Consider the following 218994-nt stretch of genomic DNA (forward strand, 5'->3'; position numbering starts at 1 on the left):
GGGTCGGGGCCGACGGCTCGGTCACCCTGACCGACGAGAACGGCGGCATGGCCAGGGTCGTGCAGGCGGACGTCGCCGCCTCCAACGGCGTCATCCACGCCATCGACACCGTGGTGATGCCGAACTGACCGCATCGACGACCCGGAAATGCGAAAGGCCGCCCGGACGGGCGGCCTTTATGCTTTCAGGACCGGACTTTCGCCCTTACTCGCCGCTGCGGATCTGCTCGCGCGCAACCGAGGACAACTCGTCCATCTTGCGACGGATTTCGCCTTCCGAAACGCTGAGCCCGGCGCCTTCAAGGTCCTGGGCGATCTTGCGGTAGACGTCCTCCTCGCCCGGCTGCTCGAAATCGGCGCGCACGACGGCGGAGGCGTACTGGTCGGCGCTTTCCGCCGAAAGGCCCATCTTCCCGGCCGCCCACAGGCCCAGCAGCTTGTTGCGTCGGGCGACCGCCTTGAATTCCTGTTCCTGATCGAGGGCGTATTTGGATTCGAAGCCCTTTTCCCGATCGTCGAAGGTGGTCATGGGGTCCGCAGGCTCCAAAGACGGCCGGAATCGTGGCCGCGTCGGGGTGCTCTATAGCCCCCCGGCAGCCGAACGCAATCGGAACCGTGGGGGTTGCGGCGGTCTGTCCCCGGCCGATCCGAACGGGCCGCGGTTTGTGTCGGGAACCGGGTTCCGCTAAGGAGGCGCGACCGAATTCTCCCGCCCGCCTGATTCAGGATCGCGCCGCCCGGCCCCGCGCCGGCCGCGCGATTTTCGTTTCCGGCGAGGACCCGCCCGGACCGGACACATGAACGTCAAGCGCAAGAAGCTCTACGAGGGCAAGGCCAAGATCCTGTACGAGGGCCCCGAGCCCGGGACGCTGATCCAGTACTTCAAGGACGACGCCACCGCCTTCAACGCCCAGAAGAAGGCGACGCTGGAGGGCAAGGGCGTCATCAACAACCAGATCAGCGAATTCATCATGTCGCGCCTGAACGGCATCGGCGTGACCAACCACTTCATCAAGCGCCTGAACCTGCGCGAGCAGCTGATCCGAGAGTGCGAGATCATCCCGCTGGAGGTGGTGTGCCGCAACATCGTGGCCGGCTCGATGAGCCAGCGGCTGGGCATCGAGGAGGGCACGCCCCTGCCCCGCTCGATCATCGAATTCTACTACAAGAAGGATGAGCTCAACGACCCGATGGTCACCGAGGAGCACATCACCGCCTTCAACTGGGCCTCGACCCAGGAGCTGGACGACATCCTGGCGATGACGGTGCGGGTGAACGACTATCTCTCGGGCCTGTTCGCGGGAGTCGGCATCACCCTGGTGGACTTCAAGATCGAGTTCGGGCGCATCTGGGAGAACGACTTCAGCCGCGTCATCCTCGCCGACGAGATCAGCCCGGACAGCTGCCGCCTGTGGGACACGGCGACCGGCGAGAAGCTGGACAAGGACCGCTTCCGCCGCGACCTGGGCAATGTCATCGAGAGCTACACCGAGGTGGCGCGCCGCCTCGGAATCATGAAGGGGATGCCGACCGTGATCCAGGGAGGACTGCACTGATGGCCAAGGTGAAGGTGCACGTGTTCCTGAAGCCCGGCGTGCTGGACGTGCAGGGCAAGGCGGTCGAGGGCGCGCTCAACGGCCTCGGCTGGGCCGGCGTGAAGGACGTCCGCGTCGGCAAGCTGATCGAGTTCGAGTTCGACGGCGAGGACCCGGCCGGCGAGGCGAAGAAGATGTGCGACACCCTGCTCGCCAACACGGTGATCGAAAGCTACCGGATCGAGGTGGCGTGACTTGCGGCGGCTGGTCAAGCTGACCGTCGTCCTGTTCATCGCCGCCGCCTGCGTAGTCTTCGCGGCCGCCCTCGCCGGCGGGCTGATGGACGATCGGGCGTTCACCCCGGAGGCGGTGGGCGCGGCGCACTGAGCGACGGTCAACTGCAGAGGTAGTCCCGCGTGAGGGGTACGGCGGTCTGCCGCCTGGCCAGCTGAAGCTGGAACACCATGTGGCCGAAGCGGCGGAACGCGACTTCGCTCGAAGCCAGGTAGAACTCCCACAGCCGGCAGAAGCGCTCGTCGTAGAGCGCCGCAGCCTCCGCCCGGCGGGCGAGGAAACGCTCGCGCCAGGCTCTCAGGGTCTCTGCGTAGTGCAGACGCAGGATTTCGACGTCCGTGACCCAGAGTCCGGCTCGCTCGATGGCCGGCAGGACCTCGGAGAGGGCGGGGATGTAGCCGCCCGGGAAGACGTACTTCCGGATCCACGGCTGGGTGCGGCTGGGGCCGTCCTTCCGGCCGATAGAATGGATCAGCGCCACGCCGTCCTCCTCCAGCAGGCGCGCCACCGCGTCGAAATAGGCTTGGTAATTGGGCACGCCGACGTGCTCGAACATGCCGACCGAGACGATGCGGTCGAAGCGCTGGTCCAGGTCGCGGTAGTCCTGCAGGCGGAACTCCGCCCGGTCGGCGAGACCCCGCGCCGCCGCGCGCTCGCCGGCGATGCGGTGCTGTTCCGTGGACAGGGTGACGCCCGTCACCCGTGCGCCCGCCTCGGCGATGGTGAGGCCCAGTCCGCCCCAGCCGCATCCGATATCGAGGACGCGGTCGTCCGGCCGCAGCAGAAGCTTGCGGACGATCCTGCGCTTCTTGGCGATCTGCGCCTCTTCCAGCGACTGGCCCGGATGTTCGAAGAAGGCGCAGGAGTACTGGAGGTCGTCGTCGAGGAAGAGGCGATAGAAGTCGACGGTCAGGTCGTAGTGATGATGCACGTTGCTGCGGGCGCGCAGGCGGTCGTTGGATTGCTCCAGCCATCTCCGGACCTGCCAGCCGGCTCCCGGGCCCCGGCGCGGGCGCCCCGCCAGCTCGGCGGCCGTCAGATCGAGGAAGGCGTAGATGTCGCCGCCCTCCACGAACAGGCCGCCGTCGACGTAGGCCTCCCCCAGCGCAAGTTCGGGATTGGCGGCGATGCGCGCGACAGTGCGCAGGTCGCGCAGGACGACGGTGAGTTCAGGCTCGCCCGGCGCCGCCCCCGCCAGATCGCGGCCGTCCGGCAGCCGCACCCGGATGGGGCGGGTCCTGTACACACGGCTGATCAGGCGCTGGAGCACCGCTACCGCCTCCGTGAGGCCGGCACTCTAGGTTGAAGACGGAGGCGGGGCTAGGCTTGCACGGCGTTCGGCGCCGGCGTTCATAGTGGCCGCATCCGCAGGAGAACCGAGATGACCTTCACCCTCACCTCCAACGACATCGCCGACGGCGGCGTGCTGCCGGACGCCCAGGTCAAGGCGAAGGGGAACGCCTCTCCGCACCTGAAGTGGTCGGGCGCGCCGGAAGGGACGAAGAGCTACGCCGTCACCTGCTACGACCCCGATGCGCCGACGGGCTCCGGTTTCTGGCACTGGACGGTGGCCAACATCCCGGCCGAGGTGACCGAGCTGCCGACCGGCGGCCCCGTCCCCGCCGGGGCGGTCGAGGGCCGCACCGACTATGGGGAGCCGGGCTTCGGCGGGGCCGCTCCGCCGCCCGGCCACGGGCCGCACCGCTACATCTTCACCGTCTTCGCCGTCGACGTGGACAGGCTGGATGTGACGCCGGACAACTCCGGAGCCGTGTTCGGCTTCAACCTGCATTTCCACACCCTGGCGAAGGCCTCGATCACGGCGACGTACGAGAACCGCGGGTGATGGTTTCCCGGGGGCTCAGACGCCGCATCCTCCTCATGGCCTGCGCGTGGGCGGCGCTGCTGGGCGGACCCGCCTTCGCGCAGCAGGCGGCCGGACCTTCCGCCAGCTCGCCGGCCGGCATTCCCGCCGCCGCCCCCTGGCGGGCGGCGGTGCTCGCCCACGCCATGGAGCATTTCCAGCACCCCGGCTGGGGCTGGCGGCACTCGGAGCGCGACTATCTGCTGGCCATGGCGGTCGCGGAGGCGGAGGGCCTGGCCGTCGATCCGGACGTGATATTCGCCGCGGCCTTCCTGCACGACTGGGGCGGGATCGAGCCGTTCGCCGCACCGGGCGTCGACCATGCCGAGCGCTCGGTGGAGCTGGCGGAGCCGTTCCTGCGCGAGGCCGGCTTTCCCATGGACAAGTTCCCGGCCGTGCGCGCGGCCATCCTTGGCCACATGTACGACAGGGAGCCGGAGGGGCCGGAGGCCGTCGCGCTGCACGACGCCGATCTGCTGGACTTCCTCGGCGCCACGGGAGCGGCGCGCATGCTGGCGGTCACCGGCGAACGGCCGGACTACGACCAGGCGCTTGGACGGATCGAGCGGTTCGCGGCCGAGTTGCCGGACCAGTTGAAGACGTCCGCCGCCCGGGAGATGGCGGCGCCCCGCGTCGCGGCGATGACCGCCTTCCTCGAGGCGCTCCGGCGCGAAGTCCCGGCGGGGGCGAAACCCTGAGGAACCGACGTCGGCGGCGGCGCCCTGACATCGCCGTCGAACGCTGCTAAAGGGCCGCGCCATGAGCGCCGCCGTCATCGTCTTTCCGGGTTCCAACTGCGACCGCGACTGCAAGGTCGCCATCGAACGCTCGACCGGCGAGACGGTCCAGATGGTCTGGCACCAGGAGACCGAACTGCCCAAGGGGCTGGACCTGATCGTCCTGCCGGGCGGTTTTTCCTACGGCGACTACCTGCGCTGCGGAGCCATGGCGGCGCTGTCGCCGGTGATGCAGGCGGTAAAAAAGGCCGCCGAGGACGGCGTGGCCGTCGTCGGCATCTGCAACGGTTTCCAGATCCTGTGCGAGGCCGGCATGCTGCCGGGCGCCCTGCTGCGCAACGCCGGACTGAAGTACGTCTGCAAGCCCATCACTCTCGAGGTCGCCAACGGCCAGACCCGCTTCACCTCCGGCTACCAGGGCCAGCGCGAGGTGGTCATGACCCAGGGCAACGGCGACGGGAACTACTTCTGCGACGCCGAAACGCTGGCCCGGATCGAGGGCGAGGGCCAGGTGGTTTTCCGCTACGTCGACAACCCGAACGGGTCGGTGGCCGACATCGCCGGCCTCCAGAACACCCGCGGCAATGTGCTGGGCATGATGCCCCACCCCGACCGGGCCTTCGAGGCCGAGCTGGGCTCGGCCGACGGCGCGGTGCTGTTCCGGAGCGTGTTCGCCGCCGCCTGACCGGCGTCCGCCGTCAGACCCCCCAGCTGGCCCCGCCGGCGCCGTAGGCGTCGATGGCCTCGAACATGGCGGAGACGAGGGCCCGCTCCTCTCCGGTCAGTTCGGGCTTCCAGACGTCGAAGATCAGGATAGTGCGGTCCGCCGTCCCGTCGTTTCGCGCCTCGTGCTCCACCGTGTCGTCGAACGCCCAGGCTGCCCCTTCCTTCCACTCGCGAACCTCGTTGCCGACGCGGAAGCGGTTCCCCGGCGGCACGATAAGCGGCAGATGGCAGATCAGCCGGGTGTTGATCAGCCCGTGGTGGGGCGGGATGCGGGCGCCGGGTCTGAGCCGGGAAAAGAGGATCGAAGGGGTCCGCCCGGGCACCCGGCACAACGGAACCTCGGCGAGAGCCTCCAGCGTGCGCGGGCAGCGCCGGGCCACCTCGCCCTGTTCGACGCCGTCCTTCCACAGGTAGAGAGCGCTCCAGTCCGGGTTCTCGACCATGCCGGCCGTATCGGTGTTGGGACGGTCGGCGCGGCGCTCGACATAGGGGCGGAACAGTTCGGGCTCGGCCAGCAGCGCCTCGAGCTCGGCCCGGATGTCGGCGGCCGCGGCCTCCACGGCGTCCAGCCAGGGCAGGGTGTCGCGCGGCTGGAACTGGACCTGGGGCAGGCCCGGGAAGAGGTAGAACAGCGGCTGCGACAGATAGAGCTGCTTGCGGCCCGCCATCAGGTCGAGGGACTGGGCGAAGCGCTCGCTGGAACGGGCGGGATCGAATCCCGCGGCGGCGAGGCTGTCGGTGAGGTGTGATTCGAAGCGCCGCGCCTGCTCCTTCGCGGCGGCCTGGACGCGCCGCAGGTCGGCGATGAGGTCTGACGAGAGGCCACGCCCGTCACCGGCGTATCTGAGGGCGCAGCTGTAGAAGCCCGCTCCCCCGCGGCCGTCGCCGAGGGCGGTGAGCGCGTCGCCCTTGGCGATCAGGGCGCGAAGATCGCGGGGGTCGGCGGCGAGACGGCGGTCGGCGTCGGCCAGCCGGCGCCGGTTGGCCTCATCGTTCTGACGCTCGAAGGCCTCCATACGTAGATCGGAGGTCGTCGAGCGGCGTGCGTCAAGCCCCTACTGCGCCCCGCGCGCGGGCGGGATAGCCTGTTCGTCGTCGCGGGCGCCCTGGACGCCGAGGGAACGGTCGAGCGCGTCCGCCGCGGCGGAGTCCTCATCCTCGGTCCCGGGCTCGACGTCAGGGATCCGCACCCCGCCGGGATCGCGCTGCGCCTCGAGCTCTCGCGCGCCCAGGCCGAGCCCCTGCTCGCGGGCGCGGTCGGCGCGCACCGTGCCGGTCTCGAAATGCGGGTCCTCGGCGGGCGTCGGGTGATCGTTGTCGGCCATGTTTGTCTCCTCTGCGTGTGGAGGCTGAACCGGCGGAGCGGACCACGGTTCCGGTGAACCGATCGGGTCCGTCGGGCGTAGAGGACAGGCAACCTTCGCCGGAGCCCGCCATGTCCTCCATCGTCCGTCCCACCTCCGCGCAGATGACGCGCCGGCTGCTCGTGCTGGCCGCGGTGATCTTCGCCATCGTCATCGCCTATGCGCAGATGGCGTTCGGCTGGGGCCAGACGCCGGCGGAGTTCTCCGCCGACAGCGACGCGACCTTGCGGGTGGCGGGCTACGCCTTCTCGATCTGGGGCCTGATCTACCTCGCCCTGCTGGTCTATGCCGTACGGCAGGCCCTGCCTCGGACCGGTGAAAGCCGGCTGATCCACCGCCTGGGCTGGCCGGCGCTGCTGGCCTTCCTCGGCATTGGCTGGTGGATCGTGGCCTCGGCCTTCGACTGGGAGTGGGGCACGGTGGCGCTGATCTTCGGGTCGCTGCTAGTCCTGCTGGTTCCGATGCTGATGGAGGCGGGAGCCATCCGGGCGCTGGACCGGGCGGACCGCGACCGCTGGACCGTGGTGTGGCCGCTGGGCCTTCTGGCGGGCTGGCTGACCGTCGCCTCGCCGGTCAACCTGCTGACGGTGGTGACCGGCAACGGGAACCTGCCGGAGAGCCCCTCCTCCGAGGTCTGGGCGTTGATCGCGGTCCTCATCGTCGCGGCGGTCGCCCTGCTGGTGACCGCCCGCATCCGAACCATCGCCTATCCGCTGCCGGTCGCGTGGGGGCTGCTGGGCGTCTTCGTCGCCGAGCTGGAGCGCGGGCGCGAACTGGTCGCCTACGGCGGCCTGACCGCGGCGGTGGCGGTGCTGGTCGGGGCGGTGATCCTGACCTTCCGCCTGCGCCGCGGCGTCGAGCGGCCGGTCTAGCCGCCGCCGCGCGCGCTCGGCTCGTCGTCGCCGGGCGCCTCGCCGGCTCCGACGTCGAAGGCGCCGGCCTCGTCATAGCCGACGCTGCCGACGCCGGCGGCGGAGCCGGTCAGCCGCTGACGGCGGCTGTGCATGGCCGCCTCGGGCGCCGCCTCATCCATGGCGCGGGTCACGTCCGGATCGTTGGAACGATCCATCTGCTGATGGTCGGCCGGCGTAGGCGAGGTCTCGGCCGGCGTCGGATCGGGATCTCGGGCCATCACGCCTCCTCCTCCCGGTCGTCCGCGGAGGCCTGCTTCGCGGCGCGCTCGGCCGCGGCGCTGGCGCCGGCGTCGTCGGCGGCGATCTCCGGGGCGTCCGGATCCTCGGGCGTGGCGGCGGGGTCGATGGGCTGGTCGGTCATCAGGGCCTCCTTGGCGTCAGCCAATCAATGAAAGGCCGCCGCCGATGTTCCGCTTGCGGCTGACACGACTCCGTTCTGCCGCTATGAGGCGCGGCCATGAGCGCTCCCCAGAAGTCCATGGCCGAACTGGCCGCCGAATACGGTCTCGCCCCGAACGAGTACCAGGTCATCCTCGACCGCCTCGGTCGCGAGCCGAACCAGGTCGAACTGGGAGTCTTCTCGGTGATGTGGTCGGAGCACTGCTCCTACAAGTCGTCGAAGATCCACCTCGGCAAATTTCCGACCAAAGGGCCGCGGGTGATCTGCGGGCCGGGCGAGAACGCCGGGGTCATCGACATCGACGACGGCGACGCCTGCATCTTCAAGATGGAGAGCCACAACCACCCGTCCTACATCGAACCCTACCAGGGTGCGGCGACCGGCGTGGGCGGCATCATGCGCGACGTCTTCACCATGGGCGCGCGGCCGGTGGCGCTGCTGAACGCCCTCCGCTTCGGCGACCCGTCGCACGAGAAGACGAAGCGACTGGTCTCGGGCGTGGTGTCCGGCATCGGCGGCTACGGCAACTGCGTCGGCGTCCCCACGGTCGGCGGCGAGACCAACTTCCACCGCGGCTACAACGGCAACATCCTCGTCAACGCCATGTGCGTAGGCGTCGCGAAGGCGGACTCGATCTTCTACTCGGCCGCGCCGGCGCCGGGGCTGTCGGTGGTCTATTTCGGATCGAAGACCGGCCGCGACGGCATCCACGGCGCCACCATGGCCTCGGCCGAATTCGACGAGGACTCCGACGAGAAGCGCCCGACCGTGCAGGTCGGCGACCCGTTCGCGGAAAAGCTGCTGATCGAAGCGACGCTGGAGCTGATGGCCTCGGGCGCGGTGGCGGCGATCCAGGACATGGGCGCGGCGGGCCTGACCTCCTCGTCGGTCGAGATGGCCGGCAAGGGCGGCGTCGGCATCGAGCTCAACATGGACGCCGTGCCCCAGCGCGAGGAGGGCATGACGGCGTACGAGATGATGCTCTCGGAAAGCCAGGAGCGGATGCTGGCGGTGCTGAAGCCGGGCCGCGAGGAAGACGGCTACCGCATCTTCAAAAAGTGGGGTCTGGACGCCGCTGTGATCGGCCAGACCACCGACACCGGCCATCTGGTGCTGAAGCATCACGGCGAGACGGTGTGCGACGTGCCGCTGGCCCCGCTGTTCGACGACGCGCCCATGTACGACCGCCCCTGGGTGCAACCCGAGCTGCAGCCGCGGCTGGACCCCAAGGAGGTTCCGGCGCCGGAGAGCTGGGTCGATGCGGTCATCAAGGTGGTCTGCTGCCCGGACATGGCGTCCAAGCGCTGGATCTGGGAGCAGTACGACCGGCACGTCATGGCCGACACCCTGCACGACTCGGCGACCGGCGCTGACGCGGGCGTGGTGCGGGTGCATGGTTCGGACAAGGGCCTGGCGGTCACCTCGGACGTGACCCCGCGCTATGTCCAGGCCGATCCCTACGAGGGCGGCAAGCAGGCGGTGGCCGAGGCGTGGCGCAACCTGACCGCCGTCGGCGCGCGGCCGATCGCCATCACCGACAACCTCAACTTCGGCAATCCGCAGCGGCCCGAGATCATGGGCCAGATCGTGCGGGCCATCGACGGCATGGCCGAGGCCTGCCGCGAACTGGACTTCCCGGTCGTGAGCGGCAACGTCAGCCTCTACAACGAGACCAACGGCGTCGCCATTCCGCCGACCCCGACCGTCGGAGCGGTGGGCCTGCTGCCGAACTACGACGTGGTGGCCGGCTTCGGCGGCATGGCCGAGGGCGACGTGCTGGTGCTGATCGGCGACACGGTCGGGGAGCTGGGCTCGTCCATCTACCTGCGCGAGGTGCTGGGCCGCGAGGAGGGCGCGCCACCGCCGGTGGACCTGGCGCTGGAGAAGAAGACCGGCGACTTCGTGCGCGGCCTGATCGAGGCGGGCGAGCTGACCTGCGTGCACGACCTGTCCGACGGCGGCCTGATCGGGGCGGCGGCGGACATGGCCCTGGCCTCCGACTGCGGCTTGGATCTGGACGCCAGCAGCCCAACCCACGCCCACGTGCTGCTGTTCGGCGAGGACCAGGCGCGCTACCTCGCCGCCGTGCCCGACGCCACGGACCTGATCGCCAGGGCCCAGGCGGCGGGACTGCACGCCTCCGTCGTGGGCCGGGCGAAGGGGCGCGACTTCGCCTCGTCCGGTCCGAACGGCGAACTGTTCCGCCTGCCGCTCGACCACCTGCGCGAGATGCATGAAGGCTGGATGCCGAACTGGATCGAGGGCCGCGCCTGATGCGGGCTGCGGTCGCGCTGGCCGCGCTGGCGCTGGCCGGCTGCGAGGGAGGCGGCGATCCGGTCGAGAGCGCCCTGCGCGAGGCGGCGGCCGCCAACCACGCCGCGGTGACGAAGGAGACGGTGGTCGACCCCGCACCGGCAGCCGACCCGGACGCCGCAGTGGTGACGCGGCTGCTGACGGCCGAGACACAGGCGCTGGCCGCCGCGGAGACGGCCCTGGCGGCGGCGAGCGACCCGGCGGTCCGGCGACTGGCCGCGGCGTCGCGCGACGCTCACCGCGCCCGCATCGCGGAACTCGAGGCGTGGCGTCCGACAGAGTGACGACCGTCACATTTCCCGGCTAGGTCGGAGCCTCGAAGCCGAGGAGATCCCGCATGCGCCTGCCCGATTCCGTATCCCGCCGCGGCCTGATGCTGGCGCTCGGCGCCGGCGGCGTTGTGCTGGGCTCGGGCCGGCAGGCGCTGGCCGATCCGGTCTTCGCCGAATACCCCTTCCAGCTGGGCGTGGCGTCAGGCGATCCGACCCCGGACGGCTTCGTGATCTGGACACGGCTCGCCCCCCGCCCGCTGGAGCCCGGTCACGGCATGCCCTCGGCGCCCGTGCCGGTGAGGTGGGAAGTGGGAACGGACCCAAGCCTGTCGAACGTGGTCCGTCGCGGCGAGGCGCTCGCCCGCCCCGAGCTGGGCCACGCCGTCCATGTCGAGATCGAGGGGCTGGAGCCCGGCCGGGACTATTTCTACCGCTTCATCGCCGGGGCCGAGCGGACCGCGACGGGGCGGGCGAAGACCGCGCCGGCGGCCGGGACGGCGGTGGCGCGGTCGCGCTTCGGCGTGGTCGGCTGCCAGGCGTACGAGCAGGGCTTCTACACCGCCCACCGGCGGATCGCGGGCGAGGATCTGGATTTTGTCTACTGCTACGGCGACTACATCTACGAGGGCCGCGGCAGCCGGACCTATACGGGCTCGGGCGGGACGATGGAGAATCCGCGCCAGCACATCGGCGGCGAGACCTACAGCCTCGACGATTACCGGCGTCGGTACGCCCAGTACAAGATGGATGCGGACCTGCAGGCCAGCCACGCGGCGGCGGCGTGGTTCGTGACCTGGGACGACCATGAGGTGGCCAACAACTGGGTCTCGGCGATCGACGACGGCGTGCCGCCGGAGGTCTTCCTGCTGCGCCGGCAGGCCGCAGCCCAGGCCTTCTACGAGCACATGCCGCTGCGCCGCTCGGCCTTCCCGCGCGGCGCGGAAATGCAGCTGTACCGGCACGCGGCGTGGGGCGACCTGCTGGATCTGAACTTCCTCGACACCCGGTCGCACCGCTCCGACCAGCCGTGCGGCGACCAGTGGGCGACGACCTGCGAGGGCGTCAACGACGCCGCCGCCCAGGTGCTGGGCGAGGCGCAGGAGCAGTGGCTGTACCGCAATCTCGACCGCTGCCGGGCGCACTGGAAGGTGCTGGCGCAGCAGATCATGGTCATGGACCTGGAGCGGCGGGAGGGCCCGGAGCCGGGGTTCAACCTCGACACCTGGGCGGGCTACCGCATCCCGCGCCAACGGCTGCTCGACCGGCTGCACCAGCGCCGCATCGGCAATGTCATCGTGCTGACGGGAGACGAGCACCAGAACTATGCGGGCGAGCTGTATCGCGACAGCCGCAATCCGGAAGAACTGCCCGTCGCAGCCGAGTTCGTGACCACCTCGATCAGCTCGTCCGGCGACGGGGTGGACCAGCAACCGCGGGGCCGCCAGTATCTCGCCGACAACCCGTTCCTGAAGTTCAACAACGCCCAGCGGGGCTACGTCGTCTGCGACGTGACGCCGGAGGCCTGGCGCACCGAGTTCAAGGTGCTGGACAAGGTTTCGGAGCGGAACGGGACGCTGACGACGCGGGCGGTCTACGCCGTCGAGAGCAACGACGGACGGGTCGTGCCGGCCTGATCGTCCCCCGGGACATGGTGGAGATTCCGGGGTGGAATTGGGCGACTTGCGGGGTGGAAAGGCGAGACAACATCGATAGCCGCCCCTTCCGCTTGGCCTCCGGGCCCGCCCCTCACGGCGTCGGCAGGTAATCCCCGGGCGCGACAAGGTGGAAACCGGGCGTGGTTTCGACCATCTGCCGGAGCCAGTAATTGTGGCCCGAGCCGTAAACCACCACGATCCGGTCGCCGGGCCGGGCGACCTGCAGCAGGCGGGCGAATATCTGGGCGTTGCGGGCGTACCAGCGCGCGTTGAGCACGGCGCCCGGCTGGTCGTCGCCGGCGCCGAAGGCCATCAGCCGGGCGTAGAAGCCTTGGTCCCACTGAACCCGATCGGGCGCGTTGATCCGCGCCAGCAGCTGGCCGACGGTTTCCGTCGCCTGCCGCCGTTCGAGATCGGCGAGCATGGCGGCGATCTCGCCGTGCATGGCGCCGAGGCGCGCCTCGCCGCCGTTGGCCGAGGCCCAGGCCTGCACGTCCTCGAACGGGAAGTAGGACGGCTGGCCCTCGCGGTCCTGCTCGTCGATGGCGTAGACGCGTTCGAGCCCGAGCCGGTGCGCAAGCCGGTAGCCGAGCTGGACCCGCTCGTCGGGGTTGGTCAGCAGGTCGGCGGGGGTGAACTCCGGGTAGCGGTGGTCCAGCATCGTCGTCTGGTCGCGGGCGATGCGCTCGACCGCCACGGCGGTCGGCCGGAAGCGGGCCAGGGCCCCGGCGACGGCTTCCAGCTGGGCCTGCTTCTCGGGCGTGGTGACCGGGTCGATGCGGGCGTTGTGCACGTCCTGACCGGGGTTCGACATGTGATAGCTGCCGAGGATCATCACCTCGATGCGCTCCGGCCCGGGCGTCTGGGCCAGGGCGGCGGTCGGCAGGACGAGGGCCGCGAGGGCGGCGAGCATCTTCAGCATGGATGGGCTCCGCACGGGTGTTCGCGGAGAGAGGCCGCGGCGGCCGTCGGCGGATGCAGGCCGCGCCGTTAACTCTGCGACAGATTCAGACGGTGGGCACGGTCTGACTCAGCCGCCCGCCCACGCGGATCGGCTCGACGCGGGTGGCCAGTCCGGTCCGGTCGTCCGTCTCGACGTAGACGCCGCACACCGTGGCCGGGCCGTGAGCCGGCGTGTAACGCCCGCCGGAGAGGCGGGTGGTGAAGCGCCGCAGCGGCTCTTCCTTGTCGTTGCCGATCACCGAGTCGTAGTCGCAGCAGCCGCCGGCGTCGGTCTGGTAGGCGGTGCCGTTCGGCAGGATCTGGCAGTCGGCGGTGGGCACGTGGGTGTGGGTGCCGACCACCAGCGAGGCGCGGCCGTCGCAGAAGTGGCCCATGGCCATCTTCTCCGAGGTGGCCTCGCAGTGCATGTCGACGATGATGGCGTCGGCGGCCATGCCCAGCGGGCAGGCCGCCAGCTCCCTTTCGACGGCGCTGAACGGGTCGTCCATCGGATCCATGTGGATGCGGCCGAGCACGTTCATGACCAGCACCTGCTTGCCCGAGTGGGTCTCGAACAGGTTGGCCCCGGCGCCGGGGGCGTCCATCAGGCGCGGATAGTTGAGCGGCCGGATCAGGCGCGGCTCGCGCACGATGTAAGTCAGGGCCTCGCGCTGGTCCCAGCTGTGGTTGCCCAGCGTCAGGCAGTCGGCGCCGGCCATGAACAGGTCGTTGGCGGTGTTCTCGGTGATGCCGAAACCGCCGGCGGCGTTCTCGGCGTTGATCACGACGAAGTCGAGCTTCAGGTCGCGCTTCAGGCCGGGCAGATGGTCGCTGAGGCCGTCGCGGCCGGACTTGCCGACCACATCGCCGAAGAACGCGAGACGCATGGGAGATCAGACCTTTCGCGCGGCGGTATAGCCGGTCTCGGTCAGAACGCCATGCAGGCGGATATCGTGCCCCTCCAGCGGCAGGCGGTCGACCTGCTGTCCGGCGTAGGCCAGGCCGATGCGCCGGGCGGCCGGAAGCGCCGCGAAGGTCCGGTCGTAGTAGCCGCCGCCCTGCCCCAGCCGCCCGCCGGCGTCGTCGAAGGCCAGCAGCGGGGTGAGGATCAGGTCGGGTGTGACAGGCTCGGCCAGCGGCAGCGGCGCGGGAACGCCGGCGAGGTCGAGCTCCAGCGGATCGCCGAAGCGCCAGCGGCGAAAGATCATCGGCGCGTCCAGCTCGACGACCACCGGCAGGCAGAGCTCGCGGCCGTCCCGCTCCAGCGCCATGCAGACGGCGTCGGCGTCCAGTTCGGAGCCAATGGCGCGATAGACGGCGACGATCCCGCCCGCCGGCAGGTCGCCGACGTGGGCGGCGGCGCGGGCGGCGGCCTCCGGCGACTGGCCGGCCAGTTCCTTGCGGTGGGCGCGCATGGCGGCGCGGAGCTCGCGCTTGTCGGTCATGGGGGAGAGGTAGCGCATGGGAGGGGCCGACGTCGCCCCCTCCCCCTGCGGAGCGGGGAGACGAGGCGAGCTGGCGGTCGCCCCCGCCACCATGCTTCGCATGGTCCCCCTTCCCCTGCGGGGGAGGAATGCGCTCAGGCAGCGAGGCTCCGGAAGCCGACCCTCCGATCAAGTCGGAGGGTGACGACGACGCGCTCAAGCAGCGAGGCTCCGCGAGCCGAGCGTTAGCGTCGAAAAAGGGAGGAAGGTTGGCGGCGCCGCGAGGACCGTGAAGGACTGTTCAATCCTCTCGACCTGGGTAGCCAGGTGGGCTCCGTGTGCCCAGGCCCTCGAGCCCGGACAGGGACAGATCCCGTAGAGAGAATTAAGGTCGCGAGGATTAGTCGCCTTCGACGTGAGCCGCAGCAGGACCCGCCAAGGACGAAGATAGTCGCTTCTCGGGGGCGGAACAATGGCGCCTTGCTCAGTCCCGCGGGAACCGCTGGGGCGCCGGCTGGTCCATCCGGAGCATCTCCAGCGTATCGCCCGTCAGGCGCAGCCGCAGCCGATCGTCGGACCCCTCGACTGCGAACAGGCCTCCGGCGTCCATCGGGCTGAGGCGGGACGTCTGGCCGCCGACGCGCCGCCACACCAGTCCGCCGTCCTCGAGGGCGATGACGCGGCCGCCGTAGGTCCCCGCCAGCGCCTGGAGGCGATCGGCGGCGATGGCGACGGGGCGGACGCGTGCTTCGGCCGCGACCTGGGCCCATTCCCAGGCGGCGCGGTCCTCCGGATCGGCCTCGGGGCGGGCGAGCAGGTCGGTGAGGGCGAGCGAGACGGCCGTGTCGAGGGCCTGTGTCGCATCGACAGCCACGTCCGGGTCGACGCCGACCTCCTCCCAGTTGCCCCCGGTCACCGGGTGGACCGGACGACCGTAGGAGACGCTGAGCATGAAGCCCGGGGCGATCGGCACGACGGTGTTGTTGTTGGCCGCGCCGGCGGTGACGCCGCCGACGAGGCTCCCAAGGCCGAACTTCTGCACGCTGTAGGCGAAGGCCTCGGCGGCCGAGCCGACCTGCCGGCTGGTCAGGACGTAGAGCGGCTTGCCGATCAGTCGGCCGGCGGGAAGGTGATCGAGGGTTCGCGACTGGACCGGCTCCTCGCCCGCCTCCAGGAAGGTCATGTCGAGCCTGTCCGGCTCCATGAAGTGGCTGAGCAGGTAGCGCACGGCCGCATGGTCGCCGCCGCCGTTGCCGCGCAGGTCGATGATCAGGGCGTCGCCCTCGCGCAGGAAGCGCATGGCGTCGTCGTAGGCCTGACCGGTGCGGTCCTGGACCCAGTAGAAGGTGGTGATGCGCAGGTAGCGCACATTGCCCGGCAGGATGCGCATCTCGCCGAGACCGTGGTTGCCGCGCCGGGCGGCGGCGGCCCAGAGGGCGAGGTAGGCGGGATTGTCGTACGCGTCCGCATCCGAGGTGATGGTCGCCGCATACTGGTCCGGGGCATGCATCAGGTAGAGGTGGCCGTCGCGGCTGGCTTCGCGCAGGTCCGCGGTCACCCGCTCGGCGAAGACGGAGGGATCCGCGGTGTCGTAGCGGCCGCTCGACAGGCCTTCGTTCAGGCGGTCGCGGATGGCGGCGGTGCGGTCGGGGAAGACGTAGCGCGCCTCGATCTCGCGGGTCATGGCGGCGACGGCGGCGGCGCGGGCGGCGGCGTCCAGCGGGGCGGCGGCCCCTGTCCGCGCCACCGCCACGGGGGCCGGTTGCTGGGCGTGCGCCGGGGAGGCCCCGAGCAGGACGAGGGCGCAGGCGGACAGGATCAGGGTCGTGCGGGTCATCGGGCGGCTTCGGTGCTGGAGGAGGCGGTGGAGAAGGCGACCGCCAGACGGTCGGCGAACGGCCTGGACTGCAGGGCGTCCAGCGCGCCGACCAGAACGTCCGCGAGCGGCTGGCCGAGGTCCTCGTCGAGCCCGCGGGAGGCGATCTCGGTGGCCTCCCAGCACCGCTCCAGCAGGGGCAGCCGGTCCAGTGCGAAGGGGGTCAGGGCGACGATGCGCTCGCGCGCGTCGCTGCCCGCCTCGAGAGCGACCCAGCCGCGGGCGGCCATCTGGGCCACGGTCTGGCTGATGGCCGAATGGGTGACGCCGGTGCGGGTCGACAGGGCGCGGAGGGTCGCGGGGCCGTCGTTCAGCAGCGCCCGGACGATCGGCGTGTAGCGGGGCCGGTAGTCGAGACCGGCGTCGGCGTAGAGCAGCTCCACCGCCCCGTCGAGGTGTTCGATGAGGCGGCGCAGCAGGACGCCGTGGGTGCGTAGCGAATGAGCCATGAGCCGCGATGTATAAGCACTGTTACACCCGTTCAAATGACAAATCTGACAGGCTTGAGCCCGCTTTGGGCATGTCAGAGGCCTTGGGCGATCTTCTCAAGCCGGGCGGCGACGGCGTTGAGGGCCTCGGCGACGCCGTCCTGGGAAGCCGCCGCCGGCGCGGGGGCCGCGCCGCCGTTGAGCCGGGCTTCGTGCAGTTCGTCGGCCAGCAGCAGGCCGGCCATGAGGAACAGGCGCAGGTCGCCGACGTGGCCGACCTCGCCCGCGACCTGACGGACATGGCCGTCAAACTGCTTCGCGAGGATGCGGACCCGCTCCTCCTGCCCGTCGGCGCAACCGACGGCGTAGGGACGGCCGTTGATGTCGACCGTGACGGTGGCCATCAGCGCGCCTCCTGTTCCGTCAGGGTGTCGCGGATGGCCTCGGCCGCCCGTTCGAGCGCACGGGCGGCGTCGCGGCCGGCGGCCTCCAGCTCGTGGATGCGGGCGCGATCGGTCTCGCTGGACGGCTGGGGGGCGAACAGGTCGTCGTCGGGCACGCGGCTGCCCCCCGCCGCCCGGCTCTTCAGCTCCAGCAGGCGACGTTCCAGCAGGACGAGCGCGCGGTCGACGCGATCCCTGGCGGCCGAAGCAGCATCCATCGGTCACATTCTCCTCGAAAGCGTATAGAACCCGCAGGCGCGCCGGGGTAAAGCGGCGCGCCTCCCTTTTTCCGCCTCCCGACGAAAGGTCCCCGCCGTGACCGACGCCAAAGCCGTATCCGCCAAGCCTTCAAGCAAGCAGATGGCGGACGCCATCCGGGTGCTGGCGATGGACGGGGTCGAGAAGGCGAAGAGCGGCCACCCCGGCATGCCGATGGGCATGGCCGACGTCGCGACGGTGCTGTTCTCGAAATTCCTCAAGTTCGACGCCTCGCGCCCCGACTGGGCCGACCGCGACCGCTTCATCCTGTCGGCCGGCCACGGCTCGATGCTGATCTACGCCCTGCTGCACCTGACTGGCTACAAGGACGCGACGAAGGATGAGCTGTCGAACTTCCGCCAGTGGGGCTCGAAGACCGCCGGCCACCCCGAGTACGGCCACATGCCGGGGGTGGAGACGACGACCGGTCCGCTGGGCCAGGGCCTGGCCAACTCGGTCGGCTTCGCCATGGCCGAACGCCATCTGGCGGCGCGGTTCGGCGAGGACCTGGTCGACCACCGCACCTGGGTCATCGCCGGCGACGGCTGCCTGATGGAAGGCGTGTCGCAGGAGGCGATCACCCTCGCCGGACGCTATCGGCTGAACAAGCTGACGGTGCTGTGGGACGACAACGAGATCACCATCGACGGCAAGGTGTCGCTGTCCGACGCCACCGACCAGAAGCAGCGCTTCAAGGCGGCCGGCTGGGCGGTGAAGGCCATCGACGGCCACAACGAGCACCATATCCGCGCCGCCCTGAAGTGGGCGACGAAGCAGGACAAGCCGACGCTCATCGCCTGCCGGACGAAGATCGGCCGCGGCGCGGCGACCATGGAAGGCAGCCACAAGACCCACGGCGCGGCGCTGGGCGCGGCCGAGGTGGCGGCGACGCGGCTGGGCCTGTCGTGGACGCACGATCCGTTCGAACTGCCCGCGACCATCGAGAAGGCGTGGCGCAAGGTCGGCCGCCGCGGGGCCAAGGCGCGCAAGGCGTGGGAGGCCCGGCTGGCCGCCTCCTCGCAGGCGGCGGAGTTCACCCGGGCCATGAACGGCGAGCTGCCCGCCGGCGCCTTCGACCGGCTGGAGGCGAAGATCGCCGAACTGGTCGAGACCAAGCCGGCGCAGGCCACCCGCCAGGCGTCGGGCGCGGCGCTGGATGAGCTGTTCGCGGCCGTCCCGGAGCTGATCGGCGGCTCGGCCGACCTGACCGGCTCGAACAACACCTTCGTCAAGGGCACGCCGATCTTCGACGCCCCGACCTACGAGGGGCGCTACGTCAACTGGGGCATCCGCGAGCACGGCATGGCCGCGGCCATGAACGGCATGGCGCTGCATGGCGGTGTGATCCCGTACGGCGGCACCTTCATGGTGTTCTCGGACTACAGCCGGCCGTCGATCCGGCTGGCGGCGCTGATGGGCGTTCGGGTCATCCACGTGCTGACCCACGACTCGATCGGCCTCGGGGAGGACGGGCCGACCCACCAGCCGGTCGAGCACCTCGCGGCGCTGCGGGCCATTCCGAACCTGCTGGTGTTCCGCCCGGCCGACACGGTCGAGGCCATGGAGTGCTGGAAGCTGGCGCTGGAGCACAAGGCGACGCCCTCGGCGCTGGCCCTGTCGCGGCAGAAGACGGCGGCGGTGCGGACCGCGGCGGCGTCGGAGAACCTGTCGGCCAAGGGCGCCTACGAGCTGAAGGCGGCGAACGGCGAGGCCAGGGCGACCCTGTTCGCCACCGGCACCGAGGTGCCGGTCGCCCTGGCCGCCGCCGAGCGACTGGAAGCCGAAGGCACGCCGACGCGGGTCGTGTCGGTTCCCTGCTTCGAGCTCTTCTTCCAGCAGGATGCGGCCTACCAGGCGTCGGTGCTCGGCCGCGGCACGGTGCGCGTGGCTGTCGAGGCCGCCATCCAGCAGGGCTGGGAGCGGTTCATCGGCGAGGACGGCGGCTTCGTCGGCATGACCGGCTTCGGCGCCAGCGCCCCCGCCGAGGTGCTGTACGAGAAGTTCGGCATCACCGCCGAGGCGGTGGTCGAACAGGTCAAGGCGCGCCTCTGATGCGCCGGGTCCTCGCCGTCCTTCTGGTCGCGGCGGGGATCGCCCTCGCGCCAGCCGCGCTGGCGCAGACGGCGCCGACGGAAACGCCGATCGTCATCGGCACGTCGTACGCCCTGCCCTCCGCCGCCTATGGCGGGACGCGGGAGATCAACGTCTGGCTGCCGCCCGGCTATGCGGAGGGCGAGGCGACCTATCCGGTGCTCTACCTGCTGGACGGCGGGACGACCTGGCAGGACTTCCACCACATCTCCGGCTTGGCGCAGCTGGGCACGGTGAACGGGACGACGCGCGACGTGATCGTGGTCGGGGTGGCCTCGGTCGACCGGCGCAACGAGCTGGCCCTGCCGACGGAGAACCCGGAGCTGATCGCGCAGTATCCGACCCAGGGACAGTCGGAACGGTTCCGGGGGTTCCTGCGGGACGAGGTCCAGCCCTTCGTCGAGGGGCGCTTCCGCACCAGCGGCGAGACGGCGCTGATGGGCGAGTCGCTGGCGGGCCTGTTCGTGGTCGAGACCTTCCTGAAGGCGCCGGAGATGTTCGACGCCTACGTCGCGGTCAGCCCGAGCCTGTGGTGGGACGGCGGTGAACTGGCGGCGCAGGCGGGCGCGCACCTGCGCGATCATTCCAACGATCCGCGCACCCTGATCCTGACGCTCGGCGACGAGGGGCCGGAGATGCAGGCGCCGATGGAGGTGCTGACGGCCAACCTGCACCGGCATGCGATGCCGGGCCTGACCTGGGACTACACGCCCCGCCCGACCGAGAGCCACGCCACCATCTACCACGGGGCCGCGCTGGACGCCGTCCGGCAGCTCTTCCCCGCCCCGACGCCCTGAGCAAGGACGCCCCGATGAAACTCGGCACGCCTCTTTCCGACACCGCGACCCGCGTTATGCTTCTCGGGGCCGGGGAGCTGGGCAAGGAAGTGGCCATCGAGCTGCAGCGGCTGGGGGTCGAGGTGATCGCGGTCGACCGCTATCCGAACGCGCCGGCGATGCAGGTGGCGCATCGCAGCCATGTCGTGCCGATGACCGATCCGCAGGTGCTGAACGGGGTCATCCTGGCCGAGGCGCCGCACATCATCGTGCCGGAGATCGAGGCCATCGCCACAGACGTGCTGGCTCAGGTCGAGGCGGCCGGGCTCGCGCGGGTGATCCCGACGGCGCGGGCGACGCAGCTGACCATGAACCGCGAGGGCATTCGCCGGCTGGCCGCCGAGGAGCTGGGCCTTCCGACCAGCCCCTACGCCTTCGTCGAGAGCGCGGCGGAACTGGCCGAGGCGGCGCAACGCATTGGCCTGCCGGTCTTCGTCAAGCCGGTGATGTCGTCCTCGGGCAAGGGCCAGTCGATGGTCGAGACGCTGCAGGCGGTGGACGCGGCCTGGGCCTACGCCCAGTCGGGCGGGCGGGTCGAGACGGCGCGGGTCATCGTCGAGGGGAAGATCGACTTCGACTACGAGATCACCCTGCTGACAGTGCGCTCGATGCGGGACGGGCAGGTGGTCACCGACTTCTGCGAGCCGATCGGGCATCGGCAGGAAAGGGGCGACTACGTCGAGAGCTGGCAACCGCAGGCGATGAGCCCGGCGGCGCTGGCGCGGGCGCAGGAGATCGCCGGCAAGGTGACCGACGCTCTCGGCGGGCTGGGCGTGTTCGGGGTCGAGCTGTTCGTGGAGGGCGACGAGGTGTGGTTCTCGGAGGTGTCGCCGCGGCCGCACGACACCGGCCTGGTCACCTTGGCCAGCCAGCGGATGAGCGAGTTCGCCCTGCACGCCCGGGCCATTCTCGGCCTGCCGGTCGACGTCAGCCGCCGCGACGTGGCGGCCAGCGCGGTGATCTACGGTGGGATGGAGGCGGCCGGGATCGCGTTCGAGGGCGTGGCCGAGGCGCTGTCGGTCCCGACGGCCGACCTTCGCCTGTTCGGCAAGCCGGAGAGTTACGAACGGCGGCGCATGGGCGTGGCGCTGGCGCGGGGCGATGACGTCGACCAAGCGCGAGCGCGGGCGCGTGAGGCCGCCGGCCGGGTGAGGCCGGTCGCCGGCTAGAGCCCCGGCGCGGCGCCGCCTTCGGCAGCGGCCAGCGTGGGTTGCGACAGGGCGGCGATGGCGGCCAGCAGGGCGGCGTCTCCTTCGGCCGGCAGGTCGGGGGTCACTCCCCGCTTCTCCAGACGCACGCCGCCAGCCGTGACGAAGTCGGCGCGGCTGAGCGTCAGCTTGCCGCCGTCGGGCAGGCGGGTCTCCTGCGAGATCAGCACCGCCCCGGCCGTCGGCTCGCCGATCACCAGGGCGCGGCGGGCCTCCTGCAGCGCGGCGGGAGTCAGCTCGGCGGCGCTGCGGCTGTCGCCGTCGACCAGCACCACGACCTCATGCGGGGCCGGCCCCTCGAGGGGGCCGCAGCCGCCGGCGGTGCGCATCTCGATCGTGCGGCCGGAACGGCCGGTGCGCGTCGCCCAGCGCAGGTCCCGCGGCAGGAAGCAGCTGAGCACCGCATCGGCCTCCATCAGCCGGCCGCCCGGATTGCCGCGCAGGTCGACGATCACATCGACATCAGGTCCGGTGCGGGCCAGTTCCTCGCCCATCCAGTCGCCGAGGCCCGCCTCGAAGCCCTCGACGCGCAGCACGACGACGCCAGGGCGGGAGCGGTCTGCGACGAAGGCGGGTTCCGGCTCGAGGATCTCCGGCGCCACCTGCAGGGGACGGGGGGCGCCGGTCTCATCGGTGAAGTCCAGCTGGATGGGCCGGCCCGCCTCGACGTCCTGCTCGGGACTCCACTGGCCCGGCTCGCCGGTGGCGAGCGTCCAGCCGGCGCGGACGCCGGCGCGGTCGGCCGGCGATCCGGGCCGCACCCGCTCGACGCGGTAGTGACCGGAGGCCGGATCGATGGCGCGCAGAGAGACGCCGATGGCCGGCCGGCGCTCGCGAAGGGTGTCCTGGCGGCGGGCCACGGCCGGCGGCGCGGCCCCGGCGTGGTCGTCGTCGAGCAGATCCAGCATCTCGTTGAGCGCGGCATAGAGAGCGCGGTCGTCGGCGGCCGCGAGCGCGCGGGGCCGGAAGGTGCGGCGGGCGGCGTTCCAGTCCACACCGTGCAGGCCGGGGTCGTAGTACTGGGTGCGGACGTCGCTCCACACCCGGTCGAAGACGCGGCGGTTCATGCGGACGCGATCGCGTCCCGGCGCAGCGGCCTCGACCGACACCGCTTCGGGAAAGGGACCGCCGGCGAAGGCAGGGCTGGCCCACGTCAGACACAGGCCGGCGACGGCCGCGACGGCCAGACGATCGAGAAGGCGGCGGAACCCCATGGATCAACGTTAGGGCGCCGATCCTCGCCACGCCAAATCACGAAGTCGCCGGACGATTACTCCGCCTCGCGCCGCTCGAGGCGGCGGGTGATGACCCGCACTTCGCCGTCGCCGCCGCGCTCGCCCTCTTCGAGGAAGCCGGAGCCGTCGACGTCCATGCGGGCGAAGGCTTCGCGCAGCCGGGCGGTGAACTCGGCCTCGCTGACCTTGTCGTCGCCGTCGGCGTCCATCCGGGCGGCGGCGTGGCCGTCGCCGGAGTCGAAGTGGAAGACGTGCGGCCCACCCTCTCCGCCGGGGCCGCGGATGACGATCTCATGGCGCTCGCCCGGGGCCGAGGGGCCGTCGTGCCGGCGCAGTTCGAAGCGGTGCATCCCCGGCTCGCCGCCGCGCAGGATCATGACGTCGTGCTCGCGGTCGCCGTGACGGCTGGCCAGCTCCTCGCCCGACAGGCGGCCGTCGCCGTCCCGGTCCAGTCGCGCGAAGGCTTCATTCATCGGAGTGGCGAACTCCTCGCGGGTCACCTGGCCGTCGCCGTCGCGGTCCATGGCGGCGTGGCCGTGCGGCCCCATCATCATGAAGCGGGTGTGCGCCTCGGGGGGCGACGGCGGCGCAGGCGGTTCCTGCAGCAGGACGGCGGACAGGGCGATCAGGGTGAGCATGGGGTTTCGACTCCGTTGTCGTTGAGCGAAGTCGACCACCCTGCCCTTGCCGCCGTGTTTCAGACGCGGGATCCAATGTTTCAGCGCTGAAATGACGGCGACCGCCGGCTCGGCCATGATGGCGGCATGCAGACGGAACCGCAGCGCATCCTCGTCGTCGACGACGACCCCGGCATCCGCGAGGTGCTGTGCGACTACCTGGGCCGGCACGGCTACGAGACGGCCGGGGCCGCCTCGGCGGCGGAGATGGACCGGGCGCTGGCGGCGCGGGTGCCCGACCTGATCGTGCTGGACCTGATGATGCCGGGCGAGGACGGCCTCTCGGTGTGCCGGCGCATCGCCGGAAAGGGCCCGCCGGTGGTCATGCTCAGCGCCATGGGCGAGGACACGGACCGGATCATCGGCCTTGAGCTCGGGGCCGACGACTATCTGGCCAAGCCCTGCAATCCGCGTGAGCTGCTGGCGCGGGTGCGGGCGGTGCTCCGGCGGCCCCGCGAGGAAACAGCCGCCGAGGGCCCGGCCTTGCTGTTCGCGGGGTGGCGGCTGGATCTGCTCCGCCGCGAACTGATCCGCCCCGACGGCGAACTGGTCGCCCTGTCGGCCGGTGAGTTCGCGCTGTTGAAGGCCTTCGCCGAACGGCCGGGCCGGGTGCTGACGCGCGAACAGCTGCTGGAGCGCGCGCGCGGGGCCGACGCCGACGTCTTCGACCGGGCCATGGACGTGCAGATCAGCCGGCTGAGGAAGAAGCTGGACGACGGTTCGGGGCTGGAGATGATCCAGACCCTGCGCGGCGAGGGCTACATGTTCGACGTCCGGGTCGAGCGCCGCCGGGGCGCCGCGTGAGGCGGCCGTCCTCCCTGCCCGTCGTGGTCCAGGTCGGCGCCCTTGCGGCGCTGGCCGTGGTCATGTCCCAGGCGGTGGCCTTCGCCGTGATCGTCCTGGCGCCCGAGCCGCGGCCGGCGGGGATCAGCATCGCCGACGCCGCCCGGGCGCTGGAGGGCGAGGCGGCGGAGACCGCCGACGGGCGACCGCTGCGCCGTCGACTGACCGATCGCCCGGTGTCCCGCAGCGAGGCCGACCAACGCAATCCGCTGGCGCTGGCGATCCGCGGCGGACTGGCCAACAGGCTCGAGGTCCCGATCGAGCGGGTGGCGGTCTCCATCGAGGCGCCGATGCGGCGCTTTCCCGGGCCAGGCCCGGGCCGGCGGGGCGAACGCCCGGTCGAGAACCTCGTCTTCGTCCGCCGCGGCGAGGACGTGATCGTGCCGGGCGCGCCGGCCGGTCAGGAGGCGACGGCGCAGGCGCCGGCCGCCGCCGTCCGCCTGCATGCCCAGGTGCACGGGCGACTGGCGGCGGGGGCGCCCGTCGTGGTCGGCGAGCAGACGCGGCACTTCACCGTGATGACGGACCGGCTGACGTTCGCGCCTTTCTCCGCCTCGCTGCAGCTCGAGGACGGGCGCTGGGCCACGGTCGAGCCGCCGCGCAACCTGCTGTCGCCGTGGCAGATGCGGCTGCTGTTGGCGCTGGGCATATCCATGCTGCTGCTGGCGCCGCTGGTGTGGTGGATGGCGCGGCGACTGACGCGGCCGATCCGGGCGTTCGCCGAAGCCGCCGAACGGCTGGGCGCCGACCCCGAGGCGTCGCCCCTGAAGCCCTCGGGCCCCCGCGAGGTGCGGACCGCCATCCATGCGTTCAACGACATGCAGGCGTCGCTGCGGGACCACATCCGCCAGCGCACCCAGACGGTGGCGGCGATCGCCCACGACCTGCGCACGCCTCTGACCCGGCTGCGCTTCCGGGCCGAGCAGGCGCCGGATGCGGTGCGCGACCGGATGGCCTCGGACATCGAGGAGATGGACGCCCTCATCGGCCAGGCCATGGCCTTCGTGCGCGGCGAGGCGAGGCCCGAGGCCCGGGAGGCGCTGGATCTGGCGGCGCTCGCGCAGGATTGCGCGCGAGGCTTCGCCGAGACGGGGGCGGCGGTGGCCTTCGAGGGCGGAGCCGCCCTGTCCGTGACGGGCGACACAGCCGCCCTGCGCCGCGCGCTCTGCAACCTCATCGGCAACGCCGTGAAGTACGGCGGCGACGCCCGGGTCCGCGCCTTCGCAGAGGGCGAATCGGCCGTGGTCGAGATCGAGGATCGGGGGCCCGGTCTGCCGGAAGGCGAGCTGGAGGCCGTGTTCGAGCCCTTCCAGCGAGGGGAGCGGTCGCGAAACCGCGAGACCGGCGGCGCCGGGCTGGGCCTGACCGTAGCGCGGCAGGCGGCCCGGGCGGCGGGCGGGGACGTGGCCCTGCGCAACCGCCCGGAAGGCGGGCTCGCAGCCAGGCTCGCCCTGCCCCTGAACCGCTGACACGCAATTCGGCCAAGCGTTACAGTCAATCACGCCTTGTTACAGCCGCGGGGTTGAATCCCCGCGCCGCCGGTTCCATTGAAGCGCCAACCACAAACCCCGCTTCCAGGAGCCCGCCCCATGACCGTCCGCGTCGCCATCAACGGTTTCGGCCGCATCGGCCGTCTCGTCCTGCGCTCGATCGCCGAGCACGGCCGCAAGGACATCGAGGTGGTGGCGATCAACGACCTGGGCCCGGTGGCCACCAACGCCCATCTGCTGAAGTACGACTCGGTGCACGGGCGCTTCCCCGGCACGGTCGAGAGCGGCGAGGACTGGATCGACGTCGGGACCGGCAAGATCCGGGTCACGGCCATCCGCAATCCGGAGGAGCTGCCGCACAAGGACCTCGGCGTCGATATCGCCATGGAGTGCACCGGCCTGTTCACCTCGAAGGACAAGGCCTCGGCGCACCTGAAGGCCGGCGCGAAGCGGGTGCTGGTTTCGGCCCCGGCTGACGGCGCCGACAAGACCATCGTCTACAAGGTCAACCACGAGACCCTGACCGCCGACGACATCGTCGTCTCGAACGGCAGCTGCACCACCAACGCCCTCGCCCCGGTGGCCAAGGTGCTGCACGACCTGTTCGGCATCGAGCGCGGCTACATGACCACCATCCACGCCTACACCGGCGACCAGCCGACGCTGGATACGATGCACAAGGACCTGTACCGCGCCCGCGCCGCCGGCCTGTCGATGATCCCGACCTCGACCGGCGCGGCCAAGGCCCTGGGCCTCGTGCTGCCGGAGCTGAAGGGCAAGCTGGACGGCTCGTCGATCCGCGTGCCGACCCCGAACGTCTCGGTCGTCGACCTGAAGGTCGTGGCGGGCCGGGAGGTGTCGGTCGAGGAAATCAACACGGCGCTGCAGGCCGCCGCCGACGGTCCGATGAAGGGCGTGCTGCACACGACGATGGACCCGGTGGTGTCGATGGACATGAACCACGTCTCGGCCTCGTCGACCGCCGCCCTGCCCCAGACCCAGGTGGTCGACGGCAAGCTGGCCCGGGTGCTGAGCTGGTACGACAACGAGTGGGGCTTCGCGACGCGGATGAGCGACACCGCGCTGGTGATGGCGAAGTTCCTCTGATGTTGCGTCCCCTCCCCGTCGCGCAGCGATGGGGAGGGGGACCGCAAAGCGGTGGAGGGGTCCTCGCCGCACCGAATCCGGGGCCGGCGGCCCCTCCGTCACGACGCGCCGGCGCGTCGCGCCACCTCCCCATCGCTGCGCGACGGGGAGGAGACAGGAGACGCACATGACCTTCCGCACCCTCGACGACGCCCGCGACCTCGGCGGCAAGACCGCGCTCGTCCGCGTGGACTTCAACGTGCCGATGGAGGACGGGCGGGTGACCGACGACACCCGGCTGCGGGCGGCGGTCCCGACCATCCAGCGGCTGCGCGACGCCGGGGCCAAGGTGGCCCTGCTGGCCCATTTCGACCGGCCCAAGGGCCAGCGGGTGCCGTCGATGAGCCTGGAGCAGGTGGTCGACGAGCTGTGCGAGGTGCTGGGCGCGCCGGTCCAGTTCGCCCCCGACTGCGTGGGCCCGGAGGCGAAGACGGCGCTGGACGATCTCGCAATCGGCGGCGTGATCCTGCTGGAGAACGTCCGCTTCCACGCCGGCGAGGAGAAGAACGACCCCGCCTTCGCCGCGCAGCTGGCCGAACTGGGCGACATCTACGTCAACGACGCCTTCTCTGCGGCGCACCGGGCCCACGCCTCGACCGAAGGACTGGCGCGCCTGCTGCCGGCCTACGCCGGGGAGTCGATGCGGCGCGAGCTGGAGGCGCTGGACAAGGCGCTCGGAACGCCGGTCAAGCCGGTGCTCGGCATCGTCGGCGGGGCCAAGGTGTCGACCAAGCTGGACCTGCTGAAGAACCTCGTCGGCAAGCTGGACCGGCTGGCCATCGGCGGCGGCATGGCCAACACCTTCCTGTTCGCGCAGGGCGTCGACATCGGCGGCTCGCTGGCCGAGCGCGACATGGCCGATACGGCGCGCGAGATCCTCGCCGAGGCGGAGGCGAAGGGCTGCGAGATCCTGCTGCCGCGCGACGTGGTGGTGGCGACCGAGCTGAAGCCAGACGTCGAGACCCGCACCGTTCTGGCGCGCGAGGAGATCGGCGACGACGAGAAGATCCTCGACGCCGGCCCGCTGACGGTCGAGGCGCTGGTCAAGGCCATGGCCCTGTCGCGCACCCTGATCTGGAATGGACCGCTGGGCGTGTTCGAGGTCCCGCCGTTCGACGCAGCCACCGTCAAGGCGGCCCAGGCGGCGGCCCAGCTGGCCAGGACCGGGGCGATCATCGCCGTGGCCGGCGGCGGCGACACGGTGGCGGCGCTGCACCACGCCGGGGTCGTCGACGACATGACGTTCGTGTCGACCGCGGGCGGCGCCTTCCTCGAATGGATGGAGGGCAAGCCCCTGCCGGGAGTCGAGGCTCTGCGCGCCTGACGCTTGCTCAGGAGTGCGGCGAAACTGCTGTAACAATGCGTGACTTCGGGCGTGGAGGGGGCTAGATGACCCCGAAACAACAGGCTCGAGGAGGCACTCATGGATCTGGCGGCGCTCAACGCGGTGGCCGAGGCGATGGTCACGCCCGGCAAGGGCATTCTGGCGGCCGACGAGTCCACCGGCACCATCAAGAAGCGCTTCGACGCCATCGGGGTCGAGAACACCGAGGACAATCGCCGCGACTACCGCGAGTGCCTGTTCCGGGCCGAGCAGACCATGCGCGAGCACATTTCGGGCGTGATCCTGTTCGAGGAGACCCTGTACCAGGATGCGAAGGACGGCACGCCGCTGGTCGACCTGATCACCGCCGCCGGCTCGATCCCGGGCATCAAGGTCGACAAGGGCGCCACCAAGATGGCCGGGTTCCCCGGCGAGACGGTGACCAAGGGCCTCGACGGCCTGAGCAAGCGCGTCCGCGCCCACTACGAGCGGGGCGCCCGCTTCGCCAAGTGGCGCGCCGTGATCGACATCGCCGACGGCGTGCCGACCTGGGGCTGCGTCAAGGCCAACGCCCACGCCCTGGCCCGCTACGCCCGCATCTGCCAGCAGGAGCAGGTGGTGCCGATCGTCGAGCCTGAGGTGCTGATGGACGGCGCCCACGACATCGACCGCTGCGACGAGGTTACCCGCTGGACCCTGCAGACGGTGTTCCAGGAGCTGTACGAGCAGCGCGTCGCCCTGGAGGGCATCATACTGAAGCCGAACATGGTGATCTCGGGCAAGGGCGCCCGGCGTCAGGCCTCGGTGCAGGAAGTGGCCGAGCGCACCATCGCCGCGCTGAAGGCCACCGTGCCGTCGGCGGTGCCGGGCATCGCCTATCTGTCGGGCGGCCAGACCGACGAGCAGGCCACCGCCCACCTCGACGCCATGAACCGCATCGGCGGCTTCCCGTGGAAGATGACCTTCTCGTACGGCCGCGCCCTGCAGGCGGCGCCGCAGCGGGCCTGGTCGGGCAAGGCGGAGAACGCCGTGGCCTGCCAGGAGGCCTTCCACCACCGCGCCCGCATGAACGGCCTCGCCTCGCTGGGCCAGTGGGAGCAGGCGCTGGAGAAGAAGGCGGCCTGATCCGCCGGCGCCGGGGGGGCCGTCCGGTCTCCCCGGTCTTCATCGTCAGCGGTAACGCGACTCCATCCGCCAGCGCACATCGCGGGCCCGCGCCTCGGCGTCGTCGAGTTCGCGCTGCGCCCGCCGCCACTCGCGCTCGGTGTCTTCCCGCTCGCGCCGCAGCTCGCGGATGCGGTTGCGGATGACGTCCCGCTCGGCGTCGGTGAGCCTCTCGGCCCGCAGCTCACGCTGCTTGGCGTCGAGTTTGTCGTCCAGCTCCTCGAGCCGGTAGGCGTTGCTGTCGATGCGGCTCCGGGCTTCCGACACCGCCTGTTCGGCGAGATGGATGACCCGGCCGTCCTCGTAGGCGATCAGGAAATCCCGCTCCACGTCCGCGGGACAGACGCCGGCGTAGCCGCCGCCCTGCGCTCCCACCCGGAAGCCGTTTTCGATCGTGCAGTAGCGCAGGACGCCGTCGCTCCAGCCCGCGCGATAGGCCGCGTCGTCAGGAACCACGCCATGCTTGACGCAGGCCTCGGCGTGCTCGCCCAGACGGCTCATGGCGTAGCCGGCCGCTCCGTCGGAGAAGCCCTGGCCGGCCCAGTCGCCTGCCAGACACTGTTCCTCGCTCATGGTGGCGCAACTGCCCACCCCCAGGGCGACTGCCGCAAGCGCGGCTGCAGACAAGATGGCGCGCATGGGCCCCTCCCCCGAAAGACCGTTAACCTTTGCCCCAAGCTGAGCCGTTGGGAAAGCCCCGGCGTTGACCCCGCGAGCGGCCGTCAGGCAAGACGGGTCACCGCCCGCCGGCGGCGGAGCTGCTCTTGTCCGACGAACCCCTGATCACCGAAGACGACGAACCGGTCGTGCTGCAGGCGCGGATCGAGACCGGCGGGATGCGGCTGGACAAGGCGCTGGCCGGGGCCTTTCCGGACCTGTCGCGAGCACGGTTGCAGGCCCTCCTGGCGGCCGGCGCAGTGAGCCGCGACGGGACGCCGGTCTCAGGCGGGTCGGCGAAGGCGGCCGCGGGTCTGTATTCGGTGGCGGTTCCCCCGGTCGCCCCGGCGGATCCGCTTCCCGAGGCCATTCCGCTGACCCTCCTGTTCGAGGACGACGACCTGATCGTCATCGACAAGCCCGCGGGCATGGCGGCGCATCCGGGACCCGGATGTGAGACAGGCACGCTGGTGAACGCCCTGCTGCACCACTGCGGCGACAGCCTGTCCGGGATCGGCGGCGTCGCCCGCCCGGGCATCGTGCACCGGCTGGACAAGGACACCTCGGGCGTGATGGTCGCCGCCAAGTCGGACCGGGCCCACGCAGGCCTTTCGGCGCTCTTCAGCGCCCACGACATCGAGCGCACCTATATCGCCCTGACCCGCGGGGCGCCGACGCCGCCCAGGGGGCGGATCGAGACCCTGATCGGACGCTCGTCCTCGGATCGAAAGAAGATGGCTGTGCTGCGTTCGGGCGGGCGCCATGCGATCACCGACTATGTGGTGGAGGCCATGTTCGGCGTCCCCGCGAAGGCGGGCGGGACGCCCATGGCGGCGCGGGTCGCCTGCACCCTGCACACGGGGCGGACCCACCAGATCCGCGTCCACCTCGCCTCCAGGGGCGCGCCGATCCTTGGCGATCCGGTGTATGGCTCGGGCAGTCCGGCCGCGCCGGTCAGAGCCGCGGTCGCCGAAGCGGGACTGCAGCGCCAGGCGCTGCACGCCGCGGTGCTGGGTTTCGTCCATCCGGTCACCGGTGAGGCGCTGAGGTTCCAGACCGCCCCGCCAGCCGACATGCGCGCTCTGGAAGAGAAGTTGTCGGATCTCTGAGGGTTCGAAGTGCGTCTTGATTTAGGACTGACTATGAGGTATACGGAGCCACATTCGGTGCAGTGGCGCCGGGGCAACGGTCACGCTTTGCTGTGACGATCCGCCTCTGACAAAGACGGAAACCCGAACCTATCTCACCGGTTGAGGGGCGAGACGCCGGCGCACGTGCGTGGCCGACGCCGCAGGGCCCGCTCGTTACTTTTGGTCGGAGGGACCACATGGCTGCTACCAGATCGCTCGCGGTGATGTCGCCTGAACAGGGACTGTCGCGATACCTGACGGAAATCCGCAAGTTTCCGATGCTGAGCAAGGACGAGGAGTTCATGCTCGCCAAGCGTTGGTCGGAGCACCAGGACCCCGAAGCCGCGCACCGCCTCGTCACCTCGCACCTTCGCCTCGTGGCCAAGATCGCCATGGGCTATCGCGGCTACGGCCTGCCGATCGGCGAAGTGATCTCCGAGGGCAACGTCGGCCTGATGCAGGCGGTGAAGAAGTTCGACCCGGACAAGGGCTTCCGCCTGGCGACCTACGCCATGTGGTGGATCCGCGCCTCGATCCAGGAGTACATCCTGCGCAGCTGGTCGCTCGTGAAGATGGGCACCACGGCGGCGCAGAAGAAGCTGTTCTTCAACCTGCGCAAGGCCAAGAGCCAGATCTCGGCCTTTGAGGAAGGCGACCTGCATCCGGATCACGTCGAGACGATCGCCACCAAGCTGGGCGTGACCCATCAGGACGTCATCGACATGAATCGCCGGCTGGGCGGCGACGCCTCGCTGAACGCGCCGTTGCGCGCCGACGGCGAGAGCGAGTGGCAGGACTGGCTGGCCGACGACACGGCCGTCTCGCAGGAGACCCAGCTGGCCGAGGACGAGGAGAAGTCGATCCGCATGAGCCTGCTGCAGGAGGCCATGGAGGAGCTGACCGACCGCGAGAAGCACATCCTCACCGAGCGCCGGCTCAAGGACGATCCGGTCACCCTCGAGGAGCTCGCCGGGCAGTACGGCGTGTCGCGCGAGCGGGTGCGTCAGATCGAGGTGCGCGCCTTCGAGAAGCTTCAGAAGGCGATGCGCGCCGCGGCCGAGGAGCGGAACCTGGTCAACGCCTGATTAAGGCCGTTCGACAGGGAAGGAGGCGGGCGTTCAGCCCGCCTTTTTCATGGGCTCGGCCTGGTGCATCGCCAGCAGACCGCCGATCGGCGCCGACAGGGTGGCCTTGGTCGCCGGCCCCGAGGCGAGGCTGACTTCCAGCGCGCCGACGGCCACCGCCAGCCGTGAGTCCGCCCCTTTCATCGCCACGGCCTTGAGGGCCGACGCCTGTTCGCGGATAGCGCGGACGGCCTGCATCGGGTCGCGATCGAACTGGTCCAGGGCGGAAGCCAGGATGCGCATGGCCTGGTCCTTCGCCGCCGCCAGGGCGGCCGCCCCCGTCGCGGCCCGGTCGCTGCGCCGCTTGCCCGGTCCGCTGTACTCGCCGGAATTGAAACGCCGTCGATCGGGCCCGACGTATTCCACCGCCTCGACCCAGTCGCGTGGCTTCAGCGCGACGTTCTCGACCCGCCGCTGCAGATCGGCGCTGGTGAACGGCTTGCGGAGGAACTCGTGCACGCCCGCATCGCGCGCGCCGAGGATCGTCGATGCGGTCGCCTCCGCCGAGATCATGATGATCGGCGCGCGGCGGCACGGCAGGTCTGAACGCCGCAAGCGGCGAGCCAACGCCTCGCCGTCGAGACCCGGCCCGGACCGCTCGGTGAAGACGATGCCCGGTTCCAGGGCGGCGGCGGCCTTCATGGCCCGGGTGTCCGCCGCCTCGACCGCGATCTCGCGCGCCCCCAAGGCCTTCATGAGATCCGTGAGCAGGCGGGCGGCATGCGTGTTGGGGTCCACGATCAGGACCCGTTTCGTCACCGGCTCCAGCCGGGCCAGAAGGCGATGATCGACAGCAAACACGCAGAACCCTCCACCTCCCGGTTCAATGACAGGACAGGGTTAAGGCGACTTGAACGCTGTGGTGGAGCGTCAGCCCTGGAACGGGTCGCGCATCAGGATGGTGTCGTCGCGCTCCGGGCTGGTGGACAGCAAGGCCACCGGCGCGCCGATCAGCTCCTCGATCCGGCGCACGTACTTGATCGCATTGGCGTTCAGGTCCTTGAAGCTGCGGGCCGAGGCTGTGCTCTCGCTCCAGCCCTCGAGCTCCTCGAACACCGGCTCCGCCGCCGCCTGAGCCTTCAGGCTCGACGGCAGGTAGTCCAGCACGCGATTGCCAACGCGGTATCCGACACAGATCTTCAGCGTCGTCAGGCCGTCGAGAACGTCCAGCTTGGTCAGCGCGATGCCGTCGATGCCGTTGATCGCCACGGACTGGCGGACCAGCACGGCGTCGAACCAGCCGCAGCGCCGGGCCCGGCCGGTATTGACCCCGACCTCCCGGCCGACCGTCGCCAGATGCTCCCCCACGGCGTCATGCAGTTCGCAGGCGAACGGCCCCTCGCCCACCCGGGTGGTGTAGGCCTTCACGATGCCGAGGATATAGCCGACGCCCTTGGGGCCGACCCCCGAGCCGGCGGCGGCCTGACCGGCGACGGTGTTCGAGCTGGTGACATACGGATAGGTGCCGTGGTCGACGTCGAGGAAGGCCCCCTGCGCCCCCTCGAAGAGAACCCGCTTGCCGGTCTTCTGGGCCTCATCGAGCACCTTCCACGCCGGCTTCACATAGGGAAGAATCTTCGGCGCGATCTCGAGCAGCTGGGCCAGCAGGGCGGCGGGATCGATCGGCTCCAGCCCGAGGCCCGCTCGCAGGGGGTCGTGGTGCGATCTCAGACGGTCGATCTTGACCCTCAGGTCGTCGGCGTCGGCGAGATCGCAGACCCGGATCGCCCGCCGCCCCACCTTGTCCTCGTAGGCCGGCCCGATGCCGCGGCCGGTCGTGCCGATGCGCGCGCCCGGCGCGCTCGCCGCTGCCTCGCGCGCCACGTCCAGCGCCGGGTGCACGGGCAGGATCAGGCAGGCGTTGTCGGCGATCGTGAGAACGTCGGGGGTGATCGCCACGCCCTGCGCCTCGATCTTCTCGATCTCCGCCACGAGGTGCCAGGGATCGACGACCACGCCGTTGCCGATGATCGACGGCTTGCCCTGCACCACGCCGGAGGGCAGCAGCGCCAGCTTGTAGACCTTGCCGTCGACAACCAGGGTGTGGCCGGCGTTGTGGCCGCCCTGAAAGCGCACGACCATGTCGGCGCGGTTCGACAGCCAGTCGACGATCTTGCCCTTGCCCTCGTCGCCCCACTGGGCGCCGACCACCGCCACGTTCGCCAAGATGCTTCTCCGCCGATCCGACTTCCGGAATGCGGGCGCAGCCTATAGCGGCGGAATCGTCGGGTGTCCTCCCGGCGCGGGGATTATTCGGCCATCGCCGTCTCGAACGCCCAGTCGAGCCACGGCGTCAGCGCCTCGATGTCGGCCGTGTCGACCGTGCAGCCGCACCAGATGCGCAGGCCGGCCGGCGCATTGCGATGGCTTTCGACATCGAACGCCGCGCCTTCATCCTCGACCAGCGCCTTCATTCGCCGCACCAGGGCTTGCCGCGCCGGCTCGTCCATCGTCGTGACGCGCGGATCGACGATCTTCAGGCAAACCGAAGTGGTCGACCGTGTCGCGGGGTCTTCCGCCAGATAGTCGATCCAGTCCGCCTGTCGCACCCAGGCGTCGAGCGCCGCCGCATTGGCGTTCGTCCGGGCGACGAGCGCGTCCAGCCCCCCGGCCGCGAGTCCCCACTCCACGGCGTCGATCCAGTCTTCGAGGGTCCACACCGAGAAGGTGTTGATCATTGATCCGCTCGCCAGCGTCCGGTCGAAACCGTTGGCGTCACGCAGGCGCAGCACCTTCGGAACAGGCCGCGGCGGCGCATAGCGGTCCAGCCGCGCCACCGCTCGCGGCGACAGCGCCGCAACGCCCAGTCCTGCCTCGCCGCCCAGCGCTTTCTGGAAGCTGAAGGTCACCACGTCGAGCCGGGCCCACGGCAGCGGCATGGCGAACGCTGCGGAAGTCGCGTCGCAGATCGTCAGCCCCTCGCGGTCGGCCGCGATCCAGTCCGCGCCCGGCGCCCGCACGCCGGAGGTCGTCCCGTTCCACGGGAAAACCAGGTCGCTGGCGGGATCGACACGGGAAACGTCGGGAAACCGCCCGTACGGAGCGGTCAGCACCTCCGGCTCAAGGCCAAGGTGGTCCCGGATGTCGGTCGCCCAGACCTGCCCGAAGTTCTCGAAGGCGAGCACCTGCACCGGCCGCTCGCCCAGCATCGACCACAGGGCCGCCTCGACCGCCGCGGTGTCCGACCCGGGAACGTAGACCACCTGCCAGTCCGCCGGGACCTGCAGCAGCTCGCGCGTCAGCCTGAGTCCGTGGGCGAACCGCGCCACCACCTCCGGCGCACGGATGCCCCGGCCGAGCAGTTCGTGCGGCAAGGTCTGGCTCGACCACCCCGGACGCTTCGCCGTCGGTCCCGAAGAGAACCACGGCCGCGCCGGCTTCAAGTTGGGACGGTTCGCCATCAGTCTCGGAACGGCCGGATCGGCGCCTTGTCGCGCACGCCCTGGGCCCATTTGGTGAGAGTGGGATCCTCGTCACCAGGGAGCATGATCATCAGGCGCGCCAGGAGGTCGCCTCGCTTGCCGCCGGCGAACGCCCCGCGCCCCTTCAGCCGCAGGACCTTGCCCGAGCTGGACCCCTTCGGAATGGTCACGCTGACCGTACCCTCGGGCGTCCGGACCGGCGTCTTCCCCCCCAGCAACGCGTCGGCAAGGGCGATGGGCAGATCCATGCTGAGATCGGCGCCGTCGCGGGTGAATACCGGATGCGGCGCGATCCGCAGTTCGATCAGGGCGTCGCCATTTTCGCCGCCCCGTCCGGCTGCGCCCTGCCCCTTCAGGCGGATGACCTGCCCGTCCGCCGCCCCCTTCGGAATCGCGACATCGAGCACTCGCCCGTCCGAAAACTGGATGCGCCGGGTCGCCCCGCTGATCGAGTCCTCGAGGCTGATCTCAAGCGTCGCTCGCACGTCGGAGCCCCGACCGCTGAAGCCGCCCCGACCCGGACGGGCGCCGCCGCCGAACATGCCGCCCAGAATCTCGTCGAGGTCGATGTTCTCGAAGCCGCCGCGGGCGCCTGCTCCGAACGGACCTTGCCCGGGGCCGCCCGTTCCCCCGCGAGGGCCGCCGAAGCCGCGGAATTGCTCCCGCCCGTCTGCGTCGATCTCTCCGCGATCGAACTTCGCCCGCTTCTCGGCGTCGCCGAGCAGATCGAAGGCGGCTGTCACCCGCTTGAATCGATCCTCTGCCGCCTTGTCGCCGGGGTTCTTGTCAGGGTGGAGATCCTTGGCGAGCTTGCGGAACGCCTTCTTGATTTCGTCCTGGCTCGCGCCCCGGGCTACGCCGAGTTCCTTGTAGGGATCGCCCGCCACTCGAATGTCGCTCCGTTGGGCCGCCGCCCGCCAAACACAGAGCTTCCAGTTAGGGCATCGCCGCCGTTCCGCAAAGGCGCCGCCTCGCGTTCAACCCGGACGCACTTCCGATTCAAGTCCCCAGCCCCAGCCGTCGCCCCACTGACTGACGGCGAAGCGGGCTGCCTCCGCGCCCTCCGGAAAATCGACGACGGCCTCCGAGGCCGGATAGAGGGCTTGCGTTCCGGAGACCTCGAAAATTCGCAACTCGCCCTCGGCGCCCAGGACCCGCACCCTGAACCGCAGCGGATCGGAGGGAGCCGGCTCTTCCGCCCATCGGTCGCCGTCCAGGCGATGACGGGCGATCCAGCTCAGATCGAAGCCGCCGTCCACGCGGCGGATGGCGCGCGCATGGGCGGGGCTCCACGGTCGCACCCCGACGCCGCGCGCCGCCCACAGCTTTTCGGTGAAGCGGGGGCCGCCAGCCGGGAGACCGCTCAACCCCGCGCGCCAGACCAGCGGCAGACCTCGCTCGGCGGGCGGCGAGTCCACCCGCGGCAGCTGCCCGTCCAGCATCACGCAGAGGGCGTCGGCCGGTGCGCCGCCGGCCGTCGTACCCTGCTGTCCCCGCAGCAGCCCGGTCAGCCGCCACACGTCGCCGCCGACCAGGTCGGCGTTGCGGAACTGCAGCAGTTCCCATTCCTCTCCGGCCTCGACCAGCACCACATTGGCGCCGGCGAGGACCGCATCCGCCGGGCGACTCTGCGGCGCCCGGCCTTCGAGGCGGACAAGCAGGGCGTTGGTCTCGTCCCAGCGGTGCCGCGGTCCTGATGACAGCGGTTCGTTCAGCCTTCCGACGGTTGCCGGCTCGGCCACCTCCGCCCGCACCGTCAGGGCATGCGGAGCCGGCCCCGCCAGCACCTGCATCGGCCTCCAGGGATCGGCAGCCACCACCGCCAGCGGCCGGAGGTCGGATTCGGCGCCCGGCAGCGGCGGCGGGTCGAGTAGACGGAGGAAGGGCGCTCCGGCAGCCGGAACCGCCTCCGGCGCCGCAGGCAGGCGATCGTCCGCTTCCGCTTCAGGCGCGGAGATGGGCTCCAGCATGGCTGAAGGCGTCCCGTCGAGATCCAGCCGGACCACCCGCCAGTCGCCGCCGCGGAGTTCCAGCGAGACCACGTCGCCGGCCTCGAGCCGCAAGGCGTCCACCGGGCCGGGATGCAGGGTCAGCGTCTCTGCCGCGGCGTCCGCGAGCGCGCGGGCTGCGGCCGCCCGCGCCGTTGCGCCTGAGCACACGGCGGGCAGCTCCAGATCGACGCCGCCGCCGTCGGCCGCGCTGCGGACGCTCTCGGCCCCGGTCTGGTAGTCGCGATTGCCGTCGATGAAGCGCACGCGCGCAACGGCCGGCGGCGTTTCGAGCACCCGCTCGGCGCGAACGCCCGTCCCCTCTTCCGGCAAGGCCAGGTCATCGGCGGCCAGGAACGCTGCGGGCGGCTCCACGCCGCGCACCGCCACCCGTCCGCCGCGCTCCGACAGGGTCAGCCCAAGGGCCCGGATCAGTGGCTCAAGGGCGTCGCGGGTGCGCATCGGCCGGTCGATGAGGTAGCCGGAGATTCCATCAGGCACGCCGGCCACCTCGAACATGTCATCCGTCAGGCCGCCCCGGCGCAGGATGGCCGCGATCAGGTCGTCCGCCTCTCCCGTCAGTCGGCCGTTCAGCCAGTGACCGGTGCGCCAGGCTGGCGCATCGGCCCAGACGTCGGCCCGGCCCGGAAAGGCGGGCCACGGCCGCGCATCCCAGCACCAGGCGTCGACTCCGGTCAGCATCGGTCCGCCGTAGACGGGCGAGATCGGATTATTGGCGGCGAAATGGGCGAGGACGGCCTCGAGCGCCCGCCTTTGCATCCGGTCGTCGCGCGCGCCCGTCGAATCCGGCGGAAGCGACCCTTCGGAGCTCTTCGGGTCCTGGAACAGGTTGGGCGCATTGCCGCCCCGGTCCACCGCGGCGCAGCCGAACTCGGTCAGCCGCACCGGCTTCATGCCCGGAACCCACGCCGTCGGCTGGCCGGCGCGCACGCCGCCCGGCCGGTCATGGTGCGGACGGCTCCACCAGCTCACGAGATCCTTGACCCGGAACACCCAGTCCTCGCCGTGCGCCGTGTCGACGATCGGGGTCCGGACCTGCGCCGCACGGTCCGCCTCGGACGCGTACCACCAGTCGAAGCCTTCGCCCCCGGCCACCTGCGCGGCGAGGTAGGCGGGATCGTCGGGCCCGCCGAATGAAGCCGCGTCGAGGCCGCCGTCGCCGCCCCTCCAGTCGCCCAGCGGCGGGTACCAGTCCACGGCGACGTAATCGATCGCCGGATCGGCCCACAGCGGATCCAGGTGGAAAGCCACCTCCCCGCCGTCCCGCAGTCCGGCGTACTCTGACCAGTCGGCGGCGTAGGACAGCTGGACCTCCGGCCCCGCCACGGCCCGGCACTCCGCCGCCAGCGACCGGAGCTCGGCGACCGCGGGAAAGCCGCCGCCGGCGTCCTGCGTCAGCGTCAGGCCGCGCATCTCCGAGCCGATCAGCAAGCCGTCCGCGCCGGTCTCCGCGGCGAGCCCGGCGTAGTGCAGCGCCAGCCGCCGCAGACCCCAGCCGTCGGCAGTCCCGAACAGGGCGGCCACATCCTCGGCGGCCTCGCCCTCGGGCCTTCCGCACACCCGCCCGCGCCATGGGTAGGCGGCCTGCTCGGCGCCGCCGTACGGGTCCGGCAAGCCGTTGCCGGGCGGGATGTCCATGAAGACGAAGGGATACAGCGTCACCTCCAGCCCCCGCGCCTTCAGCTCGGCCACGGCCTGACGCACGCTCTCGTCGGACGGCGTGCCGCCGTAGGCGGGCGCGCCGCCGCTTCCGGAGATCAGATGGGCGGTCTGCCGATCCAGTCCCGCCGCCGACCAGACCAGGGGCTCCGTCGGCTTGTCGCGTCGCTCGACACCCGGCCGGATCAGACATTCGCCGGCGCGCAGATCCGTCCCGAACCAGCCGATCACCAGGCTGACGCGCTTCAGCCCGGGGCACTGCGCCTGCAGATGGTCCAGCGAGACCACCAGGTCCGGCCGCCCGTCGCCGGCATGCAGGTTCTCCGCACTGGTGCGGGTCAGCCCCTCGCGACGCATCACCGGTTCTGTCGCCAGCACGAACTCGCCGGCTCCCGGGATCAGGCACACGCCCTCGAGACGATCCCCAAGCCGCGGCTCGCCGCCCCGCGGACGCCGGAACACCTCAAAGGCCAGTTGCGGCGCGCGATCGCCATAGGGACCGAGCGGCAGGTCTTCGAACACGACATAGGCCGTGCCGCGATAGGCCGGAGCGTCGCCCTCGATCGACTCGATCAGCGGATCGGGCGTCTGGTCCGGCCCGCCCCGGTGCACCCGCATCGTGACGCCCGTCAGGTCCATCGGCCGGCCGTCCGCCCAGACCCGACCGACGCCGTCGATCTCCCCCTCGCACAGGGCGACGGCGAAGCTGAGCGAATAGCCGTAGTCGACCGTCCGCGGCCCGCCCTTGCCGCCTGCGGAGGTGCGCCGGCCCTCCAGGAAGCGCGCCGCCCAGATCATCTGGCCGGTCACCCGGGCGCGCCCGAACACGCACGGCAGCGGCGCGCCCTCGGCCGTGCCCTGCACCTTGAGCTCCTGCAATCTCGGTCCGCGCTGGCGCGGCGGCTGCAGGCCCGCGATCGCCGCACTGTCCACCATGCCGCCGAGCATGGCCCCGAGGCTCGCTCCCAGCGGCCCGCCGATCGCGCCGCCGGCCGCCCCGAACACCATCTGCGCCATTCAGCCCGCTCCGTTTTCGGCAAGAGGCCAGGTGAACGCAGCCACCAGCCGGCGCCGCCACCAACTCCCCATCCAGCTCTCGACCACGGCGCGACCCCAGTACGCATGGATCATCCGCGCCTCGCCTGTCGCGCACGCCTCGCTCAGGATCGCGCAATGCTTGGCGGGGCAGCCGGGCGCCATCCGGAACAGGAGCACATCCCCGGGCTCGGCCCGGTCCAGGGGGATCTCCCGGAGCCACCGGCGCGCGGCGGCCCACAGCGTTTCCTCGCCGCCGACCTCCGCCCAGTCCGGCGCATAGGGCGGCGGCGCTTCCGGCTCGGGACCGATCACCTCGCGCCAGATTCCGCGGAGCAGGCCGAGGCAATCGGCGCCCTCGCCCCTGACGCTCGCCTGATGCCGGTAGGGCGTTCCGATCCAGCCGCGCGCGGCCGACAGGATCACGACCCTCATCGCCGGCTCCCCCCGTCGTTGCGCCCGCCTTGGACCGGCGTCGCGGTCAGGAAATCGTCGCCCGGCACGTCGGGGAAGCCCTGGAAGTTCACGCCGTTGGAGAAGACGCCCGTGCAGGTCGCCCAGCGCCTGTCACAGGTCGCGCCGGGAAAGGTCGCGAGATCCACCCGGCAGCGCTCGTCGCCCAGCACGGCGTCGCAGTCCCGGCCGCAGGTTCGCCCGACGACGCGTTCGAGAGCCGCCAGCGGCCCCTCCAGTTCGGCCACGAAACGATCGCCCTCGCAGCGGATCCTCGCCAGGCGCGCCTGCTGCAAACGCACCCCCAGATCCGGCCGTCGCCAGTCGACCCGCCACAAGGCCACGTCGGCCCGATCGTACAGTCCGGCTTCGACATCCTCTGCGCGCAACGCCTCGTCATCCAGCCCGCCGGCGGCGGAGAGGGTCCCGCAGGTCCCGCCGATCTCCCCGTCCACCGCGCCTGCCGTCCACCCGCTCGCCGCGCGGCACAGCACGCCGTCGACGTCCAGGTCGCGGTCGTGATCAGTGAACCCCGACACCACGCCATCGCGCCGGGTCAGGATCCAGACATGACACAGCGGCGCCGCTCCGCTCTCGATCCGGGCCGCCATTTCCTCCGGCACATGTCGCATGGTCAGACCCGAATCTCGATCAGCGGCACAGCCGCCATCCGACCCGCCTCGAAACTCTCCAGCGTCACCTCGATGCGATCGGTGTCGAACCGCACCGGAACGTCGAATTCGAAGCCGGCCGACACGGGCACGTCCGCCGCCGGAGCCGTCTCCAGCGTCACAAGGCCGGTCGAGTCGTCGACGCCGAAGGCGCCGGTCTCCAGCCCGTCGACCGTCACCCGCACCGTCCCCGCCACCGGTTTGGAGATCCGGCGTTGCAGGGCGGACTCGCCCTCGCCGTAGCGCTTCACCAGCTGGAAAGACGTGCGCGATCCGTCGCCGACGCCAAGCGCCTGGTCGGTCGGCCCGGGAGCCTCTCCAGAGGAACAGGAGCGGTAATCCGCGAAGTCCCGGAACCGGAAGCCGTACAGCTGGCCTTTCCGAGCTTCAAAGAAGGCGGTCAAGGCCGCCATGTCGGACAGCGACCGCAGGGTCGCGCCGATCAGGTAACGCCGCCGACCTTCGGCCCACGGCGTGGACCGGCGCTCGAAGCCCGAGGCCAGGGTGACGATCTCGGTCCGCCTCTCGATTCCACCAGTCGAGCCGAACGCAAGTCGCGCCGGCAGCCTCACCTCATGAAAACTCATCTAGTCTCCTCGCGGAACAGACCGCCGGAAGCGCCAGGCGCCGAACGCCTCCGCAGGGGTTCCCTTGTCCGGCGAGCGGGGTTCGGTCATGGTTCGGGCCGCAACCGCGTGTCAGGGAGGGCCGCTGCATGACCATGGACTCTTCAACCCAGGTTCAGAGCTTCGACTGGAAGCATCTGTTCTTCTCGTTCGAGGGCCGCACCCGTCGGTCGCATTTCTGGATCGGCTGGCTCGTCTGCCTCGGGGCGGGCGTGGTCGCGGGGTGGCTTCCGCTGATCGGAGCCGTGATCTCCATAGCGCTGATCTGGCCGAACCTCGCCATTACGGTGAAGCGGCTCCACGATATGGGCCACACCGGCTGGCTTGCGGCGATCCCCTGGGTCGTCGGAATCGTCGGCTCGATCGTCGCCATCAGCATGATGGGCTTCAGCGCAGTCATGAACGCGTCCGCCCTCGAGAACGAGGATCCCGCTGCGATCATGGCCCTGATCGGTCCGGCCTTCGGCCTGTTCGCCCTGATGTTCCTCGTGGGTCTCGGCTTTCTGCTCTGGATCGGTCTCACCGACAGCCAGCCAGGCGACAACCGTTTCGGCCCCAATCCGAAGGGCCTCTGAAACCTACAGCCGGCGCGCGCCCAACCTGACGGCGCGCGCCAGCATCTGGGCGATCTGCGCCTCTGAACGCAGCAACGCGGGCGCCCCGCCGTCCATGGTGACGTTCACCGTCACGCCCCCGCCAACTGGCGGCTCCACCGTCCCGGAGACAGCCGGCCGGAACACCTCCGGTCCGCGCTCCCCGACCAGATAGGCGCCGCCGGCCGTCACCGGCCCGCCCTCGGCCCGACTTCCGGCGAAGACCGGGCCAAGCGCCCGCCCGATCGCATCCGACAGACCCCCGCGCGCGCCCGCGGCGGCGGCGACGGCCGCCAGCACCGCCCGCGCCAGCTCGGCCAGCGTCACCTCGCCGTCGGCCGCAGCCCGCGCGAGTGATCGCGCGAGGCCTTCGCCGGCCCGGCCAAAGGCCGTCTCGATCGCCTCCGCCGCCCGCTCCGCCGGTTCTCTCAGTCCTTCCAGCGCCGCCGCCGCTTCCGCCGCCTGCTCCGGCACCCGACCGAGGGATCCGCCCTGGCTCCATTCATTCATCGGGCCACGCCTCCGCCAGCCGCTCCAACTCGCGACGATCCATCGCTCCGGGCCCTTGGCCGGGCTCCACCAGCATCCGCCACTCCCGCAGCGACAGCCGCCAGAAGGCGTCCGGCGGCACCCCGGCGGCGAACGCCCGGCGCAGCATCTCTCCCCACGGCGTCTTCATCCCGCCGCCGCGACGAACGCCCGGCTCACGGCCGCGGCGGCCTCCCGGGGATCCACGGCCGCCTGATCGAGCCCGTCCGCCGCTTCCAGCTCCCCACCGCCTCGAAGCAACGCCGCCAGCACGACCAGGAGATCGCGGGCCGATAGAAGGCGCAGGCGGTCGGCCAGGGCCGCGGCGCCCTCGACGCCCAGCGCCGCCTCGATCTCCGCCAGTGCGCCGAGCGTGAGGCAGAGCCGTCGCGGCTGGCCAGCCAGGTCGACCCGGACCTCTCCCCTTGCGCCGTTCATCCGATCGCCTCGAAGCTCATCTCTCCGGCGCTGGCCAGGCTTATGGCGAAGCTCGCCTCCCCCTCATGCTCGCCGGCATATTCCAGCGCGGCGACCAGGAACGGCCCCTCCAGTTGCCCGAAATCCGGCACGATCAGCCGCCAGCGGCGCGCCGACTGGTCGAAGAAGGCCTCCCGGATCAGCGCATCCGACGCCGCGTCGCGGAAGATTCCCTGCCCGCTCACCGCCGCTGACTTCACGCCGGCGCCCGCCAGCAGTTCGCGCCACCGGCCGGCGCTGTCGCCGTCGGTCGCGTCCACCGTCCGCGCGTTCAGCGCGATGGTCCGCGCTCTCAGCCCGGCGACGGTGATGAACGTCCCCGGAGCGTCCTCGATCTTCAACAGGATGTCCCTGCCTCGCTGCGCCGCCATGGCGATCTCCTCACATGTCCTCGGTCACGGCGCGCACCCGCATCACCGCATAGGTTCGATGCCCGGCCGGAGAGGGCCAGACGTCGGCGAACCGGACGCCCACATCGACCGTGCGCACCCCGTCCGCCTGCAGCGCCGCATCGGACAGGCTCATGCGGATCGCCGCGACGATCGCCTTGGCCTCCTCGCTTCCGCGGAAGCGGGACACCGCCTTCAGCGTGAGCGCGTGCTCCACCCCGCCGCCTTCGCCGGGCAGCGGACGGCTTTCGCTGCGCCCGATCACGAGGTGCGGGTGCTCTGGGTTCTCCGGCGCCGCGTCCCACTGTCGATCGGCCAGCAGGGCCGAGACCCCCGGATCGGCGCGCAGGTGCGCCAGCAGCGCCTTCTGCAGCGCGCGTTCATGCATCATCTCGGCCGCTCCAGATTCAGTATCGCCCGGCCGCCCACCGTCTCGCCGGAACGGATCCGCCAGTCGGCGCCGCCGAAGCGCAGCACGCGGCCGCCCTCCAGACGTGCATCCGCGCGCGTCTCGCCGGTGACGGTCTCCATGACGTGCAGCCCGCCGGCCTCGGTCCGCTCCCTGCGCCGTCGCGGCCCCAGCTTCAGCCAGACCCAGCCGAGCGGCTCATAGGTGACGCTGCGACCGCCGTAGGGCGTCTCCGCCTCCACCGCCTCCAGCAGTTCCGCCAGCGTCTTCACAGCCGCACCTGGCGATAGGGCGCGATCCAGGCCTCGACGGGCCGGATGGGCATGTCGCGCTCGCCGCGCTCATAGGCGCGCAGCACCAGCATCAGCACCGCCAGCCGCAGCGGCGCCGGCGAGGCGGCGTCGAGAACCTGGCTGGTCTCCGCCTCGATCCGCGCCTGCGCCGCCTCGATCAGGGTCTGGATCAGCCCGTCCTCGGCGTCGTGCTCGACGCGCAGGAACAGCCTCGCCTCGGCGAGAGTCACCGCTGCGGTCATAGGAACCACCTCGAATGGAATTGAAGATGGCGAGAAGCGCCAGGCGGAGGGGCTCCCCGCCGTCTGGCGCCTGTTGCCTGCTGCCTCCTAAGCCTCAGTTCGCGCTGAACTTCATCACCTTGATCGCGTCGAAGTCCTGCACGCCGCCGCCGACGCGGCGGGTGGTGTAGAACAGCACGTACGGCTTGGCGGAGTACGGGTCCCTCAGCACCCGCACGCCTGCCCGGTCGACGATCAGGTAGCCGCGGCGGAAGTCGCCGAAGGCGATGGCGGGCGCATCGGCCGCCACATCGGGCATGGTCTCGATCTCGGTGACCGGATAGCCCAGCAGGCTTGCGGTCTCGCCCGCCCGCTGCGCCGGCTGCCAGATGTAGTTGCCGTCGGCGTCCTTAAACTTGCGCACCGTCGAGACCGTCCGTCGGTTCATGACGAAGCGCGCGTTCGGCCGGTACTGGGCCTTGGGCGCATAGACCAGGTCGATCAGCCGGTCGGTCGGCCCTTGCGTGGGGAAGGCCCCCGCCGAGCCCGAGGCGACATAGCCGATCTCGCCCCAGCTTTGGCCCGCGTCGGCGACGATGTCGTAGTCGAGGAAGCCGCGCGGCTTGTTGAGGCCGTCGCCGTTGACGAAGGCCTCGGTCTCCTGCGCCGCGAAGGCGTCCTCCACCTCGCCGGCCAGCCATTCGTCCAGGTCGACGAGGGCGTCGTCCAGCAGCGTCTGCGTCGCCGCCGGGCAGGCGTAGAGGTCGGCCGCCGGGAACTCCAGCAACGCCAGCGTCGCCGGATCCGTCTCCGGCCGCGCCGCCGTCTCGGCGACCCACCCGGAGCCCACCCCCGCGATCGACACCGGCTTCCTGAACACGCCCGCCGCCACCGTCCGCACCGTCGAGATCTCGCGCATCGGCGATCCGGCCATCAGTCGCCGCTCGATGGCGCGCTCCGTCTGCTCGGGCACGACGTAGCCGCCGGAGTTCGGCGCCGTCGACAGACCCGCCTTCACCTCCAGGCCAACCCCGGCCCGCAGGTAGCCATCGAACGCCGCCTTGGTCTCCTCTCCCGCAGGGGCAAGAGGACCGCCTAAGGCGGTGGCGGAGCTCTCGCCGATCGACGGCCGCCGCGCCTCGCTGGCGACCCGGTCCAGCCGCGCCTGCGCCGCCGCGACGGCCTGGTCGATCCGCGCCACCTTCTCCTCCAGCAGGGAGTCGGCCGACATCTTGCGCTCGATCTCGTCCAGCCGGGCGTCGTTGGCGCCTTTGAACGCCTCGAAGGCCGCCATCATCTCGTGCAGGGCGGCGCGCGCCTCCGGCGTGGCCGGAGCCTGTTTGGTCTCTTTCATGATGTCTCCGCTTCTCAGGAACCGCGCATCGCGGTTAGGGTCCGGAGGTGACGCGCACGCCCCGGGAAACTCTCCACGTCCAGCCGGACCGCCGCACGGGCGGCTACACTCGCCTCGAACGGACGGTGATGGACGCCCTCGCCCGCGAACTCCGCAGCGAAGCGCCTGACCTTGCGGCCCAGTTTGCCGCCAGCCGGCCCACCGTCCGCCGCAACTCCGGCTTCGGCGTCTTCACCGAGGTCCTCGTCCCGCCGGAGCGGCCGACCTCCGGGCCGACCGGCGAGTTCGGAACGGTCCACGTCGTGATCTCCGGCCTCGCCGATCCGGTGGCCTTCCGCGCCCGCCTGCGAAACGGCCGGCTGCTTGGACTGCTCGGCGACAGCTACGGACGGGACACCCGCTCCACCGACTTTGCATCGGTCCCCTTCGATCAGGTCTTCACCGTCGACGCGACGGGACGCTCCGTACCCTTCGAAGTCGCTTCACAGACCGTTCGCCCGCCTGCACCGCGCCCCGTCCAGCCAGCGCCGGCTCCGCCGTCACGCCCCCCGGAACCCGTCCTCGTTCAGCTCCGTACCGGTGCGACGCCGCCGCCGCGCCCAGGTCCTGCGCAGGAGCCCGCGTCGTCCCCCGCTTCATCCGGGGACCTCAGTCCCGAGGAACGGACCACCCTGCGCATCGGTCTCTGGACGGGCCTGTTCGCGCTGGGATCGATCCTCGTTCTGGTCTTCGAGGTCCCGATCCCCTTCGTCTTCATCGCCGCCTTCGTCGCGGGCCGCTTCTTCCAGACCGATCGCGGCCTCGACCTTCTCAGGCGAACGCTGACGTCGCTTCAGCAGGCGGCACGGGAACGGCAGGCCTGAACCGGGCGCCCGGCAGCATAGGGAAGGTGACCAGCGACACCTCCCATAGATCCACCTCGACCAGCACCCTCAGGGCCCCGGCCCGGCGCGCCCGAACCGGCCGGAAGCCGATCGACAACCCGTCCATCGCGCCGGCCCGCGCCAGGGCGCCCGCGAACCTCGCCTCGGCCGACCAGTCCAGGATGCGGCCGCGGACCAGCAGCCCCTGCTCGTCCTCCGTCAATTCGTCCCACACGCCGACGACGGCGCGCCCCTCATGCTGGTGCAGCATCCGCACTCCGGCGGCCCCGGACCTCGCCAGGCTGGCGGCGAACGCGCCCCGCACCAGCACGTCCCGGTTCAGATCCGCGACGCCCCACAGAGAGGCGTAGCCCGAGATCGGCAGGCCCTCCGCGGCGCCGGTCACGACCGCGCCTCCAGTCGCCGCTCGATCCGCGCCACGCTGGCCCGCACCGCCTCGCCCTGCGCCTCCAGACGCGCCAGCCGCTCCGCCACCAGGCGCTGCTCCCCGACCCGCTCCTCCAGCGCCGCGATCCGGGCCGCGGCCCCGCCCGCCCACACCAGCCCACCCAGCGTCTGGGCCGCCAGCACGGCGATCAGGGCGACCGGCAATCTCAGACGCTCCATCTCAGCCCTCCACACCGGCCATGCGGCGGCGCTCCTCGTCGGTGAGGAAGGCGGCGGCGTTCAACCGCGCCCACAGCGCCTCCCGCTCGGGCTGCAGCGCCGGCACGGCGTCGAGGTCCGCCTCGACCCGCACATCGGCGAACCGCCCACCCAGCCATCCGGTCAGCGCGGCCGCCGCCTTGCGCACCAGCGGCGCGACCGTGCCCCGCCAGAAGGCGGCGTTGGCCTCCCGATAGTTGGCGTAGGTGGCGTCTCCCGGAATGCCCAGCAGTTGCGGCGGTACGCCGAAGGCGAGGGCGATCTCCCGGGCCGCCGCGTGCTTGCCGGCGACGAAGTCCATGTCGGCCGGGGTCCAGCTCATCGGCTTCCAGTCCAGCCCGCCCTCGAGGATTAGCGGCCGTCCGGCGTTCCGGGCCCCGGCATGCAGGTCGTCGATCTGACCGCGCAGGGCCTCGAACTGTTCGGCGGTCAGCCCCTCGCCGTCGCGCCCGCCGTAGACCAGCGCCCCGCTCGGCCGCGCCGCATTGTCCAGCAGCGCCTTGTTCCAGGCCCCCGAGGCGTTGTGCACGTCGATGGCGAAGGCGGCCGCCTCCAGCGGCGAGAAGCCGTAGTGGTCGTCGGTTGGATGAAACAGCTTGAGATGCAGCACCGGCAGCCATCCGTCGGCCGCCCGCCCCAGCCGCACCGACCGGCTGTCGACCGCGTACTCGTAGCCTTCGGGCCAGCCCCCACGTCCCGGGATCACCATCATCCGGTCCGGCCTCAGGGACCACAGCTCCTCCGGCTCGCCCTCGCCAACCGCTTCGACATAGGCGTTTCCCGCGGTCTGCAGGGCGCCGTACAGCCCCTCCAGGAACTCGACGCCGGACTGCTCCGGATTGGGCCGCGCCAGCAGCCTGGCCAGCGGATGGTCGTCCGCCCGGACCCCGTCCGCGAAGACCGTCAGCGGGGTGGCCGCTGCGGCCTCGGCGATCATCCTGACGCAGCGGTAGACCACGGCGTTCTTGCCGAACCCCTCGGTGGCGAGGCTCGCGTAATCCCGCGGCGTCCAGCGCGGGCGTCCCCCGGCCGAAATGGCGATCAGCGGCCCGGCGCGGCTGTCCTTGATCTCGGGCGCGGCGATGCGCCGCCGGCCGAAGGGCCGTCGCCAGTCCAGCATGAGTTGTCTCCGTGTTCCCGGGCGGGCCCGTCTTCCCGACCCCGCCGAACCCTTCTCCGGGTCATGACTGGAGTATGGGGCGCCAGCGTCCAAGGGCGGACATTCCCGGATTGTTTTTCGCAAGCCCTTGCTTTTGCCGAAGGTCTTTCCGCGAGCCGGGCCTACAATTCGTCCTCAGCGCCGCGTTCCGCCTTCCACTCCGGCGCCTCGAAGTCGAGAGCGTCCTCGGGCTCCTTCAGCGCCGTCTCCGACACCGTCTGCCCCCGCACCGACACCCCGGCCTGGTGCACCGTCTCCGCGCTGCCGGACACCAGCGGATGCCAGCTCGCCAGCGGCCGCCCCTCATGGATGCGGCGGTAGGCGCAGGACTTCGGCATCCACTCCAGCGCCTCGATGTTCCACGGCGTCAGCTTGATGCAGTCCGGCACGTGCTCCCGGCGATTGGCGTAGTCCGAGCAGGTGCAGCGCACCGGGTCGAACAGCTTGCAGTGCACCCGGGTCGGGATCACCTCGCCGGTGTCCTCGTCCTCGAACCGCACCAGGCAGCACAGCCCGCACCCGTCGCACAGGCTCTCCCACTCCGCGCGGGTCATCTGGTCCAGCCGTTTGGTTTCCCAGAAGGGCTTGGAGGCCGGGTCGGTACGCTCTACATCCACGCGCTCCCCATACGCCTCCTCCCGCCCGAAAGCACCATGGCCGCGCGCCCGCCTCTCGTCGCCCTCAAGGACATTCGCCTGCAGGACGGACCTCGCCCCCTGTTCGAAGGCGTGGACATGGCCATCGAGCCGCGCACCCGCGCCGCCCTCGTCGGCCGCAACGGGGCCGGCAAGTCGACCCTGATGAAGCTGGTCATGGGCCGGATCGAACCCGACGCCGGCGAGCGTTCGGTGCAGAGCGGAACCCGCTTCGCCTGGGTCCCCCAGGAGCCGGAGATCACCGGCGAGACCCTGCTCGACTACGCCGCTTCCGGGCCCGCCGAGCGCTGGACGGCCGAAGCCTGGCTGGCCACCTTCGGCCTCGACCCCGCCAAGCCGGCCGTGAACCTCTCGGGCGGCGAGATCCGCCGCGCCGCCCTGGCTAAGGCCTTCGCCGAGGAGCCCGACCTGCTCCTCCTCGACGAGCCGACCAACCACCTCGACATCCTCGCCATCGAGCGGCTGGAAGAGGAACTGCTGTCCGCCCGTTTCGCCGTGCTGGTGGTCAGCCACGACCGCGCCTTCCTCAACCGCGTCACCCAGTCGGTCCACTGGCTGGAGGGTCGGCGCGTCCGCACCCTGAACAAGGGCTTCGCGGCGTTCGACGACTGGGCCGGCAAGGTCATGGAGGAGGAGGCCGAGTCCCTGCGCCGGCTCAGCAAGGCCATCGAGCGCGAGACCGAGACCTTCTACAGCTCGATCACAGCCCGTCGCAGCCGCAACGAGGGCCGCGCCGCCCGCCTGCAGGCGATGCGCGCCGAGCGCGCCGAGCGGGTCCGCGACCAGACTCGCGAGCTCACCCTCGCCGTCGACTCCGGCGCGACCACCGGCAAGCTCGTCGCCGAGTTGAAGGGCGTCGCCAAGAGCTTCGGCGAGCGCACCGTTCTCAAGCCCTTCACCACCCGCGTAATGCGCGGCGACCGACTCACCATCGTCGGCCCCAACGGCGCCGGCAAGACTACCCTGGTGAAGATCCTGCTCGGGGAGCTGGCTCCGGACGCCGGCGCGGTCCGTCTCGGCGCAAACCTCGATCCGGTCTACCTCGACCAGTCGCGCGCCGGGCTGAAGTCCGACATGACGCTCTGGGACGCCCTCACCCCCGGCGGCGGCGACTCCATCATGGTCCGCGGCCGCTCGATGCACGTGGCTGCCTACGCCAAGGACTTCCTGTTCCAGGAGGCCCAGCTGCGTCAGCCCATCTCCACCCTGTCGGGCGGCGAGCGCAACCGTCTACTGCTGGCCCGCGCCCTGGCGAAGCCGGCCAACATGCTCGTGCTCGACGAGCCGACGAACGATCTCGACATGGACACCCTCGACAAGCTCGAGGAGCTGCTCGAGGGCTACGACGGCACCCTGATTCTGGTCAGCCACGACCGCGACTTCGTCGATCGCCTCGCCACCTCGACCATCGCCCTCAACGGCCGTGGCGACATCGTCGAAACCCCCGGCGGCTGGACCGACTTCGTCCGCCAGAACCCCGGCTTCCTCAGTCCTCCGCAGCAGGGCGAGCGGGAGTCTTCGAACCCGAAGGCCTACGGCGGTGGAGGGGGCGCCTCCGCCCCTGCGCCCCCGAAGAAGCCGGCCGCCAAGCTGTCCTACAAGGACGCCCGCCGTCTGGAGGAGCTCGAGGGCCTCCTCGCCAGCCTCCCCGACCAGATCGCCGGTCACGACGCCGCCCTCGCCGATCCGGACCTCTATAGCCGCGATCCGGCCGCGTTCGACCGCGCCATGAAGGCCGCCGAAAAGGCCCGCGCCGATCTGGCGGCGGCCGAGGAGGAATGGCTGGAGCTGGAGGAGAAGAAGGCCGCCCTTGCGGGGTGAGCCGCGTTCCACCCGGCTTTCTGTGGATAATTCAAGCCGCTGACTCGCAAACGCGAATCTGGCCAATCCACAGATATGCACAGGGTTATGCACCGAAGCCGGGGCAATTCCGCACAGCCGCCAGGTTTCGGGCGCTTGCCTCATAGCGGGTTTCGTCGGAACGTCAACGGGCCGAGGGACACGGCGGCGCGGAAATCCGGGGAGACCCGGGGCTCAAGGCGAACCGGCCCGGCTCTCTGACCCGATGCGACCGGGGGGGTTTCGGACCTTAACGAGCGGGGGGCAGGATCAAGGCCCGATGGGCTTTCGAAGGCTTCGGCCAGAGAACGCTCTGAGGGAACCGGATCGGGATCGAAGGACGGCGCAGGGCTTCGACCTTGCGGAACGCCGGAGACCAGGAGCGCGACAGGATACAGCCGACCGTCATCGGGGTTCGCCCTGCTGACGCCGAGGCCGAGGTCCGAACCTCAATGGCCAAGTCCAACCCGGACTTGGCGAGGGGACGAGGAAATCCGGCTTGCCGGTGCTCTTCGTCCCCTCGCTCAATTCCGGCGGGCGTCAGCCTCGACGGGCCAGATCCGTCGCCCTTCCCTTCCCTCGACCACGGCCGTAAACCAAGGCCATGGGCCGTCGCGGGAATCGCCTCTCCAGACTGGATCGCCGCGCCGTCCTGGCCGGCGCCGGAGCCATGGCGGCGACGGCGGGCCTCGCCGCCTGCAACCAGTCCCAGGTCGAGCCCGACGCCGACGGCCGCATCCGGCTGCGCTTCGCCACCGATTGGCGCGCCCAGGCCGAGCACGGCGGCTTCTACCAGGCCCTCGCCTCCGGCGCCTACGAGCGGCGCGGGCTCAATGTCCAGATCATCCAGGGTGGGCCCGGCGTGAACGTGCCCCAGTTGCTGGCGTCCAACGCCGTCGAGCTGGGCATGGGCTCGAACAGCTTCATCACCATGAATCTGGTGGCCGAGGGGGCCCCGGTGAAGGCTGTCGCGGCCTTCTTCCAGAAGGATCCCCAGGTCCTGATCGCCCATCCGGACCCGGCCCTCCAGTCGATCGCCGATCTGGAGGGCCGCCCGTTCCTGCTCGCGGACGCCTCGATCAACGCCTTCTGGGTCTGGCTCAAGGCGAAGTACGGGTTCACCGACGACCAGGTGCGGAAATACACCTTCAATCCCGCGCCCTTCCTCGCCGACCCTCGTGCGGTGCAGCAGGGCTATCTGACCTCGGAGCCCTACACGATCCGCAAGATCGCCGGCTTCGAGCCGAAGGTCTTCCTGCTCGCCGACGAAGGCTACCCCAGCTACGCCACCATGGTGCTCGCGCCCAACGCTTTCGCACGCGACAACGCCGCCGCCCTGCGCAGCTTCATCGCAGCCTCGGCCGAGGGCTGGCGCGACTACATCCAGGGCGACGGCAAGGCCGCCGACGCCCTCATCCGGCAGGCCAACCCGGACATGACCCAGGACGTGCTCGACCAGGCGCGCGAGAAGCTGAAGGCGCACGGCATCGTCGACGGCGGCGATGCGGCGCTCTACGGGCTGGGAGCCATGACGGAGGAGCGTTGGGAAGCCTTCTTCACCGTCACGTCGGAAGCCGGCGTCTACCCTCCGAACCTGGATTGGCGGCAGGCCTTCACCACCCAGTATCTCCCCGGACGCGGCCGTGGCTGAGCCCGCCGCGGCGCTGCGAGGCGCCGTCGTGCGATACCCCGGCCGGTCGCCGCTCGGCCCGATCGACCTTGTTGTCGACCCGGGCGAGATCGTCGCCCTTGTCGGACCCTCGGGCGCCGGCAAGTCCACCGCCCTTCGCCTGCTCGCCGGGCTTGAGCGCCCGACCGAAGGCGTCGCGACCAGCGCCGATCCCCGCCACGTCGCCTTCGTCTTCCAGGCCCCGACCCTGATGCCGTGGGCCGACGCCCTCGCCAACGTCGCCCTTCCGCTTGAGCTCTCGGGCGCTTCCCGCGAGGAGGCGCGCCGGCGGGCGAGCGCGGCCCTCGCCGCCGTGGGGCTCGGCGACCGCGCCGGCGCCCGGCCGCGCCAGTTGTCGGGCGGCATGGCCATGCGGGTGTCGCTCGCCCGGGCGCTGGTGACGGAACCGGATCTCCTGCTGCTGGATGAGCCGTTCGCAGCCCTCGACAGCGTCACCCGCCGCCGCCTGATCGAGGATCTGCACCGCCTCTGGGCCGCCCGCGCGCCGCGCCCGGCCATCGTCTTCGTGACCCATGGCGTGGAGGAGGCCGTCTACCTGGCCGCCCGCTCCGTCGTCCTCGACGGGGCCACGGGGCGGGCGGCGTCGGAGCACGATCACCCCGGCCCCCTGCCGCGCCCGCCCGGCTGGCGCGCGGATCCGGCGTTCCGCGGGGCCGTGGAGCGGCTGGCGGACGCCCTCGCCGAGGCCATGCCGCCGGCCGGAGTCGCGGCATGAGCCGGGCCCTGCCGCCCCTGTTGCTGGGCCTGATGCTGCTCGCGATCTGGGAGACCGCCTGTCGGAGCCTTCAGGTGCCTGCCTATTTCCTCCCGCCGCCCAGCGCCGTCGCCATGTCCCTGGTGGAGCGGGCGCCGCTTCTGGCCGGCTCCGCCCTCCAGACCTTCCGCATGGCCCTGCAGGCGCTCCTCGCCGCGACCCTGATCGGCGGCGGCCTGGCGCTCGCCGTTTCGATGAACCGGCCGGCCGAACGCGCCGTGCGCCCCCTGGCCGTGGCGCTTCAGGTCACTCCAGTCGTGGCGATTGCTCCCCTTGTGGTGATCTGGAGCGGTCTCGACCATCCGGACCGGGCCGTCGTCGCCCTCGCCGCCGCGGTGGCCTTCTTCCCGGTCTTCTCCGGTGTCCTGACAGGCCTGAAGTCCGCCGATCCCGATCTGGAGCGCCTGTTCGACCTCTACGGCGCCCCGCCCCTCCAGCGGCTGTGGCGGCTCCGGGCGCCGTCGGCGCTGCCCTTCGCCCTCGAGGGCGTCCGCGTCGCCGCAGGTCTGGCGGTGATCGGCGCGGTCGTCGCCGAGTTCGTCTCGGGCTCGGGCGCCACGCAGGGGCTGGCCTGGCGCCTGCTCGAGGCTGGCAACCGCCTGCGCACCGCCGACATGCTGGCGGCGCTGGCCTGCCTGATGGTCATGGGCCTGGCCCTGAACGCCGGCATCGCCCTGCTCGAACGTCTTTGCCGGGCACGGCTCGCCTGATCCGCGCGTTAGCCGCGGGTTAAGGGCGGGAGCGCTAGCGTGCCATCTCCAGAACCTTGCGTCCGGAGCCTCCCTTGCGCCGCGCCACCTGCCTGACATCCGGCCTCACGACCGCGGCCTTCGCGTGCGTCCTCGGGCTGGCCGGAGCCGCGACGGCGCAAGAGGCGGCGGGCGCGGCCCGTGGCCTCCGCTATCTCTCCTGGCCCGGCCGCGCCGCAGCAGCCGTCCAGACCGAGGTCCCCGCGGCGGAAGCGCCGCCTGCCGACCTGCGCCGGCCCAATCGCGTCATCCCGCACGGCGGTGCCGCGGCGGTGCGGCGCCCGGGTCTGGCTCCCGCTCCCGCGCCGGTCCGCCGCACCCTGACCCCGGCGAGCGCCTGGCTCCGCCCGGCCCCCGCGCCGACGCCCGCGCCCCCTCCGGCTCCGGCCCCGGCCCCTGCGACGCAGCCGCCCGTGCCGGACTACCTGCCCGACCACGGCGGCCAGCCCGCGCCGGCCGCGGTCGCCTATCCAGTCCCCTCGACGCCGCAGCCGTCTGGGCCGCCGTCTCTCCACGATCCGATGGCCCCGCGCCGCGACGCCCCGATCTTCCGCCTCGTCCCCCCGACCTCGGCGCCCGTCCCGGCGCCGGAGCCGTCAGACGATCGTTCCGCGGGGGAGGCCCCGCCGCCCCGCCCGGTCGCCGCCGTCACGGCCAATTCCGCCGACCGCCCGCAGCCGCAGGGCGCGCGCTACTACTCCGTCCACCGTCAGAACGGTCGCGAACCGGATGCTGTCGCCCTGCCGGCGCCCAGCTACATCGACGCCCTGGCGATCACCATGACCGAGGCTCCGACCACGCCCGATCTGGCGGCGCCGGATCCTGGGCCGACGCTGATCCGCGACGCCCAGGGACGGGTTCGCGCCCAGCCGGCCGCGCCCGAGGGAGACTACCGGTGACGGATACGACCGTGTCCCGCCTCCCGGATCTGATCGCCCTGGCCGAGGAAAGCTCCAGCGAGAAGCGCCGCGCCCTGCTGCGTGAACTCACCGACCACTTCTTCGGCACGGCGAACCGCACGGAGACGGAGGATGGTCTGTACGGCGCTGTCCTCGCCCGGCTCGCGGACGACATGGAGGCTGCGGTCCGTGCCGAACTGGCGACCCGTTTCGCCAGCGCCCCGGACGCTCCCCACACCCTGATCCGCCGCCTGGCCAATGACGAGGCCTCGGTCGCCGCCCCCGTGCTTTCGAACTCCCCCGTCCTTACCGACGAAGACCTGCTCGGCGTCGTGCGTCGCCACGGTCAGGACCACCTGCGCGCCGTCTCCGCCCGCGCTTCCGTTTCCGAGGCTGTCTCCGACGTGATCGTCGAGCGGGGCGACGACGAGACGCTGGGGACCCTGCTCCGCAACGACGGCGCCCGCCTGTCGCGCAAGGCGTCCGAGACGGCGGTGGAGCGGGCCCGCTCCAACCCGGCCCTGCACGAGGTGACGGTGTCCCGCGCCAGCCTTCCGCCGGACCTGCTCAACGACATGTATTTTGTGGTCGAGGCCCGGCTGCGCGCCCGCATCCTCGAGCAGAACGCCCGCTTGGATCCCGCCCTGCTCGAGACGGCGCTCGCCGCCGGGCGCGCTCGCGTGGCCAGCGACGACGGGACCCTGCCTGCCGACTATTCCGAGTGCCTCGCCTATGTCGAGGAGCTCCGCGCCGCAGGACAGCTCACGCCGCAGATGCTTGCCCGCTTCCTCCGCTCCGGCGGGCGCACCTGCTTCCTGATCGCGCTGGCCCAGCTGTCGGACATCGACTTCCACACGGCCCGGCAGATCGTCGAGCGGCGCGAACTGGACGCCCTGGCCGTGGTCTGCAAGGCCGCCGATCTCGATCGGGCCCTGTTCCTCACCTACGCGGTGGTGCTGCTCAACGACGACGGTGACGCCATGGCCAAGGCCCATGCCTACGCCCGGATGTACGCCGACCTGTCGCGTGAGGCGGCCCTGCGCACGCTTCGCTTCTGGCGCATGCGCCGCGGCGCCCAGGCGGCGGCCTGACCTGCAATTGAAGACGCCCGCCGGAGGAATCCGGCGGGCGTTTCGGGATCGGACCTGGGCCCGATTACTTCTTGGCGCGGGCGCGGGCCGGCTTCCGGCCGCCCTGGCCCAGTCCCATCTGCTTGGCCAGCTCGGACCGCGCCTTGGCGTAGTTCGGGGCGACCATCGGATAGTCCTTAGGCAGCCCCCATTTGGCCCGGTATTCCTCGGGGCTCATGTTGTACTTGGTGCGCAGGTGCCGCTTCAGCGACTTGAACTTGCGGCCGTCCTCCAGGCAGATCAGGTAATCCGGCGTGATCGACTTGCGGATCGGCACCGCGGGCTCGCGCGGCTCCGGCTCTGGCTCGGCCGCGCCCGTGGAGACCTGCGACAGGGCCGCATGAATGCTCGAGATGAGTCCCGGCACCTCTGATGCCTGCACATTGTTGTTGCCGACGTAGGCCGACACGATGTCCGCCGTCATCTCCAGCAGCTGCGAATTCTCTTCCATTGATGTCCCACCTGGTTAATGCCCGGATCGACTGATCAGCCCCGATCCGCCGGTGGCGCTTTGAATAAAGACGTTCGTATTTGAAAGCAATGCGGACACGGAGCGGTCTGCCGCCAGATCAGTGGACCTCCACTTTACGGCTCCGTTTCAGCGTCCGAAGTTTTCCGCCAGCGCCAGCATCGCTGCGCGTTCCGGCGCGGAATAGTCGTCGAGGGCCTCTTCCTCCCCGTCGCGGATCGCACGCAATAGAGCGGGGCTCAGAGCGGACGACAACGACCAGTTCCAATAGCGCAACACCGTCTGCGCCCGGTCGACGGCAAGCATCTCATAGGTGATCTGGACGCGCTCCCAGGTTGAATCCGGGGCGCCGTCGGCATTCGTCTCGGGGCGTCGCATCGAGCGCCACAGCGCCTGCAGGTCGCTGCGCCCGAGGCCGGTCGCCTTGCACAGGATCGCCAGCGGCTCGCCACCGGGATCTCCAAGTATCTTGGCGCCTGTGATCGGCTTTACGCCCGACAGATAGGCGATCTCGCTGGCGATTTCGCGGGTCAGGCCGCCCTGTCCAGCGACCGCCACGGCCTGCTCGAGGCCACCGTACGGGCTCTTCTCGATCGCGGCCCGGTTGCGCTGCCGGCGCTCGATGAACTGCAGCGCCTTGCGCGACACCGGGTCCTGCCAGTTCTCGGCGGCGGCCATGGCGAACACGTCCTCCGCCACCTCCTGCATGACCTCCCGCGACACGGCGAAACGCTGCAGGATGGTTCGACGCTCGTCCGGCCCGCACCACCAGAACATCACGTAAGCCCCGGAGGGCCTCAGTTCCGGCCGCTTCAGCAGGTGCGGGCACAGGCTTCTCTCGGTCCGGCTCAGGCTGACGATGCCTTCGATCGCCACCTGCCCCAGCCGCGCGGAGCTGTTGCGCAGCACCGCCTCGATGACCGGCGTTTCGCCGAAACTCATCAGCGTCTCGGTCAGCACCTCGGAGAGACCGCGTCGGCTGGCCATCAGGAACCGGTGGTCCATCGTCGTGTCGCGGGCGCAGGCCACAAGGTCGGCGTCGGACAACGAGGCGCACTGCTCGATCAGCAGGCCGGCGATGGACGGGTCGTCGCGCAACAGCATCCGCGCAAGGGCGTTCGGCAGTTCGGCCAGGGGCGCCAGCCGGGCCGCCACCCGCCTCCGGTCCTCGGGAGACGCCAGTCGGAGCATCTCGACCAGAAGATCGCCCGTCACGGAGCGCTCGAAGGCGTTGATCCGACTGGCCGGAAGCGACACCACATCGGCCAGCCGCTTGAGCAGCGCGTGCCGCGCGCGGAAGCCCGCGGCGGGCGCGTCCTCCTGGGGCGTGGCGGCGGGCTCGGACATGGCCCGCCACGCTACGGCGAATGCGGTTAACCGGGCGTGACGGCCGCCCTACAGTCCCTCGAACAGCGCCGTCGACAGATACCGCTCCGCGAAGCTTGGAATGATGGCCACCACCGTCTTCGCGGCGTTCTCCTCAAGCGACGCCTGCCGGAAGGCGGCCACCAGTGCGGCCCCCGAGGAAATGCCCACCGGAATGCCCTCGATCCGCGCGGCGCGGCGGGCCATGTCGAAGGCGTCCTCGTTCGAAACCTGCTCGACCCCGTCGATGACGGCGCGGTCGACGTTTGCCGGTATGAAACCCGCCCCGATGCCCTGGATCTTGTGGGGGCCCGGCTCGCCGCCCGACAGCACCGGGCTCGCCGTCGGCTCGACTGCGATCATGCGGACGCCCGGCTTGCGCGCCTTCAGCACCTGGCCGACGCCGGTGATGGTGCCGCCGGTCCCGACGCCGGAGATCACGATGTCCACCTCTCCGCCGGTGTCCGCCCAGATCTCCTCCGCCGTGGTCGCCCGATGGATGGCAGGATTGGCGGGGTTCTCGAACTGCGACGGCATCACGGCGCCCGGCGTCCTTTCGAGCAGTTCATGAGCGGTGGCGATCGCCCCCTTCATGCCCTTCTCGGCCGGGGTGAGCTCCAGCTCCGCGCCCAGCAGCGCCAGCATCTTGCGCCGCTCCATGGACATGCTTTCCGGCATGACAAGGATCAGCCGGTAGCCCTTGGCGGCCGCCACGAAGGCCAGGGCGATGCCCGTGTTGCCGCTCGTCGGCTCGATCAGCACGCCGCCGGGGGCCAGCCGGCCCGTCTGCTCCAGCGCCTCGATCATCGCCACACCGATGCGATCCTTCACCGAGGCCAGCGGGTTGAAGAACTCCAGCTTCGCCAGCACCCGCGCCTTCGGCTTCAGCTCTGCCGACAGTCGCGGCAATCCCACCAGCGGGGTGTCGCCGATCGTGTCGACGATCGACTCGTAGACCTTGCCGCGCCCGGCCTTCGTGTGCCGGGCGGGATCGTAGGGGACGTCGGTCATGGTCGGGACCTCTGGTGGGGAAACGGGTGGTCCAGAAAGATAGGCGGCCAAGCGCCAAGGCAAAGAGCCGCTCGCAATTTCATGCGCCGTTAACCACGTTGCCGCATCCCTGAACGCCTGTCCCCGGGGTTCCAGCTTGCGCAATCTTGTCGCCGCCGTCGAAGCCGTCGACCCGCTGGTCGTGACCGGCAAGGTCGCGGGCGTGAACGGCCTGCTGATCGAGTCGCGCGGCGGGCTCAGCCGCCTGGCGGTCGGCGCGCGCGCCGAGATCGAGCGCGGCCGCGGCCAGCACCCCCTCCCGGCCGAGGTCGTCGGCTTCCGCGACGCCAAGGCCCTGCTGATGCCGTTCGGCCCGGTCGAGGGCGTGGCTCCGGGCGCGGACATCCGCATCATCGACACCGCGGCCACGGTGCGCCCCACCACCGCCTGGCTGGGCCGGATCATCGACGCCTTCGGCAATCCCATCGACGGCAAGGGGCCGCTACCGACCGGGCCGGCCGGCTATCCGCTGCGGGCCCCACCGCCCCCCGCCCACTCCCGCGGCCGCGTCGGGGAGCGTCTCGACCTCGGCGTCCGCGCCATGGACGTGTTCACCACCACCTGCCGCGGCCAGCGCCTCGGCATCTTCGCCGGCTCCGGGGTCGGCAAGTCGGTGCTGCTGTCGATGCTGGCCCGTCAGGCGACCTGCGACGCCGTCGTCGTCGGCCTGATCGGCGAACGGGGCCGCGAGGTGCGCGAATTCGTCGAGGAGACCCTCGGCGAGGAGGGTCTGCGCCGCGCCATCGTCGTCGTCGCCACTTCCGACGAACCGGCCCTGAAGCGCCGCCAGGCGGCCTACATGACCATGGCCTGCGCCGAATTCCTGCGCGACCAGGACCTCGAGGTCCTGTGCCTGATGGACTCGGTCACCCGCTTCGCCATGGCCCAGCGCGAAATCGGCCTCGCCGCCGGCGAGCCCCCGACGACCAAGGGCTACACGCCTACGGTGTTCACCGAACTGCCCAAGCTGCTGGAGCGTGCCGGTCCCGGCCCATTGCGCCCTGACGGCACCACCGCCGCCCCGATCACGGCGCTGTTCACCGTTCTGGTCGACGGCGGCGACCACGACGAGCCCATCGCCGACGCGGTGCGCGGCATTCTCGACGGCCACATCGTCATGGATCGTAAGATCGCCGAGCGCGGCCGCTTCCCGGCCATCGACGTGCTGAAGTCGGTCAGCCGCACCCTGCCCGGCTGCCAGACCCCGCCCGAGCGCGAGCTGAACCGCCGCGCCCGCCAGTGCCTCAGCGCCTACGCCAACATGGAGGAGCTGATCAAGATCGGCGCCTACCGCACCGGCGCCGACCCGATCGTGGACCGCGCCATCGCCCTCAACCCCGCCCTCGAGGCCTTCCTCGGCCAGGACAAGGACGACGCCACACGTCTTACCGATTCCTTTACCCGGCTCGAGGCAATCCTGAATCAGGGCATGATCCCGCAGTGACCGGAGAGTTCGCATGACCGCCTGGGCCCAGTCGTTGATCCGGATCTCCAACTATGAGGTCGAGACGCTGCAGAAGCGCCTCGCCGAGATCACCGCCCGCCGCGTCTCCGCCGAAATGCGCATCGCGGTGCTCGAGGCCGAGGCTCAGGTCGAGCAGGAGCGCGCCCGCCAGGACGCCGAGGCCGCCCTCCTTCTTCAGGCCTATCTGACCGGCTGGAAGGTGCGCAAATCGGCCGCCGAAACCGACGTCGCCGGGATCGAGGCCGAAGAGTCCGGCGCCCGCGACGCTCTCACCGGCGCCTTCGAGGAGCTCAAGAAGTTCGAGCACGTCGCCGAGACCACACGGCTCAATCGCCTCATCGCCGCCGGCAAGCGCGAGACCGCCGCCTTCGACGAGCTTGGCCTCCGCCGCCGTGCGGTCTAGGGCGCACCCGACCCGCCGCCTCGTCCTCGGCTCGGCCGTCGCGCTCGCCGCCTGCGGCCGCCCCGCCGCCCAGACCCCTGCCGGTCCGGCCGCGCCGCTGAAAGACCTCGTCCCCGCCCCCTTCGGCGCCACGGCCATGACCGGCCAGCTGGACGACCCGGCCTGGCGCGAGGCCGTCCTCCGTCACTGCTCGCAGCTCACCCCGGAGTGGGAGCAGAAGATGGAGCGCACCCTTGGCCCCGGCTTCGCCCATGACTTCTCCGCCTCCGACCGGGTGGTCGCCTTCGCCCGCGACCACGGGCTGCGCGTCCACGGCCACACGGTCATCTGGTATTCGCAGGGGTCCGAGGTCTTCACAGACGACCTCCCCCGCGACCGCTTCGCCGCCGAATACGACCGCTACATCCACGCGCTCGTCGGTCGCTACCGGGGGCGGATGGCCGGCTGGGACGTGGTCAACGAGCCGGTGACCGAGGACGGGAACGGCCTGCGCGACTGCCACTGGAGCCGCGCCCTGGGTCCGGAGGGCTACATGGTCCGCGCCTTCCAGCAGGCGAAGGCCGCCGATCCCGACGCCGTCCTGTTCCTGAATGAGTACAATCTCGAGAACATCCCGGCCAAGGGCGCGACCTTCCTGCGCCTGGTCGAGCGGCTTCTGACGCTCGGTGCTCCGATCGACGGCATCGGGACCCAGTCGCACCTCAACATCGAGATCCCGGCCGGGCGCGTCCGCGACTTCTTCCGCGACTCCGCATCGCTCGGTCTGCCGATCCACGTCTCCGAGCTCGACTTTCCGATGCAGCGCGACGGCGGCCACTTGCCCGACCTGCGCTCCACCGCCGAACGCCGGGCCCAGCAGGTCGCCCGCGTCGGCGAACTGGCCGAAGCCTTCGCCGCCCTGCCCGAGCGCCAGCGCTACGCCTTCACCACCTGGGGCCTGCGCGATCCCGACAGCTGGCTGGTCCGCGCCGAAGGCAGGAACCGCACCGACGAAAGCGCCCTGCTCCTCGACGCCGAAGCCCGTCCCAACCCCGCCTACCAGGCCCTCGTCGACGCCTTCACCGGCCGCGCCGGCGCCTGAGCGGAAGACTCACATCCGCGCCGCCGCGATCCCCGTCGTCGCCAGCGCCGCCAGCAGCCCCTCCACCGCCGCTTCCACCGCCGTCTCGTCGCGCCCCCGCACCACAAGGTTGGTGCCGATCTCGCCCACCGAGCCGTGCCCGAACGGATAGCTGCCGAAGCTGATCTCCCGGTTGGCCCGCGCCGCCGCGCCCAGGATGTCGGCCACGCTCCCCTCGCCCACGCCGGTCACCCGCACGGTCCGCGTGTGCACCACCGCCCCGGTGCGCAGCCGCGGCGCCACGTCCTCCAGCATGGCCGTCATGATCTTCGGCACCCCCGCCATCACGAAGACGTTGCCGATGTGGAAGCCCGGTGCGTCGGTCACCGGATTGGCGATCAGGGATCCGCCCGCAGGAATCCGCGCCATCCGCCGCCGCGCCGCGTTGAACTCCGCCCCGTAGCGCCGCTCCAGGATGGCGAGCGCCTCCGGATGCTCGGCGATCCCCACGCCGAACGCCGCCGCAACCGCATCGGCGGTGATGTCGTCGTGGGTCGGGCCGATGCCCCCGGTGGTGAAGACGTAGTCGTGCCCCGCCCTCAGGGCGTTCAGCGCCCCGACGATCTGCTCGTGGCGGTCCCCGACCGTGCGCGCCTCCAGAAGCTCGATCCCCAGCGCCCCGAGGAAGCGCGCGAGGGTGTTCAGATTGGTGTCCTGTGTCCGGCCGGACAGGATTTCGTCGCCGATGATCAGCACGGCCGCGGTGGGGGATGCGTCGTTCATCCGCGCAGGCTAGAGCCTCCCCCATGCGCTTCAAGTCGCCTCTCGAACGCGGAACCCTGATCCGCCGCTACAAGCGCTTTCTCGCCGATGTCACGCTTGACGATGGCTCGACCGCCACGGTCCACGTGCCCAATCCCGGCGCCATGCTCGGCCTGACCGCGCCCGGCCTGCCCGTCTGGCTGTCCCGCTCGCCCGATCCGAAGCGCAAGCTGCCGCTGACCCTGGAGGCCGTCGAGCTTCCCGACGCCGGTCCTGTGGGCGTCAACACCCTCAACCCCAACCGCATCGCCGAGACCGCCATCCCCCGCGGCGACATCCCCGAACTGGCCGGCTATCCAATCCTGCGCCGCGAGGTGCGCTACGACGTCGACAGCCGTATCGACATCCTGCTCCAGTCCGATCCCGACGCCCTCCAGCGCCCGTCCTGCTGGGTCGAGATCAAGAACTGCCACTTCAGCCGTGCCGCCCGCCTCGCCGAGTTCCCGGACTGCAACACCGTTCGCGGCGTGAAGCACCTGAAGGCGCTGGAGCGGGTGGTGGAGGCCGGCGGTCGCGCCGTCATGCTCTTCATCGTCCAGCGCATGGACTGCGACATCTTCACCACCGCCGACGACATCGACCGCGCCTACGGCCCGGCCCTGCGGGAAGCCGCCTCCCGCGGGGTTGAGGTTCTGTGCTACAGTTGCCACCTGACGCCCGAAGCGATCCGCCTGGACCGCGCCCTGCCCTGGCGGCCCTGAAATGAACAAGGGCCCCGCCGAAAGACGACCGATGTACGAGACCCCCGAACTGGACACCGACCACTTCGTTCGCACCCACGAGATCCGCGTCCACCAGGACGAGGAGGCGTGGGAGGGCATGCGCAAGGCCGGCCGCCTCGTCGCCGAGGCGCTCGACATGATCACCGAGTACGTCAAGCCGGGCGTCACCACGGGCGAGATCGACGACCGCATCCGCGAGTTCACCCTCGACCACGGCGCCCTGCCGGCCTGCCTCGGCTACAAGGGCTACGAGAAGACCGTCTGCACCTCGATCAACCACGTCGTCTGCCACGGCATTCCGGGGGACAAGGTCCTGAAGGACGGCGATATCGTCAACGTCGACCACACCGTCATCGTCGACGGCTGGCACGGCGATTCCAGCCGCATGTACGCAGTCGGAAACGTCAACGCCCGCGCCCGCAAGCTGATCGACGTCACCTACGACTCGCTCGAGGCCGGCCTCGCCGTCATCAAGCCGGGCGCCACCTTCGGCGACATCGGCTACGCCATCCAGCAGGTGGTCGAGGCCAACCGCATGTCGGTGGTGCGCGACTTCTGCGGCCACGGCATCGGCCGCCTGTTCCACGACAGCCCCAACGTCCTGCACTACGGCCGCCGCGGCGAGGGCGCGACCCTGAAGAAGGGCATGTTCTTCACCGTCGAACCGATGGTGAACCTCGGCAAGCCGCACGTGAAGGTCCTGTCCGACGGCTGGACCGCCGTCACCCGCGACAAGTCCCTCTCCTCCCAGTGCGAGCACACGATCGGCGTCACGGACGACGGCGTCGAGTTGTTCACCGCCAGCGCCGCCGGCCTGTTCCGTCCGAAGTTCTGACGACGCTGGACGTTCACCGTCTGTTCTGACATCGTGCCGCCCCGGTCGACCCGGAGGCTGTCATGTCCTCAGTGCTGCCGTTTCCCGCGCCGGAACGCCGGCCAGAGCCGACGTCTGCCGCGCCGCCGGGGCGTCTGACGGCCGCCGGCCTCGGGGGCCATCGCGAGCGCCTGCGCCAGCGGGCCCGCGGCGCCGGCCTCGCCCACCTCCCCGACTACGAACTGCTGGAGCTCTTCCTGTTCCGTAGCCAGCCGCAGGGCGACGTCAAGCCGATCGCCAAGACCTTGCTGGCCCGCTTCGGTTCGCTCGCCGCCGTCCTCGCCGCCCCGGTCGAGGATCTGATGACGGTCCGGGCCGAGGACGCCCGGGGTCGCGTGAAGGGCGTCGGCGCCGAGACCGCGCTGGACCTGGCGGCCCTGCACGAGGTCGCCCGCCGGGTGCTGCGCGAGGAGGCGGTCACCCGGCCTGTAATCGCCTCCTGGACAGCGCTGGTCTCCTACGTCCGCGTCGCCCTCCAGCACGAGCCGCGCGAGCAGTTCCGGGTGCTGTTCCTCGACAACCACAACAAGCTGATCCTCGACGAGGTGCAGAATCGCGGCACCGTCGACCATGCGCCGGTCTATCCGCGCGAGGTGGTCCGGCGCGCCCTCGAACTCTCGGCCAAGAACCTGATCATCGTGCACAATCACCCCTCCGGCGATCCCACCCCATCGCGCGCCGACATCCAGATGACCCGCCAGGTCATCGACGCCGCCCGGGCGCTGGAGATCGCCGTGCACGACCACCTCGTCGTCGGCCGTGAGGGCGTGGCCAGCTTCAAGCAACTGGGCCTGATGTGACCGGACCTTCCCGCCGCACAATGCTGGCCGCCGCGCCGGTCGCCGCTCTCGCCGGCGGCGCGAGCGGACCGGCGAGAGCGCCTGCCGTCATGGTCTCCACCTGGGACTTCGGAGCCGCCGCCAACGCCGCCGGCTGGGCGGCGCGTCACGCCGGCGGTTCGGCGCTGGACATGGTCGAGGCCGGCGGCCGCGTCGCCGAGGCGGACGAGACCAACAGCTCGGTCGGCCTCGGCGGCCTGCCGGACCGCGACGGCCGGGTCACCCTCGACGCCTGCGTGATGACCTGGGCCGGCGACGTCGGCGCAGTCTGCGCGCTTGAGGACGTGGTCCACGCCGTCTCCGTCGCCCGCGCCGTGATGGAGAAGACGCCACATGTCTTGCTCGTCGGCGCAGGCGCCCGGGCGTTTGCGGTCGAACAGGGCTTCCCGACGCAGAACCTTCTCACCCCGCGGGCCGAAGCGGCGTGGCGGGACTGGCTGCGCACCGCCGAATACGCGCCCCGCATCAACAGCGAGAACAACGACTGGCGGGGCATGCCAGGCGGCGCCGCCGACCACGACACCATCGGCCTGCTGGCCGTCGACCCCGGCGGCCGCATGGCCGGCGCCTGCACCACCTCCGGCATGGCCTTCAAGATGCGCGGCCGCGTCGGCGACAGCCCGCTGATCGGCGCCGGCCTCTATGTCGACGACGAGGTCGGCGGCTGCACCGCCACCGGGGTCGGCGAGGACGTCGTCCGCGTCGCCGGTTCTCATGCGGTGGTCGAAGCGATGCGGAGCGGTCTCCACCCGACCGCAGCCTGCCGCCGCGTGATCGAGCGCCTCGCCCGCCTGCGCGGATCGAAGGTCGCCGCCAGCCAGATCGCCCTGCTGGCGCTCGACAAGCAGGGCCGGTCCGGCGCCTTCGCGCTGCAGCCCGGCTTCACCTATGCTGTGACCGACGCCGCCGGCGCCACCCGTATCGAGCGCGCGTCCGCCCTGTTCGAGGCCTCATGAGCACGACCCTGATCACCGCTCGCCTGACCCTCGCCCCCGCGGCTGTCTCCGACTTCGCCGACCTGGTGAAGCTGTGGGGGGATCCCGTTTTCGCCACCTCGATCTTCCCCGCGCCCCTGACCTCCGAGGACGTCTGGTTCCGCCTCCTGCGCGACATCGGCCACTGGGAGGCGCTGGGCCACGGCAACTGGTCGATCCGCGAGACCGCCACCGGTGACTACGTCGGCAGCGTCGGCGTTCTGGATTACCGCCGCCTGCTCGATCCCCCGTTCGACGCCCCCGAACTCGGCTGGGGGGTCGCCCCCCGCTTCCAGGGCAAGGGCCTCGCCTTCGAGGCGCTCTCCGCCGCCCTCGCCTGGTGCGACGACGCGCTGAACGCCCCGCGCACCGTCTGCATGATCTCGCCCGACAACGCGCCCTCGCACGCCCTCGCCGCCCGCGCCGGCTACGTCCGCTACGCCGACGCCGTCTACAAGGGCGAGCCCGTCGTCCTGCTGGAGCGCCGCGCGGCGTAGCCTGACATTAAGGTTTACGGACCTATCCTCCGGCCGAACCCGGAGACCGCCTGTCCCATGCCCATGCCTGTCGAAGAGCTTCGCCGGTGCCTGACCGAAGCCTTTCCCGACGCCGAGATCGCCATCGACGATCTGGCCGGCGACGGCGACCACTATCGTGCGCGCATCGTCTCGACGAGGTTCGCGGGCCTGCCGCGGGTGCGCCAGCACCAGCTGGTCTACGCCGCCCTGAAAGGCCGAATGGGCGGCGAGCTGCATGCCCTGGCGCTTGAGACCTCGGCCCCCGCGGGAGACTGACCATGCGCTATCGTCCCTTCGGCTCGGCCGGCCAAGCCGTCTCGGCCCTGACCCTCAGCCTTGGCGCGCGCGACATCGCCCGTGGCCCCGACGCGGGCCGCGAACTGGTCTATTCGGCGCTCGAAGCGGGCATCAACAGCTACCGCCTTTGCTCGGCCGACCCCGTTCTGGCGGAAGTGCTGGGCGACGCCCTGCAGCATGTCGACCGCAAGCTGGTCCAGGTCGCCCTCACCCTCGGGGCCGGCGACGGCCGCCGCGGCTCCGACCGCGACTTCTCCGCCGAGGGCATGACCGCCGCCATCGACCGCACCCTGCATGCCTCGCGCCTCGGCTGGTTCGACCTCGCCATCCTCCATGAGCCCGCCGAGCATGAACTGCCACAGACATCGCTGAATGCGCTCAAGGCCTTGCGCGCTACCGAGCGGGTCCGCCTGCTGGGGGTCTCCGGCGAGGGCGAGGTGATGGACGCCTACGTCTCGACGGGCGCCTTTGACGTCCTCGCCACGCCCTACCACGTCAATTCGCCGTGGCAGATCCGCCACCGCCTGCGCGTCGCTCGCGAGCAGGACATGGCGATCTTCGTGTACGACTACTTCCCCGAAAGCCTCGACACGGCCAAGAAGGCCGCCTCGGCCCATGTGGAGAAGAAGGGTTTCCTCGGCTTCGGGCGTCCCGGCGGCCGATCCAGGAAGGACCCCCTCGCCGGCGCCGGCACCTTCGCCTTCCTGCACCAGACCAACGCGTGGTCGGCCGAGGCCATCTGTCTCGCATACGCCCTGACCGACCCGTCGGTCTCCAGCGTCCTCGTCGAAGCCTCTGACGTCGAGCGGTTGAACACCCTGGCCGTGGTGCCCGATCGGGACATGCCGCCGGGGCTGGCGGCGCAGATCGAGATGGCCCGCATCGCCAGCGTCAAGGCGGCCTGAGCCCCTGCGTCCCCTGGCCGCCCTTGACCCTGCGGCCCGCCGCCCCTAGCTGACGGCCTTCACCTAAAAGGCCAGTTCCGTGACCGATCAAGCCGTCGCCGACCCCGTCCGCACCTTCATCGACGAGACCGTCAAGTCGCACGATGTCGTGCTGTTCATGAAGGGCACCCCGGATGCGCCGCGCTGCGGCTTCTCCTCGCTGGCGGTGCAGATCCTCGACCATGTCGGCGCGCCCTTCGTCGGCGTCGACGTGTTGCAGGACGAGGCGCTGCGCGAAGGCGTCAAGGCCTACACCGACTGGCCGACCATTCCCCAGCTGTACGTCAAGGGCGAGTTCGTCGGCGGCTCCGACATCGTGCGCGAGATGTTCAACGCGGGCGAGTTGCAGACGCTGATGGCCGACAAGGGCGTGTCGCTGGGCGGCGCCGACGCCTGATGGCCCGGCCCCAGCTGGAGCCCCGGGCGGACCGTGAAATCTTCGAGCTGCCGCTGGAAGTCCGGCCCGAACACATCGACGAGAACGGCCACGTCAACAACGTGGTCTACGTCGGCTGGCTGCAGGACGCGGGCACGGCGCACTGGAACGCCCGTTTCGACGCCGATGCGCGCGCGAAATGGTCGTGGGTCGGCACCCGGCACGAGATCGACTACTTCCGCCCGCTGATGCCGGATGCGACTGGCGTGAAGGCCCGCACCTGGGTCGGCGACCCCCACGGTCCACGCTTCAACCGCTACGTCCGCATCGAGGACGGGGAGGGGCGGCTCTGCGCCCAGGGCGTCACGGAATGGGTGCTGGTGGACGCCGCGACGATGCGGCCGCACCGCATCCCGGCCGACATCCTGCCCGCCTTCGAAAGGCGCTGACCGGAGAGGGTCAGGTCCGCGGCATCTGGTAGGGGTTCTCGACCGTCACGCGCGCCCCGGCTTCGAGGCCGAGTTCCTGGAAAGTCCAGCTGATCTCCACGCCCTCCGGAAGCGGTTGGCCGCACGAGTCCTCCTTGAGGCGTCGCAGGGTGATCACCGCTCCGTCGCGCGCCGGCCGGACCACCGCGGTCAGATCGGCCTTCTGGGTGCATCCGTTGGAGCTGACCCAGAACACCGCCTGGTCGTCCGCGATCGCGGCGGCGTGGATCGCCTCCACCTGTCCCGGCATCGCCGCGACCTCCGCCGGTCCGGCGGGTTGCAGGCGGTCGAACACGGCGCAGCCGGTCAGCAGCTGCGCCGACGCGAGGGCGGCGGCGAGGGCGATGGACGATCTCATCCCGGCCTCCTGCGCCCGGATTTCCTGAACGCCCTGATTTTGCCCCGCTTCGCCGCGGAAGGAAACCGTCGTTGTCCTTGTCCCCACGCAAAAAGGCCCCGGATTCCTCCGGGGCCTCTTCACATTCCGTATCGTGCGGCTCGGCTTACGACGAGTAGTATTCCACGACCAGGTTCGGCTCCATCTTCACCGGGAACGGCACGTCGGCCAGTTCCGGCACGCGGACGTAACGGACCGAGAAACCGCGGTCGCCGATCTCGAGGTAGTCGGGGATGTCGCGCTCCGACGATTGCTGGGCTTCCAGCACCAGCGCCATCGAGCGGGACTTCTCCTTGACCTCGATCACCTGGCCCGGCTTCACCCGGTAGGAGCCGATGTCGACCTTCTTGCCGTCGACGGTCACGTGGCCGTGGCTGACGAACTGGCGGGCGGCCCACACGGTCGGCACGAACTTGGCGCGGTAGACGATGGCGTCCAGGCGCGATTCCAGCAGGCCGATCAGGTTCTCCGAGCTGTTGCCCTTGCGGCGGGTCGCTTCGGCGTAGATCGCCGAGAACTGCTTCTCGGTGATGTTGCCGTAGTAGCCCTTCAGCTTCTGCTTGGCCTTCAGCTGCAGGCCGAAGTCAGAGACCTTCGACTTGCGGCGCTGGCCATGCTGGCCGGGGCCGTAGCTGCGCTTGTTGACCGGGGACTTCGAGCGGCCCCACAGGTTTTCACCCATGGCCCGGTCGAGCTTGTACTTGGCGCTGTGGCGCTTGGACATAAGTCACTCTCTATGTTGATGCGGCCCGGTCCCTCCCCGACTGGAGGGACGATCTCAACGGCGGTCCACGCATCGTCCGTCATGCAACGCGCCCCGGACCGAAGCCCGGGGCGTGAAGGCGGGGCTTATCGCCGCCGCCCCGTTCGGAGTCAAGGCGCGCTCATTCCGCGGCGGCGGCGACAGGACCGGCCGGCGCGACTTCGCCGCCCTCCGGAACCCAGCTGAAGCCGTCAGGCCCCCGCTTGAACCGCCCGACGCCCGGGAACGGGAAGTGGACGCCATAGATGCGTAGGCCATCGCGCACGCCGCGGTCCAGCAGACCGGCCCGCGTACGGATCGCCATGGCGCTGTCGGCGTCCCAGGCGTTGCGCAGCTCCGGCGCGCGGACCGAGACGATCGAGCTGTGAAGGGCGTCGCCGATGTACAGCAGCCGCTCCTCGCCGGAGGCGATCTCGAAGCCGCTGTGACCCGCCGTGTGTCCCGGCAGGGCCACGACCGTGATCGCCGGGGTGATCGCGGCGCCGGCCGCGAATGTCTGCACCTTCGGCGTGATCAGGCGCGTCAGCTCGGCCAGGCGCGGCTCTACCCGGATCTCTTCCCAGGTCGCCGCGTCCATCCGGATCGTGGCGTTGGGGAATGCCAGGGCCCCGCCGGCCGTCAGGCCGCCGATGTGGTCGCCGTGGGCGTGGGAGATCAGCACGTCGGTGACCTGTCCGGGCTCCACCCCCGCCGCGCGCAGCGACGCCGGCAGCCGGTTCTCCGTGCCCATCTGACCGCCCGCGCCGGCGTCGATCAGCACCGTCCGCTCGCCGTCGCGAACCAGCAGCGGCTGGATCGACAGATGGATGGTCCCGTCCTGCACGCCGGCCGTGGTCAGCAGGACGGCGGTCTGAGCCGGCGGCCACGGGCTCATTTCCGGGTCGTTCGCCGGCAGGGCGAGGGCCCCGTCACGCAGCGCCGCGGCCTGCAACGCGCCGATGCGGAAGGCGTGAACATCGGCGGATGCGGCGATGGGCTCCGCGCCGGCCGCCTCCCCCTCGGCGGTCCGACCGCCCTCCGGCGAACAGGCTCCCGCGCCGAGGGCGGCGAGCATCAGGCCGGCGGCGGCGAGGCGGGCGTGAAAGGTCATGGCGGGCTCCGGGATTGAATGGCCCCGCTTACTTGGGAGCCCGGCCGCGCGGCGCCAGACCGCCGGGCGCGAAACCCGGCGGCCTGACGGAGGCTCAGGCCGTCGCGGCCGCGTACAGCTCGTTGGCCTTGTTCCAGTTCACCACCGTCCAGAAGGCCTTCAGATAGTCGGCCCGGCGGTTCTGGTACTTCAGGTAATAGGCGTGCTCCCACACGTCGGCGCCCAGCACCACCGCGCCCTTCTCGTCGGCCACGTCCATCAGCGGATTGTCCTGGTTCGGCGTCGAGGTGACCTTGAGCTTGCCGTCTTGGACGATCAGCCAGGCCCAGCCCGAGCCGAACTGGCCGGCGCCGGCGGCGTTGAACGCCTCCTTGAACTTGTCCATGCCGCCGAGGTCGCGGTCGATGGCCGCGGCCAGCTCCGCCGACGGCTGCCCGGCCTTGTCCGCGGGGGCCAGCAGCTCCCAGAACAGGCTGTGGTTCCAGTGCCCGCCGCCGTTGTTGCGCACCGCCTTGGGCAGTTTCGACATGTTGGCGAACATCTCCTCCAGCGACTGGCCCTGCAGGCTGCTGTCGGCATCCACCGCCTTGTTCAGGTTGTCGACATAGGTCTGGTGGTGCTTGTCGTGGTGGAAGGTCATCGTCTCCTTGTCGATCGCCGGCTCCAGGGCGTCGTAGGCGTACGGCAGGGGCGGAAGGGTGAAGGCCATGGGGAGGCTCCTGTTTTCGACAAAAGGTACGGCGCCGGATGTAGGCGGCCGGACGGCCGCGCCCAAGGCGCGGGGCGACGATTCCGTCAGGTTTCGAACGGTTGCCGCACGGCGCCGGTTGCCCGACGGTCCTCGAGGGACAGGATCGGAGGATGGGCATGGCCGGATGGAAGAAGATCGCCGCGGTCGCGGGACTGGGCCTTGGTCTCTCCGGCTGCGCCAGCGACCCGGAGTTCTGGGACAACCTCGCCTACGGCCTCGACACGCTCGCCTACGAACTGGAGAACCAGCCGGTCTGCAGCTGGTACACCGACGCCTACGGCATGGCGCGCCAGTACTGCGAGCCGGCGTGGATGGCGAACCAGCCAGTCTACGTCGCCCCTGTCTACGTGCCGCCCGTCTATACGCCGCCGCCGCGAGCACACCGCGACAGGCATGATCGTCGCGACCGCCGCGACCACCGTGGCCGACGTGACGACCGGGGGCATGACCGGGATGGCGACCGCGGAGGTCGCCGGGGCCGCAAGGGCTAGCCGCCCGACCCGCTCAGCCAGTGCATCACGTTCAGCCCGAAGCGGGCGTTGCCCGGCGCGACGTTCATCCCGAACCTGAGATCCGGCCGGCCGTCCGGGAAACGCACCAGCTGGGCCGACAGCATGCCGGCCTCGCCCAGCACCACCACCCGGCCTTCGCCGTGCTCGAAGGCCAGCGCCTGCGCCGGCAGGGCGGGCGCCGACAGCTCCGCCGTCACCGTCTCTGCGGCCTCGCCGGCCTCGATGCGCGCGACGAGGCGCTGCAGCGTCGGCAGGTTGGCCGCCTCCCGCGCGCCGACGGTCAGCGGCAACAGAACGGTCGCTCCCGGCGGCCCGGCCAGCGACTGCCCGGTGAAGGCGGTCACGCTCTCCACCCGCTCGTCCGCCCCGCTCCCGGTCATGATCGGGTGCGCCCCGAAGGCCTCGGGCGGATAGACCAGGTTGGTCGTCACACTCCTGCCGGTGGCGATGGCAAAGGCGTAGCCTTTGCCCATCCGCACGCCGAAGGCCGCCGCCAGCGGCTCGGCCGCCGCCCCGAACGGGGCATGGTCGGCGATCAGCAGCAGCCGCCCGCCATCCCGCACCCAGGCCTCCACCGCCGCGATCTCCGCCCCGGTGAAGATCGGCCCCGCCGGCTCCTGCACGGCGCCGGCGTTGGCGATCACCAGCACATCGACCTCGTCCAGCCCGCCGGCGTCGAACGCCGCCGTCCCGGCCCGCACCTCGTAGCCGTCGGCCCGGAGCAGCGCCGCGAACGGGGCGTACTGCCCCGCGACCGTGTGGAAGTTGTGGTGCGCCCCGTCGATCACCACGGTCGGCCCGTCGGACGCATAGGCGGGGCGCGCGACGGCGGGCCTGAAGTCGGGGTCGACCACCTGCTGTTGCGCTGCGGCCGACCCGGCCGTCAGGACGGCGGCGAGCGCAAGGATCAGGGCGGACGGTCTCATCGGAAGCCTCCTGCGACCCTTCCCCATACCACGAAGCGCCTTCAGCCCTTGCCCACGTGCGCCTTCAGGCAATCCCGGATCGCCCGTTTCAGGTCGCCAGAGGCCGACGGTTCGTCGACGCCCTCGGCTTCCAGCACCGCCCGCACCCCTGCATCCAGCCCCTTCGGCAGGGCCGCGATCACCCGCGCCTCCCCCTTGGGATGCAGACAGAAACCCACCTGGCGGCACAGGTCGGCGAACATCGCCTCGTAGTTCGTCTCGCTCATGGTCAGCCCTTAAGCCGCTCGGCGTGAAACGCCACATGATCGCCGATGAAGCTGGCCATGAAGAAGTACGAGTGATCGTAGCCCGGCTGCATCCGCAAGGTCAGCTTCTGTCCCGCCGTCTCCGCCGCGGCCGTCAGCAGCTCCGGCTTCAGCTGCTCGGACAGGAACGCATCCGCGTCGCCCTGGTCCACCAGGATGTCGTCATAGCGCCCGGCCGCGGCGCCCGCCTCGATCAGCCGCGCCGCGTCGTGCTTGTCCCATTCCCTCCGGTCGCCGCCAAGATAGGCCGTGAACGCCTTCTCCCCCCACGGACAGCGCGTCGGCGAGGCGATCGGCGCGAAGGCCGAGACGCTGCGGAACAGCGCAGGATGCTTCAGGGCCAACGTCAGCGCGCCGTGCCCGCCCATGGAATGGCCGGAGATCGAGCGGGCGCCGCTGGTCGGGAACGCGCGGTCGATCAGCCCGACCAGTTCATCGACGACATAGCTCTCCATGCGGAAGTGCGGCGCCCAGGGAGCCTGCGTCGCGTCCACATAGAATCCCGCCCCCTGCCCGAGGTCGTAGGCCGGGTCGTCGCCGACACCCTCGCCGCGCGGCGAGGTGTCCGGCGCGACCACGATTACCCTGTGCGCTGCCGCCGCCCGGTAGGCCCCGGCCTTGGTGGTGAAGTTGTCCTCGGTGCAGGTCAGGCCGCTCAGCCAGATCAACACTGGAAACGGCCCGTCTCCCGGCGGCGTGAACACCGACAGCGTCATCGGCGTGCCGGTCACGGCGCTGTCGTGCTTCAGGTAGCGAAGGGTTCCGCCGTGGACGATGTGGGTCTTGGTCGTTTCCATGCCGCGACCTCTACCCCCCTCCGGGTCATCCCGGAAGGTGCGCCGCGGCTAGCCGACACGGTGCAGGGCGCAGACCTTGTTGCCGTCGGGGTCGCGCAGATAGGCCAGGTACAGCTTGCCGTAGGCATGTTCGCGCAGCCCCGGCGGATCCTCGATCGAACGGCCGCCGGCGGCGACGCCGGCGTCGTGGAAGGCATGGACCATCTCCGGCGTCTTGGCCGCGAAGCCGATGGTGCCACCGTTGGCGTGGCAGGCCGGCTCGCCGTCGATGGGCTTGCCGATCGCGAAGGCGCCGCGCGCCGTCCGCCACCAGTAGCGGCCCTTCGGATCCGGCCCCTGCGCCGGCTCGTGGCCCAGCGCCGTCAGCACGGCGTCGTAGAATCGCCGCGACGCCTCGACATCGTTCGCGCCGACGGTGATGTGGGTGAACATGAGGGCCTCCCGCCTGTGGTCTGTCCAGCTTAGCCGCAGTCCGTTTCCAAACGCAACTATCTAGTAGACGATCACCGATCGAATGCTCTCCCCGGCATGCATCAGGTCGAAGGCCTCGTTGATCCGCTCCAGCGGCAGGGTGTGGGTGATCATCGGGTCGATCTCGATCTTCCCGTCCATGTACCAGTCAACGATCTTCGGCGTGTCGGTCCGTCCCCGCGCCCCGCCGAAGGCCGAGCCGCGCCAGACGCGGCCGGTGACCAGCTGGAACGGCCGCGTGCTGATTTCCCGGCCCGCCTCGGCCACGCCGATGATGACGCTCTCGCCCCAGCCGCGATGGCAGGCCTCCAGCGCCTGGCGCATGACCGCCGTGTTGCCGGTGCAGTCGAAGGTGTAGTCGGCCCCGCCCCCGGTCAGCTCGACCAGATGCGCCACCACGTCGTCCACGCCGCGCGGATCGACAAAATGCGTCATGCCGAAGCGCCGGCCCCACTCTTCCTTCGACGGATTGATGTCGACGCCGACGATCATGTCGGCCCCGACCATCTTCAGGCCCTGGATGACGTTCAGCCCGATGCCGCCCAGGCCGAACACCACGCAGTTGGCTCCCGGCTCGACCTTGGCCGTATTGACCACCGCGCCCACGCCCGTGGTCACGCCGCAGCCGACGTAGCAGGCCTTGTCGAACGGCGCGTCCCTGCGGATCTTCGCCACCGCGATCTCGGGCAGCACCGTGTAGTTCGAGAAGGTCGAGCAGCCCATGTAGTGGGCGATCGGCTGGCCCTTGTAGCTGAACCGCGACGTGCCGTCCGGCATCAGCCCCTTGCCCTGCGTGCCCCGGATCGCCGTGCACAGGTTGGTCTTGCGGCTCAGGCACGACTTACACTGGCGGCATTCCGGAGTGTACAGCGGGATCACGTGGTCCCCGACCGCGACCGAGGTCACGCCCGGCCCCACCTCGACCACCACGCCCGCGCCCTCGTGGCCGAGGATCGACGGGAAGATGCCCTCCGAGTCCAGCCCGTCCAGCGTATAGGCGTCGGTGTGGCAGACGCCCGTCGCCTTGATCTCGACCAGCACCTCCCCGGCCCGCGGCCCCTCCAGATCGACCTCGACGATCTCCAGCGGACGTTTGGCCTCGAAGGCGACGGCGGCGCGGGTTTTCATGGGTGAGCTCCTTGAGGCGTCCAGAGGGTTCTAGCGGGCCGGCGACGGGGTCGAAACCGTCTGACCCCATTGCCTGCGAAATTCGGATCGCCCAAGCTCCGGCGATGGCGACGACCGCGCGGACCGGAGTCTATCGGAGGGTGCGGCGCTGGGTCGATCACGACTTGGCGCACCACTGGCGTCCGATCTCGCTCTTCGGCCCCCTCGTCCTCGCAGCCTTGGCCATGATGCCACTCCGTTTCGGAACGGACGCCTTCTTCCCTGTTCTGGGCACCGTCCTGACCCTGTTCTGCGCCTGGAACGCGTTCGTGCTCTGGCGGGTCGCCCGAATCATCAGGGCGGTTAGCATCAAGGGAGATCGCGAGTTTGACCGATACGGCAAGTACCTCCTCCCCTCCGAGTACGCGGCTTCGGAGAGCTATCTGGCGCACCAGCGACGTCGCCATCGGCTTCGGCGGCTGACCCGCCGATGACCCGCCGCAACCTCGTCATCCTCACCGGCTCGGGCATTTCGGCCGAGTCCGGCGTCCCCACCTTCCGCGCCGCCGACGGCCTGTGGGAAGGCCACCGCGTCGAGGACGTCGCGACCCCGCAGGCCTTCGCCCGCGACCCGGCGCTGGTGCAGGACTTCTACAACCAGCGCCGCCGCCACCTGGTGGGGGTGCAGCCGAACGCCGCGCACCACGCCCTCGCCGACCTCGCCGCCCGGTGGGAGGGCGACTTCTTGCTGGTCACCCAGAACGTCGACGACCTGCACGACCGCGCCCACGCGGAGACGCCGCCGGGCCGGGGCTTCGAGCTGATCCACATGCACGGCGAACTCCTCAAGGCGCAGTGCACCGCCAGCGGCCGCGTCTGCGACTGGCCCGGCGACCTCGCCGCCGACGAGCCCTCGCCCTTCCACCCGGCCGGCCGCCTCCGCCCGCACATCGTCTGGTTCGGCGAGATGCCGCTCGGCATGGACCGCATCGAGCGGGCGCTCGCCGCCTGCGACCTGTTCGTCTCCATCGGCACCTCCGGCGCCGTCTACCCCGCCGCGGGCTTCGTTCAGCAGGCGCGCTGGGCCGGCGCCCGGACGGTGGAGCTCAATCTGGAGCCGTCGCTGGGTAGTCGCCTGTTCGACGAGACGCGCCACGGTCCGGCGACGGAGGTCGTGCCGGTTTTCGTCGGCGAGCTGCCCGGGTAGTTCCTCCCCCGCCGGGGGAGGGGGACCACGCGAAGCGTGGTGGAGGGGGGTTCAGCCCTCCGCGCCCCCTCCACCGCTTCGCGGTCCCCCTCCCCCTGCGGGGGAGGATTTCATCGCCGCCAGCTTCTCCAGCACCCGGCCGCGCCCCTTCGCCAGCGCGTGGATCACGCCCCGGAAGGTGGCCACCTCCTGCTCCGAGAAGGCGGCGCGCCCCAGCATCACCCGCAGGTTCTGGCTCATCGACGGCTTCTTCTCCGGCGGATGGAAGAAGCCGCCCGCGTCGAGTTCCGCCTCCAGATGCTCGTACATGCCCAGCAGCAGGGCGTTGGAAGCCGGCGGCGCGCCCTCGCGGAACTTCGGCGGCGGGGCGTCGAGGATCAGGGTGCGCCACTCATAGGCGTTGATCGCCACGGCCTGCGCCAGGTTCAGGGAATGGTGCCGCGGATCGATCGGGATGGTGACGATGCCGGCGGTCAGGGCGATGTCGGTGGTCTCCAGCCCGGCCCGCTCGCCGCCGAACAGCAGGCCGACCTTCAGGCCCGAGGCCGCGTCGTCGTACAGCAGCCGCGCGCTCTCCCGCGGGGTGCGCACCGGCATCCGCGTCTCGCGCGGCCGGGCGGTGGTGGCGAAGACGGTGGTCAGGTCGGCGATGGCCTCGGCGACGCTGTCGAAGACCCGAATCCCCTCCAGCACCCAGTCGGCGCCCGACGCCGCGGCCCAGGCGCGGTCCTGGGGCCAGCCGTCGCGCGGGCTGACCAGTCGCAGCTCCGACAGGCCGAAATTGGCCATCACCCGCGCCACCGCGCCGATGTTGTCGGCCAGCTGGGGCTTGTCGAGGATGACGACGGGGGAAAGAGGTTCGGACATCGGGCCTGACTAGCCCTCCGCCTCCCCCGGCGGAAGCCCGAGCATCGCCCGCACCGGACCGAGATGCCGCGCGTAGTTCCGCCAGCGTCCCGACGACCGCCGATACAACGGCTCGCGCACCTGCCAGACGCTGGCCGTCCGCACCCCCGTCCCGGCCGCCCGGAAGTCCAGCACCGCCGCCTCCCAGCCCAGCCCGAGGCGCCGGAGGAGATCTTCCAGCACCGGCCGCGGCTCGACCACCAGCCGGTCGTAGTCGACCTCCACGATGTCCGGATAGAGCGCCTTCCAGTGCGCCATCAGCCGGTCGTGCTGGAGCAGCCAGTGGGCCATGTCCTCGAGGTCCAGCGCCTGCGGCATGGACCGGTCCAGGTGCAGGAACCAGTTGGACAGGATCACGTCCAGCGGCGCACGCACCGTGTGCACGATGCGGGCGTCCGGGAACATCGCCTTGATCAGGCCGATGTGCAGGAAGTTGTCCGGCCGCTTGTCGGTGACCACGTCCGCACCGGGCCGCGCCGCGCGCAGACCGTCGAGATAGAGCCCCCGCGCCTGCCGGGCGATCTCCGCCGCCTCGGGCCCCGCCAGCGCCTCCGGATAGGACCGGATGCGCCCCGCCAGCGCCGGGACGAGGCCCAGTTCGCCGCCCGGCGTGACCCGGCTGTGCCGCGCCAGCATCTGCTCGACCAGCGTCGAGCCGGACCGAAACAGGCCGCACACGAACACTGGGCCCGCCTCCCCGCCCGAATCCGCTCGCGCCGGCTGCGGAAAGGCGGCGATCAGCCGGTCGACGAAGGCCTCCTGCGCCGACCGGTCGTAGCGCACCGCGGGTTCGGCCGCCCGGCTCGCCGCGTTGGCCGCGCCATACGCCGCGAACGCCGCGTCGTAGTCGCCCGCCGCGTCCAGCGCCCGCCCGAGGGCGAAGCCCAGCTCGGCCTGCGCCCCGACGCTCCGCCCCGGTGCGTCCAGCGCCGCCCGAAGCCGCCCGATCACCGGATCGTCCGCGCCCTCCGGCCGGTGCAGCCCCGCCAGCCGGGCCAGCGCCACGGCGTCGCCCGGCTCCACCTCGAGCGCCCGCTCGTACGCCGCCCTCGCCGCCTCGCGCCGCCCGAGATCCTCATGCAGGTTGCCGAGATTCAGCAGCGCCGGCAGGTAGTCGGGTCTCAGCGCCAGCGCCGCGGCCAGCTCCGCCTCGGCCAGCTCGTGTCGCCCCAGGTCGTCGGTCAGGATCACGGCCCGGTTCAGCCGCACCTCTTCGGGTCCGCTCACGCCGCGCCGCAGCGCCTCGTCGTAAGCGTCCAGCGCCGCCTCGAACCGCCCGCAGGCCCTTTCCATCAGGGCCAGGTTGTACCAGCTGTCCGGCAGGCCCGGCAGGAGCCCCAGCAGTCGCCGGTAAGCCGCCGCCGCCTCGGCCGCCCGCCCCTCGGCGCGCAGCTGCGAGGCCAGCGCCATCAGCTGCTCCGGAGACGGGTTCAACCCGTCAGTCCTCGCCGTACATGGCCAGCCACGGGTCGGCGGTCCCGGCCTCTACCTCGGCCACCTTCACCTTCGGCCAGCCGATCTCGTCGTCGGCCGAGTCCCTCCACGCCAGCACGATCAGGTCGCGCAGCTCCGAGGCGCCCGCGGCCAGCCGGGTAAGGGCGAAGTCGCGCCCGCGCGGGTCGCCCTCGGCGAAGCCGCCGGCCTTCTCCAGCCGGTAGAAGGGCAGCACCTCGGCCAGGGTCGTCTTCAGATAGGCGGGCACGCGGGCGCGCAGGTCGAAGCCTTCCAGCTGCGGCGCGCGCATGGCCGCCTCCACGGCGTCCAGCCGCGCGACCCGGGCGGTGAACGCGCCCTCGAAGGCGCCGTGCGTCTGCCGCGAGGTGGTGAAGCCCTCGGGGTTCGGCGTGTCGCGGTTCCAGCCGTTGTAGTGGATGGTGGTGTGGTGCGGTTGGGCCCCGTCGCCGACGTAGTGCCCCAGATAGCCCGCGTCGCGCAGGATCAGGGCCTCGCGCCGCAGCCGGTCCTCGCGGTACCAGGCCCGCTTGCCCGGATCGGTCTCGCGGGCCTCGGCGGCGTGCAGCACCCGCCAGGTGGCGAAGTCGCGCACCAGCTGCTGGTAGCCGTCCATGATGGCGTAGGGCAGGTAGCCGGCGTCGTCGACGTCCAGCCCCGCCGTCGTCAACGCAGCGTCGTACTCCGACTTCAGCCGCGGCAGGGCGTCGATCGACATGCCGCGCGCGTCCATCACCCGGCCCTGGTCGTCCATGTCGATGAAGTGGGCGGTGTCGCGCTCGCGGTCGTGCGGCTGCCCCCCGCCCTTGGTGCGGTCCGGTTCGCGCGACAGTTCGCCGATCTCGGCCGCCGCGCCGGGCGTGCGCAGGAAGGCCGGCAGTTCGTCCGGCAGCGCCCGCACCGCCGCCACCCCGATCAGCCGGTGCCCCGTATTGCCCCAGGCCGAAACGGCGGCGGGGACGGCGGCGACCGCCACGGCGCAGACGGCGGCGGCGGCGGCGAGGGCGAGGCGTTTCATGGAGGGACTCCGACGGAAGACGCTCCGCCTTAGACGATCCCGAAGGCGTCCTCCACCCGTCCGATCCACGCCCGCACCGCCGGATAAGGCGCCAGGCCGAAGCCGCCTTCCGGCGCGACCCGCGTGTAGGCGACCACGGACAGGTCGGCGATCGACGGCCGGTCTCCCGCCAGCCACTCCGCCTCCGCCAGCGCCGCCTCCATCCGCGCCAGCGCCGCATGGCCGCGCTCGATCAGCCGCGGCTCGATGTCGTGCGCCGCCTTGCCGCCCAGCGTCCGCTGGAAGCGGGCTACGGCGATGTACGGTTCATGGCTGTACTGCTCCCAGAACAGCCACTCGAACATCTTCGCCCGTGCGAACGGATCGGCCGGGATCCACTCCGACCCCTCGGCCATGTGGACAAGTATGGCGTTCGACTGCGCCAGCGCCCGGCCGTCGCTCAGCACCGCTGTCGGCAGCTGTCCGGCCGGATTCATCTTGAGGAATTCTGGAGTCCGCGTCGCGCCCGACATGACGTCCGTCTCGATCCACTGATAATCCAGCCCGAGACGATCCAGCAGCCAGCGGACCTTCAAACAGTTCCCGGAACGAATATCGCCATACACAGTAAGCATCGCGGGCCAGCATAGAGTTTCTGATCTGCGAATACAGCTATCAGACATCACCGCTGTTGCCGATGGCGATTCCGCTCATCCATGGCCAAGCCCGGCTTATCCACCGCTGGACCGGACAGGTGGTCGCAGCTGGTCTCCGGCGGCTGGATTTCGACACATTCCGGCGGCACAACCCGGCCCGCCGGACGCGTCAGGGGCCGGTGATTCCGTGAGTCGTCGCATGTTCGGCACTGCCGCTGCGCTCGCCCTCGTCTGGGCGTTGGCCTTCCCCGCCCAAGCGGCGGTTACCGGAGAACCGGTGTCCTACGAAGCCGCTGTCGCCAGCGGCCTGGGCGCTGAACCAACGACCCCGTCCGACGATGGTTCCGCCAGCGACGCCGAACTGCCGGCCGACGCCCGCGCCCTGCTCGACGCCGATCCGCGCTGGAGCGCCCGGGTCAACCTCTACCATGCGGGCGGCGGCGGAGCGACGGGCAACGACAGCCTCGGCTGTCGGCCGATCCCGATGCGCACCGTGGCGGTCGACCCGCGCTATATCCCGCGCCGCACCCGCCTGTTCATCCCGGAAACGGTCGGCATGCGGATGCCCGACGGCACGATCCACGACGGCTACTGGTACGCCTCGGACACCGGCGGCGCCATCAAGGGCCAGAAGATCGATCTCTACACCGGCCACGGCCGCGGCTCGATGCAGCCGGCCATGCGCTTCAACCAGGATCGGGTCTCGATCGTCGACGCCGGCCGCTTCGACGGCTGCCCGCCGTCGTGGGACCGGGTGCCCAGCCAGGCCACGCTGATGGCTTCGGCCGACACCACTTCCGCCGGCGCCAACTAGGGCGCGGGCGGCCGGGAGGCCGGTTTCAGAACCGGCGCCGGCCGCTGAGGGTCTCGAAGAACATCCGCCAGTCGCCCATCAGGCTCCACAGCGGATAGCGGAAGGTGGCCGGCCGGTTCTTCTCGAAGAAGAAGTGGCCCACCCAGGCGAAGCCGTAGCCGATCACCGGCATCGCCAGCAGCCACCACGGATTCAGCGTCGCGATGGCCACGACCAGCGCGACCAGCACCAATCCCGATCCGACCACGTGAATTCGCCGGCACGTCCGGTTGGAGTGCTCGTGGATATAGTAGGGGTAGAAGGCCTCGAAGCTCTGGAAGCGTCCGCCCGCCGGCTCTTGGGTGGTCATGCCGGAACGATGACTCCGCCGCCGGCGCGGGGCAAGCGGCCGGCCGAACCAACAGCGGATCCGCTCAGGCCTGGATACCGGCCTCGCCGGTCAAGGCGCGGTTCAGGATTTCGGCCGAGACCTGCCGCAACACCGCCTCCGGATTGCGCCAGATGGCGCTGTTGGCCCCGTGCTCGAAGCACTCGACCGAGTCGATCCAGCAGCGCCCGCCGGTGCGCTCGCGCACCCCGGGTTCCATCTGCTCTCCCACCCAGGCGGCGATCCGTTCGCAGCTGACGCCCGGCAGGATCCGCACCTCGGCCAGACCCCGATCGCGCAGGCGCAGGAACTCGGGCATCTCGGGGTCGTCCGCGGCCACCAGCAGGGTGTGGTCGAAGGTCTCGTGCAGCCAGTCGCGGATCGGGCCGAACCCGCCCTTGCCGAAGTCGATGACCCAGCCGCGTGCGTCGAGCTGTTCGGCCGCGAAGGTGAACCGGAAGCCCAGCGAATAACCGTGCAGCAGGGCGCAGTGCGACCGCGCCGGCCACTGCCGCCAGGCGCAGCTCAGGCCGCGGTCGGCTCCGTAGGTCTTGGTCGACATCCACGCCATGATCGCCGCTAGCCCGGCGGGCGCGGCCGCGCCTTGTCCGCGCGCAATCTTCGTCAGGCGCCCTCGTCGGCCGGTTCGGGCCCCAGCAGCCGCCGCAGCATCGGCCAGACCCGCGCCGCCGCAGACAGGAACCCGACCACCGTCGAGACCCACTGGAAGGCGCGCCACACCCGGCCGAACAGGTCTCCGTCGCCGAGGGCCTGACTGATCGGAAACAGGATGCGCGCCACTCCGATCTGGAACCCCGCGTAGGCCGCGGAATACTCGATCGAGCGATCGGCGAAGAAGGCGATGGCCACCGCCGCGGACACCCGAGCCCACAGCGACGGCAGGACCAGCAGCAGCCCGAGCAGCAGGACGGCGAGCTTCGTGCCGAGGGTCTCGCGCGCCACGAGGCTGGCCACCACCGCTCCGCCGAGCGCGAGGGCGGTGAGGGCGAGCAGGGGCGGCAACACCGCGTCGATAGCGTCCATCAGATCGGCGAGCGTCAGGCCGACGAGGATCGCCGCGCCCGAAAGCAGGAAGGCGGCGACCCACAGGGCGGCGTACTGGCCAAGGCGACGCTTCAGATGGGCGAGACGGATCATGGCCCCCGTCCGGTCAACAGCACGCACGCGCACCCAATCACGTCCGGCGCCGGCTGTCCATTCGTCGAACGGCGCTCTGCGGCGACGTTCACCAGTTTTGTTGGTGCCGCCTTAGCCTCGCCGCCGGAAGGTCCGAAGACGCTACGGGAGAGCCGCCATGCAGGCCCACGCCATCGCCGCCGCCGGACTGACCGCCGCGGCCGCCCGCTTCGACGCCAGCGCCCGCCGCACCGCCGCCGATCCACTGGGCGATCTGGCCGGTGAGACCGTCGAGCGCCTCGGCGCGGAGGTGGCCTTCGAGGCCAACGCCGCCGTGCTTCGCACCGCCGACAAAATGGCCGGGACCCTGCTCGACATCCTGGCCTGACGAAGCCCTCAGCCCGTCGGCCTCTCCGCCTTGGGCGGCAGTTCGAACCAGCTGGCGAAGCGCAGGAAGGCGTCCGCGTCGCCTTCGATCTGCAGCAGCTCACGAGCCCGGGTCGGGGCGTCCGCGGCGTCGCCGTAGATCACGCCTGCCACCGCCTCCGGCGATCCCGCAACGGTCGCGGCGGCGCCTGCGGGATCCGTCCGCTCCACCGTCAGCGCGCCGTCGCCCACCCGCACCAGGAAGGCCGTCTCGCCGAAGCGAAAGCCGATGTCCAGTCGCGCCGCGCCAGCCTTGTCCGGGTCGAACATGGTCCGCAGCGACAGCATCATCGACACCGGGCTCAGCGGCAGGGTCGGGTCGTGATCCGGCGAGCGGGCGGCCCAGCGCCCGAGCGCCTGGATCACCGCCTCCGCCTCGCGCCCCCAAGGAGTCAGTTCGTAGACCTGCACCGAGGCGGGCGGGGGCAGCCGCCGGCGCACCAGCACCCCGGCGGCCTCCAGACCTTCCAGCCGCTGGGTCAGCACATTGGCGCTCAGCCCCGGCAGGCTGGCTCGCAGGTCACCGAACCGCCTCGGCCCCAGCATCAGCTCGCGCACCACCAGCAGGGCCCAGCGTTCGCCGACGAGTTCCAGCCCGAGGGCTGTGCCGCACGCATCGTCGTAGCGCCGGCCGTGAATACTGGTTAGTTTTTCTAACTTCATGGTTGACTTAGATAACACAATGGCTCACACGGTCCAACATCGGACAGGAAGGGAGAGCCGCCGATGACCGACAAGATCGTCCCCTGCATCTGGTACGACCAGGGACAGGCCCGCGCCGCCGCCGAGTTCTACGTCTCGCTCGGCCTCCCTGACAGCCGCATCGACCGGATCGTGCCTGGCCCGGCCGACAATCCCTCAGGTCGGGCCGGCGAGGACCTGGTGGTGGAATTCACCCTCGCCGGCCGGCCCTACCTCGGCCTCAACGGCGGCCCGCAGTTCCCGCAGACCGAGGCGGTCTCCTTCATCATCCTGACCGACGACCAGGTCGAGACCGACCGTCTGTGGGACGCCATCGTCGGCGCCGGCGGGCAGGAGAGCATGTGCGGCTGGTGCAAGGACCGGTGGGGCGTCAGCTGGCAGATCACCCCGCGTCGTCTGATGGCCTTCTACGACGATCCGAATCCCGCCCGCACCCGCGCCGCCTTCGAGGCCATGATGCAGATGCGGAAGATCGACATATCCGCCCTCGAGGCCGCCGCCGACTCCGCCGGATGAACCTGCCCGCCTTTCCCTCACGGCCCTCCCCCGCACGCCCAGCCAGGTGAGCGACCGGGCCCCCGCTCAAGAAGGAGACTGACCATGTCCTACATCACCGGCTTCCTGCTCCCCGTCCCTGCAGCCAAGAAGGCGGCCTATATCGAGTCCGCCCGCAAATCGTGGCCGCTGTTCCAGAAGTACGGCGCCATCGAGCACGTCGAGGCCTGGGGGGAGGACGTTCCCGCCGGCAAGGTCACCGGCTTCGACCTGGCGGTGAAAAAAGAGGCCGACGAAGAGGTGGTCTTCTCCTGGCTGCGCTGGCCTGACCGGGCCACGGCCGACAAGTGCTTCGCCGAGATGATGAACGACCCCGACTTCGACGGCATGGACATGCCCTTCGACGGCAAGCGTATGATGTGGGGCGGCTTCGCCCCGATCTTCGAAGGCAAGGCCTGACGGCCTACCGATGTGAGGGGCGGCTCCCCCGGGCCGCCCCTTGTCGGCCACGCCGTCCCTGCCTCAGCGGCAGAAACGGGTGTCCGTGGCCTCGAGGTGCAGGTGATCCTGGTGGACGGCGTTGTAGTCCGGGCTCAGCACCGTGCCGAAGATGCGGCAGGCGTCGTCGCGGATCCGGCGCAGGAAGCGCGCCTCGGGCCCGTCGCCATGCCAGTCGCCGGTCAGGCTGATCCTGCGCCCGTCGCGCAACCGCACCCCCGCCACATCCAGCGCCGCCGCCTGCGCATGCGCACTGACCCGGGTGCTGCCGACGCCGTTGTTCACATTGCGACAGGCGTAGGCCCCGAAGTGATCGATCTGGACCACGTCCGAACCCAGCAGCTCCCGCGCCGCCGGCTCCAGCGACTGCCGCCGCCAGATGCTCACCGCCAGGGCGAGCCGGCAGGTCATCTCCGGCTGGCCCGGGCTCATCCGCGCCACCGTGCCCATGTCGGCGCCCAGCAGGCCGGCCTGGATCTGCCGGCAGGCGTCGCTGTCCATCCGGTCCGGCTTCGGGCTGAAGTTGACGCGCGCCGCGGTCAGTTCGGCGACGCAACGGGTGAGTTCGGCGCTCTCCCTCAGCACGGCGGCCCGCGTCCCGCCGTCGATCGGGCGGTCGATCAGCCCGCCGACCAGCGGCGCCTCGGGTCGCCCCGGCGCGGACGTCGGGCCCGGGCGCGGGGTCCCCGGCAGCATCGGGCCGCAGCCCGCCAGCAGGGCGACGAAGCCGGCGGTCAGGATCGATCGCAGGGAGTTGGGGGACGGCCGCATCCGCGGGACGCTAGCTGATTCCCGGCCCCGGCCACTTCACGCGACCGCGAGCCGACGTGAGAAGGGGCGGCCCGTTCGGGACCGCCCCTGGATCTCGCCTCAGCTGTCGAGGAAGCTGCGCAGCTTGCGGCTGCGGCTCGGGTGCTTGAGTTTCCTCAGCGCCTTGGCCTCGATCTGACGGATGCGTTCGCGGGTGACCGAAAACTGCTGACCGACCTCCTCGAGGGTGTGGTCCGTGTTCATGCCGATGCCGAAGCGCATGCGCAGAACGCGTTCTTCCCGCGGGGTCAGCGACGCCAGCACGCGGGTCGTGGTCTCGCGCAGGTTCGACTGGATGGCCGCCTCGATCGGCAGGACGGCGTTCTTGTCCTCGATGAAGTCGCCCAGGTGCGAATCCTCCTCGTCGCCGATCGGGGTCTCGAGCGAGATCGGCTCCTTGGCGATCTTGAGCACCTTGCGCACCTTCTCCAGCGGCATGGCCAGCTTTTCGGCCAGCTCTTCCGGGGTCGGCTCGCGGCCGATCTCGTGCAGCATCTGGCGGCTGGTGCGGACGATCTTGTTGATCGTCTCGATCATGTGCACCGGGATGCGGATGGTGCGGGCCTGGTCGGCGATCGACCGGGTGATCGCCTGACGGATCCACCAGGTGGCGTAGGTCGAGAACTTGTAACCGCGGCGGTACTCGAACTTGTCGACCGCCTTCATCAGGCCGATGTTGCCCTCCTGGATGAGGTCCAGGAACTGCAGGCCGCGGTTGGTGTATTTCTTGGCGATGGAGATCACGAGGCGCAGGTTGGCCTCGACCATCTCCTTTTTGGCCTGACGGGCCTCGCGCTCGCCCTTCTGAACCGTCTGGACGATGCGGCGATAGTCGTCGATGGGCAGGCCGGCCTCGGTGGCCACGGCGGCGATGTCGCCGCGGATCTGGGCGATCTGCGCGGACTCGTTCTCGCTGAACTTGGTCCAGCGGACGCCCATTTCCTTGACGTTATCAGCCCAGTTCGGGTCCAGCTCGCGGCCGAAGTAGGCCTTGAGGAACTCGGGGCGCGAAATGCCGTAGCTGTCGGCCAGACGCAGCAGCCGGCCTTCCAGGCCCATCAGCCGCTTGTTGATCGCATAGAGCTGCTCGACCAGCGCCTCGATCCGGTTGTTGTTCAGCTTCATGGTCTTCAGACGGTCCGAAATGTCCGCCGTCAGCTGGTCGTACGCCTTCTGGTCCTTGGCGCTGAGGGTCTCGCCCTTCAGGCGCGCCTCGACCAGCTTGTCCTGCAGCTTGCGGAAGGCGCCGAAGTCCGCCGCGATGGCGTCCAGTACTTCCATGACGCCGTCGCGCAGCTCCGCCTCGAGCGCCGAGATCGACATCCCGCCGCCGTCGTCGAAGTCGTCGTCGTCCTCGTCCCCCTCAGGCTTCTCCTCGCCCCCCTCCTCCTTGGCCGGCGCCTCGCCCGCGGGCGGCTGGTTGTGCGGCAGGGACGACGGATTGAGCACGCCGTAGGTGGCGTCGAGGTCGATGACCTCGCGCAGCAGGATGCGGTTGTTGGCCAGCTCGTCGCGCCAGACCATGATCGCCTCGAAGGTCAGGGCGCTCTCGCACAGACCCGAGATCATCGCGTCGCGACCGGCCTCGATGCGCTTGGCGATGGCGATCTCGCCCTCGCGGCTGAGCAGCTCCACCGAGCCCATCTCGCGCAGATACATGCGGACAGGGTCGTCGGTCCGGTCGTAGGCCGACTTCGCCGGGGTCTCCGCCACGGCGGTCTCGGCCGCCGCGGCGACTTCGGTGCTCTCGCCTTCCTTCTCGGCCGCCTCTTCCTCGTCCTGGACGACATTGACGCCCATCTCGGACAGCATGGCCAGGGTGTCCTCGATGGCGTCGCCCGACACCTCCTCCGAGGGCATCACCTTGTTCAGCTCGTCCATGGTGACGTAGCCGCGCGCCTTGGCCTGCTTGATGAATTTCTTCACCGCGGCGTCGGTGAGGTCGAGCAGCGGGCCGTCGGTCTGGACTTCGGCTTCCTGCGTCTCGGTCTGGGCGCTCATTCAGTCTCTTCTCCGGGTGGAGGGCTGGTCCGGCCCGCCGCCAAATACAACACGTGGCGAGGTCGTTGGTTACGAACTCGCGCTGTCTTCCCAAATCTCTCCGGTTTTGATCGCACGGCGAAGCGCGTCCCGCTCGGCCTTCAGCCTGCGGAACGCCTCGTCCTGCCCGGGCACGCTGCGCGCCGACGACAGGGCGTCTTCCAGGGCGGCGACACGCGTGAGCGCGTCGAACGCCTGCGACCAACGGATCCGCGCCTCGGCGAGGGGCTTGTCTGCAGCCAGGAAAGGCGCGCCGGACTTCGCCGCCGCCTTCTCGACCTCGCGCATCAAGACGTCATGACCCGATTGCGCCAGATGGCGACGGAGCGCAGCAGAGTCAAGGTCCTGACCCGAGAAGCGCAGACGGACGAGTTCCTGGGCAAGGCCGTCCAGCGCCCTGTCGCCGAAGCCATGGGCGGCGATCGCCTCAAGATGGTCGTCCATCCTCGCGGGATCGTCGACGGCGCCATGCGCCAGCGCGGCGGCGACCGGTTCGATGGCGCGGCTCAGCGACTGCATCGCCTGCGCGCCCTCGGCCGTCTGACCCAGCACGGGCGGCGGCCCGAAGCGCCGGCCGCTCCGGGCCGTCGCCGTTCCCGCACCTTGGGGCGGCCTGCGAGCGGGGAACAGGGCGTCGAAACGGTCGAACAGCTCGCGTCGGTACTGCTCCGCCAGATCGCGGTCCTGGATCGCCGAGGCCGCCTGCCGCAGGCGACCCTTGAAGCCCGCCCGGCGCTCGGGCGTGTCCAGCGGCTCGGCCTCGGCCTCCTTCTGGAACAGCACCTCCGCGAACGGCCGCGTGGCCGCCAGCGCCTGCCGCAGCGCCGGCGCCCCCTGGTCGCGCAAGATGTCGTCCGGGTCCTTGCCGCCGTCCAGCAGGGCGAAGCGGAATGACCGGCCCGGCTTCAGCTGCGGCAGCGCCCGATCGATCGCCCGGTAGGCCGCCCGCCGCCCCGCGGCGTCGCCGTCGAAGCACAGCACCGGCTCGTGCGACACGCGCCACAGCCGCTCCATCTGTTCCTCGGTCAGCGCCGTGCCCATCGGAGCCACGGCCGGGAGGCCGGCTCGCTGGCAGGCGATCACGTCCATATATCCCTCGACCACCACGATCGCCTGGTCGGACTTGCTCTCGGCCCCGAGGATGCGTCGCGCCTCCGGCAGGCCGTACAGGGTGGCCCCCTTGTGGAAGAGCGGGCTCTCGGGACCGTTCAGATATTTGGCCCGATCGTCCGGGTTCATGGCCCGCCCGCCGAAGCTGACGATGCGACCGCGGGCGTCGAGGATCGGGAACATCAGCCGGTCGCGGAACCGGTCGTACGGGCTGCCGCCTCCCTCGGGAGCGATCAGCAGGCCCGCCTCGACCAGCTGGCCCGGGTGTGCGCCGCGCTGCACCAGCGCCGTCTTCAGGCCTTCGCGATCGTTCGGCGCATAGCCGAGCCCGAACCGTTCCCACTGGTCCTCGGGCAGGCCGCGCCGCTCCAGGTATTCCCGCGCCGCCTTGCCCGGAGAGCGCCGCAGGTTGGCGGCGAACCACTTCTGGGCGAGGTCCATCCAGTCGGACAGCCCCTGCCGCTTCTGCTCACGCTCCGCGGCCTGCGGGTCCTCGGCCGGCAGGGCCATCCCCGCCTCGCCCGCCAGACGCTGCACCGCCTCGACGAAGCTCAGTCGCTCCGTCTCCTGCAGAAAGCTGATGACGTCCCCGTGCTTCCCGGAGCTGAAATCGTGGAAGAAACCCTTGTCGTCGTTGACGAAGAAGCTCGGCGACTTCTCCTTGGTGAAGGGCGACAGTCCGACGTACTCGCGTCCCTGACGCTTGAGCTTCACCGTCCGTCCGATCACGTCGGACGGTCGAAGGCGGGCCTTCAGTTCTTCCAGGAAGCGTTCGTCGAAGCGCACGACCGCCTTATAGCGCGCGACTCGCCGAAAGGCGGCGATTTACCTTTCATTAACCAAAAAGGCGAAACTCGCTTGATAACCATCTGATTCAGGACATTTTTTCATGGAACTATCCACAAGGGCTGTGGATTAACCATACGTCCGCTCCGGAAGAGGGCGGGTTCCGGCGGCGACGCGGCGAAGAACGCGGCTCCGCCCGGGAGTGAGAGTTCCATGTTCGTCGCCATCGCCCGTCCAGCGGTGGAGCCTGAAGGTCCCGACGCCGTCGCCGTCCCCGGTTCCCCGCCCATCGCAGATCTGTCGCCGCGCGCACTGCACGCGCGCCTGCTCGAGAATGCGGCTCTCCGACGCCTCCGTGGCGTCGAGCGTCGGCGCAGCAACCGCCTCGAGGATGCGGCCTACTGGCTTCACGCCGCCCCTGTGGCGGTCCGCAAGGCCTCGGCCCTGCGCGAACAGAAGAGCTTCGCCCCCCTGCCCTGACCGCAATCAGCGCTTCATCGAGTCGGCGAAGCGCTGGAACAGGTACAGGCTGTCCGTCGGCCCCGGCGAGGCTTCCGGGTGGTGTTGCACGCTGAACACCGGCCGGTCCTTCAGCGCGATGCCGCAGTTGGTCCCGTCGAACAGGCTGACATGGGTCTCGACCACCGCCTCCGGCAGGCTGTCCCGATCCACCGTAAAGCCGTGGTTCATGGAGACGATCTCGACCTTGCCGGTGGTCAGGTCCTTCACCGGATGGTTGGCCCCGTGGTGGCCCTGGTCCATCTTCACCGTGCGGGCGCCCAGCGCCAGCGCCAGCATCTGGTGCCCAAGGCAGATTCCGAACATCGGCTTGCCGCTGTCCACCAGCTTGCGGATCTCGGGCACAGCGTACTCGCCGGTCGCCGCCGGGTCGCCGGGGCCGTTCGACAGCACCACGCCGTCGGGATTGCGGGCGAGGATCTCTTCGGCCGTCGTGGTGGCGGGAACCACGGTGATCTTCGCCCCTGTCGAGGCCAGCGCCCGCAGGATGTTCCGCTTCACCCCGTAATCGACCACGACCACCGAGCGGTCGCTGGCGTCGACGCGGGGATATCCCTCGGGCCAGTCCCACAGGCCCTCATCCCAGTCGAACGACTGCAGGGTGGTGGCGTCCTTTGCGAGGTCCAGCCCGACCAGTCCGCTCCACGCCTTCGCCCGCGCCGTCAGCGCGTCGAGATCGAAGCGACCTTCCGGGTCATGGGCGATCACCGCATGCGGCGCGCCGGAGTCGCGGATGCGTGCGGTCAGGGCGCGAGTGTCGACGCCGGCGAGACCGACGACGCCGCGCCGCTTCATCCAGCCGTCGAAGTCGCTGTCGCTGCGCCAGTTGGCCGGGTCGGTCGGCAGGTCGCGGAAGATCGCGCCCCGCGCCGCGGTCTCCGCGCCGCCGCCGATCTGCTCGACATCCTCGACGTTCACCCCGGTGTTGCCGACGTGGGGGAAGGTGAAGGCCAGGATCTGGCTCATGTAGGACGGGTCGGTCAGGATCTCCTGATAGCCCGTCATGGCGGTGTTGAAGACCACCTCGCCCAGCGCCGAACCGACGGCCCCGCAGCCCAGGCCCTGCAGGACGGTCCCATCCGCGAGCGCCAGAACGCCCGTAACCCCTGGAAGCAGCTTCTCGGTCATGGGCGCTCCATACAGCCGAATCCCGGCAAGCAAACGGCGGCGTCGTTAGGCGTCGCCCGGCCCCGGGTCAACCGGCCGCGCCGAACGGCGGACGACGGCGAGCCAGGCGACGACCATCAAGGTGAAGAAGCCGGCCGAGGGAAGAACGTAACCCGGCGCCGCGAACGCGATCGCCGCCGCAGCGAAAACGAGCCCCGCGCCGGCGGTGACCCGGGTGCGCGGACGCTTGGCCAGCCGGAACAGCGAGACCGAACACATGGCGTAGACGACCAGGGTCAGGACCGACGTCACCCCGACAAGCAGGCCGAACTGCCCGCCCAGGGTCGGCTGTCCGGACAGGACCGTGACCACGCTCATGATCGCGGCCCCCAGCAGGGGGTTGGCGACCGGGGTCCGGTCACCCGCCCCGAAGCCGGCCGGAAGGTAGCCGTGGCGCGCGGCGGCGCGGGCCGTCTCGCCGCCCATCATGACCCAGCCGCCGACCGTGCCGATCGTCTTGACGATGGCGCAGACCGCCACGAGCCCGGCGATGGAGCCGCCGAAGACCCGCTGCGCCAGATCGGCGTAGGGGCTGGAGGACGCTTCGATCTCGGCCAGCGGGATGACGCCGAACACCGACACCGTAGCGGCCACATAGACCACGGTGGCCAGCCCGACGCCGGCGACGGACGCCCGGCCGACATCCCGTCCGGGATTGCGCACCCGACGCGACAGGGCCGCGGCGCTCTCCACGCCCAGGTAGGCCCAGAAGATGATGGCCAGCGAGGCCGGCACGGTTTCGAACAGCGGCGCGCCGGATGGGCTCCATGAGGCCGCGAACAAATCCGGGTCGAAGGCGCGGGCGCCCGCCACCACCGCGATGGCGATCGGGACCAGACCGATGACGAGGGCCGCGGCGGCAAGCCAGGACGCGGTTCGAGTTCCGAAGATGTACGCGATCGTGGCCGTCCAGATGATGGCGAGATTGCAGAAAGTCGCCGCCACCGGATCCCGGAGCACGGGCCAGAAAAACCCCAGATAGCCTGTCGCCGCCACCGCCACGGCCACATTGCCCACGAGGCAGGCCGCCCAGAAGGCCAGCGACACATTGAAGCCGGCGAAACGGCCCAGGCCGCGCTCGGCGAAGCCCGCCAAGCCATCGGCGTCGGGCTGCAGGCGTCCCAGCGCCCCGAAGACGAGGGCCAGCGTCGCCGCGCCGGCCGCCGCGACCAGCCAGCCGATCAGGGAGGAAGCGCCGGTCGGCGCCAGACTGACCGGAAGCAGATACAGGCCGGAGCCGATCATGTTGCCGGCCACCACCAGCGCGGCCAGGCCCCAGCCCAGCTTGTGCCGGTCCGCCAGCGGCTCCTCCGGCAACGGGACGGGGCGGGCGACGTCGCTCATGCATGGACCTCGGCGATGCGGGACTGGAACCATGCCACGCCGCCTTCATGCCGCGGGCTCAGCACGCCCCGATCATAGGCGCCAGCCGACAGATTCGCCTGCACGGACTCGCAGATGCGGGCGTCCTCCGCGGTCAATCTGTCCGAAGCGGCCAGCGCCTCGCCGAGCGCCGCCTCGCCTCCGTCGTTGAGGAACAGGTAGTCCAGCCGGGTGCGTCCGGCGGCCAGCGGCGTCATCCGCTCGATCATGGCTCCGTCCCGATACACGTTGATCCCGAGATTGGGCCACAGCCAGCCCCAGACGCCCGCCTGGGGGCCGTCGTTCACCCCGACCGCTTCCTGAAGCACCAGATTGTCCTCGACCTGCACGCGGTAGGGCGCGCCCCCGAGTTCTTCCGCCAGCACGGGGTGCACGGCGCCGATGTGGTAGCCCTCCAGGTAGTTCTCGACATAGACCTTCCAGTCGCAGGCGAGGTCATGGGTCCTGCGAACCGCCGGACGGGCCATGCGCAGACCCCGCTCGACCATCAACCGCTCCAATGGCCCGACGTGCGCCTCCAGCGAGCCGGCCTCGCCATCCGGATTCAGGAAGACCAGCCCCCGCCACGTCGCACTCCTCACCTCGAACAGGCCCAGATTACGGGGGTCGAAACCATCCGCTGGACCAAACCCCGTCGCCGCCCGCAAACGGCCGTCAAGGGCGTAACGCCAGCCGTGGTAGGCGCACACCAGCTCGCCGTCGCAATGGCCGCGCTCTCCCTGCACCAGCGGCCCTGCGCGATGGCGGCAGACATTGTGAAAGACCCGAACCGTCCCCTCCCGGTCCCGCACCATCATCAGCCGCATGCCGGCCGTGTCCGTGGCCAGCCAGTCGCCCGCGGCGGCGATCTCGTCCTCGTGGCCGAGGAACAGCCATGTGCGGTCGAAAACCTGGCTCCGCTCGCGCGTCCAGGCCTCCGGGGCGCCATAGAGCCGGGCGGGCAGGGTCTGCTGCATTCGTGCAGGAGGCCTGCCCCGTCGGAGGGCGTCAACAGCAATCAGACCCTCAACGGATCCATCCCCGCGAACACGGCATGCGTCGCGCCCGCCGAGTACGCGGCCAGACCGCGATCGGGCCGCAGGTTCAGCAGCAGGACCTGGCCGCAGGACGCGCGCGCGACCCCGATCAGCTCGGCTGCACCGCGCCAGTCGCGCGCATGCTCGTGCTCAACGCCCGCGAAGTCGATGGCGAGGCAGCACCCTCCGACGTTCTTCAATCTCCGCGCCGCGGCCAGGTCCGGCGCGATGTGAAGCACGATCCCCTGGGCCGCGGTCTCAAAATGGCTGATCGCTTCGGCGATCGCCTCGGGCGGCGCCTGCTCCAGCCCTCCCAGCACCTCGATCATGAGACTTCCGGGTGTCCGCGCGTGCTGGAGTTCGGTGCACAGCAAGGCGAAGCGGCCGCGACTGGAAGCCACAGTCCGCCAGTAGGCCGGCAGGAGGCCGCTGCCTGCCGGGGCCGACCGCAGCAAGTCCAGACCCTGGCGGAGAGTCAGCAGGTCGATCCGGTGCAGGTCCACGGCATCCAGGGTTCGGCGGCCGAGACCGAGCAAGGCGCGCTCGCCGCCCTGATGCCGGACGAGGCGGCGTATGCGGCGCCCGACGGGAGCCGAGCGGGCGAGGTCGAAGACCGGCTGCGCCGCCAGGGTGACGGTGAGATCGCGCTGCGCCCGCGTCACCACGGTGAACGTCAGGCTCTCGTAGGCCTCGGCATAGCTGCGGCGCGCCGACGTGGATGGAGCCACAGCCGGGGCGGGCGGCGAAAAGCCGGGAGCTTCCGGCGCGACCTGCGTGGCCGGCCGGCGATCCTGTTCCGCTTCGGGCTGGATCGGACTCCAGCCGTCCGATGGGGTTCCCATGACCGACTCCTGTGGACGGCCCCCCGGGAAATAACCCGGCACCCTGACACGGACTTCCTCAACGCCGTGCGTACAAACATGGCTAATCCCGGTCGCCGCCTCGAGAGCTGCGCCGCCCGCCGTGGGCGCTTGCGCGCTCCGGCCCGGGCGGGCAAGGAGCGGCGATGACCATCACCACGATCGGTTTGGACGCCGACGATACGCTCTGGCACAACGAAACCATCTTCCGGCTGACCCACGACCGGTTCGTCGAACTGCTGGCGGAACACGGAGACCGGGAGCACATCGAGACCCGGCTATCCGCGACGGAGCAGCGGAACCTGCGGCTCTACGGCTACGGCGTGAAGGGCTTCACCCTGTCCATGATCGAGACGGCGATGGAACTCACAGGCGGTGAGGCGCCCGCGGCCGTGGTTCGCGAAATTCTCGCGGCCGGTCGCGAGATGCTCTCCCACCCGGTGGAAACCCTGCCCGGCGTCGACGAGGCCCTCGCCGCGCTATCGGAGAACCACCGGTTGGTGCTGATCACCAAGGGCGACCTGATGGACCAGGAACGCAAGCTGGCCGCCTCGGGCCTTGGCGACCTTTTCGCCGCCGTCGAGATCGTGTCCGAGAAGCACGCCCACACCTACGACCGGGTCTTCAACCGGCACGGCACGGGGGCGGCGGAAGCGGTCATGGTCGGCAACTCGATGCGCTCGGATGTGCTCCCGGCGCTGCAGGCGGGCGCGTGGGCGGTCCACATCCCCTATGCCGTCACCTGGGCCCATGAACTGGCCGACGCCCCCGAGGACGACCCCCGTTTCGCGGCGCTGGAGTCGATAGGTGATCTTCCAGGCTGGATCCAGGCCCGGATCGGTCAGGCGTAGCCCAGCAGGGCGCGCAGTCCCGGAGCATGGAAGTCGACGAGGCGCCGCTGCGCCTCCGGCAAGGCCGCGGGGAACTCCAGTCCCTCAGGCAGTTTCAGATTCTCCCGCGCGGTGCGGCTCAGCCTCCGGTCCGCCCCCACCTGAACCCGCTCGCGCCAGTCCTCGGGACGTTCGATGCCGGCAGCGTCAAGCAGGCCGGCGAAGAACCTGTCGGCGTCCTCCGAATCCAGAGCCTTCACCGCGCGCACCGCATCCTCGTAGCGCACCAGATGCACCCCCGTGCCGAGCCAGGCCGCGGCGTTGTGGGTGTAGATGTCGATGAGCGCCGGCGACTTCTGGTGGATGCCGAAGATCATCATGTTGAGGATCGCCTCGGCGCTGTAGAGGCCGGGCGTCTTGAGGTGCTGGATGTTCTCCTGATCGAACTCCTCGGAGACGAAGAAGCGCGCCCGCGCCAGCACCCAGTCGTAGGGGTCGCGCACCAGCAGGATGTGCCGCGCGTGGCGGATGTTGGCCAGCGACTGGTCGCTGAACAGCAGGTGGCCGGCGGCCAGCCGCGGGGCGTGCGGATTGAAGGCGTCCAGGTGCAGATGCATGTTCGGGATCTGCACGAAATCCCGGTCGTGGTGCTGCTCCACGGGCACGAACATCCGCAGGATGTTGCGAAGCAGGTGGGTGCCGCCCTTGGGGATGCTGTTGACCAGCACCGGCTGGCGCAGTGGAGCCTGCGGGAAGGCCGCCACCTTCTCGTTCAGGGTGTCCTGGATGCCTCGAATGATCGCCATGCCGTCGCCTCGCGCGGCCCGCGCCGCCAGTGCCGTGCGCCGCGGCGCACGATGAACACGATGAAGGGGCGGCGGATTTCTCCGCCGCCCCTCCGGTCAGTCAAGCGTCTGTAATCAGAACGACTTGGACAGGCGCACGAAGGCGCGCCGGCCGTAGTAGGCCTCGGTGTACTGCGACGCCAGGATGGAGTTGCCCTGGGTGCCGACCGCCGTCGACGACGCCGCCGGGGGCAGTTCGTCGAACAGGTTGGCGATGCCGCCCGACACCGTCCAGCCGCCGGTCCAGCCGTCGCCTTCCGACTCGTAGGTCAGCGAGACGCTGTGGAAGCCGGTGAACTCGGCGTCGGCCTTGATCTGGGTGGTGCGGCCGTCGATCACCTGGAACATCGACTGGCCGTTGCGGATGCGGTCAGGCCGGTTGTCCTGGTTGCCGATCCAGTCGAAGCCCCAGAAGGCGGTCCACGGACCACGCGAGACGGTGGCGTTGATGTTGCCGACCAGTTCCGGGTTGCCGATGTCGCCGAGGAAGTCGGTGCCGAAGTCGGCGAAGGTCGACTGGTTCGACTCCAGGGTCCAGGTGGTCTGGCTGTCGATGCCCAGCGTGCCCCAGCTGAAATCGTGGAACCAGCGGGTGGTGAAGTCCAGGCCGCGATTGTTCTGCTCGGCGACGTTCAGGTAGCTGTCGCGAACCTGATCGATGGCGCTGGTGGTCGGGTTCCGGTCGAACTGGCTGCAGATCGGATCGCTCGGGAAGTTCTCCGACAGGTAGCAGGCCGCCAGAATGCCGCCGGCGCCCAGCACGTCGACCTGATCCTCGATCTTGATGTCGAAGTAGTCGACGGCGATGCTGAGGTTGCTTTCCGGCGGGGTCAGAACCACGCCGATGACGGTCGCCTGCGACGTTTCGGGCTCAAGCACCCCGAGGCCGCCGCCCGTGACCACTTCGGCCGAGGACACGCCGCCGGTGAAGTCGCCCGCCACGCCGCCGCCGGGACCGGCCGGATTGCGGCAGTTCACGTAGACCGGGTCGGTCGTCTGGAGCGTGCCGTCCGCCACCCGCTGGTCGAGATTGAGGCAGGGGTCGATGTTCCGCTGACCGATGAAGCTGGTCTGGTCGGCGAGGTACAGTTCGAACAGCGCCGGGGCGCGGAACGAGGTGCCGTGGGTGGCGCGGAAGCGAATGGCGTCGCTCACGGCCCAGTTCAGGCCGACCTTGTAGGTGGTCGCGTCGCCCGAGGTGTCGGTGTCGGTGTAGCGGCCCGACAGCGACAGATCGAGGCTCTGCACGTACGGCAGATCGGCCAGCAGCGGCACCGCGAACTCGACGTAGACCTCGTTGGTGGTCTCCTCGCCCTCGGTGACGCCGGCGCCCGACAGGCCCCAGCTGTTGTCGGCGAGCGTCACGGCGCCGGGGGTGTCGACGATCTCGTCCTTGCGGACGTGGAAGCCGGCGGCCATGCCCAGCGGGCCGGCCGGCAGTTCCCACAGGGTGCCGGCGATGCCGCCTTCCAGGTAGTACTGCTCGTAGACGGTGTTGCCGGTCTCGGTGTCGAACAGGAACGCCCGCTCTTCCGCCGTCAGATCGCCCGCGAGGAAGCGCGGGTCCGTGAAGTCGACGTCGATGCAGGGACGCCCGCTGACCGGCAGGTTGGTGCCGACGCACGAGCTCGTCTTGAAGCTGGTCGAGTCCACCGCATCCTGCAGGATGACATCCGAGGTGTAGTCGCCGTCCGAGCGGCTGTACTGGGCGAAGACGTCCCACTTCCAGCCGCGGAGATCGCCGCGGAGGCCGGCGACGAGGCGGCTGTAATCGACCGTCTGCGACTGGTCGAAGTGGTCGGTGATCGCCGTGGCGCTGAGGTAGTTCAGGCCGGTGAAGCCGGTGACCGGATCGCCGCCGGCGCCAGGGCCGTAGTAGTAGTCCAGGAAGTCCGCCGTATAGGTGTAGTTCCAGAACTGGCGGTAGCTGTCCGTCCGGCTCTCGCGCCGGTTCAGCAGCAGCTCGGCATAGGCCTCGACGCCGCCGCCCAGTTCGTAGGCGCCTTCGACGAAGGCGGTGTAGCGCTCCGTCTCCGGAACGATCGATTCCTCGAGGGCGAACGGGTGCAGGTTGTTCACCACCGCCCGCGACGGCACGTCGTAGTTGACCAGGTAGAAGCCGGCCGGAGCGTTCGGGTACTGGGCGCTCACCGCCGGGTTGGTCGGACGGGTCGGGATGTAGTTCCCGAGGTCGCCGTCATAGTCGTACTGGAAGCGACCGGCGCGGCCCGAGAAGTTCGAGCCGTAGACGTAGACCTGGCCCCAGGTCAGGTCGGTGCACTGCGGCTGGCCGGTCCGCGGATCGATCCGGTCGGCCCGGGTGTTGGTGCCCGGCTCGAAGACGTACTGGTTGCGGCAGTACAGGTAGTCGCGGTCACCCGCGGCCAGCTTCTCCTGGCGGTAGTAGTCGGCCGAGAAGTTCAGGTAGCCGCGGTCGAAGGTTTTCCCGAACGAGCCCGAGATGTTGAACTGCTCGCCGCCTTCCTCGAAAGGCACGCTGGCGAAGGCGGACATTTCGCCGCCGTCGCGGGCGCGTTCGGTGATCAGGTTGACGACCCCCGCCACAGCGTCGGAGCCGTAGATCGAGGAGGCGCCGTCCTTCAGGACGTCGACGCGGTTGATGGCCGACTGCGGGATGACGTTGAGGTCGAAGGCCGAGACGCCGCCGCGGGTGCCGGCCGGGCCGGCGCGACGGCCGTTCAGCAGCACCAGGGTGCGGTTGGCGCCGAGGCCGCGCAGCGAGATGGTGGCCGAACCCGGGCCGCCGTCGGTGACGAAGGCGCTGGAGATGGTCGCGTTCACCTGGGGCGAACCGGCCGCCAGGGTCGAGCTCTGCAGCAGCTGGGCGGTGTCGCTGAGGCCGCGCTGCTCGGCGCGTTCGGCGGTCAGGACCTGGATCGGCGACGAGCTGGTGAACTCGTTCTGCGGAATGCGCGAACCGGTGACGACGACTTCGCCAAGCTCGGCGGCCTCATCCTGGTCCTCGTCCTGCTGCGGGGTCGGCTCCTGCGCGAACGCCGGGCCGGCGATGAGAACGGCGGCCAGTCCCGCGAGGGCGGAGGTGTCGCGGAGTCGCTTGCGCAATGTCATCGATGATATCCTGATATACTTATGATTGATCGGCAGGCTAGCGTCGAAGATTGGCCACAGGCAACCTCGCGGACACATTTCCGCCGATGAACCGCCTACCGGGCAGCGGAATGAGGCAACAGTGTGTTCCGAACGCCTCGACAACCCATCGCAGGCGGTTTCGAGCGCCCAAGCGTAGCGTCAAGGCCACAATTTCGCCCCTGCGGCAAAGCCGGAATTCGCCTTGCCCCCTGCCCGCCCCTTCTCTAGACGGGCCGCTTAACCGACAACCCGACCGATCCAGCGCCGGCCGCCGCGCCTGCGCCGGGATCGCGCGCGCGAGTGCTGCCCTATGCCGAAGCGGACCGACATCCAGTCCATCCTGATCATCGGGGCCGGGCCGATCGTGATCGGTCAGGCGTGCGAGTTCGATTATTCGGGCGTGCAGGCGTGCAAGGCGCTGAAGGCGGAGGGCTACCGGGTCATCCTGGTCAACTCCAACCCGGCCACGATCATGACCGATCCCGAGGTAGCCGACGCCACCTACATCGAGCCGATCACGCCGGAGATCGTCGAGAAGATCATCGCCGCCGAGAAGCCGGACGCCCTGCTGCCGACCATGGGGGGGCAGACGGCGCTGAACACGGCGCTTGCGCTGGAGCGCTCGGGCGCGCTGGCGCGGCACGGGGTGGAGATGATCGGGGCCCGGGCCGAGGTCATCGACAAGGCCGAGGACCGGCAGAAATTCCGCGACGCCATGGACAAGCTGGGGCTGGAAAGCCCGCGCTCGAAGGCGATCCACTCGGTCGACGAGGCCGACGACGCCCTGGCCTTCGTCGGCCTGCCGGCGATCATCCGGCCCAGCTTCACCCTCGCCGGCACCGGCGGCGGCATCGCCTACAATGTCGAGGAATTCCGCGAGATCGTGGAGCGCGGCCTGGACCTGTCGCCGACCACCGAGGTGCTGATCGAGGAGAGCGTGCTCGGCTGGAAGGAGTACGAGATGGAGGTGGTCCGCGACCGGGCGGACAACTGCATCATCGTCTGCTCCATCGAGAACATCGACCCGATGGGGGTGCACACCGGCGACTCGATCACGGTGGCCCCGGCGCTGACGCTGACCGACAAGGAATACCAGCGGATGCGCACCGGCTCGATCAACGTGCTGCGCGAGATCGGGGTCGAGACCGGCGGCTCCAACGTGCAGTGGGCGATCAATCCGAAGGACGGCCGGATGGTCGTCATCGAGATGAACCCGCGCGTGTCGCGCAGCTCCGCCCTGGCCTCCAAGGCCACCGGCTTTCCGATCGCCAAGGTCGCCGCCCGGCTGGCCGTCGGCTACACCCTGGACGAGCTCCAGAACGACATCACCCGGGTCACGCCGGCCTCGTTCGAGCCCTCGATCGACTACGTCGTCACCAAGATCCCGCGCTTCGCCTTCGAGAAATACCCGGGCTCCGAGCCGCTGCTGACCACCTCGATGAAGTCGGTGGGCGAGGTGATGGCCATCGGCCGCACCTTCCAGGAATCGATGCAGAAGGCCCTGCGGGGGCTGGAGACCGGCCTGACCGGCTTCAACGAGGTCGAGATCGACGGCGTCGCCGACGTGGAGGACGAGGCCTCGGCCAAGGCGGCGGTGCTGCGCGCCCTGGGCCAGCCGACCCCGGACCGCATCCGCGTCATCGCGCAGGCCTTCCGGCACGGGCTCACCGTCGAGGAGGTCGAGGCGGCCTGCTCGTACGAGCCGTGGTTCCTGCGCCAGATCGCCGACATCGTGCGCACCGAGGGCCACGTCCGCGTGCAGGGCCTGCCGACCGAGGCCGTAGCCTTCCGCCGGCTGAAGGCCAAGGGCTTCTCCGACGCCCGCCTGGCGCAGCTGACCGGAACGGCCGAGGCCGAGGTGCGCAAGGCCCGGCGCGCCCTGGGCGTCCGCCCCGTGTTCAAGCGCATCGACACCTGCGCGGCCGAGTTCGCCAGCGCCACGGCCTACATGTACTCGACCTACGAGACCGGCGCCCTGGGCCAGACCCCGGCCTGCGAGGCCCAGCCAAGTGACAGAAAGAAAGCGATAATTCTGGGCGGAGGGCCGAACAGGATCGGGCAAGGGATCGAGTTCGACTACTGCTGCTGCCACGCGGCCTTCGCGTTTGCCGACATCGGCGTCGAGTCGATCATGGTCAACTGCAACCCGGAGACGGTGTCGACCGACTACGACACCTCGGACCGGCTGTATTTCGAGCCGCTGACCGCCGAGGACGTGCTTGAGCTGATCGACGTCGAGCGCTCGAAGGGCGAGCTGCTGGGCGTCGTCGTCCAGTTCGGCGGCCAGACGCCGCTGAAGCTGGCCCATGCGCTGCAGGCCGACGGCGTGCCGATCCTCGGCACCAGCGTCGACTCGATCGACCTGGCCGAGGACCGCGAGCGCTTCCAGCAGATGCTGCACGAGATCGGGCTGATGCAGCCCCCGAACGGACTGGCCCGCTCGGCCGAGGAGGCCGCGCAGAAGGCCGAGGAAGTCGGCTATCCGGTGGTGCTGCGTCCGTCCTACGTGCTGGGCGGCCGGGGCATGCAGATCGTCCACGACCGCGAGCAGCTGGACCGTTACGTCCACGAGGCGATGTCGGTCTCGGGCGACGATCCGGTGCTGATCGACCACTACCTGAACCGCGCCACCGAGGTGGACGTCGACGCCCTGTGCGACGACGAGACGGTGTTCGTGGCCGGGGTGCTGGAACACATCGAGGAGGCGGGGGTGCATTCGGGCGACAGCGCCTGCTCCATGCCGCCCTACTCGCTGTCGGCGGACACGGTGGCCGAGCTGAAGCGCCAGACCACCGAGATGGCCAGGGCGCTGAAGGTCCGCGGCCTGATGAACGTCCAGTTCGCCATCGAGGAGCCGCACAGCGCCGAGCCGCGCATCTTCGTGCTGGAGGTCAATCCGCGCGCCAGCCGCACCGTGCCCTTCGTGGCCAAGACCATGGGCGCGCCGGTCGCCGCCATCGCCGCCAAGGTGATGGCCGGCGAGAAGCTGGCCTCGTTCGGGCTCAAGGACCGCGGCTACGATCACATCGCGGTCAAGGAGGCGGTCTTCCCCTTCGCCCGCTTCGCCGGCGTCGACACCGTTCTGGGGCCGGAGATGCGCTCGACCGGCGAGGTCATGGGGCTGGACTGGAAGCGCGACGGCGAGGCCGACCTGGGCCCCGCCTTCGCCCGCGCCTTCGCCAAGAGCCAGATCGGCGGCGGCACCCTGCTGCCGACTGCGGGCTGCGCCTTCGTATCGGTGAAGGACAGCGACAAGCCGTTCGTGCTGGACGCCGCCCGGGCCCTGCTGGCCGAGGGCTTCAGCCTGATCGCCACCGGCGGCACCCATGCCTTCCTCGAGCAGCAGGGCCTGCCGGTCGGGCATGTGAAGAAGGTGCTGGAAGGCCGTCCGCACATCGTCGACGCGATGAAGAACGGCGAGGTCCAGCTGGTCATCAACACCACCGAGGGCAAGCAGTCGCTGCAGGACAGCTTCTCGCTGCGCCGCACGGCGCTGATGATGAAGATCCCCTACTACACCACCGTTCCGGCCGCCGTGGCCGCAGCGCAGGCCATCGCCGCCATCAAGGCCGGCGAACTGGATGTGCGGCCGGTGCAGGGATACGCCTGACCGGCCGGCAGGTCCGTCTGCGGCCGTCCGCAACGGATTGATCGCGGCGTCGTTGCCATGCCGCCACGCCGGTCTACAGTCGTCTCCTTCGTGGGAGGGGACGCACATGACACGCACCGGACTCATCGCCCTGGCGGCCGCCGGCCTGCTGGCCGGGACGGCCTCGGCCGAGGACGCCGCGCTGAAGGCCGCCGTCGAGGCGGACTACGAGGCAAACCTGGGCGCGCTGTTCGACCACTTCCACCGCAATCCCGAGCTGTCGGGGATGGAGGTGCGCACGGCGGCGCGGATGGCGCAGGAGCTGCGGGCGCTGGGCTACGAGGTCACCGAGGGCGTCGGCGGCACCGGCGTGGTCGCGGTCCTGCGCCACGGCGACGGCCCGACCGTGATGATCCGGGCCGACATGGACGGCCTGCCGCTGCGCGAGCAGTCGGGCCTGGCCAACGCCTCGACCGTCACCCAGGTCGACGCCGACGGGGTCGAGAAGCCGGTGATGCACGCCTGCGGCCATGATGTGCACATCACCGCCCTTGTGGGCACCGCGCGGCAGATGAAGGCGCGGCGGGGTAACTGGTCCGGGACCCTGGTGCTGGTCGCCCAGCCGGCCGAGGAGCGCATCTTCGGGGCCCGGGCGATGATCGAGGACGGGCTGTACACGCGCTTCCCCAAGCCGGACTACGCGCTGGCCTTCCACGTCGCCGCCGACCTGCCGACGGGCCGGGTCGAGGCGCCGCTGGGCATCACCGCCTCGAGCTCGGACAGCGTGGACATCGCGGTGCACGGCGTCGGCACGCACGGGGCCTATCCGCATCTCGGGGTCGATCCGGTGCTGGTCGCCTCGCACATCGTGGTGGCGCTGCAGTCGCTGCGCAGCCGCGAGACCAATCCGCTGGAAGGGGCCGTGGTGACGGTCGGGGCCATCCGCGGCGGGATCAAGCACAACATCATCTCCGACCGGGTCGACCTGCAGCTGACGGTGCGCTCGGACAGCCCGGAAGTGCGCCGGCAGCTGCTGGACGGGATCGACCGGATCGCGCGCAACACGGCGCTGGCGCTGGGCGTGCCCGAGGATCGGCTGCCGACCGTGACCCGGTCCGCCACCGAGACGACGCCGCCCACCATCAACGACGCGGAGACCGCCGCCCGGGTGCGCGCCGCCCTGGCCGAGGGCTTGGGCGAAGGGGCGCTGATCGAGGCGCCGCGCACGGGCATGGGGGCGGAGGACTTCGCCTATTTCGTCACCCCCGAGAGCGGCGTGAAGGGCGTCTACATGAGCGTCGGCGGCACGGCGGCGGAGGCGGTCGACGACGCCCCAGGGCATCACTCGCCGCTGTTCCGCATCGAGGCGCGGCCGTCGGTGATCACCGGCGTCGAGGCGTCGGTGACGGCCGCCGAGGCGCTGCTGCGACGGGCCGGCTGAGCGCCGGGCGCGTCGACCAGTTCGCGACGATTCCGGACAGTCGTCGAACAGTCCGCGTCCCCGAGGGGCGGGGACCGACGGTCATCAGCTGCATTTCCGGGCAGCGAATCGGGGGAGACATCGACGCGACATCAGGGCGACACGGGCGCGATATTCCACGACATCGCGGAGACCCGGGGGCGACCGCCGGTGGACGGCGGCGACGAGACGACGCGACAAGAGCGACAAGCGCGACAAGCGGGCGTCCGCCCCCCCGCGACCGGATCTGACGTATCCCTTCGCGATCATCGCCGCATGGACCACCATCGGCTGAGAGAATATCGCGGTCCCGAGACGTTGGGCCCAGGTCCGGGAGGCCTACATCGCCGGCGAGCCGGCGCCGGCGGTGGCGCGCCGCTTCGACGTCGGCCCCTCCAACCTGAAGCGGCGGGCGCTGGAAGGCTGGACGCGCAACCGCATCGCCGGGAAGCTGGACCTCAAGCCGGTGCGCGGCGCCTCGGAGGGGACGACGCCGCCGGTCCCCGCCCGGGCGACGCCGCAGCGAGAGCCGATGCCGCCGGGGATCGACCCCGTGATCGCATACGAATGCGCCATGTGGCGGGCCAGCTGGATGGTCAGCGAGGGGCGCGCCGCCGAGGCGGAGGCGCTGATGAAGGCGGCGGACCGGCTGAAGCAGATGAACCCAGAGGTGGCGTTCGGACAACCGGCGCCCGCGGCAGGTCGGGCGCGGATCTAGATCCCCGCCCCCGCCTCCGGGTCGGCGCGGGCGTCGCGGCCCTCGACGATCCGCGCGGCGGCCAAGTCGGCGGTGACGTTGCCGATGGTGCGGAAGATGTCCGGCACGACCTCGACCGCCAGCAGCAGGGGCAGGACCTCCAGCGGCAGACCCATGACGATGGCGATCGGGGCGATGGAGGCGAAGAAGCTGACCTGCCCGGGCAGGCCGACGGTGCCGACGCTGACGGCCAGGGCGGTCACGGAGCCGGCGATGAGCACGCCCGGGGTCAGCTCGATGCCGTACAGGTGGGCCACATAGATGCACACGGCGAGGTTGGCCACGGTCGAGGTGATGCGGAACACCGCCACCGCCAGCGGCAGGACGAGGCCGGCCGTGGCGGCCGAGACGCCGAGGCGGTCGCGGGCGCGCTCGACCATCACCGGCAGGCAGGCCAGCGACGACTGGGTCGAGAAGGCGACGACCTGGGCCGGGGCGGCGGCGCGGGCGAAACGCGGCAGGGTCACGCGCCCCCACAGCACGGCGACGACGTAGGTCAGCAGGATCAGGCCGATGAGCGAGAGGACGACGAGGGCGATGTAGTGGCCGAGCACGCCGGCGGCGCCGAGCCCGGCGCGCAGTCCGACGCCCAGCGACAGGGCGAAGACGCCGACCGGGGCGGCGCGCAGCACCCAGTGGACGATGACCACCATGGTCTCGGCCACGGCCTCGAAGAAGACCGTCATCGGCTGTCGCAGCCGGGCCGGGAGGCGGGTGGCGGCGAAGCCGAAGACGATGGCGAAGACCACGATGCCGAGGATGGCGTCGTCGGCCGCGGCGCGGATCGGGTTGGACGGGGCGAGGCTGGTCAGGAAGGCGCCGAGCCCGCCGCCGCCGAGGTTCTCGCGCACCGCGGCGTCGCCATGGGCGCCGGCCAGCAGCAGACGGCCGCCGTCGGGGTCGATGGGCCACAGGGCGTGCAGACCCTGGGAGGCGAGGACGCCGTAGACGGTCGCCCCGACCAGCAGGGCGGCGAAGACCCACACCGCCTTCAGCGCCAGCCGGCCGGTGGCGGCGGCGTCGGCGATCGAGGCGATGCCGGTGACCAGCAGGCTGAAGACCAGCGGGATGATGGTCATGCGCAGGGCGTTGAGCCACAGCTGGCCGACGCCCTCGACCATGGCCACCGTCCCCTCCCCGCCCGGGATGCCCCAGGCCTGGGCCGCGGCCCCGGCGGCGAGGCCGGCGAAGAGCGCCGTCAGCACCTGCAGGCTGAGCGAGGACAGGACGGCGGCGGTGCGGGAGCGGGTCATCGGGCGAAGCTAGGCGGAGGGCGCGGCGCGGTCGAGCGATTCCGCGAGCGCGGCCGCGGCGGCGTCGAGGGCGGCGGGCGACAGGTCGGGCAGGTCGAGCCGTTGCAGCACCGGGCGCCCGCGGGAGGCGGCGCTGCGGCGGTAGGCGGGGTCGTAGTGGGCCTCGATCAGGGCGGCGGCGAGGGCGGCGATCTCACCCCGGGCGGCCATGGCGCGCCATTCGGCGATCTCCGCCTTCGCGTGGTGGCGCGGCAGGCGGCTCAGGGCTTCGTCGAGGGCGGCCGGATCGGCGGCGATGTCGCCGTAGTCGGCGACGATGCGCGCGACGCGGGCCCCGAGCGGCGCAGCGAGTTCGACCGCCGGAGCGGCCGCGAGGGCGGCCCACAGCGACGGCGGCACGACGCGCTCGCCGATGCGGCTGCTCTCGGCCTCGACGACCACCGGACGGGCGGGGTCGAGGCGGGACAGGGCGTCGTGCAGGGCGGTCTCGAAGGCCTTCTGCGACGGCTGGCCGCCGGGCATGGCCCCGAACAGCGAGCCGCGGTGGGCGGCCAGGGCCTCGAGGTCGAGGGTTTGCACGCCGCGGGCCGCGAGCGCCTGCAGCAGGGCCGTCTTGCCGCAACCGGTGGGGCCGTCGAGGGCGACGAGGCGATGCGGCAGGGGCGCGTCATAGAGGGCCGCCACGACCTGGCGCCGCCACGTCTGGTAGCCGCCGTCCAGCACCGTCACGGGCCAGCCGACCTGGTCCATGACGGCGACCATGGCCCCCGAGCGCTGGCCGCCGCGCCAGCAGTAGACCAGCGGCCGGAAGCCGCCGCCGACGGCGGCGAGGGGGCCTTCGAGGTGGGCGGCGATGTTGCGCGCGACCAGCGCCGCGCCGTGGCGACGGGCCTCGAACTTGGAGCCCTGGACGTATTCGGTCCCGACGGCGGCGCGCTGGGCGTCGTCGAGGACGGGCAGGTTGATCGCGCCGGGGAGGTGGTCCTCGGCGAACTCCGACGGGCTGCGCACGTCGATCAGCGCGTCGAAGCCGTCGCGGGCCGCGGGCGACAGGTCCGTTGCGCGGCGGATCATGCGATCACGCGCACCCGGGGCGGGCCCTCGACCACCCGGCCGACGACCTGGAAGCCGGTCCCGTTCACGCGGGCGAAGGCGGCGAGCCCCTCCAGCTCCGCCCCGGCCACAGCGATGAGCAGCCCGCCGGAGGTCTGGGGGTCGGTGAGCAGGTCGCGGCGCCACGGCTCAAGTCCGTCGGGCAGATCGACCTCCTCGCCGTAGCTGGCCCAGTTTCGAGTCGAGGCGCCGGTGCGGACGCCGGCCGCGAGCAGGTCGCGCACGCCCGGCAGGGTCGGCGGGGCGGCGTCGATCTCGACCGTGGCGCCGGCCCCGCGGGCCATCTCCAGGGCGTGGCCGAGCAGGCCGAAGCCGGTGACGTCGGTGAGGGCGTGCACGCCGGGCCGGCCGGACAGCTTCGCGCCGAAGCTGTTCAACCGGGTGGTCGTCGCCTTCAGGGTTCGGTAGCCGTCCTTGTCGAGCCGGTCCTGACGGAAGGCGGCGCTGAGCACGCCGACGCCGAGCGGCTTGGTCAGGACCAGCACGTCGCCGGGGCGGGCGCCCTTGTTGGTCAGCACCCGGTCGGGGTGGACGAGCCCCATCACCGCCAGGCCGTAGATCGGCTCGACGCTGTCGATGGAGTGGCCGCCGGCGACGGGGATCCCGGCGGCCGTGCAGGCCGCGGCGCCGCCCTGCAGCACCCGGCCGATGGTGCGCGGCGACAGCACATTGACGGGCATGCCGACGATGGCGAGGGCGAAGATCGGCGTCCCGCCCATGGCGTAGACGTCGGACAGGGCGTTGGTGGCGGCGATCTGGCCGAAGTGGAAGGGGTCGTCGACCACCGGCATGAAGAAGTCGGTGGTGGCGATCAGCGCCTGGTCGTCGTTGAGGCGCCAGACGGCGGCGTCGTCCGAGGTCTCGTTGCCCACCAGCAGGTCGGCGAAGGGCGCGGCCTGCGGCGTGAAAGCCAGCATGTCGCGCAGCACGCCGGGCGCGATCTTGCAGCCGCAGCCGCCGCCGTGGGCGAGGGAGGTCAGGCGGGGCTCTTCGGGCGCATCGGCGTCGGTCATGCAGGCGGCTTAGGGCGAAACCGAGCGTGAACTCAACAGCCGGAGGCGGGTGATACGGTCGGCGCATGAAGCGTTTCCCGCCGATGACCGCCGCCGCCCTGCTCTTCGCCCTGCCCGCCGCGGCCCAGGAGGCGCGGACCTGGGCCAACCCGGTCGACGTGGACTACAAGTACAACTTCGAGCAGACGCACCAGGGGATCAGCTACCGGACCGGCGCCGATCCGGTGATCGTGTTGCACCGCGACCGCTACTTCCTGTTCCAGACCCTGGCCGACGGCTACTGGACCAGTGGGAACCTGGTCGACTGGACCTATGTGCAGCCCGACAAATGGCCCTTCGAAGGGCATGTGGCGCCCGCCGCGGCGTCGGACGGGGAACGCCTGTACCTGATGCAGTCGGCCTTCGAACCGCGGCCGCTGCTGGTCAGCGAGCATCCGGAGACGGGTCGCTGGGACTGGCACATCCGCATCCTGCCGCCGGTTCCGGGCGCCGTGAGCCGGGGTGAGGAAGGATCGTTCGGCGAGGGCGGGCTGCCGGAGGGCCGGCTGCCGCCGGGGCCGTGGGATCCGGGCCTGTTCATCGACGACGACGGCCGCTGGTACCTCTACTGGGGCAGCTCGAACGTCTATCCGATCTATGGCGCGGAGATCGATCCGACGCCGCCGGTGCGGTTCGTCAGCGACCCCGTGGCGCTGGGACGCCTGGATCCGGAACGGCACGGCTGGGAGCGGTTCGGCGAGGACCATGCCGGCGGCCTGCCCGACGGCACACCCATCCGGCCCTACATCGAGGGCGCGTGGATGACGAAACACGGCGGCCGGTACTACCTGCAATACGGAGCGCCGGGGACCGAGTACAATGCCTACGCAAACGGGGTCTGGGTGTCGGACAGCCCGCTGGGGCCATTCGAGTACGCCGACTACAACCCGGTCAGCTACAAGCCCGGCGGCTTCGTCGAGGGGGCGGGGCACGGCTCGACCTTCCAGGACAGATACGGCAACTGGTGGAACACGGGCACGCCGTGGATCGGCCACAACTGGCGCTTCGAACGCCGTATCGCGATGTTCCCGGGCGGCTTCACGCCGGACGGCGAGATGCACTTCACCAGCCGCTTCGGCGACTATCCGCAGCGCATCCCGACCGGCCCCGTGGCGGACCCGGAGAGCCTGTTCACCGGCTGGTTCCCGCTGTCCTACAAGGTCGAGGCGACCGCCTCCTCGACGCGCGGCGACTTCACGCCCGACCAAGCCGTCGACGAGAAACCGCGCACCTTCTGGGTCGCCGACCACAACGCACCGGGCGAGACCCTGACGCTGGACCTCGGCGGCATGAAGCGGGTGCATGCGGTGCAGGTGAACTACGCCGACCACGAGAGCGGCGTCTACGCCGAGCGGCCGGACATCCGCACCCGCTTCCGCATCCTTTGGTCGCGGGACGGGCAGGACTGGCGGGTGTTCGCCGACCTTTCCGGCTCCGAACGTGACCGGCCCAACGCCTATGTCGAGGGCGAGACGCCGGTGGACGCCCGCTTCATCCGCTACGAACACGGCGAGGTCGCCGCCGCCAACCTGGCCATCGCCGACCTGCGGGTGTTCGGCACGACCGACGGTGTGGCGCCGGAGACCCCGTCGCTGCGTGTGGAGCGCGGATCGGACCAGAGGAACGCCACGGTCCGCGTCGAGCCGGTGTCGGACGCCCTCGGCTACAACGTCCGCTGGGGCACGGCGCCGGACCGGCTGTTCCAGACCTACCAGGTCTATTTCGACGACCTGCGCGAGATGGGCGACCGGCTGGAGGTGCGGGCGCTGAACGCCGGCGTCGACTACTGGTTTGCGGTGGAGGCGTTCTCGCCCGCCGGCGTCTCGGCGCCGAGCCACCCGGTTCGGGTCGCCGCCAGACGCTGAACGGGCCTCCGCGCCGGGCGTTAGCGGGTGAAAGGAGATCCTCATGCGCCTTCCCCCCATCGCGACCGTCCTCGGCGGCCTCCTGCTCAGCCGCGGGGGACGACGGATGGCCGGCCGCCACGCCGGAAAGCTGGCCCTCGCCACCCTCGCCCTGCAGCTGTGGCAGAGCCGCCGGACCGGCGGCGCCGCCGGTGCGAACCGCCCGGGGCGGCGCTGGAGCGGCCGGCGCCCCTGAGGCTCTGGACGGACGCCACGTCAACGGCTCACAACGGGCGCTGGACCGGAGCTGCGCCCATGATCGTCGTCCATCACCTGAACGATTCCCGCTCGCAGCGGGTGCTGTGGCTGCTCGAGGAGCTGGGGGCGCCCTACGAGATCCGGCGCTACGAGCGCGACCCGAAGACGCTGCTTGCGCCGGCGGCGCTGCGGGCCGTGCATCCGCTGGGCAAGTCGCCGGTGATCGAACACGACGGCGTCGTGGTCGCGGAGACGGGGGCGATCATCGAGCACCTACTGGAGGCGTTCCCGAACTCCGGTCTGCGGCCGGCGCCCGGCACGCCGGAGGCCCGCCGCTTCACCTACTGGATGCACTACGCCGAGGGCTCGGCGATGACGCCGCTGCTGCTCAAGCTGGTCTTCAGCCAGGTTCCGAAACGGACGCCTATGCTCATACGGCCCGTGGCGAAGGCGATCACGCGCAAGGTCGACGCCTCGTTCATCGCGCCGCAGATCGCCGACCACATCGCCTGGTGGGAAGCCGAGCTGGGGCGTGGCGGCTGGTTCGCCGGAGACGCCTTCACCGCGGCGGACATCATGATGAGCTTCCCGCTCGAAGCGGCCGGGTCGCGCATCGGCTTCGGCCCCGACCGACCCCGCTGCCGTGAATTCCTGCGGCGCATCCACGCCCGTCCCGCCTGGCGCCGGGCGCTGGAGCGGGGCGGCGAGTATGCGTACGCCCCCGCCCCGGAATGAACACGATCGGGACAGCAACCCCCTGAAAGTCCCCGCGTTAAGGCTCCATGCGCCTGAAGATCATCCAGATCGTCGCCGCCCTGGCGGCCGCCGTCGCCTTCCTGCTGGCCTTCATGGCCGCCGGCGTGGTGTTCGTGTCGACCCTGTTCATGGCGGCGGGCCTGGCGGCCGTCGCCTGGCTGGCGTGGAGCCTGATCCGGCAGGTCGGGACACGCGGTCGCAAGCCCGCCCGCCTGACCCGCCCTTGAACCTTTCCTCCGGGCGCCCTACCCTCTTGGGCCGGTCGCGCGCGCCCTGCGATCCCTGTGCCGAGTCGTCTTTCAGTCGGGCGTAACAAGAAACTCACGACATCATGGAAAAAGTGCCGATGACGGCCGAGGGCTACCGTGTCCTCGACGATCAGCTGAAGCAATTGAAGTCGGTCGAAAGGCCGAGCGTGATCGCGGCCATTTCCGAGGCCCGCGAGCACGGCGACCTGTCCGAGAACGCCGAGTACCACGCGGCCAAGGAGCGGCAGGGCTGGATCGAGGGCCAGATCGCCGAGATCGAGGACAAGATCAGCCGCGCCCAGGTCATCGACGTGACCAAGCTGTCGGGGGACCAGGTCAAGTTCGGCGCCACCGTGACCGTCGTGGACGAGGACACGGAAGAGGAAGGCACCTACCAGATCGTCGGCGAGCATGAAGCTGACGTGAAGGCGGGCAAGATCTCCGTCTCCTCCCCGATCGCCCGCGCCCTGATCTCCAAGGAGGTCGGCGATGTGGTCGAGGTCAACACGCCCGGCGGCGTGAAGGCCTACGAAATCCTCAAGGTCGAGTGGAAGTAGGCTCCACGAGCCCGCTTTCGATCCAGGTCGTCTCCGACGGCCGGATCGGCATGGAAAACCAGGCGCTGGGGTTGGCGGAGGCCCTCCAGCGCCTTTCGCCGTCTTCGAACATCTCGGTCCGTCGCGTGAAGTGGCGCAAGGCCTTCGACCGGCTGCCCTCGGCGCTGAAGGCGCCGTGGATGCTGGACCCGTCTTCCGATCGGGTTTTTCCGGCCACGGGAGAGCCCTGGCCGGACGTGTGGATCGCCACCGGCCGGGCCACCCTGCCCCTGTCGCTGATGGCCAGGCGCCGATCGGGCGGGCGGACCTTCGTGGTCCAGACCCAGGACCCGCGCTGGCGCACCGGCGACTTCGATCTTGTGGTGGCGCCCCGGCATGACCGCGTCGAGGGAGCGAACGTGCTGTCAATCACCGGCTCGCCGCATCGGGTGACGCCAGAGCGCTTGGCCGAGGGGGCGAAAGCGTTTGCCGATCGGCTCGAAGCTCTCCCTCGTCCACGCTTAGCCGTGCTCATCGGCGGGAAGTCGCGGGCTCATGACCTGCCGGAAGCGCACGCCGCGGAGCTGGCGGAGCAGATCGCGGCGGCCATAGCGGCGGCCGGCGGCTCGCTGATGCTGACCTTCTCGCGGCGCACGCCTGAAGCGGCGAAAGCGGCGATGACCGCGCGCCTGTCGCGCTGGCCGGGCTGGATCTGGGACGGGACCGGGGCCAACCCGTACTTCGCCTTCCTGCACCATGCCGACCACGTGCTGGTCACCGAGGACAGCGCCAACATGGCCGCCGAGGCGGCGTCGACGGGCAAGCCGGTGCACATCCTGCCGATGGTCGCGCTGAAAGCCGGCGACAAGTTCGACCGCCTGCACGCCGACCTGCGCGCGCGCGAGGCGGCGCGGCCGTTCGACGGGACTCTGGAAGGGTGGAGCTACGAGCCGTTGGCTGAGACGGAGCGTGCGGCGCGAGAGGTGCTGGACCGCATGGGACGGCGTTAGTCCCCGGCAGGGGGAGGGGCAGGGGTCAGTCGCCGCCCGCATCCGCTCCATCGTCCGTATATGGCCCGTCGCCGTCCTTGTCGCTCCGCCTCGCCTTTCCCGCGCCCATCGCGACGCCGATGGCCAGTCCGACGCCGATCTCGACGCCAATGCCGACGGGGATGTTGTCCATCGCCACGCCAAGGCCGGCGCCGATGGCCACACCCAGCGCGAGGCCGATGCCGAGGTGGTTGGGCCTTTCCATTTCTGACTCCCGGTTGCGGGGTGGGGCCGCGAAAGTCTAGCCTTCCTGCATGATGCTCGCCGCTCTCGCCTTTGCCGCCGCCTTGGGAACGCCGCAGCAGGCGGCCAAGTTCGTCGTTCCCGTGGCGCTCGACAAGGCCGTGGCCGGCAGCCTCGGCCCGGGCGATCCGAGGGGCGACACCGGCGCCTATTTCGACTGCTTCAGCTTCAGCGGCAGCGAGGGACAGAGGCTGACCGTTCGCCTTCGGTCCGCCGCGTTCGAGCCTCTGCTGGTGTTGCGCCGCGGCGCGGCCTGCGACGGCAACCTCCTGTACGTGGCCCACGGAGACGGGGACGAGGCGGTGGTCCGAACCGATCTGGGCTACACCGAAACCTACTCGCTGACGGTACGCAGCGCCGAAGCAGGCGTAACGGGCCCCTACGACCTGACTTTCGGAGACGCTGCGCCGCGCCCCCGGCAGGCGCCGGCGATCCAGCAACCGGGCTTCCAGCCTGACCGGGTGTCCGAGGGCTGCGGCTATCGCCCGGGGTCCGGCCGCCTCGTGCCCGTCACCTACGGCGTGTTCTCCGAAGATCCCGCACCGCCCTTCGCGGACCGGTGGGGCGCCGCTTACCGCACCGCCGACGGATGGGGCCCGCTGTCGGACACCCCGTTCACGGCGGCGGACGGCCGCGCGTGGTTCATCAACAACGAAACCATCACGGTCGACGGCGTCGCCTACCGCAAGCATGGGTTGCCCCGGGTCTACGGATTGCGGGAGCTGGCGTATCGCGGCGAGCACGACGGTGTCGGCGTGTTCGAGTTCGCGGAGACCGGCCCCGATCCGCACGCGGGTCACGCCCATATGGCCGGCGCGATCGACTCCGGCGAGCTGATCCAGGTGCTGGTCCGGCCCGCCGGCTGTGAATTCCAGCCGTATCGGCCCGCGTAGCGTCTCCCGCCAGCGGTGAATCGCGCCTAGATAGGCGCATGAGCACTCCCCGCACCGTCCGTGTCGCCATCATCGGATCCGGCCCTGCCGGCTGGACCGCCGCCATCTACGCCGCCCGCGCCATGCTGAACCCGGTGGTCATCGCCGGCCTGCAGCCCGGCGGTCAGCTGACCATCACCACCGACGTGGAGAACTATCCCGGCTTCGCCGACGTCATCCAGGGCCCCTGGCTGATGGAGCAGATGCAGAAGCAGGCCGAGCACGTCGGCACCGAGGTGATCCACGACATCGTGGTCAAGGCCGACCTGTCCCGGCGGCCCTTCCGGCTGACGCTGGACTCCGGAACAGAGCTTCTGGCCGAGACGGTGATCATCTCCACCGGGGCCCAGGCCAAGTGGCTGGGGCTGGAGAGCGAGGCCAAATACCAGGGCTTCGGCGTGTCGGCCTGCGCCACCTGCGACGGCTTCTTCTTCCGCGGCAAGGAGGTGATCGTGGTCGGCGGCGGCAACACCGCCGTCGAAGAGGCGCTGTTCCTGACCAACTTCGCCTCCAAGGTCACCGTCGTGCACCGCCGCGACGAGTTCCGCGCCGAGCGCATCCTGCAGGACCGGCTGTTCGCCAATCCGAAGGTCGAAGTGGTCTGGGACTCGGCCATCGACGAGGTGCTGGGGACCGAGACCGACGGCGGCCTGACCGTCACCGGCGCGCGGCTGAAGAACGTCAAGACCGGCGAGACCCGCGAGGTCTCGGCCGACGGGGTGTTCATCGCCATCGGCCACGCCCCGTCGTCGGAGCTGTTCGCCGGCCAGCTCGAGACCAAGGCCGGGGGCTATCTGGTGGTCAAGCCGGGCACCGCCGCGACAGCGATCGAAGGCGTCTGGGCCGCCGGCGACGTCACCGACGATATCTACCGCCAGGCCGTGACCGCGGCGGGGATGGGGTGCATGGCGGCGCTGGAGGCTGTGCGCTTCCTGGCCGAGCAGGACCACAAGGCCGAGGGGCATCCGATCCCGCACAAGGAAGCGGAGAAGATCGGGGTCTGGTGACCCCCGAAGCTCAGCCGAAAAGCTGCAACTGCGGCGGCGCGTACTGGACCGGCTCGCCGGTGCGGCGGCGCAAGGCGTAGTCGACGGCCGTCTGCACGGCCCTCTCGTCGGTGGGCTTGGAGAGCACGCCGATGGTGCCGGCGACGCCGTTCCGGACCATGCCGGGATTGGCGGTCATGAACAGCACCGTGACGCCGATCTCCTGTCCCAGCTCCCGCCCCAGCTCGATGCCGGTCGGGCCGTCGGAAAGGTGGATGTCGACCAGCGCCAGATCGACCTCGGTCTCGCGCACGATATTGCGCGCCGTTCGTGCGTCGGCGGCGGTCCCGACCACCTGGTGGCCGAGATCCTCCAGCACGAAGCGGAGCTCCATGGCGACGAGGGCCTCGTCTTCGACGATGAGGATGCGAGCGGTCATTTCAGGGCAGGCGGATCAGGCGGGGAGGCAGTTTCTCATTGGTACGCACTACGGCGCCGGGAGTGAACGCCCCGTTTCGTTCAGGGTTTCAGTCGGATGTCGTGGTTGCGACATTTAGCGCCGCCCGCCGGCGGGACAGGGCGGTGGCGGGCAGGTCGGCGACGACGCGCAACCCCTCCCGCGCCCAGGTGCGCGTCAGGCGACCGCCCAGCTGTCCTTCGACGGAAAGCGTGGCAAGCGAGGCCCCGAAGCCCGACCGCTCCGGCTCGCCCTCGACCGGCGGACCGCCGTGCTCGGTCCAGCTGAGCACGAAACGGTCGTCGGTGCGGCGGGTGTCGAGGTCGACCCAGCCGCCCTCGGCCGACAGCGCTCCGTACTTGGCGGCGTTGGTGGCCAGCTCGTGGAACAGCAGGGCGACCGAGGTCGCCGCCTGGTCGTCGAAGCTGGCGTCGTCGCCGGTGAGGCGCACGCGAGCGCCGCCGTCGGCTCCGGCGTAGGCCTTGAACAGGTCGGTGAGGAAGGCGTGCAGGGTCATCGAGCCGACCGTGGGGCGGGAGGACTCGGTGTGGGGCCGGACGAACTCGTGGGCGCGAGCGAGGGCGTTGATGCGGGTTCGCACGGCGGCCGCGAAGCCCTTCGCCTCCGGGAAGCGGCGAGCGGACAGGGCGATCAGGGCCGAGACCACCGCGAAGATGTTCTTGATGCGGTGGCTGAGCTCCTGGCTGAGCAACTCCTTGGCCTGCTCCATGCGCTTGAGATCGTCGATGTCGGTGCAGGTGCCGTACCAGCGGACGATCTGGCCGGCCTCGTTGCGCAGCGGCATGGCGCGACCCAGGGTCCAGCGATAGACGCCGTCGTGGCGGCGCAGGCGGTATTCGATCTCGTACGGCTCGCCGGTCTCCAGCGAGTGACGCCAGCGCTCCCAGGCGCGGGCCTGATCCTCCGGGTGGAACATGCCGTTCCAGCCCTCGCCGTCGGTCGAGCCGTCGGGCACGCCGGTGAACTCGTACCAGCGCGCGTTGTAGTAGTCGTGGAAGCCGTCGGGCCGGGTCGACCAGACCATCTGCGGCATGGCGTCGGCGATGGCGGCGAGGGCCTCGCGCCGGTCGCGCTGATCATCGGCGGTCAGCATCGGGTCAGGGTGTCGCACGCACGGACCTCAAGCGGCGCCGTGCGCCTTCTTCGGTTCATTAATGCCAAGATTGGCCAGACGTTGCACGTCCGGAACGCGGATTTCAGGACGCCGGGCGGCCGACTTCCTCAACCTCCATCGCCACCACGCCTGGCGCGGGCGGCGCCGGCGCGGCGACGGGCGCGGGCGCCGGATTCTCGAAGGCGGCCAGCCGCTCGTTGATCGCGGCGATGTCGGAGGCGGTCGGCTGGCGACGGCCGCCCAGGGACGCGACCCCCACCACCCGGGTCTGGCCGTCGATCTCGACCGTGCGGACTGCGGCGTCGGCCTCGGCCTCGGCCTTCGCATCCGCGTCGGCGGCCAGTTGCAGGCGCGGACGGGCGAAGCGCGCTTCGTCGATGGCCGGCTCGCGCCCGGCATAGGCCTGCCGGAAGGCGGCGGGTTCGCCGTAGATCCCCTTCCAGCGATAGAAGATGTGGGCCCCGATCTGGGTCAGCTTGTTGAGGGTCGGCGCCCACCACGGGCGGACATAGTCGGCGTGATAGTGGGTGGCGGTGCCGACGCGGGCGGCGACGTGGCCGGCCAGGGCGCGGTCGGCGACCCGCTGCGCGCGATCCCACGCCCAGCGCACGGGCGCATGCGCCAGCGAACCGTCGCAGGTGAAGCTGAACTGGCAGCCGGTGGTCCGCTCGGCCCCCTCGAACACGACGCCGCAGATGGTGCTGGCGTAGTTCGGGTCGCGAACGCGGTTGAGGACCACCTGGGCGACGGCCTCCTGACCCTCAGTCGGCTCGAGCGCCGCCTCGTAATAGATCGCCTGGGCCAGGCAGCGGCGGGCGCGACGACGATCCTCGACGGTGGCCGGGCGGAACTCGAACGGCTTGGCCGGGCGCAGCAGGCCCTCCGCCCCCGGCGTGGCGGCGTTGAGACGCATCGCCTCGATTCCGTTGGCGCCGAGGTCCAGCGTCGGCTTGCCGGCCAGGGTCAGGCTCTCCCACCCCGGAGTCAGGCCGTAGAGCGCCGGGCGACGCTCGCCCGGATCGTGGCGCAGGGCGATGGCCAGCTGGGACGGGGTCATGCGCGCGGTGATGGCGGCCAAGCCCTTATCCGACAGATCCCCGCGGGTGAGCTGGCGCACGGTCTCGGCGCGACGGTCGATCTCCGGACGCGGCGTCGAGGACGCCGCCATGGCCACGCCGGCCGCGGCCAGCGCCGCCGGCGCGGCGGCCGCCACCCGTCGGATCGTCCTGTTCAGCCCTGTCCAGTCTATGGCCAATCCCGGCTCCATCGAGGGAAGGTCGCGCCGTTCGTCTGCCTGCCAAGCGCGGCGCTTTTCAGGCGAGAAAGCGTCGTTAGGTCAAGAGGAAAGCATCGTTGTCCATGTGGGGACTTCCGCGCCTGAGTCCAGATCCGGCCTTGCGGCGACCGGTGTCGCGGGCGAGGGTCGGGGTCGCTCCGGGGCCGGTCCCGACCGGAACGCATTGCGGGGCAAGGCGTTGCTGTAGGTTCGCGCACGCGCGGTGTTGGGGGCTGAATGGGCGCGGTCACGGGCCTTCGTAGACTGGTGGACATCGATTGGGGCGTGCGCCGGCTGGCGCGCGTGGGCCGTCGTCCGTGGTGGGCGTCGGTGCTGATTGGTCTGGCCTGCGCCGCCGCCATGCTGCTCCTGCGCAAGCTGCTGTCCGGCTTCTACGCCGAGGTCACCGGCTTCATGATCCTGCTGCCGGCGGTGATCGCTGCGGCTCTGGCCGGCGGGCGCATCGCCGGCCTGACCGCCCTCTTCACCTGCCTGTTCGGCGGCTGGCTGATCGTCGGGTGGGGCGCGCTGGGAGCGGGCGTCGGCAACCGCCTGGGCGTGGTGGCGACCACGAACTTCATCGTCGTCGGCCTGTTCTCGACCGTCGTCGCGGCCTCGCTGCGCAAGACGTTGTGGCGCCTCGACGCCACCGTGGAGGACCTGCAGGCGTCCGCGGCGCGGATCGACGAGACCGAGGGGCGGCTGCATCTGATCAGCGAACTGGCCCCGGTGATGCTGTGGATGAGCGACGAGCACGGCGCCTGCGTGCATCTGAACGAGGCGCTGCGCCGGTTCTGGGGGCTCGCCGACAGCGGGGCCGATCTCGATTTCAGCCGCTTCCTGCATGCCGACGACCGCGAAAGGGTGCTGGCGACCACGATCGCCGCGGCGGAGACGCATCGTCGGTTCGAGGTTGAGGCGAGGTATCGCCGCGGCGACGGAGCCTGGCGGACCCTGCACACCGACGCCCGGCCGCGCTTCGATGCGGAAGGCGTCTTCCGCGGGATGATCGGCGTCAACGTCGATGTGACCGACGCCCGGGCCGCGGAAGCGGCGCTGCGCGAGCGCGAGGCGCAGCTGCAGGCCATGGTCGACCAGGCTTCGGCGGGGATCGCCCGGGTCGCCCTCGACGGCTCGATCCTGAGCGCCAACGCCCGATACGCAGAGATCCTCGGGGTCCCCTATGACAAGGTCGTGGGGCTGACCACCGAAGCCGTGAGTCATCCCGATGACCTCGAGCGCACCCGCGAGGCGTTGCGCGAGGCGCTGCGCAGCGGCGGCGCCCAGCTCGAGAAACGCTACCTCCGACCTGACGGCTCGGTCGTCTGGGTGGTCATCAGCCTCCGCGCCCTGACCGGCCCTGGCGGTCTCGTCGAGGGCTACATCGCGGTGATCGTGGACATCACCGACGCGAAGACCGCGGAAGCGGCGCTGCGCGAGAGCGAAGCCCGGTTCCGGCTCATGGCCGACACCGCGCCTTCCCCGGTCTGGCTGACCAACGCCGAGGGCGAGGTCGAATTCGCCAACAGCGCACTGGTCGACTTCTATGGCCAGCCGGCCGACCGGCTGCTCGGACACGTCTGGCGCACCGCGCTCCACCCGGAGGATGTGGCCCAGGTGGCGGAGGCGCAGGAGGCTCACCGTCCGTTGCGCGAGCCTTACGGCTTCGAAGCCCGGTTCCGCCGCGGCGACGGCGCCTGGCGCTGGATGCGGGTGGCCGTGAACCCGCGGTTCAGCGTCGACGGCGTGTTCCTCGGCTACGTCGGCATGTCGTTCGACGTGACCGACAGCCGTGAGGCGATCGAGGCCATGGCGCGACAGGAGCGACGCCAGTCGTTCCTTCTGGGCCTGATCGATTCGCTGCGGGACCTGACGACGCCGGAAGCGGTCATGGCGCGGGTGGAAGAGGCCCTGGGCGCCGAGCTGCGCGCCGCCCGCGTCGGTTACGGCGAGGTCGACCAGCAGCGCGGTCTGGTGTTCATGAGCCGCGACTGGACCACCGGGGTGGCCAGCGCCGCCGGCGAATTCCGGCTGGAGGACCTGGGGGCCGGCTTGATCGCCGACCTCGCGGAAGGCCGGACCATCCGCATCCGCGACGTGCGTGAGGATCCCCGAACCCTCGACGCGCTTCCCGTGTTCGAACGGCTGGGCACCCGCTCGCTGATGCGCACGCCCCTGATCCGGTCGGGGCGACTTCGCGCCTTCCTCTACGCCCACGATTCAGAAGCGCGCAGCTGGACCGACGAGGAATGCGACCTGCTTCAGGAGGTGGCCGCCCGCACCTGGGCGGAGATCGAACGCACCCGCGCGGAGGCCGAGGTGCGCGAGAGCGAGGAACGCTTCCGCGCCATCGCCGACACGGCGCCCGTTCTGATCTGGGTGACGGGCCCGGACCGGGTCCGCGCCTTCGTCAACCAGGCCTACGTCGCCTTCTCGGGCGGATCCTACGAAGAGGCGCGACTGCTCGAATGGCGGGAGATGCTTCATCCGGACGACCAGGAGCGGATCGTCGCCGAATCGCTGGCGGGCGAGGCCACGGGACAGCCGTTCTCGCTGGAGGCCCGCTATCGCCGGCACGATGGGGTCTATCGCTGGCTGAAGTCCTTCTCCCGCCCCCGCTTCGGCGCCGGCGGGGAGACCATCGGCTTCGTCGGCGTCGCCTTCGACGTCACCGAGATGCGGGAATCGCAGGCGCGGCTGCTGGAATCAGAAACACGTTTCCGCACCGTCGCCGACAGCGCGCCGGTGCAGATCTGGATGACCGACCCGGAGGGCGAGATCGCCTTCGCCAACCGGCGCTACAAGGCTTTCTTCAACGTTGGTGAGGAGAACCTGCGGCAGAGCTGGGCGGCGACCGCCGAGCGTTTCGGCCTGCAGGACTTTCGTGCGGCCTTCGAGCATGCGGTCGAGTTGCGCGACCGATTCCAGGGTTTGATGGAGATCGACCATCCGCAGCTCGGACGACGCTGGCTTCGCTGCGAAGGCATTCCGCGCTTCGACGGGGCGGGCCACTTCCAGGGTTATGTCGGCGCCAACATCGACATCACCGAAGCCAAGCGGGCCGAGCAGGATCTGAAGCGCATCAACGAGCTGCTGGAGGAACGGGTCGGAGAGGCGCTGGCCGAGAAGGCCAAGGCCGAGGCGGACCTCATGCACGCCCAAAGGATGGAAGCGGTCGGGCGCCTGACCGGCGGCGTGGCCCATGACTTCAACAACCTGCTGACGGTGGTCATCGGCGCCCTGGACATGATGCTGCGCTCCCCGGACGACCGGGCGCGCCAGCGCAAGCTGGGCGAAGCCGCCCTGGCCGCGGCGCGGCGGGGCGAAGGCCTGACCCACCAGTTGCTCGCCTTCTCGCGGCGCCAGGCGCTTCGACCCGAGCCGACCGACCTGAACGCCCTGATCCGGGAGAGCGAGCCCCTGCTCCGCCGGGCCGTGGGCGAGGCGATCGAGTTCCGCCTCAAGCTCCGGCGCGGCGGCGCAAGGGTCAACGTCGACCCCGCCCAGTTTGAGGCGGCGCTGCTGAATCTGGTGGTGAACGCCCGCGACGCGCTGGGCGACCGGGGCCGGGTCACCGTGCAGACCGAAAGCTGCACGGTCGCACCCGGCGAGGTCCCCGAACTGCCGGCGGGCGACTTCGTCTGCGTCAGCGTCACCGACAACGGCGCCGGCATGGACCCCGAGGTCATCGAACGCGCCTTCGAGCCCTTCTTCACGACCAAGGCCGTCGGCAAGGGAACCGGTCTGGGCCTGAGCCAGGTCTACGGCTTTGCGCGCCAGAGCGGAGGCAGCGTGCGGATCGACTCGACCGTGGGCGAGGGCACGCGGATTCGCATCTATCTGCCCCCGATCCAGCGTCGGGAGCGTACGCCGTCAGCGACCCCCGACGCCGGGACGGACGCAGGCCTCGCCGGTCGCCGTCTGCTGCTGGTCGAGGACGATCCCGGAGTCGCCGCCGTCGCCCTCGAGTTGCTGGAGACGCTGGGCCTCGAGGTGAGGAGCGCAGACACCGGCCCGCACGCCCTGGAGGCGCTCGAGGCGGAGCGGTTCGATCTGATGCTCAGCGACGTCGTCATGCCCGGCGGGATGACGGGCATCGAACTGGCGCGGCGCTGTGCGAGGGACTACCCCGAAATGCGCATCGTACTCACCTCCGGCTACGCCGGCGAGGACGTCGACGAGGCGCTGGCGGACGCGCCCTGGCCGTTTCTCCGCAAGCCCTATTCCGGCGAGCAACTGGCCCAGGTGCTGGGCGCCGGGCGCGGCCGTAACCCGGACGACTGACGGCGCCGGGCCCGCAGGCGGATCAGCGCTGTCGCGCCTTGCGAGCGGCGTAGCGGGCGTCGCGCGCCGCCTTCTGCTCTTCCTTGGTCAGCTGCTTCCGCTCCTTGCGCGCCGCGCGCTTGGCGGCGTCGACCGCCTCCTGCGCCGCCTGCTCGGCGGCCAGCCGCGCCGCTTCCTTTTCAGCCTTCTCGCGACGCGCTTCAGCCTTGGCCAGCTCGTGCTCCCGGCGCAGCGCCTCCTTCTCGGCGGCGCGCTTCTCGGAAAGCTTTTCGAACTCGGGGTCGGGCGCAGCGGGCTTGGGCTTGAAGCGGGCCAGGAGCGCCTTCTTGGCCTCCTGTTGGGCGGCGAGGCGGTCGGTGAAGGCGGTCTGTTTCAGATCTCTCATGCGAGGAGTCGTCGTGTCCTTGAGCGGGGGGTCGGGTGCAGGCGAGCGCAGGACGAGCGACGCTCAGCCCCGGGCGGCCCGGCTAACCCCATATAGGGAGGGAAAGCAAGATTTGGAGGCCGCCGCGGGCGCCGCGGCGTCGCAGGTGTGTCAGTTCGGCTTCTCCGCATGACCGACGGCGGCCCCTGCCGCTCCGCCGACGGCGGCGCCGACGGGTCCGGCCACGACAGCGCCGGCGACGGCCCCCGTCGCCGCCTTTTGCTCGATCGTCGCCCCGCAGGCGGCCGTGGCGAGCGCCAAGCCGGCGATGGCGAGGGTGGTGCTGAAGGTGCGCATGATGAGGTCTCCTGTGCCGCTTCCAACGCCACCGTGGCCGCGGCGGTTCCGCCGGAGCCGGTCAGTTCACGGTCACGAACGGAATCTTGCCCCGGCTATTGCGGCACTTTTCCCGGCCCCGGATAAGCTGACATCGCCCGCGCCTGTGAAGACCTTGTGCATCGCAATACAGTATATCATGCCCGATCTTGGGATGATGACCCGGAGCGCCCCAAGAAAACTATCCACATACATCACACAGGCGTCGCGATGTTGCGCCGCACCTGAATCTTGCGAATCGACCACATTGACGCCACAAACGGCTGGCTAAAGGCGCCTCCTTTGACGCCCCGGCTGTTCGCCGAGCGTCGATACACCGCAGCCGGTTCGCGACCCGTTCGTCGCCCGGCCGCGAGACTACCCGGGGGCGGCACTGCGCCCTGCCGAACAGGATTGAGCCCTTGCCGACTCCCTCGCAGACGCGTGCGACCCCGACTGCCGATCATGTGGCCCGGATCCGGCCCGCGACGGCGGCGGCGCTGTTCGGCGCGTTGCTGGGACTGGGCGTCGGCGGAGCCTGGCTGGGCGGGGCGGCGGCCAAGGCCTCGACCTTGAGAACGCAGGCGGAGCGACTTGAAGGCGCCACGGCTGCCGGCTTCACCGAGGAAGCGCTGGCCGCGGCAGCGGGGGGTCTGGACGAGAGCGCCCTTTCCATCGCCCGCAGACACGACCCCTACACCGTCGCCGGGGCCGCCCGTCGGGACCGGCAGGCCGAACTGCTCACCGCCCGACTGGAGCAGCTGCGCGCCGGAGCGGCCGAAGGCGGCCTGCGCCGCGCCAGCCTGACCGGACCGACAGCGGCCGAACCCTTCCGCCTCGGCACCGCGCTCGACGCCTCGCGCGACCTCGAGTGCCTGACCCAAGCCGCCTATTATGAAGCCCGCGGCGAGGGCCGCGACGGCATGCGCGCCGTTGTCCAGGTGGTGCTCAACCGGGTGCGCCACCAAGCCTTCCCGAACAGCGTCTGCGGCGTCGTCTTCCAAGGGGCCGGACGCCGCACCGGTTGCCAGTTCAGCTTCACCTGCAACGGCTCGATGCGCGGCCGTGTCAACCGCGCGGCCTGGAACCGCGCCCGCGATATCGCCTCCGCGGGCCTGTCCGGCGAGGTCTTCCCGCGCGTCGGCAACGCCACCCATTTCCACACCACGGCCGTTGCGCCCGGCTGGAGGCATACGCTTGTCCGCGTCGGGCAGGTCGGCGACCACCTGTTCTACCGCTTCGGCGGCCGCGCGGGATCGCGGTCGGCTTTCTCCTACGCCGCCCGTCCGTCCGCCCCCGCCGAGGCTCCGCGCTTGGTGCAGGCCAGCCTCGATCCCACCGGGCCGGCTCGCGACGCGGGCGCCATCGCCTACAACCTGCTCCTGGCCCAGGAAGGCCGCGCCCCGGTCGAGGCCCCCGCGCCGTCGCCGGTCGCCGCGCCAGCGAACCCGGTCGTCGCCCCACCGCCGGCCGCGCCTGCAGCGCCGGCCTCGCGCCCGGCCGTGCGCGCCGCCGCTCCGGCCCAGGCGGACGCGCCGGCCGTTCCGGTCGTCTGACGGCGGTCAGGCGTCACGATGGCCCTTGGACGAGCGATGCTCGTCCATGTGGCTGTGCTTGAGGTCGCGCTCGCCCCCTCCGCCCGAGATCTTGCTGTTGCGCGGATTGGTCGGACCGCCCTCGCGCGGATCCTCGAACGCGGGCGGCTCCTGTTTCGCATTCTGGTGGCTGGAGCCCGGACCGCCCCAGCGCTTCTCGTCGACGGGCTCCGGCGTGTGCTGGTTGTTGTCGGTCATGATCAGCGGTCCTGCTGGTGGCCTTGGTGGGTGGTGTTCTGCTTGATGTTGCCGAAGCGGCCCTGCTCGCCGGTGTTGACGTCGGCGTCGCCCGGCTGGCCGGACTGGGCCCCGGTGCGCAGGTCGCGGCGATCGACGGCGGCGGCGTCCTCGACGCTCTGCGCGCCCTTGTCGGCGTAGCTGCGCTGTTCCTTCGGGATCTTCGGGGCGTGGGTCATGACGGTCTCCTTCCGTTGTGAAGGAGAACCACCAGCGGCCGCCGCCGTTCCGTAGCGCGGTTCGCCGGTCAGCCCGGCAGGGCGTCGAGGCCGATGTCCAGCGACGGCGCCGAGTGGGTCAGGGCGCCCACCGAGATCACGTCCACGCCCGTCTCCGCGATGCCGCGGACGGTGTCGAGATTGACCCCGCCTGACGCTTCCAGCATCGGACGTCCGGCGAGGTCCTTCACCCGACCGACCGCCTCGCGCAGCATCGGCAGGGTGAAGTTGTCGAGCATGATCACATCGGGACGCTCGGCTAGGGCCTCGTCCAGCTGGTCCAGTCCGTCGACCTCGACCTCGACCTTCATCAGGTGTCCGGCGGCGGCGCGGGCCCGGCGCACCGCCTCCCCTACCCCCCCGCAGACGGCGACGTGGTTATCCTTGATCAGGATGGCGTCGTCGAGGCCGAAGCGGTGGTTGAGGCCGCCGCCGCACAGCACGGCGTGCTTCTCGAGCGCCCGCAGTCCCGGCGTGGTCTTGCGGGTGTCGGCGATGCGCGCGCCCGTTCCGGCCACGGCCTCCACATAGGTTCGCGTCAGCGTGGCGATGCCGCACAGCCGGCCGAGCAGGTTGAGCGCGGTGCGCTCGGCCGCCAACAGGGCGCGGGCGTCGGCCTCGACCTCCACCAGCGTCGCCCCGGCCTCGAAGGCCGCGCCGTCGCGCAGGCGGGGCTCGACCGTGGCGGCGGGATCGAGGGTCCGAGCCGCCAGCCGCACGCAGTCGAGCCCGGCCAGCACGCCGGGCTTGCGGGCGACGAAGGCGGCGCGCAGGCGCGCGCCCTCGGGAATACAGGCCCGGGCCGTGACATCGCCGGTCCGGCCGAGATCCTCGGCCAGAGCCAGGCGCACGACGGGCTCGATCAGCAGGTCGGGCAGCGACGGGATCATCCGGACCTCGGCAGTCATTCGGCGGGGACGAGAGCGGGCTGGCGCAGCCGCGTGTGACGGGCCTCGGCGGCCGCCTCCGGGAAGTCGGCGCGATAGTGGCCGCCGCGGCTCTCGCGACGGGCCAGCGCCGCCTCGGCGATGAGGCGCGCGGCCACCGACGGCAGCGCCGGGACCCGGCCGGCGTCCAGCTGGTCCAGGGTGGCGATCAGATTGGTCAGACCCGGTCCGGTGCGGATCACCCCGGCCAGTTCGCTCATCGCCAGACGCAGGCGCGCCAGGGGGCGTGGCTGCAGGTCCGGCGCCGGCCGGCGCGCAGGAGGGATGCGGCCCCCGCCCGCGAACTCGGCCGCGGCGGCGCGCCCCGTGCGGCGGCCGAAGGCGGCCGCCTCCAGCAGGGAGTTGGACGCCAGCCGGTTGGCCCCGTGCACCCCGGCGGCGGCGCATTCCCCGACCGCGAACAGGCCCGGCAGGGTGGTGCGCCCGTCGAGGTCGGCGGCGATCCCGCCCATGTGGTAGTGGGCCGCGGCGGCGACGGGGATCGGTTCTTCGCGCGGGTCGAGCCCGGCGCGCATGCAGGCCGCGAACACCGCCGGGAAGGCCTCGGGGAAGTGCGCACCGACAGCCGCGCGGGCGTCGAGGAAGGCCCCGCGGCCGTCGCTGCGGGCCGCGTGCACGGCGCGGGCGACGACATCGCGCGGGGCGAGGTCGGCGTCGGCGGCCGCCCCGAGAAGATAGGCGCCGGCGTGGTCGACCAGCCGCGCCCCCTCGCCGCGCAGGGCCTCGGTGGCCAGCGGCATGGGGTCGAGTCCGACGTCGATCGCGGTCGGATGGAACTGGACGAATTCGGGATCGAGGATCTCGGCGCCGGCCTGCCAGGCCAGGGCCATGCCTTCACCGAGCAGGGCGGTGGGGGTGGTGGTGCGCGCGTACAGGCCGCCGGCCCCGCCGGTCGCCAGCACCACGGCCGGAGCGATGACTTCCACCAGCCGGCCGCCGCATTCGATCAGCGCGCCGCGGACCCGGCCGTCGGCGTCCTGCAGCAGGCCGCGCAGGCGGGCGTCCTCCCAGATCTGCACATGCGGCGCGGCGCGGACGGCCGCAACCAGGGCGGAGAGGATGGCCCGGCCGGCGCCGTCGCCGCCGACCCGGGCGACGCGGGGACGGGAGTGCGCCGCCTCGCGGCTGACGGCGAAGCCGCCGGCGGCGTCGCGGTCGAAGGGCGCGCCGAGCCGGACCAGCCACTCGACGGTGGCGCGGCCCTCGGCGGTCAGCGCCCGGGCCGCCTCGGGGTCGACCAGACCCGCCCCCGCCGCGGCGGTGTCGGCTGCATGAAGCTCCGGCGTGTCGGAGGCCGTCAGGGCCGCCGCCACGCCGCCCTGGGCCCAGGCCGAGGAGCAGGCCTGCAGCAACGGCGCGGGGGTCGCCACCAGCGTCGGGCGGGGCGCCGTCTCCAGCGCGGCCGAGAGGCCGGCGAGGCCGCCGCCGATGATCAGCGGCCCGTCCTGGACGATCCGGGCCGTCAACGACCGATCCCGAGGTAGCCGCCGGCGACGGACAGGGCCCCGGGCAGGGAGCCTTCGGCCAGCGGCATCAGGGCCGCCACGCCGACGCCGGCGCAGGCGATCGCCGTCCCCACGTAGAGAGCGACGCTCGACAGGGACTCTCGCGCCGTCAGGGGCCGGCCCTCGGGTCGCCAGGCGCCGCGCTTGAGGTGGCCGATCAGGGCGATGCCGAGGAAGACGGCGAGGATGAAGCGGCCAGTGGTCAGACCCCACCAGACCACGAGCACGCCGACCGCGATCATGGCGAGGCGCTCCAGCATCGGGTGGATGCCCGCGAGCACGGGCCCAAGCGCCTTGGAGCCGTCCAGCGGCGGGGCTGGAGCCAGGTTGACCAGGTTGATCAGGGCGATGATCGCCGCGCCGAGCAGCCAGGCGGCCTGGCCGGTGGCGATGAAGCCGGCGAAGAAGGGTATCGCCGCCAGCAGGCCGAAGAACGGCCCGGCCAGCGAGACCAGCACGCCGTGCCATTCGCTCTGCGGCAGACGCTGGCTGCGGGCCACGCCGCCGAGGAAGGGGATGATGTAGATCCGCGCGGGGCCCATGCCGAGGCGGTTCATCGCCAGCACGTGGCCGTACTCGTGCACGAACAGCCCCCAGATGGCGGCGACGGCGATAACCCAGCTGCCGCTCAGCCACCAGATGAAGCCGCCCAGCAGCAGGGTCGAGACGATCGCCCAGACCGGATGCTGGCCCTTGTCCAGCGGCGGCTCGGCGGCGGCCGCGCGCGCGGGCGCCGGCTCCGCCCGGGATGCGGGCGCGGCCTCTTCCGGCTTGGGGTCCCAGGGGCCGGGGCGGCGGGGGGCTTCGGTGTCGCTCATCTGCCCGACGTGGCCTTTTCCGCGCGCAGCCACAAGGCCACGAGGGCGAGAAGTCGCAGGCTGCGGCGATCCACCTTCGCCACCGCCCGCAGGGGCGGCGTGTAGTGCATCAGATCAGCTCCACCGCCACGTGATGCCGGGCCTTGATCATGTCGTAGCGGGCCGGAACGGCCGGCGGCGGCAGGTCGATCATGCGCTGCACCGCCAGACGGGCGCGCTCGGCCATGTCCTCGGGCACGGTCACCTCGAACTGCATGTTCACCAGGCAGTCGCGGATGTTCTCCAGGGTGATCCGCTTCATGTGCGGGCACAGGTTGCAGGGGCCGATGAACTGGACGCCTTCGACGTCGCCGGCGACGTTCGACGCCATCGAGCATTCGGTGATCATCACCACCTGCTTCGGCTTCCGCGCCGTCACGTAGTCGGTCATGGCCGCGGTCGAGCCGGCGAAATCGGCCGCCGCCAGCACCTCCTCGGGGCACTCCGGGTGGGCCAGGATCTCGGCTCCCGGATACGCCGCGCGCATATCGGCGATGTCGTCGGCGGTAAAACGCTCGTGCACCTCGCAGCGGCCCTTCCAGGCGATGATGCCGATGTTAGTCTGCGCCGCCACGTTGCGGGCCAGGTATTCGTCGGGGATCAGGATGACCCGGTCGACGCCCCACTCCTTCGCCGCCCACTCGACCACCTGCACGGCGTTGGCGCTGGTGCAGCAGATGTCGGTCTCGGCCTTCACGTCGGCGGTGGTGTTCACATAGGTGACCACCGGCAGGCCCGGGTAGCGCTGCTTGATCAGGCGCACGTCGGCGCCGGTGATCGAACTGGCCAGCGAGCAGCCGGCGCGCAGGTCGGGGATGAGCACCGTCTTGTCCGGCGACAGGATCTTGGAGGTCTCGGCCATGAAGTGCACGCCGGCCTGGACGATCACCTTCGCCTTCGACTTCGCGGCCTCCTTCGCCAGACCGAGGCTGTCGCCGACGTAGTCGCCCACGCCGTGGAAGATCTCCGGCGTCATGTAGTTGTGGGCCAGGACAACGGCGTCGCGCTCGCGCTTCAGCGCGTTGATCTCGGCGATCAGCGCGGCCTGCGCCGGCCACTCCAGCGGCGTGACGTGGTCCTTGACCTTGGCCCACACCGGCGCGGTCGCCCGCTCCAGTTCCCTCGTCAGCCCGAACGCCCCGTCAGCCATTGCATCCACCCTTTTGCTCGATATGAGCAAATCAGAGGCCCGAAGAACGGCGGCCCGGCATCTCGCCCCGCCGCCGACTTATGCTCACTTTCAGCATAAGCAGCTACAATCTAGGCGGATCGCGGCGAAATGCAAGGGCTCAGCGGACCGGCGCCCCCTCGTGCGCCAGCAGCCAGCGCTTGCGCTCCAGCCCGCCGGCGTAGCCGGTCAGGGTTCCGTTCGCCCCGATCACGCGATGGCAGGGGACGATGACGGCGACCGGGTTCTGACCGTTGGCCAGACCGGCGGCGCGCACAGCCCTGGGCGCGCCCACCGCCGCCGCCAGCTGGCCGTAGCTGCGGGTTTCGCCGGCGGGAATGGCGCGCAGCGCGGCCCAGACCGCCCGCTGGAAGGCGGTGCCGGCGGTCCTGACCGTCAGCCCGTCCAGCGCCCGGACGTCTCCGGCGAAGTAGGCCTCCACCGCCCGGCGCACCGGTTCGGGGGCCCGACCTTCCACCAGCACCGGGTCGACGCCGCAGTGCCGGCGCAGCAGCCGGCGCATGCGCGCCTCGTAGTCGACGAAGTCCAGCGCGCGCACCGCGCCGTCGGCGTCGACCACCAGCAGGGCTTCGCCCACCGGCGTGGCGATGCGGTCGAGGGTCAGGGTCTCAGGCAGCGCGTTTCGCATCGTCGTTCTCCATCAGGTCTGCGACGTCGATCCCGGCCGCCACGAGGTGCAGGGCTCCGTAGGCGCGCCATGGACGCCAGGCCTCGGCGCGGGCGGCGAGCCGCGGGTCCTCGAGCCGGTCACTGGGCGCGTCGGCGCCCTCGTCCAGCCATCGGCCCGGCAGACGCAGCCCCGGCCGCGCCTCGACCAGCGGTCGCAGCACGGGATCGGCGGCGAGGTCGCGGGCGATCGCCTCGGGGTCGGCCGACAGGTCGAACAGCCGGCGCACGCGCGCCAGCGCGCCCGGCAGCGCCCTGAGGTCGTCGGCCTCGATGCAGAGCGAGACCCGGCCCTTCTCGCCGGGCTCGACGGTGATGAAGCCCCCGGCGCCGTCGATCTCGCGATCGAGATTCCGCGACCAGCGCCGGCCCTCCACCGCGTCGCCGCGCGCCGCCAGAGCCGCCAGCATGCCATCCCAGTCGTAGGGCGGGCGGTAGGGCAGGCTGAGCCGCACGCCGGCCAGCGCCTCGCGTTCGCCACGCCGGCGCAAGGCCGACGGCGGGCGGCCGTAGAGCGCCTGAAACGTCTCGTTGAAGCGGCGCACGCTGCCGAAGCCGGAGGCCAGCGCCACCTGGGCCATGGACAGGTCAGTCTGGTGGATCAGGGCCTTGGCCAGCAGCACGCGGCGGGTCTGGGCCACGCTCACCGGGGCGGCGCCGAGGTGCTGGCGGAACAGGCGGCGCAGATGGCGCTCGCCGACCCCGAGGCGCCCCGCCAGCGCGTCCACGTCGCCCTCGTCCAGCGCGCCCGCCTCGATCAGCGCCAGCGCCCGGCTGACGGTGTTGGAGGTGCCCCGCCACGCGCCCATGTCCGGCGCCGTCTCGGGGCGGCAGCGCAGACAGGCCCGGAAGCCGGCCTCCTCGGCCGCCGCAGCGGAGACGACGAAGAACATGTTCTCCCGCTTCGGCGTCCGCGCCGGGCAGACCGGGCGGCAGTAGATTCCCGTCGTCTTCACGCAGCCGAAGAAGCGCCCGTCGAAGCGCGCGTCGCGCGTCAGCACGGCGCGATAGCAGGCCTCCTGGTCGAGTTCGCGAGCGGTTTCCATGGCCGCCATCCTGCGCCTGCCCCGACCGCGAGTCTCGCGGTTTTCGGACACGGGAGCGGCCGGACGGTCAGAGCGGCCAGAACAGCAGGATCAGCGGCGGACCCGCCAGCAGCACAAGCAGGCTGAGCGGGGCGCCGAGGCGGGCGTAGTCCTCGAAGCGGTAGCCGCCCGGCCCCATGACCAGGGTGTTGCACTGGTGGCCGACAGGGGTGAGGAAGTCGCACGCCGCGCCGACCGCCACGGCCATCAGGAAGGCGTCGGGATCGTAGCCCAGCTGGGTGGCGAGGCTGGCGCCGATCGGGGCGACGATCAGCACGGTCGCGGCGTTGTTCAGGAACGGCGTCACCGCCATCGCCGCCAGCATCAGTCCGCCCACCGCCAGCACGGCGGGCAGGCCGGTGAACAGGTCGCGCATCAGGCCGGCGATCAGGTCGGCGCCGCCGGTCTGCTGGATGGCGTCCGACACCGGGATGAGGGCGGCGATGAGCACCAGCAGCGGCCCGTCCAGTGCGGCGTAAGCCTCGCGCATCTTCAGCCCGCCGAGCGCCACGATGATCACCGCCGCGCCGAAGAAGGCGACCGCGACCGGAACGACGCCGAAGCCGACCAGCACCATGGCCGCCGCCAGCACCACCGCGGGCAGGAAACGCCGCCGCGACCCGCCGAGCCGCACCTGCCGCTCGGCCAGGGGCAGCAGATCGAGCTCCTGCAGCGCCATGGGCAACCGCGCCTCGCCGCCCTGCAGCAGCACGATGTCGCCGGGTCTCAGCCGCGCCGAGCGCAGTTTCTGGGTCAGTTCGTGACCGCTGCGCGAGACGCCCAGCAGGTTGACGCCGTACTGGCCATAGAGATCAGCCTGCCGCGCCGTCTGACCGGCCAGCGGCGAGTTGGCGCCGACCACCGCCTCGACCACCTGCACCTCGTCGGTCGCCTGCTCGCGGGCGATGGGGTGATCGTCCCGGACCAGCCGCAGGCCGGTGGCGGCGAAGAAGGACTCGAGAGCCTCGGGGCCGCCCTCGAGCAGGAGACTGTCGCCGGGCTGGACCTTCTGGTTGCCGCGCGGCCGGGGAATCCGGCGCCCACCGCGGATCAGGGCGAGAATGCGCACCTCCGCCCCCCGCTCGCGCAACGCCTTGACGGTCTCGGGCTCCCAGTCGTCGGGCGTGCGCGCCTCGGTGCCGTAGCCCTGCCCCGACAGCGCCTCGCCGAGGCTGATCGTCCCCTGTCGATGCCGCGGAAGCAGGCGATAGCCGAAGGCGAGAAAGACGAGGGCGAGGGCGGTCAGCGCCAGCCCGACCGGGGCGAAGTCGTACATGCCGAAGGGTTCGCCCATCAGCTCGGCGCGGGTCTCGGCGACGATGATGTTGGGCGAGGTGCCGACCAGGGTGACCATGCCGCCGGCCATGGCTCCGAAGGCCATGGGCATGAGAATGCGCGAAGGCGACGTACCCGTGCGACGGGTCAGCTGCATCGCCACCGGCATCATGATCGCCAGGGCGCCGACGTTCTTGGTCACCATCGACAGCAGGGTGACGGCGAGGGTCAGCACCGGGGCCTGGCTGCGTTCGGTCTTCAGCAGCGGCAGGACGCGCTTGAGCGCAAGCTCGACGATGCCCGAGCGGGCGAAGGCGGCGCTGACCACCAGCGCCGCGGCGATGATCACCGTCACGTCGTTGCGGAAGCCGTCGAAGGCCGCCTCGGCCGGGATCACGCCGACCGCCAGCCCCCCCACCAGCGCGGCCAGGGCCACGAGGTCGTAGCGGAACCGGCCCCAGATGAAGCCGGCGATGGTCAGGCCGACCAGGCCGAAGGCCAGCCCCTGCTGCAGCGTCACGCCCACCGTCTCATGCCCCGGCGGCCGGATCGCCGCCGGGCGTTAACGCAGATCACGGGGATTCGCTGCAACGCTTGGCTCAGCCCCGCGCCAGCTTCCAGAGGCCGCCGAGCAGCTGGAACATCAGCCCGACGGCCATCATCGCCAGCACCCAGACGGCCACGATCGACAGGTTTTCGGCCACCCCGGCCAGCTCGCGTCCGCTGTCGCCGAGCGAGCGCAGCGTCTGGAGATCGAGCATCGACCAGTCGCCGGCGATCCGCGCCGTCTCGCCGTCGCGCTTGAGGGTGAACCAGTGTCCGGCTTCGAAGATCGCCCAGGTCAGCCAAAGGCCGGCGGCGGCCAGCGCCGCGCGCCCGGCGCCGAGCAGCCGCGTGGCTGCGGGTCGGGCGAGACCGACCAGATCCACCGCCATGCAGCCGAGGGCGTAGACGAGGATGAAGCCGTGCAGGGCCGTCCACACCGGCGCCCCGCTCACGGTCGCGTCGGCGCCGCGCAGGGGGAACTCCATCAGGCCGGGGAAATGCAGCGCGCCCACCCACCAGAGCACGAACACCCCGGTGACCAGCAGCGAGAACAGGCGCTCGCCGCCCGGCCACCCGCCGACAGACGCTTTCGGGGCCCAGACCGCCTTCGCCTCCGGCTTGCCCGCCGCCGCCGCCCCCCAGGCGGCCGGATCGGACAGGCCGAAGGCGCCGAGATCCTTCACCCGCCAGTGCGTCATCCACCGCGGCCGGACGTTGTAGTGCTCCAGTCCCGCGGCGATGACCGTCGCCACCCCCACGAGGGTCAGGCCGCCGCCGATGAAGCCGTGGATCGCCCTCGAGATGGCGTCCCCCGCGTCGACCGGATCGGTGAGGATCTGGATGAACAGACCGATGGCCTGCACCGCGAGCACCAGCAGCAGGCCGGCCTTCACGGCGAACAGCCAGTAGGGGAAGAGCTCCGGCCCCACGAGCGAGTCCGGCCCCTTGCGGTAGCGGGCCGCGACCACGAGCGGATGGCCGATCTCGCGCAGGATCTCCTCCTGCTCGTCCTCGCTGAGCGGCCGCCCGAGCTCCTCCTCGCGCGCCTCGAAGCGGCTCAGGATCAGGTCGCGCAGCTCGGCGGTGATGTCCTCGCGCTGGTCCTGCGGCAACTGGGCCGCGACGGCGGCCAGGTAGCGGTCGATCATGTCCATCGGACGGTCCCCCGGTTCATAGAAGCTTGTCGAGCGAGGCGTTGATGCCGCGCCATTCGTCGATCAGGGCGGCCAGCATGGCCGTCCCCGCGGGCGACAGGCGGTAGAAGCGCTTCTTCCGCTTCTCCTCCTCGCGCCATTCGCTATCGAGCAGGCCCTGGCTCTCGAGCCGGCGCAGCAGCGGGTAGAGGGTGGATTCCTCCATCTCCAGCCCGTCGGCGGCCAGCGCCTGGCGCAGGGTGTAGCCGTAGCGTTCGGTCCTCAGGCAGGCGAGCACCGCCAGCACCAGCGATCCGCGTCGCAGCTCCAGCTTCATGCTCTCGAAGAGGTCCGGATCGACCGCCATGCCCGCTCACCTGTCCGCCACATAGTGTGTGTCACACAGTGTATGGCGCAGAGTGTGAACGGGTGTCAAGTCGAACGGCGTTCACCTCTCCATCGCCCCTCAAGGCGATGGAGAGGTGACGCGAAACGCCTACGCCGCCTTCTTCCGGGCCGGAGCCTTCTTCGCCGCCGGCTTCTTCGCCGCGGTCTTCTTCGGGGCCGCCTTCTTCGCCGGAGCCTTGCCCCCGCCGCCCGAGGCGGAACCCTTCAGGCTGTTGCGCAGCGCGGCCATGAGGTCGATGACGTTGGTGTCCTCCGGCTCGGGCGCCTCGACGAGGCCCTTGCCGCCCTTCTGCTTGGCCTTGACCATCTCGCGCAGGGCCTCGTCGTAGCGGTCCCTGAACTGGCTGGGGTCGAACTCGGCCTCCTTTTGCCCGATCAGTCGCTCGGCGATGTCGACCATGTCCGGATCGGCCTCGACGTCGGGGATGTCGTCGAAGAAGTCGGCGGCGTCGCGGACCTCCTCGTGGGCGCGCAGGCTGTAGGCGACCATGCCCTTGCCGCGCACCTCCAGCGCGATCTGCCGCTCCCGGCCGCGCAGCACCAGGCAACCGATGGCGACTTTCCCGGCCGAGCGCATGGCCTCGCGGATCACCGCGAAGGCGTCGGTTCCGACCCCCTTCTCGGGCACGATGTAGAAGGGGTCGTCCCAGTAGAGGCGGTCGATGTCGTCGATGTCGACGAACTCGTCGATCGACAGGGTCCGGGTGCTCTCCAGCTTGACCTTGTCGAAGTCCTCGTCCTCGAACAGGACGTACTCGTCCTTCGACACCTCGTAGCCCTTCACCAGGTCGGAGCGCTCGACCGGACCGGTGTCCGGGTCGGTCGGCACCATGCGGATGCGGTTGTTGGTCTCGGGATTGATCAGGTGGAAGCTGACGTGGCTGCGGCTGGACGTGGCCGTGTACATCGCGACCGGACAGGTCACGAGCGACAGCTTCAAATGCCCCTGCCAGGTGGGTCGGGCGGCCATGGTGCGGACTCCTTGTTCGGCCGACTCAACGCGGCGTGGCCGGACTCGTTCAGCCCGCTGGACAGGGCGGAAGGGGCGGTGTGTGCTGCCCGGATGACCGCAAGCCCCTCCTCCGCCGCCCTCACCGTCGTCGACCACCCGCTGGTGCGGCACAAGCTGTCGATCATGCGGGCCAGGCACACGCCGACCGCCGAGTTCCGCCGCCTGCTGCGCGAGATCGCCGTCCTGCTGGGTTACGAGGCGACGCGCGACCTTTCCGTCACCGAGTATCCGCTCGAGACGCCGGTGGCGCAGACCACCGGCGTGCGGGTCGCAGCGCCGGTGTTCGTGCCGGTGCTGCGCGCCGGCCTCGGCCTGCTGGACGGCATGCTGGATCTGCTGCCCGAGGCCGACGTGGCCCACATCGGCCTGTACCGCGACCCCGAGACGCTCAAGGCGGTGGAGTACTATTTCCGCGCGCCCGCAGACGTGGCCGCCCGCCGCTGCATCGTGGTCGACCCGATGCTAGCCACGGGACGCAGCGCCGTGGCCGCGCTCGACCGGCTGAAGGGCCGCGGCGCCGCCGACCTGCGCTTCGTCTGCCTGCTGGCCGCGCCCGAGGGGCTCCAGCGCCTGCGCGCCGCCCACCCGGACGTGCCGATCTGGACCGCCGCCGTGGACGAGCGCCTGAACGAGCACAGCTACATCGTGCCCGGCCTCGGCGACGCCGGCGACCGGCTGTTCGGGACGCAATGAGTCGTCAGTCCACCGCCCGCACGTTGTCGTCCGAGTTGCGGTCGATCCACTTGTTGAAGGGATCGGCGCCGGCGAACTTCGGCTCGCGGTCGACGACGAAGCGCAGGGTCTGGGTCCCCGAGCGGATCGGCCGGCGCTCGACGAGGATCACGTCGGCCTCGTCGAACACCCCCTTGCCCGGCTCGGCGGTGAACAGGCCGACGTCGAAGCTCTCGTTCAGCGGCGCCTCGGTCTCGGCCCCCTCGCCATCGGCGTACAGCTTGCGCGCCTCCACCGTGACGGCGACGTCCCAGCGGCCGTCGGCGCGGCGGATCGCCGTCGCGCCGGTCGTCTTGACGTCGTAGAGGGTGATCTTCTCGAACAGGTCGGTGATCAGCGCCTGCTTGTCGGCCGGCGCCTCGGCGCGCAGCGCCTGCACCAGGTCCAGCGATCGCGGCCAGGGCGCGCCCTTGAAGGCGTACTGCGCCAGCACCCGGCGAAGCGCGCGGTTGACCGCATCCTCGCCCAGCTGGTCGCGCAGCAGGTACATGACCAGGCCGCCCTTCTGGTAGTGGATGTACTGCTGGTTCTCGACCCGCATGAGCGGCAGCTCCTCCAGCCGCTCCATGCCGCGGGCGCTGAGGTAGCCGTCCAGCTCGTCCTTCAGGAAGCGCCGGATCTGCTCGCGGCCGTACAGCTTCTCCATCACCATCAGGGCCGAGTACTGGGCCAGCGTCTCGGACAGGGCGGTGGCGCCCTGCTGGTCCGAGCCGATGACCTGGTGGGCCCACCATTGGTGCGCGAACTCGTGCGCCGCGACGTAGGTGACGTAATCGATCTTCGTCTCGTCAGAGAGGTCGGCGATGAAGCCGAGCCCCTCCGACCAGGCGAAGGTGTTCGGATACGACTGGGCGAAGCTGGCGTAGTCCGGGAACTCGACGATCCGCGCCTGCCGGAACTGGTAGGGGCTGAAGTTCGCCTGGAAATAGTCCAGCGAGGCGGCCAGGGCGTCCAGCATACGCGGCACGTTGCGGTCGTGGTCGGGGTCGTGGAACACGACCAGCTCGACCCCGTCGTGCATGCGGGCGGTGCGCTCGTACTCGGCCGACTGCACCGAGAAGAAGTTCAGCACCGGCGACTCGGTGACGAAGCGCGAGGTGCGCCGGTCGCCCTGCACGACATCGGACACCATGCGGCCCGGCGCCACCACGGTCTGGTCGGCGTCGGTGGTGACGGTGATGTCCGCGGTCGTCCAGCCGGCGCCGAGATAGTTGCCGTCGCGGGCGGATTCGTCCTCCAGCTTCGCCGGCCGCAACTCGGCGGGCAGGCCCAGCTTGCGCCGCTTGCTGCGGTCGTCCAGCAGCCCCTGCCGGCTCATGCCGATCATGGGGGCGAACTCCATGTTGTTGACGAAGGTGCCGTTGTCGACCAGCCGGGTGGTGTTCCCAGACGCCTTGAAGCCGCGCTGCTCCAGCACCGTCTCGAACGTCGCGGTGCGGCGCTCGCCCGGCTGCAGCGGCGTGGCGAAGCGATAGATGCGGTACTCAAACTCCGGCCACTCGCGGGCGACCGTGGCGCCCTCCACCTCGAGGCGGACCATGGCGAGATCGTCCGTCCAGCGCAGGTGCACCTCGCTGAGCGGCTCCCCGGTGCGGTTCTCCAGCACATAGGTCCCGCGGGTGGTCAGCTTCGGCTGGTGCGGACGCAGGTCCATGGCCAGCTGCATGTGGGCGATTTCCGGCTGCGGCGTATTCTCGAAGCGCAGCAGGGCCTTCTCGTAGGCGGCCTGTTCGGCCTCGCGGGCGTCGCGGGACTGGTAGTCGTTCCAGACGTTGGTGTTGACGTAGATGAAGCTGCCCAGCCCGACGAAGGCGACCAGCGCCACGCCGGCGATCAGGCCGGCCGGACCCGCCAGCCGGCGCGGAAAGCGCTTCAGCCGCGGCCACAGCCGCGTCTCGGTCCCGCGCCGCCACAGGCCCCAGGCGATGACCAGCAGGATGATCGCGAAGGCGCTCCAGTAGGCGTCGGTCACGGCGCTGAAGCCGGCGAAGTCGCCGACGCCGTTCATGTCCGACAGCGGCACGCCGATGCCGGCGCCGTAGCGGTACAGCACATGGTCGAAGCCCATGTTCACCGCCACGATGGTCGAGATCAGGTAGACCACCATGATCGCCCAGCCGACGAACTTGTTCGGCGACAGGGCCTGGACGAAGATCGCCAGCACCGCCAGCAGGGTGAAGCTGAGGCCCTGCGGCAGGACATACCAGAGCAGGTATTTGTCCAACTCGAAGTCGGTGTAGCCCTTGATCGTCTGGGTCACGACGCCGGCCAGAACGCCGACCGCCAGGGTGGAGATCAGCACCAGCGCCAGCGCCAGGGTCTTGGGGACGAGGAAGGTCCAGTCCGGCGTCGGGGTGGCGTCGACGATCTCGTGCGTGCGACGGTCGCGGTCGCGCCAGACCAGCTCGCCGGAATAGTAGATGGCGATGACCATCGAGATCAGGCCGAAGGTGCCGGTCAGGGCGGTGATCACCACCCGGGTGACCAGCAGGATCGGCGCGCCGTAGATCTCGCCGGTGAAGAACAGGGTGGCCACGGCGAAGGCGAACGCCAGCAGCACCAGCACCACCCAGGCCGGGCTCTTGAACACCAGCGCCATCTCGAAGCGGGTGCGCGACACCAGCTGCGCCAGGCCGCTGCTGAAGCCGTAGCTCGGGCGCGGCAGCGAGCCCACCGGGGCGGCGGGCGGCGCGTCGCGTTCGACCAGCGCCTTCATCCGCTCCTGCTTGCGCAGCTTCGCCCCCTTCGGGGAGGGATTGTAGAGCAGGTAGGCCGCGGCCAGCAGGGCGGCGCCGACGGCGGTCCAGATCACCCGGTTCCACAGCAGCACGCCTTCCAGCGGCGCGTTCAGCGTGTTGCGCTCGGCGGCGGTCCAGTACTTCGTCACCAGCGCATAGGCCCCGCTGCCGAACGGCTCGGCCCAGGCCATGGCGGTCTCGAACTCGGGCCGGCTGCCCAGCACGCCGGTGCTGGCGAGATAGGCGATCAGCACCGCCACCACCCCGATGTAGGTGGCCATCATCGACCGGGTCACGGTGGCGAGGGTGAAGAACAGGGCCGAGGTCAGGAACACGCCCGTCAGCCCGAACACCAGGTAGGAGTAAGCGTAGTCGCCGAGCCGCAGCGGACCGACGGTCTCGGGATCGACCCACGGCATGAAGGTGCCGAGCAGGGTGCCGATGGCGATGCTGAGGTAGCACAGCGCCACCGCGGCGAAGGCGCCGAGGAAGCGGCCGTACAGATAGGCGCCCTTGGTGATCCGCGTCGACAGGATCAGCGGCCCGAAGCCGGTATGGCTGTCGCGGGCGATGACGTTGGCGACGATCGCCGTGGTCGCCAGCATGAAGAAGACATTGAAGATGATGTGCGCGCCGGCGAGGGCGTAGGGGGCGTTCTTGTGCACATTGCCGCCCGAACCGAGCGACACGTTGGGACTGGCCACGGCCCCGAAGGCCAGCAGGCCGAAGACGATGGCAATGACCCAGAAGGCCGGCTGGCGCAGCTGGTAGCGGAATTCGAAGCTTGCGATCTTTCCGAACATGATCGCGCCCTCAGGCCGCGCGGCGCGAAGCGGCGACGGTGGCGAGGTAGACATCTTCCAGCCCGCCCGGCGCCCGTTCGAAACCGTCGCCCGGGTGGCTGTCGGAGAGGACGTGGACCACGGTGCGCCCGCCGAGCAGGCGGGTCGAGATGACCTTGTGCGAGCTCTGGAACTCGGCGAGGTCGGCCTTGTCGATGACGCGCCGCCAGACCTTGCCCTCGAGGCTGTGCATCAGGTCGGTGGGGGCGCCCTCCAGCTGGATCTTGCCGCCGGCCAGCACCGCCATGCGCGGACACAGGTCGGTGACGTCCTCGACGATATGGGTCGACAGGATCACCACCACGTTCTCGCCGACCTCCGCGAGCAGGTTGAGGAAGCGGTTGCGCTCCTCGGGATCGAGGCCCGCGGTGGGCTCGTCGACGATGATCAGTTCGGGGTTGCCGATCAGCGCCTGGGCGATGCCGAAACGCTGTCGCATGCCGCCCGAGAAGCCGGCCAGCGCCTTGCCGCGCACCGGCCACAGGTTGACCTGGTGCAGCAGGGCGGTGACCGTCTCCTTGCGCTCGCGGCCGTTGGCGATGCCCTTCAGCACAGCCATGTGGTCCAGCATGTCCCAGGCCGAGACCCGCGGATAGACGCCGAAGTCCTGCGGCAGGTAGCCGAGCACGCGGCGCAGCTTCTCCGGCTCCTTGATGACGTCGATGTCGCCGAAGCGGATCGAGCCCGAGGTCGGGGTCTGCAGGGTGGCGATCGAGCGCATCAGCGTCGACTTGCCCGCCCCGTTCGGACCCAGCAGGCCGAACATGCCCTTGGGAATGGTCAGGCTGACGTCGTCCAGCGCCCGCGTTCCGTTGCCGTAGACGTGGGTCAGGTTCTCGATCGTCAGCATGCGCGCATCCCCCTCTGGTGCGCCTCTACCCTGTCGTCGGCGTCCCGGGGTCGCAAGTTAAACATGGGTCAGGTTGGCGCAGGCGCCTTTGGAGGCGACCTCTCAGCCCCTTGCGGCGGTCGCACCCTTGGCCTGCAGCCGCCAAGCGTGCAGCAGCGGTTCGGTATAGCCGTTCGGCTGGCGCGTCCCCTCGAACACCAGCGCCCGCGCCGCCTGGAAGGCGAGGCTGTTCGCCGGGTCGTCCGCCATGGGCCGGTAGAGCGCATCGCCGACGTTCTGGGCGTCGACCTTGGCGGCCATCCTCAGCAGGGCGGCGTCGACCTGGGCCGCCGTGCAGACGCCGTGCAGCAGCCAGTTGGCCATGTGCTGCGAGGAGATGCGCAGGGTGGCCCGGTCCTCCATCAGGCCGACGTCGTGGATATCGGGCACCTTGGAGCAGCCGACGCCCTGGTCGATCCAGCGGACCACATAGCCGAGCAGCCCCTGGGCGTTGTTGTCCAGCTCCTCGGCGACCTCCGCCTCCGACCAGTTCCGCCCCTCGGCCAGCGGCGGGGTGAGCAGGTCGGCCAGCGGCGGACACGGACGGGCGGCGATTTCCGCCCGCAGGGCGAAGACGTCGGTCTGGTGGTAGTGCAGGGCGTGCAACGTCGCCGCCGTCGGCGAGGGCACCCAGGCGGTGTTGGCGCCGGTCTTCGGATGGCCCGCCTTCTGCTCCAGCATCTCCGCCATGCGGTCGGGCGCGGCCCACATGCCCTTGCCGATCTGGGCCCGGCCGTCGAGGCCGCAGGCCAGTCCGATGGCGACGTTGCGCGCCTCGTAGGCGGCGATCCACGGCGTCGCCTTCATCTCCGCCTTCCTCACCACCGGGCCGCCCTGCATGCAGCTGTGGATCTCGTCCCCGGTGCGGTCGAGGAAGCCGGTGTTGATGAAGACGATGCGGTCGCGCACCGCGTGGATGCAGGCGGCGAGGTTGGCCGAGGTGCGGCGCTCCTCGTCCATGACGCCGACCTTGACCGTGCACCGCTCCAGCCCCAGCAGGTCCTCCACCGCATCGAACAGGTCGTTGGTGAAGGCGCACTCATCCGGACCGTGCATCTTCGGCTTGACGATGTAGATCGAGCCGGCGCGGCTGTTGCGGAAGCGGCCCAGCCCCTTGAGGTCGTGCAGACCGACCAGGCTGGTGACGATGGCGTCGAGAACGCCCTCCGGCGCCTCCGATCCGTCCGGCAGCAGGACGGCGGGCGTGGTCATCAGGTGGCCGACGTTGCGCACGAACAGCAGGCTCCGCCCCGGCAGGGTCAGGCCCTCCCCGTCCGGCGCGGCGTAGGTCCGGTCCTCCGCCAGCGCCCGCGTCACCTGCCGGTCGCCCTTGGCGAAGGTCTCGACCAGGTCGCCCCGCATCAGCCCCAGCCAGTTGCGGTAGGCCGCAACCTTGTCGGCGGCGTCGACGGCGGCGACAGAGTCCTCGAGGTCGACGATGGTGGTCAGCGCCGCCTCCAGCACCACGTCGGCCAGCCCTGCCGGATCGTCGCGGCCGATCGGGTGGCCGCGGTCCAGCACCAGTTCGATGTGCAGGCCGTGATGGCGCAGCAGCACCGCCTCGGGCCCGGCCGGGTCACCGCGCCAGCCGACCAGCTGCGCCGGGTCGCGCAAGGCTGGAGACAGCCGCCCGTCGATCACCGCATAGCCGGCGGCGTCCGCATGCGAGCCTTCCGCCAGCGGCGCCGCCTCGTCGAGGAAGGCCTTGGCCCGCGCCACCACCCGGACGCCGCGTCCCGCGTCGTAGGACCCCGACGGCGGCAGGTCGCCCAGCGCGTCCGTGCCGTAGAGAGCGTCGTACAGACTGCCCCAGCGGGCGTTGGCGGCGTTGAGCACGAAGCGGGCGTTCAGCGACGGAACCACCAGCTGGGGGCCGGCTGTCGCGGCGATCTCCGGATCGACATTGCGGGTGGCGACGGTGAACGGCTGCGGCTCAGGCGCGAGATAGCCAATGGTGCGCAGGTAGGCCTCGGTCGCCGCCGGATCATGCGACTGACCCCTTCGCGCGGCGTGCCAGTCGTCCAGCGCCGCCTGCAGCCGGTCGCGCGCCTTCAGCAGGTCGCGGTTGCGCGGGGCGAAACGCTCGAACAGCGTCGCCGCCCCGCTCCAGAAGGCCTCGGCCCCGATCCCGACCCCGTCCAGCGCCTCGTTTTCGATGAAGGCGGCCAGCTCGCTGGCGACCTGGAGACCGGCGCGGGACGTCATCGTCATGGGCTTTTCCTCGGAGGCGACGCTGTAACATTCCGTGATGACGCCGCGTAAGTCGAGACGATTGAGCGTGGCTGTGGTTCCCTTCGCCTTGACCGCGCCGCAATGAAGGCCCATCTGGTGCTGCATCGCACCACGCGATGTCCGGCGCGCTCCAGTGCGTGAGGGTCCTTCGGGACCAGTCTGTAGAAGCGCCCCGGCTCCTCAAGATCCTTCGTCGTCCCGTCACGCAGGGCGACGCCCGTTTCCCGCCCCCGAGGGGGCCGGTTGCGCGCGTCGCCCGGCGAGTTCCGGTCGTGCGCGCCGCCGCACATGAAAGACCGACGTGACGAACACGACCTTTGAATCGATGGGCCTGAACCCGGCCCTGCTCTCCGCCCTCAAGGCCGAGGGCTATGAAACGCCCACCCCGATCCAGTCCAAGGCCATCCCCGACGTGATGGCCGGCAAGGACCTGCTGGGCATCGCCCAGACCGGCACCGGCAAGACCGCGGCCTTCGCCCTGCCGATCCTGCACCGGCTGGCCGCCAACCGCACCGCTCCCGTGCCGCGCACGACGCGCTGCCTGGTGCTGTCGCCGACCCGCGAACTCGCCACCCAGATCGGCGAGAGCTTCAAGGCCTACGGCAAGCACCTCGGCTTCCGCGTCGCCGTCATCTTCGGCGGCGTGAAGTACGGCGCCCAGGAGCGCGCCCTGCAGCAGGGTCTCGACATCCTGGTGGCCGCTCCCGGCCGCCTGCTCGACCACATCCAGCAGAAGACCCTCGACCTCAGCTCGACCGAGATCTTCGTCCTCGACGAGGCCGACCAGATGCTGGACCTCGGCTTCATCAAGCCGATCCGCCAGATCACCTCGCGCCTGCCCGCGCGGCGCCAGAACCTGTTCTTCTCGGCCACCATGCCGTCGGAGATCGGCAAGCTGGCCGGCGAGCTGCTCAAGGATCCGGTCAAGGTGCAGGTGACGCCGCAGGCGACCACCGTCGAGCGCATCAACCAGTCGGTGATCTGGGTCGAACAGGGCCGCAAGCGCGCCCTGCTGACCGAGCTGTTCTCCGACCCCGCCTACACGCGCTGCCTGGTCTTCACCAAGACCAAGCACGGGGCCGACAAGGTCGCCGCCTACCTCGAGGCCGGCGGCGTCGAGGCCGGGGCCATCCACGGCAACAAGAGCCAGCCGCAGCGCGAGCGCGCGCTCGAGGCCTTCAAGAACGGCAAGCTGCGCGTGCTCGTCGCCACCGACATCGCCGCCCGCGGCATCGACGTCGACAAGGTCACCCACGTGGTCAACTTCGAGCTGCCCTTCGTACCCGAAGCCTACGTCCACCGCATCGGCCGCACCGCGCGCGCCGGCTCGGACGGCACCGCCATCAGCTTCGTCGCCGGCGACGAGATGAAGCTGCTCAAGGACATCGAGAAGGTCACCCGCCAGAAGATCCCGGCCATCGACCGCCGCAACGACAAGCAGCTGGCGCAGCTGGACGCCTCGATCATGGCGTCCGGCGTCGGCAAGAAGGCCAGCATCGACAGCGCCGGCAAGTCGGAGCAGCAGGGCCGTGGCGGCCGCGGCCGCAACCCGCGTCGCGACGGCGTCCGGCCCGAGGGCGGCGGCCAGCCTCACCGTCAGCGCAAGGGCGGTCAGCGCGACCGCACCCACCACGCCGAGCGCCCGGCCGCGGCCTACGATCCGATGGCCGGTGACCGCGCCCGCACGGTCAACAACGACCCGCGTCAGGCCGAGCCCAAGCCGGTCGGCGAACTGAAGCGCCGCCCGCGCCGCCGCCGCCCGTCCAACGGCGGCAAGGGCTACGCCGCCCAGGGCTGACGCCTCAGGCGGCGGCCTCCTCCCGGGCGGACAGCCGTTCCACCGTCTCGGCCAACGACGCCCGCGCCTCGACCGGCGGCGGCGCCAGCGGCCGCGGCGGCGGATAGTCTCCGAGCCCCAGCAAGCTGGCCGCCGCACTCATCACCCTCACGCCGCCGTGGGCGTAGAGCAGCGTCCACAGCGGGGTCAGATCGGCGCTGACGGCGTCGATCCGGTCCTGATCGTCCGCCCGCGCCGCCCGCGCGAGCGCCAGGGCGAGGCGCGGGAAGAGGCCGGCCGTCACGCTGTACCAGGCTGCGCCGCCGGCGCGGAGCGCGGAAGCGGCCGTCGCGTCGCCGCTGAAGCCGAGGCGCAGCTCGGCCCCCTCGAGCCTGGCGAGCAGGCCTGCGAAATCACCGTCCGCCGGCGCCGGCGCCTTGGCGGCCTGCACCGGGGGGAGGGCGGCGAGCCGGTCGAAGAGGTCCGGGCTGAAGGCGAAGCGGGTGGCGCCCGGATTGTCGTAGAGGCACAGCGGCAGATCGCTCGCCCCCGCGACGGTCCGAACGTGGCTCTCGGCCTCGACCTCGGTCAGGGGGGTGTAGGAGACCATGGCCAGAAGCCCCGCTGCGGCGCCCGCATGTTCGGCGTCACGGGCCAGCTCGCAGGCGGCCCTCGTCGTCAGGGCGCCGATCCCGGCGAGGACGGGCGTGGCGCCGGCCGCTTCCACCGCCGCCTCGATGGCGCGCCGCCGCTGGGCCCGGTCCAGGTAGGCGTAGGCGCCGGTGCTGCCCAGGACGCAGATGGAGTCGACGTTCGCCGCCGAAAGTCGCTCGACCCTGCGCTGCAACGCATCGACGTCCACGACGCCGGCGACGTCTGTCGGGGTGGGCGGAAAGGCTGACACGCCTTCGAACAGCGCCATGGGGGTCTCCGGCTTGCGAGGCTCCGGCATAGCGCGGCAATGAAGACTTCGGCTGACAAACCCCGTTACGCCAGGTTTCAGCGGAACGAAGAACGCCCGCCGGGTCTCCCCGGCGGGCGCTTCCTTGTCCGATATCCGCCCCGGTCAGGCGGCGGCGCTGACCGCGCCCTCGGCCGGGTCGCGCAGGACGTAGCCGCGGCCCCAGACGGTTTCGATGTAGTGCTTGCCGCCGGCCGCCGTGGCCAGCTTCTTGCGCAGCTTGCAGATGAAGACGTCGATGATCTTCAGCTCCGGCTCGTCCATGCCGCCGTACAGGTGGTTGAGGAACATCTCCTTGGTCAGGGTCGTGCCCTTGCGCAGGGAGAGGAGCTCCAGCATCTGGTACTCCTTGCCGGTCAGGTGGACGCGGTGGCCGTTCACCTCGACGGTCTTGGCGTCCAGGTTCACCGCGATCTCGCCGGTGTGGATGATCGCCTGGGCGTGGCCCTTGGAGCGACGCACCACGGCGTGGGTGCGGGCGATCAGCTCGTCCTTGTGGAACGGCTTGGTCATGTAGTCGTCGGCGCCGCCGCCGAAGGTCTTGACCTTGGTCTCGATCTCCGAGGTGCCCGAGAGGATCATCACTGGGGTGTTGACCTTGCCGACGCGCAGCTGGCGCAGGACTTCGAGGCCGTTCATGTCAGGCAGGTTGAGGTCGAGCAGGATCAGATCGTAGTCGTAGATCTTGCCCAGATCGATGCCTTCTTCGCCGAGGTCGGTCGTATAGACGTTGAAGCCTTCCGACTTCAGCATCAGTTCGATGCTTTGCGCGGTCGCGTGATCGTCTTCGATAAGCAGGACGCGCATTTGTTGCCCCTCCAGGCAAAGCTTGGCGTTGGACGTTACTGTCCCGTTTCCGGGTAACCTTGTTCGGACGTTAACCCCCCAAAAACTTAAGAAGGGTTAACGCGACTGGTTAATGACGAATCTAGGCTGATTTGCGAATCGCCGTCGAGAGTCCCGAGTCAAGGCGACGAAGTTTTTCGTCGCCGCCCGCCCTACGTCCGAATCCGACGCATCCTAGGATCATATTCCTACCCTCCGCCGGCGCTGAACGACCGGCGGCGGGTGGATGATGGAGCAGTGCAGATGGAAGGAACTTACTGGGCCCCGGAGTTCGGTCGCGACCGCATGCGCGCGGGGCTGGCGCTTCAGATCGTCGCCGCCTCGACGGGCGTGCCGGTCGAAAGCATGACCCGCACCGTGCGCCTGGAGGGGCGGGCCTGCCGGGCGCGCTGGCTGGCGATGTACCTCTCCCACGTCGCCTTCGGCTGGCCGCTGGAACGCGTCGGCCACGCCTTCGGCATGAACCGGTCGACCGCCGCCGTCGCCTGCCGCTGGGCCGAGGACGAGCGCGACCGGCCGGTGCTGGACGCCTTGCTGGAGCGGCTGGAGCGCTGCGTGCGCGAGGTACTGGAGGCGCCGGCGTGCGAACTGGGCCTGTGAGCCGGGCGCTGGAACGGGCGCGTCGCCTGCTCGCCGGCTCCGGCGGATGGATCGAGCCCGCCGGCGCGGCCTACGTCCTGCGCGCCGGTCCCGACCGGCGTTCGCGCGTCTTGCTGACCGTGGACGAGACGGTGTTCCGGCGACTGGTCGAGACCCCTGGCCTCCGCGCGCGTCGCGGCGGCGGCTGGATCGCCCGGCGCGGAGAGGCGGCCAGCGCCGCCCCCGCCGCCGGGCGGCCCGGCGTGATCGACGGCGTGCGCACCATCATGGAGGCCGACGGAGAGGCCTCGGTCCGCCGCGCCAACCTGGCCCAGACGCCGGTGACCTGGCTGGCGCGCCGGGTCGGACCCGACGGGCGGCCCTGGCTTGAGCCGGTCGAAGTGGCCGCGGCCGTCCGCCTGGCGCTGGAAGCCGAGGCGGCGCTGCGCGGCCCCTCGCTGACGATGCGGTGGGACGCGCTGCCCCGGACCGGCGCCGGCGGCGGCGCGCGCCAGGGCTGCGAGCCGGGCGACCGAGCCCTCGCGGCGGCGGCGGCCGTTGAGGCGGCCCTGTCCGCCTGCGGTCCGGCCCGGCGCATGGTCGAGCATATCTGTGTGCGCGCCACCGCCCTGCAGGCCGCCGAGCAGGCCCTCGGACTGCGCCGCCGGACCGGCAAGGTGCTTCTCCGGCAGGGTCTGCAGGCGCTGGCGCGGCACTATCGTCTCGGATGAGCGACGGATCGGGAGCGACCACCCGTTACAACCTCGTAACTTTCGCCCGGGGGCTGTTTCCTCCTAGGGTGCCAGGGTTGCGAGCGCGTCCGCCACGGGCGCGCTTTCGTGTGAACGGCGTCATGGACGGTCGTTCGTCGGGGTCGTCGCCGTGAAGTCAGTTTTCGCCACCAGTGCCGCCGCTGTTCTGCTGCTCGTCCCCGTCCCGGCCCCGGCGGGGGCGTCCGACGACCTTCTGACTGCGCGCGTTCTGGTCGAGGTCTGCCTGCCCTACGCCCAGCGTTCGCGGAGCTTCGAGAGGGCGATCGCTGCGGCGCGGAACCTCGACTTCCGTCGCCCCGTCGGGGACCAGGCTCCGCTTGAAGAATGGGCCTCCGAGGTCGACCTCGTCTCCCGCGACGGAGTCTGGCGACTGCGGATCGAGGAAGGCACGGTCGAGGTCGGCGACGGCGAGGCCTACGCCAACGGCTGTTCCCTCTCCTCCCGTCGCGCCAGCGCGAACGAGCTGGGCTGGCTGGGCCGCCGCGCCTTCGGCGACGAACGCTACTGGGCGACGGAAGGCCGCGACGGGCGAACATGGACCCGCCGCACCTCGCGGCCCGAGGAATACCGCCTCGAAGCGCGCGTCACCGAGGAGACGGGGGAGCGGCCGGCGCTCGTCGTCCGCGGCCTCTACTTCTGAGCCTGCGCCGCCGCTGCGGCCTCGCGGATCCGACCCACCATGGCGTTGAGCCCGTTCGCCCTCTGGCGCGTCAGCGCCGCCGGCAGCCCCAGCCGATCCAGCGCCGCCCTCGCGTCGAAGGCGAGAATCTCGGCCGGCGTCCGGCCGGAGTAGAGCCGCAGCAGCAGGGCGATATTGCCCTTGGACAGGGCGCTGTCGCTGTCGGCGGCGAATTCCAGCCGATCGCCTTCGCCCCGCACCCCCAGCCACACCTGCGCGGCGCAACCGGGCACCTTGTTGGCGTCGGTGCGATCGGTCTCGGGCAGCGGCGGCAGCTCGCGTCCGAGATCGATCACGTAGCCGATCCGGCTCTCCCAGTCGCCGAGAAGGTCGAACTCCTCCGCCAGATCGGCGAGGACGGCGTCGATGGAGGGCCCGGAACTCATGGCCGGCAGATAGTCCGGCCCGGCGTTAACGACAACCACCGCCGCCATCCCCTGAAATCGTCGCCTCTCCCCACCCGGCAATCGCCTGACACGGGTGCGGACTATGGACGACTCGCCCTCGCGGCTAGGCTGGCGCGATCAATTGTCCGCCCTTCGCAGCCGCGCCACCCCGTTTGACCGCTCATCCCGCCACCGCAGCGCCCGAGCGCACGGCCCCCGCCAGGGCCGGCGATCGGCCTGCGCTCGCCGCCTGGCATGCGGGCTGGGCCGTGGCGGCCGCCCTGCTGGCGCTGGGCGGCCGGTGGATCGGGGGCGTGGAGGGCCCGGTGTTCTACGGGGTGCTGGCCATGGTCGTCCCGGGCGTGGTCGGCCTGGGGCTGCTCCAGCGCGACGGCGAGCCGGAACGGATGACCCTGCTGGGCCTGTGGGGGCTTTCGGCTGTGATCAGCGCCGGCCTCTCCGGCGGGCTGACGGGTCCGCTCGCGGGCTTTGTCTTCCTGCCGCTCGCGGCCGGCATCGCGCTCGGCGGACCGCGACCGGTGCAGGCCGGCGCCGTGGCCGCGGCGGCCGCGGCCCTGTCCGGATTGTTCTCGGCCTGGCTCCTCGGCGGCCCGGGGGAGCACCTGCCGGTCTTGGCGGCGATCACGGCGGTGCTCACCGCGGCGGCGGCGGCGCTGGCCGTGCGCCTGTCCTGGCGCGAGCGGGAGGTGCGAATGGCGGCCGCGGAGGCCGAGGTGCGGCGGGTGGAGGCCCTGCTTGCGGCCCAGCCCGGCCTCACCCTCGTGCTCGAAGCCAGCGGCCGCGTGCTGGCCGCCTATGGGGTCCCGCCTGCGTCGCTGCCCGTCGACCCGTTGTTCGAACAGGGCCTCGTGGCGACCGTCCACGCCCCCGACCGGCCGCGACTTCTGGCGGCGCTGGGTCGAGCCGGGTCGGGCCACGAGAGTTCGGCCACACTTACGCCGCGACTGTCGCTGGACCGTCGGGTTCAGTTCATCTTCAGGCGGCTCGAGGACGCCGGAGAACCGAGGATCATCGCCCAGGCCTTCGACGCCACCGCCCAGTACGCCCGCGAACTGGGCCTGGAGACCGCCCGTAGCGAGGCCGAGGCGCGCGAGGCCGGCAAGACGCGGTTCCTCGCCAACATGAGCCACGAGCTGCGGACGCCGCTGAACGCCGTGCTCGGCTTCTCGGACATCATGCGCCAGCGTCTGTTCGGTCCGCTGCCCGACCGCTATGCGGAGTACGCTGAAAACATCCACCAGGCCGGCGGCCATCTGCTCGACCTGATCAACGACCTGCTGGACGTCTCCAAGATCGAGGCGGAGCGCTACACCCTGACCCGCGAGCGGTTCGACGCCCGCGAGGTGGTCTCCCAGGCCATCGCGCTTGTCCGCGTCAACGCCGAGGAGAAGGGCCTCGCCCTCTCCGGCGTGCTTCCGGCCGAGGCGCTGGAGGTCTCCGCCGACCGTCGCGCCCTCAAGCAGATCGCCCTCAACCTCCTGTCCAACGCGGTGAAGTTCACCCCCACGGGCGGCTCGGTCACCATGGCCGTCGAGGCTGTGGGTCCGTATCTCGAGATCGTCGTCTCCGACACCGGCGTCGGCATCGCGCCCGAGGACGTGCGGCGCCTTGGCCGTCCGTTCGAACAGGCCGGAGCGCTGGAGCAGCGTCGCCTCGGCACCGGCCTCGGCCTGTCGCTGGTGCGCGCCTTCGCCGAGTTGCACGAGGGCCGGATGAGCATCGACAGCACCCTCGGCGAAGGCACGGCGGTGACGGTGCGCATGCCCGTCGCGCTCGCCGCCCGGGCGCCGGCTCCGGAAGGCGGCGCCGAGGTCATTCCGCTGCCGGTGGCCAACGGCGGCTAGCCCGCCGCCTCAGAACCGTCCCATCCGGAGGAAGGCCCGACCGGCTGCGAAATCGCCCGTTTCGAGCCGGACGGTGGCGACGCTGCCGTCGCGAAAGTGGAACTCGATGGCGAACGCCTCGCGCGGGTCGAGCCGCTCCAGCGCCTCGGCCGCCGTCGCGGGGAAGCGCCAGATGTCCGCGGCGCGCTGGCCGTCGACGCTGAGGGCGGGATCCGCAGCCTCCACGCCGGCGGCCCAGAAGCTGGCGCGGGCCGTCGACGGCGGCAGCCCCCCGCCCGCCACCCACGGGCGGGACAGCCGGTTCGGGTCGCGCAGGACGAGGCGCGCCCCGTAGGGCCTTGGCCGGCCGTGCCAGCTGATCACCGCCGCCAGTTCCGGGGCGTCGCCCTTGCCGGCGAAGCCGAAGGCGACCGGCGACGCGCCCACGGTGGTGGCCTGCTTCAGCCGCCACCCCGTGCGGTCCCAGCCGTAGCGATCGGCCGTCCAGTCCAGACGGCTTCCGGGAAAGGTCATGCGCGGCGTGCGCGACCAGCCGGCGAAGGCGTCGTCGACCCGCCGCCGCACCGTTGCCAGCTCCGGGTCGGCGCAGGCCACGGCCCGCGCCCGGCTGCGCGCCCGGGTCGCCACGGCGGCGACCTCGGCCGGGCTGGCGCCGGCGCGCAGGGCCGCGCCGCGCGCCTGCGCCGCCGCCGCCGTGAGCGCGGCCGCCGTCGGGGCGGGAAACAGATCGCAGCGCGCATCCGCCGCAATCACGAAGGTTCGTTCGTAATAGGCGTCGGCCGGCCCCGCCGCCGCGGCTCCCGGAGCCAGCAGAGCGATCGCCGCGGCCAGCGCGGCTTGGGTCCTGACGGCGTTCTGCCCTATCCTCATGGGGCGACACCCTGCAGCATCAGGCGTTCCGGTCGCGTTTCCGATCAGGGTTAGCGATTTGCTTCTGTCGAGCGACGTCTGGGTGGCCGCCCTCATCCGCCGGGCCGAGATCGGCGGCGCCTTCGCCACGGTGGCGCGCAAGGGCGATCCGCGCGCCGGCACGGTGATCGTCAAGGTGTTCGACACCGCGCAACGCCGCGCCCGCCTCTACAGCGAGGCCTTCGGCCCCGACGGCGAACGCCTGTGGATGCAGCCGGTGGAAAGCGAGTCCGAGGTCGAGCTGGACGCCTACCTCCAGCGCCAGATCCGCTACGACCCGGACCTCTGGATCGTCGAGATCGAGGACCGGCAAGGCCGGCACTTCATCACGGAGAAGGTGGCGGCGTAGGGATCAGGCCGCGAGCCGCATCCACACCGCCTTGTCGGCGGAGACCGCGTCCAGCTTGCCTTTCGAGGCCCGGGCCTGGAGCTGGCGCATCACCGGCGTCGGCAGGGCGCAGAACTGCGGTTCGACCAGCTCGGGCGCGCACCCGGCCGCCGGAGCGGCGAACAGGGCGGCGTTGACCTCGGGGGAGCGGTCGTGGATCAACCAGGCGAGGCGGCGGGCGCGCTGCGGATCGTTGTGGTGCAGCAGCGGGTCCTCGGCGAACAGCTCGCAGCCCAGCTCCAGCACATAGTCGAGCCCCAGCCGGTCGAAACGACGCGCATCGCCGGGCGTGACCGGGCAGGTCTCTTCCAGATCGAACACCACGTCGTTCAACAGAAACAGCATCGGGGACACCTGCCATCGCCGGGCTCATGGCGGCCCGTTGAAGCCACCGTAGCGGCAGGCGCTTGCGGTTCCGTTCCCGAACGTCGTTAAGGAATTCCGACCGGGCAAGGCCGGAGGCGCGCCCGCACATCCCGCTTGAGCCGCGGATCGCCTGGCCGTTAGGGTGGCGCGGGGAGATCGGGGGAACCGCTCATGAGTGTTGCGTCGATGCTGAAGACGGCGGCCTGCGCCGTTGCCGCCTGCCTCGCCCTTTCGGCCGGCCCGGCTGCGGCCGAGTGGCGACGGGCCGAGACCGCCCACTTCATCGTCTACGGCGACGTGCCGGAGCGGACGATCCGCCGCTACGCCCAGAGGGCGGAACGGTTCGACGCCCTGCTGCGCGCCTACTATCCCATCGAGGTCGATCACGAGATTCCCAAGCTCGAGATCTTCATCGCCGAGGGACGCCGCGACATGGAGCGGGCCTACCCGGGCATCGGCGCCAGCGTCGCCGGCTATTATTCGCCGAACAGCGGCCGCATCCACGCGGTCGTCGACACCGAAGCGACCGGCGGCGACGTGGTCCTGTTCCACGAATACGCCCACCACTTCATGTTCCAGATGCGCGCCAACGCCTACCCGTCGTGGTTCGTGGAAGGCTTCGCCGAATACTATTCGACGGCCGACATCGCGCCGGATCGCATCCGCTTCGGCCGGCATCACCCCGGCCGGATCCGGGCGCTGGCGATGGGCGCCAACAGCTGGGCGCGCATGGAGGATGTGCTGACGTGGCGTTTCACGCCCTCGGGCCGCTACCCGGCGTTCCTGTACTACGCCCAGGCCTGGGCCATGACCCACTACTTCATGAGCACGCCGGAGCGCACCCGGATGCTGGGCCAGTATCTCGCCGCTGTCGTTCGGGGTGAGAACTCGGTGACGGCGATGCAGGCGGCGACCGGACGCACCCCCGAGCAGCTGCAGCGCGACGTCCGGATGTACGTCTCCGGGACGATCAACGAGCTGACGCCGCAGATCGAGATTCCCGAGCCGGAGGTCGTGGTGACCGAGCTGTCGGAGGCCGAAAGCGACATGGCCTGGCTGGACCTGCGCCTCGACCGGACGCCGGTGAAGCAAGAGCCGGCCGACGACGACGGGCGGACGCAGAAGTCAGAGGCGCAGAAGGCGCGGGAGGCGCGCGAGGAAGCCGAGGAACGCGCCGATCTGATCCGCGACGCCCTCGCGGCCGCCGGGCGCCACCGGGGAGAGCGCATGGCCATGCTGGTGGAGGCTCGCGCCCACCGCCTCGCCGGCGACACCGATGCCGCCCTGACCGCGCTCGAGCCGCTGCTGGGCGAAGGGACGACGGACTCCGAGGCCCTGCGGCTGGCAGGCGACATCCTGCTGGATGTCGCCGAGGCCGAAAGCGGCGCCGCCGCCGATGGTCGCCGGCGCGCCTCGATGGGCTACCTCGCCCGGGCGCTCGACGCCGACCCGCTCGACTTCCGCGTCTACCTCGCCCTCAATCGGGCCCGGAACGGTCAGACCGCCTATCCGACCGACAACGACCTCTCGACGCTGGAGGTGGCGCGGGCGCTGGCGCCGCAGTCCTTCGACGTGCGCCTGCGCCTGGGCCAGGCCTACCTGGCGCGTTCGATGAACGACGCGGCGATCCTCACCCTCCAGCCGGTCGCCAACAGCCCGCACCGCAGCCGGTACACCCGTCAGGCCAGGGCCATGATCGCCGCCGCCCGCGGCGAGGCCGAGCCGGTCGACGACGCCCCGCCCGCCGAGGACGCGGCGGCGGAGACGCCAGCCGCGGCTAGAGCAGCGCGTTGAACACCACGTGCACGATCAGCGCGCCGGCGACGATGACGCCGAAGCCGACCAGCAGACTGATCGCCGGATGCGGTCCGTCACGCGAGGGCGGAGGGTCGAGCGGGGGATGCAAAGCCATGGCCGTTCCTGCGTTTCCTCAGGCGGCGCCCGGCTTGGCGTGACCGGGTCGTCTCGCCTGAAGCGACCATGACTCCGAAGACCCTTCGGCGCGAGGGGATATTTCGCCTCGGGTGACTTTGTCGCGCTTCCGCGCTAGGTCGCGCGGCCCAAGGAAGACCCATGTCGAAACTGACTCTCGAACAGGAGGCCGGCCGTCGCCGGACCTTCGCCATCATCGCGCACCCCGACGCGGGCAAGACCACCCTGACCGAGCATATCCTGCTGGCCGGCGGGGCGATCCGCGCCGCCGGGGCCGTGCGCGCCCGCGGCGAGAACCGCCGCACCCGCTCGGACTGGATGAAGATCGAGAAGGAGCGCGGCATCTCCGTTTCGGCGTCGGTGATGACGTTCGAGCACGACGGGAAGATGTTCAACCTGCTGGACACGCCGGGCCACGAGGACTTCTCGGAGGACACCTACCGCACCCTGACGGCGGCCGACTGCGCCATCATGGTGCTGGACGCCGCCAAGGGCATCGAGCCGCAGACGCTGAAGCTGTTCGAGGTCTGCCGCCTGCGCGACATCCCGATCATCACCTTCATCAACAAGCTGGACCGCGAGGCCCAGGACCCGATGGCCCTGCTGGACGACATCGCCAGCCGGCTGCAGCTCGACCCCGCCCCGATCTGGTGGCCGGCCGAGAGCGGCAACCGCCTTCGCGGCATGGTCGAGATCGGCACCGGCCGTTTCCAGCCCTACGTCCGCAAGGCCGCCGGGTCGGACGAGGATCCGGAGCACGGCGATCCGCTGCCGCTGGCCGACGCGGCCGCCCATTTCGAGGGCGGCGAGCAGGCCGACCTGGCCGAGGCGCTGGAACTGGTCGAGGGCGGCTACAAGCCTTTCGACCGCGAGGCCTTCCTCGAGGGCCACATGACGCCGGTGCTGTGGGGCTCGGCGCTGCGCCACTTCGGCATCGAGCAGCTGCTCAAGGCGATCGGCGACTGGGCCCCGGCCCCCAAGGTGATGAAGGCCCGCAAGGAGGCGCCGCCCGAGACCCGCAACGCCCCCGAACCGGTCGAGCTGACCGTCGACCCCGGCTCGGCCGAGGTCACCGGCTTCGTGTTCAAGGTCCAGGCCAACATGGACCCCAACCACCGCGACCGCATCGCCATGTTCCGCATGGCCTCCGGCCAGTTCCGCCGCGGTATGAAGCTGAAGGTCCAGAACACCGGCAAGCAGCTGTCGGTGAACGCTCCGATCATGTTCTTCGCCTCCGACCGCGAACTGGCCGAGGACGCCTTCGCCGGGGACGTCATCGGCATCCCCAACCACGGCGTGCTGCGCGTCGGCGACAGCCTGTCCGAGAGCGGCCTGATCCGCTTCGCCGGCCTGCCCAACTTCGCCCCCGAAATCCTCCAGCGCGTCCGGGTCAAGGACCCGCTCAAGGCCAAGCACCTGAAGAAGGCGCTGGAAGGCCTCGCCGAGGAAGGGGTCACCCAGCTGTTCCGGCCCGAGCTCGGCTCGGACTTCATCGTCGGCGCCGTCGGCCAGCTGCAGTTCGAGGTCATGGCCGACCGGCTGGGCGAGGAGTACGGCCTCGACGTCGTCTTCGAGCCGAGCCCGTACGCCGAGGCGCGCTGGATCGGCGGCGACAAGGCCGATCTTGACGACTTCGCAGGCAAGTATCGCCCCCAGATGGCCCGCGACATCGACGACCAGCCGGTGTTCCTCGCCAAGTCGAGCTGGGAGACCGGCTACGTCGGCGAGCGCTTCCCGAAGGTCAGCTTCATGAAGACGAAGGAGCGGGGCTGATCGGCCTCTGGACAACCTCGCCTTGAGGCCCGCAGGTAGGCGGAACGGGCTCGGGGAGGAATCGACATGCAGCATCGTCTTTGGGGCGGCCGGCTGGCCGCGGGCGCCGGGGCCCTGGCCCTGGCCCTGCCCAGCGCCGCTGCCGCGGAATGGCGCAGGGGCGAGACGGCCCACTTCGTGGTCTACAGCAACGGCTCGGAGCGCAACCTCCGCGACTACGCCGCCCGGCTGGAGCGCTTCCACGCCCTGCTCCGGACCGTGACGCGGGCGGCGCAGGACGATGAAGACCTGCGCAAGTTGCCCGTCTATCTGGTCGACAACGCCCGGGAGTTGAGGATCGTCCAGCCCGGGCTCCCCGAAGGCGTGGACGGCTATTACAGCGCCGGCCACCAGGACATTCGCGCCGCCCTGATCAGGGGCAGGGACGACGACCTGCTGCTGCACGAGTACACGCACCACTTCATGTCGCACTATTCTCCGGGCAGCTATCCGGCGTGGTTCCGGGAGGGGTTCGCCGAATATTTCGCCACAGCCACGGTGGACAGTCGCGGTCGATCCACCTTCGGCTACCCCGGACTCGGCCGGTTGCAGACCCTGCACCAGCAGCGCTGGATGCCGCTTGAGCAGCTCCTCACCGCATCCCCCATGGAGCTCGAACGCCAAGGCCAGCGCTGGGCGTACTACGCCCAGTCGTGGCTGCTGACGCACTACTTCCTCTCGGACGCCGGCCGGCAACGCCAACTGGACGCCTACCTGCGGGCGCTCCGCGCGGGCGCCGATCCGCTGGACGCCTTCTTCGGCAATGTCGGCACGACCCCTGAGGGCCTGACCCGCACGCTCCGCTCCTATTACCAGCGCGGCATGCGCTACTCCGAGCTGACCCTGCCGCCCCTTGCGCCGGAGATCACCGTCACCCGCATGCCGGAAAGCGCGGACGACGTCCTCCTGATCGGCGTCGACATGCGGGACGGAGCCGACGAGGACCGGGGCCCGGAACTGCTGGCGGCCTCGCGCGCGGCGGCGGCGCGTCATCCCGGAGACGCCCTGGCCCTGACCGTGCTGGCTCGCGCCGAGATCGCCTGGGGCGACGCCGCAGCCGGCGACGCCGCCTTGCGCCAGGTGCTGGAGATCGAGCCCGACAACGTCGAGGCGCTCCTGATGGCCGCCGAGCGGCGCATCGAGGCGGCCCACGAAGAGGTCGAGCAGGACGCGCTGCTCGCCGGCTATCGGGAGGCGCAGTCATTGCTCGGGCGCGCGTATCAGGCCGATCCCACCGACTATCGCGTCCTCGCCGAGCTCGCCATGCTGCGCCAGAGCGCCCCCGATTATCCAACCGAGAACGACCTGCAGACCTGGCGGCTCGCCGTCAGGCACGCCCCCCAGGTGCTGGGCCTGCGCGCCCAGGCCGCCACCGCCCTGCTGCGCGCGGGCCTCACCGACGAGGCCGCGCTCCACCTCACGCCCCTCGCGGACGACCCTCATGGCGGCGAGTTCGCAGAGCGCGCGCGGGCGCAGATCGAACGCATCCGAGAGCGCCCGGCGGCGAGCGGGGCGGAGGCCGAAGTTTCCGGCCAGCCTGTGGATTGAGCCGGCCGCCTCAGGCTACGGCGAGACTGGTCTCGGCGCGCAGGCTCTCGAGCATGGCCGCGGCCGCCTCGGGCGTGGCGGCCGCGAGGTGGCGGCGGCCGTCGAACAGGGCGTCCATGACCCGGCACCAGAGGCGCAGATTTGGGTCGTGGCTGACGAAGACGGTCCAGCAGGGACCGGTTCGGCCAAAGATGTCCGCCGCCGCCTGGATGTCGGCGTTGTCGACCTCGCCGCTGCTTTCGCGCACGTCCTGGACCCAGTCCCAACCCGCCAGTTCCGGGCGCTCGGCGGCCAGCCCCGCAATGTAGCGAACGACCGCCGGGCCGGTGGCGCCGTCGCGGATCGTCATGAAAACCCGGCGCTTGGCCTCGTCGATGCGGTGGCTGAGGTCCATCTTTTCCCCCTGTGCGGCGACCACCCTAGGCGGACAGGGTTACCGACATCTTCACCCTGTCGACTCGCGCGCCAGCTTTCCCTCGCCCGCGGAGCATGTTTCTCTGCGCGCGAAGGGCGGGGCGTCCCGGAGGATACGATGATCGCGGCAGCCCTCATGGCCATGACGTCGCTGGTCGGCGGCCAGACCGCCGAGCCGATCCTGTCCTACGACGCGGTGGTCCGCTGCGCCGGACTGACCCAGGCGGCCTCCGAGCTGGAAGGCGGCGAGAGCCGCGAGGGGCGTCTGCTGTTCGACGCCGCCCTGTACTGGTCGCTGACCGCGATCCAGGTCGCCCAGGCGTCGGGCCGCACGCCGGCGGCCGCGGAGGCCGACCAGACGCGCGCTCGCATCCGCGCCGTTCGCGACCTGACCGCAAGGGATGCCCGCGCCGTGGCCGAACTCGGACGCTGTCGCGACCGCACGCCCCGGCTGGGTTGAGCCGACGCTCCGCCAGATCGAACCTGCGGCGCGGCGCTGCGTTTGCTCCTGACCTGCCGGGGATGACGCGTTCGTCCCGAAGCGGGACGACCGGAGCACGGCTGCGCATGTTCGAATTCGGCAGGGATCTGAGGAAGCTCTTCGAGAACGCCCGCGAAAGCGAGGATCTCGGCTGGCTGGAACTCGTCGGCGCCGAACTCGTGCAGATGGAGGCGCGGCGCGAGGCGGTCGACGCCGGCCGCGTGTCCTGCGCCCGCCCCTTCGACGGCTGGATGCGCGCCTCGGCGCTGTGGCGCGAGCATGCCCGGCGTACCGGTTCGAAAGCCAGTCTCGACCACGCCGCCGCGGCGGCCTCCGACGCGGCGCGCCATACCACCTGCCCCGACCAGACCGCCGCGGTGGCGATCGAGTCGGGCGAGATCCACCTGCTGCGCTTCGATCTGTTCGGGGGGCCGGCGTCGCTCACCGCCGCCCTGGCCGACGTCCAGGCGCTGACCGCGGAGCGGCCGACGACCCGCTGCGCCGCCGCCAGCCTGCACGCCCGGCTGAGCGCCCGCCGCGCCCGCCTGTGCGGCGAGACCCGGGCGCTGCTGGACGCCGCCGCCCTGCTGGACGCCGCCCTTCACGGGGCGGGCCGGCTGCCGCCGGCGGCCGGCGACGAACTGCGCCTTGAGCGCGCCGCCCTCGGGCTGGAAGCCGGGGTTGCGCGGCGCGATCCACGGCTGCTGGACCAGGCCGGACGCGACCTGCGCGCGCTGATCGAGAGCGCCTCGCCCGACCAGCGGCCGCTGACCCGCGCCCGCGCCCTGGCCATGGCCGGCGCCGGCATGGCGGCGCTCGCCGCCCTGGCGAAGAATGAGGCCGCCGCCCTTCAGGGGCGCGCCCTGTTCGAAGCCGCCGCAGACCAGTTCACCCCCGATCACAGCCCGCTGGACTGGCTGGCCGTCCTCCTCGCCCGGACCGACGAAGCCCCCGCCTTGGGCAGCCTCCGTCAGGCCGAGGCCCTCGGCCGCCAGCCCGGCCTGCTGCTCGGCGCCCTGGCGCGGGAGCGACGCCTCGCCGCCGAGACGGCGCTGGCCGAGGCCGTGGGCGACCTCAACGCCCTCTCCGCCCTGGAAGACACCGTGCGCCGCCGCCTGACGGCGGCCGAGCCGCTGCAGCCGCTGGACTGGGCCGCCGACCAGATCGCCATGGCCCGCATCGCCCTCGCCCGGTCACGGCTGACCGGGGCCGAGCCGAAGGCCGTCGGCCTGATGCTGACGGAGGCCATGGAGACAGCCCGGGAATTCGGCGCCGCTGCGCTGGCCGGGCGAGCGGCGAGCGTCGTTTCCGCGATATCCGGTCCGGTTTAGCCGCCCAGCGCCACGAAGCCGCCGTTCAGCCAGCCGGGCTTGCCGTAGCGGAGCGGCTGGCCGTCCTCGGCCATGACCCGGCCCCCGGCCGCCTCCAGCACCGCCTGCCCGGCCGCCGTGTCCCACTCCGAGGTCGGCCCCGAGCGCGGATAGGCGTCGAAGCGGCCTTCGGCGATCAGGCAGAACTTCAGCGAGGAATCCGTGCCCTGCCAGGCGGTGCAGCCGTGCCTTCCGGCCAGGCGCCCCGCCTCCTCGTCCGTCATGCTGTGGCTGAGCAGCGCCACCGGAGCCGCCGGCCGCTCGCGGACCCGGACGGCCTGCCACGGATCGCCGAAGCGGCGGCGGAAGGCCCCTCCCCCTGACGCACCACTGCGCCAGGTCGTTCGGGTCGCCGGCGCCGTGACCACCCCGGCCACCGGCGCGTCGTCCCGGATCAGGCCGATGTTGACCGTGAAGCTCTCGCGCCCCTGCACAAAGCCGCGGGTGCCGTCCAGCGGATCGACCAGCCAGAACCACTCGCCAGGGCGCTCCGGAGCCCCGTGTTCCGCCACCGCCTCCTCGGCCACCGCCGGGATGTCCGGCCAGCGCTCGGCGAGGCGCGCCAGGATCAGCGCCTCGGCCTGCTGGTCGGCGAGGGTGACGGGGCTGTCGTCGGCCTTGGTGGTGGCGACGACATCGGTGCGCCAGAACGGCAGGATGACCGCGGCCGCCTCCTCGGCGATGTCGGCCAACGCCTCGGCGAGGACGCCGGAGGCGAGATCTTCGGACAATCGGTTACGCATGCGGCTGCGATAGAACATCCGGACGGTTTGAAGAACCGGCAAATCAGGGCAGCGTCCGGCGCGACCCGACCTGTGACCGCGAAGACCCGATGACCGACGCCGCCTCCGCTTTCGACCTGCCTGACGGCCAGGCGCTCGCCGCCCTCGTCGCCGGCAAGCTGTGCCACGACTTCATCAGCCCCGCCGGAGCCATCGGCTCGGGTCTCGACCTTCTGAAGGACCCGACGGCCCAGGACATGCGGGACGACGCCATGGGGCTGATCGAGTCGAGCGCGAGGAAGATGATCGCGCTTGTCGCCTTCGCCCGCGTGGCCTTCGGCGCCTCGACCTCGGCGGAGCGCTTTTCGGGGGGCGAGCTGGGCGCGCTGGTGGCGGGCCTCACCGAAGGCGGTCGGGCCACCCTCCACTGGCGCGTCGCCGACGAGACCTTTTCCCGCGCCGAGGCCCGCGCCCTCGTCAATCTCGCCTATCTGGCCATGGCCGCCCTGCCCTCCGGCGGCGCCGCAGTGGCGGCCGCCCGGCGCGAGGCTGACGCACTCGTGATCGAAGGCCTGGCCGAGGGTCCGCGCGCCCGTCTCAAGCCGGAAGCGACGGCCGGGCTGGCCGGTCGCCCGCTCACGGAAGGGCTGCCGGGTCAGTGGATCCAGCCCTACTGGCTATGGCTGACGGTCGCGGATGCGGGCGGCGCCCTCGAGGTCAACGTGGAGGAGGGTCGTGTGGCGCTCCTCGCCCGGATGCCTAACTGAGGCTTAAGCCCGCTTCCCAAGGACTCGTTAACCGGCTCGCGCCGATCATGTAGCGGTGCGCGGGACGGGCGTCGCGCAGTCTGAGTTCACGGAAAAAGCCGGTGACCCCAAGGACCTGTCTGATCGTCGACGACAGCCGGATCATCCGCAAGGTCGCCCGCCGCATCGTCGAGGGGCTGAAGTTCGAGGTCGACGAGGCCGCCGACGGTTCGGAGGCCCTGACCTTCTGCGCGGCCGTCATGCCGGATGTCGTCCTGCTCGACTGGTCGATGCCGGTGATGGACGGCCTGACCTTCCTGCGCCGCCTGCGCGCCCTGCCGGGCGGCGATCGCCCCAAGGTGCTGTTCTGCACCATCGAGACGCGCGCCGAGCGAATCGCCGAGGCGCTGTCGGCCGGGGCGGACGACTATGTGATGAAGCCGTTCGACGGGGAGATCTTGAGCTCCAAATTCGCAGAGGTGGGAGCCGTCTGACCTCATGTCGCCCGAGGATTTCGATCGCCTCCAGTCGTTGATGGCCACGCGCGCGGGCTACCGGCTGACTCGCGACCGGATGAAGCTTGCCGAGCATCGCCTCGGCCCGGTGGCCCGGCGCGAGGGCTTCGAGACCGTCGAGGCCATGCTGGCGGCCCTGTGGGCGAGACCGGTCGCCAGCCTTGGCTGGGCCGTGATCGAGGCCCTGCTCAACCCCGACACCTGGTTCCGGCGCGACCGGGGCACGTTCGACACCCTCTCGGGAGAACTGCTTCCGGCCCTGGTCCGGGCCCGGGCTGGAAAGCCGATCCGCATCTGGTCGGCGGGCTGCTCGACCGGACAGGAGGTCTGGTCCATCGGCATGGCCGCGCTGGAGATCGGCGCCGCCGTCGAGATCGTCGCGACCGATCTGTCGCAGCGTGCGCTGGAGAAGGCCCGCACCGGCGCCTACACCGGCTTCGAGATCCAGCGAGGGCTGAAAGCCCAGACCATGCTCCGCTGGTTCGACCAGGCCGAGGACGCCTGGATCGCCAGGGCGGAACTGCGCGCTCTCGCTCATTTCACCCGCGCCAACCTCCTGACGCCGCCCACCGCGGACGAGCCCCGCTTCGACCTGATCTTCTGCCGCCACGTGCTCGACGACATGGACGCGGGCGTTCGCGGCCAGGTCCTCGACCAGCTGGAGCGCCGGCTGGTCGACGACGGCTGCCTGTTCCTCGGCGCCGGCGAGCGGATCGGCGCCGACAGCCTCGCGTTCCGTCCGGTCTCCGGACGCCAAGGCCTGTTCGTCAAGTCGCCCACTGTGCTGAAGCGGGCCGCCTGACGCACGTTTGTCGGGAGTCCGTCACAGGAACGACTTCGCGCGACGGTAGTTCTCCGGCTCCCATGAGCCAGACCTTCGACTCCTACTTCTGTATCGTCGTGACGCCGGACGAGCCGGTCGCCGACCTGTGCGTGCTCGACGCCGTCGACGACGCCGCCGCCCTGCGGGCGGCGTCGGAGATCGCCCATGCGTGGCCTGCCGCCCGGCGGGTCGAGGTGTACCGCGGCGAACGGCCGATCGGCGTGATCAGCGCCGCCACGCCGGACGCGTCCCTGCTCGAAGCGGCCTGATGCGACGGTGAAGCCGGCGCTGCATGGCCGCCGAAACTTCTGGCGCCGCCGCCCGGATCGTCGTGACTTCTTCACCTATTTGTGCAAGCGATGCCGCAGGCGTCTTTGGCGCTGAAATGTCTTTGAGAGGGGTTATCATGAAGAAGGTTGTCTCGGCCTTGGCCGCAGGTCTTCTGCTCGTCGCCGGCCAGGCGGCGGCGGCCAACAACTCGGCGGCTGCCCGTGTCGGCGACCGCGTCGGGGTTGATGCTGGCGAAGCCAGCGAGTTCGCGGGCGTTCCGCTCGCGGTGCTGGCCGTCGGCGCCGCCATCATCGTGGCCGGCATCGTCGTCGCCACCGACGACGACAGCGAAAGCGACTGACACCAGTCGAATCGCAGATTGGAAGCCCTGCCCGCTGCGGGCAGGGCTTTTCCGTTCCGCCGCCGTGCGGCGATGAGTCCGCTCACACAGGGTGGTCAGTATGCGTTGGTTTCGGATCTGGATCCGGCAGATTTCGTGCAGACGGCACCGGTGGCGGTCGCATCCGGATCGGGCCGACGTGGAATGGTGCGACCTCTGCAGGGCGAAACGCCGGCGGTGAGGGCATGGCCTGACGGCGCCTCGGCGGCCCCTTCCTCCCGCGCCGGGCGACGGCAAGCGCACCCGCCCGGCCGAAGCGGTCGCCCCCGCAGGAACGACCGCCTGACCGTCAGGTCCCCAATCAATGCATCCGGTGCTTCAGCGCGCTGATGGTATCGTGGTCCGACTTGATCGAGGCGTACTCGGTCATGACCAGCTGGCGGGCCGGCTCGGGCAGGTCGTCGTCGCGCGTCGCCGCCTCGAACTTGGCCTTGATCACATCCTCGCCGCGCTCGACCTCGTCGATCACGCCCTGGTCGTCGCGGCCCATCAGGTCGCCGCGCATCTCGGCGAACTTGTTGTGGATGCGGCCCATCAGCGACTGGTCGTCCTCGGGCTCGCCGCCGAAGCTGCGCACCTCCTGCTGCAGTCGACGCGACAGCTCCTCGCGCTTGCCGGCGCGCTCGCTGAACATGGCCTTGAACTCGGGATTGTCCGCGCCTTCCGCCGCCTTGCGATAGCCGTGGGCGCTGTCCAGCGTCGTCTCGATCAGGCTGTTCAGGACGTGGACGGCGCGGTCGTTGGGGGTGCTCATGGGGCTCTCCTTTTAGGGTTGGAGTTGTCCCAATGAGCGGAGCCGCGACCTCGTTCCGGCGGTCGCCTCACGTTCACGGTGCCTCGCCCGCGGGAGGTGACGTTCGCGCCGGCAGCGGCTAGCGTGGCCGCCTCACCGGGGAGGGTGTCCGATGCGGCTTGTGTGGCTGACGGGATCGCTGGCGCTCGCGCTTCTGCTGGCCGTGCTGGCGCTGCAGGTTCCACGCCCCGCCCCGGCCGACGCGCCGCCTTCCGCCTTCTCGGCCGCGCGCGCGCTCGCCGATGTGAACGAGATCGCCCGCGCGCCCCACCCGCTGGGCTCGGCCGAGCACGCCCGCGTCCAGGCCTTCCTCCTCAGCCGCTTGGAGCGGCTGGGTCTGGAGACCTCGACCCAGACGGGCCCGATCTCGCGCGGCGCGGCCCGCTACCTGCGCCAGATGGGCGGCGACCCGGCGGCGGCCGGCTACCGGGCGGTCAACCTGATCGGCGTCCTGCCCGGGCGAAACCCCGACCTCCCCGCCGTGGCCCTGATGGCCCACTACGACACGGTGCCGATGTCGGCCGGGGCCGCCGACGACTCGGCCGGGGTGGCGGCGGTGCTGGAGGCGGTGCGCGCCATCCGCGGCCGCGGGGCGGCCGACCGCACCCTCGTCGTCCTGTTCACCGACGCCGAGGAGATCGGACTGGACGGCGCCCGCATCTTCTGGGGCGGCCATCCCCTTCGCGACCGCATCGGCGCCGTGGTCAACCTCGAGGCCCGGGGCGGCGGCGGCCGCGCCATGATGTTCGAGACCGGCCGCGGCAACGCCCAGACCATCGACCTGCTCGCCCGCGTCGCCGGCCGCGTCGACGGCGGCGTCACCTCCAACTCGCTGGCCGTGTTCGTCTACGAGATGATGCCAAACGGCACCGACTTCACCGTCCCGCGCGATCGCGGCGTGCAGGGGCTGAACCTCGCCTTCATCGGGCGCCCGGAGCAGTACCACGCCGCCGTCTCGACCCCCGAAGCGCTCGATCCCAGCAGCGTCCAGCACATCGGCTCCCAGGCGCTGGAGGCCGCCGACGTCCTGCTGCGCGCGCCGGATCTGCCCGCCCGAACCACCGACGCCGTCTACGCCGACCTGTTCGGCCGGATCGTGATCGCCCATCCGCCGGCGCTGGGCTGGGGCCTGTTCGTCGGCGCGGCGCTCCTGTTCGGCTTCGCCGCCTGGCGCGCCCGCTCACGCGCCGGCCTGACCCCGGGCGACATCGGCCGCGGCGCCGTCGACGGGCTGTGGTTCCTCTCCACCGGCCTCGTCCTCGCCCAGGCCGTGCGGCTCTTGGGCGGGCCGATGGCGGCCCGGGCCGAGAGCGCCGACGCCTACTACGTCCTGCTGGCCCGCCTGCCCTGGCTGGAGGCCGGCGTCGCGGCGGCCCTGCTCGCCCTCGTCCTCGTGCTGATCGGCGGCCGCGGCCGGCTGGACCGGCGCTGGATGGTGGTCGCGGTGGCGGTCGTCGCGGTCGCGGCGATGGTCTACGGCGGCTTCGACCCGGTGCTGGCCGGCGCCGCCGGAGTCGCCGCCGGGCTCTCGGCCTTCCCGGGCCTGTCGCCCCGCTCGACCTGGGGCGGCTGGACCGGCCTCATCGCCTTGGTCCTCGTCCTGGGCGTCGCGGCGCAGGCGGCCGCCCCCGCCACCGCCTTCCTCTTCCTCTGGCCCGGTCTGCTGGCGGCCGCGGCGGCCGCCCTCGCCGCGGCCCTCGACCCCGGCCTGACCCGCTGGCCGTCACGGGCGCCGGTCGCCCTGACCGCCATCCTCGGCGTCGGCTGGTTGATCAGCCTGGGGCATCCGGTCTTCCTCGGAGTCGGCATGGACCTCCCCGGCGCGCTCGCCCTCTTGGCCCTGCTGGCGGCCATGCTGCTTCGGCCGCTGGAGCCCGGCGTCGGTCTGCGGCGCTCCTTGCTGATCATCGCCGCCGCCATCCTGGTCCTCGGTTCGTCGGCTGCGGTCGCGGGCCGGTTCGTGGAGCCGATGAGCCTGCCGGCGGCGGCGGACGCCTGAAGGAGATACGTCAAATTCGGTCGTAGCCTCTCAACGCGCCGAAAAGAACATATTGGCAACCGGAACAAACCGTGCACATAGTCCCGCTCACGAAACGAGGGGGCGGGTCCGGGCGGGTCTCTCCCGAAACCAGATGGGAATCATGGCAAGGGAGACAAAGGCGATGGCACAGGCGGCTTTGAAACTGGTGGGCAAGGAAGACGGCGACAAGCAACGCGCGCTCGAGGCGGCGATCGCCCAGATCGACCGCGCCTTCGGCAAGGGTTCGGTGATGAAGCTCGGCAAGGCCGGGGTGGTCGCCGAGATCGAGAGCGTCTCGACCGGTTCGCTGGGCCTCGACATGGCCCTCGGCATCGGCGGCCTGCCGGTCGGCCGGGTGATCGAGGTGTTCGGTCCCGAGTCCTCGGGCAAGACCACGCTGGCCCTGCACACCGTGGCCGAGGTCCAGAAGAAGGGCGGCACCGCCGCCTTCGTCGACGCCGAGCACGCGCTCGATCCGGTCTACGCCCAGAAGCTGGGCGTCAACCTCGACGACCTTCTGGTGTCGCAGCCCGACGCCGGCGAGCAGGCGCTGGAGATCGTCGACACCCTGGTGCGCTCGGGCGCCGTGGACATCGTGGTGGTCGACTCCGTCGCCGCCTTGACCCCCCGCGCCGAGATCGAGGGCGAGATGGGCGACAGCCTGCCCGGGCTTCAGGCCAGGTTGATGAGCCAGGCGCTGCGCAAGCTGACCGCCTCGATCTCGAAGTCGAAGTGCATCGTCCTGTTCATCAACCAGATCCGTCACAAGATCGGGGTGATGTACGGCTCGCCGGAGACCACGACCGGCGGCAACGCGCTGAAGTTCTACGCCTCGGTGCGCCTCGACATCCGCCGCACCGGCGCGATCAAGGACCGCGACGAGGTGGTCGGCAACACCACCCGGGTGAAGGTGGTCAAGAACAAGGTCGCCCCGCCTTTCCGCGAGGTGATCTTCGACATCATGTACGGCGAGGGCATCTCCAAGATCGGCGAGATCATCGACCTCGGCGTCAAGGCGGGGATCATCGAGAAGTCGGGCAGCTGGTTCAGCTACGACAGCCAGCGCATCGGCCAGGGGCGCGAAAACGTGCGCGCCTTCCTCAAGGCCAATCCGGACATCGCCGCCTCGATCGAGAAGGCGGTGCGCGCCTCGACCAACAAGATCGCCGACGAGCTGCTGGGTACGCCCGAGCCGGACGAGGGTCAGGATCTCGAGGGCTGACGTCAGGTCTTCCCGACGAAAGTGCACGATGTGCACTCGAAATTGTTCAGTGTGTACTTCTCCGGCCGGGTCCGCCGACCCGCCATCCGACCCCGCCGGGCCGGGCCGGACGGAGCGGCCGCCCGACCCACCCGTCGGGCGGCCTTTTTTCGCAGGCGAACCAAAGCCGAACTCGCGGGTTGCCTGCCTGTTCAAGCCGGAGATCCGCCATGGCCGACGTCCAGTCCCTCAGCCAGTTCACCCTCTCGGAGACCCCCGACGGCTACCTGATCGAGATCGAGGGCGACGGCGGCGCCTCGATCGCCGTCGAGGCCTCACCGGAACAGCTCGACGCCATCATCGACGCCCTCGCCGACCTTCTCGACGACGAGGACGATGACGACGCCGCCCCCTCCGACGCTTACGACGGCGACGGTCCGGACGAGGAGGAAGACGAGGACGAGCACGTCGACGACGTGGTCCACGAGGAGGAAAGCTGAGCCGTATGGCAAGCGTCCGGCGACGGCGCTAGGCTCGCTCCCGCAAGGGAGACAGCCATGGCCCGCCGCTCGACCTCGACCGCCCGCGCCGTCCTGCTCGCAGGGCTCGCCGCTGGCGCGGTCGACATCCTCGCCGCCTTCGTCATCTACCGCCCGGCATCGCCCGCGCGCATCCTCCAGTCCGTGGCCAGCGGGCTGCAGGGGACGGCAGCCTTCGAGGGCGGCCTTGCCAGCGCAGCGATCGGCCTCGCCGCCCACTTCCTGATCTCGATCGGCTTCGCCGGCCTGTACCTGGCGGCCGCCGGCCCCGCCCCGGTGCTGCTGCGCCGTCCCCTGGTCTCCGGCCTGACCTTCGGCCTGTTCGTCTACGGGGTGATGAACGCCGTCGTCGTGCCGCTGTCGCTCGCTCCGGACCGGCCGGGCCCGCCGCCGGAGATGATCGGCCTCGGCCTCCTCGCCCACGCCCTGTTCGGCCTCGCCCTCGCCTTCACCGCCGCCCGCCTGGCGCCCCGACGCTGACGCCGCCCCCAGGGGTGATGCGTTCGCGGCGAAACCCCTATATGGACGCAGCCTCCCCTGAAGCGTCCGCGACGAACCATGGCCAGCCTGAACCAGATCCGCTCCACCTTCCTCGACTTCTTCGCCGCCGACGGCCACGAGAAGGTGCAGTCCGCCCCGCTGGTCCCCCAGAACGACCCGACCCTGCTGTTCGTCAACGCCGGCATGGTGCCGTTCAAGGACTACTTCACCGGCGCCGCCACCCCGCCGTACCGCCGCGCCGCCAGCTCGCAGAAGTGCGTCCGCGCCGGCGGCAAGCACAACGATCTCGACAACGTCGGCTACACCGCTCGTCACCACACCTTCTTTGAGATGCTGGGGAATTTCTCCTTCGGCGACTACTTCAAGGAACACGCCATCGAGCGCGCGTGGGCCCTGGTCACCAAGGAATTCGGCCTCGATCCCGACCGGCTGATGGTCACCGTCTACATTGACGACGACGAAGCCTTCGACATCTGGAAGAAGGTCGCCGGCTTCCCCGACCACAAGATCGTCCGCATCGCCGGCAGCGACAACTTCTGGGCCATGGGCGACTCCGGCCCCTGCGGCCCCTGCACCGAAATCTTCTGGGACCACGGCGAGCACATCCCCGGCGGCCCTCCGGGCTCGCCGAACGAGGACGGCGACCGCTTCGTCGAGATCTGGAACAACGTCTTCATGCAGTTCGAGAAGGAGAACGACGAGATCGTCCGCTCCCTTCCCAGACCCTCGGTCGACACCGGCATGGGTCTGGAGCGCATCGCCGCCGTGCTGCAGGGCGTCCACTCCAACTATGACGTCGACCTGTTCAAGGCCCTGATCGCCGCCTCGGAGGACGCCACCTCGACCAAGGCTGAGGGCGACCGCGCGCCCAGCCACCGGGTCATCGCCGACCACCTGCGCAGCTCGTCCTTCCTGATCGCCGACGGCGTCACCCCCTCCAACGAGGGCCGCGGCTATGTGCTGCGCCGGATCATGCGCCGCGCCATGCGCCACGCCCACCTGCTGGGCGCCTCTGACCCGCTGATGCACCGGCTGGTCCCCGCGCTGGTCACCGAGATGGGCGAGGCCTATCCCGAGCTGAAGCGCGCCCAGGCCTTCATCGAGGACACGCTGAAGCAGGAGGAGATCCGCTTCCGCACCACCCTGGGCCGCGGCATGGGCCTGCTCGAGGACGCCACCCGCGACCTGCCGCAGGGCGGGATCATCACCGGCCAGACCGCCTTCACCCTCTACGACACCTATGGCTTCCCGCTCGACCTGACCCAGGACGAGGCCAGACGCCGCGGCTTCAACGTCGACGTCGACGGCTTCGAGACGGCCATGGCCGAGCAGCGCGAGCGCGGCAAGGCCAACTGGAAGGGCTCCGGTCAGAGCGCCAACGCCGGCGAGTGGCTGGCGCTGCGCGACCGCCTCGGGCCGACGGTGTTCACCGGCTACGAGGCGGTGGACGACACGGGCGAGGTGCTGGCGCTGATCCACGAGGGGCACGCGGTGGACCGGGTCGAGACCGGCCACACGGCCGAGGTCGTCTTCGATCGCACCCCCTTCTACGGCGAGGGCGGCGGCCAGGCCGGTGATCGCGGCGAGATCGAATGGACCGACGCTTCCGGCCAGACGGGCGCGGCGACCGTGCTGGACGTCCAGAAGCACGGCGGCGACCTCTTCGCCCACCGGCTCGAGGTGACCTCGGGCGTCCTCGAGATCGGCGCCCGGGTCGGACTGCATGTCGATCCGCAGGCGCGGCTGACCACCCGCGCCAACCACTCGGCCACCCACCTGCTGCACGCCGCCCTCCGCAACGTGCTGGGCGCCCACGTGGCCCAGAAGGGCCAGATGGTCGACGCCGAGCGCATCCGCTTCGACTTCAGCCACAACGCCCCGCTGACCGACGATGAGATCGCCGCCATCGAGGACGAGGTGAACGCGATCGTTCGCCAGAACCTGCCCGCCGAGACGAAGCTGATGGCGCCGCAGGCCGCGATCGAGGCCGGGGCCATGGCCCTGTTCGGCGAAAAGTACGGCGACGAGGTCCGCGTCCTCACCCTCGGCAAGGCGCTGGCCGGCGAGGGCGACTATTCGGTCGAACTGTGCGGCGGCACCCACGTGGGCCGCACCGGCGACATCGCCCTGTTCAGGATCGTCTCGGAGAGCGGCATCGCCGCCGGCGTGCGCCGCATCGAGGCCCTCACCGGCGAGGCCGCCCGTCAGCACCTGCTGGCCCAGGCCAACGTCGCCCGACGCCTGGCGCAGGGCTTCAAGGTCCAGCCCGGCGACGTCCCGGCCCGGGTCGAGGCCCTGACCGGTTCGGTCAAGGCGCTCGAGAAGCAGGTCGCCGAGCTGAAGAAGCAGCTGGCCCTCGGCGGCGGCGCCGGCGGTGTCGCGGCGCCCGAGGACATCGGCGGGGTCAAGCTGATCGCGCGGGTGCTGGACGGCGTCGGCGGCAAGGAGCTGCGCGGCGTGGCCGAGGACTTTCGCAAGCAGGTCGGTTCGGGCGTAGTGGCCCTGATCGGCGTCGCCGAGGGCAAGGCGGCGGTCACCGTCGCCGCCACCTCGGACATGGCCGGCAAGGTCAACGCCGCCGACCTCGCCAAGGCGGCGGTGCTGGCCATGGGCGGCCAGGGCGCCGGCGGCAAGCCCGACTTCGCCCAGGGCGGCGCTCCGGACGGCTCGAAGGCCGAGGCGGGTCTGGCGGCGGTGCGGGCGGCGCTGGCCGGCTAGTTTCCGCTCTCGATATCAACCGCGGCCAGCTTCCACGCGAACAGGCCGCGGCGTTCGAGGATCAGGGCCAGTTGCTGGTCCGGCCGGTCGCGATCCGTCAGCGTGACCGCGAAGTGGTTCAGGTCGCGATAACCCCACGACTGGTGGATGTCGTCGCTGTCGCGGGCGTCGCCCGGCTCCCGTTCCGGCGGCTGGGTCGGGTCGGGAGCCTCGGCGGTGACGACCATCTCGGCCACCATCTCCGGCGTCACCAGGGTGTCCACGGCGCCCGACAGCAGCATCGGGGCCAGCATCAGGCCAAGGCCGCCGAGATCACTGCCGGCGATGTCAGGATCGCGCCGCATGCGAGCCACAAGCTCGGCGTTGAGCTCTTCCTTCAGGCTCTGGCGCAGGGAGGGGAAGTCCACCAGCGCCTCCAGCTTGCGGGCGTCCCCGGCCTTGGCGGCGCGGATCAGCCCCTGGGCCGCCAGCACCGGCGCGGCGGCCCACGCCGCGGCCACTGCGACGATGGCCGCCAGCGCAAGCCCGATCAGAAGCTTCTTCATGCGATCCCTCCGGCGTCGTAACGCCTCCCCACGGCCACGGTTGCCCCGAGTCGAAGGCCGCTGCCAGAGGTTGCGTCGGCTCAGCCGGCCTTGCGTCCGGTCGGAGCTGGCGCCCCCGCCGGGCGGGGGCTTACGGCGGACGGCGCCACCCCGTCGGGCAGGCCGATGTGGGCGAGCCGCCATTCGAACGGGCCGCGCCGTTCAAAGGTGAAGATGGTGCGCGACCCGCCCTCGTCGCTCACCCCAAGGCGCGCCCGGTTGACGCCCCAGTACACCGGGGTCGGCGTCGGATCGCTGGCGCGGCTCGAGGGCGTGAGCGACGTGCGCTGGCGGGCGAAGCGGCCCTCGCCCCGCGTCAGCGCCGCCATCGCGGCCGGCGTCAGGTACGCGTCCACGTCCTCGGAGGCGACGGCTTCCGGCTCGAACTGCCGACGCACCGCGCCGACCGGATCCTCGAGGAAGGACGGCGCCGGCGCCTGGGCGGCCGGGTTCCCGGCCAGCTGAGGCCGAAGCGACTGGCGCACCGCCGGGTAGTCGATGAGCCGGGCGAGCGCCGCGGCGTCATTGGCGTCGGCTGCGGAGCGGATCGCGAAGAATGCCACGGCCGGGGCGGCGAAGAAGCTGATCACCGCCACGATCACGGCCAGCAGCAGCAGATTGCCGATGATCTTCACGCGCATCTCCCGAACACCGGTTCATCAATGCACGAAGCGCGGATCGGCTCAAAGAAAAGCCCGCCGGACGCGAATCCGGCGGGCCGTTCCTGTCGACCGCGATCGATGCCTCAGGCCGCCATGGCCTTGTTCAGGTTCTCCGCGACCTTGTCGAGGAAGCCCTCGGTGGTCAGCCAGCCCTGCTGGTCGCCGACCAGCAGCGCCAGGTCCTTGGTCATGAAGCCGCTCTCGACGGTGTCGACGACGACCTTCTCCAGCGTCTCGGCGAAGGCGATCAGGTCCTGGTTGCCGTCCAGCTTGCCGCGATGCTTGAAGCCGCGGGTCCAGGCGTAGATCGAGGCGATCGAGTTGGTCGAGGTGGCCTCGCCCTTCTGGTGCTGGCGGTAGTGGCGCGTGACGGTGCCGTGGGCGGCTTCCGACTCCAGCACCTTGCCGTCCGGCGTCATCAGCACCGAGGTCATCAGGCCCAGCGAGCCGAAGCCCTGGGCCACCACGTCCGACTGCACGTCGCCGTCGTAGTTCTTGCACGCCCAGACGAAGCCGCCCGACCACTTGATGGCGGCGGCCACCATGTCGTCGATCAGCCGGTGCTCGTAGGTCAGGCCGCGGGCCTTGAACTCTTCGGCGAACTCCTCGTCGAAGACCTTCTGGAACAGGTCCTTGAAGCGGCCGTCGTAGGCCTTGAGGATGGTGTTCTTGGTCGACAGATAGACCGGATAGTTGCGATTCAGGCCGTAGGCGAAGCTGGCCCGGGCGAACTCGATGATCGACTCGTCGAGGTTGTACATGCCCATGGCCACGCCGGCGCCCGGGGACTTGTAGACCTCGTGCTCGATCACCTGGCCGTCGTCGCCGACGAACTTGATCGACAGGGTGCCGGCCCCCGGCATCAGGAAGTCGGTGGCCTTGTACTGGTCGCCGAAGGCGTGGCGGCCGACGACGATCGGCTGGGTCCAGCCGGGGACCAGACGCGGCACGTTCGAGCAGATGATCGGCTCGCGGAAAACCACGCCGCCGAGGATGTTGCGGATGGTGCCGTTCGGCGACTTCCACATCTTCTTGAGGTTGAACTCCTTCACCCGCGCCTCGTCCGGGGTGATGGTGGCGCACTTTACGCCGACGCCGTGGCGCTTGATCGCCTCGGCCGCGTCGACCGTCACCTTGTCCTCGGTCGCGTCGCGGTTCTCGATCGACAGGTCGTGGTAGTCGAGCTCGAGGTCCAGGTACGGGAAGACCAGCTTGTCCTTGATCATCTGCCAGATGATCCGGGTCATCTCGTCGCCGTCGATGTCCACGATGGGGTTGGCGACCTTGATCTTGGCCATGCGGGTTTCGCGCCTCTGACTTGGGATGGGGAGTGGTGGCGGCGGTATAGCCCTCGCCGCCGGGCGCGCAAACCCCGCGGGGCGAGGCTCGTCTGTTGCGCCTCCCCTGCCCGCTCCGGGGGCAGCAGGCGGGCGGTACGGCTGGACTCCGGCGAGCCGTTTCCCTTCGCGGCGCGTTAAGCGGCGATGCCAGTCTCCGCCTCCCATCCTGATGCGCCCGAGATCCTCGTCATCGGCGCCGGCCCGGCCGGCCTCACGGCCGCCACATACCTTGCCCGCTTCCGCCGGCAGGTGCTGGTCGCCGACGGCGGATCGCCGCGGGCCTGCTGGATTCCTCTCAGCCACAACATGCCCGGGTTTCCCCACGGCATCACCGGCGACGCCATCCTGCGCCGGATGACGGAGCAGGCGCAGGAATACGGCGCGACAATCGAGCCGGGCGCGGTCGGCAGTCTGCACCGCGACGGCGACAGGTTCGTCGCCCGGCTGAACGGCCGCGAGGTCCGGACGCGAGCCGTGCTGCTCGCCACCGGCGTGGTCGATCATCACCCCGACCTGCCGGGGGTCGAACGCGCGATCGAACGGGCGCAGGTTCGCATCTGCCCGATCTGCGACGGCTATGAAGCCACGGACAAGGCGGTGGCCGTGATCGGCTGCGACGACACAGGCGTGCGGGAGGCGAGCTTCCTGCGCACCTACTCCCGGCGGGTGACGCTCATTCACGTCGGCCCGCCGGAGGCCCTGACCGCGAACGGCGAACTTGACCGCCTTGGCATCGAACTGATCCGCGCCCCGATCGACAACGTGCGGCTCGACGGCGACCGCGTGACCGCGCTGGGATGGAACGGGACATTCCGCGCCTTCGACCTGGTCTATTCGGCGCTGGGAACATCACCCAATGCGCAGCTGGCTGGCGGGCTGGGCGCTGCTGTGGGCGAGGACGGCCGTCTGGTGGTCGACGGACACCAGCGGACCAGCGTCCCGGGCCTCTACGCCGCCGGGGACGTGGTCCGCGGACTGAACCAGATCGCCGTGGCCACGGCGGAGGCGGCGATCGGGGCGACGGCGATGCACAATGACCTGCGGGAGGCCGACGGACTCGTGGTCCGCTGAAATCCGGCTCGACCCGGCCCCGGGAGCAGGAGACTCCGGAGCCGGGCCACGACCCGCAAGGGGCCGACGATCACGCGCGGGGGAAGGGAATTCGCCTGCGACGGACCGGATCACGTGCTGAGGATCAGCGCTGCGCGGATTTGAGGACCGGGGCCGGACCGCGCAGCCGACGCCGCGTCCGGCTCCGCCGCCAGTCGTCGAGGACTGAAGCCCAGCCCCATGCGGGTTCCTTATGCGTGCGGTACATTTCTTCCATGTCAGCCTCCTCGGCGGGGCGCTTCTGATGTTGATGACTATCGGCTTGACAGCGCTGCGTCACAAACCAGAATGTCCGCCACCGCAACAAGGCTGACTTATGGCTGATCCGCTCTCCGGAATTCCCCTCGCCTCGATCCGGGTGTTCGAGGCGGCGGCGCGGCTGAAAAGTTTCACCCGGGCGGCCGAAGAGCTGGGCATGACCCAGGCCGCGGTGAGCTGGCAGATCAAGGCCTTGGAGGGGCGACTGGGCCAGAGCCTGTTTCGCCGTCTGCCGCGCGAGGTTCAGCCCACCGAGGCGGGGGAGCGGCTGTCGCGCGCCGCCACCGAAGCCATCACCCTGCTGCGCCGCGCCATCGACGATCTGACTGAGGCGGACGAGCACATCCTCTCCATCACCACCCTCGCGACGCTGGCGACCCAGTGGCTGGCCCCGCGGCTCGGCGCCTTCCAACTGTTGAACCCGGGCCTGGCGGTGCGGCTGGACACCAGTCCGGCCCTGCTCGACCTGTCGCGCGAGGGCTTCGACGTGGGAATCCGCTCCGGATCGGGCGAATGGGCCGGCATGGAGAGTCAACTCCTCATGCCCAGCGTCTTCACGCCGCTGTGCGGGCCGGCCATGGCCGATCGGCTGAACCTCAAGGACCCGTGCGATCTGCTCGATGCGCCGCGGATCGGCATGGAGAAGGAATGGGCGGCGTGGTTCGCGGCCGCCGGACTGAGCGACGGAGCGCGGCCGGCGACGCGGCTGACCGCTGACTACCAGGTGCTGGAGGTCGCGGCCGCGCTGGGGGACCAGGGCGTGGCGCTGGCCTCTCCCATTCTCTTCGCGCGCGAGATCAAGGCGGGCCTGCTGGTCCGGCCGTTCCGCCAGATCGTGTCCTTCCACGCCGGCTACTACCTGGTCTGGCCGGAGGGCCGCCGGCGTTCCCCGAAGATCCGCCGCTTCCGCGACTGGCTGCAGGCCCAGGCCGACGCCGACCCGGCCGTGGTCGAGGCGCGGGCGGGCGTCTAGGCCCGCATCAGCTGCTCCAGCACCGCCAGCGGCGCCGAGCCGTTGACCAGCACCCGGTCGTGGAAGTCGCGCAGGTCGAAGCCGGGCCGCGCCGCCGCCTCGGCCCGCAGGCGGGCGATGACGGTGTGGCCGATCTTGTAGGCGCAGGCCTGGCCCGGCATCGAGACGTAGCGGTTGATCTCGCTGTTGGCGGCGTTGAGCGGCTTGGCGCCGGAGGCGGCCATGTACTCGACCGCCCGCTCGCGGCTCCAGCCATGGTGGTGCATGCCGGTGTCGACGACCAGCCGCACGGCCCGGAAGAGGTAGGACATCAGGAAGCCGACCCGGCCTAGCGGATCGTCAGCGTAGACGTCGAGGTCGTCGGCGGCGACCGCCTCGGCGTAGAGCGCCCAGCCCTCGTTGTAGGCCGAGAAGCCGTTGGCGCGGCGGTAGGGCGGCAGGGTGTCGGTCTCGCGCTGCAGGGCGACCTGGAGGTGATGGCCGGGCGAGGCCTCATGGTAGGTCAGGGTCGGGAGGGCGAACTTCGGCCAGTTCGTGGTGGAGCGCAGGTTGATGTAGTAGGCGCCCGGCCGGGAGCCGTCGAGCGGCGGCCCCTGGTAGTAGCCGCCGGGCGCGCCGGCCTCGATCGCCGGCGGCACGCGGCGCACCTCGACATCGGCGCGGGGCAGGCGGCCGAACACCTCGGGCAGCCGTGGCTTGAGCGCCTGCACCTGCCGGTTCAGCGACTCGATCAGGGCGACCTTGCCCGCGTCGGTGTCGGGCCACAGCTGGGCGGGGTCGCGGTTGAGCGCGTCGATGCGCTGTCCGACCGTCCCCTCGCTCCTTCCCTGCGCCTTCAGGATGGCGTCGATCGAGGCGCTGATCTCGGCCACCTGCTCCAGGCCGATGCGGTGGATCTCATCGGCGGACAGGGTGGTGGTGGTCCAGTGCTTCAGGGCGTGGGCGTAGAAGGCCTCGCCCTCGGGCAGGCGGCGGACCGAGGCGTCGTGGACAGCGCGGGGGCGCAGGGTTTCGAAGGCGGCGATCTGGCGGGCGAGGGCCGGCTTGACCTCGGCCTCGACCAGGGCGGCGGCGCGGTCGCCGTAACCGGAAAGGCCGAGCGCCGCCGCCTTGCGCTCGAGCGTGCGGATCATCGCCATGTCGCCCGCCGGCTGAGCGGCGAGGGCGTTGAGCTGGCCAGAGGTCAGGTCGAGGATGAAGTCGGGCGGGACCACGCCCTTGCCGGCGTCGGCCCGCACACGTTCGGTCTCGGCGTCCACGGAAGGGGCGAACGCCGCCAGCCGGGCGAGGAAGGCCTCGGCCCCGTCGCGGTCCTCGACCCGGTGCTGGGTGTCGAGGAAGTCGGGGACGGTGAAATAGGCGCCGGTCAGCTGGTTGACGAGGTAGGGGCCCATCCGCCCGCCGCCCATGGTCGAGCCGTAGTCGAAGCCGGCCCCCGTCGCCGCCGTTTCGGCCCGGAAGGCGGCGACGGCGTGGTTGATCCGCCCGGCTTCGCTGAGCGCGCCCTGGTCGAAGGCCTGCAGCGTCCGCCAGCGGTTCAGCGCCCGGATGCGGTCGTCCTGCCAAGCCGCTGCGCTGCGGTCGCTCAGCTTCGAGGCCAGATGGGCCCGCTCGCCGCGGTCGAGGCCAAGATTGGTGGCGCTCTCCGGCGAGTCCTCGATGTCCTCGTCGAACCAGCGGCTCAGCAGGGCGTCGAGCTCTCCGTCCGCGTCCCGGGCGAAGGCGATCACCGGACCGGCGGCGACCGCGGCGGCGCCGGCGGCGGCGGAGATGAGCAGGCGGCGGCGGTCGATCATCGCGGCTCTCCGTCTGCGGCTCAGGCCTGCGCCGCCCAGTCGGCGACCAGCCGCTCGAGCACCTCAAGCGGGATGGCGCCGGCGGCCAGCGAGATGTCGTGGAAGCCGCGGATGTCGAAGCGGTCGCCCATCGTGGTCCTGGCGGCCGTGCGGGTGCGGTCCCAGACCGTGTGCCCGAGCTTGTAGCTGCAGGCCTGGCCCGGCCAGACGCAGTAGCGCTCGACCTCGGTGGTCATGGTCGACTCCGCGTCGCCGAGGGTGTCGACCATGTAGCGAACGGCCTGTTCGCGGGTCCAGCGCTTGTGATGAAGGCCCGAGTCCGCGACCAGCCGGGCGGCGCGGAACATGAAGGACTGCAAGTAGCCGAGCCGGCCCAGGCGATCGTTCTCGTAGACCCCCATCTCGTCGGCCAGCTGCTCGGCGTACAGCGCCCAGCCCTCGGTGTAGCCCGAGAACAGCGGCATCTTGCGCAGCGTCGGAATGCCTTCGGCCTCCAGCGCCACGGCGATCTGGAAATGGTGTCCCGGAGAGGCCTCGTGATAGGTCAGGGTCGGCAGGGTGAAACGCGGCGTCTCGGCCGTGTTGCGCAGGTTGATGTAGTAGGCGCCCGGCCGCGAGCCGTCGAGCGACGGCATCTGGTAGCTGCCGCCCGGGGCGCCCGCCTCGATCTCCACCGGCACGCGGCGGATCTCCACCCCGGCGCGGGGCAGCCGGCCGAACACCTCCGGCAGCCGCTGCTGCACGGCCGCCATCTGGGCGTTGAGGTCGGCGATCAGCTGCGCCTTGCCGGCATCGGTGTTCGGATAGAGCTGGTCGGGCCGGCGGGCGACGGCGGCGATGCGCTCGCCGACCGAGCCCTGGGTCAGGCCCTCGGCGCGCAGGATCTCGTCGGCGCGGGCGCTGAGCTCGGCGACCTGGGCGAGGCCGATCTCGTGGATCTCGTCGCCGCCCATGTCGGTGGTGGTGTAGCTGAGCACGCCGTAGCGGTAGTAGGCCTCGCCGTCCGGCAGCCGCCAGCAGCCGGCCTCGGTCGGCGCGCCCGGCAGGGCCCCGGCGACGACCTCGGCCTGGCGCCGCATGGCCGGGTAGACAGCGTCGCGCACGATCTGCTCGGCTCGCGCCGCCCAGTCGCCGGGCAGGCCGGCTTCCGCCGCGCGGCGCGCCAGCGACCGGGTCATGCCCGACTGGGCCGGATCCACGCCGAGGGTGGCGGCGAACTGCTCGCCCGTCCGGCGCAGCACGAAGTCCGGCGGCGTCGCCCCTGCGGCGAAGTCCCGGCGGACGCGATCGGTCTCGACGTCCAGCACGCCGGCGAAAGCCGACAGCCGATCAAGGTAGGCCTCGGCGTCCGCGACGGACTGCACCGGATGCTGGGTGTCGAGGAACTGGGGGATGCTGCTGTAGCTGCCGGTCAGCTGGCTGACGAGGTAGGGGTTGGCTCCGCCGACCGGCGCCTGGATGCCGTAGTCGAAGCGGTCCGCCAGGGCGGCGCCGTCGATGATGAAGCGGGTGGTGTCGTAGTTGACCGCGTCCATGCCGGAGAGCGCGGCGCGATCGATCGAATCGAGTTCGGCGCCGTAGCCGCGGAAGGCGGCGAACGAACGATCGACGAAGGCCAGCGAGCGGTCGTCGAGGCGACCGCGGGCGGCGGCGTTGGGGCCGGTATCGAGCCCCAGGGCGGTCATGAACTCCGGCGACTCCGCCAGGAACTCCTGCATCATGCGGTCGAGCAGGGCGGTGACCTTCCGCCCCTCCGGCGAGGCTGCGGTCTGTCCGGCCCCGGCAAGGACCGGGGTCGCGGCGGCGGCGGCCGCAGCGGCGGCGGACGAAAGAAGGAAACGGCGGCGATCAAGCATGGCGGTCTCGCGGAGTGGGGAGACGCCAGAGGAGCCCGTCATGGCGCCGCTGGCAAGTTACCGATGGGTCAGGAGGCGTGCAGCTCCTGCTTCACGCGCTCCGCCAGCGTCTTGATGTCGAGCGGCTTGGGCAGGAAGGAGACGCCCGCCTCGTCCTGCAGCAGGTCCGAGAAGTCGCTCTCGGCATAGCCCGAAATGAACATGACCGGTGCGTCGCCAAGGTAGGGACGGGCCTTCTTCAGCAGGGACGGGCCGTCCAGGCCGGGCATGATCACGTCGGAAATCATCATGTCGATCTGACCGGCGTGCTGCTCGGCCAGCTCCAGCGCCTCCTCGCCGTCGGCCGCCTCGATGACGTCGTAGCCGCGCTGGCGCAGCAGGCGGGCGGCGATGCCGCGCACTGCGGCCTCGTCCTCGACGAAGAGGATGCGCCCGGCCCCCGACAGGTCGCGCGGGGCCTTGGCCTTGACCTCCACCTGCGGGACCTCGGCCAGCTCGGCCTCCGCCGCCTCGGGCAGGAAGATCCGGAAGGCGGCGCCGGCCCCCTCGAGGTTGACCACGTTGATGTGGCCGCCGGCCTGCTCGACGATGCCGTAGACGGTGGCCAGGCCCATGCCGGTGCCCTCGTTCACCGCCTTGGTGGTGAAGAACGGCTCGAAGATCTTGTCGAGCAGCTCGGGCGGCACGCCGGGGCCGGTGTCGGAGACCTCGATCAGGGCGACGGCGTCTGTCGAGGCGTGGGCCCAGCCCATCCGCCGCGCCTCATCGCGGGACACGCGGCGTGTGCGGATGGTGACCACCGCGTCGCCGGGCTCGACCACCCCGCGCATGGCGTCGCGGGCGTTCACGGCGAGGTTCATCACCGCCGTCTCCAGCTGGCTCTTGTCGGCCAGCACCACCGGCAGGTCGCGGCCGTAGTCCGTCTCCAGGCGCACGTCCTCGCGCAGCAGGCGGCGCAGCAGGACGGCGAACTCGCCGACCAGCTCGCCGAGGTCGAGCCGCTCGCGCCGCACGGTGGACTTGCGCGAGAAGGCCAGCAGCTTGCGCACCAGGTCGGCGGCGCGGATGGCGGTCTGGCGGATTTCGTTGAGTCCCTCGTAGGAGGGATCGCCGACCGGGTGACGCTCGAGCAGGCCGGACAGCTGCAGCTGGATGGCGGTCAGCAGGTTGTTGAAGTCGTGGGCCACGCCCCCGGCCAGCTGGCCGACCGCCTGCATCTTCTGGGCCTGCGACAGCTGCAGCTCCATCGACTTCTGGGCCGAGACGTCGAACAGCCAGACGCGGCGCTTGACGCCCTCGGGCGCGACGTAGAGGTGCAGCATGCGGTCGGGGTGGGCGCGGGCGACCAGTTCGATGGGCCCGGACGAGCCGGCGGCCAGCTTGCCCCGCGCCTCCGACACACAACCGGGCTCGAACAGATGGCCGAAGGCGGCGTCGCGCGCGGCCGCCGGTCCGGTCAGCACCTCGAGCGCCGCGTTGGGCTCCTCGATCCGGCCCGCGAACAGGTCCTCGGCCTCGATCACCGCCGATCCGAATGGAGCCCCCGCAGCCATGGCCCGGCTCTCGGCGGCGTTGGAGACCGCCGCCGGGCGGTCGAGCGGCTGTGGAGCGACGGGTAGAACGGCTTCGGGCGCCGCCCGCAACAGGAAGCGCCCCTCGCCCGCCCGGCCGATCAGCACCTCGAGCTCGCGCTCCCCGACCGGGACGATGGCCCGCCCCTGCTCGCCGGCGCGCGCCTGGGCGAAGGCCATGTACAGGGCCGAGCCCGACTTGCCGCCGGAGCGGACCGGCGGCAGGGCCACGGTCGCGCCGCCGGCGTCGGACCAGGCCGCGTTGTAGGCGAGGATCTGGCCGGTGGCCCAGACGAGGGCGGCCGGCTCGGCCATGGCGTCGAGCAGGTCGACGGTCTCGTCGCCGGTCGGCTTGCGGGTCTCCCCGCGTGCGAAGGCGAACAGGCCGATCAGCGCCACCGCGCCCACCGTGAAGATCAGCATCAGCCCCGGCGCGCTGGTCGGGTCGGCGCGGAAGGCGGGATAGGCCAGCGCGCCCACCGCCACGACGAAGCCGATCGCCATGATGATCAGCAGCGGGTCGAAGCCCTTGCGGTGGGTAGCGGTCATGGCGCCTCGGCCCGAATCAGACGGATCAGGATGCGGCATGATGCGCCGCCGGTCGCCGCGGCGCGAATCCCGGGCGGCGCGCGGTCGGCCGGACGGGGCGGACACGAAAACACCGTCCGATGCGTCCGATGCGTCCGCTTCGCCGGCGGGGAGCGCCGCCCGGAGCGGACTCCGGGCGGAGAGACCAGCGTCCGCACACTCCGTATCGGTCACATCGCCTCCACTCCGGAAGGAGGATGCACGTCCGCTACGTCAGATCCGGTCGCAGGGGTCAGGCGGCCTTGAGCTGCTCCGCCTTGCGCTCGGCCGCGGTCGCGATGCGGGCCTCGGCGATGGCGTCGGCGATCTCGTGCGTCGGGCGCTTCTCGGCCTCCGAGCGGTCGAGAACCTCCTCGAGCGTCTCCATCAGGCGCGACAGCTTGCCCTCGACCCACTGCGGATCGTAGGCGCCGCCGGTCTGGCGGGCGTTCATCTCCGAGGCGACGTTGATGATGCCGCCGCCGTTGACGACGTAGTCCGGAGCGTAGAGCACGCCGCGCTCGAACAGGCGCTCGCCGATATCCGGCGTGGCCAGCTGGTTGTTGGCCGCGCCGACCACCGCCTTGACGGTCAGGCGGTCAAGCGTCTGCGGGTTCAACGTCGCGCCGAGCGCGCACGGGGCGTAGATGTCGGCCTTGACGTCGTAGATGGCGTCGGGGGCGACGACCTCGGCGTTGGTGCGGGCGGCGACTTCCGACAGCAGGGCGGTGTTGACGTCGGTCATCACCAGCTTCGCGCCGGCCTTGTGCAGCTTGTCGGCGAGGTAGCCGCCGACGTGGCCGATGCCCTGAACCGCGATGGTCAGGCCGGTCAGGTCATCCTGCTTCCACAGGCGGCGCCCGACGGTGAGGGTCGAGCGGAACACGCCCTCGGCGGTGACCGGGCTGGGGTCGCCCGAGGCCTCGGGGCCGTCGCTCAGGCCGAGCACATAGGGGGTGACCTTGCGGGCTTCGGCGATGTCGGCGACCGAAACGCCGACGTCCTCGGCCGCGTAATAGATGCCGCCCAGGGTGTGGACGGCGCGACCGAAGGCGCGGAACAGCTCCGGCGTCTTCTGGGTGCGGCTGTCGCCGATGATGACCGACTTGCCGCCGCCCATCTCGAGGTCGGCGACCGCGTTCTTGTAGCTCATGCCCTTCGACAGGCGCAGCACGTCTTCCAGCGCCTCGGCCGCGGAGCCGTAGTTCCACATGCGGGTGCCGCCGACGGCCGGGCCGCGCGCGGTGGAGTGGACGGCGATGATGGCGCGCAGGCCGGTCTTTTCATCATAGACCGCGTGGACGCCTTCATGCTTCGCGAAGGACGGAGAATCGAACAGCGTCATGCTCATGGGCAGGCGCCTCCCGGAAATTTTTTGTTGGCGGCTGATACGCTTCGGGCCGCCTCAGGGCAAGCAGGACGGTTTCACGTCCGCGTGCGTCAGCGGCGGCCCGGCGGGCCCGTCAGGGCGGGCAGGACCGGACCGGCGCCGGAGGGCAGCGGCGCGTCGGCGTCGCGCAGCCACGCCTCCACATCGCGGAACACCGTTTCGGCCTGCAGGTCGCGGTTGAGCAGGTGCCAGCCGTCCGGATACCAGGCCGTCTGCAGGGTGGGCCGCTCCCCCGCCCGCTCCAGCGCCAGCCGCATCGGGCCCTGCTGGATGACATTGTCGTTGGCGCCGTACATCAGCAGGGTCGGCGCGCGGATGTCGCCGAGGCCGCGCGAGGCGCTCTCCATCAGGTCGACGAGACCGTAGAGGGCGTCGAACCGGGTGGTCAGCAGGCTGGCCGGATCGCGCCCGTTGCGGATCAGCTCCAGCCAGTTGTCCGAGGCCGGCAGGGCGCGGACCGCCCACTCGGGCGCCTCGACGGCCCGCGCGCCCATGGTCCGCGCGGTCAGCCACAGGGCGGCGCGGTTCACCGGCCCCTGGGAGGTCCAGCCCCAGACGGCGGGGGCGAGGAGGACCACCCGGTCGGCGTCGGGCGGCCGGTGCGAGGCGAAGGCGGCGACGGCGACGGCCCCGCCCATGCTCTCGCCGGCGACGGCGATCAACGCGTGCGGGTGGCGCGCGCGGGCGAGGGCGACGGCGGTGCGCAGATCCTCGGTCATGCGAGCCTCGCCGGCCCAGACGCCGCGGCCAGGCGCCGCGCCGAAGCCGCGCTGGTCGAAGGCCCAGGTCTCGATCCCCTGCTCGGCCCACCACGGGCCCGCGAGGCGGAAGGCGGCGCGGCTGTCGTTCATGCCGTGCAGGGCGACGATCACCGCCCACGGCTCGCCCCCGGGCGTCCAGCGGACCAGCGGCAGGCGGGCGCCGTCGTCCATCACCAAGGCGTCGGCCGCGACCGACGGACCGGCGAATCCGGGCGGCGGGGTCAGCGGCGGCTGGATGGCGGGCGCGGCGCAGGCGGCGAGCGTCAGGGCGAGGGCGAGCGCGGCGAGGCGGCGGATCATGCGGCGAGAATGCTCCGGACGCGGTCCTGAAGGTAGGGGACGACCTCGGCCTCGAACCACGGGTTCCGCTTCAGCCAGGCGGTGTTGCGCCACGACGGGTGCGGCAGCGGCAGGATGGCGGGCGCGTAGTCCCGCCAGGCGGCGACGGTCGCGGTCATGTCGCGCTTCGCCCGGTCCCCCAGCGCCCAGGCCTGGGCGTAGCCGCCGACCAGCAGGGTCAGTTCGACCCGCGGCAACTGCTCCAGCAGGCGCGGCCGCCACAGCTCGGCGCAGCGCCGCGGCGGCGGATAGTCGCCGCCTTTCGGGGCCGTGCCCGGATAGCAGAAGGCCTGGGCCGCCACGCCGAGGCGGCGGTCGGCGTAGAAGGTTTCGTAATCGACGCCCATCCAGTCGCGCAGCCGGTCGCCGGACGGGTCGGTGAACGGCCGACCGCTCTCGTGCACCCGGCGTCCGGGCGCCTGGCCGCAGATCAGCAGACGGGTCTCGGGAAAGACGTGCACCACCGGCCGCGGCGTATGCGGCAGCTGGCCCAGACAGGCGCGGCAGGCGCGGATGTCGGCGAGAACCGCCTCGAGATCAGTCGAGGTCGTCATCGCTCTCCGGCGCCGGCGGCCGGGCGGCCAGCGCCGCGGCGGTCTCCTCCGCCGTCGGCAGGCGCAGGCGGATCACGCCCTTCATCCGGGCCGGATCGATGGCCTTGCCCTTCTTGGTGATGGTCAGCCGGCCCTGACGCATCAGGCCGAGCGCGGTCGTCTTCACCTTGGGCAGCATGCGCTGCCACTGCTCCAGCTGCAGCTCCTTGGCCACGTCGGCCGGCTCGATGCTCTTGCCGGGGCCGAGTTTCGCCAGTTCTTCGAGAATGGCTGCTTCGATAGGGTCGCTCATCGCCCCTATATGCTGCATTGCGATAGCGAGAAGAAGGCGGAGTTCGGCATGGTCGCGAAGATCACGGTGGCGGAAGGCGAGTTCGCGGGCTGGCAGACCTACGACCTGCACGGCACCTTCGACCAGGTGGTCGGGCCCTTCTATTTCAAGCCGGACCCCGATGGGCGGATGCGCTGCGCCTTCCGCGCCGAGCCCAAGCACATGAACGCCGGCGGCCGGATGCACGGCGGCTGCCTGATGACCTTCGCCGACATCGCCCTGTTCCAGACCGCCTACCAGGAGATGGAGGGCGCCTCGGGGGTGACCGTGTCGCTGGATTCGACCTTTATCGACGGGGCGTACGTCGGCGACCTGGTCGAGGCGACCGGCGAGGTGGTGCGGGCCGGCAAGAGCCTGATCTTCGTGCGCGGCCAGATCAACGTGGGCGAGCGCATCCTGATGACCTTCTCGGGCGTGATCCGGAAGTTCACGCCGCGGGGCTGAGTTTTCCGTCGTCCTGGGCTGCGGCCGGTTCGCCGTCGATCAGGTCCTGGAGGATCACAGCCATCTGGTCCGCCATCCGCTCGCACTGCCCGGCGTCCATGCCGTAGCCGCCGGTGACCTCGCGGGTCACGGCCATGCCCTTGATCAGGGCCGCGGCCAGTCGGGCGCGCACGGGGGCGTCGTGCCCCCCGACCCATTCGGCGAAGGGACCGTAGAAGCGGCGATTGGCCGAGCGCTGCACCAGCTCCATCGCCTTGGTCGAGGAGATCGAGCGCAGCAGGATCAGCAGGCCCTTCAGCTTGCTTTCGCTCTTGGCCTGGAAGATGACCTCGCGGGCGACGCGGCGGCCGAAGGTGGAGCGGTCGCCGGCCATGAGGTCGGCGCCGTTGTCACAGCTGTCGAGCACGGCCTCGAAGAGGTCTTCCTTGGAGCCGAAGTAGCGGGACACCAGGGCCGCGTCGACGCCCACGTCGCCGGCGATGTCGCGCATGCCGACATCGTCATAGCTCTCGCGCGCGAATCGTTCGCGCGCGGCGTTGAGGATGGCGGCGCGGGTCGCCTCGGCGTTCCTCGGCCGGGGCGCGACATGGCAAAACAAAGACTTGGCTCCCTGAATAGCCCCATCGCCCATATGGCTTTGTCATCACCCGTTGACAAGGCCAATCGCGATCACCATTAAGTCACCGGGCGTTGACTAGCGGCTTCCTCCCCGATCGCCGCCGGTCGACAAGACAGGGATTTTTCTCCCCACTCGGAGACTCGCTTCATGCGCACGGTGAAGATCGTGGCCGCGTCCGCCCTCGTGGCGGTCGCGCTCTATGGCTGTTCCCCCAGGAGCGAGGCGCAGGCGCCGCCGGCGCCTGCCGTCACCGTGGCCACGCCGCTGGTGCAGACGGTGCAGGACTGGGACGAGTTCACCGGCCGCTTCGAAGCGACCCAGTCGGTGGAGGTGCGCGCCCGCGTCGGGGGCTACATCTCCGGCGTGCATTTCCGCGACGGCGACCACGTCCGGCGCGGCCAGCTGCTGTTCACCCTCGACCCCCGTCCGGCGCAGGCGGCGCTGGCCTCGGCCCGCGCGCAACTGTCGCAGGCCCAGGCCCAGCTGACGCTCGCCCGCAGCGAATTGGCCCGGGCCGAAACCCTGCTGGAATCGCAGGCCATCTCCCAGGCCGAGGTCGACACCCGTCGCGGCGCCCTGCAAACGGCCGAGGCGGCGATCGCCGCCGCCAACGCCAATGTCCGCGCCCGCCAGCTGGATCTGGAGTTCACCCGCGTCACCGCCCCGATCTCCGGGCGGGTGTCGGATCGCCGGGTCGACCCCGGCAACCTGGTGGCGGGCGGCTCTTCGGCCGCCGACGTGCTGACTACGGTGGTCTCCAGCGCCCCGATCCACTTCGTCTTCGACGGCTCGGAAGCGGTGCTGCTGAAGTATCAGCGGCAGGCGCGCCAGGGCGCGGCGCCGATCCAGGTGCGGCTGCAGGATGAAACCGGTTTCAGCCGGTCGGGCACGCTCGACTTCACCGACAACGCCGTCGACACCGCGTCGGGCGTGATCCGGCTGCGGGCTGTGATCCCCAACGCCGACGGCTTCCTGAAGCCCGGCATGTTCGGCCAGGCGCGCCTCGCCGGCGCGGGGACCTACGAGGCCATGCTGGTGCCCGACGCGGCGATCGGCACCGACCAGGCCCGCCGCATCGTCTATGTGGTCGCCGCCGACGGCTCCGTGGCGCCGCGGCCGGTGGAGCTGGGCCCGCTCGTCGACGGTCTGCGCGTGGTCCGCTCGGGCCTGCGCCCGACCGACCGGGTGATCATCAACGGCGTCCAGCGCATCCAGGCGCCGGGCATGAAGGTGCAGGCCCGCAACGGCCTCATCCAGCCGGCGGCGCAGCAGAACCAGACCCCTGTGACCCGGCCGGCGCCGGCCTCGACCGCCACCTTCGCCAACAGCCTGTCGGGCGACTGAGCCGATGAACATCTCCCGCTTCTTCATCGACCGGCCGATCTTCGCGGCCGTGATCTCGGTGTTCATCACCCTGATGGGGGTGTTCGCCTACCCGCTGCTGCCGCTGTCGCAGTATCCGGAGATCGCGCCGCCGACGATCACCATCAACACCGCCTATCCGGGCGCCTCGGCCGAGACACTGGCCGAGACCGTCGCCGCGCCCATCGAGCAGGAGGTCAACGGCGTCGAGGGGATGCTGTACCTGTCGTCCTCGTCCACCTCGGACGGGGCGGTGGCGATCACCGTCACCTTCAACCCGGGCACCGACCTGGACGCGGCCCAGGTGCTGGTCCAGAACCGCGTCGCCCTGGCCGAGCCGCGCCTGCCCGAACAGGTCCGCCAGATCGGCGTGACCGTGAACAAGCAGGAATCGGGCTTCCTGATGATCCTGGGGCTGACCTCCCCGGATCGCAGCCTCGATAACGACTACGTCGGCAACTACGCCCAGTCGGTGCTGCGCGACCGGCTGCTGCGCGTCGAGGGCGTCGGCAACGTCCAGGTGTTCGGCGGCGGCAACTATTCGATGCGCGTGTGGATCGACCCGGCCAAGGCCGCCGCGCGCAACCTGACGGGGCCGGACATCGTCGCCGCCCTGCGCGCCCAGAACGTCCAGGCCGCGGCCGGCGCCATCGGCCAGCCGCCGTTCGCCACCAACGCTTCGGCCTTCCAGCTGCCGGTGCAGGTGCAGGGCCGCCTGAGCGATCCCGAGCAGTTCAACGACATCGTCCTCAAGACCGACGCCGAGGGCCGCGTGACCCGCGTGCGCGACGTGGCGCGGGTCGAGCTCGGCGCCCAGGACTACGGCATCCGCGGCTTCTTCGACGGTCAGCGCGGCGTCGGCATCGCCATCATCCAGCAGCCGGGCGCCAACGCCCTCGGCACCGCCGAGCGGGTGCTGGAGGAGATCGAGGCCGTCCGTCCCGACCTGCCGCAGGGCATGGACGTTCACATCGCCTACAATCCGACCGAGTTCGTCGCCGCTTCGGTGGAGTCGGTGCAGCACACCCTGTTCGAGGCGGTGATCCTCGTCGTGCTGGTGGTCATCGTCTTCCTGCAGACCTGGCGCGCGGCGATCATCCCGATCGTGGCCATCCCGGTGGCGCTGGTGGCGACCTTCGCCGTCCAGCTGATGCTCGGCTTCTCGATCAACTCGCTGTCGCTGTTCGCCCTGGTGCTGGCCGTCGGCATCGTGGTCGACGACGCCATCGTCGTGGTCGAGAACGTCGAGCGCTACATCCGCCAGGGGCTGACCCCGCGCGAGGCCGCCCATCGCTCGATGGAGGAGGTCTCCGGCGCCCTGATCGCCATTGGCCTGGTGCTGGTCTCGGTGTTCGTGCCGACCATGTTCGTACCGGGCATCCCGGGCATCTTCTATCGCGAGTTCGCCATCGTCATCTCGACGGCGGCGGTGGTGTCGCTGCTGGTGTCGCTGACCCTGTCGCCGGCCATGGCCGCCCTGCTGCTCAAGCCGCACAAGGCGCACGACGACCATGCGCGCAAGCCGGGCCTGCTGGGCACGATCGTGCACTACGGCGGCTGGGCCGGCCGGCAGTTCAACGAGGGCTTCGACTGGCTGTCCGACAAGTATGGCCGCCTGACCGCCCGTCTCGTGCGCACCGTCGGCATCGTGCTGGTGGTCTACGTCGGCCTGCTGGCCCTCACCGGCTGGCGGCTGATGGACACCCCCTCGGGCTTCATCCCCGAGCAGGACCAGGGCTTCCTGATCGGCGTCGTGCAACTGCCGCCGGGGGCCTCGCTGGAGCGCACCGAGGCGGTGATGACCCGCGCCTCGGAGATCATCGAGGGCACCGAGGGCGTGGAGGGGATGGTCGCCTTCGCCGGCCTCGACGGCTCCAGCTTCTCGTTCGGCTCGAACGCCGCGACCATCTTCGTGCGCCTCGACGCCTTCGACGACCGCAAGACGGCCGAGCAGAGCGCCGCGGCGCTGGCCGGCGCCATCACCGGCGCCACCTACGGCATCGAGGACGCCAACATCTTCGTCATCGCCCCGCCCGCGGTGCAGGGGCTGGGCAACGGCAACGGCTTCCAGTTGATGGTGCAGGACCGCACCGGCGCCGGCTATCGCGCGCTGGAAGGCGCCACCTTCGCGATGATGGGAGCCGCCGCCCAGGCGCCGGACCAGGTGCAGCAGGTGTTCTCGACCTACAACACCGGCTCGCCCCGCATCGCCGCCGACGTCGACCGCGACAAGGCGCTGATGATGGGGGTCCAGCCCGCCGACGTGTTCAGCACGCTCGGCGTCTACCTGGGCTCGTCCTACGTCAACGACTTCAACTTCCTCGGCCGCACCTTCCGGGTGACGGCCCAGGCGGAGCCGACGGCGCGCGACGACATCGCCGACATCGCCAACCTGAAGACCCGCTCGGCCTCGGGCGCCATGGTGCCGATCGGCTCGGTGGCCACCCTGCGCGAGGACTCCGGCCCCGCCCGGGTGGTGCGCTACAACCTGTTCCCGGCTTCCGAACTGCAGGGCCAGGCGGCGCCGGGAGTCTCCTCGGGCCAGGCGATCGCCACCATGGAGCAGCTGGCCGAGGCCACCCTGCCGCCGGGCTTCTCCTACGAGTGGACCGGTCTGGCGCTGCAGGAGAAGGCGTCGGCCGGCGGCGCCACCGTGGTCTTCGCCCTCGCCGTCGTCTTCGTCTTCCTGGTGCTGGCGGCGCAGTACGAGGCCTTCACCCTCCCGCTGGCGGTCGTGCTGATCGTGCCGATGTGCATCCTCGCGGCCATGCTGGGCATCAACCTGCGCGGGCTGGACAACAACATCCTCGTCCAGATCGGCCTGGTGGTGCTGATCGCGCTGGCGGCCAAGAACGCCATCCTGATCGTCGAGTTCGCCAAGCAGGCCGAGGACGAGGGGCTGAACCGCTGGGACGCCGCCGTGCGCGCCGCGCGGACCCGCCTGCGCCCGATCCTGATGACCTCCTTCGCCTTCATCTTCGGCGTCGTGCCGCTGATGCTGGCCACCGGGCCGGGCGCGGAGATGCGCCAGTCGCTGGGCACCTCGGTGTTCTCGGGGATGCTGGGGGTGACCCTGTTCGGCCTGATCTTCACCCCCGTCTTCTACGTGATCTGCCGGTGGCTGGCCTCGAAGATGCCCAAGGCGCCGGAGAAGGACCGCACCGTCCCGACCACCGAAGGCCTGCCCCCCCACCTCGAAGCCCAGTCCGCCTCGCCGCGGACGGGAGACGCCTGATGATCCACCGACCCTCTCTCCGGTTCCTGACCGCAACCGCCGGCGCCAGTCTCCTCCTGGCCTCGTGCGCGGTCGGGCCGAAGGCGCCCGACGCCGCCCTTCCCCCCCAGGCGTCGGGCGCCTTCATCGGCGCCGCCACCCCCGCCGTATCCGCCGAAGCGGCGCGCGACGACTGGTGGCGGCTGTACCAGGACCCGGCGCTGGACGGCTTGGTCGCCGAAGCGCTGACCAACAACAACGAGCTCGAGGCGGCGGCCGCCAACCTGCGTCGCGTCCGCGCGGCGCTTGGCGAGGCGCGCACCGCCCGCCTGCCGGGGACCACGACGACCGCCGGCTTCAGCACCGGCCGTCCCTCGGCGGCGACCGTGCCGGGGCTTCCCGCCGGAACCGAGGCCCCGGAGACGGACACCTACGACGTCGGCCTGGACGTCGCCTACGAGGTCGACCTGTTCGGCCGGGTCGGGTCGGTGATCCGCGCCGCCCGCGCCGACGCCGACGCCGCGGCCGCCGCGCTCGACGTGGTCCGCGTCAGCGTCGCCGCCGAGACCGCCCGCGCCTACGCCGACGCCTGCTCGGCCAACGCCCGCATCGACGTGGCCCAACGCACCGTCGAGCTGCAAACCCGGACGATGGAGCTGACCCGGACGCTTCTGGACGCCGGTTCGGGCAACGGCCTGGACGTCGCCCGCGCCCGTTCGGCGCTGGAGACCACCCGCGCCTCCCTGCCGCCGCTGCGCGCCGCCCGCGACGGCGCCCTGTTCCGCCTCGCCACCCTGACCGGCCGCACGCCGGCGGAGAGCAGCGCGGCGGCGCGGAGCTGCGCCCGGCCGCCGCAGCTGACGCAGCCGATCCCGGCCGGCGACGGGGCGCGGCTGCTGGCCCGTCGTCCCGACGTGCGCCGGGCCGAGCGGGAGCTCGTCGCCGCCGCCGCCCGCGTCAACGTGGCGACGGCCGACCTGTTTCCGCGCGTCACCCTCGGCGGCGGCCTCGGCGCCACGGCCCTCGAGGCCGGCGGGCTGGGCGACAGCGAGAACTTCCGCTTCAGCGTCGGCCCGCTGATCAGCTGGTCCTTCCCCAACGTCTTCGCCGCCCGGGCGCGGATCGAGCAGGCCGATGCGGCCTCCGAGGCGGCGCTGGCGCGCTTCGACCAGACGGTGCTGGTCGCCCTGCAGGAGACCGAGACGGCGCTGGCTGATTACGCCAACGAACTGGACCGTCGCGCCGCCCTGCAGGCCGCCCGCGACCAGGCCGCCGAGGCGGCGCGGCTGTCGCGGCTGCGCTTCGACGCCGGCGCGGACAGCTTCCTGTCGGTGCTCGACGCGGAACGGACCCTCGCCGCCGCCGACGCCCAGCTGGCCGCCTCGGACGCGCTGGTCACCACCTACCAGATCGCCCTGTTCAAGGCGCTGGCGGGCGGGTGGAGCGAGGGCTGAGCCGGCGGGCTCGCCGGAGAGGCGTCAGGCTGACGGCCGGGTGCAAGGCGGCCGCCGATGCCCAAGGTGTTCTCTTCGATGACAGCCGCAACCTGATCGACATAGCCTGCTGTGCTCCCCGCGAGGCCGGCGAGGGCCTTGCTCACAGCGACCCGCTCGGCCAGGATGGATGACACATCGTCGAGGGAAGCCAGTCCCGGACCGCCGCCGATCGAAGCAACAGCGAATAGGTCTTCGCATGTGCGTCGGTGTTCGACACGACGATATTGAAGACGAGGTGATCCAGGAGGGCGAGCGCGTCGAGCGGCGGAGGGCTCCGCCCGGTCCCGAACAGGGTCGCCAGGCCGCCCCCGGAGCGTGCCGCGCTCATATTCCGGCCAAGCGGCACCCCATCCGCCTGTGCGGAGTCATCCTGCGGGTTTCTCTGGAGTTCGCCGGCCGGCGTGATGCGCCACCCACGGGTCAGCCTTCCCCTCGGAGCGCACGACATAAAAAACTAGAAATGATGCGCCACGAAAAACTAGGAAGCGCGCAGCGTAAAACACTAAAAATCGCGCAACTTGTAAAACTAGATGTGCTACAGCGCCGGGCTTGAGAGGCCATTATCATGCCCGTTGCCAACGAGAAGCTCGCTGCCGCCCTTGAGAGCCTGAATAAGGTGCAGGAGGGCGGACGCGTGGCGATCCGGTCGAAATACCTGACGCGCCTCACGCGCGAACTGCTGCTTAAGCACGGCTTCCTGCAGCCTGTGATCAAGGGCTGGTACGTACCCGCGATGCCGAGTGGCGGGCCAGGAGAGACCACGGCTTGGTACACCGCCTTCTGGCAGTTTTGCCGCGACTACCTGGCGGAGCGGTTCGGCGCGAACTGGACGCTGACACCGGAACAGTCCCTGATCCTTCACGCCGGCAACTTCACCGTCCCGCGCCAACTGCTCGTCCGCGCGCCTGCTGCGAACAATCAACCCACCCAGCTTATCCACGGTACGTCGATCTTCGAGACCGCGCTCGCTCTGCCGCCCCCGGATGAACGCACCGAAGCGAGCGGCTTGCGCCTCTACTCGCCTGAGGCGGCGCTTGTCGCAGCGACGGCCGGCTTCTTCGAAACTCACCCGACCGAGGCGCGCACGGTGCTGGCCATCCAGCGCGACGCCTCAGCCGTGTTGGCCCTGCTCCTGCGCGGCGGACATTCTGTGGTCGCGGGGCGCCTGGCGGGCGCGTTCCGCAACATAGGGCGAGACCGCGAAGCAGATGCGATCCTGACCGCCATGAAGGCTGCCGATCACACGGTCCGGGAAACAGACCCGTTCATCGACGGCCGGCCTCGCGTCCCTTATCGGCGCGACCCGTCACCCTATGTGCAGCGGCTGCGGCTGCTCTGGGAACGAATGCGCGATGACGTCGCGGGGCGGCTGCCGCCCGAGCGGGTGCTGCCCAATGACGTCGACGTCTATCTGCGGGAGGTCGACGCGCTCTACGTCACCGACGCCTACCACTCACTGTCTATCGAGGGGTATCGCGTCAGTCCCGAACTGATCGAGAGAGTGCGCTCGGGGCAGTGGAATCCGCAGGCCCACGTGCAGGACCGGGATTTTGAGAACGGTCTGGCGGCCCGCGGCTATTGGCTGGCCTTCCAGGCCGTCCGCCAAAGTTTGACGGACGTGCTCGCAGGCCAGAGCCCCGGTGACGTCGCCGATCGGGATCACCCGGTCTGGTACCGCGAGATGTTCGCCCCCAAGGTGGCGGCGGGCCTGCTGAAGCCCGAGAACCTGGCCGGCTATCGCAACGGGCCCGTCTACCTCCGTGGATCCCGGCACGTTCCCCTGAACGCCGACGCGGTACGGGACGCGATGCCCGCATTCTTTGACCTGTTGCGGGACGAACCCGATCCCGCCGTGCGAGTCGTCCTGGGACACTTCATCTACGTCTTCATCCACCCGTACTTCGACGGAAACGGCCGGACCGGACGGTTCCTGATGAATGTGATGACGGCTGCGGCCGGCTACCCATGGACCGTCATCCCCGTCGAAGAGCGGGAGCGATATATGGCGGCTCTTGAAGCGGCGAGCGTGGATCAGGACATCCGTCCGTTTGCTGATTTCATCGGCGAATGTATTCGGCGCGCAAAAGAGATCAGGGCTCCGGCTTAAGGCGGCTGGCAAGCCTGAACGGCTTCATCGAGTTTCAGGAGGGCTCGGCCCGTTTCGCGCCAGTTGCCCACTAGCGCCCCACCAAGCCGGAAATCCAGGGAAAGGCACACCAGGTCACCGGCGAGAACCAGAAGCGAAGCCCACCCGGGACGTGCTGGCGGAGACGCTGGCGCGGCTGGAGGACGGCTGCGGCGCGGTGGTGACCTCCGCCGGCATGGCCGCGGTCGACCCGGCCCGGCCCATGCAGGCCCCGGCGATCAGGTCCGTTTCGACGGACAAGCACAGGCGCCCGCGCGCCGGGCGTTGAGAACATGGTTGAGCCATGCGCCGCCGCCTTTAGCCGAAGCCTGGACATACGCTGCAGCCACCCGGGCGATGAGAGCATAACGCTCCTGCCTCGAGCGGAAAGGCCTCGCGTCCGTCGCCGGACAGCCTGAGCGCATCCGGCCGCAGCTTTCAGACTAACGATCGATCCGTGAGCGCCCTCTCATGAGCCCGCTGCCGGTGAAGAGACGATGTGGACTTCCGACCCGTTGTTGCGGGTTGAGAGAATCCCCTGACCAGGCAGCTTCGATCCGCAAGAAACCTGCGGCTTCACCGCCAGAATTCGCCAGTCCAAATATCGAAAGGTTCGATCTAAGAATATTTCGGACGCAGCCCGGGACGCACGGGCCGACGCTCTCGTCTCTTTGAGTGATCGGGTGACATGCAGCCTTCGCCATCCAGAGATCCCTATGGCGCCGCCTTGAGCACCGTCCGGCGATTCGCCGCCGACGGACGCTTCGTCCCAGGGGAGCCGATCGTGGTGACGGAGTTGGCGGCCGAGGTGGGTTTCAGTCCAACGCCGCTGCGCGAGGCCCTGGCGTGTCTGGCCGGGGAGGGTCTGATCGAACGCCGGCGCGGGCGCGGATACTTTTACCCGGAGCTAAGTCCGGCCGAGCTTATCGACCTGTTTGAACTTCAGCTGGCCTACGTCCACGCCGCGCTGACCCTGTGGCCTCGCGGCATAGCCCCGCTCCGCAAGGCGGTGGGCGCGATCGATCCGCACGGCGACGCCCAGGCCCTCTTCGGAGCCATCGTCGCGCAATCCGGCAATCAGGCCCTCATTTCGGCGCACGGTCGCGTGGCCGAACGATTAAAGGCCGCCTTATCGGCGGGAGGCAGGGACGAGGGCGAGGCGTGGACCGTACGGGCGATGCTTGCGGCCATTGCAGAGGGCCGGATCGCCGTCCTGATCGACCTCCTGCGGATACACCACGAACATCGCTGCGCCAGGATTCCAGTGCGCGGCGTCGAGTCCGTTTAGGCGCTCCCTGGGTCGGCTGTCGCGGCGCCCGCGCCGTCTGGCCCGACGGGTCTGTGGGCCAAGGCCGCCAGGGCGGTCGCAGCCGCGACTCGCCGGGCGTGGTAGCGTTCCACCTCCCCGAGGAAGTCGTTGGCCTGCGCATTGACCCAGGCGTGGTGCAAGGCCGCCGCCTCTGCGGCGAGGTCGTCAAACAGGACGCTTTCCAGTCGACGCAGGCGGTCGAGCTGGCCGCTGGCCCTGAGGTAGGCTTCCCAGAGCACTTCGTTGCCGGCGCTGCTGATGATGGTGGTGAACAGCTGCCGCACGGCGGCGATCGGCTGGCGCATGTCGAGCGCGGGAGCGGGCGGCCGCACAGCACCAAGCGCTGAGGCGTTCAGCTCGGCGGCGATGCGCACGTAATGCCCGTGCATGGCGTATCGGTCGCGGGCGGCGGCGGCGTCCAGGCGCACAGAGACATAGCCGCCCGACGGCGCCCGTTGGACCAGACCTTCTCCGCTCAAACACGCCAGCGCCTCTCGCACGGGCGTGGTCGACAGCTTCAGCCGGGCGGCCTCATCCTGAACGATGACCGGGGCGCCCGGCGCGAGGACGCCGGAAAGGAGGCGCTCCCGTAACGACGCCAAGGCCTGGGTGAAGGGGTCGCGATTACGCGCCATCTTCCATATTCGACCTGCCGGTCCCTCCCCGTTCTGCGTCCATTCCCTTGCGCGACATGGTTCCCCGGGAGCGGCCGGACCGTCTTCGAAAATCTTCGACGGGCTGCCCGCGCGAGCCTCGCATCGAGCCCGCCGGATTCTTGCGGGAGCCCCGGTTTTGTACGGCGCCGGTCGCAAAAGTTGCACGCCTCTGGATTGATCCGGGAAGATCGACGACGCAACCTCGCTCGGGAAAGGTCGAGCTCATGGCGGCGGATTCGCCGGAAAAGCTGAGCGACGCACGCTCCATCGGCCAGGCGGCGCGGGCCGTGCGGCGCGCACGGCGCATGACCGCACAGCAGGTGGCGACAGCGATGCACCTGCCTCTTCGGACCTACGAGTATTTCGAGGCGGGTTCGGGCCGGCCCAACCTCGACTATGTCCACCGCTTCGCCGCAGCGACCGACTGCGATCCCTGGGCCTTGCTGCTGGCTCCCGCCCTGGGCTCGATCGAGTTTGCGCGACGCACCGCCGACAGCAAGCTGATGCTGATCTTCCTGATCGCACTGGGCGAGTTCGAGCAGAGCATGCAGGAGCGGATGCTGGCGCTGGATCCGCGCGCCCTGATCGAGGCGTTCACCGACACATTCCGCAGGCTGGAGGCGGATAGCCGGCTGCGCGAGCAGGAAGCCGCCTCCTGGCTGAGTGGGGCTCGCGGCCGATTTGCGGGCAGGCCGCCGGAAGATCCGAGCTGACCCGCAGAAGTTGAAATACACGACAGATATAGATTGAGAGACGTGATCGTCGGGTCCCTCATGAGACGCCGCAATATCGCGGCTCACAGTGAAGGGAGACAGACCATGACACCGCTCTCGAAGATCCGGCTGATCGGCTTCGGCTCCGCGTGCGTTCTGACGCGTGGCGCCGAGAAGGGTACGATCCCCGAAACGGATTTCGGCGTCTATCCGGCCGAAGCCTGAACGCCGGCGAGCGCGACAAGTCGTGCTCGCCGCTTCTCCAGCATCCCGGGTCCCTCATCCAGGACGCCATGAATGAGGCAGACGATCCGCCCGGCGATGCTCCACGCGGTCGCGCCTTTGCGCGACCTGAAGACAATGGAGACTTCCCATGACGCCTGACCAACCCCGCCTGATCGTCTTCGGGGCTGCGGCCTCGTTGACCCGCGGCGCCGATATGGGCCTGCTGCCGGAGCCCGACTTCGGCCTGTGGCGGCCGCAGGCCTGAACACCCGGGGCGGCGCCCTCGCCGGCGCCGCCCTACCGGCTCCCAATCCCGCCGCAACCCGCCGAGTCGTCAGGAAAGTTCATGCCTAGCTCCAGAGCACGACCCTTCTGGTTCCGCTCAGCCGGACTCGCGCGGACCCGAACCTTGCGCAACCGGCGGACGCTCCGCCGGGCCTGGGGCGCCCGGCGATGACCCTCGACGCTCCCTTCGCCGGGAAGAGCTCCGGTCTTCCCCTCGAGACGCGTCCGGTGGCCGCGGGCGTGTTCATGGCCAGGGTCGGGGACGATGTGGTCCTGCTCGATCTGCGTTCTGACGCCTACGCCTGCCTGGCGGGCGTCGGCGACGGTCTGGTCCTGACCGAGGCAGGTGTGCGGGCGGATCTTGGGTTACTGGACCTGCTCGCCGACGCCGACCTGCTTGAGCGCGATCCGGGTCCGCCGAGGCGTCCCCTGCCGACTGCGCCGCTGCGGGAGCTGGACCTTCCACGCCTGCGCTGGCCTTTGGCGCACGCCTCCAGCCTACTGGCGGCGGCATGGAGGGCGGCCAGCGTCGGGTCTCGCGCGCCCATCCGCGACCTGATCGGGGCGCTGCCGCCTCCGCCCAGCGCCCGTCCCGACCCCGCGCGGGTCGCATCGGTCGTTTCCGGCTTTCGCCGATTGCTGCCGTGGGTTCCAGGCCAGGGCGCCTGCCTTTATCGGGCCTTTGTGCTGCTGACGATGCTGCGCCGGGTCGGACAGGATGCGACCTGGGTGTTCGGGGTCAGGACGTGGCCGTTCGGCGCCCACTGCTGGCTCCAGCTGGAGGACGCTGTCCTCGATGACGACCCCGAGCGCGTCGCCCGGTACACCCCGATCATGGCCGTGCAATGAGAGGCTACCTCGCGCTGAGTTGGGCGACGAAGGACCTCGCGGCTGTTCGGTTGGCCAGGGCGCTGCGAAGTCGGGCGCGTCTGGAAGGCTACGCCCCCCTCGCATCGAGCGCGACGTCCTGGATCGGGTCTCGCGGCCCGAACGCCCCGGGGGCCTTCGCACCTCGGGCTGGAGCGTTCGTGATCGGCGAGGTTTTCGTTCATCCGGATGCGGTCTCGGGCGGCGCTGACGAAACTTCCGACCCTGCATTCGCCGCGTGGTTCGCCCGCAATCGTTGGGGACGCTATGTCATCCTGTTCCGGGAGACGGATGGCGCGGTGCGCGCGATCTTCCGCGATCCGTCTGGGGCGCTGAGCGCCCACGCCTGGAGCGCCCACGGCGTCCGGGTGGTCGCCTCCAGCACCCCCGACTGGCTTGTGGCGCTCGCGCCGCCGGACATCAGCTTTGACTGGGTTCGGGTGAGAGAGCTTGTCGAGACGCCGTTCGAGCTTGCTGGTCCCTCCCCGCTTGACGGGCTGGTCTCCGTCGCTCCAGGCGCGCTGCAGGTCGTCGGCGGCCCTTCCACCGCCCTTTGGACCCCGGCGCGGATCGCAGCATCCGGCTCCCTGGATGCGGGGGCCGCTCGCAGACAGCTGCGCGAGCGGCTCGACGTCTGCGTCACGGCGCTGGCCGGCCGGCGGGCGCTTGGGATGGAACTGTCCGGAGGCCTGGATTCCTCCATCGTAGCCGGCGCGGTCAGGGCGCTGGGCCTTCCGGTGAGCCTGGCGCTGAACACCCGAGCCCACGAACCGGAGACGGACGAGCGCCGGTTCGCGCGCCCCGTGGCGGAGCGGATTGGCGCGTCGCTGACGGAACGGCTGCGCGAAGAGACGCCATGGTCGGCCGAGGCGTTCGAGGCGACGGCGGGCGATCCCCTGCCCAGCCAGAACGGCCGTGATCTCGCCAATGACCTCGCGGTTTCGAACGCCTGTCGTGAGACGGGCGTCGAGGTGCTGTTGACGGGCAAGGGCGGAGACGCCCTCTTCTTCCAGACGCCCACACCGCTCGTTTTCGCAGACTTGTGGTGGACGCAGCCGTTTCGGTCGCTCTTCTCAGCTCACCTGCCGGGGGTGGCGCGCTGGACCCGGAGTTCGACCTGGTCCCTGCTCCGGGCGGCCATCGAGAGCCGGCGCAAGCCGGCGCCGGACGACCTTCCGCCAGCCAAGCGGCTGCAGATCGGGGCCATCTCCAGCGGCCTGGCCTACTACTCGGCCTGTCGCCGCCTGGAGACGGTGGACATGGTCCACCCGCTGATGGCCCAGCCACTGGTGGAATGGGGGCTGCGCACCCCTGTACCGCTGCTCGCACCGGCCGGTCGCGAACGAGGGCTGGCGCGCGAGGCGTTCGCAGACCGCATCCCGGCAGCGGTCGCAACGCGACGCGACAAGGCGGACTACGCAGCCTGCTTCAATCGGCAGGCGGCGCGCAACCTGCCCTTCCTGCGCGCCTACCTCCTGGACGGGCGGCTGGCGGCCGAAGGCGTGCTGGACCGGGCCGCCATGGAGGCGCACCTGAACGAGGATGCGCTGCGCTGGCGAGGCGGGGCGGCGCAGATCCTGGCGGCGGTGTCGGTGGAGGCGTGGGTTCGGCGCTGGATGGGACGCGTCTGACCCTCTGCAAGGACCGTCTCGTTCAAGGCGCACAGACGGACCTGGCGCGCTGCCAATGCTGCACAGGCTTCAGGAAGGCGCCAGAGCTAGCCGATCGGCCCGGCGTGCTTCTGAACGTGGGTCGGGGACGCGCGCTCCTCGTTCGCCCACCACGGGGGGCGAGCTACACTCTCAGTGCAGCAGCGCGGCGATCCGCGAAGCTGAGCTCAAGCTCAGCGGCGCTCTGCCGGCCCAGGTAGCGGCGGAGCGGATCGTATTGGGCCCTTGGCTTCCTCGGTGGCGTTCGTCAGGCGATTGCGCGGGTGATGAGGCCGAGAAGATCGGGGCCGACGGAGGCGTCATACAGTCGCCATGCGTGACTGACGCCAAAAGCCCAGACGATGCTGAACAGGGAGCCCACGAGGAAATACTCGGCGTGAATCTGCTGATCGATTTCCTTGAATCGGGCGACCGTCTTCAGGGCGATCACCGCAGCGAGTATCTCCCACGCGCCGGTGATCAGCCCGACGGCGATGAGCATCCGCTCAAGGCCGCCGATCCAAGCCCCGGCGCCGGGCGTCACAGACGCGGGGTCCTGGACGACCTCGCCCTTATCTGGCGCACTGGCTTTCAGGAGATCATCGCGCGCTTTCTGGAGCCCCGTGTGAATCAGAATTCGCCGACAGACGGAGTTGCCGGTGAAGGTCAGCAGAAGAAATCCGATCAGGAGCGAAGCGGCCGCATGAAGGACGGTCATCATCACTGTTATCGCCCTCGCTGATCCAAGGCGTTCGCGGCCGCCTCCAGATCCTCCCACCATGACCGATAGGCGTCGTAATCCGCCGCGTCCCGTACCTTGTAGATGGCGCGCGGGGTGACCTTGAGGTCCTTGCTCAGCCCCTCCACTGACCGGCCCAGGGCAAGCAACGGCAGCATCACCGTGCGCTGACGCATGGTCCACCCCCGCTCAGTCCGGGTGAGGGCCGAGCCCACCGCATCCATGAGGCGCTCGAGCAGGGGATCGGCATCGAAGCCGAGATGGAAGCGATAGGCGGTGGATCGCGACTTCTCGTTTAGACGGTCTCGGGTTTCCGCGAGACCTTCCCCCATCATATTCCAGGCGCGCTCGGGATTGACCGGGCTGCTCAGGATCACGCGACCTATCGCGAAGCGGCACTCAACATCCGCCGCCAGAAGAGTGAGGCGAAGCCGGCGGACAAGGGCGATCGCTTCGGCGAGTGTGCTGACCAGCCCCTGGAACTCATCGCCGAGGGTTATGGTGAGGGGCGACGCCAGGATCCCCGCCGCGCGCTGGTTTTCAGCGTCCACTATCTCGTTGAAGACGCGGTGAAGCCGGGCGCGGTCGATCTGGCGCTCGCTGCCGACCAAGTCCCCCATCACCGCAACCAGAATGTCAGACCCTGCCCGCATGTCATCTTATGAACCATCTTCGGTTCATAAGCAATAATAGAACCTAATTCAGTTCAATTCCGAGTTCTGAACCTCCCGGAAATCGAAGGCGATCTGGCCGTCGGCGACAGGCGGGCGCCGTCGGCGGAGGAGTCGACGCTCGGGCTGAGCGCCAGTGCGGGCGACCTGGGGCATGGCCCTTCTGTCAGCAACCTGCGCCGCGTCTCTGGTGGATGACAGCGCGCCGGACACAGGCAGCTCAGGCCGCTGTGGCGATCGAGAACGGACCTCTCGAGGCGGCGGCGGCGCGCTGATGAAAGGCGAGCGGCTGACCGGGTGCGCGGTCGGCGCATCAGGCTTCAATGCCCGTTCGCGCCAGGCGACGATTGACCGAGACCTGAACGGGCAGCGGAAGGGGCCAACCATCTGCAGCCGTCAAGCGGTCGTGGAGCTGCGCCCACGATCCTGGAACGTCCCCCCTCACCCGTACGCGTCCCACGGAACGGCTACTGCGCAGGCCTGGATCCTGCGGGAGAGACCCCCAGGGTGCGAGCGAACCAGGCGTCGATGCGCGCCCAGGCGTCGCGGATGGAGCCCGGGCTGACGAACAGGTGGTGCTCGCCCCAATAGGTCACCAGCTGAACGTCCTTGTCCTGCCGCCAAAGGGCGGTGAACAGGGATTCGGCCTCGGTGATCGGCACAAAATCCAGCTCGCCATGGAGCAGCAGGACCGGCGCCCGGATAGCGTCCGCCCGATAGAGGGGGCTGTGACCGCGGTATACTTCAGGAACCGCCCAGGGCGGGCCACCCATGGCGCCCTGACCGGTCTCAGCCCAACCGGCTCCTCGACGGGAGCTGACGCCGAACTCCGGGTTGGCGCGGCCGAAGCCGGAGAAGGCGCCCCAGGAGGCGGCGAGATCGGCCGGCCCAGAGAGAATGACGAAGCTGTGGATGCGCTCTGTCTCGGTCGCGAGCACCAGCCCCGCGTAGCCGCCGAAGCTATGGCCGAGGTAGCCGACCCGCTCACCATCGAGGTTGGGGTATTGGGCCAGCGCCGCGTCGAGCGTGGCGACGATCCGCTCTGTGAGATGCGCGGCCGGACCGTCCGGGCCGGTCGGCGGCAGGGCGGGAGTGAGCACCGCATAGCCCAGTCCCGCCAACAGTTGGACGTTGGCCATGGCGGAGAACTCCGCCGGGTTCCCCTGGGGACGCACCGATCCGCCGGGATAGGCTGTAATGATTACGGGCGTCCCCGGCCGCAGACCGCCCTTCGGGACGTACAGCCAGCTTTCCCCGTACCCCTCCGGGGCGCCGGGCGTGGTCACGGGCCGGGGTTCGGCGAAGGCGACGCCGGCATAGCTCCGGTTGAGCGTCATCAGTGGTCGGGGGGGGATGCCCCGGCGTCAGCAGCCGGAGCGTCTCGACCCCGTTTGCGACGACCCGGTCTACCGCGAGGCTTTCTGCGACAGCCCGGACACTGGCGGCGCTGCGGGCGATCCGGCGCGCGGAGCCGTTCACGTCGAGCCGCCAGAGCGATCCGTCGGCGGCCCGGGCGACCGTCCAGCGCCGCTGAGGCGGCGTGTTCAGGCGAAGGCGCGGCGAGGCCCAGTGAGTGAGGGTAGAGATGGAGGAAACGCGATCCGGCGCCTCGAGCCGCCCGATCCGGCCTTGGTCGTCGACCGCCCATGCCGCGCCGTCGGCCACGACGATCAGTCCATCGGACCAGACCGCCTCGAGGGGTCCCGGCGGCTCCGGAAGACCACGTGTGAGATTGATGGGGCCGTCCGCCTCCAGCCGGCGCCAGTCGGCGCGGCCGCCTTCGACCTCGCGAGCGAGGATGATCGGCGCATCGCCCATCCAGGCGGCCCGCACCGTCTCGAAGCTGGCGTCCCGCGTCTCGCCGACCTCAGGCAACAGTCGGCCGAGGTCGCCGGTTTCGACCCGGCGCTCTCCAGGGTCCACGATGAGCAGTCGGCCGGCCGTCGGCTTGCGCGAGGGGTCGCGGGCCCAGACGAGGAGCCGTGCGTCCTCCGACCACGACAGGAGACCGCTCGCGACATCGCAGCCGTTGCACGCAGACCAGGTCGCACCGGTCGCCAGGTCCAGGATGCTCAGCCGGCGCTCCTCTGGAGCGTCCCCCGGCCTCAGCGGTACATCCGGATCGACCGCAACGGGCGGGCCGCGATCAAGCAGCGCCAGCCAGCGGCCGTCCGGGGACAGGGCGATGTCCTGCGTCTGGCCTTCGGCAAGAATCGTCCGCTCACCCGTGCGCAGGTCGACGCGCAGGACCGTCGTCGCAGCCGACGGACTCCTGGGCTCGGCGAAGGCTCCCGCCCCCCAGACGGTTGCGGCGACCCCGCCGCCGGCGGTTATCCGCCGCCGCCGTTCGGTCTGCGCCATCGCGCGCGCAAGAGCGCCGATCTCGTAGGGCAAGTCGCCGTCGGTGCGAACGACCAGGATGAGCTCTTCGTCAGACCGCCAGATAGTGGTTTCGCCCTTCACCGGCGGCTCCGCTCCGACCCCGAGCCAGTGCACCTCCTCGCCGGCCGCCAACTCCGCCACGCCAGTCTCCCAGCGTTCGCGGGTCAGCCGGTGAACAACCATCCGCCGACCCGACGGCGAGAAGGCGCCAAGGACGACGCCGCGGCGATCCGGCTCGTCAAGGAGCGGCCGGGCGCGCTCCGGCGCGTCCGGCTCGGCGATCCACGCTTCGCTGGCGCTCCACGATCCGAGAAAGCCGAGGTCGAAACGCTCGGCGCTCTCGTAGGGCCCCCTGCGCTCGAACAGCACGTGGCGTTCATCGGGCGTGATGCGCACCGCACCGAAGCTCTCGCTCCTGAGCATGTGGTCGGCGGTGTAGGGTTCCCCCCGCGCCGGGAGCGCGGCGGACGCAAGCGCGAGCGCGAGCATCCCCGGCAGGAGCCGCAGGATTGAGGCCATGGCTGCGCCTCACCAGCGTCTGGTCAGTTGCAGCGAGACCACCCGACCGAGCACGCTGGCGTTGGCCGGATCGAACCCGAACCCCTGGGGATTGTCGTAGAAGGGCGGATCCTCGTCGAACATGTTCTGGACGCTGAGGGCGAGGTCGACGCCCTGAAGGAGGGGCAGGCCCGAGGGCGACCAGCGGAGCTGACCGTCCATGGTGGTCCAGGCGTCGATCGCATCGCCCCGAAGGTCGCGGTAGTCATCGACGTAGTTGACGCCGAGCCGACCCGACCAGTCCCGCCATGACCAGCGGGCCGCCGCCTTGAGGCGCAGGTCGGCCGGAAAACCGACGAGATCCACCAGTTGTTCGCGCGGCGCGACAGGCGTCAGCTTGCGGCTGTACTCCTCGACCCAGGTTCCGACGGCTTCGAGATCCAGGCGGTGGTCCCTTAGCTGGAAGGCGTAGCCGACGTTGAAGTCCACGCCGCGGGTCCGGAGCTCGCCCGTGTTGGCCCATCGACCGTCGAGGATCACCCGGAAGGCGGTCGCCGGGAATTGGCCCGGCTGGAGGTAGAAGGGACTGGCCAGATAGCTTTCGATCAGGGCCAGGTCGGCGGGGTTGGCTGGATCCACCCGGGTCAGGAAGGGTTCGAGGGCCGGGTTGCCAAGCGCCGTGGTGAGGTTGCTTGAGGCGGGCCGGCCGATCCGATCGTCGAACCGGATGTCGAAATAGCCGACGCCGAACCGGAGACCGTTCGGCCGCGAGACCTCGAATCCGGCGGTGAGGCTCTCGGCCTGCTCCGGCTGCAGGTCCGGATTACCGCCGAGATGGATCAGGGTGAGTTGACTGCCGCTCGGCGAGGCCAGGTTGGCGGCGCCGATCTGCACACGCTCGTAGAGCTCCGTCAGCGCCGGCGCCCGGAAAGATGTTCCCCAGCTGGCGCGGGCGACGAATCCCTCGCCCGGCTCCCAGATCAGGCCGAGCTTGGGGTTCGTGGTTGTGCCGAAGTCGCTGTACGATTCCGTGCGGGCGGCAAGGCTCAACTCCAGCCTTCTCAGTCCAGGGCGGGCGTTGGCCTCGCCGAACAGCGGGGCGCGCACCTCCAGAAAGCCGGCCTGGATTTCGCGATCGCGCAGCGGGGTCAGGTTCTCGCCAGGCGTCAGGCCTGAGCGGAAGCTGGAGCTGCGGTTGCGCAAGGTCTCCCGGCGATAGTTCACGCCGGCGGCCAGCTTCAGCGGACCGGCGGGCAACGACATGACCGTGCCGTCGACCATGGCGTTGACCGTTTCGACGCGGCTGCGCGCCCAGTCGCGATCAAAGCCCTGGCTGATGAACTCCAGGACCCGCGGGGTGTTGGCCGAACCGGAGCCGAACAGGTTCAGATAGCCGTCGCGCGCAGCGCTGAACGAGGTGCCCGGATTGTCGGGGACTGAGCCCAAGGCCTCGTTCAGGAAGGTGGTGTTGACCTGGTTCTCCTGGGCTCCGTGGTTCTTCTCCTCGGCCCATGATCCGTAAAGGTCCAGCGCCCAGTCGCCGCCGAGCCCCACGTCGACGCCAAGCGTCGCAGCAAGGCTCCGTGAGCGGCCCGAGCGCTCGGTCGGACCGAGCTCACGGCCGAAGTCGTAAGCGACAAGGTGCGAGGTCGAGCCGTTGGGAGACACGAACCAGGGATTGGCGGCCGTGACGGTGTAGAGCCCCCCAGCCGAGATGCTTGCATACTCGTAGGTTCGTTCGCTGTAGCGCAGATCCCCCGAAACCTCCGTACGTTCGCCCAGGTCCTGCCGGAAGCGAGCGTAGGCGGTCTGCCGCTCCTGGGCCGGGAGCAGGTCCATGCCCTCGCGTCGATTGGAGAGATTGGCCTGGCCGGCGGCGAAGTCCGCGGGCGTTCGAGCCACGCCGTCGAGCCCGGGGCGAATGGCGAATGCGGAGACGAAGGCGCCGACCCCAGGGTCGAAGCGAGCGATGTTTCCGGGTGAGCCGTAGATGTTCCGGTAGTCGCCGCCGCCCCACGGCCTCAGATCCCCGGTTGCGGTGTAGGCGCGGTCCGCTGTGTTGAGGGATCCGGAAGACTGATACTCGAAGCTGCCAAGCACTGAGCCGGTCGCCCAGCTTCGCCCGGCGAGATGAGAAACCAGGAGGTCTTCGGCCCCGCCCCGGGCGGCGCCGGCCCGCAGCCGGCTCTCATGCCCGTCGAAAGACCGCTTCAGGATGACGTTGACCACCCCGCCGACGGCATCCGAGCCATAGAGGGCGGAAGCGCCGTCGAGCAGCACATCGATCCGCTCGAGCGCAGCGCCCGGGATAGCCGAGAGGTCAGCGAACTCGCCGCGGGACCCGGTGCCGGCGACCCTCCGACCGTTGACGAGCACCAGGGTGGAGTCTTCACCGAGGCCCCGAAGGTTGACGCCGGTCGAAAGCGAACTGTTGCTGCCCTGGGCGTCGTTCAGGGTCAGCAGGGTCCCGGGCGTGGCTGAGCCGGCATAGCTCTGCGGAAGGGTGGTCAGCAGATCCGCCGCTGTCGCCGCGCCCGAAGCGTCGAGATCGGCCCGCGAGATCACTGTCACCGGCGACGGGGTTTCCCCCGGCCCCCTGAGCAGGGTGCCGGTCACCACGACGTCGTCGATCTCGATCGGGCCGGCGAGATCCTCGGCCGGAGCCGCGCGGCGCAGAACGATCACCCCGGGTCGACTGGTCGACCAGACGAGGCCGCTGCCTGCCAGGAGACGGTTCAGCGCCGCCTCGGGCGAATGACGGCCGGACACGCCGGGGGTGCGCAGCCCCGCCACCAGTTCTGCCGTGTAGAGAAGCTGGACGTCGGCCTGGGCGGCGTAGGCGACGAGCGCCGCGTCCAGCGCTCCGGGCGCAATCTCAAAGTCGCGGGCTTCCTGGGCGCACGCGCTGGAGCCCAGGGCGGCCGCTATGACAGGGGCGCAGGCGGCGCCGTTCATGAGGCTGCAGAATCGGATGGTCATGGTCTTCGTCCCCTCCGACGCAAGGTCGCGTCGAACAGGAGACGCCGGGGCATCCGCTCATCTGAGCAGGCCGCCGAAATTTTTATCCGCCGGGGGATGGCGCGAGGCGAACGCCGCCGTCCGCCTGGGGTCGGGCGCTCAGGCCGAACAGGTCCGAAGCCGCCGAGACAAAGGCGTCCCGGTCGCCAGCGGCGAAAACGCCGTTGACCGGAACATTCTCGGCGGCCGGGGCGGCCAGGATGATCTTCTCGGGGAGGTATCGATTGACCTCGGCCACGGCCTCGGCGAGCGGCGTGCTCTGGAACACCAGTCGTCCGGTCGACCAGCTCGTCGCGGCCTTGGCGTCGACGTCGACCGGGGTGGAACCGGTCAGCGAGGTGCGCACCTGCTGGCCGGGCGTCAGTCGCCAGCGCCGAGGCTCCATAGGGGCGTCCTCGACCACGGCGACGGCCCCCTCGACCAGGGTTACACGTACGCCCGCCGTCTCGCGCCGGACATCGAACACGGTGCCAAGCGCAGTGATTTCGACGTCCCCAGCGGCCACGCGGAAAGGTCGGGAGGCGTCGCGGGCGACCATGAACAGAGCCTGTCCCCGCTCGAGCAGGATCCGACGTTCGGCCTCCCCGAAACGAACCTTCACGCGGGTGTCGGTGTCCAGTTGGATGCGGGAGCCGTCGTCCAGTCGAACCAGACGCTGGCCGCCGACCTCGGTGGCGTAGGTGTTGCGGCTCGGGAGCCAGAGGGCCAGCGCGAGAGCCGCGACGACGGCGGGAACTGTCAACGCGACGGCCGGGAGCGCGCGGCGGACCCAAGCGCGTCTCGGCCGCGGCCGGCTGGACCTGAGGGCGGCGCGGGTCGCCGCCTGGATGTCCCGGTCGCCCGCCAGACTTCCAGCGCTGCGCCACAGCGCTTCGACTTTGGCGTAGGCTTCAGCGTTGCCCGCCTCCCTGCGCCAGAGCCTGAACTGTTCGAGCGTGGCTGCCGAGACAGGCCGTTCGCCAAGTCGGACGTGCCATTCGGCTGCTTCTCTGTCGGCAGCGCTGTTCCCGACCTGCGGGTCGCCCATGGCGCTCCCCATCAGCTACAGCCGCAACTGGGCTGCGCAGTATTCCAGCGCCTTCTTCATCCGCCACTGCACGGTGGTCACCGGAATGTTCAGACGTTCACCGATCTCCTGATACTCCAGATGAGCGAAACGGCTCAAGACGAAGACGTCGCGAAGCCGGGGCGGCATGCCAAGGACGATCTGCTTGAGGAGTACGAGGTCGACCTGGGCTGGAGGATCGGCCGCAGGCGCGGGGTCGGCGCGGTCGCCCTCGACGATCGGGCGCGGACCGCGTCGGCGGGCGCGATCGACGGCCAGGTTATCGACGATTTTCAGCAGAAGGGCCTTCGGGTGCTCGATGAGACCCTTGCGGCTGTACGGCGCCGCCCGGATCCAGGCTTCGTGGACCATGTCCTCGGTGTCGTCGCCGAAGCGTTTTCGCAGGCGTGCATTCAGCCAGCCGGAGTAGGCTCGATAGAGGTCATTGAGGCCGGCGTCGGCCTGCCTCTCCTTCAAGTCCTGGGATCGATGCACGAGTTCGCCTCCATGTGACGAGGCGTCCCCGGTGGAAGCATCGGGGTTCGAGATCCTGTTTGAGGTGCACGCGACCGCTTTCGCCCGAACAGGCGGGGATATGCGACGGCGGCGCCGCAGGCACGGCGGGCGGGTGTTCTGATCGTCTCAAGCAAGGTTCTCACGCCTCGGCGCCGCCGCTGACGGCGCATGCGAAGCTTGAATCAAGGCTCGAGGGTTTGCAAGCGGGCCCTGTTCAGCGGCCACCTCGCGTCGCCACCCGACCCAGTTCCGTCGCCCCTGGGACTTTTCCCCTTGCCGGGCTTGTGCGGGTGTCCGCGCGATTTCCCGGAGCCCGCTCGAACTCCGCATCATCGTGTTCCGGCGACCCGCACTTGCGAACCCGCTCCCGTAGAAGATGACCGGACTCGTGAAGCCGAAACATTCCCGAAGCGGCCAGGCGTAATCGGTTGGGACAATGCCGCTTCGGCTCCGATGCGAGACGAAGCGATATCCTTCGACCTGTATGGCTACGACGCCTGACCGTCGGTCTTACTGGCTCAAGCTCATCGCTCGACCGGGCGCGAGGCCCGCCAGTGCTCGGACACACTGGATTTCTCAGCTCACAAAAATCAGAACGCGCGCGGAGAGATCGGTGCACCGATTTCTCCAGAGGACGATGTAGCCGCGCGCAACAGCGCGCCATGACCTGGACGCGGTCAGTCGTTGTGCGACGCAGGTCTGCACCGGGCCTCGGGGAGGCGGACGGGAATATTTCGTCGCGCCAATCCCTTAACTTTCGCGTTAACCGATTTTGGGGTTGTCAGAGCCCAGGCATTCAACCAATTGTGTCAAGTTTGGGGCTGCAAGTTTTCAATGAGCGCATGGGGTTCAGATGGCGACCGTGCATGAGACTTGGGGGGCGGAGCGATCGCGACTGGCGCGGCGTAGCTTTGCTGCAATCGCCGGCGCGCCAGCAATCACCCCTCGCGGCAGTGTAAGGATCGGCGCGGTGGCAAGCCGTTCACGAGCATCCAGGGCCGGAGATCTGTGGTTCGCCCTCGACCCTTCGCTGCTCTTCCTGGTGGATGGTGATGGACGCCTGGTATCCGCCAATCCCGCCGGCGAAGCGGCGATAGCGAACGGGCAATTGTTGTCGCTGGGCACCGGCGCCTTGGGGTTCGGATCCGCCGACTGTGACGCGGCTTTCCTTGCGGGGGTCCGGAAGGTCGCCGACAAAGGCGGCCGACTGCGGTTGGTTCTGCGCCAGCGCCACGGCGGCTGGGTGGGAGCCGGCCTGTACGGCGCGCCTGACGAGGGTCTGGTCATCGTCGCCCTGCAAGAAGAACTCAAGCCGACAGCGGCGGCGATGGCGGCCATGAGTGACGCGTTTCATCTGACGGCGGCCGAGGCGGATGTGCTGCAGCACCTGCTGGCGGGCGAGTGTCCGAAGTGACAGCAGGGCGCTCGCACCAGCGGTTGTGACGGACGTCAGGGCAAGGCCTCACGACAACGAGTATTTAACGGGCGTCAGGCAAGATCTTGAGCACCTCGGGAGGAGATGTCATGGACGTCGACTGGTCGGATCTTCGTGCGATGAGGCGGACCGTTCGTGCGCCAGCCGACGCCCCGGCCTGGGAGAAGTTGAACGCCGCCATTGTCGCGGCCCGACTTGCCCACCGCGTCGCCAACTGCGGCTCACGTCAGCCCCTTTCTCCGCATGGATTGCGAAAGCTCCCTTGCGCCTGAGGAAAGTCCGGTTCGCCTTCTCGGACGGCGACGATGCGGGCCTGCAGCTGACTGGCTGTGGCTGAAAGTGCGCCGGTCCAGACTCGCCAGCGAAGACGCCGCGGCGTCTGACCGTCCGGTCCAGGCGGCCAGCGAGGCGATGCCCAGAAGATGGACCGGGCGGACTGGCCGACGCTGAGCCATTCCCCGGTCGGTCGCGCACGCCAGACCATACTCGCGCCCCATGCTGTTCGATTTACCGCAGAACGCCCGCCGCTGCGCGCCGGAACCTGAAGGGCGCGCAGCGGCGCGCAGGCCGTTCCCAGGAGCCGGCGTCCCGGCAGGGTCTCACGCCTCGCCCGCCCGCAGACGCCTGGGCGCGATGGGGCCTTCGAGGCGCGGCCCGAGGCTTGCGCGGGGCACGGGGCCACTTCGGAGCCCGTGCCAAGATGAGACACACCCTTGTCCTCGCCGCACTCGCGGCCTTAGCCGTCAACGCACCGGCGCTCGCCGGCGAGCGCCCCCCGGGCGGAGGCCATGACCGACCGACCTGCCCAGGCGGGTGCGGCGGCGGTCAGCACCGCCCGCCTCCGGGCTATGGCGGCGGGCGGCCGGACATCAACGTCAACGTCAACGCCAACGCCAACGCCCATGCTTCCGCCTATGCGGCGGCGGATGCGCGGAGCTATCTGAACGCCCGCAGCTATGCCGTCGACAGCGGCCGTCGGGGCGGCGGAGGCGGCTCCGTCTATATCGGTGCGGGCGGCTATTCGGAAGTCGGCTACATGGAGACCGGCGGCTACTATGCCTCCGCCGAGACGCTCGGGCCTCCCCCCGTCAGCGCGCCTTTCGGTTATCGCGTGTCGGGCTACGGGCGAACCTACATCGGCTGGCGGCCCGCCTGGCGGCGCGACCGTTGTGACTGCGCGCCGCCGCCGCGCGTGGTTTACGAAGACGTCTATCGTGAGGAGGCCTGGGAACGGGAAACCTACGAGGCCCGCCACGCATCGCGCTATCACGAAACCTACCGCAGCCATGCCTCGGACGATCGCAGGGTGCTTGTGGAAGCGCCTCCAATCTACGTCCGCGGGCCTGCGGTGCATGTGGCGGCCCAGGAGGTCTATTTGGAGCCGCCCGAGGTCCACGTTGCGCCGCCAGTCTATGTGACCCCACCGCCCGTCTATGTGCAGTCGCCGCCTGTCTATGTGGCGGCGCCGGAAGTCCGCGTGGAGGCTCCGGTCGTCCATATGCCGCCGCCCGTCTACGTGACCCCGCCGCCCGTCGAGGTGCAGGCGCCGCCTGTCTACGTCGCACCTCCAGAGGTCCACGCGGCGCCGCCTCCGCCGCCGCCCCACCATCTCGGGGACCTGCCTCCGCCGGACGCCGTTCCTCCGGCTCCGCCGCCCCGACACAACTACCGGCAGGAACCCGGCGAACGGGGATGAGGGACGCGCCGAAGGATTGAGTTCTCCGGGCGCTGTCGGCTCAGCCAAGCCGTGCCGGCAGGCCGGCGCGGAAGAGCCGCATCAGCCAATCGGCCAGGGAGCGCTTCGCCCGGCGTCCGAGGGCGGCTCGCCTGCCTCGTCCGCGCACCAATACGACGACCATCGCGCATCCTCCGTCACGGTTCATCCCAAGGGACGACCCGCCCGGAAGGTTCAACAGGCAGGTCGTCCTGCCGGACGGGGAGTTGGGGCGTCGGTCCGGCCCGGGTACAGCTACGCTAACCGAGCGGCCATGTCACCAAGCTGTTAACCTTCTTCGTCGATTCCTGGTCGGCGAAGCAGGCAGGGAGAGGCGGCGATGCGGGGCCCGATCAGACGTTTGGGAGCGCTGGCGGTCCTCCCCGCCCTGCTGTCGGGCTGCATCTCCTCGTCGGCCGGCCCGCAAGGCGCCTATGCGACGCCCATCGGCAATGCGCCGGTGATCGCCAACCCGACGCCCTACTCCGCCGCCCTCTATTGCATGGCGGACTACGCCCGACGCTACAACCTGCCCTCCCCGCGCATCGCGGTGGGCCGGATCAGCGACTACACCGGCACGGTGTCGGCCGACGGTGGACGCCAGATCACCGGCGGCGCCTCCTTGATGGCCATGACCGCCCTGGCCAAGTCCGGCGCGCGCATCGTCGAACGCTACGACACCTCGGTCTCCGAGATGGAGCTGCGCTACGCCAACAACCGACTGATCGGCGACGAGGGCGCGGGCGGCGCGGACGACGTCCAGTACCGCCGCATCCTGGCCGGTTCGGTCCCCGGCACCGACTTTTATATCATCGGCGGCATCACCGAGGTGAACTACAACATCCGTTCAGGCGGCTTCGACATGGCCGCCGGGCAGGTCGAGACCGACACGCCGCTGTCGACGGCCTTCTCGGGCAAGGCCTTCGTCATGAACGTGGCCATCGATCTGAGGCTTGTGCAGACCACCACGCTCGAGGTGGTCGACGTCATCTCCTACCAGAAGCAGATCATCGGTCGGGAAATCTCGGCGGGGGTGTTCGACTTCCTGAACGGCAATGTCTTCGACATCTCCGCCGGCGAAGGCGGACTGGAGCCGGTGCAACTGGCGGTGCGGGCCCTGATCGAGCGGGCCACTGTCGAGTTCATGGCCAACCTCTACGGCGCGCCGGGGCCCGAGATTTGCCTCTCAGCCGGTCCTGACCCGCTGGGCGGCACGGTCGGCGCGACCGGCGGCTACTACCCGGCCTACCCCAACACGGACACGAACAATGGCGACACCCGCGCGGATCCGTCTCGCTGGCACGATGGCCGCGACGGCGCTGTGCGCCGCAGCCGCTACTGAGACGGGCAGGCGGCGACGGGGCCATTCCGCAGCCTGACTCCGCCGCCACCCTCTTAGGGCAACCATCGAACTTAACCATGGATTAAGGCTGCGCTACAAGGCGTTCTTGATCAGAAGCGGAGCTTGGGATGGCAGGCAGCGGAAATCCGCCGGCGGCGGCGAGCAAGGCCGCCGCGATCAGGGAGCTTGCCGAGACCGGAATGAGCGGCAGGGCGATCGCCCAGCGCCTGCAGATCAGCACAAACCACGTTTACAGCAGCCTGGCGCGCGATCGCGCCGAAGGGCGGGCCGCACGCCCTGCGCCCCGACGGCGGCGCCTGAAGGCGGAGGCCTTTGATATCCGTCAGGTCGCTGCATCGGGAGGTCTGACGCTCCGAGCCGCGGACCTGGCGGCGATTGGGCTCGGCCCTGGAAGCGACGTTGTGGTGGTGCGGCTGGAGACGGAGATCCGCCTCCTGTCGCGCGAAGAGGCGGCGGACCGGCTCGCGCTGGCGTGACGGATCAGGTCCCGACCCCGGCAAGCAGCCAGCCTGTCAGAGCCGAGATGAGGACCAGCTCCGCCACGACGACGAAGTAAAGCCAATCGTGCCGCACCGCGTGGAGGATGCGCTCGAGCAGGCGACCGGTGTCAGGATTGTGCATGCTGCGGCCTAGTGAAGGAGGCCCCGGTCCCCGGCCGGGTCCGCTGCGGATCGCGAGAAGGCCTCCTGGGGATCCTTTGCGATCCGGACTGTGCGCTCGGCCGCCACCTGGCCCGAAGGCGCCCGCAACCGGGTCACCAACAGGACCTCATGTCCGGAGCGACGGATCATCAAGGTCTCTCTGGCCATTTGCGACTTCCCCCTGTTGGCGCAGTTCTCGCTCCTCGGCGGCCGATGGCAAGTCCGCTCTCCCGGCAGGGGAACTGTCTGGCGGCGTGGCGCCGACCGAAGCGCCAAGGAGGGTGCTGCGTCGCCAGTTCGGACTGCAGATTTCGGCTTCCAGGCTGGAGTCGAGCAGGCGGGCCGCCACCGCCTTGGCCGCTGCAAGCGCTTCGTTCCCGTCGCAGGCGCTGCCTTCCGCGAGTTCGGCGTCCCCATGGACCAAGCTCCAGCGCCAGACCTTGTCGCCCGCGGAAAGGTGGATCGCGACCCGGATCATGCGGAGCCCCCCACGGAGGGATGGGGCGCCGCCCCTGGGGTCGCCTGCCCCGGAACGTTCGCGTCACCCCGGGCTCCAACGTCCCGGGGCTTGTGTGAAGCGCGATCAGGTCGAGCCGCAACCGGTCGGCGCACGAACGCGAACAGGCAGGCCGCCGCCAATGGCACGGATATGAGGACCAGGACGGTCATCACCTCAGACATGATCCCCTCCCCCTGTGCCATCCCGGCACAGAGAATGTCACCCAAGCCGCTATTGCAAGGCTCGTGCGAAGTCTCGCGGCGAGGGCCGCCCTTCACAGGGTTTACTCGACGTTAGGCACGCTCGGTGGCAGGTCGCTAAGGATAGCGTTTGGGGAAACGCTAAGCATAGGACTTAAGAGCAACTTCAACCGCATCCCGTACAAACAATGCAGACTGAAACCTTTGATCAGGTGCGGGATGCGAACCTTCAAGAAGGGCCTGCTCGTCGGCGCCGTTCTCTTCTTCGGCGCCTCGGCTCTCCCCACCGCGGCCGCGGCAGGTCCAAACGCGGGTTATCGCCTGGTGGCTCGCGTGCCGGTCGCCTGCTGGGTCCGGCCCGAGGGCGGACCGATCAACAGCGACACAGGCTCGGGTCGGGTGGTTGAGGCCTGCAACAGCCCGGGCGGCTTCGCCGTGCATGCCAGCTACCGCACGCTGGATGGGGATGAGGACGCCCTCTTCCACTATGGTGATCGTCAGATCCAGCTGCCGCACAGCGGCAACGTCTTGCTGCGGCGCTCCGGCATCGCCCAGATCAGAAGCGTGGACTACCGCTTCGAAAAGACCACGCTGAAGGCGCCTGTGGTGATGGTTCTCACCATCCAGCCGATCTGATCGCAAGCGCCTTCGCCAGCTCCGCCCTACATGGGGGCCAGCGTCAGGGTGAGGAGATCGCTGTAGCGCCCTGCCCGCTGACCTGCGGTCTGGCCCACGGTGACGACGAGCGGATAGGTGTCGTTTCGCAGGCCAGGACCCGGCGTGGACTGGAAGGGGGCAGGATTGATCAGATCGATCGGCACGCCGCCCAGGCTCATAGCGTAGGGCACCGCCCAGTCGCCGCTGGACTGCACCAGTCTTCCCTGATTGCGGGACTGCACGACGACCCGGTACCCGCGGGTGCCCCGCACCCACAGATTGACCGGATCATTGGTACGCCCGGGCGTGAGTTCACCGAGGTTGATGCTGGCCACGCCGTTCTGACGCTGGAAGGTTCCCGTCAGCCCCATGACCGCCGAGGGCCGGACATTGATGGCGAGGGTGACGTCGCGCTCAGCCTCATGGATCACGCTGTTGCGCCGGCGCAGACCGACAGCGACGGTCTGCTGGTAGAGGCCGTCGCCTCCCAAGTCCTCGACGTCGACGGACAGCCCGAAGGTCTGCACGACGCGCTGGCCAGGTTCGACCCGCAGGGGCGGACCGTTGAACTGGCCGTTCCATGAGCTCGTGTAGGGCGTCAGGTCCGCGCCAGTGCTCTCGTTGACGAGGCCGTAGCGCAGAAGGTCGGAGGACGGCAGGGTCTGGCTGCGCAGACCATAGGCCTCGCCCCGGGTGGTGACGGTGGGATCGCCGATGCACGCCTTGTCGCCCTGGTTGATCCAGGTCATCTGGAACTGACCATAGGCCGGGGCGCCCGAGAAGGGGTCGTAGGATTCGATCGTCCAGCGCGAGGCGCCGGGTTCGATCAGCAGCCGGCACCCGACGGGAACGCCAGCTGGGCTCTGGGCGGCGGCGATGGAGGACCAGCCGAGACCGGCGGCCGTGCACAGGGCGAGGATGGCGGCGACACGTCTTGCGGTCATGCTGGATCTCCCATCAGCTCACGGGAACCTGGATCGAGATGGTTTGCAGGTTGAGTAGCCCGTCGCTGTCTATCGGCACCTGGAACTCAAACACCTGGCGAGGGGTGGTGAACAGCTCGACCCGATAGGACTTGCCCGGCTCGAGGCCCTGGATGGCGAACCGGCCGACGGAGTTGGAGAAGAACGGCTCCCCCGCCGAGGTCGGATCGTCCGCGGGACGAACGCGTCCCGACACCAGGGCCAGGGGAACATCGTTCAGCCCGACAATCGATCCCACCGCGCTCACGAAGGCGTTGGTTCCGATCTCCAGGCTGTAGCCGCTCCGGTAGGACGGGTGGACGCGGATGATGCCCTCGCCCAGGTCGTAGCCCGAGGGAG

At 70.6% G+C, this 218994-nt stretch carries 225 protein-coding genes, 1 other RNA gene and 1 pseudogene (2 of these 227 only partly in view); 101 read left to right on the forward strand and 126 right to left on the reverse strand.

The features are described 5' to 3' along the window. Positions 1–128, forward strand: the 3' portion of a protein-coding gene (locus BM333_RS10430; protein WP_342741665.1) for a fasciclin domain-containing protein. It extends 304 nt beyond the left edge of the window; the window shows 128 of its 432 coding nt (coding positions 305–432); its start codon lies off the left edge, out of view; it ends in the stop codon at positions 126–128. Between the two features lie 76 nt (positions 129–204). Here the strand turns inward: BM333_RS10430 and BM333_RS10435 are convergent, their stop codons facing one another. Next, positions 205–528, reverse strand: a complete 324-nt coding sequence (locus BM333_RS10435) for a DUF1476 domain-containing protein (protein ID WP_092310912.1) — start codon at positions 526–528, stop codon at positions 205–207. A 268-nt stretch (positions 529–796) separates the two neighbouring features. Between BM333_RS10435 and purC the strand changes: the two genes are divergently transcribed. The 3 genes from purC to BM333_RS16265 are packed head-to-tail and all read left to right on the forward strand — an operon-like array spanning position 797 to position 1921. Continuing rightward, positions 797–1555: a phosphoribosylaminoimidazolesuccinocarboxamide synthase gene (gene purC / locus BM333_RS10440; RefSeq protein ID WP_092310915.1), complete on the forward strand. Its 759-nt coding sequence runs from the start codon at positions 797–799 to the stop codon at positions 1553–1555. Further along, a complete protein-coding gene (purS, locus tag BM333_RS10445; protein ID WP_092310918.1) occupies positions 1555–1788 on the forward strand; it encodes a phosphoribosylformylglycinamidine synthase subunit PurS in 234 nt (77 codons plus the stop codon). Before purC ends, purS begins: the two co-directional genes overlap by 1 nt. A 1-nt stretch (position 1789) precedes the next feature. After that, complete coding sequence (locus BM333_RS16265) at positions 1790–1921, forward strand: hypothetical protein (protein ID WP_281246050.1); 132 nt, start codon at positions 1790–1792, stop codon at positions 1919–1921. A 7-nt stretch (positions 1922–1928) separates the two neighbouring features. Here the strand turns inward: BM333_RS16265 and BM333_RS10450 are convergent, their stop codons facing one another. After that, positions 1929–3098, reverse strand: coding sequence for an SAM-dependent methyltransferase (locus BM333_RS10450; protein WP_092310921.1), 1170 nt, complete (start codon positions 3096–3098; stop codon positions 1929–1931). Between the two features lie 111 nt (positions 3099–3209). Here BM333_RS10450 and BM333_RS10455 point away from each other — a divergent pair, with 111 nt between their 5' ends. The 3 genes from BM333_RS10455 to purQ all read left to right on the forward strand — a co-directional run bounded on the left by BM333_RS10455 (position 3210) and on the right by purQ (position 5114). After that, positions 3210–3674: a YbhB/YbcL family Raf kinase inhibitor-like protein gene (locus BM333_RS10455; RefSeq protein ID WP_092310924.1), complete on the forward strand. Its 465-nt coding sequence runs from the start codon at positions 3210–3212 to the stop codon at positions 3672–3674. Then, the gene (locus BM333_RS10460; RefSeq protein ID WP_092310927.1) at positions 3674–4390 is read left to right on the forward strand and encodes an HD domain-containing protein; all 717 of its coding nucleotides are present in this window, start codon (positions 3674–3676) and stop codon (positions 4388–4390) included. The genes BM333_RS10455 and BM333_RS10460 overlap by 1 nt, the downstream gene beginning before the upstream one ends. 61 nt (positions 4391–4451) lie before the next feature. Then, a complete protein-coding gene (gene purQ / locus BM333_RS10465) occupies positions 4452–5114 on the forward strand; it encodes a phosphoribosylformylglycinamidine synthase subunit PurQ (protein ID WP_092310930.1) in 663 nt (220 codons plus the stop codon). Between the two features lie 13 nt (positions 5115–5127). Here purQ and BM333_RS10470 read toward each other — a convergent pair whose 3' ends face one another. Both BM333_RS10470 and BM333_RS10475 read right to left on the reverse strand, forming a co-directional pair. Continuing rightward, positions 5128–6171: an aspartyl/asparaginyl beta-hydroxylase domain-containing protein gene (locus BM333_RS10470; protein WP_092310933.1), complete on the reverse strand. Its 1044-nt coding sequence runs from the start codon at positions 6169–6171 to the stop codon at positions 5128–5130. Positions 6172–6210: 39 nt separating this feature from the next. Further along, entirely contained in the window at positions 6211–6480 is a 270-nt protein-coding gene (locus BM333_RS10475; protein WP_092310936.1) for a hypothetical protein, read from the reverse strand. A gap of 110 nt (positions 6481–6590) precedes the next feature. Here BM333_RS10475 and BM333_RS10480 point away from each other — a divergent pair, with 110 nt between their 5' ends. Next, the gene (locus tag BM333_RS10480) at positions 6591–7391 is read left to right on the forward strand and encodes a hypothetical protein (protein ID WP_092310939.1); all 801 of its coding nucleotides are present in this window, start codon (positions 6591–6593) and stop codon (positions 7389–7391) included. On the opposite strand, the gene BM333_RS10485 is transcribed toward BM333_RS10480, so the two are convergent. Together BM333_RS10485 and BM333_RS15970 are read right to left on the reverse strand one after the other, a co-directional pair. Beyond that, complete coding sequence (locus BM333_RS10485; RefSeq protein WP_092310942.1) at positions 7388–7651, reverse strand: Tat pathway signal protein; 264 nt, start codon at positions 7649–7651, stop codon at positions 7388–7390. The two genes, BM333_RS10480 and BM333_RS10485, sit on opposite strands and share 4 nt — an antisense overlap. Next, on the reverse strand, positions 7651–7794 hold the full coding sequence (locus BM333_RS15970) for a hypothetical protein (RefSeq protein WP_177221868.1): 144 nt from the start codon (positions 7792–7794) through the stop codon (positions 7651–7653). The genes BM333_RS10485 and BM333_RS15970 overlap by 1 nt, the downstream gene beginning before the upstream one ends. A 96-nt stretch (positions 7795–7890) precedes the next feature. Here BM333_RS15970 and purL point away from each other — a divergent pair, with 96 nt between their 5' ends. Genes purL through BM333_RS10500 form a run of 3 tightly spaced genes read left to right on the forward strand, consistent with a single transcriptional unit; the run spans position 7891 to position 12052 of the window. After that, a complete protein-coding gene (gene purL, locus BM333_RS10490; protein ID WP_092310945.1) occupies positions 7891–10107 on the forward strand; it encodes a phosphoribosylformylglycinamidine synthase subunit PurL in 2217 nt (738 codons plus the stop codon). Next, positions 10107–10430 (forward strand): hypothetical protein, encoded by a 324-nt coding sequence (locus BM333_RS10495; protein WP_092310948.1) that lies wholly within the window; start codon positions 10107–10109, stop codon positions 10428–10430. Before purL ends, BM333_RS10495 begins: the two co-directional genes overlap by 1 nt. 53 nt (positions 10431–10483) lie before the next feature. After that, positions 10484–12052 (forward strand): alkaline phosphatase D family protein, encoded by a 1569-nt coding sequence (locus tag BM333_RS10500; RefSeq protein WP_092310951.1) that lies wholly within the window; start codon positions 10484–10486, stop codon positions 12050–12052. Positions 12053–12164: 112 nt separating this feature from the next. On the opposite strand, the gene BM333_RS10505 is transcribed toward BM333_RS10500, so the two are convergent. The 8 genes from BM333_RS10505 to BM333_RS10540 form a co-directional block, all read right to left on the reverse strand. Next, positions 12165–12995: a DUF5694 domain-containing protein gene (locus BM333_RS10505; protein WP_092310954.1), complete on the reverse strand. Its 831-nt coding sequence runs from the start codon at positions 12993–12995 to the stop codon at positions 12165–12167. A gap of 85 nt (positions 12996–13080) precedes the next feature. Then, positions 13081–13902: a TIGR00282 family metallophosphoesterase gene (locus tag BM333_RS10510; RefSeq protein ID WP_092310957.1), complete on the reverse strand. Its 822-nt coding sequence runs from the start codon at positions 13900–13902 to the stop codon at positions 13081–13083. Between the two features lie 6 nt (positions 13903–13908). After that, a complete protein-coding gene (locus tag BM333_RS10515) occupies positions 13909–14478 on the reverse strand; it encodes a 5-formyltetrahydrofolate cyclo-ligase (protein WP_245777234.1) in 570 nt (189 codons plus the stop codon). A 232-nt stretch (positions 14479–14710) separates the two neighbouring features. Continuing rightward, a non-coding RNA gene (gene ssrS, locus BM333_RS10520) (6S RNA) lies at positions 14711–14871 on the reverse strand. A gap of 52 nt (positions 14872–14923) precedes the next feature. Next, positions 14924–16276 (reverse strand): S41 family peptidase, encoded by a 1353-nt coding sequence (locus BM333_RS10525; protein ID WP_092310960.1) that lies wholly within the window; start codon positions 16274–16276, stop codon positions 14924–14926. Beyond that, positions 16273–16764 carry a MarR family winged helix-turn-helix transcriptional regulator gene (locus BM333_RS10530; RefSeq protein ID WP_092310963.1) on the reverse strand — a complete coding sequence of 164 codons (492 nt, stop codon included), beginning with the start codon at positions 16762–16764 and terminating at the stop codon, positions 16273–16275. The genes BM333_RS10525 and BM333_RS10530 overlap by 4 nt, the downstream gene beginning before the upstream one ends. A gap of 74 nt (positions 16765–16838) precedes the next feature. Continuing rightward, positions 16839–17147, reverse strand: a complete 309-nt coding sequence (locus BM333_RS10535) for a cell division protein ZapA (RefSeq protein WP_092310966.1) — start codon at positions 17145–17147, stop codon at positions 16839–16841. Then, entirely contained in the window at positions 17147–17404 is a 258-nt protein-coding gene (locus BM333_RS10540) for a hypothetical protein (protein ID WP_092310970.1), read from the reverse strand. The genes BM333_RS10535 and BM333_RS10540 overlap by 1 nt, the downstream gene beginning before the upstream one ends. Positions 17405–17501: 97 nt before the next feature. Here BM333_RS10540 and tkt point away from each other — a divergent pair, with 97 nt between their 5' ends. Genes tkt through purT form a run of 3 tightly spaced genes read left to right on the forward strand, consistent with a single transcriptional unit; the run spans position 17502 to position 21540 of the window. After that, entirely contained in the window at positions 17502–19496 is a 1995-nt protein-coding gene (gene tkt, locus BM333_RS10545) for a transketolase (protein ID WP_092310973.1), read from the forward strand. After that, positions 19496–20332 (forward strand): alpha/beta hydrolase, encoded by an 837-nt coding sequence (locus BM333_RS10550; protein WP_092310976.1) that lies wholly within the window; start codon positions 19496–19498, stop codon positions 20330–20332. Before tkt ends, BM333_RS10550 begins: the two co-directional genes overlap by 1 nt. Positions 20333–20346: 14 nt before the next feature. Continuing rightward, positions 20347–21540 (forward strand): formate-dependent phosphoribosylglycinamide formyltransferase, encoded by a 1194-nt coding sequence (gene purT / locus BM333_RS10555; protein WP_092310979.1) that lies wholly within the window; start codon positions 20347–20349, stop codon positions 21538–21540. Here purT and BM333_RS10560 read toward each other — a convergent pair. Beyond that, positions 21537–22793 (reverse strand): S41 family peptidase, encoded by a 1257-nt coding sequence (locus BM333_RS10560; protein ID WP_092310982.1) that lies wholly within the window; start codon positions 22791–22793, stop codon positions 21537–21539. The two genes, purT and BM333_RS10560, sit on opposite strands and share 4 nt — an antisense overlap. A 56-nt stretch (positions 22794–22849) precedes the next feature. Then, the gene (locus tag BM333_RS10565) at positions 22850–23452 is read right to left on the reverse strand and encodes an EF-hand domain-containing protein (protein ID WP_218151450.1); all 603 of its coding nucleotides are present in this window, start codon (positions 23450–23452) and stop codon (positions 22850–22852) included. A 126-nt stretch (positions 23453–23578) separates the two neighbouring features. Here BM333_RS10565 and BM333_RS10570 point away from each other — a divergent pair, with 126 nt between their 5' ends. From BM333_RS10570 to BM333_RS10590, 5 genes are all read left to right on the forward strand, one after another. Further along, positions 23579–24295 carry a response regulator gene (locus BM333_RS10570; RefSeq protein WP_092310988.1) on the forward strand — a complete coding sequence of 239 codons (717 nt, stop codon included), beginning with the start codon at positions 23579–23581 and terminating at the stop codon, positions 24293–24295. Continuing rightward, on the forward strand, positions 24292–25803 hold the full coding sequence (locus tag BM333_RS10575) for an ATP-binding protein (RefSeq protein WP_143105809.1): 1512 nt from the start codon (positions 24292–24294) through the stop codon (positions 25801–25803). The genes BM333_RS10570 and BM333_RS10575 overlap by 4 nt, the downstream gene beginning before the upstream one ends. A gap of 120 nt (positions 25804–25923) precedes the next feature. Continuing rightward, the gene (gene gap, locus BM333_RS10580; protein WP_092310994.1) at positions 25924–26931 is read left to right on the forward strand and encodes a type I glyceraldehyde-3-phosphate dehydrogenase; all 1008 of its coding nucleotides are present in this window, start codon (positions 25924–25926) and stop codon (positions 26929–26931) included. A gap of 166 nt (positions 26932–27097) precedes the next feature. Next, positions 27098–28294, forward strand: a complete 1197-nt coding sequence (locus BM333_RS10585) for a phosphoglycerate kinase (protein ID WP_092310997.1) — start codon at positions 27098–27100, stop codon at positions 28292–28294. Positions 28295–28393: 99 nt separating this feature from the next. Further along, positions 28394–29419: a class I fructose-bisphosphate aldolase gene (locus tag BM333_RS10590; RefSeq protein WP_092311000.1), complete on the forward strand. Its 1026-nt coding sequence runs from the start codon at positions 28394–28396 to the stop codon at positions 29417–29419. Positions 29420–29464: 45 nt separating this feature from the next. Here the strand turns inward: BM333_RS10590 and BM333_RS10595 are convergent, their stop codons facing one another. Then, positions 29465–30097, reverse strand: a complete 633-nt coding sequence (locus tag BM333_RS10595) for a DUF2799 domain-containing protein (RefSeq protein WP_092311003.1) — start codon at positions 30095–30097, stop codon at positions 29465–29467. Positions 30098–30222: 125 nt separating this feature from the next. Here BM333_RS10595 and BM333_RS10600 point away from each other — a divergent pair, with 125 nt between their 5' ends. Together BM333_RS10600 and rpoH are read left to right on the forward strand one after the other, a co-directional pair. Continuing rightward, positions 30223–31224, forward strand: coding sequence for an RluA family pseudouridine synthase (locus BM333_RS10600; RefSeq protein WP_245777235.1), 1002 nt, complete (start codon positions 30223–30225; stop codon positions 31222–31224). A 218-nt stretch (positions 31225–31442) separates the two neighbouring features. Continuing rightward, positions 31443–32330, forward strand: coding sequence for an RNA polymerase sigma factor RpoH (rpoH, locus tag BM333_RS10605; RefSeq protein WP_092311006.1), 888 nt, complete (start codon positions 31443–31445; stop codon positions 32328–32330). A gap of 33 nt (positions 32331–32363) precedes the next feature. On the opposite strand, the gene BM333_RS10610 is transcribed toward rpoH, so the two are convergent. The 8 genes from BM333_RS10610 to BM333_RS10645 form a co-directional block, all read right to left on the reverse strand. Beyond that, entirely contained in the window at positions 32364–33170 is an 807-nt protein-coding gene (locus BM333_RS10610) for a response regulator (protein WP_092311009.1), read from the reverse strand. A gap of 69 nt (positions 33171–33239) precedes the next feature. Next, the gene (locus BM333_RS10615) at positions 33240–34535 is read right to left on the reverse strand and encodes an adenylosuccinate synthase (RefSeq protein WP_092311012.1); all 1296 of its coding nucleotides are present in this window, start codon (positions 34533–34535) and stop codon (positions 33240–33242) included. Positions 34536–34618: 83 nt separating this feature from the next. Then, positions 34619–35770, reverse strand: a complete 1152-nt coding sequence (locus BM333_RS10620; RefSeq protein WP_092311015.1) for a phosphoserine transaminase — start codon at positions 35768–35770, stop codon at positions 34619–34621. Further along, entirely contained in the window at positions 35770–36678 is a 909-nt protein-coding gene (locus BM333_RS10625) for a DnaJ C-terminal domain-containing protein (protein WP_092311018.1), read from the reverse strand. Before BM333_RS10625 ends, BM333_RS10620 begins: the two co-directional genes overlap by 1 nt. Positions 36679–36768: 90 nt before the next feature. Next, positions 36769–40476: a baseplate multidomain protein megatron gene (locus BM333_RS10630; RefSeq protein WP_092311021.1), complete on the reverse strand. Its 3708-nt coding sequence runs from the start codon at positions 40474–40476 to the stop codon at positions 36769–36771. Further along, on the reverse strand, positions 40477–40929 hold the full coding sequence (locus BM333_RS10635; protein WP_092311024.1) for an NlpC/P60 family protein: 453 nt from the start codon (positions 40927–40929) through the stop codon (positions 40477–40479). Then, positions 40926–41558 (reverse strand): baseplate hub domain-containing protein, encoded by a 633-nt coding sequence (locus BM333_RS10640; protein ID WP_245777236.1) that lies wholly within the window; start codon positions 41556–41558, stop codon positions 40926–40928. Before BM333_RS10640 ends, BM333_RS10635 begins: the two co-directional genes overlap by 4 nt. A 23-nt stretch (positions 41559–41581) precedes the next feature. Beyond that, positions 41582–42205: a DUF2460 domain-containing protein gene (locus BM333_RS10645; protein WP_092311030.1), complete on the reverse strand. Its 624-nt coding sequence runs from the start codon at positions 42203–42205 to the stop codon at positions 41582–41584. Between the two features lie 134 nt (positions 42206–42339). Between BM333_RS10645 and BM333_RS10650 the strand changes: the two genes are divergently transcribed. Beyond that, complete coding sequence (locus tag BM333_RS10650) at positions 42340–42819, forward strand: DUF805 domain-containing protein (protein WP_245777237.1); 480 nt, start codon at positions 42340–42342, stop codon at positions 42817–42819. A gap of 3 nt (positions 42820–42822) precedes the next feature. Here BM333_RS10650 and BM333_RS10655 read toward each other — a convergent pair whose 3' ends face one another. From BM333_RS10655 to BM333_RS10690, 8 genes are all read right to left on the reverse strand, one after another. Continuing rightward, a complete protein-coding gene (locus BM333_RS10655) occupies positions 42823–43347 on the reverse strand; it encodes a phage tail tape measure protein (RefSeq protein WP_092311036.1) in 525 nt (174 codons plus the stop codon). Next, on the reverse strand, positions 43340–43516 hold the full coding sequence (locus BM333_RS10660; protein WP_143105810.1) for a phage tail assembly chaperone: 177 nt from the start codon (positions 43514–43516) through the stop codon (positions 43340–43342). Before BM333_RS10660 ends, BM333_RS10655 begins: the two co-directional genes overlap by 8 nt. Further along, complete coding sequence (locus BM333_RS10665) at positions 43513–43803, reverse strand: GTA-gp10 family protein (protein WP_092311042.1); 291 nt, start codon at positions 43801–43803, stop codon at positions 43513–43515. Before BM333_RS10665 ends, BM333_RS10660 begins: the two co-directional genes overlap by 4 nt. Next, a complete protein-coding gene (locus BM333_RS10670; protein ID WP_092311045.1) occupies positions 43800–44213 on the reverse strand; it encodes a phage major tail protein, TP901-1 family in 414 nt (137 codons plus the stop codon). The genes BM333_RS10665 and BM333_RS10670 overlap by 4 nt, the downstream gene beginning before the upstream one ends. A gap of 10 nt (positions 44214–44223) precedes the next feature. Then, positions 44224–44622, reverse strand: a complete 399-nt coding sequence (locus BM333_RS10675) for a DUF3168 domain-containing protein (RefSeq protein ID WP_092311048.1) — start codon at positions 44620–44622, stop codon at positions 44224–44226. Further along, the gene (locus BM333_RS10680; RefSeq protein WP_218151451.1) at positions 44619–44912 is read right to left on the reverse strand and encodes a head-tail adaptor protein; all 294 of its coding nucleotides are present in this window, start codon (positions 44910–44912) and stop codon (positions 44619–44621) included. The genes BM333_RS10675 and BM333_RS10680 overlap by 4 nt, the downstream gene beginning before the upstream one ends. Continuing rightward, entirely contained in the window at positions 44909–45175 is a 267-nt protein-coding gene (locus BM333_RS10685; protein WP_092311051.1) for a head-tail connector protein, read from the reverse strand. Before BM333_RS10685 ends, BM333_RS10680 begins: the two co-directional genes overlap by 4 nt. Positions 45176–45269: 94 nt before the next feature. After that, positions 45270–46508: a phage major capsid protein gene (locus BM333_RS10690; RefSeq protein WP_092311054.1), complete on the reverse strand. Its 1239-nt coding sequence runs from the start codon at positions 46506–46508 to the stop codon at positions 45270–45272. Positions 46509–46555: 47 nt separating this feature from the next. Here BM333_RS10690 and BM333_RS10695 point away from each other — a divergent pair, with 47 nt between their 5' ends. Next, positions 46556–47371 carry a hypothetical protein gene (locus BM333_RS10695; RefSeq protein WP_143105811.1) on the forward strand — a complete coding sequence of 272 codons (816 nt, stop codon included), beginning with the start codon at positions 46556–46558 and terminating at the stop codon, positions 47369–47371. On the opposite strand, the gene BM333_RS10700 is transcribed toward BM333_RS10695, so the two are convergent. The 4 genes from BM333_RS10700 to BM333_RS10715 all read right to left on the reverse strand — a co-directional run bounded on the left by BM333_RS10700 (position 47319) and on the right by BM333_RS10715 (position 49813). Beyond that, entirely contained in the window at positions 47319–47777 is a 459-nt protein-coding gene (locus tag BM333_RS10700) for an HK97 family phage prohead protease (protein ID WP_092311060.1), read from the reverse strand. The genes BM333_RS10695 and BM333_RS10700 overlap by 53 nt on opposite strands. Continuing rightward, positions 47774–47998 (reverse strand): hypothetical protein, encoded by a 225-nt coding sequence (locus BM333_RS10705; RefSeq protein ID WP_092311063.1) that lies wholly within the window; start codon positions 47996–47998, stop codon positions 47774–47776. The genes BM333_RS10700 and BM333_RS10705 overlap by 4 nt, the downstream gene beginning before the upstream one ends. A gap of 1 nt (position 47999) precedes the next feature. Then, positions 48000–49157 carry a phage portal protein gene (locus BM333_RS10710; RefSeq protein ID WP_092311066.1) on the reverse strand — a complete coding sequence of 386 codons (1158 nt, stop codon included), beginning with the start codon at positions 49155–49157 and terminating at the stop codon, positions 48000–48002. A gap of 161 nt (positions 49158–49318) precedes the next feature. After that, on the reverse strand, positions 49319–49813 hold the full coding sequence (locus tag BM333_RS10715; protein WP_281246051.1) for a YcgN family cysteine cluster protein: 495 nt from the start codon (positions 49811–49813) through the stop codon (positions 49319–49321). Positions 49814–49849: 36 nt separating this feature from the next. On the opposite strand from BM333_RS10715, the gene BM333_RS10720 reads away from it, so the two are divergent. The 6 genes from BM333_RS10720 to BM333_RS10745 all read left to right on the forward strand — a co-directional run bounded on the left by BM333_RS10720 (position 49850) and on the right by BM333_RS10745 (position 56874). Further along, on the forward strand, positions 49850–51673 hold the full coding sequence (locus BM333_RS10720) for an ABC-F family ATP-binding cassette domain-containing protein (protein WP_092311069.1): 1824 nt from the start codon (positions 49850–49852) through the stop codon (positions 51671–51673). Positions 51674–52295: 622 nt separating this feature from the next. Next, positions 52296–53342, forward strand: coding sequence for an ABC transporter substrate-binding protein (locus BM333_RS10725; protein ID WP_092311072.1), 1047 nt, complete (start codon positions 52296–52298; stop codon positions 53340–53342). Continuing rightward, positions 53335–54096: an ABC transporter ATP-binding protein gene (locus tag BM333_RS10730; RefSeq protein ID WP_092311075.1), complete on the forward strand. Its 762-nt coding sequence runs from the start codon at positions 53335–53337 to the stop codon at positions 54094–54096. The genes BM333_RS10725 and BM333_RS10730 overlap by 8 nt, the downstream gene beginning before the upstream one ends. Continuing rightward, a complete protein-coding gene (locus BM333_RS10735) occupies positions 54093–54845 on the forward strand; it encodes an ABC transporter permease (RefSeq protein WP_092311078.1) in 753 nt (250 codons plus the stop codon). Before BM333_RS10730 ends, BM333_RS10735 begins: the two co-directional genes overlap by 4 nt. 74 nt (positions 54846–54919) lie before the next feature. Then, positions 54920–55783: a hypothetical protein gene (locus BM333_RS10740; protein WP_092311081.1), complete on the forward strand. Its 864-nt coding sequence runs from the start codon at positions 54920–54922 to the stop codon at positions 55781–55783. A gap of 11 nt (positions 55784–55794) precedes the next feature. Next, positions 55795–56874: a DUF2336 domain-containing protein gene (locus tag BM333_RS10745; RefSeq protein WP_245777238.1), complete on the forward strand. Its 1080-nt coding sequence runs from the start codon at positions 55795–55797 to the stop codon at positions 56872–56874. Between the two features lie 64 nt (positions 56875–56938). Here BM333_RS10745 and BM333_RS10750 read toward each other — a convergent pair whose 3' ends face one another. The 3 genes from BM333_RS10750 to cysK all read right to left on the reverse strand — a co-directional run bounded on the left by BM333_RS10750 (position 56939) and on the right by cysK (position 59758). Next, a complete protein-coding gene (locus BM333_RS10750) occupies positions 56939–57364 on the reverse strand; it encodes a Ros/MucR family transcriptional regulator (protein WP_092311087.1) in 426 nt (141 codons plus the stop codon). Between the two features lie 147 nt (positions 57365–57511). Next, positions 57512–58729 (reverse strand): DUF2336 domain-containing protein, encoded by a 1218-nt coding sequence (locus tag BM333_RS10755; protein ID WP_092311090.1) that lies wholly within the window; start codon positions 58727–58729, stop codon positions 57512–57514. Positions 58730–58777: 48 nt separating this feature from the next. After that, a complete protein-coding gene (cysK, locus tag BM333_RS10760) occupies positions 58778–59758 on the reverse strand; it encodes a cysteine synthase A (protein ID WP_092311093.1) in 981 nt (326 codons plus the stop codon). A gap of 136 nt (positions 59759–59894) precedes the next feature. On the opposite strand from cysK, the gene fliI reads away from it, so the two are divergent. The 3 genes from fliI to BM333_RS10775 are packed head-to-tail and all read left to right on the forward strand — an operon-like array spanning position 59895 to position 62746. Continuing rightward, a complete protein-coding gene (gene fliI / locus BM333_RS10765; protein ID WP_092311096.1) occupies positions 59895–61241 on the forward strand; it encodes a flagellar protein export ATPase FliI in 1347 nt (448 codons plus the stop codon). 13 nt (positions 61242–61254) lie between these two features. Further along, positions 61255–61665: a flagellar export protein FliJ gene (locus BM333_RS10770; protein WP_092311099.1), complete on the forward strand. Its 411-nt coding sequence runs from the start codon at positions 61255–61257 to the stop codon at positions 61663–61665. Then, positions 61640–62746 carry an endo-1,4-beta-xylanase gene (locus tag BM333_RS10775; RefSeq protein ID WP_245777239.1) on the forward strand — a complete coding sequence of 369 codons (1107 nt, stop codon included), beginning with the start codon at positions 61640–61642 and terminating at the stop codon, positions 62744–62746. The genes BM333_RS10770 and BM333_RS10775 overlap by 26 nt, the downstream gene beginning before the upstream one ends. A 9-nt stretch (positions 62747–62755) precedes the next feature. On the opposite strand, the gene BM333_RS10780 is transcribed toward BM333_RS10775, so the two are convergent. Continuing rightward, positions 62756–63508, reverse strand: coding sequence for a competence/damage-inducible protein A (locus tag BM333_RS10780; RefSeq protein WP_092311102.1), 753 nt, complete (start codon positions 63506–63508; stop codon positions 62756–62758). A 23-nt stretch (positions 63509–63531) separates the two neighbouring features. Here BM333_RS10780 and sfsA point away from each other — a divergent pair, with 23 nt between their 5' ends. From sfsA to BM333_RS10825, 9 genes are all read left to right on the forward strand, one after another. Next, the gene (gene sfsA, locus BM333_RS10785; protein ID WP_092311105.1) at positions 63532–64248 is read left to right on the forward strand and encodes a DNA/RNA nuclease SfsA; all 717 of its coding nucleotides are present in this window, start codon (positions 63532–63534) and stop codon (positions 64246–64248) included. Between the two features lie 31 nt (positions 64249–64279). Next, entirely contained in the window at positions 64280–65104 is an 825-nt protein-coding gene (map, locus tag BM333_RS10790; RefSeq protein ID WP_092311109.1) for a type I methionyl aminopeptidase, read from the forward strand. A gap of 62 nt (positions 65105–65166) precedes the next feature. Continuing rightward, positions 65167–65943 carry a RadC family protein gene (gene radC / locus BM333_RS10795; protein ID WP_092311112.1) on the forward strand — a complete coding sequence of 259 codons (777 nt, stop codon included), beginning with the start codon at positions 65167–65169 and terminating at the stop codon, positions 65941–65943. Beyond that, entirely contained in the window at positions 65940–66938 is a 999-nt protein-coding gene (locus BM333_RS10800) for a glycosylasparaginase (protein WP_245777240.1), read from the forward strand. Before radC ends, BM333_RS10800 begins: the two co-directional genes overlap by 4 nt. After that, positions 66935–67453: a GNAT family N-acetyltransferase gene (locus BM333_RS10805; RefSeq protein ID WP_092311118.1), complete on the forward strand. Its 519-nt coding sequence runs from the start codon at positions 66935–66937 to the stop codon at positions 67451–67453. The genes BM333_RS10800 and BM333_RS10805 overlap by 4 nt, the downstream gene beginning before the upstream one ends. Positions 67454–67510: 57 nt before the next feature. After that, positions 67511–67750 carry a BolA family protein gene (locus BM333_RS10810; RefSeq protein WP_092311121.1) on the forward strand — a complete coding sequence of 80 codons (240 nt, stop codon included), beginning with the start codon at positions 67511–67513 and terminating at the stop codon, positions 67748–67750. Positions 67751–67752: 2 nt separating this feature from the next. Then, the gene (locus BM333_RS10815) at positions 67753–68676 is read left to right on the forward strand and encodes an aldo/keto reductase (RefSeq protein ID WP_092311124.1); all 924 of its coding nucleotides are present in this window, start codon (positions 67753–67755) and stop codon (positions 68674–68676) included. Between the two features lie 79 nt (positions 68677–68755). Then, entirely contained in the window at positions 68756–69112 is a 357-nt protein-coding gene (grxD, locus tag BM333_RS10820; RefSeq protein WP_092311127.1) for a Grx4 family monothiol glutaredoxin, read from the forward strand. Then, positions 69112–69540 (forward strand): acyl-CoA thioesterase, encoded by a 429-nt coding sequence (locus BM333_RS10825; protein ID WP_092311130.1) that lies wholly within the window; start codon positions 69112–69114, stop codon positions 69538–69540. Before grxD ends, BM333_RS10825 begins: the two co-directional genes overlap by 1 nt. Before the next feature lie 10 nt (positions 69541–69550). On the opposite strand, the gene BM333_RS10830 is transcribed toward BM333_RS10825, so the two are convergent. The 4 genes from BM333_RS10830 to BM333_RS10845 form a co-directional block, all read right to left on the reverse strand. Continuing rightward, positions 69551–69937, reverse strand: coding sequence for a hypothetical protein (locus BM333_RS10830; RefSeq protein ID WP_092311133.1), 387 nt, complete (start codon positions 69935–69937; stop codon positions 69551–69553). Between the two features lie 145 nt (positions 69938–70082). Continuing rightward, positions 70083–70700, reverse strand: coding sequence for a 30S ribosomal protein S4 (gene rpsD / locus BM333_RS10835; protein WP_092311136.1), 618 nt, complete (start codon positions 70698–70700; stop codon positions 70083–70085). 160 nt (positions 70701–70860) lie between these two features. Next, positions 70861–71829, reverse strand: coding sequence for an MBL fold metallo-hydrolase (locus BM333_RS10840; protein WP_092311139.1), 969 nt, complete (start codon positions 71827–71829; stop codon positions 70861–70863). A 94-nt stretch (positions 71830–71923) separates the two neighbouring features. Beyond that, complete coding sequence (locus BM333_RS10845) at positions 71924–72538, reverse strand: superoxide dismutase (protein ID WP_092311142.1); 615 nt, start codon at positions 72536–72538, stop codon at positions 71924–71926. A 158-nt stretch (positions 72539–72696) separates the two neighbouring features. Between BM333_RS10845 and BM333_RS15975 the strand changes: the two genes are divergently transcribed. Then, positions 72697–73071 carry a hypothetical protein gene (locus BM333_RS15975; RefSeq protein ID WP_177221869.1) on the forward strand — a complete coding sequence of 125 codons (375 nt, stop codon included), beginning with the start codon at positions 72697–72699 and terminating at the stop codon, positions 73069–73071. On the opposite strand, the gene BM333_RS10855 is transcribed toward BM333_RS15975, so the two are convergent. From BM333_RS10855 to BM333_RS10875, 5 genes are read right to left on the reverse strand one after another with little or no spacing between them, the layout of a single operon-like run. Then, positions 73068–74018 carry a DUF4350 domain-containing protein gene (locus tag BM333_RS10855; RefSeq protein ID WP_092311148.1) on the reverse strand — a complete coding sequence of 317 codons (951 nt, stop codon included), beginning with the start codon at positions 74016–74018 and terminating at the stop codon, positions 73068–73070. The two genes, BM333_RS15975 and BM333_RS10855, sit on opposite strands and share 4 nt — an antisense overlap. Positions 74019–74059: 41 nt before the next feature. Further along, on the reverse strand, positions 74060–74284 hold the full coding sequence (locus BM333_RS10860) for a hypothetical protein (RefSeq protein WP_092311151.1): 225 nt from the start codon (positions 74282–74284) through the stop codon (positions 74060–74062). Between the two features lie 2 nt (positions 74285–74286). Further along, positions 74287–75120, reverse strand: a complete 834-nt coding sequence (gene fghA, locus BM333_RS10865; RefSeq protein WP_092311154.1) for an S-formylglutathione hydrolase — start codon at positions 75118–75120, stop codon at positions 74287–74289. Between the two features lie 48 nt (positions 75121–75168). Continuing rightward, a complete protein-coding gene (locus BM333_RS10870; protein WP_092311157.1) occupies positions 75169–75552 on the reverse strand; it encodes a VOC family protein in 384 nt (127 codons plus the stop codon). A gap of 60 nt (positions 75553–75612) precedes the next feature. Continuing rightward, entirely contained in the window at positions 75613–76719 is a 1107-nt protein-coding gene (locus tag BM333_RS10875; RefSeq protein ID WP_092311160.1) for an S-(hydroxymethyl)glutathione dehydrogenase/class III alcohol dehydrogenase, read from the reverse strand. A 104-nt stretch (positions 76720–76823) separates the two neighbouring features. Between BM333_RS10875 and BM333_RS10880 the strand changes: the two genes are divergently transcribed. Further along, positions 76824–77192 carry a hypothetical protein gene (locus BM333_RS10880; protein WP_092311163.1) on the forward strand — a complete coding sequence of 123 codons (369 nt, stop codon included), beginning with the start codon at positions 76824–76826 and terminating at the stop codon, positions 77190–77192. After that, complete coding sequence (locus BM333_RS10885) at positions 77189–77905, forward strand: NAD-dependent deacylase (protein ID WP_092311166.1); 717 nt, start codon at positions 77189–77191, stop codon at positions 77903–77905. Before BM333_RS10880 ends, BM333_RS10885 begins: the two co-directional genes overlap by 4 nt. A 51-nt stretch (positions 77906–77956) precedes the next feature. Here the strand turns inward: BM333_RS10885 and BM333_RS10890 are convergent, their stop codons facing one another. From BM333_RS10890 to BM333_RS10905, 4 genes are read right to left on the reverse strand one after another with little or no spacing between them, the layout of a single operon-like run. Beyond that, complete coding sequence (locus BM333_RS10890) at positions 77957–78772, reverse strand: RNA methyltransferase (RefSeq protein WP_092311169.1); 816 nt, start codon at positions 78770–78772, stop codon at positions 77957–77959. A 9-nt stretch (positions 78773–78781) separates the two neighbouring features. Continuing rightward, complete coding sequence (locus BM333_RS10895) at positions 78782–80245, reverse strand: tetratricopeptide repeat-containing sulfotransferase family protein (protein ID WP_143105812.1); 1464 nt, start codon at positions 80243–80245, stop codon at positions 78782–78784. Positions 80246–80249: 4 nt separating this feature from the next. Further along, positions 80250–81281 (reverse strand): phospholipase C/P1 nuclease family protein, encoded by a 1032-nt coding sequence (locus BM333_RS10900; protein ID WP_092311175.1) that lies wholly within the window; start codon positions 81279–81281, stop codon positions 80250–80252. 29 nt (positions 81282–81310) lie between these two features. Beyond that, positions 81311–81943, reverse strand: coding sequence for a glutathione S-transferase family protein (locus BM333_RS10905; protein ID WP_342741666.1), 633 nt, complete (start codon positions 81941–81943; stop codon positions 81311–81313). 172 nt (positions 81944–82115) lie between these two features. Here BM333_RS10905 and BM333_RS10910 point away from each other — a divergent pair, with 172 nt between their 5' ends. Continuing rightward, a complete protein-coding gene (locus tag BM333_RS10910) occupies positions 82116–82730 on the forward strand; it encodes a 3D domain-containing protein (protein ID WP_092311181.1) in 615 nt (204 codons plus the stop codon). Positions 82731–82755: 25 nt separating this feature from the next. Here the strand turns inward: BM333_RS10910 and BM333_RS10915 are convergent, their stop codons facing one another. The 3 genes from BM333_RS10915 to BM333_RS10925 all read right to left on the reverse strand — a co-directional run bounded on the left by BM333_RS10915 (position 82756) and on the right by BM333_RS10925 (position 84255). Next, positions 82756–83079 (reverse strand): Mpo1-like protein, encoded by a 324-nt coding sequence (locus BM333_RS10915; RefSeq protein ID WP_092311184.1) that lies wholly within the window; start codon positions 83077–83079, stop codon positions 82756–82758. Between the two features lie 64 nt (positions 83080–83143). Beyond that, on the reverse strand, positions 83144–83659 hold the full coding sequence (locus BM333_RS10920; protein WP_245777241.1) for a 6-pyruvoyl trahydropterin synthase family protein: 516 nt from the start codon (positions 83657–83659) through the stop codon (positions 83144–83146). 62 nt (positions 83660–83721) lie between these two features. Continuing rightward, entirely contained in the window at positions 83722–84255 is a 534-nt protein-coding gene (locus tag BM333_RS10925; RefSeq protein WP_092311190.1) for a hypothetical protein, read from the reverse strand. 157 nt (positions 84256–84412) lie between these two features. On the opposite strand from BM333_RS10925, the gene BM333_RS10930 reads away from it, so the two are divergent. After that, on the forward strand, positions 84413–84622 hold the full coding sequence (locus BM333_RS10930) for a hypothetical protein (RefSeq protein WP_092311193.1): 210 nt from the start codon (positions 84413–84415) through the stop codon (positions 84620–84622). Between the two features lie 8 nt (positions 84623–84630). On the opposite strand, the gene BM333_RS10935 is transcribed toward BM333_RS10930, so the two are convergent. Then, entirely contained in the window at positions 84631–85323 is a 693-nt protein-coding gene (locus BM333_RS10935; RefSeq protein ID WP_092311196.1) for a winged helix-turn-helix transcriptional regulator, read from the reverse strand. Between the two features lie 63 nt (positions 85324–85386). Between BM333_RS10935 and BM333_RS10940 the strand changes: the two genes are divergently transcribed. Then, positions 85387–85878 carry a VOC family protein gene (locus BM333_RS10940; RefSeq protein WP_092311199.1) on the forward strand — a complete coding sequence of 164 codons (492 nt, stop codon included), beginning with the start codon at positions 85387–85389 and terminating at the stop codon, positions 85876–85878. An 84-nt stretch (positions 85879–85962) separates the two neighbouring features. Beyond that, positions 85963–86316: a DUF1428 domain-containing protein gene (locus BM333_RS10945; protein ID WP_092311202.1), complete on the forward strand. Its 354-nt coding sequence runs from the start codon at positions 85963–85965 to the stop codon at positions 86314–86316. A gap of 63 nt (positions 86317–86379) precedes the next feature. Here the strand turns inward: BM333_RS10945 and BM333_RS10950 are convergent, their stop codons facing one another. The 3 genes from BM333_RS10950 to dnaG all read right to left on the reverse strand — a co-directional run bounded on the left by BM333_RS10950 (position 86380) and on the right by dnaG (position 91101). Next, positions 86380–87126, reverse strand: coding sequence for an extensin-like domain-containing protein (locus tag BM333_RS10950; protein ID WP_245777242.1), 747 nt, complete (start codon positions 87124–87126; stop codon positions 86380–86382). A 99-nt stretch (positions 87127–87225) separates the two neighbouring features. Then, the gene (rpoD, locus tag BM333_RS10955) at positions 87226–89166 is read right to left on the reverse strand and encodes an RNA polymerase sigma factor RpoD (RefSeq protein ID WP_092311205.1); all 1941 of its coding nucleotides are present in this window, start codon (positions 89164–89166) and stop codon (positions 87226–87228) included. Positions 89167–89235: 69 nt separating this feature from the next. Beyond that, complete coding sequence (gene dnaG, locus BM333_RS10960) at positions 89236–91101, reverse strand: DNA primase (RefSeq protein WP_092311208.1); 1866 nt, start codon at positions 91099–91101, stop codon at positions 89236–89238. Positions 91102–91314: 213 nt separating this feature from the next. Here dnaG and BM333_RS10965 point away from each other — a divergent pair, with 213 nt between their 5' ends. Further along, positions 91315–91581: a hypothetical protein gene (locus tag BM333_RS10965; protein ID WP_092311211.1), complete on the forward strand. Its 267-nt coding sequence runs from the start codon at positions 91315–91317 to the stop codon at positions 91579–91581. Positions 91582–91587: 6 nt separating this feature from the next. On the opposite strand, the gene carA is transcribed toward BM333_RS10965, so the two are convergent. From carA to BM333_RS10985, 4 genes are read right to left on the reverse strand one after another with little or no spacing between them, the layout of a single operon-like run. Then, positions 91588–92748, reverse strand: coding sequence for a glutamine-hydrolyzing carbamoyl-phosphate synthase small subunit (carA, locus tag BM333_RS10970; protein WP_092311214.1), 1161 nt, complete (start codon positions 92746–92748; stop codon positions 91588–91590). Positions 92749–92793: 45 nt separating this feature from the next. Then, on the reverse strand, positions 92794–94131 hold the full coding sequence (locus BM333_RS10975) for an amino acid permease (RefSeq protein WP_092311217.1): 1338 nt from the start codon (positions 94129–94131) through the stop codon (positions 92794–92796). Continuing rightward, positions 94128–95126: an aromatic ring-hydroxylating oxygenase subunit alpha gene (locus tag BM333_RS10980; protein WP_092311220.1), complete on the reverse strand. Its 999-nt coding sequence runs from the start codon at positions 95124–95126 to the stop codon at positions 94128–94130. The genes BM333_RS10975 and BM333_RS10980 overlap by 4 nt, the downstream gene beginning before the upstream one ends. A 41-nt stretch (positions 95127–95167) precedes the next feature. Beyond that, positions 95168–96028 carry a hypothetical protein gene (locus tag BM333_RS10985; RefSeq protein ID WP_092311223.1) on the reverse strand — a complete coding sequence of 287 codons (861 nt, stop codon included), beginning with the start codon at positions 96026–96028 and terminating at the stop codon, positions 95168–95170. Positions 96029–96192: 164 nt separating this feature from the next. On the opposite strand from BM333_RS10985, the gene BM333_RS10990 reads away from it, so the two are divergent. Further along, entirely contained in the window at positions 96193–96897 is a 705-nt protein-coding gene (locus BM333_RS10990) for an HAD family hydrolase (RefSeq protein WP_092311226.1), read from the forward strand. Here the strand turns inward: BM333_RS10990 and BM333_RS10995 are convergent. Then, entirely contained in the window at positions 96888–97682 is a 795-nt protein-coding gene (locus tag BM333_RS10995; protein WP_092311229.1) for a hypothetical protein, read from the reverse strand. The genes BM333_RS10990 and BM333_RS10995 overlap by 10 nt on opposite strands. 114 nt (positions 97683–97796) lie before the next feature. Then, complete coding sequence (locus BM333_RS11000; RefSeq protein WP_092311232.1) at positions 97797–100811, reverse strand: TonB-dependent receptor domain-containing protein; 3015 nt, start codon at positions 100809–100811, stop codon at positions 97797–97799. Between the two features lie 331 nt (positions 100812–101142). Between BM333_RS11000 and carB the strand changes: the two genes are divergently transcribed. The 3 genes from carB to BM333_RS11015 all read left to right on the forward strand — a co-directional run bounded on the left by carB (position 101143) and on the right by BM333_RS11015 (position 106598). Beyond that, the gene (gene carB / locus BM333_RS11005) at positions 101143–104442 is read left to right on the forward strand and encodes a carbamoyl-phosphate synthase large subunit (RefSeq protein WP_092311235.1); all 3300 of its coding nucleotides are present in this window, start codon (positions 101143–101145) and stop codon (positions 104440–104442) included. A gap of 106 nt (positions 104443–104548) precedes the next feature. Further along, positions 104549–105862 (forward strand): amidohydrolase, encoded by a 1314-nt coding sequence (locus BM333_RS11010; protein ID WP_092311238.1) that lies wholly within the window; start codon positions 104549–104551, stop codon positions 105860–105862. Between the two features lie 385 nt (positions 105863–106247). Then, positions 106248–106598, forward strand: a complete 351-nt coding sequence (locus BM333_RS11015) for a hypothetical protein (RefSeq protein WP_092311241.1) — start codon at positions 106248–106250, stop codon at positions 106596–106598. On the opposite strand, the gene BM333_RS11020 is transcribed toward BM333_RS11015, so the two are convergent. Genes BM333_RS11020 through selD form a run of 3 tightly spaced genes read right to left on the reverse strand, consistent with a single transcriptional unit; the run spans position 106595 to position 110016 of the window. Continuing rightward, a complete protein-coding gene (locus BM333_RS11020) occupies positions 106595–107890 on the reverse strand; it encodes a dicarboxylate/amino acid:cation symporter (protein ID WP_092311244.1) in 1296 nt (431 codons plus the stop codon). The genes BM333_RS11015 and BM333_RS11020 overlap by 4 nt on opposite strands. A 9-nt stretch (positions 107891–107899) precedes the next feature. After that, positions 107900–108964 (reverse strand): tRNA 2-selenouridine(34) synthase MnmH, encoded by a 1065-nt coding sequence (gene mnmH, locus BM333_RS11025; RefSeq protein WP_092311247.1) that lies wholly within the window; start codon positions 108962–108964, stop codon positions 107900–107902. Then, on the reverse strand, positions 108961–110016 hold the full coding sequence (selD, locus tag BM333_RS11030) for a selenide, water dikinase SelD (protein ID WP_092311250.1): 1056 nt from the start codon (positions 110014–110016) through the stop codon (positions 108961–108963). The genes mnmH and selD overlap by 4 nt, the downstream gene beginning before the upstream one ends. Positions 110017–110081: 65 nt before the next feature. On the opposite strand from selD, the gene BM333_RS11035 reads away from it, so the two are divergent. The 6 genes from BM333_RS11035 (at position 110082) to BM333_RS11060 (ending at position 114707) form a co-directional block, all read left to right on the forward strand. Then, positions 110082–111920, forward strand: a complete 1839-nt coding sequence (locus tag BM333_RS11035) for a family 43 glycosylhydrolase (protein WP_218151452.1) — start codon at positions 110082–110084, stop codon at positions 111918–111920. Positions 111921–111963: 43 nt separating this feature from the next. Next, positions 111964–112155, forward strand: coding sequence for a cysteine protease (locus tag BM333_RS11040; RefSeq protein ID WP_092311253.1), 192 nt, complete (start codon positions 111964–111966; stop codon positions 112153–112155). 59 nt (positions 112156–112214) lie between these two features. Beyond that, positions 112215–112892, forward strand: coding sequence for a glutathione S-transferase (locus BM333_RS11045; RefSeq protein WP_092311256.1), 678 nt, complete (start codon positions 112215–112217; stop codon positions 112890–112892). A 47-nt stretch (positions 112893–112939) separates the two neighbouring features. After that, positions 112940–113140 carry a hypothetical protein gene (locus tag BM333_RS11050; RefSeq protein WP_092311259.1) on the forward strand — a complete coding sequence of 67 codons (201 nt, stop codon included), beginning with the start codon at positions 112940–112942 and terminating at the stop codon, positions 113138–113140. A 104-nt stretch (positions 113141–113244) separates the two neighbouring features. Beyond that, positions 113245–113718 carry a transcription elongation factor GreA gene (greA, locus tag BM333_RS11055; protein ID WP_092311261.1) on the forward strand — a complete coding sequence of 158 codons (474 nt, stop codon included), beginning with the start codon at positions 113245–113247 and terminating at the stop codon, positions 113716–113718. Further along, positions 113709–114707, forward strand: coding sequence for a mitochondrial fission ELM1 family protein (locus BM333_RS11060; protein ID WP_245777243.1), 999 nt, complete (start codon positions 113709–113711; stop codon positions 114705–114707). Before greA ends, BM333_RS11060 begins: the two co-directional genes overlap by 10 nt. Positions 114708–114732: 25 nt before the next feature. On the opposite strand, the gene BM333_RS11065 is transcribed toward BM333_RS11060, so the two are convergent. Further along, positions 114733–114951, reverse strand: coding sequence for a glycine zipper domain-containing protein (locus BM333_RS11065; protein ID WP_092311265.1), 219 nt, complete (start codon positions 114949–114951; stop codon positions 114733–114735). 49 nt (positions 114952–115000) lie between these two features. On the opposite strand from BM333_RS11065, the gene BM333_RS11070 reads away from it, so the two are divergent. Together BM333_RS11070 and trxB are read left to right on the forward strand one after the other, a co-directional pair. Continuing rightward, positions 115001–115882 (forward strand): hypothetical protein, encoded by an 882-nt coding sequence (locus tag BM333_RS11070; protein ID WP_092311268.1) that lies wholly within the window; start codon positions 115001–115003, stop codon positions 115880–115882. A 38-nt stretch (positions 115883–115920) separates the two neighbouring features. Further along, positions 115921–116928: a thioredoxin-disulfide reductase gene (gene trxB / locus BM333_RS11075; protein WP_092311271.1), complete on the forward strand. Its 1008-nt coding sequence runs from the start codon at positions 115921–115923 to the stop codon at positions 116926–116928. Positions 116929–116938: 10 nt separating this feature from the next. Here trxB and BM333_RS11080 read toward each other — a convergent pair whose 3' ends face one another. The 3 genes from BM333_RS11080 to BM333_RS11090 all read right to left on the reverse strand — a co-directional run bounded on the left by BM333_RS11080 (position 116939) and on the right by BM333_RS11090 (position 119754). Then, entirely contained in the window at positions 116939–117346 is a 408-nt protein-coding gene (locus BM333_RS11080) for a response regulator (protein WP_092311274.1), read from the reverse strand. Between the two features lie 88 nt (positions 117347–117434). Next, the gene (locus BM333_RS11085) at positions 117435–118478 is read right to left on the reverse strand and encodes a sensor histidine kinase (RefSeq protein ID WP_092311277.1); all 1044 of its coding nucleotides are present in this window, start codon (positions 118476–118478) and stop codon (positions 117435–117437) included. A gap of 103 nt (positions 118479–118581) precedes the next feature. Next, positions 118582–119754 carry a cell wall hydrolase gene (locus BM333_RS11090; RefSeq protein ID WP_245777244.1) on the reverse strand — a complete coding sequence of 391 codons (1173 nt, stop codon included), beginning with the start codon at positions 119752–119754 and terminating at the stop codon, positions 118582–118584. A gap of 258 nt (positions 119755–120012) precedes the next feature. On the opposite strand from BM333_RS11090, the gene BM333_RS11095 reads away from it, so the two are divergent. Beyond that, positions 120013–124059, forward strand: a complete 4047-nt coding sequence (locus BM333_RS11095; protein WP_092311284.1) for a PAS domain S-box protein — start codon at positions 120013–120015, stop codon at positions 124057–124059. 22 nt (positions 124060–124081) lie between these two features. Here the strand turns inward: BM333_RS11095 and BM333_RS11100 are convergent, their stop codons facing one another. After that, the gene (locus BM333_RS11100; protein WP_092311287.1) at positions 124082–124444 is read right to left on the reverse strand and encodes a DUF6481 family protein; all 363 of its coding nucleotides are present in this window, start codon (positions 124442–124444) and stop codon (positions 124082–124084) included. A 150-nt stretch (positions 124445–124594) separates the two neighbouring features. Next, positions 124595–124780, reverse strand: a complete 186-nt coding sequence (locus BM333_RS11105) for a hypothetical protein (protein WP_092311290.1) — start codon at positions 124778–124780, stop codon at positions 124595–124597. 440 nt (positions 124781–125220) lie between these two features. Here BM333_RS11105 and BM333_RS11110 point away from each other — a divergent pair, with 440 nt between their 5' ends. Beyond that, the gene (locus BM333_RS11110; protein ID WP_092311293.1) at positions 125221–126354 is read left to right on the forward strand and encodes a cell wall hydrolase; all 1134 of its coding nucleotides are present in this window, start codon (positions 125221–125223) and stop codon (positions 126352–126354) included. A gap of 6 nt (positions 126355–126360) precedes the next feature. Here BM333_RS11110 and BM333_RS11115 read toward each other — a convergent pair whose 3' ends face one another. The 12 genes from BM333_RS11115 to ku form a co-directional block, all read right to left on the reverse strand. Beyond that, positions 126361–126591 (reverse strand): hypothetical protein, encoded by a 231-nt coding sequence (locus tag BM333_RS11115; protein WP_092311296.1) that lies wholly within the window; start codon positions 126589–126591, stop codon positions 126361–126363. A gap of 2 nt (positions 126592–126593) precedes the next feature. Then, positions 126594–126809, reverse strand: coding sequence for a hypothetical protein (locus tag BM333_RS11120; RefSeq protein WP_092311299.1), 216 nt, complete (start codon positions 126807–126809; stop codon positions 126594–126596). Positions 126810–126877: 68 nt separating this feature from the next. Then, the gene (nadC, locus tag BM333_RS11125; protein ID WP_092311302.1) at positions 126878–127738 is read right to left on the reverse strand and encodes a carboxylating nicotinate-nucleotide diphosphorylase; all 861 of its coding nucleotides are present in this window, start codon (positions 127736–127738) and stop codon (positions 126878–126880) included. Between the two features lie 14 nt (positions 127739–127752). Then, positions 127753–129261, reverse strand: a complete 1509-nt coding sequence (locus tag BM333_RS11130) for an L-aspartate oxidase (RefSeq protein ID WP_092311305.1) — start codon at positions 129259–129261, stop codon at positions 127753–127755. Further along, positions 129258–130118: a metalloprotease gene (locus BM333_RS11135; protein WP_092311308.1), complete on the reverse strand. Its 861-nt coding sequence runs from the start codon at positions 130116–130118 to the stop codon at positions 129258–129260. The genes BM333_RS11130 and BM333_RS11135 overlap by 4 nt, the downstream gene beginning before the upstream one ends. Before the next feature lie 109 nt (positions 130119–130227). Then, entirely contained in the window at positions 130228–131307 is a 1080-nt protein-coding gene (nadA, locus tag BM333_RS11140) for a quinolinate synthase NadA (protein ID WP_092311311.1), read from the reverse strand. A gap of 139 nt (positions 131308–131446) precedes the next feature. After that, positions 131447–131974 (reverse strand): methylated-DNA--[protein]-cysteine S-methyltransferase, encoded by a 528-nt coding sequence (locus tag BM333_RS11145; protein WP_092311314.1) that lies wholly within the window; start codon positions 131972–131974, stop codon positions 131447–131449. Then, positions 131955–133058 carry a bifunctional transcriptional activator/DNA repair enzyme AdaA gene (locus tag BM333_RS11150; protein ID WP_092311317.1) on the reverse strand — a complete coding sequence of 368 codons (1104 nt, stop codon included), beginning with the start codon at positions 133056–133058 and terminating at the stop codon, positions 131955–131957. The genes BM333_RS11145 and BM333_RS11150 overlap by 20 nt, the downstream gene beginning before the upstream one ends. Before the next feature lie 67 nt (positions 133059–133125). Then, the gene (locus BM333_RS11155; protein ID WP_092311573.1) at positions 133126–134892 is read right to left on the reverse strand and encodes an SLC13 family permease; all 1767 of its coding nucleotides are present in this window, start codon (positions 134890–134892) and stop codon (positions 133126–133128) included. Between the two features lie 79 nt (positions 134893–134971). Beyond that, complete coding sequence (locus BM333_RS11160) at positions 134972–136072, reverse strand: HAAS signaling domain-containing protein (RefSeq protein ID WP_092311320.1); 1101 nt, start codon at positions 136070–136072, stop codon at positions 134972–134974. A 16-nt stretch (positions 136073–136088) separates the two neighbouring features. After that, on the reverse strand, positions 136089–136418 hold the full coding sequence (locus BM333_RS11165; protein ID WP_092311323.1) for a PadR family transcriptional regulator: 330 nt from the start codon (positions 136416–136418) through the stop codon (positions 136089–136091). A gap of 129 nt (positions 136419–136547) precedes the next feature. After that, positions 136548–137429, reverse strand: coding sequence for a non-homologous end joining protein Ku (gene ku / locus BM333_RS11170; protein WP_092311326.1), 882 nt, complete (start codon positions 137427–137429; stop codon positions 136548–136550). Positions 137430–137522: 93 nt separating this feature from the next. Between ku and upp the strand changes: the two genes are divergently transcribed. Beyond that, the gene (gene upp / locus BM333_RS11175; RefSeq protein ID WP_092311329.1) at positions 137523–138164 is read left to right on the forward strand and encodes a uracil phosphoribosyltransferase; all 642 of its coding nucleotides are present in this window, start codon (positions 137523–137525) and stop codon (positions 138162–138164) included. Between the two features lie 4 nt (positions 138165–138168). Here upp and BM333_RS11180 read toward each other — a convergent pair whose 3' ends face one another. The 3 genes from BM333_RS11180 to BM333_RS11190 form a co-directional block, all read right to left on the reverse strand. Further along, positions 138169–141744 (reverse strand): M1 family aminopeptidase, encoded by a 3576-nt coding sequence (locus tag BM333_RS11180; protein ID WP_092311332.1) that lies wholly within the window; start codon positions 141742–141744, stop codon positions 138169–138171. A gap of 10 nt (positions 141745–141754) precedes the next feature. Then, positions 141755–142633: an ABC transporter ATP-binding protein gene (locus tag BM333_RS11185; RefSeq protein ID WP_092311335.1), complete on the reverse strand. Its 879-nt coding sequence runs from the start codon at positions 142631–142633 to the stop codon at positions 141755–141757. 102 nt (positions 142634–142735) lie between these two features. Next, positions 142736–144883: a malate synthase G gene (locus BM333_RS11190; protein WP_218151453.1), complete on the reverse strand. Its 2148-nt coding sequence runs from the start codon at positions 144881–144883 to the stop codon at positions 142736–142738. Between the two features lie 346 nt (positions 144884–145229). On the opposite strand from BM333_RS11190, the gene BM333_RS11195 reads away from it, so the two are divergent. Beyond that, on the forward strand, positions 145230–146702 hold the full coding sequence (locus BM333_RS11195) for a DEAD/DEAH box helicase (protein ID WP_092311579.1): 1473 nt from the start codon (positions 145230–145232) through the stop codon (positions 146700–146702). Positions 146703–146706: 4 nt separating this feature from the next. On the opposite strand, the gene BM333_RS11200 is transcribed toward BM333_RS11195, so the two are convergent. Further along, positions 146707–147603 (reverse strand): dihydrodipicolinate synthase family protein, encoded by an 897-nt coding sequence (locus BM333_RS11200; protein WP_092311338.1) that lies wholly within the window; start codon positions 147601–147603, stop codon positions 146707–146709. Positions 147604–147747: 144 nt separating this feature from the next. Then, complete coding sequence (gene ctrA, locus BM333_RS11205; protein ID WP_092311341.1) at positions 147748–148449, reverse strand: response regulator transcription factor CtrA; 702 nt, start codon at positions 148447–148449, stop codon at positions 147748–147750. A gap of 282 nt (positions 148450–148731) precedes the next feature. On the opposite strand from ctrA, the gene BM333_RS11210 reads away from it, so the two are divergent. The 3 genes from BM333_RS11210 to BM333_RS11220 all read left to right on the forward strand — a co-directional run bounded on the left by BM333_RS11210 (position 148732) and on the right by BM333_RS11220 (position 150480). Next, positions 148732–149088: a chromosomal replication initiator DnaA gene (locus tag BM333_RS11210; RefSeq protein WP_092311344.1), complete on the forward strand. Its 357-nt coding sequence runs from the start codon at positions 148732–148734 to the stop codon at positions 149086–149088. Beyond that, a complete protein-coding gene (locus BM333_RS11215; protein WP_245777245.1) occupies positions 149070–149798 on the forward strand; it encodes a DUF6456 domain-containing protein in 729 nt (242 codons plus the stop codon). Before BM333_RS11210 ends, BM333_RS11215 begins: the two co-directional genes overlap by 19 nt. Positions 149799–149949: 151 nt before the next feature. After that, positions 149950–150480 (forward strand): hypothetical protein, encoded by a 531-nt coding sequence (locus BM333_RS11220; RefSeq protein WP_092311349.1) that lies wholly within the window; start codon positions 149950–149952, stop codon positions 150478–150480. Here BM333_RS11220 and BM333_RS11225 read toward each other — a convergent pair. Further along, positions 150471–150905 carry a SufE family protein gene (locus tag BM333_RS11225; protein ID WP_092311582.1) on the reverse strand — a complete coding sequence of 145 codons (435 nt, stop codon included), beginning with the start codon at positions 150903–150905 and terminating at the stop codon, positions 150471–150473. The two genes, BM333_RS11220 and BM333_RS11225, sit on opposite strands and share 10 nt — an antisense overlap. A 173-nt stretch (positions 150906–151078) precedes the next feature. Here BM333_RS11225 and BM333_RS11230 point away from each other — a divergent pair, with 173 nt between their 5' ends. Then, on the forward strand, positions 151079–152770 hold the full coding sequence (locus tag BM333_RS11230) for a sensor histidine kinase (protein WP_092311352.1): 1692 nt from the start codon (positions 151079–151081) through the stop codon (positions 152768–152770). A gap of 9 nt (positions 152771–152779) precedes the next feature. Here the strand turns inward: BM333_RS11230 and BM333_RS11235 are convergent, their stop codons facing one another. After that, positions 152780–153640, reverse strand: coding sequence for a hypothetical protein (locus tag BM333_RS11235; RefSeq protein WP_092311355.1), 861 nt, complete (start codon positions 153638–153640; stop codon positions 152780–152782). Positions 153641–153698: 58 nt separating this feature from the next. On the opposite strand from BM333_RS11235, the gene BM333_RS11240 reads away from it, so the two are divergent. Continuing rightward, positions 153699–154028, forward strand: coding sequence for a DUF1491 family protein (locus BM333_RS11240; protein WP_092311358.1), 330 nt, complete (start codon positions 153699–153701; stop codon positions 154026–154028). Between the two features lie 3 nt (positions 154029–154031). Here BM333_RS11240 and BM333_RS11245 read toward each other — a convergent pair whose 3' ends face one another. Then, positions 154032–154412, reverse strand: coding sequence for a hypothetical protein (locus BM333_RS11245; protein WP_092311362.1), 381 nt, complete (start codon positions 154410–154412; stop codon positions 154032–154034). A gap of 207 nt (positions 154413–154619) precedes the next feature. Here BM333_RS11245 and BM333_RS11250 point away from each other — a divergent pair, with 207 nt between their 5' ends. Beyond that, on the forward strand, positions 154620–156227 hold the full coding sequence (locus tag BM333_RS11250) for a DUF1570 domain-containing protein (protein ID WP_245777246.1): 1608 nt from the start codon (positions 154620–154622) through the stop codon (positions 156225–156227). Here BM333_RS11250 and BM333_RS16270 read toward each other — a convergent pair. Then, entirely contained in the window at positions 156211–156345 is a 135-nt protein-coding gene (locus BM333_RS16270) for a hypothetical protein (protein ID WP_281246052.1), read from the reverse strand. The genes BM333_RS11250 and BM333_RS16270 overlap by 17 nt on opposite strands. A gap of 161 nt (positions 156346–156506) precedes the next feature. On the opposite strand from BM333_RS16270, the gene BM333_RS11255 reads away from it, so the two are divergent. Next, positions 156507–158138 (forward strand): peptide chain release factor 3, encoded by a 1632-nt coding sequence (locus BM333_RS11255; RefSeq protein ID WP_092311368.1) that lies wholly within the window; start codon positions 156507–156509, stop codon positions 158136–158138. 66 nt (positions 158139–158204) lie between these two features. Beyond that, positions 158205–159725, forward strand: coding sequence for a tetratricopeptide repeat protein (locus BM333_RS11260; RefSeq protein WP_092311371.1), 1521 nt, complete (start codon positions 158205–158207; stop codon positions 159723–159725). Between the two features lie 10 nt (positions 159726–159735). Here BM333_RS11260 and BM333_RS11265 read toward each other — a convergent pair whose 3' ends face one another. Further along, positions 159736–160119, reverse strand: a complete 384-nt coding sequence (locus BM333_RS11265) for a hypothetical protein (protein WP_092311374.1) — start codon at positions 160117–160119, stop codon at positions 159736–159738. Between the two features lie 138 nt (positions 160120–160257). On the opposite strand from BM333_RS11265, the gene BM333_RS11270 reads away from it, so the two are divergent. Further along, a complete protein-coding gene (locus BM333_RS11270; protein WP_092311377.1) occupies positions 160258–160599 on the forward strand; it encodes a hypothetical protein in 342 nt (113 codons plus the stop codon). A 107-nt stretch (positions 160600–160706) separates the two neighbouring features. Beyond that, complete coding sequence (locus BM333_RS11275) at positions 160707–161951, forward strand: hypothetical protein (RefSeq protein ID WP_092311380.1); 1245 nt, start codon at positions 160707–160709, stop codon at positions 161949–161951. Here the strand turns inward: BM333_RS11275 and cysQ are convergent. Further along, the gene (gene cysQ, locus BM333_RS11280; RefSeq protein ID WP_092311585.1) at positions 161948–162733 is read right to left on the reverse strand and encodes a 3'(2'),5'-bisphosphate nucleotidase CysQ; all 786 of its coding nucleotides are present in this window, start codon (positions 162731–162733) and stop codon (positions 161948–161950) included. The genes BM333_RS11275 and cysQ overlap by 4 nt on opposite strands. A gap of 89 nt (positions 162734–162822) precedes the next feature. On the opposite strand from cysQ, the gene chpT reads away from it, so the two are divergent. The 5 genes from chpT to BM333_RS11305 all read left to right on the forward strand — a co-directional run bounded on the left by chpT (position 162823) and on the right by BM333_RS11305 (position 165427). After that, a complete protein-coding gene (gene chpT / locus BM333_RS11285; RefSeq protein ID WP_092311383.1) occupies positions 162823–163479 on the forward strand; it encodes a histidine phosphotransferase ChpT in 657 nt (218 codons plus the stop codon). A gap of 101 nt (positions 163480–163580) precedes the next feature. Then, positions 163581–163952: a response regulator gene (locus tag BM333_RS11290; RefSeq protein WP_092311387.1), complete on the forward strand. Its 372-nt coding sequence runs from the start codon at positions 163581–163583 to the stop codon at positions 163950–163952. Positions 163953–163956: 4 nt separating this feature from the next. Continuing rightward, positions 163957–164775: a CheR family methyltransferase gene (locus BM333_RS11295; RefSeq protein WP_092311390.1), complete on the forward strand. Its 819-nt coding sequence runs from the start codon at positions 163957–163959 to the stop codon at positions 164773–164775. Between the two features lie 62 nt (positions 164776–164837). Further along, positions 164838–165065 (forward strand): hypothetical protein, encoded by a 228-nt coding sequence (locus BM333_RS11300; RefSeq protein ID WP_092311393.1) that lies wholly within the window; start codon positions 164838–164840, stop codon positions 165063–165065. Between the two features lie 23 nt (positions 165066–165088). Beyond that, on the forward strand, positions 165089–165427 hold the full coding sequence (locus tag BM333_RS11305) for a hypothetical protein (protein ID WP_143105813.1): 339 nt from the start codon (positions 165089–165091) through the stop codon (positions 165425–165427). A 340-nt stretch (positions 165428–165767) separates the two neighbouring features. Here BM333_RS11305 and BM333_RS11310 read toward each other — a convergent pair whose 3' ends face one another. Continuing rightward, entirely contained in the window at positions 165768–166220 is a 453-nt protein-coding gene (locus tag BM333_RS11310) for a PA2169 family four-helix-bundle protein (protein ID WP_092311399.1), read from the reverse strand. A 151-nt stretch (positions 166221–166371) separates the two neighbouring features. Here BM333_RS11310 and BM333_RS11315 point away from each other — a divergent pair, with 151 nt between their 5' ends. From BM333_RS11315 to alaS, 5 genes are all read left to right on the forward strand, one after another. Beyond that, a complete protein-coding gene (locus tag BM333_RS11315) occupies positions 166372–168258 on the forward strand; it encodes a M20/M25/M40 family metallo-hydrolase (RefSeq protein WP_092311402.1) in 1887 nt (628 codons plus the stop codon). Positions 168259–168421: 163 nt separating this feature from the next. Continuing rightward, entirely contained in the window at positions 168422–169501 is a 1080-nt protein-coding gene (recA, locus tag BM333_RS11320; RefSeq protein WP_092311405.1) for a recombinase RecA, read from the forward strand. A 209-nt stretch (positions 169502–169710) separates the two neighbouring features. Beyond that, on the forward strand, positions 169711–169980 hold the full coding sequence (locus tag BM333_RS11325) for a hypothetical protein (protein ID WP_092311408.1): 270 nt from the start codon (positions 169711–169713) through the stop codon (positions 169978–169980). A gap of 57 nt (positions 169981–170037) precedes the next feature. Further along, on the forward strand, positions 170038–170499 hold the full coding sequence (locus BM333_RS11330; protein WP_092311411.1) for a hypothetical protein: 462 nt from the start codon (positions 170038–170040) through the stop codon (positions 170497–170499). Between the two features lie 78 nt (positions 170500–170577). Further along, positions 170578–173238 (forward strand): alanine--tRNA ligase, encoded by a 2661-nt coding sequence (alaS, locus tag BM333_RS11335; RefSeq protein WP_092311414.1) that lies wholly within the window; start codon positions 170578–170580, stop codon positions 173236–173238. Here alaS and BM333_RS11340 read toward each other — a convergent pair. From BM333_RS11340 to BM333_RS11350, 3 genes are all read right to left on the reverse strand, one after another. Continuing rightward, positions 173235–173783, reverse strand: a complete 549-nt coding sequence (locus BM333_RS11340) for a DUF2939 domain-containing protein (RefSeq protein ID WP_092311417.1) — start codon at positions 173781–173783, stop codon at positions 173235–173237. The genes alaS and BM333_RS11340 overlap by 4 nt on opposite strands. A gap of 80 nt (positions 173784–173863) precedes the next feature. Next, positions 173864–174463: a DUF2939 domain-containing protein gene (locus BM333_RS11345; protein WP_092311420.1), complete on the reverse strand. Its 600-nt coding sequence runs from the start codon at positions 174461–174463 to the stop codon at positions 173864–173866. A 104-nt stretch (positions 174464–174567) separates the two neighbouring features. Continuing rightward, the gene (locus BM333_RS11350) at positions 174568–175782 is read right to left on the reverse strand and encodes an NADP-dependent isocitrate dehydrogenase (protein WP_092311423.1); all 1215 of its coding nucleotides are present in this window, start codon (positions 175780–175782) and stop codon (positions 174568–174570) included. Between the two features lie 186 nt (positions 175783–175968). Between BM333_RS11350 and BM333_RS11355 the strand changes: the two genes are divergently transcribed. Together BM333_RS11355 and BM333_RS11360 are read left to right on the forward strand one after the other, a co-directional pair. Further along, positions 175969–176895, forward strand: a complete 927-nt coding sequence (locus BM333_RS11355) for an NAD(P)/FAD-dependent oxidoreductase (RefSeq protein ID WP_092311426.1) — start codon at positions 175969–175971, stop codon at positions 176893–176895. Positions 176896–177250: 355 nt separating this feature from the next. Then, positions 177251–178165, forward strand: a complete 915-nt coding sequence (locus BM333_RS11360; protein ID WP_092311428.1) for a LysR substrate-binding domain-containing protein — start codon at positions 177251–177253, stop codon at positions 178163–178165. On the opposite strand, the gene BM333_RS11365 is transcribed toward BM333_RS11360, so the two are convergent. The 7 genes from BM333_RS11365 to BM333_RS11395 all read right to left on the reverse strand — a co-directional run bounded on the left by BM333_RS11365 (position 178162) and on the right by BM333_RS11395 (position 187291). Beyond that, a complete protein-coding gene (locus BM333_RS11365; protein ID WP_177221870.1) occupies positions 178162–179961 on the reverse strand; it encodes a DUF885 domain-containing protein in 1800 nt (599 codons plus the stop codon). The two genes, BM333_RS11360 and BM333_RS11365, sit on opposite strands and share 4 nt — an antisense overlap. 20 nt (positions 179962–179981) lie before the next feature. Beyond that, on the reverse strand, positions 179982–181817 hold the full coding sequence (locus tag BM333_RS11370) for a DUF885 domain-containing protein (protein ID WP_092311431.1): 1836 nt from the start codon (positions 181815–181817) through the stop codon (positions 179982–179984). Positions 181818–181885: 68 nt separating this feature from the next. Beyond that, positions 181886–183937: a cell cycle histidine kinase CckA gene (gene cckA / locus BM333_RS11375; protein ID WP_218151454.1), complete on the reverse strand. Its 2052-nt coding sequence runs from the start codon at positions 183935–183937 to the stop codon at positions 181886–181888. A 271-nt stretch (positions 183938–184208) separates the two neighbouring features. Next, entirely contained in the window at positions 184209–185300 is a 1092-nt protein-coding gene (locus tag BM333_RS11380; RefSeq protein WP_092311594.1) for a Glu/Leu/Phe/Val family dehydrogenase, read from the reverse strand. Positions 185301–185395: 95 nt separating this feature from the next. Next, positions 185396–186406, reverse strand: a complete 1011-nt coding sequence (locus BM333_RS11385; RefSeq protein WP_092311434.1) for an alpha/beta fold hydrolase — start codon at positions 186404–186406, stop codon at positions 185396–185398. Next, positions 186403–186999, reverse strand: coding sequence for a uracil-DNA glycosylase family protein (locus BM333_RS11390; protein WP_092311436.1), 597 nt, complete (start codon positions 186997–186999; stop codon positions 186403–186405). The genes BM333_RS11385 and BM333_RS11390 overlap by 4 nt, the downstream gene beginning before the upstream one ends. Continuing rightward, entirely contained in the window at positions 186983–187291 is a 309-nt protein-coding gene (locus BM333_RS11395; protein ID WP_092311439.1) for a DUF3253 domain-containing protein, read from the reverse strand. Before BM333_RS11395 ends, BM333_RS11390 begins: the two co-directional genes overlap by 17 nt. A gap of 48 nt (positions 187292–187339) precedes the next feature. Here BM333_RS11395 and BM333_RS11400 point away from each other — a divergent pair, with 48 nt between their 5' ends. Continuing rightward, the gene (locus BM333_RS11400) at positions 187340–187774 is read left to right on the forward strand and encodes a PaaI family thioesterase (RefSeq protein ID WP_092311597.1); all 435 of its coding nucleotides are present in this window, start codon (positions 187340–187342) and stop codon (positions 187772–187774) included. Here BM333_RS11400 and BM333_RS11405 read toward each other — a convergent pair. Next, positions 187758–188372 carry a TetR/AcrR family transcriptional regulator gene (locus BM333_RS11405; RefSeq protein ID WP_245777248.1) on the reverse strand — a complete coding sequence of 205 codons (615 nt, stop codon included), beginning with the start codon at positions 188370–188372 and terminating at the stop codon, positions 187758–187760. The two genes, BM333_RS11400 and BM333_RS11405, sit on opposite strands and share 17 nt — an antisense overlap. A 168-nt stretch (positions 188373–188540) precedes the next feature. On the opposite strand from BM333_RS11405, the gene BM333_RS11410 reads away from it, so the two are divergent. Genes BM333_RS11410 through BM333_RS11420 form a run of 3 tightly spaced genes read left to right on the forward strand, consistent with a single transcriptional unit; the run spans position 188541 to position 194423 of the window. Further along, positions 188541–189737: an efflux RND transporter periplasmic adaptor subunit gene (locus tag BM333_RS11410; protein ID WP_092311445.1), complete on the forward strand. Its 1197-nt coding sequence runs from the start codon at positions 188541–188543 to the stop codon at positions 189735–189737. A gap of 4 nt (positions 189738–189741) precedes the next feature. Then, positions 189742–192990, forward strand: coding sequence for an efflux RND transporter permease subunit (locus tag BM333_RS11415; RefSeq protein WP_092311448.1), 3249 nt, complete (start codon positions 189742–189744; stop codon positions 192988–192990). Next, positions 192990–194423 carry an efflux transporter outer membrane subunit gene (locus BM333_RS11420; RefSeq protein WP_092311451.1) on the forward strand — a complete coding sequence of 478 codons (1434 nt, stop codon included), beginning with the start codon at positions 192990–192992 and terminating at the stop codon, positions 194421–194423. Before BM333_RS11415 ends, BM333_RS11420 begins: the two co-directional genes overlap by 1 nt. Before the next feature lie 142 nt (positions 194424–194565). On the opposite strand, the gene BM333_RS16375 is transcribed toward BM333_RS11420, so the two are convergent. Continuing rightward, positions 194566–194913 carry a HipA domain-containing protein gene (locus BM333_RS16375; protein WP_143105814.1) on the reverse strand — a complete coding sequence of 116 codons (348 nt, stop codon included), beginning with the start codon at positions 194911–194913 and terminating at the stop codon, positions 194566–194568. Between the two features lie 117 nt (positions 194914–195030). Here BM333_RS16375 and BM333_RS11430 point away from each other — a divergent pair, with 117 nt between their 5' ends. Beyond that, positions 195031–196572 carry a Fic family protein gene (locus BM333_RS11430; RefSeq protein ID WP_092311457.1) on the forward strand — a complete coding sequence of 514 codons (1542 nt, stop codon included), beginning with the start codon at positions 195031–195033 and terminating at the stop codon, positions 196570–196572. 114 nt (positions 196573–196686) lie between these two features. Here BM333_RS11430 and BM333_RS15980 read toward each other — a convergent pair whose 3' ends face one another. Then, the gene (locus BM333_RS15980) at positions 196687–196851 is read right to left on the reverse strand and encodes a hypothetical protein (RefSeq protein ID WP_177221872.1); all 165 of its coding nucleotides are present in this window, start codon (positions 196849–196851) and stop codon (positions 196687–196689) included. Positions 196852–197317: 466 nt separating this feature from the next. On the opposite strand from BM333_RS15980, the gene BM333_RS11435 reads away from it, so the two are divergent. Beyond that, positions 197318–197878, forward strand: coding sequence for a GntR family transcriptional regulator (locus tag BM333_RS11435; protein WP_177221873.1), 561 nt, complete (start codon positions 197318–197320; stop codon positions 197876–197878). Here the strand turns inward: BM333_RS11435 and BM333_RS11440 are convergent. After that, complete coding sequence (locus BM333_RS11440) at positions 197875–198534, reverse strand: GntR family transcriptional regulator (protein ID WP_092311463.1); 660 nt, start codon at positions 198532–198534, stop codon at positions 197875–197877. The two genes, BM333_RS11435 and BM333_RS11440, sit on opposite strands and share 4 nt — an antisense overlap. A gap of 245 nt (positions 198535–198779) precedes the next feature. On the opposite strand from BM333_RS11440, the gene BM333_RS11445 reads away from it, so the two are divergent. The 3 genes from BM333_RS11445 to BM333_RS11455 all read left to right on the forward strand — a co-directional run bounded on the left by BM333_RS11445 (position 198780) and on the right by BM333_RS11455 (position 202276). Beyond that, on the forward strand, positions 198780–199268 hold the full coding sequence (locus BM333_RS11445; RefSeq protein WP_092311466.1) for a helix-turn-helix domain-containing protein: 489 nt from the start codon (positions 198780–198782) through the stop codon (positions 199266–199268). A gap of 678 nt (positions 199269–199946) precedes the next feature. Beyond that, positions 199947–200627 carry a lasso peptide biosynthesis B2 protein gene (locus BM333_RS11450; protein WP_092311469.1) on the forward strand — a complete coding sequence of 227 codons (681 nt, stop codon included), beginning with the start codon at positions 199947–199949 and terminating at the stop codon, positions 200625–200627. A 179-nt stretch (positions 200628–200806) separates the two neighbouring features. Further along, a complete protein-coding gene (locus tag BM333_RS11455) occupies positions 200807–202276 on the forward strand; it encodes an asparagine synthase-related protein (RefSeq protein ID WP_177221874.1) in 1470 nt (489 codons plus the stop codon). A 286-nt stretch (positions 202277–202562) separates the two neighbouring features. Here BM333_RS11455 and BM333_RS11460 read toward each other — a convergent pair whose 3' ends face one another. From BM333_RS11460 to BM333_RS11485, 8 genes and pseudogenes are all read right to left on the reverse strand, one after another. After that, positions 202563–203015, reverse strand: a complete 453-nt coding sequence (locus BM333_RS11460; protein ID WP_092311475.1) for a YlxR family protein — start codon at positions 203013–203015, stop codon at positions 202563–202565. 5 nt (positions 203016–203020) lie between these two features. Further along, the gene (locus BM333_RS11465; protein WP_092311478.1) at positions 203021–203686 is read right to left on the reverse strand and encodes a SatD family protein; all 666 of its coding nucleotides are present in this window, start codon (positions 203684–203686) and stop codon (positions 203021–203023) included. A gap of 485 nt (positions 203687–204171) precedes the next feature. Next, a complete protein-coding gene (locus tag BM333_RS11470; RefSeq protein ID WP_245777251.1) occupies positions 204172–204804 on the reverse strand; it encodes an alpha/beta hydrolase family protein in 633 nt (210 codons plus the stop codon). Then, positions 204689–206605 (reverse strand): hypothetical protein, encoded by a 1917-nt coding sequence (locus tag BM333_RS16160; protein WP_245777249.1) that lies wholly within the window; start codon positions 206603–206605, stop codon positions 204689–204691. Before BM333_RS16160 ends, BM333_RS11470 begins: the two co-directional genes overlap by 116 nt. A 9-nt stretch (positions 206606–206614) precedes the next feature. After that, positions 206615–209563, reverse strand: a complete 2949-nt coding sequence (locus BM333_RS11475) for a TonB-dependent receptor (protein ID WP_092311484.1) — start codon at positions 209561–209563, stop codon at positions 206615–206617. A gap of 82 nt (positions 209564–209645) precedes the next feature. Next, positions 209646–210344 carry a FecR family protein gene (locus BM333_RS11480; RefSeq protein ID WP_245777252.1) on the reverse strand — a complete coding sequence of 233 codons (699 nt, stop codon included), beginning with the start codon at positions 210342–210344 and terminating at the stop codon, positions 209646–209648. 135 nt (positions 210345–210479) lie between these two features. Continuing rightward, a pseudogene (locus BM333_RS16165) lies at positions 210480–210641 on the reverse strand (DUF4880 domain-containing protein); the annotation flags it as partial. A 3-nt stretch (positions 210642–210644) separates the two neighbouring features. Beyond that, positions 210645–211142 carry an RNA polymerase sigma factor gene (locus BM333_RS11485; protein ID WP_177221876.1) on the reverse strand — a complete coding sequence of 166 codons (498 nt, stop codon included), beginning with the start codon at positions 211140–211142 and terminating at the stop codon, positions 210645–210647. Positions 211143–212016: 874 nt separating this feature from the next. On the opposite strand from BM333_RS11485, the gene BM333_RS15690 reads away from it, so the two are divergent. The 4 genes from BM333_RS15690 to BM333_RS11505 all read left to right on the forward strand — a co-directional run bounded on the left by BM333_RS15690 (position 212017) and on the right by BM333_RS11505 (position 216151). Continuing rightward, a complete protein-coding gene (locus BM333_RS15690; RefSeq protein ID WP_143105816.1) occupies positions 212017–212577 on the forward strand; it encodes a hypothetical protein in 561 nt (186 codons plus the stop codon). Between the two features lie 721 nt (positions 212578–213298). Next, positions 213299–214294 carry a hypothetical protein gene (locus BM333_RS11495; protein ID WP_092311496.1) on the forward strand — a complete coding sequence of 332 codons (996 nt, stop codon included), beginning with the start codon at positions 213299–213301 and terminating at the stop codon, positions 214292–214294. A 358-nt stretch (positions 214295–214652) separates the two neighbouring features. Further along, entirely contained in the window at positions 214653–215654 is a 1002-nt protein-coding gene (hfaB, locus tag BM333_RS11500; protein WP_092311499.1) for a holdfast anchoring protein HfaB, read from the forward strand. A gap of 128 nt (positions 215655–215782) precedes the next feature. Further along, a complete protein-coding gene (locus BM333_RS11505; protein ID WP_092311503.1) occupies positions 215783–216151 on the forward strand; it encodes a helix-turn-helix domain-containing protein in 369 nt (122 codons plus the stop codon). Positions 216152–216155: 4 nt separating this feature from the next. Here the strand turns inward: BM333_RS11505 and BM333_RS15985 are convergent, their stop codons facing one another. Both BM333_RS15985 and BM333_RS15695 read right to left on the reverse strand, forming a co-directional pair. Beyond that, positions 216156–216296, reverse strand: a complete 141-nt coding sequence (locus BM333_RS15985; RefSeq protein WP_177221877.1) for a hypothetical protein — start codon at positions 216294–216296, stop codon at positions 216156–216158. A 147-nt stretch (positions 216297–216443) separates the two neighbouring features. Next, entirely contained in the window at positions 216444–216794 is a 351-nt protein-coding gene (locus tag BM333_RS15695) for a hypothetical protein (RefSeq protein ID WP_143105817.1), read from the reverse strand. A 440-nt stretch (positions 216795–217234) separates the two neighbouring features. On the opposite strand from BM333_RS15695, the gene BM333_RS11515 reads away from it, so the two are divergent. Further along, positions 217235–217651 (forward strand): hypothetical protein, encoded by a 417-nt coding sequence (locus tag BM333_RS11515; RefSeq protein WP_092311509.1) that lies wholly within the window; start codon positions 217235–217237, stop codon positions 217649–217651. Positions 217652–217677: 26 nt separating this feature from the next. Here BM333_RS11515 and BM333_RS11520 read toward each other — a convergent pair whose 3' ends face one another. Together BM333_RS11520 and BM333_RS11525 are read right to left on the reverse strand one after the other, a co-directional pair. Next, entirely contained in the window at positions 217678–218616 is a 939-nt protein-coding gene (locus tag BM333_RS11520; protein WP_092311512.1) for a hypothetical protein, read from the reverse strand. 13 nt (positions 218617–218629) lie between these two features. After that, a protein-coding gene (locus BM333_RS11525; protein WP_143105818.1) for a fimbria/pilus outer membrane usher protein crosses the window boundary here: on the reverse strand, positions 218630–218994 show its 3' portion. 2293 nt of this gene lie beyond the right edge of the window; 365 of the gene's 2658 nt are visible here — the last part of the coding sequence; its start codon lies beyond the right edge, outside the window; it ends in the stop codon at positions 218630–218632.

Source organism: Brevundimonas viscosa, assembly GCF_900116065.1.
Taxonomy (GTDB): Bacteria; Pseudomonadota; Alphaproteobacteria; order Caulobacterales; family Caulobacteraceae; genus Brevundimonas; species Brevundimonas viscosa.

Excerpts from the sequence above, each read along its gene's own strand:
- BM333_RS11180 (WP_092311332.1), bottom strand. The coding sequence starts at position 141,744 with ATGTTCGGAAAGATCGCAAGCTTCGAATTCCGCTACCAGCTGCGCCAG.
- BM333_RS10975 (WP_092311217.1), bottom strand. The coding sequence starts at position 94,131 with ATGAGCGACGTCGCCCGCCCCGTCCCGTTGCCGGAGGAGCCGCTGGCG.
- sfsA (WP_092311105.1), top strand. The coding sequence starts at position 63,532 with ATGCGCTTCAAGTCGCCTCTCGAACGCGGAACCCTGATCCGCCGCTAC.
- BM333_RS10735 (WP_092311078.1), top strand. The coding sequence starts at position 54,093 with ATGAGCCGGGCCCTGCCGCCCCTGTTGCTGGGCCTGATGCTGCTCGCG.
- BM333_RS10560 (WP_092310982.1), bottom strand. The coding sequence starts at position 22,793 with ATGGGGTTCCGCCGCCTTCTCGATCGTCTGGCCGTCGCGGCCGTCGCC.
- BM333_RS10890 (WP_092311169.1), bottom strand. The coding sequence starts at position 78,772 with ATGTCCGAACCTCTTTCCCCCGTCGTCATCCTCGACAAGCCCCAGCTG.
- BM333_RS11265 (WP_092311374.1), bottom strand. The coding sequence starts at position 160,119 with ATGGACCTCAGCCACCGCATCGACGAGGCCAAGCGCCGGGTTTTCATG.
- BM333_RS10620 (WP_092311015.1), bottom strand. The coding sequence starts at position 35,770 with ATGGCGAACCGTCCCAACTTGAAGCCGGCGCGGCCGTGGTTCTCTTCG.
- BM333_RS11135 (WP_092311308.1), bottom strand. The coding sequence starts at position 130,118 with ATGAGCGACACCGAAGCCCCCCGCCGCCCCGGCCCCTGGGACCCCAAG.
- BM333_RS10995 (WP_092311229.1), bottom strand. The coding sequence starts at position 97,682 with ATGGCGATCATTCGAGGCATCCAGGACACCCTGAACGAGAAGGTGGCG.
- BM333_RS11105 (WP_092311290.1), bottom strand. The coding sequence starts at position 124,780 with ATGCGCACCTTCAGCACCACCCTCGCCATCGCCGGCTTGGCGCTCGCC.
- BM333_RS10905 (WP_342741666.1), bottom strand. The coding sequence starts at position 81,943 with ATGTCTGATAGCTGTATTCGCAGATCAGAAACTCTATGCTGGCCCGCG.
- gap (WP_092310994.1), top strand. The coding sequence starts at position 25,924 with ATGACCGTCCGCGTCGCCATCAACGGTTTCGGCCGCATCGGCCGTCTC.
- BM333_RS10525 (WP_092310960.1), bottom strand. The coding sequence starts at position 16,276 with ATGACCCGCACGACCCTGATCCTGTCCGCCTGCGCCCTCGTCCTGCTC.
- trxB (WP_092311271.1), top strand. The coding sequence starts at position 115,921 with ATGAGCACTCCCCGCACCGTCCGTGTCGCCATCATCGGATCCGGCCCT.
- BM333_RS10875 (WP_092311160.1), bottom strand. The coding sequence starts at position 76,719 with ATGAAAACCCGCGCCGCCGTCGCCTTCGAGGCCAAACGTCCGCTGGAG.
- BM333_RS10665 (WP_092311042.1), bottom strand. The coding sequence starts at position 43,803 with ATGAACGGCGCAAGGGGAGAGGTCCGGGTCGACCTGGCTGGCCAGCCG.
- BM333_RS11080 (WP_092311274.1), bottom strand. The coding sequence starts at position 117,346 with ATGACCGCTCGCATCCTCATCGTCGAAGACGAGGCCCTCGTCGCCATG.
- BM333_RS11345 (WP_092311420.1), bottom strand. The coding sequence starts at position 174,463 with ATGCGCGTGAAGATCATCGGCAATCTGCTGCTGCTGGCCGTGATCGTG.
- BM333_RS10515 (WP_245777234.1), bottom strand. The coding sequence starts at position 14,478 with ATGCGCTACCTCTCCCCCATGACCGACAAGCGCGAGCTCCGCGCCGCC.
- BM333_RS16270 (WP_281246052.1), bottom strand. The coding sequence starts at position 156,345 with ATGGCTTTGCATCCCCCGCTCGACCCTCCGCCCTCGCGTGACGGACCG.
- BM333_RS15975 (WP_177221869.1), top strand. The coding sequence starts at position 72,697 with ATGGCCGGATGGAAGAAGATCGCCGCGGTCGCGGGACTGGGCCTTGGT.
- BM333_RS11200 (WP_092311338.1), bottom strand. The coding sequence starts at position 147,603 with ATGGCGCTGTTCGAAGGCGTGTCAGCCTTTCCGCCCACCCCGACAGAC.
- BM333_RS11235 (WP_092311355.1), bottom strand. The coding sequence starts at position 153,640 with ATGAGGATAGGGCAGAACGCCGTCAGGACCCAAGCCGCGCTGGCCGCG.
- BM333_RS11150 (WP_092311317.1), bottom strand. The coding sequence starts at position 133,058 with ATGGAAACCGCTCGCGAACTCGACCAGGAGGCCTGCTATCGCGCCGTG.
- BM333_RS10690 (WP_092311054.1), bottom strand. The coding sequence starts at position 46,508 with ATGAAAGAGACCAAACAGGCTCCGGCCACGCCGGAGGCGCGCGCCGCC.
- BM333_RS10480 (WP_092310939.1), top strand. The coding sequence starts at position 6,591 with ATGTCCTCCATCGTCCGTCCCACCTCCGCGCAGATGACGCGCCGGCTG.
- BM333_RS10880 (WP_092311163.1), top strand. The coding sequence starts at position 76,824 with ATGGCGACGACCGCGCGGACCGGAGTCTATCGGAGGGTGCGGCGCTGG.
- BM333_RS10550 (WP_092310976.1), top strand. The coding sequence starts at position 19,496 with ATGCGCCGGGTCCTCGCCGTCCTTCTGGTCGCGGCGGGGATCGCCCTC.
- BM333_RS10805 (WP_092311118.1), top strand. The coding sequence starts at position 66,935 with ATGAGCACGACCCTGATCACCGCTCGCCTGACCCTCGCCCCCGCGGCT.
- BM333_RS11430 (WP_092311457.1), top strand. The coding sequence starts at position 195,031 with ATGCCCGTTGCCAACGAGAAGCTCGCTGCCGCCCTTGAGAGCCTGAAT.
- BM333_RS11415 (WP_092311448.1), top strand. The coding sequence starts at position 189,742 with ATGAACATCTCCCGCTTCTTCATCGACCGGCCGATCTTCGCGGCCGTG.
- rpsD (WP_092311136.1), bottom strand. The coding sequence starts at position 70,700 with ATGTCCAAGCGCCACAGCGCCAAGTACAAGCTCGACCGGGCCATGGGT.
- upp (WP_092311329.1), top strand. The coding sequence starts at position 137,523 with ATGACCGCAAGCCCCTCCTCCGCCGCCCTCACCGTCGTCGACCACCCG.
- BM333_RS11410 (WP_092311445.1), top strand. The coding sequence starts at position 188,541 with ATGCGCACGGTGAAGATCGTGGCCGCGTCCGCCCTCGTGGCGGTCGCG.
- BM333_RS10630 (WP_092311021.1), bottom strand. The coding sequence starts at position 40,476 with ATGGCGCAGATGGTGTTCGGGGCGGCCGGCGGCGCGATCGGCGGGCCG.
- BM333_RS10505 (WP_092310954.1), bottom strand. The coding sequence starts at position 12,995 with ATGCTGAAGATGCTCGCCGCCCTCGCGGCCCTCGTCCTGCCGACCGCC.
- BM333_RS11350 (WP_092311423.1), bottom strand. The coding sequence starts at position 175,782 with ATGGCCAAGATCAAGGTCGCCAACCCCATCGTGGACATCGACGGCGAC.
- BM333_RS15695 (WP_143105817.1), bottom strand. The coding sequence starts at position 216,794 with ATGATCCGGGTCGCGATCCACCTTTCCGCGGGCGACAAGGTCTGGCGC.
- BM333_RS11040 (WP_092311253.1), top strand. The coding sequence starts at position 111,964 with ATGCGCCTTCCCCCCATCGCGACCGTCCTCGGCGGCCTCCTGCTCAGC.
- BM333_RS10585 (WP_092310997.1), top strand. The coding sequence starts at position 27,098 with ATGACCTTCCGCACCCTCGACGACGCCCGCGACCTCGGCGGCAAGACC.
- cysQ (WP_092311585.1), bottom strand. The coding sequence starts at position 162,733 with ATGCGTAACCGATTGTCCGAAGATCTCGCCTCCGGCGTCCTCGCCGAG.
- BM333_RS10980 (WP_092311220.1), bottom strand. The coding sequence starts at position 95,126 with ATGCAGCAGACCCTGCCCGCCCGGCTCTATGGCGCCCCGGAGGCCTGG.
- BM333_RS11380 (WP_092311594.1), bottom strand. The coding sequence starts at position 185,300 with ATGACGCTGTTCGATTCTCCGTCCTTCGCGAAGCATGAAGGCGTCCAC.
- BM333_RS10685 (WP_092311051.1), bottom strand. The coding sequence starts at position 45,175 with ATGACCGCAGCGGTGACTCTCGCCGAGGCGAGGCTGTTCCTGCGCGTC.
- BM333_RS11195 (WP_092311579.1), top strand. The coding sequence starts at position 145,230 with ATGGGCCTGAACCCGGCCCTGCTCTCCGCCCTCAAGGCCGAGGGCTAT.
- BM333_RS11390 (WP_092311436.1), bottom strand. The coding sequence starts at position 186,999 with ATGACGACCTCGACTGATCTCGAGGCGGTTCTCGCCGACATCCGCGCC.
- ctrA (WP_092311341.1), bottom strand. The coding sequence starts at position 148,449 with ATGCGCGTCCTGCTTATCGAAGACGATCACGCGACCGCGCAAAGCATC.
- BM333_RS10475 (WP_092310936.1), bottom strand. The coding sequence starts at position 6,480 with ATGGCCGACAACGATCACCCGACGCCCGCCGAGGACCCGCATTTCGAG.
- BM333_RS10990 (WP_092311226.1), top strand. The coding sequence starts at position 96,193 with ATGACCATCACCACGATCGGTTTGGACGCCGACGATACGCTCTGGCAC.
- BM333_RS10855 (WP_092311148.1), bottom strand. The coding sequence starts at position 74,018 with ATGAGACCGTCCGCCCTGATCCTTGCGCTCGCCGCCGTCCTGACGGCC.
- BM333_RS10945 (WP_092311202.1), top strand. The coding sequence starts at position 85,963 with ATGTCCTACATCACCGGCTTCCTGCTCCCCGTCCCTGCAGCCAAGAAG.
- BM333_RS10940 (WP_092311199.1), top strand. The coding sequence starts at position 85,387 with ATGACCGACAAGATCGTCCCCTGCATCTGGTACGACCAGGGACAGGCC.
- carA (WP_092311214.1), bottom strand. The coding sequence starts at position 92,748 with ATGACCGAGAAGCTGCTTCCAGGGGTTACGGGCGTTCTGGCGCTCGCG.
- BM333_RS10815 (WP_092311124.1), top strand. The coding sequence starts at position 67,753 with ATGCGCTATCGTCCCTTCGGCTCGGCCGGCCAAGCCGTCTCGGCCCTG.
- BM333_RS10965 (WP_092311211.1), top strand. The coding sequence starts at position 91,315 with ATGTTCGTCGCCATCGCCCGTCCAGCGGTGGAGCCTGAAGGTCCCGAC.
- BM333_RS11465 (WP_092311478.1), bottom strand. The coding sequence starts at position 203,686 with ATGCGGGCAGGGTCTGACATTCTGGTTGCGGTGATGGGGGACTTGGTC.
- BM333_RS10935 (WP_092311196.1), bottom strand. The coding sequence starts at position 85,323 with ATGAAGTTAGAAAAACTAACCAGTATTCACGGCCGGCGCTACGACGAT.
- BM333_RS10435 (WP_092310912.1), bottom strand. The coding sequence starts at position 528 with ATGACCACCTTCGACGATCGGGAAAAGGGCTTCGAATCCAAATACGCC.
- BM333_RS11505 (WP_092311503.1), top strand. The coding sequence starts at position 215,783 with ATGGCAGGCAGCGGAAATCCGCCGGCGGCGGCGAGCAAGGCCGCCGCG.
- BM333_RS10885 (WP_092311166.1), top strand. The coding sequence starts at position 77,189 with ATGACCCGCCGCAACCTCGTCATCCTCACCGGCTCGGGCATTTCGGCC.
- BM333_RS10720 (WP_092311069.1), top strand. The coding sequence starts at position 49,850 with ATGGCCGCGCGCCCGCCTCTCGTCGCCCTCAAGGACATTCGCCTGCAG.
- BM333_RS11190 (WP_218151453.1), bottom strand. The coding sequence starts at position 144,883 with ATGACGATGACGTCCCGCGCCGGTCTCCAGGTCGCCAGCGAGCTGGCC.
- carB (WP_092311235.1), top strand. The coding sequence starts at position 101,143 with ATGCCGAAGCGGACCGACATCCAGTCCATCCTGATCATCGGGGCCGGG.
- map (WP_092311109.1), top strand. The coding sequence starts at position 64,280 with ATGTACGAGACCCCCGAACTGGACACCGACCACTTCGTTCGCACCCAC.
- BM333_RS11270 (WP_092311377.1), top strand. The coding sequence starts at position 160,258 with ATGATCGCGGCAGCCCTCATGGCCATGACGTCGCTGGTCGGCGGCCAG.
- BM333_RS11360 (WP_092311428.1), top strand. The coding sequence starts at position 177,251 with ATGGCTGATCCGCTCTCCGGAATTCCCCTCGCCTCGATCCGGGTGTTC.
- BM333_RS10540 (WP_092310970.1), bottom strand. The coding sequence starts at position 17,404 with ATGGATGCTGCTTCGGCCGCCAGGGATCGCGTCGACCGCGCGCTCGTC.
- greA (WP_092311261.1), top strand. The coding sequence starts at position 113,245 with ATGGAAAAAGTGCCGATGACGGCCGAGGGCTACCGTGTCCTCGACGAT.
- BM333_RS10570 (WP_092310988.1), top strand. The coding sequence starts at position 23,579 with ATGCAGACGGAACCGCAGCGCATCCTCGTCGTCGACGACGACCCCGGC.
- BM333_RS10755 (WP_092311090.1), bottom strand. The coding sequence starts at position 58,729 with ATGTCCGAGCCCGCCGCCACGCCCCAGGAGGACGCGCCCGCCGCGGGC.
- radC (WP_092311112.1), top strand. The coding sequence starts at position 65,167 with ATGTCCTCAGTGCTGCCGTTTCCCGCGCCGGAACGCCGGCCAGAGCCG.
- nadC (WP_092311302.1), bottom strand. The coding sequence starts at position 127,738 with ATGATCCCGTCGCTGCCCGACCTGCTGATCGAGCCCGTCGTGCGCCTG.
- BM333_RS11165 (WP_092311323.1), bottom strand. The coding sequence starts at position 136,418 with ATGGCGGTCGATCCGGACCTCTTCGAGAGCATGAAGCTGGAGCTGCGA.
- selD (WP_092311250.1), bottom strand. The coding sequence starts at position 110,016 with ATGACCGACGCCGATGCGCCCGAAGAGCCCCGCCTGACCTCCCTCGCC.
- BM333_RS11475 (WP_092311484.1), bottom strand. The coding sequence starts at position 209,563 with ATGACCATCCGATTCTGCAGCCTCATGAACGGCGCCGCCTGCGCCCCT.
- BM333_RS10645 (WP_092311030.1), bottom strand. The coding sequence starts at position 42,205 with ATGAGTTTTCATGAGGTGAGGCTGCCGGCGCGACTTGCGTTCGGCTCG.
- BM333_RS11000 (WP_092311232.1), bottom strand. The coding sequence starts at position 100,811 with ATGACATTGCGCAAGCGACTCCGCGACACCTCCGCCCTCGCGGGACTG.
- BM333_RS10510 (WP_092310957.1), bottom strand. The coding sequence starts at position 13,902 with ATGCGTCTCGCGTTCTTCGGCGATGTGGTCGGCAAGTCCGGCCGCGAC.
- rpoH (WP_092311006.1), top strand. The coding sequence starts at position 31,443 with ATGGCTGCTACCAGATCGCTCGCGGTGATGTCGCCTGAACAGGGACTG.
- chpT (WP_092311383.1), top strand. The coding sequence starts at position 162,823 with ATGACCGACGCCGCCTCCGCTTTCGACCTGCCTGACGGCCAGGCGCTC.
- BM333_RS10930 (WP_092311193.1), top strand. The coding sequence starts at position 84,413 with ATGCAGGCCCACGCCATCGCCGCCGCCGGACTGACCGCCGCGGCCGCC.
- BM333_RS10920 (WP_245777241.1), bottom strand. The coding sequence starts at position 83,659 with ATGTCGACCAAGACCTACGGAGCCGACCGCGGCCTGAGCTGCGCCTGG.
- purC (WP_092310915.1), top strand. The coding sequence starts at position 797 with ATGAACGTCAAGCGCAAGAAGCTCTACGAGGGCAAGGCCAAGATCCTG.
- BM333_RS11420 (WP_092311451.1), top strand. The coding sequence starts at position 192,990 with ATGATCCACCGACCCTCTCTCCGGTTCCTGACCGCAACCGCCGGCGCC.
- BM333_RS10725 (WP_092311072.1), top strand. The coding sequence starts at position 52,296 with ATGGGCCGTCGCGGGAATCGCCTCTCCAGACTGGATCGCCGCGCCGTC.
- recA (WP_092311405.1), top strand. The coding sequence starts at position 168,422 with ATGGCACAGGCGGCTTTGAAACTGGTGGGCAAGGAAGACGGCGACAAG.
- BM333_RS10825 (WP_092311130.1), top strand. The coding sequence starts at position 69,112 with ATGGCCCGGCCCCAGCTGGAGCCCCGGGCGGACCGTGAAATCTTCGAG.
- BM333_RS10675 (WP_092311048.1), bottom strand. The coding sequence starts at position 44,622 with ATGATGCATGAACGCGCGCTGCAGAAGGCGCTGCTGGCGCACCTGCGC.
- BM333_RS11440 (WP_092311463.1), bottom strand. The coding sequence starts at position 198,534 with ATGGCGCGTAATCGCGACCCCTTCACCCAGGCCTTGGCGTCGTTACGG.
- nadA (WP_092311311.1), bottom strand. The coding sequence starts at position 131,307 with ATGGCTGACGGGGCGTTCGGGCTGACGAGGGAACTGGAGCGGGCGACC.
- BM333_RS10780 (WP_092311102.1), bottom strand. The coding sequence starts at position 63,508 with ATGAACGACGCATCCCCCACCGCGGCCGTGCTGATCATCGGCGACGAA.
- BM333_RS11115 (WP_092311296.1), bottom strand. The coding sequence starts at position 126,591 with ATGACCGACAACAACCAGCACACGCCGGAGCCCGTCGACGAGAAGCGC.
- BM333_RS10770 (WP_092311099.1), top strand. The coding sequence starts at position 61,255 with ATGACCGCCTGGGCCCAGTCGTTGATCCGGATCTCCAACTATGAGGTC.
- BM333_RS16375 (WP_143105814.1), bottom strand. The coding sequence starts at position 194,913 with ATGTCGTGCGCTCCGAGGGGAAGGCTGACCCGTGGGTGGCGCATCACG.
- BM333_RS10910 (WP_092311181.1), top strand. The coding sequence starts at position 82,116 with ATGTTCGGCACTGCCGCTGCGCTCGCCCTCGTCTGGGCGTTGGCCTTC.
- BM333_RS11450 (WP_092311469.1), top strand. The coding sequence starts at position 199,947 with ATGACCCTCGACGCTCCCTTCGCCGGGAAGAGCTCCGGTCTTCCCCTC.
- cysK (WP_092311093.1), bottom strand. The coding sequence starts at position 59,758 with ATGACCGACGTCCCCTACGATCCCGCCCGGCACACGAAGGCCGGGCGC.
- rpoD (WP_092311205.1), bottom strand. The coding sequence starts at position 89,166 with ATGAGCGCCCAGACCGAGACGCAGGAAGCCGAAGTCCAGACCGACGGC.
- purL (WP_092310945.1), top strand. The coding sequence starts at position 7,891 with ATGAGCGCTCCCCAGAAGTCCATGGCCGAACTGGCCGCCGAATACGGT.
- ku (WP_092311326.1), bottom strand. The coding sequence starts at position 137,429 with ATGGCCGCCCGACCCACCTGGCAGGGGCATTTGAAGCTGTCGCTCGTG.
- BM333_RS11050 (WP_092311259.1), top strand. The coding sequence starts at position 112,940 with ATGCGCCTGAAGATCATCCAGATCGTCGCCGCCCTGGCGGCCGCCGTC.
- BM333_RS11185 (WP_092311335.1), bottom strand. The coding sequence starts at position 142,633 with ATGCTGACGATCGAGAACCTGACCCACGTCTACGGCAACGGAACGCGG.
- BM333_RS10670 (WP_092311045.1), bottom strand. The coding sequence starts at position 44,213 with ATGGCGGCGCAGCGAGGCAGGGACATCCTGTTGAAGATCGAGGACGCT.
- BM333_RS11395 (WP_092311439.1), bottom strand. The coding sequence starts at position 187,291 with ATGAGCGACCCTATCGAAGCAGCCATTCTCGAAGAACTGGCGAAACTC.
- BM333_RS10640 (WP_245777236.1), bottom strand. The coding sequence starts at position 41,558 with ATGGCGGCCCGGATCGAGAGCGGAGCGGCGCCGCTGTGTCATGTCTGG.
- BM333_RS11520 (WP_092311512.1), bottom strand. The coding sequence starts at position 218,616 with ATGACCGCAAGACGTGTCGCCGCCATCCTCGCCCTGTGCACGGCCGCC.
- cckA (WP_218151454.1), bottom strand. The coding sequence starts at position 183,937 with ATGACCGCTACCCACCGCAAGGGCTTCGACCCGCTGCTGATCATCATG.
- BM333_RS15985 (WP_177221877.1), bottom strand. The coding sequence starts at position 216,296 with ATGCACAATCCTGACACCGGTCGCCTGCTCGAGCGCATCCTCCACGCG.
- BM333_RS10460 (WP_092310927.1), top strand. The coding sequence starts at position 3,674 with ATGGTTTCCCGGGGGCTCAGACGCCGCATCCTCCTCATGGCCTGCGCG.
- purT (WP_092310979.1), top strand. The coding sequence starts at position 20,347 with ATGAAACTCGGCACGCCTCTTTCCGACACCGCGACCCGCGTTATGCTT.
- BM333_RS11045 (WP_092311256.1), top strand. The coding sequence starts at position 112,215 with ATGATCGTCGTCCATCACCTGAACGATTCCCGCTCGCAGCGGGTGCTG.
- BM333_RS15970 (WP_177221868.1), bottom strand. The coding sequence starts at position 7,794 with ATGACCGACCAGCCCATCGACCCCGCCGCCACGCCCGAGGATCCGGAC.
- BM333_RS11160 (WP_092311320.1), bottom strand. The coding sequence starts at position 136,072 with ATGGACATGATCGACCGCTACCTGGCCGCCGTCGCGGCCCAGTTGCCG.
- BM333_RS11210 (WP_092311344.1), top strand. The coding sequence starts at position 148,732 with ATGGAAGGAACTTACTGGGCCCCGGAGTTCGGTCGCGACCGCATGCGC.
- BM333_RS10660 (WP_143105810.1), bottom strand. The coding sequence starts at position 43,516 with ATGAAGACGCCGTGGGGAGAGATGCTGCGCCGGGCGTTCGCCGCCGGG.
- BM333_RS15690 (WP_143105816.1), top strand. The coding sequence starts at position 212,017 with ATGGCGACCGTGCATGAGACTTGGGGGGCGGAGCGATCGCGACTGGCG.
- BM333_RS10870 (WP_092311157.1), bottom strand. The coding sequence starts at position 75,552 with ATGTTCACCCACATCACCGTCGGCGCGAACGATGTCGAGGCGTCGCGG.
- BM333_RS10710 (WP_092311066.1), bottom strand. The coding sequence starts at position 49,157 with ATGCTGGACTGGCGACGGCCCTTCGGCCGGCGGCGCATCGCCGCGCCC.
- BM333_RS10485 (WP_092310942.1), bottom strand. The coding sequence starts at position 7,651 with ATGGCCCGAGATCCCGATCCGACGCCGGCCGAGACCTCGCCTACGCCG.
- BM333_RS10530 (WP_092310963.1), bottom strand. The coding sequence starts at position 16,764 with ATGGCTCATTCGCTACGCACCCACGGCGTCCTGCTGCGCCGCCTCATC.
- BM333_RS10900 (WP_092311175.1), bottom strand. The coding sequence starts at position 81,281 with ATGAAACGCCTCGCCCTCGCCGCCGCCGCCGCCGTCTGCGCCGTGGCG.
- BM333_RS11100 (WP_092311287.1), bottom strand. The coding sequence starts at position 124,444 with ATGAGAGATCTGAAACAGACCGCCTTCACCGACCGCCTCGCCGCCCAA.
- BM333_RS11385 (WP_092311434.1), bottom strand. The coding sequence starts at position 186,406 with ATGATCCGCCGCCTCGCCGCGCTCGCCCTCGCCCTGACGCTCGCCGCC.
- BM333_RS11365 (WP_177221870.1), bottom strand. The coding sequence starts at position 179,961 with ATGATCGACCGCCGCCGCCTGCTCATCTCCGCCGCCGCCGGCGCCGCC.
- BM333_RS11330 (WP_092311411.1), top strand. The coding sequence starts at position 170,038 with ATGGCCCGCCGCTCGACCTCGACCGCCCGCGCCGTCCTGCTCGCAGGG.
- BM333_RS11370 (WP_092311431.1), bottom strand. The coding sequence starts at position 181,817 with ATGCTTGATCGCCGCCGTTTCCTTCTTTCGTCCGCCGCCGCTGCGGCC.
- BM333_RS11495 (WP_092311496.1), top strand. The coding sequence starts at position 213,299 with ATGAGACACACCCTTGTCCTCGCCGCACTCGCGGCCTTAGCCGTCAAC.
- BM333_RS11315 (WP_092311402.1), top strand. The coding sequence starts at position 166,372 with ATGCGGCTTGTGTGGCTGACGGGATCGCTGGCGCTCGCGCTTCTGCTG.
- BM333_RS10595 (WP_092311003.1), bottom strand. The coding sequence starts at position 30,097 with ATGCGCGCCATCTTGTCTGCAGCCGCGCTTGCGGCAGTCGCCCTGGGG.
- BM333_RS10915 (WP_092311184.1), bottom strand. The coding sequence starts at position 83,079 with ATGACCACCCAAGAGCCGGCGGGCGGACGCTTCCAGAGCTTCGAGGCC.
- BM333_RS11295 (WP_092311390.1), top strand. The coding sequence starts at position 163,957 with ATGTCGCCCGAGGATTTCGATCGCCTCCAGTCGTTGATGGCCACGCGC.
- BM333_RS10705 (WP_092311063.1), bottom strand. The coding sequence starts at position 47,998 with ATGGAGCGTCTGAGATTGCCGGTCGCCCTGATCGCCGTGCTGGCGGCC.
- BM333_RS16160 (WP_245777249.1), bottom strand. The coding sequence starts at position 206,605 with ATGGCCTCAATCCTGCGGCTCCTGCCGGGGATGCTCGCGCTCGCGCTT.
- purS (WP_092310918.1), top strand. The coding sequence starts at position 1,555 with ATGGCCAAGGTGAAGGTGCACGTGTTCCTGAAGCCCGGCGTGCTGGAC.
- BM333_RS10810 (WP_092311121.1), top strand. The coding sequence starts at position 67,511 with ATGCCCATGCCTGTCGAAGAGCTTCGCCGGTGCCTGACCGAAGCCTTT.
- BM333_RS11260 (WP_092311371.1), top strand. The coding sequence starts at position 158,205 with ATGCAGCATCGTCTTTGGGGCGGCCGGCTGGCCGCGGGCGCCGGGGCC.
- BM333_RS11325 (WP_092311408.1), top strand. The coding sequence starts at position 169,711 with ATGGCCGACGTCCAGTCCCTCAGCCAGTTCACCCTCTCGGAGACCCCC.
- BM333_RS10590 (WP_092311000.1), top strand. The coding sequence starts at position 28,394 with ATGGATCTGGCGGCGCTCAACGCGGTGGCCGAGGCGATGGTCACGCCC.
- BM333_RS10925 (WP_092311190.1), bottom strand. The coding sequence starts at position 84,255 with ATGATCCGTCTCGCCCATCTGAAGCGTCGCCTTGGCCAGTACGCCGCC.
- BM333_RS11305 (WP_143105813.1), top strand. The coding sequence starts at position 165,089 with ATGGCCGCCGAAACTTCTGGCGCCGCCGCCCGGATCGTCGTGACTTCT.
- BM333_RS10470 (WP_092310933.1), bottom strand. The coding sequence starts at position 6,171 with ATGGAGGCCTTCGAGCGTCAGAACGATGAGGCCAACCGGCGCCGGCTG.
- alaS (WP_092311414.1), top strand. The coding sequence starts at position 170,578 with ATGGCCAGCCTGAACCAGATCCGCTCCACCTTCCTCGACTTCTTCGCC.
- BM333_RS10565 (WP_218151450.1), bottom strand. The coding sequence starts at position 23,452 with ATGCTCACCCTGATCGCCCTGTCCGCCGTCCTGCTGCAGGAACCGCCT.
- BM333_RS11300 (WP_092311393.1), top strand. The coding sequence starts at position 164,838 with ATGAGCCAGACCTTCGACTCCTACTTCTGTATCGTCGTGACGCCGGAC.
- BM333_RS10860 (WP_092311151.1), bottom strand. The coding sequence starts at position 74,284 with ATGAGCGAGACGAACTACGAGGCGATGTTCGCCGACCTGTGCCGCCAG.
- BM333_RS11095 (WP_092311284.1), top strand. The coding sequence starts at position 120,013 with ATGGGCGCGGTCACGGGCCTTCGTAGACTGGTGGACATCGATTGGGGC.
- BM333_RS10950 (WP_245777242.1), bottom strand. The coding sequence starts at position 87,126 with ATGCGGCCGTCCCCCAACTCCCTGCGATCGATCCTGACCGCCGGCTTC.
- BM333_RS11065 (WP_092311265.1), bottom strand. The coding sequence starts at position 114,951 with ATGGAAAGGCCCAACCACCTCGGCATCGGCCTCGCGCTGGGTGTGGCC.
- BM333_RS10985 (WP_092311223.1), bottom strand. The coding sequence starts at position 96,028 with ATGGGAACCCCATCGGACGGCTGGAGTCCGATCCAGCCCGAAGCGGAA.
- hfaB (WP_092311499.1), top strand. The coding sequence starts at position 214,653 with ATGCGGGGCCCGATCAGACGTTTGGGAGCGCTGGCGGTCCTCCCCGCC.
- BM333_RS11275 (WP_092311380.1), top strand. The coding sequence starts at position 160,707 with ATGTTCGAATTCGGCAGGGATCTGAGGAAGCTCTTCGAGAACGCCCGC.
- BM333_RS11340 (WP_092311417.1), bottom strand. The coding sequence starts at position 173,783 with ATGAAGAAGCTTCTGATCGGGCTTGCGCTGGCGGCCATCGTCGCAGTG.
- BM333_RS10750 (WP_092311087.1), bottom strand. The coding sequence starts at position 57,364 with ATGGAAGAGAATTCGCAGCTGCTGGAGATGACGGCGGACATCGTGTCG.
- BM333_RS10830 (WP_092311133.1), bottom strand. The coding sequence starts at position 69,937 with ATGAGATCGTCCATCGCCCTCGCCGCCGCCCTCGCGTCGGCGCAGCTG.
- BM333_RS11445 (WP_092311466.1), top strand. The coding sequence starts at position 198,780 with ATGGCGGCGGATTCGCCGGAAAAGCTGAGCGACGCACGCTCCATCGGC.
- BM333_RS10655 (WP_092311036.1), bottom strand. The coding sequence starts at position 43,347 with ATGAATGAATGGAGCCAGGGCGGATCCCTCGGTCGGGTGCCGGAGCAG.
- purQ (WP_092310930.1), top strand. The coding sequence starts at position 4,452 with ATGAGCGCCGCCGTCATCGTCTTTCCGGGTTCCAACTGCGACCGCGAC.
- BM333_RS11225 (WP_092311582.1), bottom strand. The coding sequence starts at position 150,905 with ATGAGTTCCGGGCCCTCCATCGACGCCGTCCTCGCCGATCTGGCGGAG.
- BM333_RS10650 (WP_245777237.1), top strand. The coding sequence starts at position 42,340 with ATGGACTCTTCAACCCAGGTTCAGAGCTTCGACTGGAAGCATCTGTTC.
- BM333_RS11120 (WP_092311299.1), bottom strand. The coding sequence starts at position 126,809 with ATGACCCACGCCCCGAAGATCCCGAAGGAACAGCGCAGCTACGCCGAC.
- BM333_RS11355 (WP_092311426.1), top strand. The coding sequence starts at position 175,969 with ATGCCAGTCTCCGCCTCCCATCCTGATGCGCCCGAGATCCTCGTCATC.
- BM333_RS10495 (WP_092310948.1), top strand. The coding sequence starts at position 10,107 with ATGCGGGCTGCGGTCGCGCTGGCCGCGCTGGCGCTGGCCGGCTGCGAG.
- BM333_RS11245 (WP_092311362.1), bottom strand. The coding sequence starts at position 154,412 with ATGCTGTTTCTGTTGAACGACGTGGTGTTCGATCTGGAAGAGACCTGC.
- BM333_RS10535 (WP_092310966.1), bottom strand. The coding sequence starts at position 17,147 with ATGGCCACCGTCACGGTCGACATCAACGGCCGTCCCTACGCCGTCGGT.
- BM333_RS11250 (WP_245777246.1), top strand. The coding sequence starts at position 154,620 with ATGCTGAAGACGGCGGCCTGCGCCGTTGCCGCCTGCCTCGCCCTTTCG.
- BM333_RS11010 (WP_092311238.1), top strand. The coding sequence starts at position 104,549 with ATGACACGCACCGGACTCATCGCCCTGGCGGCCGCCGGCCTGCTGGCC.
- BM333_RS11035 (WP_218151452.1), top strand. The coding sequence starts at position 110,082 with ATGAAGCGTTTCCCGCCGATGACCGCCGCCGCCCTGCTCTTCGCCCTG.
- BM333_RS11145 (WP_092311314.1), bottom strand. The coding sequence starts at position 131,974 with ATGCGAAACGCGCTGCCTGAGACCCTGACCCTCGACCGCATCGCCACG.
- BM333_RS11515 (WP_092311509.1), top strand. The coding sequence starts at position 217,235 with ATGCGAACCTTCAAGAAGGGCCTGCTCGTCGGCGCCGTTCTCTTCTTC.
- BM333_RS10840 (WP_092311139.1), bottom strand. The coding sequence starts at position 71,829 with ATGACCTTTCACGCCCGCCTCGCCGCCGCCGGCCTGATGCTCGCCGCC.
- BM333_RS10635 (WP_092311024.1), bottom strand. The coding sequence starts at position 40,929 with ATGAGGGTCGTGATCCTGTCGGCCGCGCGCGGCTGGATCGGAACGCCC.
- fghA (WP_092311154.1), bottom strand. The coding sequence starts at position 75,120 with ATGGAAACGACCAAGACCCACATCGTCCACGGCGGAACCCTTCGCTAC.
- mnmH (WP_092311247.1), bottom strand. The coding sequence starts at position 108,964 with ATGATCCGCCGCGCAACGGACCTGTCGCCCGCGGCCCGCGACGGCTTC.
- BM333_RS11310 (WP_092311399.1), bottom strand. The coding sequence starts at position 166,220 with ATGAGCACCCCCAACGACCGCGCCGTCCACGTCCTGAACAGCCTGATC.
- BM333_RS11460 (WP_092311475.1), bottom strand. The coding sequence starts at position 203,015 with ATGATGACCGTCCTTCATGCGGCCGCTTCGCTCCTGATCGGATTTCTT.
- BM333_RS10500 (WP_092310951.1), top strand. The coding sequence starts at position 10,484 with ATGCGCCTGCCCGATTCCGTATCCCGCCGCGGCCTGATGCTGGCGCTC.
- BM333_RS10455 (WP_092310924.1), top strand. The coding sequence starts at position 3,210 with ATGACCTTCACCCTCACCTCCAACGACATCGCCGACGGCGGCGTGCTG.
- BM333_RS11255 (WP_092311368.1), top strand. The coding sequence starts at position 156,507 with ATGTCGAAACTGACTCTCGAACAGGAGGCCGGCCGTCGCCGGACCTTC.
- BM333_RS11085 (WP_092311277.1), bottom strand. The coding sequence starts at position 118,478 with ATGCTGACCGCCGATGATCAGCGCGACCGGCGCGAGGCCCTCGCCGCC.
- BM333_RS11070 (WP_092311268.1), top strand. The coding sequence starts at position 115,001 with ATGATGCTCGCCGCTCTCGCCTTTGCCGCCGCCTTGGGAACGCCGCAG.
- BM333_RS11400 (WP_092311597.1), top strand. The coding sequence starts at position 187,340 with ATGGTCGCGAAGATCACGGTGGCGGAAGGCGAGTTCGCGGGCTGGCAG.
- BM333_RS10845 (WP_092311142.1), bottom strand. The coding sequence starts at position 72,538 with ATGGCCTTCACCCTTCCGCCCCTGCCGTACGCCTACGACGCCCTGGAG.
- BM333_RS11020 (WP_092311244.1), bottom strand. The coding sequence starts at position 107,890 with ATGACCCGCTCCCGCACCGCCGCCGTCCTGTCCTCGCTCAGCCTGCAG.